This window comes from Shewanella oncorhynchi (assembly GCF_030848765.1).
Lineage (GTDB): Bacteria > Pseudomonadota > Gammaproteobacteria > Enterobacterales > Shewanellaceae > Shewanella > Shewanella oncorhynchi.
This window is the reverse complement of sequence record NZ_CP132914.1, coordinates 2537540-2768225: the sequence shown is the minus strand read 5'-3', so window position 1 is coordinate 2768225 and position 230686 is coordinate 2537540. Positions and strand designations below refer to the sequence as shown.

Annotated in this window: 191 protein-coding genes, 15 tRNA genes and 7 pseudogenes (2 of these 213 cut by a window edge); 99 read left to right on the top strand and 114 right to left on the bottom strand. The window is 44.1% G+C overall.

Features of this window, described 5'->3' with window-relative positions:
- Together RA178_RS12485 and RA178_RS12480 are read left to right on the top strand one after the other, a co-directional pair.
- Nucleotides 1-1239, top strand: partial view of an AsmA family protein gene (locus RA178_RS12485; protein ID WP_306682055.1) — the 3' portion only. 588 nt of this gene lie to the left of the window's left edge; the window shows 1239 of its 1827 coding nt (coding positions 589-1827); the start codon falls outside the window, past its left edge; the stop codon is at nucleotides 1237-1239.
- On the top strand, nucleotides 1239-1859 hold the full coding sequence (locus RA178_RS12480; RefSeq protein WP_028760090.1) for a BsuPI-related putative proteinase inhibitor: 621 nt from the start codon (nucleotides 1239-1241) through the stop codon (nucleotides 1857-1859). Before RA178_RS12485 ends, RA178_RS12480 begins: the two co-directional genes overlap by 1 nt.
- Before the next feature lie 140 nt (nucleotides 1860-1999).
- Here RA178_RS12480 and RA178_RS12475 read toward each other — a convergent pair whose 3' ends face one another.
- Complete coding sequence (locus RA178_RS12475) at nucleotides 2000-3547, bottom strand: LysM peptidoglycan-binding domain-containing protein (RefSeq protein ID WP_028760089.1); 1548 nt, start codon at nucleotides 3545-3547, stop codon at nucleotides 2000-2002.
- Between the two features lie 232 nt (nucleotides 3548-3779).
- Complete coding sequence (gene gloB / locus RA178_RS12470) at nucleotides 3780-4571, bottom strand: hydroxyacylglutathione hydrolase (RefSeq protein ID WP_306682052.1); 792 nt, start codon at nucleotides 4569-4571, stop codon at nucleotides 3780-3782.
- Nucleotides 4572-4725: 154 nt separating this feature from the next.
- On the opposite strand from gloB, the gene RA178_RS12465 reads away from it, so the two are divergent.
- Together RA178_RS12465 and RA178_RS12460 are read left to right on the top strand one after the other, a co-directional pair.
- Nucleotides 4726-5466, top strand: a complete 741-nt coding sequence (locus tag RA178_RS12465; RefSeq protein WP_306682051.1) for a class I SAM-dependent methyltransferase — start codon at nucleotides 4726-4728, stop codon at nucleotides 5464-5466.
- Between the two features lie 30 nt (nucleotides 5467-5496).
- The gene (locus RA178_RS12460) at nucleotides 5497-6405 is read left to right on the top strand and encodes a LysR substrate-binding domain-containing protein (protein WP_173245150.1); all 909 of its coding nucleotides are present in this window, start codon (nucleotides 5497-5499) and stop codon (nucleotides 6403-6405) included.
- A 166-nt stretch (nucleotides 6406-6571) separates the two neighbouring features.
- On the opposite strand, the gene rnhA is transcribed toward RA178_RS12460, so the two are convergent.
- Nucleotides 6572-7042: a ribonuclease HI gene (gene rnhA / locus RA178_RS12455; RefSeq protein ID WP_006081489.1), complete on the bottom strand. Its 471-nt coding sequence runs from the start codon at nucleotides 7040-7042 to the stop codon at nucleotides 6572-6574.
- Between the two features lie 70 nt (nucleotides 7043-7112).
- Here rnhA and dnaQ point away from each other — a divergent pair, with 70 nt between their 5' ends.
- The 3 genes from dnaQ to RA178_RS12440 all read left to right on the top strand — a co-directional run bounded on the left by dnaQ (nucleotide 7113) and on the right by RA178_RS12440 (nucleotide 9693).
- Complete coding sequence (gene dnaQ / locus RA178_RS12450; RefSeq protein WP_173496648.1) at nucleotides 7113-7841, top strand: DNA polymerase III subunit epsilon; 729 nt, start codon at nucleotides 7113-7115, stop codon at nucleotides 7839-7841.
- 10 nt (nucleotides 7842-7851) lie between these two features.
- Nucleotides 7852-9225: a TIGR03503 family protein gene (locus RA178_RS12445; protein ID WP_286994734.1), complete on the top strand. Its 1374-nt coding sequence runs from the start codon at nucleotides 7852-7854 to the stop codon at nucleotides 9223-9225.
- A 391-nt stretch (nucleotides 9226-9616) separates the two neighbouring features.
- Nucleotides 9617-9693 (top strand) — tRNA-Asp (locus tag RA178_RS12440).
- 308 nt (nucleotides 9694-10001) lie between these two features.
- Here RA178_RS12440 and RA178_RS12435 read toward each other — a convergent pair.
- A pseudogene (locus tag RA178_RS12435) lies at nucleotides 10002-10453 on the bottom strand (transposase); the annotation flags it as partial.
- A 333-nt stretch (nucleotides 10454-10786) separates the two neighbouring features.
- Here RA178_RS12435 and RA178_RS12430 point away from each other — a divergent pair.
- Genes RA178_RS12430 through RA178_RS12415 form a run of 5 tightly spaced genes read left to right on the top strand, consistent with a single transcriptional unit; the run spans nucleotide 10787 to nucleotide 16680 of the window.
- Nucleotides 10787-11950, top strand: a complete 1164-nt coding sequence (locus RA178_RS12430; RefSeq protein WP_306682050.1) for a linear amide C-N hydrolase — start codon at nucleotides 10787-10789, stop codon at nucleotides 11948-11950.
- A gap of 11 nt (nucleotides 11951-11961) precedes the next feature.
- Nucleotides 11962-12165, top strand: coding sequence for a YtcA family lipoprotein (locus tag RA178_RS22155; RefSeq protein WP_371134913.1), 204 nt, complete (start codon nucleotides 11962-11964; stop codon nucleotides 12163-12165).
- A 3-nt stretch (nucleotides 12166-12168) separates the two neighbouring features.
- Entirely contained in the window at nucleotides 12169-13236 is a 1068-nt protein-coding gene (mdtN, locus tag RA178_RS12425; protein WP_306682049.1) for a multidrug transporter subunit MdtN, read from the top strand.
- Nucleotides 13223-15142, top strand: coding sequence for an FUSC family protein (locus RA178_RS12420; RefSeq protein ID WP_306682048.1), 1920 nt, complete (start codon nucleotides 13223-13225; stop codon nucleotides 15140-15142). The genes mdtN and RA178_RS12420 overlap by 14 nt, the downstream gene beginning before the upstream one ends.
- Entirely contained in the window at nucleotides 15139-16680 is a 1542-nt protein-coding gene (locus RA178_RS12415; protein ID WP_306682047.1) for a TolC family protein, read from the top strand. Before RA178_RS12420 ends, RA178_RS12415 begins: the two co-directional genes overlap by 4 nt.
- Nucleotides 16681-17162: 482 nt before the next feature.
- Here RA178_RS12415 and RA178_RS12410 read toward each other — a convergent pair.
- From RA178_RS12410 to RA178_RS12390, 5 genes and pseudogenes are all read right to left on the bottom strand, one after another.
- Nucleotides 17163-17338 (bottom strand): annotated as a pseudogene (locus tag RA178_RS12410) (IS3 family transposase); the annotation flags it as partial.
- A gap of 142 nt (nucleotides 17339-17480) precedes the next feature.
- Nucleotides 17481-18881 carry a glutamate decarboxylase gene (gad, locus tag RA178_RS12405; protein WP_306682046.1) on the bottom strand — a complete coding sequence of 467 codons (1401 nt, stop codon included), beginning with the start codon at nucleotides 18879-18881 and terminating at the stop codon, nucleotides 17481-17483.
- Between the two features lie 119 nt (nucleotides 18882-19000).
- Nucleotides 19001-20692: an aspartate-alanine antiporter gene (aspT, locus tag RA178_RS12400; protein WP_306682045.1), complete on the bottom strand. Its 1692-nt coding sequence runs from the start codon at nucleotides 20690-20692 to the stop codon at nucleotides 19001-19003.
- A 266-nt stretch (nucleotides 20693-20958) separates the two neighbouring features.
- Entirely contained in the window at nucleotides 20959-21573 is a 615-nt protein-coding gene (locus RA178_RS12395; protein ID WP_306682044.1) for a linear amide C-N hydrolase, read from the bottom strand.
- A gap of 625 nt (nucleotides 21574-22198) precedes the next feature.
- Nucleotides 22199-22893 (bottom strand): annotated as a pseudogene (locus RA178_RS12390) (transposase).
- A 494-nt stretch (nucleotides 22894-23387) separates the two neighbouring features.
- Between RA178_RS12390 and RA178_RS12385 the strand changes: the two are divergent.
- The 4 genes from RA178_RS12385 to RA178_RS12370 all read left to right on the top strand — a co-directional run bounded on the left by RA178_RS12385 (nucleotide 23388) and on the right by RA178_RS12370 (nucleotide 25205).
- Complete coding sequence (locus tag RA178_RS12385; RefSeq protein WP_306682043.1) at nucleotides 23388-23696, top strand: ArsR/SmtB family transcription factor; 309 nt, start codon at nucleotides 23388-23390, stop codon at nucleotides 23694-23696.
- 71 nt (nucleotides 23697-23767) lie between these two features.
- Nucleotides 23768-24010, top strand: a complete 243-nt coding sequence (locus tag RA178_RS12380) for a thioredoxin family protein (RefSeq protein WP_306682042.1) — start codon at nucleotides 23768-23770, stop codon at nucleotides 24008-24010.
- 18 nt (nucleotides 24011-24028) lie between these two features.
- Complete coding sequence (locus tag RA178_RS12375) at nucleotides 24029-24517, top strand: nitrophenyl compound nitroreductase subunit ArsF family protein (protein WP_306682041.1); 489 nt, start codon at nucleotides 24029-24031, stop codon at nucleotides 24515-24517.
- Nucleotides 24510-25205: an aromatic aminobenezylarsenical efflux permease ArsG family transporter gene (locus RA178_RS12370; protein ID WP_306682040.1), complete on the top strand. Its 696-nt coding sequence runs from the start codon at nucleotides 24510-24512 to the stop codon at nucleotides 25203-25205. Before RA178_RS12375 ends, RA178_RS12370 begins: the two co-directional genes overlap by 8 nt.
- 406 nt (nucleotides 25206-25611) lie before the next feature.
- On the opposite strand, the gene RA178_RS12365 is transcribed toward RA178_RS12370, so the two are convergent.
- Nucleotides 25612-26823, bottom strand: a complete 1212-nt coding sequence (locus tag RA178_RS12365) for an EAL domain-containing response regulator (RefSeq protein WP_306682039.1) — start codon at nucleotides 26821-26823, stop codon at nucleotides 25612-25614.
- Between the two features lie 312 nt (nucleotides 26824-27135).
- On the opposite strand from RA178_RS12365, the gene RA178_RS12360 reads away from it, so the two are divergent.
- The 16 genes and pseudogenes from RA178_RS12360 to RA178_RS12285 all read left to right on the top strand — a co-directional run.
- Nucleotides 27136-27762, top strand: a complete 627-nt coding sequence (locus RA178_RS12360) for a response regulator transcription factor (RefSeq protein WP_306682038.1) — start codon at nucleotides 27136-27138, stop codon at nucleotides 27760-27762.
- Nucleotides 27759-31316, top strand: coding sequence for a response regulator (locus RA178_RS12355; RefSeq protein WP_306682037.1), 3558 nt, complete (start codon nucleotides 27759-27761; stop codon nucleotides 31314-31316). The genes RA178_RS12360 and RA178_RS12355 overlap by 4 nt, the downstream gene beginning before the upstream one ends.
- Before the next feature lie 885 nt (nucleotides 31317-32201).
- Entirely contained in the window at nucleotides 32202-32765 is a 564-nt protein-coding gene (locus RA178_RS12350; protein WP_306682036.1) for a fimbrial protein, read from the top strand.
- A 57-nt stretch (nucleotides 32766-32822) separates the two neighbouring features.
- Nucleotides 32823-33545 carry a fimbrial biogenesis chaperone gene (locus RA178_RS12345; protein WP_306682035.1) on the top strand — a complete coding sequence of 241 codons (723 nt, stop codon included), beginning with the start codon at nucleotides 32823-32825 and terminating at the stop codon, nucleotides 33543-33545.
- On the top strand, nucleotides 33520-34092 hold the full coding sequence (locus RA178_RS12340; RefSeq protein WP_306682034.1) for a fimbrial protein: 573 nt from the start codon (nucleotides 33520-33522) through the stop codon (nucleotides 34090-34092). Before RA178_RS12345 ends, RA178_RS12340 begins: the two co-directional genes overlap by 26 nt.
- Before the next feature lie 70 nt (nucleotides 34093-34162).
- Nucleotides 34163-34807, top strand: coding sequence for a fimbrial biogenesis chaperone (locus RA178_RS12335; protein WP_306682033.1), 645 nt, complete (start codon nucleotides 34163-34165; stop codon nucleotides 34805-34807).
- A 23-nt stretch (nucleotides 34808-34830) separates the two neighbouring features.
- Complete coding sequence (locus RA178_RS12330; protein ID WP_306682032.1) at nucleotides 34831-35583, top strand: fimbrial biogenesis chaperone; 753 nt, start codon at nucleotides 34831-34833, stop codon at nucleotides 35581-35583.
- A gap of 29 nt (nucleotides 35584-35612) precedes the next feature.
- Entirely contained in the window at nucleotides 35613-38207 is a 2595-nt protein-coding gene (locus RA178_RS12325; protein WP_306682031.1) for a fimbria/pilus outer membrane usher protein, read from the top strand.
- Between the two features lie 39 nt (nucleotides 38208-38246).
- Entirely contained in the window at nucleotides 38247-39233 is a 987-nt protein-coding gene (locus tag RA178_RS12320; RefSeq protein WP_306682030.1) for a hypothetical protein, read from the top strand.
- A gap of 286 nt (nucleotides 39234-39519) precedes the next feature.
- Entirely contained in the window at nucleotides 39520-39789 is a 270-nt protein-coding gene (locus RA178_RS12315) for a FimD/PapC C-terminal domain-containing protein (protein WP_306682029.1), read from the top strand.
- A gap of 45 nt (nucleotides 39790-39834) precedes the next feature.
- Nucleotides 39835-40977: a hypothetical protein gene (locus RA178_RS12310; RefSeq protein ID WP_306682028.1), complete on the top strand. Its 1143-nt coding sequence runs from the start codon at nucleotides 39835-39837 to the stop codon at nucleotides 40975-40977.
- Between the two features lie 149 nt (nucleotides 40978-41126).
- Nucleotides 41127-41294: a hypothetical protein gene (locus RA178_RS12305; protein WP_306682027.1), complete on the top strand. Its 168-nt coding sequence runs from the start codon at nucleotides 41127-41129 to the stop codon at nucleotides 41292-41294.
- Between the two features lie 147 nt (nucleotides 41295-41441).
- Complete coding sequence (locus RA178_RS12300) at nucleotides 41442-42575, top strand: hypothetical protein (protein ID WP_306682026.1); 1134 nt, start codon at nucleotides 41442-41444, stop codon at nucleotides 42573-42575.
- 531 nt (nucleotides 42576-43106) lie between these two features.
- Entirely contained in the window at nucleotides 43107-44051 is a 945-nt protein-coding gene (locus RA178_RS12295) for a DUF6268 family outer membrane beta-barrel protein (protein WP_306682025.1), read from the top strand.
- Between the two features lie 112 nt (nucleotides 44052-44163).
- Nucleotides 44164-45483, top strand: coding sequence for a metal-dependent hydrolase family protein (locus RA178_RS12290; protein WP_306682024.1), 1320 nt, complete (start codon nucleotides 44164-44166; stop codon nucleotides 45481-45483).
- 347 nt (nucleotides 45484-45830) lie between these two features.
- Nucleotides 45831-46139, top strand: a pseudogene (locus tag RA178_RS12285) (transposase); the annotation flags it as partial.
- A 180-nt stretch (nucleotides 46140-46319) separates the two neighbouring features.
- Here the strand turns inward: RA178_RS12285 and RA178_RS12280 are convergent.
- Nucleotides 46320-47960, bottom strand: a complete 1641-nt coding sequence (locus tag RA178_RS12280) for a Na+/H+ antiporter (RefSeq protein WP_306682023.1) — start codon at nucleotides 47958-47960, stop codon at nucleotides 46320-46322.
- Nucleotides 47961-48206: 246 nt separating this feature from the next.
- Between RA178_RS12280 and RA178_RS12275 the strand changes: the two are divergent.
- Nucleotides 48207-48531: pseudogene (locus RA178_RS12275) on the top strand (IS3 family transposase); the annotation flags it as partial.
- 196 nt (nucleotides 48532-48727) lie between these two features.
- Here RA178_RS12275 and RA178_RS12270 read toward each other — a convergent pair.
- Nucleotides 48728-49075, bottom strand: coding sequence for a hypothetical protein (locus RA178_RS12270; protein ID WP_306682022.1), 348 nt, complete (start codon nucleotides 49073-49075; stop codon nucleotides 48728-48730).
- A 1373-nt stretch (nucleotides 49076-50448) separates the two neighbouring features.
- Complete coding sequence (locus tag RA178_RS12265; RefSeq protein WP_306682021.1) at nucleotides 50449-50685, bottom strand: helix-turn-helix domain-containing protein; 237 nt, start codon at nucleotides 50683-50685, stop codon at nucleotides 50449-50451.
- A gap of 155 nt (nucleotides 50686-50840) precedes the next feature.
- Here RA178_RS12265 and RA178_RS12260 point away from each other — a divergent pair, with 155 nt between their 5' ends.
- From RA178_RS12260 to RA178_RS12250, 3 genes are read left to right on the top strand one after another with little or no spacing between them, the layout of a single operon-like run.
- A complete protein-coding gene (locus RA178_RS12260; RefSeq protein WP_254053132.1) occupies nucleotides 50841-51053 on the top strand; it encodes a hypothetical protein in 213 nt (70 codons plus the stop codon).
- Between the two features lie 9 nt (nucleotides 51054-51062).
- Nucleotides 51063-52241, top strand: a complete 1179-nt coding sequence (locus RA178_RS12255) for a tyrosine-type recombinase/integrase (protein ID WP_306682020.1) — start codon at nucleotides 51063-51065, stop codon at nucleotides 52239-52241.
- Nucleotides 52238-53113, top strand: coding sequence for an HD domain-containing protein (locus RA178_RS12250; protein WP_306682019.1), 876 nt, complete (start codon nucleotides 52238-52240; stop codon nucleotides 53111-53113). The genes RA178_RS12255 and RA178_RS12250 overlap by 4 nt, the downstream gene beginning before the upstream one ends.
- Before the next feature lie 12 nt (nucleotides 53114-53125).
- Here RA178_RS12250 and RA178_RS12245 read toward each other — a convergent pair whose 3' ends face one another.
- From RA178_RS12245 to RA178_RS12235, 3 genes are read right to left on the bottom strand one after another with little or no spacing between them, the layout of a single operon-like run.
- Nucleotides 53126-56218, bottom strand: coding sequence for a tyrosine-type recombinase/integrase (locus tag RA178_RS12245; protein WP_306682018.1), 3093 nt, complete (start codon nucleotides 56216-56218; stop codon nucleotides 53126-53128).
- On the bottom strand, nucleotides 56203-58473 hold the full coding sequence (locus tag RA178_RS12240) for a hypothetical protein (RefSeq protein WP_306682017.1): 2271 nt from the start codon (nucleotides 58471-58473) through the stop codon (nucleotides 56203-56205). Before RA178_RS12240 ends, RA178_RS12245 begins: the two co-directional genes overlap by 16 nt.
- The gene (locus RA178_RS12235; RefSeq protein WP_306682016.1) at nucleotides 58473-59087 is read right to left on the bottom strand and encodes a hypothetical protein; all 615 of its coding nucleotides are present in this window, start codon (nucleotides 59085-59087) and stop codon (nucleotides 58473-58475) included. Before RA178_RS12235 ends, RA178_RS12240 begins: the two co-directional genes overlap by 1 nt.
- Before the next feature lie 150 nt (nucleotides 59088-59237).
- Here RA178_RS12235 and RA178_RS12230 point away from each other — a divergent pair.
- Nucleotides 59238-59549, top strand: a pseudogene (locus RA178_RS12230) (transposase); the annotation flags it as partial.
- 595 nt (nucleotides 59550-60144) lie between these two features.
- On the opposite strand, the gene RA178_RS12225 reads toward RA178_RS12230, so the two are convergent.
- The 7 genes from RA178_RS12225 to RA178_RS12195 all read right to left on the bottom strand — a co-directional run bounded on the left by RA178_RS12225 (nucleotide 60145) and on the right by RA178_RS12195 (nucleotide 64695).
- A complete protein-coding gene (locus tag RA178_RS12225) occupies nucleotides 60145-61011 on the bottom strand; it encodes an OmpA family protein (RefSeq protein ID WP_263195768.1) in 867 nt (288 codons plus the stop codon).
- Nucleotides 61011-61433, bottom strand: a complete 423-nt coding sequence (locus tag RA178_RS12220) for a DUF4398 domain-containing protein (RefSeq protein ID WP_131525782.1) — start codon at nucleotides 61431-61433, stop codon at nucleotides 61011-61013. Before RA178_RS12220 ends, RA178_RS12225 begins: the two co-directional genes overlap by 1 nt.
- 345 nt (nucleotides 61434-61778) lie before the next feature.
- On the bottom strand, nucleotides 61779-61955 hold the full coding sequence (locus tag RA178_RS12215) for a hypothetical protein (protein ID WP_254451400.1): 177 nt from the start codon (nucleotides 61953-61955) through the stop codon (nucleotides 61779-61781).
- A gap of 503 nt (nucleotides 61956-62458) precedes the next feature.
- On the bottom strand, nucleotides 62459-63226 hold the full coding sequence (locus tag RA178_RS12210) for a Crp/Fnr family transcriptional regulator (RefSeq protein ID WP_131525781.1): 768 nt from the start codon (nucleotides 63224-63226) through the stop codon (nucleotides 62459-62461).
- A 122-nt stretch (nucleotides 63227-63348) separates the two neighbouring features.
- Nucleotides 63349-64047 carry a Crp/Fnr family transcriptional regulator gene (locus RA178_RS12205; protein WP_306682015.1) on the bottom strand — a complete coding sequence of 233 codons (699 nt, stop codon included), beginning with the start codon at nucleotides 64045-64047 and terminating at the stop codon, nucleotides 63349-63351.
- A gap of 105 nt (nucleotides 64048-64152) precedes the next feature.
- Entirely contained in the window at nucleotides 64153-64494 is a 342-nt protein-coding gene (locus RA178_RS12200) for a BON domain-containing protein (RefSeq protein WP_263161021.1), read from the bottom strand.
- Nucleotides 64495-64533: 39 nt separating this feature from the next.
- Nucleotides 64534-64695, bottom strand: coding sequence for a DUF3309 family protein (locus tag RA178_RS12195; protein WP_081729035.1), 162 nt, complete (start codon nucleotides 64693-64695; stop codon nucleotides 64534-64536).
- A 285-nt stretch (nucleotides 64696-64980) separates the two neighbouring features.
- Between RA178_RS12195 and RA178_RS12190 the strand changes: the two genes are divergently transcribed.
- Nucleotides 64981-65400 carry a PRC-barrel domain-containing protein gene (locus RA178_RS12190; RefSeq protein WP_028760076.1) on the top strand — a complete coding sequence of 140 codons (420 nt, stop codon included), beginning with the start codon at nucleotides 64981-64983 and terminating at the stop codon, nucleotides 65398-65400.
- A 507-nt stretch (nucleotides 65401-65907) separates the two neighbouring features.
- Complete coding sequence (locus RA178_RS12185; protein WP_306682014.1) at nucleotides 65908-67887, top strand: cation:proton antiporter domain-containing protein; 1980 nt, start codon at nucleotides 65908-65910, stop codon at nucleotides 67885-67887.
- Between the two features lie 117 nt (nucleotides 67888-68004).
- Here RA178_RS12185 and fadE read toward each other — a convergent pair whose 3' ends face one another.
- Nucleotides 68005-70452 carry an acyl-CoA dehydrogenase FadE gene (gene fadE / locus RA178_RS12180; protein WP_306682013.1) on the bottom strand — a complete coding sequence of 816 codons (2448 nt, stop codon included), beginning with the start codon at nucleotides 70450-70452 and terminating at the stop codon, nucleotides 68005-68007.
- A 244-nt stretch (nucleotides 70453-70696) separates the two neighbouring features.
- Between fadE and RA178_RS12175 the strand changes: the two genes are divergently transcribed.
- On the top strand, nucleotides 70697-71476 hold the full coding sequence (locus tag RA178_RS12175) for a class II glutamine amidotransferase (RefSeq protein ID WP_306682012.1): 780 nt from the start codon (nucleotides 70697-70699) through the stop codon (nucleotides 71474-71476).
- A gap of 321 nt (nucleotides 71477-71797) precedes the next feature.
- Here the strand turns inward: RA178_RS12175 and RA178_RS12170 are convergent, their stop codons facing one another.
- The gene (locus RA178_RS12170) at nucleotides 71798-72589 is read right to left on the bottom strand and encodes a DUF3108 domain-containing protein (protein ID WP_105252420.1); all 792 of its coding nucleotides are present in this window, start codon (nucleotides 72587-72589) and stop codon (nucleotides 71798-71800) included.
- A 215-nt stretch (nucleotides 72590-72804) separates the two neighbouring features.
- Nucleotides 72805-73233 (bottom strand): MGMT family protein, encoded by a 429-nt coding sequence (locus RA178_RS12165; RefSeq protein ID WP_263185552.1) that lies wholly within the window; start codon nucleotides 73231-73233, stop codon nucleotides 72805-72807.
- A gap of 545 nt (nucleotides 73234-73778) precedes the next feature.
- Here RA178_RS12165 and def point away from each other — a divergent pair.
- The gene (def, locus tag RA178_RS12160; protein ID WP_011789520.1) at nucleotides 73779-74270 is read left to right on the top strand and encodes a peptide deformylase; all 492 of its coding nucleotides are present in this window, start codon (nucleotides 73779-73781) and stop codon (nucleotides 74268-74270) included.
- A gap of 132 nt (nucleotides 74271-74402) precedes the next feature.
- Here the strand turns inward: def and RA178_RS12155 are convergent, their stop codons facing one another.
- Complete coding sequence (locus tag RA178_RS12155; RefSeq protein ID WP_263182246.1) at nucleotides 74403-74585, bottom strand: hypothetical protein; 183 nt, start codon at nucleotides 74583-74585, stop codon at nucleotides 74403-74405.
- A 180-nt stretch (nucleotides 74586-74765) separates the two neighbouring features.
- Here RA178_RS12155 and rhlP point away from each other — a divergent pair, with 180 nt between their 5' ends.
- Together rhlP and RA178_RS12145 are read left to right on the top strand one after the other, a co-directional pair.
- Complete coding sequence (gene rhlP / locus RA178_RS12150) at nucleotides 74766-75611, top strand: rhombotarget lipoprotein (protein ID WP_306682011.1); 846 nt, start codon at nucleotides 74766-74768, stop codon at nucleotides 75609-75611.
- Between the two features lie 142 nt (nucleotides 75612-75753).
- The gene (locus RA178_RS12145) at nucleotides 75754-76194 is read left to right on the top strand and encodes a DUF4274 domain-containing protein (RefSeq protein WP_263166302.1); all 441 of its coding nucleotides are present in this window, start codon (nucleotides 75754-75756) and stop codon (nucleotides 76192-76194) included.
- 80 nt (nucleotides 76195-76274) lie between these two features.
- Here RA178_RS12145 and RA178_RS12140 read toward each other — a convergent pair whose 3' ends face one another.
- The 5 genes from RA178_RS12140 to RA178_RS12120 form a co-directional block, all read right to left on the bottom strand.
- The gene (locus RA178_RS12140; protein ID WP_263236327.1) at nucleotides 76275-76484 is read right to left on the bottom strand and encodes a hypothetical protein; all 210 of its coding nucleotides are present in this window, start codon (nucleotides 76482-76484) and stop codon (nucleotides 76275-76277) included.
- Between the two features lie 185 nt (nucleotides 76485-76669).
- The gene (gene gloA2 / locus RA178_RS12135) at nucleotides 76670-77053 is read right to left on the bottom strand and encodes an SMU1112c/YaeR family gloxylase I-like metalloprotein (protein WP_219254801.1); all 384 of its coding nucleotides are present in this window, start codon (nucleotides 77051-77053) and stop codon (nucleotides 76670-76672) included.
- A 143-nt stretch (nucleotides 77054-77196) separates the two neighbouring features.
- Complete coding sequence (locus RA178_RS12130) at nucleotides 77197-79368, bottom strand: alpha-amylase family protein (protein WP_306682010.1); 2172 nt, start codon at nucleotides 79366-79368, stop codon at nucleotides 77197-77199.
- Nucleotides 79365-81629 (bottom strand): glycoside hydrolase family 13 protein, encoded by a 2265-nt coding sequence (locus RA178_RS12125; RefSeq protein ID WP_263222532.1) that lies wholly within the window; start codon nucleotides 81627-81629, stop codon nucleotides 79365-79367. Before RA178_RS12125 ends, RA178_RS12130 begins: the two co-directional genes overlap by 4 nt.
- A 120-nt stretch (nucleotides 81630-81749) precedes the next feature.
- Complete coding sequence (locus RA178_RS12120) at nucleotides 81750-84569, bottom strand: TonB-dependent receptor (protein WP_306682009.1); 2820 nt, start codon at nucleotides 84567-84569, stop codon at nucleotides 81750-81752.
- A gap of 495 nt (nucleotides 84570-85064) precedes the next feature.
- Between RA178_RS12120 and RA178_RS12115 the strand changes: the two genes are divergently transcribed.
- From RA178_RS12115 to RA178_RS12100, 4 genes are all read left to right on the top strand, one after another.
- On the top strand, nucleotides 85065-86687 hold the full coding sequence (locus tag RA178_RS12115) for an alpha-glucosidase family protein (protein WP_306682008.1): 1623 nt from the start codon (nucleotides 85065-85067) through the stop codon (nucleotides 86685-86687).
- A gap of 141 nt (nucleotides 86688-86828) precedes the next feature.
- Nucleotides 86829-88100 carry a sugar MFS transporter gene (locus RA178_RS12110; RefSeq protein WP_306682007.1) on the top strand — a complete coding sequence of 424 codons (1272 nt, stop codon included), beginning with the start codon at nucleotides 86829-86831 and terminating at the stop codon, nucleotides 88098-88100.
- 143 nt (nucleotides 88101-88243) lie between these two features.
- Nucleotides 88244-89458: an RsmB/NOP family class I SAM-dependent RNA methyltransferase gene (locus tag RA178_RS12105; RefSeq protein WP_306682006.1), complete on the top strand. Its 1215-nt coding sequence runs from the start codon at nucleotides 88244-88246 to the stop codon at nucleotides 89456-89458.
- 148 nt (nucleotides 89459-89606) lie between these two features.
- Nucleotides 89607-91871: a sensor domain-containing phosphodiesterase gene (locus RA178_RS12100; RefSeq protein ID WP_306682005.1), complete on the top strand. Its 2265-nt coding sequence runs from the start codon at nucleotides 89607-89609 to the stop codon at nucleotides 91869-91871.
- A gap of 206 nt (nucleotides 91872-92077) precedes the next feature.
- Here the strand turns inward: RA178_RS12100 and RA178_RS12095 are convergent, their stop codons facing one another.
- Nucleotides 92078-93091 carry a D-alanine--D-alanine ligase gene (locus RA178_RS12095; protein ID WP_212600571.1) on the bottom strand — a complete coding sequence of 338 codons (1014 nt, stop codon included), beginning with the start codon at nucleotides 93089-93091 and terminating at the stop codon, nucleotides 92078-92080.
- Between the two features lie 321 nt (nucleotides 93092-93412).
- On the opposite strand from RA178_RS12095, the gene RA178_RS12090 reads away from it, so the two are divergent.
- Entirely contained in the window at nucleotides 93413-93883 is a 471-nt protein-coding gene (locus tag RA178_RS12090; RefSeq protein ID WP_306682004.1) for a GNAT family N-acetyltransferase, read from the top strand.
- 168 nt (nucleotides 93884-94051) lie between these two features.
- Here the strand turns inward: RA178_RS12090 and RA178_RS12085 are convergent, their stop codons facing one another.
- The 10 genes from RA178_RS12085 to rmuC all read right to left on the bottom strand — a co-directional run bounded on the left by RA178_RS12085 (nucleotide 94052) and on the right by rmuC (nucleotide 113384).
- Nucleotides 94052-94447: a hypothetical protein gene (locus RA178_RS12085; protein WP_306682003.1), complete on the bottom strand. Its 396-nt coding sequence runs from the start codon at nucleotides 94445-94447 to the stop codon at nucleotides 94052-94054.
- A 95-nt stretch (nucleotides 94448-94542) separates the two neighbouring features.
- Nucleotides 94543-96756: an exodeoxyribonuclease V subunit alpha gene (gene recD / locus RA178_RS12080; RefSeq protein WP_306682002.1), complete on the bottom strand. Its 2214-nt coding sequence runs from the start codon at nucleotides 96754-96756 to the stop codon at nucleotides 94543-94545.
- Complete coding sequence (gene recB / locus RA178_RS12075) at nucleotides 96753-100538, bottom strand: exodeoxyribonuclease V subunit beta (protein ID WP_306682001.1); 3786 nt, start codon at nucleotides 100536-100538, stop codon at nucleotides 96753-96755. The genes recD and recB overlap by 4 nt, the downstream gene beginning before the upstream one ends.
- Nucleotides 100535-104308, bottom strand: a complete 3774-nt coding sequence (recC, locus tag RA178_RS12070) for an exodeoxyribonuclease V subunit gamma (protein WP_306682000.1) — start codon at nucleotides 104306-104308, stop codon at nucleotides 100535-100537. The genes recB and recC overlap by 4 nt, the downstream gene beginning before the upstream one ends.
- Nucleotides 104309-104463: 155 nt before the next feature.
- A complete protein-coding gene (locus tag RA178_RS12065) occupies nucleotides 104464-106587 on the bottom strand; it encodes a transglutaminase TgpA family protein (protein WP_306681999.1) in 2124 nt (707 codons plus the stop codon).
- Nucleotides 106584-107690 (bottom strand): DUF58 domain-containing protein, encoded by a 1107-nt coding sequence (locus tag RA178_RS12060; protein WP_306681998.1) that lies wholly within the window; start codon nucleotides 107688-107690, stop codon nucleotides 106584-106586. The genes RA178_RS12065 and RA178_RS12060 overlap by 4 nt, the downstream gene beginning before the upstream one ends.
- 71 nt (nucleotides 107691-107761) lie before the next feature.
- On the bottom strand, nucleotides 107762-108673 hold the full coding sequence (locus tag RA178_RS12055) for an AAA family ATPase (RefSeq protein ID WP_306681997.1): 912 nt from the start codon (nucleotides 108671-108673) through the stop codon (nucleotides 107762-107764).
- Nucleotides 108674-108858: 185 nt separating this feature from the next.
- Nucleotides 108859-109563: an EAL domain-containing protein gene (locus RA178_RS12050; RefSeq protein WP_306681996.1), complete on the bottom strand. Its 705-nt coding sequence runs from the start codon at nucleotides 109561-109563 to the stop codon at nucleotides 108859-108861.
- Between the two features lie 239 nt (nucleotides 109564-109802).
- Nucleotides 109803-111728, bottom strand: a complete 1926-nt coding sequence (locus tag RA178_RS12045; protein WP_028760024.1) for a transglycosylase SLT domain-containing protein — start codon at nucleotides 111726-111728, stop codon at nucleotides 109803-109805.
- An 81-nt stretch (nucleotides 111729-111809) separates the two neighbouring features.
- The gene (gene rmuC / locus RA178_RS12040) at nucleotides 111810-113384 is read right to left on the bottom strand and encodes a DNA recombination protein RmuC (protein WP_306681995.1); all 1575 of its coding nucleotides are present in this window, start codon (nucleotides 113382-113384) and stop codon (nucleotides 111810-111812) included.
- A 253-nt stretch (nucleotides 113385-113637) separates the two neighbouring features.
- Between rmuC and msrP the strand changes: the two genes are divergently transcribed.
- Together msrP and msrQ are read left to right on the top strand one after the other, a co-directional pair.
- A complete protein-coding gene (gene msrP / locus RA178_RS12035; protein WP_306681994.1) occupies nucleotides 113638-114672 on the top strand; it encodes a protein-methionine-sulfoxide reductase catalytic subunit MsrP in 1035 nt (344 codons plus the stop codon).
- A 46-nt stretch (nucleotides 114673-114718) separates the two neighbouring features.
- The gene (msrQ, locus tag RA178_RS12030; protein WP_028760021.1) at nucleotides 114719-115381 is read left to right on the top strand and encodes a protein-methionine-sulfoxide reductase heme-binding subunit MsrQ; all 663 of its coding nucleotides are present in this window, start codon (nucleotides 114719-114721) and stop codon (nucleotides 115379-115381) included.
- Between the two features lie 157 nt (nucleotides 115382-115538).
- Here the strand turns inward: msrQ and gloA are convergent, their stop codons facing one another.
- The 14 genes from gloA to RA178_RS11960 form a co-directional block, all read right to left on the bottom strand.
- Nucleotides 115539-115949 (bottom strand): lactoylglutathione lyase, encoded by a 411-nt coding sequence (gene gloA, locus RA178_RS12025; protein WP_006087315.1) that lies wholly within the window; start codon nucleotides 115947-115949, stop codon nucleotides 115539-115541.
- 490 nt (nucleotides 115950-116439) lie between these two features.
- A complete protein-coding gene (gene nth / locus RA178_RS12020) occupies nucleotides 116440-117081 on the bottom strand; it encodes an endonuclease III (protein WP_168825144.1) in 642 nt (213 codons plus the stop codon).
- 204 nt (nucleotides 117082-117285) lie between these two features.
- Nucleotides 117286-117984 carry an electron transport complex subunit E gene (locus RA178_RS12015; protein WP_028760019.1) on the bottom strand — a complete coding sequence of 233 codons (699 nt, stop codon included), beginning with the start codon at nucleotides 117982-117984 and terminating at the stop codon, nucleotides 117286-117288.
- The gene (gene rsxG / locus RA178_RS12010) at nucleotides 117977-118615 is read right to left on the bottom strand and encodes an electron transport complex subunit RsxG (protein ID WP_105252444.1); all 639 of its coding nucleotides are present in this window, start codon (nucleotides 118613-118615) and stop codon (nucleotides 117977-117979) included. Before rsxG ends, RA178_RS12015 begins: the two co-directional genes overlap by 8 nt.
- Nucleotides 118616-118689: 74 nt before the next feature.
- Nucleotides 118690-119739, bottom strand: coding sequence for an electron transport complex subunit RsxD (gene rsxD, locus RA178_RS12005; protein WP_028760017.1), 1050 nt, complete (start codon nucleotides 119737-119739; stop codon nucleotides 118690-118692).
- 26 nt (nucleotides 119740-119765) lie between these two features.
- Entirely contained in the window at nucleotides 119766-122375 is a 2610-nt protein-coding gene (rsxC, locus tag RA178_RS12000) for an electron transport complex subunit RsxC (RefSeq protein WP_306681993.1), read from the bottom strand.
- Nucleotides 122369-122983 (bottom strand): electron transport complex subunit RsxB, encoded by a 615-nt coding sequence (gene rsxB / locus RA178_RS11995; protein WP_028760015.1) that lies wholly within the window; start codon nucleotides 122981-122983, stop codon nucleotides 122369-122371. Before rsxB ends, rsxC begins: the two co-directional genes overlap by 7 nt.
- Nucleotide 122984: 1 nt before the next feature.
- Nucleotides 122985-123563 (bottom strand): electron transport complex subunit RsxA, encoded by a 579-nt coding sequence (gene rsxA, locus RA178_RS11990; protein ID WP_006081543.1) that lies wholly within the window; start codon nucleotides 123561-123563, stop codon nucleotides 122985-122987.
- A 125-nt stretch (nucleotides 123564-123688) separates the two neighbouring features.
- Nucleotides 123689-125593, bottom strand: a complete 1905-nt coding sequence (locus RA178_RS11985) for an EAL domain-containing protein (protein ID WP_306681992.1) — start codon at nucleotides 125591-125593, stop codon at nucleotides 123689-123691.
- A 211-nt stretch (nucleotides 125594-125804) separates the two neighbouring features.
- Nucleotides 125805-125880: transfer RNA gene (locus RA178_RS11980), tRNA-Asn, on the bottom strand.
- Between the two features lie 49 nt (nucleotides 125881-125929).
- Nucleotides 125930-126005 (bottom strand) — tRNA-Asn (locus RA178_RS11975).
- Between the two features lie 43 nt (nucleotides 126006-126048).
- Nucleotides 126049-126124, bottom strand: a tRNA-Asn gene (locus RA178_RS11970).
- Between the two features lie 32 nt (nucleotides 126125-126156).
- Nucleotides 126157-126232: transfer RNA gene (locus tag RA178_RS11965), tRNA-Asn, on the bottom strand.
- A gap of 57 nt (nucleotides 126233-126289) precedes the next feature.
- Nucleotides 126290-126365 (bottom strand) — tRNA-Asn (locus RA178_RS11960).
- A 610-nt stretch (nucleotides 126366-126975) separates the two neighbouring features.
- On the opposite strand from RA178_RS11960, the gene RA178_RS11955 reads away from it, so the two are divergent.
- Together RA178_RS11955 and uvrB are read left to right on the top strand one after the other, a co-directional pair.
- Entirely contained in the window at nucleotides 126976-127128 is a 153-nt protein-coding gene (locus tag RA178_RS11955) for a hypothetical protein (protein WP_158497640.1), read from the top strand.
- A gap of 305 nt (nucleotides 127129-127433) precedes the next feature.
- The gene (gene uvrB, locus RA178_RS11950) at nucleotides 127434-129440 is read left to right on the top strand and encodes an excinuclease ABC subunit UvrB (RefSeq protein ID WP_028760013.1); all 2007 of its coding nucleotides are present in this window, start codon (nucleotides 127434-127436) and stop codon (nucleotides 129438-129440) included.
- Nucleotides 129441-129516: 76 nt separating this feature from the next.
- Here the strand turns inward: uvrB and rrtA are convergent, their stop codons facing one another.
- Nucleotides 129517-130113, bottom strand: coding sequence for a rhombosortase (gene rrtA / locus RA178_RS11945; RefSeq protein ID WP_131524162.1), 597 nt, complete (start codon nucleotides 130111-130113; stop codon nucleotides 129517-129519).
- The gene (queC, locus tag RA178_RS11940; RefSeq protein WP_113939679.1) at nucleotides 130110-130832 is read right to left on the bottom strand and encodes a 7-cyano-7-deazaguanine synthase QueC; all 723 of its coding nucleotides are present in this window, start codon (nucleotides 130830-130832) and stop codon (nucleotides 130110-130112) included. The genes rrtA and queC overlap by 4 nt, the downstream gene beginning before the upstream one ends.
- Before the next feature lie 171 nt (nucleotides 130833-131003).
- Between queC and queE the strand changes: the two genes are divergently transcribed.
- Complete coding sequence (gene queE / locus RA178_RS11935) at nucleotides 131004-131672, top strand: 7-carboxy-7-deazaguanine synthase QueE (protein WP_168825223.1); 669 nt, start codon at nucleotides 131004-131006, stop codon at nucleotides 131670-131672.
- Nucleotides 131673-131770: 98 nt separating this feature from the next.
- Here the strand turns inward: queE and RA178_RS11930 are convergent, their stop codons facing one another.
- The 4 genes from RA178_RS11930 to RA178_RS11915 form a co-directional block, all read right to left on the bottom strand.
- Entirely contained in the window at nucleotides 131771-132916 is a 1146-nt protein-coding gene (locus RA178_RS11930) for a PLP-dependent cysteine synthase family protein (protein WP_263254962.1), read from the bottom strand.
- A 227-nt stretch (nucleotides 132917-133143) separates the two neighbouring features.
- Nucleotides 133144-133228: transfer RNA gene (locus tag RA178_RS11925), tRNA-Tyr, on the bottom strand.
- 142 nt (nucleotides 133229-133370) lie between these two features.
- Nucleotides 133371-133455: transfer RNA gene (locus RA178_RS11920), tRNA-Tyr, on the bottom strand.
- A gap of 71 nt (nucleotides 133456-133526) precedes the next feature.
- Nucleotides 133527-133611, bottom strand: a tRNA-Tyr gene (locus tag RA178_RS11915).
- A 125-nt stretch (nucleotides 133612-133736) separates the two neighbouring features.
- Between RA178_RS11915 and RA178_RS11910 the strand changes: the two genes are divergently transcribed.
- From RA178_RS11910 to RA178_RS11900, 3 genes are all read left to right on the top strand, one after another.
- The gene (locus RA178_RS11910) at nucleotides 133737-134225 is read left to right on the top strand and encodes a VC2046/SO_2500 family protein (RefSeq protein WP_131524165.1); all 489 of its coding nucleotides are present in this window, start codon (nucleotides 133737-133739) and stop codon (nucleotides 134223-134225) included.
- A 208-nt stretch (nucleotides 134226-134433) separates the two neighbouring features.
- Nucleotides 134434-134721, top strand: a complete 288-nt coding sequence (locus RA178_RS11905) for a DUF406 family protein (protein ID WP_113939682.1) — start codon at nucleotides 134434-134436, stop codon at nucleotides 134719-134721.
- 244 nt (nucleotides 134722-134965) lie between these two features.
- Nucleotides 134966-137149 carry a putative bifunctional diguanylate cyclase/phosphodiesterase gene (locus RA178_RS11900; RefSeq protein ID WP_263195809.1) on the top strand — a complete coding sequence of 728 codons (2184 nt, stop codon included), beginning with the start codon at nucleotides 134966-134968 and terminating at the stop codon, nucleotides 137147-137149.
- Between the two features lie 154 nt (nucleotides 137150-137303).
- On the opposite strand, the gene RA178_RS11895 is transcribed toward RA178_RS11900, so the two are convergent.
- Both RA178_RS11895 and RA178_RS11890 read right to left on the bottom strand, forming a co-directional pair.
- Nucleotides 137304-137819, bottom strand: coding sequence for a YchJ family protein (locus RA178_RS11895; protein WP_306681991.1), 516 nt, complete (start codon nucleotides 137817-137819; stop codon nucleotides 137304-137306).
- 104 nt (nucleotides 137820-137923) lie between these two features.
- A complete protein-coding gene (locus tag RA178_RS11890; protein ID WP_306681990.1) occupies nucleotides 137924-138499 on the bottom strand; it encodes a Cif family virulence factor in 576 nt (191 codons plus the stop codon).
- Nucleotides 138500-138617: 118 nt separating this feature from the next.
- On the opposite strand from RA178_RS11890, the gene smrA reads away from it, so the two are divergent.
- Nucleotides 138618-139208, top strand: a complete 591-nt coding sequence (gene smrA / locus RA178_RS11885) for a DNA endonuclease SmrA (protein WP_168825232.1) — start codon at nucleotides 138618-138620, stop codon at nucleotides 139206-139208.
- 84 nt (nucleotides 139209-139292) lie between these two features.
- On the opposite strand, the gene RA178_RS11880 is transcribed toward smrA, so the two are convergent.
- Nucleotides 139293-141158 (bottom strand): M2 family metallopeptidase, encoded by a 1866-nt coding sequence (locus tag RA178_RS11880; RefSeq protein ID WP_306681989.1) that lies wholly within the window; start codon nucleotides 141156-141158, stop codon nucleotides 139293-139295.
- Nucleotides 141159-141378: 220 nt separating this feature from the next.
- Here RA178_RS11880 and psrA point away from each other — a divergent pair, with 220 nt between their 5' ends.
- Nucleotides 141379-142017 (top strand): TetR family transcriptional repressor PsrA, encoded by a 639-nt coding sequence (gene psrA / locus RA178_RS11875; protein ID WP_028760001.1) that lies wholly within the window; start codon nucleotides 141379-141381, stop codon nucleotides 142015-142017.
- A 16-nt stretch (nucleotides 142018-142033) separates the two neighbouring features.
- On the top strand, nucleotides 142034-144313 hold the full coding sequence (locus RA178_RS11870; RefSeq protein WP_306681988.1) for an acyl-CoA dehydrogenase: 2280 nt from the start codon (nucleotides 142034-142036) through the stop codon (nucleotides 144311-144313).
- A 246-nt stretch (nucleotides 144314-144559) separates the two neighbouring features.
- On the opposite strand, the gene pyk is transcribed toward RA178_RS11870, so the two are convergent.
- Nucleotides 144560-145999, bottom strand: a complete 1440-nt coding sequence (gene pyk, locus RA178_RS11865) for a pyruvate kinase (RefSeq protein WP_105252459.1) — start codon at nucleotides 145997-145999, stop codon at nucleotides 144560-144562.
- A 187-nt stretch (nucleotides 146000-146186) separates the two neighbouring features.
- A complete protein-coding gene (locus tag RA178_RS11860) occupies nucleotides 146187-147041 on the bottom strand; it encodes a MurR/RpiR family transcriptional regulator (protein WP_006081563.1) in 855 nt (284 codons plus the stop codon).
- Nucleotides 147042-147353: 312 nt separating this feature from the next.
- Here RA178_RS11860 and zwf point away from each other — a divergent pair, with 312 nt between their 5' ends.
- The 4 genes from zwf to RA178_RS11840 are packed head-to-tail and all read left to right on the top strand — an operon-like array spanning nucleotide 147354 to nucleotide 152047.
- Nucleotides 147354-148826, top strand: coding sequence for a glucose-6-phosphate dehydrogenase (gene zwf, locus RA178_RS11855; RefSeq protein ID WP_028759998.1), 1473 nt, complete (start codon nucleotides 147354-147356; stop codon nucleotides 148824-148826).
- A 9-nt stretch (nucleotides 148827-148835) separates the two neighbouring features.
- Nucleotides 148836-149534 (top strand): 6-phosphogluconolactonase, encoded by a 699-nt coding sequence (gene pgl / locus RA178_RS11850; protein WP_306681987.1) that lies wholly within the window; start codon nucleotides 148836-148838, stop codon nucleotides 149532-149534.
- Between the two features lie 24 nt (nucleotides 149535-149558).
- Nucleotides 149559-151385, top strand: coding sequence for a phosphogluconate dehydratase (gene edd / locus RA178_RS11845; protein WP_028759996.1), 1827 nt, complete (start codon nucleotides 149559-149561; stop codon nucleotides 151383-151385).
- Nucleotides 151386-151405: 20 nt separating this feature from the next.
- Nucleotides 151406-152047, top strand: a complete 642-nt coding sequence (locus tag RA178_RS11840) for a bifunctional 4-hydroxy-2-oxoglutarate aldolase/2-dehydro-3-deoxy-phosphogluconate aldolase (RefSeq protein WP_028759995.1) — start codon at nucleotides 151406-151408, stop codon at nucleotides 152045-152047.
- Nucleotides 152048-152233: 186 nt separating this feature from the next.
- Here the strand turns inward: RA178_RS11840 and RA178_RS11835 are convergent, their stop codons facing one another.
- The 3 genes from RA178_RS11835 to RA178_RS11825 all read right to left on the bottom strand — a co-directional run bounded on the left by RA178_RS11835 (nucleotide 152234) and on the right by RA178_RS11825 (nucleotide 155620).
- Nucleotides 152234-153583, bottom strand: a complete 1350-nt coding sequence (locus RA178_RS11835; protein ID WP_306681986.1) for an anti-phage deoxyguanosine triphosphatase — start codon at nucleotides 153581-153583, stop codon at nucleotides 152234-152236.
- Between the two features lie 25 nt (nucleotides 153584-153608).
- Nucleotides 153609-154196: a 5'-deoxynucleotidase gene (gene yfbR, locus RA178_RS11830; RefSeq protein ID WP_219250449.1), complete on the bottom strand. Its 588-nt coding sequence runs from the start codon at nucleotides 154194-154196 to the stop codon at nucleotides 153609-153611.
- A gap of 209 nt (nucleotides 154197-154405) precedes the next feature.
- Nucleotides 154406-155620, bottom strand: a complete 1215-nt coding sequence (locus RA178_RS11825) for a pyridoxal phosphate-dependent aminotransferase (RefSeq protein WP_105252462.1) — start codon at nucleotides 155618-155620, stop codon at nucleotides 154406-154408.
- Nucleotides 155621-156374: 754 nt separating this feature from the next.
- Between RA178_RS11825 and RA178_RS11820 the strand changes: the two genes are divergently transcribed.
- Entirely contained in the window at nucleotides 156375-157757 is a 1383-nt protein-coding gene (locus RA178_RS11820) for a Na+/H+ antiporter NhaC family protein (protein WP_113939692.1), read from the top strand.
- Nucleotides 157758-158053: 296 nt separating this feature from the next.
- Entirely contained in the window at nucleotides 158054-159388 is a 1335-nt protein-coding gene (locus RA178_RS11815; protein WP_306681985.1) for a glutamine synthetase family protein, read from the top strand.
- Nucleotides 159389-159489: 101 nt separating this feature from the next.
- Here RA178_RS11815 and efp read toward each other — a convergent pair whose 3' ends face one another.
- The 6 genes from efp to RA178_RS11785 all read right to left on the bottom strand — a co-directional run bounded on the left by efp (nucleotide 159490) and on the right by RA178_RS11785 (nucleotide 163327).
- Complete coding sequence (efp, locus tag RA178_RS11810) at nucleotides 159490-160050, bottom strand: elongation factor P (RefSeq protein ID WP_105252465.1); 561 nt, start codon at nucleotides 160048-160050, stop codon at nucleotides 159490-159492.
- 45 nt (nucleotides 160051-160095) lie between these two features.
- Nucleotides 160096-161277 carry an elongation factor P maturation arginine rhamnosyltransferase EarP gene (gene earP, locus RA178_RS11805; protein ID WP_306681984.1) on the bottom strand — a complete coding sequence of 394 codons (1182 nt, stop codon included), beginning with the start codon at nucleotides 161275-161277 and terminating at the stop codon, nucleotides 160096-160098.
- 85 nt (nucleotides 161278-161362) lie between these two features.
- The gene (gene fldA, locus RA178_RS11800; protein ID WP_006081576.1) at nucleotides 161363-161890 is read right to left on the bottom strand and encodes a flavodoxin FldA; all 528 of its coding nucleotides are present in this window, start codon (nucleotides 161888-161890) and stop codon (nucleotides 161363-161365) included.
- A gap of 54 nt (nucleotides 161891-161944) precedes the next feature.
- Nucleotides 161945-162217 (bottom strand): LexA regulated protein, encoded by a 273-nt coding sequence (gene ybfE / locus RA178_RS11795; protein WP_006081577.1) that lies wholly within the window; start codon nucleotides 162215-162217, stop codon nucleotides 161945-161947.
- Between the two features lie 10 nt (nucleotides 162218-162227).
- On the bottom strand, nucleotides 162228-162449 hold the full coding sequence (locus RA178_RS11790; RefSeq protein WP_006081578.1) for a DUF2788 domain-containing protein: 222 nt from the start codon (nucleotides 162447-162449) through the stop codon (nucleotides 162228-162230).
- A gap of 101 nt (nucleotides 162450-162550) precedes the next feature.
- Entirely contained in the window at nucleotides 162551-163327 is a 777-nt protein-coding gene (locus tag RA178_RS11785) for an alpha/beta fold hydrolase (RefSeq protein WP_173496693.1), read from the bottom strand.
- A gap of 298 nt (nucleotides 163328-163625) precedes the next feature.
- On the opposite strand from RA178_RS11785, the gene seqA reads away from it, so the two are divergent.
- Nucleotides 163626-164168: a replication initiation negative regulator SeqA gene (gene seqA / locus RA178_RS11780; protein ID WP_173244937.1), complete on the top strand. Its 543-nt coding sequence runs from the start codon at nucleotides 163626-163628 to the stop codon at nucleotides 164166-164168.
- 73 nt (nucleotides 164169-164241) lie between these two features.
- Nucleotides 164242-165894: a phosphoglucomutase (alpha-D-glucose-1,6-bisphosphate-dependent) gene (gene pgm / locus RA178_RS11775; RefSeq protein ID WP_212600540.1), complete on the top strand. Its 1653-nt coding sequence runs from the start codon at nucleotides 164242-164244 to the stop codon at nucleotides 165892-165894.
- Between the two features lie 116 nt (nucleotides 165895-166010).
- On the opposite strand, the gene msrA is transcribed toward pgm, so the two are convergent.
- Nucleotides 166011-166490, bottom strand: coding sequence for a peptide-methionine (S)-S-oxide reductase MsrA (gene msrA / locus RA178_RS11770; RefSeq protein WP_212600539.1), 480 nt, complete (start codon nucleotides 166488-166490; stop codon nucleotides 166011-166013).
- 330 nt (nucleotides 166491-166820) lie between these two features.
- Here msrA and astE point away from each other — a divergent pair, with 330 nt between their 5' ends.
- From astE to nadA, 5 genes are all read left to right on the top strand, one after another.
- Nucleotides 166821-167855, top strand: a complete 1035-nt coding sequence (gene astE, locus RA178_RS11765) for a succinylglutamate desuccinylase (RefSeq protein ID WP_306681983.1) — start codon at nucleotides 166821-166823, stop codon at nucleotides 167853-167855.
- A gap of 162 nt (nucleotides 167856-168017) precedes the next feature.
- Nucleotides 168018-169196: a thiamine pyrophosphate-dependent dehydrogenase E1 component subunit alpha gene (locus tag RA178_RS11760; protein WP_113939702.1), complete on the top strand. Its 1179-nt coding sequence runs from the start codon at nucleotides 168018-168020 to the stop codon at nucleotides 169194-169196.
- 3 nt (nucleotides 169197-169199) lie between these two features.
- Nucleotides 169200-170177 carry an alpha-ketoacid dehydrogenase subunit beta gene (locus tag RA178_RS11755; protein ID WP_028759982.1) on the top strand — a complete coding sequence of 326 codons (978 nt, stop codon included), beginning with the start codon at nucleotides 169200-169202 and terminating at the stop codon, nucleotides 170175-170177.
- Between the two features lie 9 nt (nucleotides 170178-170186).
- Nucleotides 170187-171809 carry a dihydrolipoyllysine-residue acetyltransferase gene (locus RA178_RS11750; protein WP_306681982.1) on the top strand — a complete coding sequence of 541 codons (1623 nt, stop codon included), beginning with the start codon at nucleotides 170187-170189 and terminating at the stop codon, nucleotides 171807-171809.
- Nucleotides 171810-171941: 132 nt separating this feature from the next.
- Complete coding sequence (nadA, locus tag RA178_RS11745; RefSeq protein ID WP_306681981.1) at nucleotides 171942-173024, top strand: quinolinate synthase NadA; 1083 nt, start codon at nucleotides 171942-171944, stop codon at nucleotides 173022-173024.
- 147 nt (nucleotides 173025-173171) lie between these two features.
- On the opposite strand, the gene gap is transcribed toward nadA, so the two are convergent.
- Together gap and RA178_RS11735 are read right to left on the bottom strand one after the other, a co-directional pair.
- On the bottom strand, nucleotides 173172-174182 hold the full coding sequence (gene gap, locus RA178_RS11740; protein WP_006081590.1) for a type I glyceraldehyde-3-phosphate dehydrogenase: 1011 nt from the start codon (nucleotides 174180-174182) through the stop codon (nucleotides 173172-173174).
- A 201-nt stretch (nucleotides 174183-174383) separates the two neighbouring features.
- On the bottom strand, nucleotides 174384-175283 hold the full coding sequence (locus tag RA178_RS11735) for a DUF2989 domain-containing protein (RefSeq protein ID WP_306681980.1): 900 nt from the start codon (nucleotides 175281-175283) through the stop codon (nucleotides 174384-174386).
- Nucleotides 175284-175486: 203 nt separating this feature from the next.
- On the opposite strand from RA178_RS11735, the gene RA178_RS11730 reads away from it, so the two are divergent.
- The 5 genes from RA178_RS11730 (at nucleotide 175487) to RA178_RS11710 (ending at nucleotide 179188) form a co-directional block, all read left to right on the top strand.
- Nucleotides 175487-176920, top strand: a complete 1434-nt coding sequence (locus tag RA178_RS11730; RefSeq protein ID WP_028759978.1) for a glyceraldehyde-3-phosphate dehydrogenase — start codon at nucleotides 175487-175489, stop codon at nucleotides 176918-176920.
- Between the two features lie 373 nt (nucleotides 176921-177293).
- A tRNA-Gly gene (locus tag RA178_RS11725) sits at nucleotides 177294-177369 on the top strand.
- Nucleotides 177370-177392: 23 nt separating this feature from the next.
- Nucleotides 177393-177466, top strand: a tRNA-Cys gene (locus tag RA178_RS11720).
- A 49-nt stretch (nucleotides 177467-177515) separates the two neighbouring features.
- Nucleotides 177516-177602: transfer RNA gene (locus tag RA178_RS11715), tRNA-Leu, on the top strand.
- 392 nt (nucleotides 177603-177994) lie between these two features.
- Nucleotides 177995-179188, top strand: a complete 1194-nt coding sequence (locus RA178_RS11710; protein ID WP_028759977.1) for an amino acid aminotransferase — start codon at nucleotides 177995-177997, stop codon at nucleotides 179186-179188.
- Nucleotides 179189-179301: 113 nt separating this feature from the next.
- On the opposite strand, the gene RA178_RS11705 is transcribed toward RA178_RS11710, so the two are convergent.
- Nucleotides 179302-180222 (bottom strand): YvcK family protein, encoded by a 921-nt coding sequence (locus tag RA178_RS11705; RefSeq protein ID WP_306681979.1) that lies wholly within the window; start codon nucleotides 180220-180222, stop codon nucleotides 179302-179304.
- A 310-nt stretch (nucleotides 180223-180532) separates the two neighbouring features.
- Between RA178_RS11705 and RA178_RS11700 the strand changes: the two genes are divergently transcribed.
- Both RA178_RS11700 and RA178_RS11695 read left to right on the top strand, forming a co-directional pair.
- Entirely contained in the window at nucleotides 180533-181345 is an 813-nt protein-coding gene (locus RA178_RS11700; protein ID WP_028759975.1) for a glucosaminidase domain-containing protein, read from the top strand.
- Complete coding sequence (locus tag RA178_RS11695; RefSeq protein ID WP_113940490.1) at nucleotides 181338-181961, top strand: DUF2987 domain-containing protein; 624 nt, start codon at nucleotides 181338-181340, stop codon at nucleotides 181959-181961. The genes RA178_RS11700 and RA178_RS11695 overlap by 8 nt, the downstream gene beginning before the upstream one ends.
- A gap of 184 nt (nucleotides 181962-182145) precedes the next feature.
- Here the strand turns inward: RA178_RS11695 and ttcA are convergent, their stop codons facing one another.
- The 11 genes from ttcA to ccoN all read right to left on the bottom strand — a co-directional run bounded on the left by ttcA (nucleotide 182146) and on the right by ccoN (nucleotide 192376).
- The gene (gene ttcA, locus RA178_RS11690) at nucleotides 182146-183114 is read right to left on the bottom strand and encodes a tRNA 2-thiocytidine(32) synthetase TtcA (protein WP_168827703.1); all 969 of its coding nucleotides are present in this window, start codon (nucleotides 183112-183114) and stop codon (nucleotides 182146-182148) included.
- Between the two features lie 78 nt (nucleotides 183115-183192).
- On the bottom strand, nucleotides 183193-184125 hold the full coding sequence (gene uspE, locus RA178_RS11685; protein ID WP_306681978.1) for a universal stress protein UspE: 933 nt from the start codon (nucleotides 184123-184125) through the stop codon (nucleotides 183193-183195).
- A 222-nt stretch (nucleotides 184126-184347) separates the two neighbouring features.
- Nucleotides 184348-185100, bottom strand: a complete 753-nt coding sequence (gene etrA / locus RA178_RS11680) for an electron transport transcriptional regulator EtrA (RefSeq protein WP_006081599.1) — start codon at nucleotides 185098-185100, stop codon at nucleotides 184348-184350.
- Between the two features lie 55 nt (nucleotides 185101-185155).
- Nucleotides 185156-185848: a sulfite exporter TauE/SafE family protein gene (locus tag RA178_RS11675; protein WP_263186626.1), complete on the bottom strand. Its 693-nt coding sequence runs from the start codon at nucleotides 185846-185848 to the stop codon at nucleotides 185156-185158.
- A complete protein-coding gene (gene ccoS / locus RA178_RS11670) occupies nucleotides 185845-186093 on the bottom strand; it encodes a cbb3-type cytochrome oxidase assembly protein CcoS (RefSeq protein WP_028759970.1) in 249 nt (82 codons plus the stop codon). The genes RA178_RS11675 and ccoS overlap by 4 nt, the downstream gene beginning before the upstream one ends.
- A 38-nt stretch (nucleotides 186094-186131) precedes the next feature.
- On the bottom strand, nucleotides 186132-188531 hold the full coding sequence (locus RA178_RS11665; RefSeq protein ID WP_306681977.1) for a heavy metal translocating P-type ATPase: 2400 nt from the start codon (nucleotides 188529-188531) through the stop codon (nucleotides 186132-186134).
- Nucleotides 188532-188553: 22 nt separating this feature from the next.
- Complete coding sequence (locus RA178_RS11660) at nucleotides 188554-189033, bottom strand: FixH family protein (RefSeq protein ID WP_113940485.1); 480 nt, start codon at nucleotides 189031-189033, stop codon at nucleotides 188554-188556.
- A gap of 110 nt (nucleotides 189034-189143) precedes the next feature.
- Nucleotides 189144-190112 (bottom strand): cytochrome-c oxidase, cbb3-type subunit III, encoded by a 969-nt coding sequence (gene ccoP, locus RA178_RS11655; RefSeq protein ID WP_263201014.1) that lies wholly within the window; start codon nucleotides 190110-190112, stop codon nucleotides 189144-189146.
- Nucleotides 190112-190288, bottom strand: a complete 177-nt coding sequence (locus tag RA178_RS11650; RefSeq protein WP_028759966.1) for a CcoQ/FixQ family Cbb3-type cytochrome c oxidase assembly chaperone — start codon at nucleotides 190286-190288, stop codon at nucleotides 190112-190114. The genes ccoP and RA178_RS11650 overlap by 1 nt, the downstream gene beginning before the upstream one ends.
- Before the next feature lie 11 nt (nucleotides 190289-190299).
- A complete protein-coding gene (gene ccoO / locus RA178_RS11645; protein WP_028759965.1) occupies nucleotides 190300-190926 on the bottom strand; it encodes a cytochrome-c oxidase, cbb3-type subunit II in 627 nt (208 codons plus the stop codon).
- Between the two features lie 13 nt (nucleotides 190927-190939).
- The gene (gene ccoN, locus RA178_RS11640; RefSeq protein ID WP_028759964.1) at nucleotides 190940-192376 is read right to left on the bottom strand and encodes a cytochrome-c oxidase, cbb3-type subunit I; all 1437 of its coding nucleotides are present in this window, start codon (nucleotides 192374-192376) and stop codon (nucleotides 190940-190942) included.
- A gap of 224 nt (nucleotides 192377-192600) precedes the next feature.
- Between ccoN and RA178_RS11635 the strand changes: the two genes are divergently transcribed.
- Nucleotides 192601-193086: a hypothetical protein gene (locus RA178_RS11635; protein ID WP_371134911.1), complete on the top strand. Its 486-nt coding sequence runs from the start codon at nucleotides 192601-192603 to the stop codon at nucleotides 193084-193086.
- A gap of 60 nt (nucleotides 193087-193146) precedes the next feature.
- Here RA178_RS11635 and RA178_RS11630 read toward each other — a convergent pair whose 3' ends face one another.
- Nucleotides 193147-194718 carry a DUF3369 domain-containing protein gene (locus tag RA178_RS11630; RefSeq protein ID WP_113940482.1) on the bottom strand — a complete coding sequence of 524 codons (1572 nt, stop codon included), beginning with the start codon at nucleotides 194716-194718 and terminating at the stop codon, nucleotides 193147-193149.
- A 180-nt stretch (nucleotides 194719-194898) separates the two neighbouring features.
- On the opposite strand from RA178_RS11630, the gene RA178_RS11625 reads away from it, so the two are divergent.
- From RA178_RS11625 to RA178_RS11610, 4 genes and pseudogenes are all read left to right on the top strand, one after another.
- The gene (locus tag RA178_RS11625) at nucleotides 194899-195117 is read left to right on the top strand and encodes a hypothetical protein (protein ID WP_105252484.1); all 219 of its coding nucleotides are present in this window, start codon (nucleotides 194899-194901) and stop codon (nucleotides 195115-195117) included.
- Nucleotides 195118-195178: 61 nt separating this feature from the next.
- Complete coding sequence (locus RA178_RS11620) at nucleotides 195179-196474, top strand: tyrosine-type recombinase/integrase (RefSeq protein WP_306681975.1); 1296 nt, start codon at nucleotides 195179-195181, stop codon at nucleotides 196472-196474.
- Between the two features lie 684 nt (nucleotides 196475-197158).
- Nucleotides 197159-198324: pseudogene (locus RA178_RS11615) on the top strand (IS4 family transposase).
- A gap of 754 nt (nucleotides 198325-199078) precedes the next feature.
- Nucleotides 199079-199642, top strand: coding sequence for a hypothetical protein (locus RA178_RS11610; RefSeq protein ID WP_263236095.1), 564 nt, complete (start codon nucleotides 199079-199081; stop codon nucleotides 199640-199642).
- A gap of 192 nt (nucleotides 199643-199834) precedes the next feature.
- Here the strand turns inward: RA178_RS11610 and RA178_RS11605 are convergent.
- A tRNA-Ser gene (locus RA178_RS11605) sits at nucleotides 199835-199925 on the bottom strand.
- A gap of 80 nt (nucleotides 199926-200005) precedes the next feature.
- Nucleotides 200006-201277, bottom strand: coding sequence for a purine nucleoside transporter PunC (gene punC, locus RA178_RS11600; protein WP_173496921.1), 1272 nt, complete (start codon nucleotides 201275-201277; stop codon nucleotides 200006-200008).
- Between the two features lie 115 nt (nucleotides 201278-201392).
- On the opposite strand from punC, the gene punR reads away from it, so the two are divergent.
- From punR to RA178_RS11570, 6 genes are all read left to right on the top strand, one after another.
- The gene (punR, locus tag RA178_RS11595; protein ID WP_028759950.1) at nucleotides 201393-202295 is read left to right on the top strand and encodes a DNA-binding transcriptional activator PunR; all 903 of its coding nucleotides are present in this window, start codon (nucleotides 201393-201395) and stop codon (nucleotides 202293-202295) included.
- 339 nt (nucleotides 202296-202634) lie between these two features.
- Nucleotides 202635-203294 (top strand): Bax inhibitor-1/YccA family protein, encoded by a 660-nt coding sequence (locus RA178_RS11590; RefSeq protein ID WP_263180199.1) that lies wholly within the window; start codon nucleotides 202635-202637, stop codon nucleotides 203292-203294.
- Nucleotides 203295-203363: 69 nt separating this feature from the next.
- Nucleotides 203364-203753, top strand: coding sequence for a sulfurtransferase complex subunit TusD (gene tusD, locus RA178_RS11585; RefSeq protein WP_028759948.1), 390 nt, complete (start codon nucleotides 203364-203366; stop codon nucleotides 203751-203753).
- Between the two features lie 14 nt (nucleotides 203754-203767).
- A complete protein-coding gene (tusC, locus tag RA178_RS11580) occupies nucleotides 203768-204124 on the top strand; it encodes a sulfurtransferase complex subunit TusC (RefSeq protein WP_028759947.1) in 357 nt (118 codons plus the stop codon).
- A complete protein-coding gene (gene tusB / locus RA178_RS11575) occupies nucleotides 204124-204405 on the top strand; it encodes a sulfurtransferase complex subunit TusB (protein WP_105252497.1) in 282 nt (93 codons plus the stop codon). The genes tusC and tusB overlap by 1 nt, the downstream gene beginning before the upstream one ends.
- Nucleotides 204399-204737 (top strand): TusE/DsrC/DsvC family sulfur relay protein, encoded by a 339-nt coding sequence (locus tag RA178_RS11570; protein ID WP_105252498.1) that lies wholly within the window; start codon nucleotides 204399-204401, stop codon nucleotides 204735-204737. The genes tusB and RA178_RS11570 overlap by 7 nt, the downstream gene beginning before the upstream one ends.
- A gap of 99 nt (nucleotides 204738-204836) precedes the next feature.
- Here RA178_RS11570 and RA178_RS11565 read toward each other — a convergent pair whose 3' ends face one another.
- The 7 genes from RA178_RS11565 to lrp form a co-directional block, all read right to left on the bottom strand.
- Nucleotides 204837-204959, bottom strand: a complete 123-nt coding sequence (locus tag RA178_RS11565; protein ID WP_028759944.1) for a hypothetical protein — start codon at nucleotides 204957-204959, stop codon at nucleotides 204837-204839.
- Nucleotides 204960-204978: 19 nt separating this feature from the next.
- A complete protein-coding gene (serS, locus tag RA178_RS11560) occupies nucleotides 204979-206265 on the bottom strand; it encodes a serine--tRNA ligase (RefSeq protein ID WP_028759943.1) in 1287 nt (428 codons plus the stop codon).
- Nucleotides 206266-206283: 18 nt separating this feature from the next.
- The gene (gene crcB / locus RA178_RS11555; RefSeq protein ID WP_028759942.1) at nucleotides 206284-206658 is read right to left on the bottom strand and encodes a fluoride efflux transporter CrcB; all 375 of its coding nucleotides are present in this window, start codon (nucleotides 206656-206658) and stop codon (nucleotides 206284-206286) included.
- Nucleotides 206651-207982 carry a replication-associated recombination protein A gene (locus tag RA178_RS11550; protein WP_131525570.1) on the bottom strand — a complete coding sequence of 444 codons (1332 nt, stop codon included), beginning with the start codon at nucleotides 207980-207982 and terminating at the stop codon, nucleotides 206651-206653. The genes crcB and RA178_RS11550 overlap by 8 nt, the downstream gene beginning before the upstream one ends.
- Before the next feature lie 8 nt (nucleotides 207983-207990).
- Nucleotides 207991-208617 (bottom strand): outer membrane lipoprotein periplasmic chaperone LolA, encoded by a 627-nt coding sequence (lolA, locus tag RA178_RS11545; protein WP_131525571.1) that lies wholly within the window; start codon nucleotides 208615-208617, stop codon nucleotides 207991-207993.
- 55 nt (nucleotides 208618-208672) lie between these two features.
- Nucleotides 208673-211438: a DNA translocase FtsK gene (locus RA178_RS11540; RefSeq protein WP_263177169.1), complete on the bottom strand. Its 2766-nt coding sequence runs from the start codon at nucleotides 211436-211438 to the stop codon at nucleotides 208673-208675.
- 342 nt (nucleotides 211439-211780) lie between these two features.
- Nucleotides 211781-212287: a leucine-responsive transcriptional regulator Lrp gene (lrp, locus tag RA178_RS11535; RefSeq protein ID WP_006081649.1), complete on the bottom strand. Its 507-nt coding sequence runs from the start codon at nucleotides 212285-212287 to the stop codon at nucleotides 211781-211783.
- A 179-nt stretch (nucleotides 212288-212466) separates the two neighbouring features.
- Here lrp and ald point away from each other — a divergent pair, with 179 nt between their 5' ends.
- Together ald and trxB are read left to right on the top strand one after the other, a co-directional pair.
- The gene (gene ald, locus RA178_RS11530) at nucleotides 212467-213582 is read left to right on the top strand and encodes an alanine dehydrogenase (protein WP_028759938.1); all 1116 of its coding nucleotides are present in this window, start codon (nucleotides 212467-212469) and stop codon (nucleotides 213580-213582) included.
- 332 nt (nucleotides 213583-213914) lie between these two features.
- Nucleotides 213915-214868, top strand: a complete 954-nt coding sequence (trxB, locus tag RA178_RS11525; RefSeq protein WP_219234163.1) for a thioredoxin-disulfide reductase — start codon at nucleotides 213915-213917, stop codon at nucleotides 214866-214868.
- 264 nt (nucleotides 214869-215132) lie between these two features.
- Here trxB and rplT read toward each other — a convergent pair whose 3' ends face one another.
- The 4 genes from rplT to thrS all read right to left on the bottom strand — a co-directional run bounded on the left by rplT (nucleotide 215133) and on the right by thrS (nucleotide 218259).
- Nucleotides 215133-215489: a 50S ribosomal protein L20 gene (rplT, locus tag RA178_RS11520; RefSeq protein ID WP_006081652.1), complete on the bottom strand. Its 357-nt coding sequence runs from the start codon at nucleotides 215487-215489 to the stop codon at nucleotides 215133-215135.
- 16 nt (nucleotides 215490-215505) lie between these two features.
- Nucleotides 215506-215700, bottom strand: coding sequence for a 50S ribosomal protein L35 (gene rpmI / locus RA178_RS11515; RefSeq protein ID WP_006081653.1), 195 nt, complete (start codon nucleotides 215698-215700; stop codon nucleotides 215506-215508).
- Nucleotides 215701-215784: 84 nt separating this feature from the next.
- Nucleotides 215785-216327: a translation initiation factor IF-3 gene (gene infC / locus RA178_RS11510; RefSeq protein ID WP_012089240.1), complete on the bottom strand. Its 543-nt coding sequence runs from the start codon at nucleotides 216325-216327 to the stop codon at nucleotides 215785-215787.
- Nucleotides 216328-216330: 3 nt separating this feature from the next.
- On the bottom strand, nucleotides 216331-218259 hold the full coding sequence (gene thrS / locus RA178_RS11505) for a threonine--tRNA ligase (protein ID WP_028759936.1): 1929 nt from the start codon (nucleotides 218257-218259) through the stop codon (nucleotides 216331-216333).
- A gap of 291 nt (nucleotides 218260-218550) precedes the next feature.
- Here thrS and RA178_RS11500 point away from each other — a divergent pair, with 291 nt between their 5' ends.
- Entirely contained in the window at nucleotides 218551-218784 is a 234-nt protein-coding gene (locus tag RA178_RS11500; RefSeq protein WP_263166163.1) for a hypothetical protein, read from the top strand.
- Nucleotides 218785-219025: 241 nt separating this feature from the next.
- Nucleotides 219026-219226 carry a CPXCG motif-containing cysteine-rich protein gene (locus RA178_RS11495; RefSeq protein WP_028759934.1) on the top strand — a complete coding sequence of 67 codons (201 nt, stop codon included), beginning with the start codon at nucleotides 219026-219028 and terminating at the stop codon, nucleotides 219224-219226.
- A gap of 34 nt (nucleotides 219227-219260) precedes the next feature.
- On the opposite strand, the gene RA178_RS11490 is transcribed toward RA178_RS11495, so the two are convergent.
- Entirely contained in the window at nucleotides 219261-219884 is a 624-nt protein-coding gene (locus RA178_RS11490) for a riboflavin synthase subunit alpha (protein ID WP_263166162.1), read from the bottom strand.
- A 33-nt stretch (nucleotides 219885-219917) separates the two neighbouring features.
- Between RA178_RS11490 and RA178_RS11485 the strand changes: the two genes are divergently transcribed.
- From RA178_RS11485 to RA178_RS11470, 4 genes are all read left to right on the top strand, one after another.
- Nucleotides 219918-221297 carry an MATE family efflux transporter gene (locus RA178_RS11485; RefSeq protein WP_263166161.1) on the top strand — a complete coding sequence of 460 codons (1380 nt, stop codon included), beginning with the start codon at nucleotides 219918-219920 and terminating at the stop codon, nucleotides 221295-221297.
- A 250-nt stretch (nucleotides 221298-221547) separates the two neighbouring features.
- Nucleotides 221548-221624: transfer RNA gene (locus RA178_RS11480), tRNA-Val, on the top strand.
- 37 nt (nucleotides 221625-221661) lie between these two features.
- Nucleotides 221662-221738, top strand: a tRNA-Val gene (locus RA178_RS11475).
- Nucleotides 221739-222127: 389 nt separating this feature from the next.
- On the top strand, nucleotides 222128-222430 hold the full coding sequence (locus RA178_RS11470; RefSeq protein WP_219234161.1) for an encapsulin-associated ferritin-like protein: 303 nt from the start codon (nucleotides 222128-222130) through the stop codon (nucleotides 222428-222430).
- Between the two features lie 426 nt (nucleotides 222431-222856).
- On the opposite strand, the gene RA178_RS11465 is transcribed toward RA178_RS11470, so the two are convergent.
- The 7 genes from RA178_RS11465 to RA178_RS11435 all read right to left on the bottom strand — a co-directional run bounded on the left by RA178_RS11465 (nucleotide 222857) and on the right by RA178_RS11435 (nucleotide 230158).
- Complete coding sequence (locus RA178_RS11465; RefSeq protein ID WP_105252508.1) at nucleotides 222857-223015, bottom strand: DUF3309 family protein; 159 nt, start codon at nucleotides 223013-223015, stop codon at nucleotides 222857-222859.
- 136 nt (nucleotides 223016-223151) lie between these two features.
- On the bottom strand, nucleotides 223152-223337 hold the full coding sequence (locus tag RA178_RS11460; protein ID WP_131524760.1) for a CsbD family protein: 186 nt from the start codon (nucleotides 223335-223337) through the stop codon (nucleotides 223152-223154).
- Between the two features lie 802 nt (nucleotides 223338-224139).
- Nucleotides 224140-224769 (bottom strand): DsbA family oxidoreductase, encoded by a 630-nt coding sequence (locus RA178_RS11455; RefSeq protein WP_306681973.1) that lies wholly within the window; start codon nucleotides 224767-224769, stop codon nucleotides 224140-224142.
- A gap of 184 nt (nucleotides 224770-224953) precedes the next feature.
- The gene (locus RA178_RS11450) at nucleotides 224954-225412 is read right to left on the bottom strand and encodes a hypothetical protein (protein WP_113940432.1); all 459 of its coding nucleotides are present in this window, start codon (nucleotides 225410-225412) and stop codon (nucleotides 224954-224956) included.
- A 641-nt stretch (nucleotides 225413-226053) separates the two neighbouring features.
- A complete protein-coding gene (locus tag RA178_RS11445; protein WP_306681972.1) occupies nucleotides 226054-228240 on the bottom strand; it encodes a TonB-dependent siderophore receptor in 2187 nt (728 codons plus the stop codon).
- Nucleotides 228241-228512: 272 nt separating this feature from the next.
- Complete coding sequence (locus tag RA178_RS11440) at nucleotides 228513-228989, bottom strand: PA2404 family protein (protein ID WP_105252512.1); 477 nt, start codon at nucleotides 228987-228989, stop codon at nucleotides 228513-228515.
- A complete protein-coding gene (locus tag RA178_RS11435) occupies nucleotides 228989-230158 on the bottom strand; it encodes a PepSY-associated TM helix domain-containing protein (protein ID WP_306681971.1) in 1170 nt (389 codons plus the stop codon). Before RA178_RS11435 ends, RA178_RS11440 begins: the two co-directional genes overlap by 1 nt.
- Before the next feature lie 461 nt (nucleotides 230159-230619).
- Here RA178_RS11435 and RA178_RS11430 point away from each other — a divergent pair, with 461 nt between their 5' ends.
- On the top strand, nucleotides 230620-230686 hold the 5' end (the start) of the coding sequence (locus RA178_RS11430) for a hypothetical protein (RefSeq protein ID WP_263172126.1). It continues 869 nt past the right edge of the window; only the first 67 of its 936 coding nucleotides appear in the window; it begins with the start codon at nucleotides 230620-230622; the stop codon falls past the right edge of the window.

The window sequence follows — 230686 nt, the reverse complement described above, 5'->3', positions numbered from 1 at the left end:
GCCTTTGAATTCAGTGCAACTATGCCGGATATGACGATAAGTAGCGAAGCTAAAGGTGAACTAAAACTCAGCCGAGACTTTAAACAACTCGTTATCAATGGGCTGAAAATTGATACTGTGGTGGAAGGTGAGAGTATTCCGAACAAGAAACTCGAAACATCTGTCAGCTTAGCAACTCAAATCGCCCTTGATAAACAGCAATTGTCCGTCGATATTGCGCAGCTCACCGCGGCGAGCATTACCGCTGCGGGTAAAGTGGGTGTTAATTATGGTACGAAAATCCCACAAATTAATGCTGATTTTCAAGTTGGTGATATTGATTTAGATACACTGTTACCTAAAACAGAGGCCACCGCCACCGCTGAACAAGCGCCAGCAGCAAACTCTCAGGCAGTTGAGCCTGATCTCTCAGCCCTTAAGCAGCTTGATGTAAAACTCAAGTTGACTGTTAAGTCTATTAAGGTCGCGAATCTGTCGACTCAAAATTGGTTAATGGATGTGGGCATTAAAAATGGCGTGTTAGATCTGACGAAGCTGAATGCGGATTTATATCAAGGTCAGTTGCTGGTGAGCGCTCAGGTTGATGCTCGTCAAGCGGTGGCAAGTTATCAATTCGATAAAAAAGTGACGGGCGTGCAAATTCGTCCTTTGCTGAAAGATGCGGCGGATGTGGATTTATTGGCCGGTACAGCCAACTTTGATGTGAAGGGGAAAGGTAAGAGTTTGATCCCTGAGCAGTTAAAGAAAAACCTGTTAGCGAATGGTCATTTTGATATTAATGACGGTGCTCTGTACGGGGTAAATATTCCACAGATGATCCGCAGCGCACAAGCTAAGTTAAAGGGCGACTTATCGCCAGAAACGAAGGCGGAGCGCAAAACTGACTTCTCGAGTCTGACGGGCAGTTTCTCGTTGGATAATGGCGTTGCCACGAATCCAGATCTTGCCTTGTCTTCGCCTTTACTGCGTTTGGATGGTAAAGGCACTGCGAATTTATTGACTGAAGCCTTGGACTACAGACTAACCGCTAGCCTAGTGAATTCATTGAAGGGTCAGGGTGGTAGCGACAAAGATGCGCTGGCTGGAGTTGACATTCCGTTGGCGATTACAGGCACTTTCCAAAAACCTGAATATGCTTTGGATACTAAAGCCTTACTGAATAATCAGCTAAAGGAAGAAACCGACAAAGCTAAGGAAAAATTAAAAGACTCCTTATTGAAAAAACTAGGCGGTTTCTAATGGTTGTTTCTACGCGTTACGCATTACTTGTTTGCGCGAGTGCTTTTGTCGGCGGGCAACTTGTTGGGTGCTCGGCGCCTGAAGCCGCTGACACGAGTCAGTCAACCAAGGGTGAGACTACAACAGCCGCGGCCGTTCAGCCTGAGATTATTCGCGCTGCCGATCTGGCGCTCGATGTTTCTGGGCTTAAAAGCACTCCGACATTAAAGGCTGAACCTGTGATGGCAGAAAAGGCACAAGGCTTGCTTCGCGGCGAATTAACTTTAGAACCTTTTATTGATTTTAAGCAGCCGGTTAAGGCGACATTGACAGTGACAAATCCACAAACCTATGCTGTCGGCCTACGTTATAACTCTGGGATGACGGCGGATTTGTGGTTGATAACGCAGGAGGGCAAACGTCTGTGGGCTTGGTCGGATGATATGATGTTTACCCAAGCATTACGTGATAGCCAATTGGCGGCAGGGAAAGTGATCACGACTTCATTTAGTATTCCGCCCAAAGCATTTGCAGGAATACCTGCAAATGGTGCTCGCTTAGAAGCGCATTTTGCCGCTAAAGCGTTAGAGTCTGATGCCGTTGTTATGGCGCCCGTTGTCTTATTACTGACGATGGAATAACGTCGCTTCTCATAATAGAGAAAGCCCGTAATAGAAAAAGGCAGCAATCCGATAGGGTTGCTGCCTTTTTGTTATCTATGGCTCAATTTTGCTTAGGATTTATAGCACTAATCCGTTCGAACTATGTGCCAGTTTAGTCCCTACGCACTCAACTTAGTTTCATCAACCACTAATTTGATCACTTGGCCTGGTTGTAAATACTGTGATTGCGCTAGGCTATTCCACTCGAGTAGCTCGGCAACAGTTACGTTAAATTTATTGGCGATACGGGCAAGTGAATCACCGGATTTTACCTTGTAACTAACAGTACGAATTTGTGCGGTTTGCTCAAGCTCCTTTGGTGCTAAGATCACTAACTTCTGACCGTTTTGTAGCTTGCTATTCTTAGCCAATTTGTTCCAAGTGCTGAGTTGTTTCACCGTCACTTTATGGGCTTGGGCTATTTCTGAGAGTGTGTCTCCTGACTTAACCTGATAAGCAATTTTTGTTGATTCAACTGCAGCATGTGATTTTTTCGGCAATTGCTGCTTAGTTGACAGGGCATAAAGCTGCTTGTCTTGCGCATCGACAGGAATAATTAAATGCTTGCCTGCGACGATCGTGTTGCTTTTCATGCCGTTGGCGGCGCGAATAGCGGCAACGGTCGTATGGTGCTGCGTAGCAATCTTGCCAATGCTATCGCCAGATTTGATCGTGTAACGTAACCAGCTGATCCTATCTTCGGTTTCTGTTTCAGCAAGCGCTTTTTTAAATTCTTCCGATTTATCAATTGGTAGCACTAAGGTGTGCGGACCAAGTGGCGATGTAGCCCAGCGGTTATAACCTGGGTTGAGTTTTTGTAACTCAAGCGTGGTCATATTGGCAAAACCTGCCGCCATGGCTAAATCAATTTGGCTATCAATATCAACCACTTCAATAGTCGGATTGTTGTCAATTGGCGCTAAAGATATGCCATATTCATCAGCGTGTTTAATGACTTCTGCCAGTGCGAGCAGTTGCGGCACATAGCGTTCTGTCTCTCTGGGCAAATCCAATGACCAAAAATCCGTTTTTAAGCCTTTTTTCTCGTTACGTTTGATTGCATTGAGCACCCGTGATTCACCCGAGTTATAGGCAGCAATAGCATAAAGCCAATTGTTATTGGTTTTATCGTAGAGGTATTCCAGCATATCGAGCGCCGCAGTCGTTGATGCGGGGACATCACGACGACCGTCATACCACCAGTTCATTTCTAAACCGAAATGACTGGCCATAGGTGTGGTAAATTGCCACAGACCCGATGCCGCGCCAGTCGATGATGCGGAAGGATCAAAGGCACTTTCAATTATGGGTAACAAAGCTATCTCAATAGGAAGATGACGCTTTTCAAGTTCTTCTACAATCATGTACATATAAGGTGCAGCACGTTCCGAGATGATCGCCAGATGCTGTGGGTTTTTGATGTACCAATCACGGTATTGATTCACCAATTTTTGATCTGGAACCGGTAACTGCATGCCTTGACGAATTCGCTCCCACACATCGGTAATTTGCGCCGATGGAGCCTCGGTTGCGAGGTAATATTCTGGGACTGTATTTTCGGTTGTGACGGCTTCAACTTCTGTTTGGTTAACGCCATGGTTGTCTAATGTTTGACAGCCTGTGAGTAGGGCAAATCCCCCTACAACAACATAAAGTGATACTCTCATTGAAAACGGTAGTCCTCTGTTAGTGCATCGCTTTTCTTTATAGTAACAGTATGTTTTATAAGAAGATAAAGACGACGCAGCGCGCAAAGTTTTCACGCAAAACGAGCCATTCTATGGGATCTTTTCGATCTTGTCCCTTAATTATCGTACATAATGTAAGGCCATTTTTGACTTACATCATCAAAAATGAGAAAAACTGTTTGAATTTCAATCTATAATATTGCTTTTGTGATCAAAAATTATCTTTCCACTGTCTGAGTAAGGTAAAACCGCTGAGTTCGTCTAAATTTGCGTGATTTAGACTGCTAAAATGCTGTTTTATGTTATCGACAATTTCAGTGTCGCTAGGGCGTAAAAAGGGATTGATGGCACGCTCTAAAGCGATGGTGGAGGGAACAGTCGCTTTGTCTTGGCGACGTAACTGCATCGCGCGTTCGTTATAGTCTTGGAGCTCGTGATTGTTGGGATTGACCGCGAGGGCAAATTTGAGGTTTGAAAGTGTGTATTCATGGGCACAATAAACCCGAGTGTCGGCGGGAAGCTGGGCAAGTTGCTGTAGTGAGTTGAGCATTTGCGCTGGCGTGCCTTCAAATAAGCGTCCGCAGCCGCCGCTAAACAGGGTGTCACCGCAAAATAAGGCATCTTCAACAACGTAGGCTATATGTCCTGCTGTGTGGCCTGGTACATCTAAAACTTGCAGCTCAGCGCTGAGATACTCCAGTGTGAATTTGGGCTTGGCTTTTGCGTGCAGTGGATGTGTGATGCCTTCGATCTTCTCATTATCTGGGCCATAAACCGTGAGTCTATTATGACTATAGGCTTGAAGCGCTGCTACGCCACCCGTATGGTCATTGTGGTGGTGGGTCAGTAAAATGCCCGCTAGCGTGAGTTGATTGGCTTGCAGGTAGTCAATGACCACACTTGCATCGCCGGGATCGACAACATAAACCTGAGTATGGGGCTGTTGTTGTAACACCCAGATATAATTGTCATTAAAGGCTTTGATCGCTGTTATAGTGAGCATAGAACTGCCTATGTCTGTATTTCAATTTGAAGATAAAGGTATTATCCATGAGTGAACGGCCCTTGGCGACCTTTGCCGCTTTTGCCCTGTGGCAGAATGTTGGTCATCTTTGACCCAATTGGATACTTGTCTACCCAACTAACGGAGGAACTCTGTGTCGCATTTTAGTACTGAGCTCAAGCCCGAACAATGGAGTGACCTACCCAATGGTGAGGCACTACAGCAAGCCGTCGCTAAACAGCTTGAAGATTGGTGGCCAAGAGTCTTTGGTTATCATTTATTAAAGTTAGGGCCTTTGAGTGCCGAATTGTCGAGCATGGCATCGCCAGTCGCCCATCATTTTTCACTCTCGCCATCTAAAGGCGCCTCTATTGAAGGCGATTTTTGCCATTTACCCCTGCAGAATGCGGCGATAGATGCGGTGGTAATGAGTCTATTGCTCGAATTTGAACCCGATCCTTACCGTATTCTTCGCGAAACCGATAGGGTACTCATCGCCGGAGGCTATCTTTTTATCGTCGGTTTTAATCCCTTGAGTCCGGTATTTTTGGGTAAGTTATGGCCTAAATATCAGGATTGTCTTCCTTGGAATGGCCGTTTTTTTATGCCTTCGAGGGTGCGAGATTGGTTAGGTTTATTAGGTTATCAAGTGGTGGGGGATGAGCGTTTGGTCTATCACCCATTAATGGGCGAGTTTACCCAAGGTAGATTTTTTCAACAGAGTTTAGCGTCATGGCTTCCTAGCGCGGGCAGTTTGTATTTGATTGTGGCACGTAAACTCGAGTCGCCACTCACACCTATTCGCGATAAACGTAAGGTGCGGCAGACAAATTGGACCACGGCACCGACCGCGGGTCGTTCGGGGCATTTATCAGAGCATTCGGAAAACGGATAAGCCATTTCCATTTTAAGTACAGGTTTTTATATGCGGATCACCTTAAGACAACTGGCAGTATTTGAGGCTGTGGCACGTAGCGGCCAAGTCGCAAAGGCGGCTGAACAAGTGAGTTTATCACCACCGGCGACATCTATGGCCTTAGCCGAATTAGAAAAGCAGCTAAATGCCCGCCTATTTGAACGTATTGGCAATCGATTACAACTTAACTCCCAGGGTAATTTACTGCTGCCATTGGCAACGGATTTATTGCACCGCGTTGAACAAATTGAGCAGGCATTTACTTATCATGGTGGTGATCTGGTTGGGCGTTTAAGCATCAGTGCCAGTTCGACAATCGGCAATTATCTAATGGCGAAAGCCGCAGTGGCATTTTGTCAGCAACATACTCAAACCCATGTGGATGTGGCGATTACTAATACTCAAGATGTGATCCAAGCGGTTGCGCAGTTCCGCTCTGAAATGGGTTTTATTGAAGGCCATTGCACTGACAATCGTTTGAGTGTCGAGGCATGGCATAAGGATAGGCTGCTGGTGTTTTGTCATCCGGCGCATCCTCTGGCGGGGAAAGTGGTTAAACCTGCAGTTGTTAAAGGCCTGTCTTGGGTGCTACGTGAGGAAGGATCGGGCACTCGCGAATATTTTGTAAATGCCGCCAATGAGTTGGATATGCAGCCAGAGGCTAAATTCTGCTTTACTACGCCGGATGCGATTAAATTGGCCGTGAAACAAGGTGCTGGGCTTGGGGTGTTATCTGAGTTGGCGCTGGAGAAAGAAATCAGTCGTAAAGAGTTGGCGTTAGTCACGATTGAGGGACTCGTACTCGAACGGCAGTTTTATCGCATCACCCATAAGAGCCGTCAGGCGACATCCCTAGGTCAAGCTTTTGTGCTGTTTTGTGAGAATTTTTTCAATATTGCAGGTGTGGAACTGAAATAAGCCGTTTGATAGCAATGGCTCATAAATAGTGAGCATAAATGTTAACGGTGGGCTGACACAGAGATGAATAGTGAAATAAATCGTCACGCCCAAGTGCTTAACTTAGGCGTGATTGCATCGAACTTACTTTTTCGCACTTAGCGAGTTTACACTGAGTGGCACTGGGTTAAGGCTGATAACCTAAATCGGGTTGGGTTGGTTTAGATTCTGCTGCGGTGCGAGCTAACACATCGCAACGTTCGTTTTCGGCGTGGCCAGCATGACCTTTAACCCATTGCCAGTCGATAGTGTGCATCTGTGAGGCTTTATCTAACCGTTTCCATAGGTCAACGTTTTTGACTGGGGTACGGTTTGATGTCATCCAACCTTTTTTCTTCCAGCCATGGATCCATGTCATTATGCCTTGGCGCATATATTGGCTGTCGCTGGTGAGCACGACTTGGCAAGGCTCTTTCAAGCTTTCTAACGCTATGATTGGGGCTAACAATTCCATGCGATTATTGGTCGTGAGCGCAAAACCGTCGGACATCTCCTTTGTATGGCCTTTATAATTCATTACAATGCCATAGCCGCCAGGACCGGGATTGCCTAAGCAAGAGCCGTCGGTGAAGATGTGGATCAGTTTTAGTTCAGTCATCAAATTGTTACCATAGCCGGGAATTTCGGCCGAGTATAACTAAAAATTGTCATAAGAAGCGCATAAAAACATGAATATTATCTCTAATGCTAGCCGTCAGGTTATTTTAGATACCGAAACCACAGGTATGAACCAAGGCAGCGGTGCCATCTATTTAGGCCATAGGATCATCGAGATAGGTTGTGTGGAAGTGGTGAACCGTCGTTTGACGGGGCGTTATTACCACCAATATATCAATCCAGGTCAAGCAATCGATCCCGAAGCCATCGCCGTTCACGGTATTACCGATGAGCGCGTGGCTAAAGAGCCGCGTTTCCATCAAATTGCTCAAGAGTTTATCAACTTTATCGACGGCGCTGAAATCGTCGCACATAACGCGAACTTCGACGTGAACTTCATGGATCATGAGTTTTCATTGTTGCAGCCACGTGGGCCGAAAACCGCTGATATTTGTCAGATCCTCGATACCTTAGAGATTGCTAAGTTTTTACATCCCGGCCAGAAAAACAACCTTGATGCCCTCTGTAAGCGTTATGGCGTGGATACCTCTCGCCGCGAGTACCACGGCGCTTTACTCGATGCCGAGATCCTCGCCGATGTTTATCTGATCATGACCGGCGGGCAGACAAAGTTTAATTTGTCTAACGAAGAAGCGGGGCAGGAAGCGGGGGGGATTCAACGTTTTGATCCACAATCACTTAATCTTAAAGTGATTGGCGCATCGGCCGATGAACTGACAATGCATGAACAACGCCTTGATTTAGTCGCAAAATCAGGTAAATGCCTCTGGAGAGGATAGAAGAATTACTATGCCTATGTCGCGCCATAAACCCATTTTAGCTTTTTGCCTTCTTGTCACTACGCTGTTATTAAGTGTGGCGAGTGTATTGGCCGCTGACCTAGATCCAGCCAAAAAAGTCGTCAAGCCACCTAAGGCTACGCCGATTGTAGGATTGGAGACGGCTTCCGAGCTTAAAAACCGTTTTCGTATTGATCATATGGTCGATAACATGACCTTATTAGTGGAGCGTGAATATGGCTCTGCGCCTGTGGTCATAGTGTTACCCGATGGCAGTAAATGGTACGCCAATCGTCATCCAGCAACCGTTAAGTGGGTTGATGGTATAACGGGCGATATTATTTACATTGAGTCACCACAGCCCGGACCTTGGCAGTTGGTGGGCAAGGTCGTCTCTGGTTCAACCCTTAAGAAGCTCTCAAAACTCGAAATCGAAGTCCAGCCTTTACCACAGCCAATCTTCCAAGGTGAACAAGTTAAAATTGTCGCGCAGTTAATGGGTGACGAGCAGCGTGTGCGTATGCCTGGGTTGGATTATTTAGTCGAATGGACGGCACATTTTGTGAGTAAACATAAGGCGGGCGATGAAAACTTTGCCGCGGGTGACATTATTGTTGGTTCCTATAAAGACAATGGTGAAGATTACGATGAAAAACCCGACGATGGTGTATTTACCAGCAATATCAATATAAAGCAGCCTTGGGGTGATTATGAGTTTGTCGTGCAGGCACGTAATAATGTGTTTGAACGGCAGGTTTCATTCCCGTTTAAATTGTCACCTCGGCCAATTAATCTAGAAGTTATTACCCCTGACGATCCGCTAACAGGGCAATGGAAAGTCATGTTACACGTGGATAAGACAGTGTTGCAGCTGGCTGAGACGCATTTTTCCTTTGAGTTAGTCGGTCCTGCTGGCTTGCAACTGCCTTTGGTTGTTAATGGTCTCACTGAGCCTGACTCTGAATTAGATTTACCTACAGTGACAGAGTTTGGTAGTTATCGAATTAAAGGTTTTGTGGCTACGACGACTGTCACTGGTCGTGAAATCGTGCTGGATTTACCTGAGCTTTTCTTTAACTTAATTGAACCACCAGAACCACCACCAAGTGCCGAAGAGTTGGCTGCTGTTGCTGCACAAAAAGCGGCAGAGGAAGAAGAGCTTGCGAAGAAAGATGCGATGTTCTGGATCATTACAGTCAACGCTATCTTATTAGTCTTAGGCGTGGTGGGATTAATTGTGTGGCGTAAGCGTCAAAGTTTGGCGCAGGCCTTAGCTGCCGCGGAGTTACGTTTATTGAATGAAGCATCTGCAAATCCACCCGCAGCGCCTTCATTAGATGAAATCGATCTCACTATGCCAGATGAGGCAGATAAAGACCGTTAGCCAAGCGTTGCTTAATGTGTTTGATTTATGACTTTGAACTGGAACGTTGCAGCGATATTTGAGATATAAATCAAGGTCTGCAATTGACTTGGCTTTTTTTTAATCAAATGATAAATCGAAGTAAAAAAACGGTTGACGCCTGCAGGGCTCAACCGTATTATTCTTCGCATCTTAAGCAGAGCCTTGATAAGTGTGTTGAATTATCGTTCTGTTTTAACATCAGCAGCATGTCACGCTGGGGTTAGTGGGTTTAATACCCGTAAGATACTTGGATATGGAAAAATTTGGAGCTGTAGTTCAGTTGGTTAGACTATAGTTTTAACATCAGCGGCCTGTCACGCTGGGGTTAGTGGGTTAGATACCCGTCAAATATTGGGATATGGAAGAATTTGGAGCGGTAGTTCAGTTGGTTAGAATACCGGCCTGTCACGCCGGGGGTCGCGGGTTCGAGTCCCGTCCGCTCCGCCAAAATTCATGAAGCCCATGCTATTAAATAGCATGGGCTTTTGATTTTGATCCATCTAATTTTCTCGTTTCTCTCTTCGTGACCGTGACTAACAAGTGACCATTTGGTGACCCAAACTCTCTTTTGACCGGAGGTCACTGCCTTTTCAGCTTGACCCCGTTGATATTACAATTTTAATACCAATTGCATTAATTAACTGGTCAGATTTGCCCACTGTCTAGTATGCACTTCTATCACTCTTACTTTCTTCTCGATGAAGGTGTTCCACACGATTGAACACTGCTCGATTCCCTAGGCTGCCACGACTTTACTTAAATAGTTGTTGAACAAAGCGATAAAGCTCAAGACTTATCACGCTTGCTAGGCGTTTATGTCTATCGTAATAGCCGACTTACTCACGCTCATTACTCGGTATAACAGTGCTATAGGGAACAGGTTGCATTGTTGTTTGATGAAACGGAATTTTACTTCATTTCTCTCGCAAAGAAGGCGCTTGCCTCGGCGTATCCCTTGGGTATTTTTAGTATTTCTTTCTCCATGTGTAATTATTTGTTTTCTCAACGCAATCGCTTCAGCTCACCACGTTCAGATTCTTCTAAGGTGAAACCTTGTTGCAGGGCTTCGTGTTTTTCCTTCCAGTTGTAAAGCAGAATAGTGCTAACCCCAAGAGATTTTGCTGCATCTGCAATGCTATAACCTTGCTCTAGCTGCATCAAGACACCTTCATCTTTAATAACTCTTATGTAATTTTTTCAGACTCATATCGATCTCTTAATTTATTAACCATACTGTCTTAAAATTAAGTGTCCGATGGAATTAGACCTGAACATAATTAGATTAACGCTCCTTAGTAGCATCTGACTAGGCATGCTATTTGGGGTCTCTCACATCCTATTTGGTTATGTGGGCTAAAATAATATATAGATCACTAATTTATAACGAAGATAAAACGAGTCATTGACAAAAAAAAGGGAGACGCTGTAGATTTAGAAGTATAACTTTCTCGGTTAAAGAAGATTTACTGACGTTGATATCATAAACAGTGCTAGAGGCTGATATTTATCATCCCTAGTATCTACTTTTTAAGGAATTGTTATGCGTAAAAAATTCGCACTTAAATGGACAATTATTTATACCGCACTGGCAACAAACTTTGTAGCTTCGTCAATGGCACAAGCTTGTACGTCTTTGTTGTATACCGATGCTAACGGTGCACCTTATGCGGGCAGGACTATGGAACTACCTGTGCAACTGGACTATAAGGTTGCCTTTTTCCCTAAAGGTTCGAGTTTCTCTTCCCGCTCCGATAAGCATGTAGCACTAGATTACAAAGCAAAACATTCTTTTGTGTCGATCACTATGCCTGACCCTATTTCTAAAGATCTCAAGGTGGTAGAGGGGCTTAACGATCAGGGGCTTAGTTTCAGTGTGTTGGCTTTCGCAAGCACTCAGGGCCCTGCCGATATGTCGAATAAGACTCAGAAGATACTGTCGGCTATAGATCTAGGCAGTTGGGTTTTGTCTCAGTTCAAGACGGTGGGCGAGGTAAAGGTTGCATTGCAGAAACAGCCAGTGTTAGTTACCGCATTGCTGCCACTCGGGCTGATGAAAACACCATTTCACTATACATTACACGATGTCAATGGTGATTCCATTGTCATTGAGTTTTCCAATGGACAACAGCATATTTACGATAATCCGCTGGGAGTGATGACCAATGGACCGGAGTTTCCTTGGCATTTAACTAATCTCAACAACTATACATTCCTGAGTAATATAGATAATTCTAAGTTGAAGCTCGGTGGTATTGAGTTCATGCAGCCGGACTCAGGTATAGCGACCTCAGGACTGCCTTCATCAAATACTTCGGTTGGTCGCTTTGTTCGTGCAGTTTTTTACTCTCAATTTACAGAAAAAGCTGATACACCTGATAACGCTGTCACAACATTAGCACATATTATGAACAATTTCGATCGTCCACGAGGTATCACTATTGACAGTCGTGCATCAGAAGCGTTGCAGGATAAGATTGCTCCAGGAGTCAACGGCCATTCTATGTATACATCTGAATACACGACTTGGACTGCTTTATCAGACCTCAAGCGTTTGCGGTTGTACGTCCGTCTTTACAATAGTTTGAACTATGTGACCTTTGACCTACACAATTTGCGGAATCAGTCTAGCCCAGCGGTTGTACCTCTGAGTCAGTTTAATGGAGAGATATTAAATGGTACCCAAGTGCTTACGTCAACATATTGAGGGCTTCGCTGATGAGTCCATCAATACCATTCTATGGGGCCTACTTTCCATTCTGGCTAGTATGTGCCTTGGTTGGGATACTTGGTTCTGTCTTGATTCGAATACTTCTGATCCGCTTGGGAATCGATGAAAGTGTACCATTACGGACAATTGTATACATAGCGTTTGCCTGCTTGATCGCTTTTACTCTTTCTGCAACTATTTTGGGAACCTAGAGTATGGCCAATTCTGCCTATGTTCGCAGGTACAATGCTGTCGGCATCGTACTAGCGGTAGTAATAATCAGTGGTGCGGTAGTTTCGTTATGGCATTACACTAAGCTTGCCAAGGAAACACTTCTTTCCGAAGACGCTATATTGACTGCAGGTGTTGTGAATGTAGCAGCAATGGTAGCTGGTCGAGTTGTGAAGATCGCAGTAGCCGACAACCAGCGAGTTGCCAAGGGGGATTTACTGTTTGAGCTCGATCCCGAACCTTATGAACTCGTTGTGGAGCAAACACGCGCTGATCTGAAGTTAGCAGAGGCGTTGCGCGATGCGCAGAGTCGAACGATTACTGCGGAGCTGTCCAATGCCGCTATTGCTACCGAGCAGGTCAGGCGTGCTCGTACTAATCTGTCCCTCGCAGAAGTCGCGCTTGCAAGGATTCAGCCTTTAGCCGCTAAGGGCTATGTTACTGCTCAGCAGTTTGATGATGCGCGTACTGTCCAGGATGATGCCCAAACCAGCCTTGAACAAGCTTTGCATCAGTCTGCTGCTGCTGATGCTCTGATCACTACGCTTGACGAATCGGAAGCTCTAGTCTCTGCACGGCGTGCAGCCGTGGCTATTGCCAAACACGAGTTGGCGGCGACTCAGGTGCGATCTCCTCATGATGGACTGGTGGTTGGGCTTACTGTCTCTACGGGTGAGGTTGTTGCTCCAGGACAGTCCCTGTTTACGCTTATTGATACCCAAAACTGGTATGCTTCTGCAACCTTTCCCGAAACGGAACTGGCTAATATAGCGGTCGGTGACTGCGCGCAGGTCTATGTGCTGGCTGATAGTTCAAACTCACTCGTCGGTCATGTCGAAAGTATCGGTTGGGGGGTCATATCCGAAGAGCTGATCAACTTACCTCGAAATGTCCCATATGTGCCTAAGTCACTTAACTGGGTTCGCATTGTGCAACGTTTCCCTGTGCGGATAAAGTTGGATAACCCTCCACCATCATTGATGCGAGTGGGAGCATCGGCAGTCACTGTAATAAAGCATAACGAAGGTTGCAAAAAAAGTGTGGCAGAGTAACCAGTTCGAGGCGACTAAGTCGCTATGGCGCAACTTGGTTGAGGATTTAAAGCCGGTACCTGGCCGAGCGGCTTTGACTTGGCGGATCGCATTACTGTGTGCATTAGTGACTGTTGTAGGTATGGTTTTTGAGATTCCAGAAGCGGCGATCAGCTGTTATTTGGTGATCTTTCTCATGAAGCCTGACGCAGTGGTGAATATTGGCACTGGTATTGGTTTTCTGGTGCTATTGCCGGGACTTATCGCTTTCCTAGTGTGGATCATTAATCTGACTAATGGTTCAACGATGCACATTATGGGGGGCATCTGTATTACCTCCGTTTTGCTGGTTTATATCGGTGCAGCGACACAACTTGGCGAGCAGGGCAGTGTGGCTGCGTTAATTGTTGCATTTTTACTCACATTGATTGTCAAGGCGCCATTTGGCGAGGCTGCTAGCTTTGCGTTGCGTGAAGCTTGGGCGATGGCTGCCATGCCGATGGTGTTGATGATCGTTTTCAATTTGCTACTTGGCTTTTCTCCCGTGACACTTTTACGCGATAAGCTGCACGCTCGCCTCGTTGCAACCATAGCAGCTTTGAGAGAGGGGGATTCGGCATTGTTACGCGAGTCTCTTCATGAGGGAAACGCATCTTTTGACGCACAGGTGCTCATCGTCAGAGTGTTACGACTCGTGCCATACACAAGTGTACGGCAGATAGCTACTGATATCCGAGCCAGTTTCGCGTTGATGGTTGCAGTATCGGCTCTGCCAACTGCTCTCCAAAGAAGTCGTCGTGTAACGCTCGCGGATGAGATCAGTGCTGTTCATGATTCACTTGCCAGAGGACTGGCACCCAAACGTCCGTCCATGACTGTTCAAGATCTGCCTGCAGATGCGGATCCCGCAGAGATAGAAGCTTGGAGTATGCTCTACTTGCTAGCTGGAGAACCCGAAGCAGAAGTGGTTCCTAGGCCTAAACCTCCCTTCGTTGCGCCGGATGCGCTGAGCAATCCTGCTTATAAACGTTTTGCGCTTAAAACAACCCTAGCAGCGATGATTTGCTTTTTGATCTACACTGCGATTGACTGGCAAGGCATCCATACGGCTATGATCACTTGCTATGTTGCTGCGCTTGCTACCACGGCGGAGACAATACATAAGCTCGCATTACGGATTATTGGATGTTTAGTTGGGGCTGCAATTGGCATTGGGTCTATCTTCTGGATTATACCCCATATTGATGATATAGGCTCGTTGATGGTTCTGGTCTTCTTTGGCTGTCTTGTTGGTGCTTGGATATCGACAGGGTCAGAGCGCATCTCCTACGCTGGTGTGCAGGTTGCACTCGCCTTCTTGTTGACGGTATTACAAGGCTTTGGCCCGAGTCTTAGCCTGGAAACGGCACAGGGACGGATCTTTGGCATACTGCTAGGTAATATTGTCGTCTACCTGGTTTTCACGCGACTATGGCCAGTGCCTTTGGAAGGGGAAGTACGAACATTGCTTGCGCGAGCATTATCGGAATTAGCTTGCATAGCCAAGCTTGAGCCTAAGCGTCGAGTTTGTGCCATAGATAGTGTTGCTGCGGTTGAGTCCATTGCTGGCAAGTGTGATGAAGCATTGGATCTGTTGCCGTTCGAACCATGTTGTTTGCGGCCGTCGTTAGAACGTGAATCGACGCTCAAAGATGCAGTCAGCGAAATCAAGGTGCTCAACCGTGCAATTTGGTTGAGCCGTGAAGTTGATCTTGGACTGATGGCTGAGCAACTAGAACTGCTTGCGCAACGATTTCAAAGGATAGGTAGAGAGCCTAATAAGGTGAGTAACTGCCTACCTGAATTGGGAGATCGGCTTGATAATTCAAACTTAATTGGTGTCCCATCAATCCATTCACTTGATCGAATTATAAGAGCTGCGTTATGACGGACCAACATTCTCAACTAAGTTTTGCGGGCTCCTCTATCCTCATATTAGCTTCGGTGCTGTTGTTAGTTGGTTGTGCTTCTAATGCAGCTAATATGGCTTCCTCATCCCCAGACCGACCTTGGATGCCGCGCAGCGATGAGGAGACCCGTCTATGGAGCTTAACTCGTCCTGAGCAGCGAACATATACGGACGATATTCAGAACTTTACTGTTCCTGCGAATCTTGAGCGCGCAAAAATCGTGCAGAACGTGAAAGTTGATGTCGATCGAAGCTATGGTCTTGCTGAGCTGATCGATCTTGCACAACGTACAAACCCGAATACTAGAGCTGCATGGCAACGTGCCAGGCAAGCAGCGATGGCCGTTGGTATGGTGGAGGCAAGTTATTTGCCCATCATTACCGCGAGTGTGGTTGCGGGGTCTCAAACGTTGTCAGTACCATTGCCAGATAACCTTGAGAATACCAATTTAGATAACACTGAAAAGGGAACTGCGCAAATCATCTCGCTTCAGTGGCTGTTGTTTGACTTTGGTCAGCGAGAGTCGCTTATCAAAGAGAGTAAACATGTGGCAATTGCTGCAAACATTCTGTTCAATGGCGCTCATCAAGAGGTGATCTTTGAAGTCTCCCATGCCTATTATGCTTATGGAGCAGCGATGCAACGAACAGTTTTTGCTGCGAAAGCATTTCATAACGCTGAAATAATTCAGACCGCTGTTGAAGCGCGTGCTGCTCAAGGGCTCTCGACCAGCATGGAAGCAGCTCAAGCGCGTCAAGCTGTGGCTCAAGCCGAACTTCGCCGGGTTCAAGCCGCTGGTGATGAGCGTGTTGCCTACCAGAATCTCCTCGCTGCTGTGGGTGTGAATGCTGAACTTAAGGTTGATGCTCAGCGCGTGGCGCAGCAGGCGCTACCTGCACCATACGCCCCATCTCTTGAGGCATCTATTCAGCAAGCGCTTTCACGACGTCCAGATGTAGCGGCAAGCTATGCAGCGCTACAGGCTAGCAAGGCTGGTATTGAGGCTGCTCAAGCCGGTTACTTACCTAAGGTATACCTTGGCGGTAACATTAGTTGGGGTTCTGGTGACTTTGACGTGTCCGGCCTACCTTCTATTGGCCAACAGGGGACGGGTAGTGGTGTGCTTTTGGGGATCACCGTGCCAATCTATGATGGTGGATTACGAGACGCACTTGTCAGAGATGCCAAGTCCAAATCTGAAATGGCCGCTGATGATTTCCATCGGGTGCAAACCGCAGCAGTTACCGAAATTGTAGTGGCATACAATGCATTAAGGACCTCGCTGGAATCGTATCAAGCAGCCACTGCACTTGTCGCTGCCGTTTCAACAACCTATGAAGCCGCCTTGGCAGCTTATCGTAATGGTGTTGGCACTGTTGATGCTGTGACATCGGCAGACCTTGCTCTGCTCGACGCCCGGCAGGTTCAGGGAGATGCCCACACAGCCGCGCTTACCAGCTCCGTCAACCTTGCCTTCGTGGTCGGTTCGTTGACCTCACATAAGTACCTTCCTTGATTAGTATTGTATACTCCTGAAAATAGTAGAGCTCAAGAAAGACATTTTCTAGCTTGTACTAACGGCCTCAGCAAGAGACATATTGCTTCTCTGAATCAAAAGTTCTTTATGGCAGAATTAAAAGGGGTAAGCCGATAAGGCAAGCATTTTAATACAGCGTAGTAGTACTAGATTTACTATAGTCGACATGGGCGATAAACACTCCGTGGTGATAAAGTCATTAGCTGTTATTGGTGTACGTTAAATACTCAGACGGCAATTATCCTTTCAACTTTATAGCATAAAAGGTAGAATTTTCGAACATTAACCACAGAATACTCTGCATTAAAAAATTTACCGGCATATTATCGCAATTAATAGGCAAGTTGAAGTCAGACTCCTGTTCGAGAACTGTATGTATTGTGAACACAGTATGGTTTTATAAATGGCGTTTTAAATTCAAAGGGGGGATGCGCCGTTGGTGGTTCGGGTTAGTGAGGTGATTAGAATTTAAAATTCTCTGGGCTAAAATAACCGAGAGCACAATGCCTTCTGGTCTTTTTGCAATCAACCTCAATGTATTCAAAAATGTATTAGTACACTGTTTTATGACCCATAATTGGCTTGTCTTGAAGTTCAATGAGTGGAAGAAGCTTCTTCCACTGGAACTATCCCAGCAGGTCACTGGTTTGTACTTTTTTAGTGAATACCTTACAAACAAACCTTCTTATTATTTTCTATATCCTAGGTGGTCAAGTAAACAGAGATACTTCTTGCGGGAACGTGTCATGTTGCCGCAAGAGTACTTAACGAGATAATATTTAATTATGACTAAAGCCTTCTCCGTCTAAGTCATCTAATGATTTATGGACTGGATATTTTTCAAAGTACTCTAAACAACGCTGCATATCTTCTAGTAATAAGCTTGCAAGATCGATACTAACTCCGTGACGAACTAGAATACGTTGTACAATCAAGTCCTCTCGATTGCTTGGCATTGAATAAGCTGGTACCTGCCATCCACGGCTACGTAAACGGTCTGCTAAATCATATAGCGAAAATTTATGATTTTTACCTTCTTTTAACTTCCAACTGATTGCTGGAATACCAGTGAAGGGATCACCATCAAACAGCAGTTCGAATGGACCTAAGGCTTCAATTGACTTTGCTAGAAATTGTGCGGTCTTATAGCAAGCATTTTGAACTCTAGTATAACCTTCCCGGCCTAATCGCAAGAAATTATAATACTGAGCAATGATCTGCCCACCAGGACGGGAAAAATTTAGCGCAAATGTAGGCATATTTCCGCCTAAATAATTCACATTAAAAATTAACTCTTGTGGTAAGTCACTTGCATCGCGCCATATGATCCAACCCACACCTAATGGTGCTAAGCCAAATTTGTGACCAGAGGTATTAATGGATTTGACTCTAGGTAATCTAAAGTCCCACTCTAATTTAGGTGCGCAGAAGGGAGCAAGAAAACCTCCACTAGCTGCATCTACATGGATTGGTATATTTAAACCTGATTCTGCTTCTAATTTATCGAGCGCATCGCTAATTTCTTTTACCGGCTCATAGTTACAGGTAAAAGTAACACCTAAGGTTGGCACTACACCGATAGTGTTTTCGTCCACGTACTTCAAGACTTCCTCTGATGTAAGCGTTAGACGTTCACCTTCCATTGGTACCTCTCGTATTTCCACATCGAAATAGCGAGCGAACTTATGCCAACATATTTGCACAGGTCCACATACTAGATTGGGCTTATCAGTGGGTTTCCCTGCTGCAGTTTGACGTTTACGCCAAGCCCATTTTAGTGCTAATCCACCGAGCATCGCAGCTTCTGATGAGCCAGTTGTAGAGCAACCTAAAGTGGTTGTGGCTTGTGGAGAATGCCACAAATCGGCAATAATATGCACACAGCGGCTTTCTATTTCTGCAGTTTGTGGATATTCATCTTTATCGATCATATTTTTATCGATTGATTCGTCCATTAAATGACGGACTTCATCTTCAACCCATGTTTGACAAAAAGTCGCTAAATTTTGTCTAGAGTTACCATCTAACATTAGTTCATCACGAACTACGTTATATGCATGTTTTGAGGACTGTTCTTCTGTTGGAATTTTATATTTTGGTAACACCAGACTAAGATCATCTGATGCATATGTATCATCTAGGAACTGTTGTCTTAAATGGTTTTTTTTATGTAATGGCATTCATTTTCTCCTAATATAAAGTGTTTCCTATTGATAAAAATTTCATTCTATTTTTATAAATTTAAACCTGAATATTATTTGTAACTTATTTAAGTGTAAGTATCAAAAGACATTTATACTTATGTGAGCAGTAGAATTATGACCATCCCCCATAAAGTAAGCAGAGTATTACTAATAGCATAAGGAACAGTATAACCTAGCATAGGCACATTACTTTTGCTTGCCTCTGCAACCATAGCTACTGAGGCTGTACTTGTTCTAGCCCCCCCACAACAACCTAGATTAATGGCTGGATCAAAGCGGAAGATATATTTGCCTATTAGTGGTGCTAATATCATGGGAATAGCCGTTGCTAATAGTCCCCAGAAGAAAAGAGCAACTCCGACTTTCTGCACTCCACTAATAAAAGTAGGTCCGGCACTAATACCTACTACGGCGATAAAAATATTTAAACCTACTGAATTCATAAACCATAAGGTTGCACTAGGTACGCTGCCAAGGTTAGGTTTGAAACTTCTTAGCCAACCAAAGATCAATCCAGAGATTAAGGCTCCACCTGAAGTAGAAAGAGTAAGAGGAATTCCATGGATAGGGACGGTAATGGATCCAATAATGCCACCCAAAACAATACCTGCACCTACAAATACCATGTTTGTAATACTGGTCGGACGGTCAGCAAATCCTAATTCTTTAATTATAGAATCTACATGTTTTTTACTACCACTCAGACTAACAATATCGCCTCTGTGTAGCTCCGTCTGAGCTTTCACTGGTATATCGACCGCTAAAGAACCTCGACGAATGCGATTGATATAAACGCCTCGGGCCTGAGGAACATGTGTAAGTTCGAGCAGGGTCTTATTATTGGCATGCTTACTGGTGATGATTACGTCGACGGACTCAATTGGGATCTGCAGTAACTCTTGGTCTGCTATCTCTTCAGCTTTATTAGACCATTCCACTAGTGTCTCATTTCGCCCAGACACGGCCACTATATCGCCAACTTTTAAAATAGTATCACCATTAAAATCAATTATTTTTCCATTACGACGCAGATTTTCTAAAAATATACGACCATCAGCATAATTTTCTGCTTCTGACACCGTTTTGTCAGCAATAAAGTGTGGTGTCTTAAGTTGGTATGCTCTATATACATACTGATACCAAGCTGACTCTATGCCACCTTCAGGTTCTCCTGAGGACATCTCCTTTTCATAGCGAGCACACTCTTTTACTAAATCAACACGCAATAATTTGGGACCTAAAAAAGCAATAATCCAACCGGTTCCGACCGTACCAAATAAATAGGTTATAGCATAAGCAACTGGGATATCATCCAGCTGCGCCTTAGCTGCCTCTGTACTGAGCCCTGATTGGTTTATTGCATTCGTAGCTAAACCAATAGAAGCTGAAATAGTTTGTGTGCCGGCAAGAAGGCCAGCAGACAAGCCAGGGCCATAGTCTGCGATTATGGCAATTACATATGTACTCGCTAGACAGAGTCCTGAGATAACCACTGCAAAGAGAGCCTGTGGTAAGCCGTTGTTAGCTAGGCCGCGGACAAACTGAGGGCCGACGCCAAAACCTACTGCGAACAAGAACATTATAAAAAATATCGATTTTATCTGCGATGATATATCAATGTTCAATTGCCCAATAATGACGCCTACTAATAATGTTCCTGTAACAGTGCCTAAACTAAAGCTACCAAATTTTAAATTACCTATCCAATAGCCAATAGCAAGCGATAAAAATATTGCTAACTCAGGTGAGTTACGTAGTGTGCTTACTAACCAATTCCATAGCTCCATATTCTCTCCTTTGTAGATTTTGATGAACTTGCATATGTCTCTATCAATTGGATACTTATACCAACACCCAATTAACAATGATTCATAAAGATTACTAAATATATGTTTTTACAACATAAGTGTTTTCTGACGCTCTTAGATTTAACTAGCAGTTAGATTGCCACTTTTTGTGTATTATTATTTAAATCAGGAAACCATTTCTTACCTGAAATAAATGGTGAAAAGCTCAGTTTTTAGTTTGCATAGCCTGGGTTCCCTCACTAATGTTAGCCGGAATTTTTTAATTCGATTGATTTCGAACTTTTTTGTTCTCCTTTCGAAAATTCAATGGCTAGCGAACTACCACTAGTATCGTGCAGCGCATAATGAAAGGGGGGATTGAGAATACCTAATGGTAATAATGCCGTGACTAATACAGGTTGCTCTTCAAGTGCCGTTTTAACCTCTGCAACAGTTTTAAATTGAGATAAAGTCCAGGCACCAAGATCTATAGCTGCCAGAACTTTTTGCGTTTTCGCGACCATGTCTTTAGGTCCTTGAGTACTGGTAAAAGCTAGTACGCTAAAACTGAGGCCTTGATCATTTAACCCTTCAACTACTTTCAAACTCTTGTTAATTGGATCTGGAATTGTTAAAGAAATAAAGCTGAACTTCGCTTGAAATGATAGCGTGGAATGATTATTAGTCTTCGAGTTAAAAAAATTTCCATTAGGGATATAGGTGACTTCATAAGGTAGCTCCATTGTTCTGCCTGCATAAGGAGCACCGTTGGCATCTCTGTAAAGTAACGAAGTGCAAGAATCAGCGAAATTCGGGAGCCAAATAGCAATCGTCGCTATACCCGTGACGAGAACTCGTTTCAAGACTAGAAAATGGTTCATTCTAACATCCTTATTTAAAGTACTGGTGATTGCATAAGGTGTTGATTTTAATTAAGTACTCATCTGTTTCACTAAAGATCTTTGAAACATGAATCTTGTTCTATAAAATTATGCTTACCATAGTTATATAAATAGGTTTTAAAAATGTAAAGTTTTTGGTGTAAAAGTGTGACTTGGTTTGTGTGATGTAAATAGAAGAATTTCGGAAAAGCAAAATTCAATTTTTACAGATGTCATGTGCTTCTTGAAATCCTCACATAAGTAATTAATTTAAAAGACTTACTTAGATGCTTGTTTAAAAATTCGGCATTAGATCTTCATTGTTATTGAAGGCATCTATGAGTTAAAGACCTGTCGCTTATAATATAATCCATAGGTTGATGGTGACGTATATGTCTGAGATAGCATTGGACTTCATTGAGAAAAAAATCAGAAGAATCCCTGTGCAAATTTTTGGATTCCAAGTTCAACAAACAATAGCCAGTGTTACAAATCATCTTGCAACTTGAGAGCTGCTTGAAGGAGGCTCGCTTTTGTCATCAGAGATTCGTCTGTATCAGTATCATCACAAGGCTTTGTTTCCTAAATCAGTTCAGTGAACAGAATTTTCAGAACTATTTAAATATTAAACGATATCCGGAGTTTCAGGCATATCTAGCCCTGTAAACTTGTTCAGGGCCTTTATCATGGCTTAAGTTTCTCCCACCTGAGGGTTATAATTTCGCATACTCAACGTACCACCTAGTAGTTGCTTGATCCTGTACATAGCGGTTTCTGAGATTGACCTGCGATGATAACCGTACAGTTTCTTCCATTGCTTATTTGAGTCATTAAGCTTTTTGTAAATTTGTAAACTGGCCGCTAGATTACGGGGATGCCTTTATTCCCATAACGCTGCGCCTTCCCGAGATGGAATGAGCACTAAGGCCCGTTTTCGGTGAACAGCTTTGTGACGTTGCATATCCACAGTGATATGCAGCTTACACCAGACTCGGTGCTTTCCCTCCGTGCCATGCTTCTTCACCTCACATTCACATTCGCCATAAACTTTCAAGCCAGTAGAATCGATAGCCAAGTGCTCTATGGTGCTTCGGGTTTTGGTTTTGAAGGGAATATCGACAGTTTTAGCTCGCTTACTGATGCAAGTGTAATGCTGGCAAGATAACGGGATGTCACTTAGTTTATACACTGAATTGATAAAGTTCTGTAGAGCTTGCAGTGGCATAGAGAAAATACGCTTCAGAAGGTGAGTGAACCGCGGTTGATTAGGGTTTGGTTGTATTGGTTCCAATTAGTCGTTTTATCGCGAGGTTTCGGCATGGTTGATGGGAAGTTGATAAACGATGCCGATCAGATCAGCCGTTACCGCTTTAGTTCAATCGATTTAAGAAACAAGACCTCATGACAATGTAACTTTTACTTTCTCTAATATCCTATACTTGCATCTATATTGTTTGTATATGGTTTTTCTTAAAGGATCGATACCCGTTTCCCGAGTTTTGAATGTTGAGCAATATCAGGTTACCAGAATAAACTCTTCCCTCGATTTTGTTCCATCCAGTATGAAATTGAACTTTATTACATTGCCAGACTTACTAATTTATTAAGAGTTTTTGGAGCATCTGGTGAAGCTGGTGTTTTCGTTTGTGGTGAACAACGATTAACCTGTGCTTCATGTCGCATGCATGTTTGCTAATTAATGCTCGTCATTGGTCAAACAAAATCCTAATGTTAAAGCTTTATATTATTTATCCTATTAATTGTTCTATAATCCTGGTCCGTTCATTTAAGACCTTTTTAAAAAGTTGAGAGAAATGAAACAACGAACCAAAGTAAAAGCGAACATTTTTAAGGCTCTGGGTCACCCAACTCGCCTATGGATTGTTGAACAACTTGCAGATGGTGAAAAGTGCGTTTGTGAGTTTGTTGAAGCGGCAGATGTTGATTTTTCAACGATCTCTAAACATCTGTCTGTACTGCGTAATGTTGGAATTGTGGATATGGAGAAAAGAGGTAAGCAGATATTTTATCATCTAACAATCCCTTGTCTGCTTAATTCACTCAATTGCATTGATACATTGTTGAATAATCAAATTCAGAAGCAGATCGCATTAATGGACTGATTTTGACTTTATCATTTGGTCAAATGGCGTAATGACAAAATATTTTATAATTGCCAGCTAAGAGACCAAATATGAACATCAAAATTTTAGGTACAGGTTGCGTTAAGTGTCAAAAACTTGCGGAAGCAACATTTGAAGCTGCAAGAGCACTTCATCTTGATTATCAACTCACTAAAGTAACTAACATAGCAGAAATTATGGATTACGGCGTTATGTCTATACCTGCCTTAGTTGTGGACGGTCAGATTAAACTCACGGGTCGCCTAGCAAGTACTGATGAAATAATGGTTTTGCTTAAAGCACATGTTCAGTAACTGCGTTTAGGAGTCGATATGAAGACTAAGAAAATCATCAGATGTTTGTTGCTTAGTATCGTTTGTTTAGGATTTGCTTTGATGGGATATCAACAATTTAGTGCTGGCACTGCCAATACGTTCGAGTCTCTCGACGCTTCATCAATAGTAGAACCTGCACTCAAAAATGGCATAAATGTTTATTATTTTCATGGGAATCAGCGTTGTACAACCTGTGTTCGAATGGAAAATTTTACTCGTTACACAGTGATGAATAATTTCTTTAAAGAAGTGCGTGATGGTGAAATACAACTACATCTGGTCAATGTTGACTTAAATGAAAATCAACACTATATCAATGATTATCAGCTAATTTTTAGAACGGTAGTCATTTCAACCTCAAAGGATGGCATTGAAACAGAGTGGCGACGTTTAGATAGAATTTGGGAGCTGGCTAATAACGAAGTGGCTTTTCAACAGTATTTAACCGAAGAGATTGAAGCAATATTGGGGCAAACGCATGGATGAGTGGTCGATGCTGCTGTCTGCTTTTTGGTTTGGTATTCTAACCTCTATTAGTCCATGTCCATTAGCTGCTAATATAGCGGCAATTTCTTATATTAGTAAAGGGATACAATCGCCTTACCGGATGTTTGCTACTGGGCTCGCCTATACTTTTGGACGCATGCTCAGTTACTTAGTGCTCGGCGTCATACTTGTGGGAAGCTTGCTCTCTACTGTGACAGTATCTGTGCTACTACAGAAATATATGAACTTGTTTCTTGGGCCTATCTTGATACTGGTGGGGATGTTTTTACTTGGGTTACTGACACTACGTGTACTTGGTAGTGGTGCGTTAATAGAAAAGTTAAAGGAAAAAATTAACTCGCAGGGATATCTAGGGGCTTTATTACTGGGGATATTATTTGCGCTGTCATTTTGTCCCACCTCAGCAGTGCTTTTCTTTGGTTCGCTGTTGCCACTTGCGTTAGAAGCGCAATCAAGTATTGAACTGCCTGCTATATATGGATTAGCCACTGGGTTACCGGTTTTGGGCTTTGCGATTCTATTAGGTGTTAGCGCCCATCGGGTTGCGAAAGCCTATAATCGTATAGTGGCGTTCGAGCGATGGGCTAGAAAAGTCACCGGCATGGTGTTTATCATGATTGGCGGCTATTACACTTGGGTTAATATTTTCGCCCCATTCTTGTTTTAGTCTCGTTCTTTGCCTTAGAACTCCCATCTTAACGTTATTTCAGTAAAAGAGAACGGTTCAACTTTGAAAAGTCATAAAAAGCTTCAGATTTTTTTCAAAGTGACGGAGAAAGCATTTTGGTAGTGCCTCTGTTGACCGAAACTATTCAACTAACAGAGTTACTAGTTTTACCCTTTTGCAAAAAGTCCGATCCTCAATCGCGCTAACCGCGGAGGTGAGCGAGTCATTTTAGAATAATAGATCTGATGGAATTGCTATCAGGTTAGCATTTATATTTGAGCATAGAGGCGAGAACATAAAAATACCCTTTAAGGGCGATTAAAGTGCATTTCATAATGTTAACTTTTTTATTCATGATACTGGCTTGTTATTGGGCTATTCAGGTCTCGAATCTTTCCTATATCCGCTAGTTAAGCTCTAAACTTAAAGGGAAAAAACGTTGTATAAAAATGTCTTCATTGATCGGACGTGAAAAACAAAACCCCTGTCCAATGGTGCAACCAAGCTGTTGCAGCAGTACCAGTTGGGAGTTTGTTTCAATTCCTTCAATTACAAGTTCCATATGAAGTGCTTGTGACAAGGCAATTACGCTAGAAATTGCCGCTTGGCACCTTGGTTCGACACTAAGCTCATGTACAAAGCAACCATCAAGCTTTATTTGTGAAAATGGTAATTCACATAGTCGAGCCAAAGATGAATATGCTGCACCAAAATCATCAATGGCCAGTTCGAATCCATGCATTCGCAAGCGAATTAAGTTTTCCATATTCAATGCTGGCGCAGCTAAGAGACCCGTTTCGGTGATTTCAAGGGTGATTAATTGTGGGGGGATTCTATATTTGTCCACCATATCAACGATTTGATATACCAGTTTTGTTGAATTTAGCTGAGATATATCGAGGTTATAGGCAAGAGAAATTTGATTATTTGCTAGTTGTAAGCGTTGCTGTAAAAGACAGCCTTGCTCAAATAGCTGCAAGAAAAGTTTATCAAGTAATGTATAATTAATTAATTGTTCTATGAATGAACCTGGGGGTAATATCCCTAATTTAGGGTGCTCCCAACGTGCTAAAACTTCAGCTCCGTGCAGATTAAAACTTGCAACACCAAATTTTGGTTGGTAAAAACCGACAAATTGCCCCTGTTTTAACGCGAAATCAAAATCTTCGTAGGTAAAATTATTTTTGTAAGATTCTGATTCTGGACCAGTTAATACCTGATTACGTTGATTCTTACTATAAGTAAACTTATCTAACATACGTTGAAGATTATCGACTGAAGGGCATTTATTTAAATCACCAAGATATTCAAAATTAAGCATTTTTATCATTTGGGAAACCGACCGGCGTAATTCCTTATCAATATTACTAAACAATATCACTGAAGAAATATTGTATTTTGATTTAGCTTTACGCAAAAATGACAGTCCATCAATACCTGCCATCATCAAATCACATATGACAATGTCAACGCTATGATGTATTTCAAGCCAAGCCAATGCATCTTTTGCAGCATCAAAAGTGAAGAGCTCAACATCAGTAAAAGATGCGAGGTTACACTCAAGTACTGCACGCTGAAAAGGGTGGTCTTCCAAGACCAGTATTGTAATCTTACTCATTGAATATCCTATTAAATAATAGATTAACATTAGTAATGTTCAAAAAACTAGCAACTTCTAGCTACAAACAACTTATTAATGAGTGTAAAATAGTCACTCATGGGTTCTGCGGGCTCTGACTGCTGCAGGTGCCAATGGATTCAGTAAAATGAGAGCGCTACGACATAATCTGTATCTTTCATTATTTTATAATTATTCTTAAAAAGAAATCTCTGAAGAATGCGTAGGAAAAATCTGAATCATTTGATTTCGTTTCACTCTTGTGCTTTGTAAAGGGTAAAATTTGTCCTCAATAGTTTCGGAGTTATATAAATGAAGAAAAAAATATTAATAGTTGATGATCACCCTGTAGTTATTTTGGCATTAAAAATTATTTTAGAACAAGATGGTTTTGAGGTGATTGCTGAAACAAATAATGGTGTTGATGCTCTAAAAATAATAAAAGAGCTATCACCTGATGCTGTAGTTTTAGATATAGGAATACCAAAATTAGATGGACTAGAAGTGATCGAACGATCTAGGAAATTAGTGAGTTGTCCACCTATTTTAGTATTGACTGCACAGCCATCTGATTACTTTGTTTCCCGTTGTATTCAAGCTGGAGCGTCTGGTTTCGTTTCAAAACAAAAGGATATGACTGAAGTTACTAACGCACTTCGTACTATACTTTCTGGTCGCCCTTATTTCCCATTATTAGATAGAATTAATGTTAAATCGTACTCAAATATCGATGAGGTTGAGCGGATCAAAAAACTTTCAACCCGTGAAATGGCAGTCTTGCAACAGCTTGCAATGGGTTTTACAAATAATGAGATTTCAGAACGTATGATTTTAAGTAATAAAACTGTCAGTACATATAAAACTAGGTTGCTCGAAAAATTAAATGCCAAAACATTAGTTGATATTATTGAAATAGCTAAAAGGCATAATCTTATATGAAGTGTAAAATCTATTTATTATTGTTGAGCTTATGTTCATTTAATTCATTATCACATGAAGATAAACATCAGCATTATCATTTTGTAAATTATCAAAATGATGACACAGTTGCTATTAAACTCTCTCCTGATGAGGAAGAAACACTTCAAAGATATAAGGTTCTGGATGTAGGTATATCTGCACCAGATTATCCTCCATTTGATATGACAGTTACTGGTGATCAATCATTCTATAAAGGAATTAGTGCTGATTATTTAGATATTATAGCCAAAAAGCTTAATGTTAAAATTAATGTTAAACATTATAAATCAAGGGATATGGTAATAAATGCGGCACTTAATGGCAATGTTGATCTAATTACGACTGCAAATGAATACGAAAAAATTCATGGGCTTGAGTTGACAGTCCCATATGTCTTTGATAGACCGTCAGTTTTTAGGAATGCTAAGTTAGTCGATGGTAGCAATATTAAGTTGATGTCTATCGTAAATGAATACTTACCTGATGCAGCAGTACATAATATTTTTCCTAATAGAAAATTGGTTAAATATGCTTCTCGGGAAGCAGCTGTCGCCGCGGCTGCACTTGGAGAGGTTGATGCAGTAATAGTCGATTTGGTTTCTGCAAACTACCTTATAAATAATAGTTTTTCAGGTAAGCTAAAATTAGATTCTCACATACCATTAAACTCTTTGGGGAACTCATTTGCAACGTCAAAACAGAATGAAGATTTAATTAATATCTTTAATAAGGCTATAAATAATATTTCACTTGATAAAAAAAAGTTAATTAGGAAGCGGTGGAGTGGTGGAGGTAGTACTATCCCTTTTCAGTCAGAATTACCTGAATTTACTAAAGATGAAATTACATGGATAAATAATAATAAAGTTATAGTTGCTATAAACAAGTATGCTGCGCCTCTAACCTATATTGATGATGCACAAAGTATTGAAGGATATGGAATTGAAGTTTTAGATTTGATAAAGATGTATTCTGGACTGAACTTTGAGTATATAGTAGATGCAAATTTTTCTGAGCAATTAAGTTCAATTGTTAGTCATAAAGCTTCAATGGTATTATTGCCTCTTAGCGAAATACCAATAAAAGATGTAAGTTTTACGAAAGAGTTTTCGAGTTCAAGTTATGTTTATGTGACCCCAAAAAATGTTCAAGGTTATAACGCAAAAACGATTATCATCCCCGATGGGATTTTAAATGAGGTTATTGTTAAAAAAATAGCACCTAATTTAAATGTAGTCATTACTGATAATTATCTCGAAGTTTTTAACTCTATTGCACAAGATCCAACTAAAATAACTATAGCGCCTCTGGCGTTGGCTAATTATTATGTCAACAACTATTTTAGTGATGTCTTAAAAGTGAACGGAATTGTTGATGATATCCCGAAAGCATCAGTAGCCTTTGCTATTAATAGCTCAAATAAATTACTCAAAAGCATTCTCAATAAAACTTTAACTGTTATTCCTCCAGATGAATTACAAATTGCAGAGAATCGTTGGCATCGTAATGCACTCCCTGCACGTCAAAGCTGGAAAGATTATAAATATACTATCATTACAATAATAGTTTCTTCGACCATCATGATATTAATATCTATTGTTTGGGCTTTTTATACACATAATCATTATAGAAAACGTCTCGTTGCAAAAAAAGAGCTGAATCAGCAATTGCAATTTATGCAATCAATTGTTGATGCTATTCCTCATCCAATATATGTGAGGAATAAATTGAGAGAACTTACAATGTGTAATGAAAGTTACCAAAAAACGTTCAAGGCATCACGTGAAGAATTACTGAATAAGAGTACAGCAGAAGGAATTGATCGCTCTATAGAAGCTCTGGATATAGATGATGAATATATTCAAGCCTTAAATGATGGTATTTCTGTATTCAAAGATAGAGAGTTACATATAGATGGTGAGAAATTTTATATTTATCACTGGTTTAAACCATATGGGGATGAAGATGGTAATATTGAAGGTCTTATTGGTGGATGGATTGATATAAGTGACCGAGTACGGCTTGTTGAAGAGTTAAGGTATGCGAAAGAAGTCGCTGATAGTTCAAGCCAGGCAAAGAGTACATTTTTAGCTACCATGAGTCATGAAATTCGTACTCCGATGAATGCTATTATAGGTATGTTAGAGTTGGTATTAAAACGCCCAAGCAGTCATCAATTTGATTATAATTCAATCAAAGTTGCTTACGATTCTGCAAATGGTCTACTTGAATTAATTGGTGATATTTTAGATATTGCTCGGATAGAAGCTGGTCAACTTTCTCTTTCACCAATTAGAACTAACCTTAAAGTTATTCTCTCTTCAATTATAAGAGTTTTTGATGGGTTAGCAAGGCAAAAAGGGCTTGCTATACAGTTCGATTTTGACCCGAAAATAAAAAAGGATGTGCTTGTTGACCCAGTTAGAATTAAACAGATCATGTCAAACTTAATTAGCAATGCAATAAAGTTTACTGATACTGGTTATGTGCATGTCAGAGTTCGCTCTCAATGTTTTATTGATGGGAAGCATAGGATTTTATTTACGGTTACCGATACTGGAATTGGGATTTCGAAAGAGGAACAACTCAAATTATTTACACCATTCAGTCAGGTACATGGTTCCCATAATACATATGGTGGTACAGGGCTCGGGCTGATGATCAGTAAGTCACTATGTGAAATGATGGAGGGGGAATTATATTTAGAAAGTGATTTAGGACAAGGTACCATGATTAGTATGGCATTAACACTATCTGAGATTGAAGATGATCCGTCTGAAAATAGAACTGATGTTGTGCCAGATATTACTACAATCGCTCCTTTGGAAATATTAATTGTAGATGACCATCCCGCAAATCGCCTATTACTTGCACAGCAGCTTAATTATCTTGGTCATATCGTAGAAGAAGCCGAAAATGGTCTGGTTGCCCTAAAAATGTTTAAGGATAAGGACTATGACATCGTTATTACTGACTGTAATATGCCTGAAATGGATGGTTATATATTATGCAGGAGAATTAGGGATATAGAGAAAGAGCAATTACAGTCTTCAATTGTTATTGGTTATACTGCTAATGCTCAGAAAGAAGCAATGGAAGCGTGCATTGATGCAGGGATGAATGACTGTTTATTTAAGCCTATTAGTCTTGCTGAACTTGATAGAATGCTCAAGAAGTTTTCACCAGAACAAGAATTTCTTAATTCTGGAAGTTTTTATGCGAAAACTGTTGAAAAATTAACGGGGAATAATAAAGAACTAGTTATTGAGCTTCTCAAAGAATTACTGAAAAGCAATAAAAGTGATTTAAGTTTAATGTATAAAGAGATTGAGTCTGGTAATATTAATTCAGTTAAAAATTTAGCTCATAAAATCAAGGGGGCAGCAAAGATTATTGATGCAAGGAAACTTGTTTGGCATTGTGAACAGCTTGAAGTTAATAATGTGCAAGATATCATGGATAATTTAAAGGAAATTTCAGTTGAAATTAAGTTGCTGGAAAAAGAAATATTAAACTATATCAATAATAGGTGATTTCTATAGCTGTCCATTAGACAAATGGCATTTAAATATTATTTTAATATTAGTTTAAATGCCTATTACACCTATTGCTTTAGTAAGAGTGTTTTTTGGTCTATTTGTATTGTGTACTATATATCAACTATTACTGTATTCTAAAAGTTTGTTATCACTAATATTTTTCCTATCAAAATGATGGTATGAAAAATAATCTGCAATTATAAGCTAGACTTACTTTCTGAAGGGTTGATTATAATTATGTATAGTTCAAGACATATGTAATGCCATTTCTGAAAATTGTAATTATCTATTATATGGGTTTGTTTTAAAATTAGTAAGCTTCTTGTTTAGATAAATACTGCCATTAATATTTTAGTTTGTATGTTAATAATTTGTTTTATTAAAAAATCATGATATTAATGGTGAATTGTTTGAAGCGGAGGGTGTCTATTGATTGATATAGATTTGTGGCTGATGATCTTAAGTATTGACTTGTCGATTTACTATTTCTAAGAATGTTGAGGCAAAGTAATTTTTTGTTAAAGGGATGTAGGTACATTCGACTGTAGTATATTTTTAACTTCTCCTTGATTATGTGCTTTGAATAAATAGAGTTCACGTCAGAATTTTCCCACAAAAAAGCAAGATAGTTCCTACATACATCTTTCATTAATATTGCTACCTTACTCATCTGACCACTTGTTTTATTAAATGTGTGGTCATGAAATAAAATAACTAGTGATTGAGCATCTCCTGTTTGAGGGTGTTATTTGTAGCTGGAATAAACGGTCAAGTGACGAACGTATTTCCTCTCTCTTAACTATAAAAGAACTTATCATGCTGCAACACTATTTACTACGCTAATTTTTATTAAATTAATTTCCATAAAGGAATTTCGACATGCATAAGCAATATAAATCAATTTTAACCCTTGCTCCAACTGCTGCCCTATTGCTATTGGCTGCAACAAGTCATGTTCAAGCTGCAACCAACGGACAGATAACCATAACGGCTAACGTTGTTGCTGCTACCTGTGATGTTACCTTATCGACGAATAACTTAGACTTAGGCAATTATACTCCGAGTCAGTTTATAAGTGTTGCCCAACCAATCACAAGTAGTGTCAAAAATTTCACCGTGGGGCTCAGTAACTGTGATGTACCAATGGCACCTGGTCATACGGCAAACTTAGTTGTCTCTGGCCCAACCCTGGGTGGTAACCCAAATATTTTTAATGCAAGTGGAACTAACACTGGAATTATGTTGAACCAAGTTGCTACACCTTCTACTCATATTTCTACAGGGCAGAAGTTACAACTTGCTGTAGCTGGAGCGACTCCTTCAGCAGCTGACTTTAATAATAAAGTGTTGACAATGCAGGCCGGACTAGCAGCAACCAGTACCACAGGAATCAGTACTGGCTCAGTTAGTGCTCCTATCCTGTTTAGTTTTGCCTATAATTAATCTGCTCTATGGCAAGTAGTTTTTTGCTTGCCATTTTTACTCCGAAGGAAATTACCAATGAACCGACTATTCCAATTCTATACAATGGTTGTGGTACTATTTTTTTTTCCAATAATTGCCCTTGCTGATGGATTTGGAATCAATGCGACTCGTTTAATATACCCTCAAGGTACAAATAGTATTTCTACTACAGTACGAAATACTCAGTCAAATCTACCTTATCTGGTACAAGTTTCTATTAGTAAGGCACAAGATAGCTATATAGCTACACCGTTCTCTGTAACTCCACCACTTTTTCGTTTGGAGCCGAAGAGTATTAACCAGATCCGTATTGCAGGTAATGACGCTTCATTACCTAAGGATCGTGAGTCAATATTTTATTTTCACGCCACGGCGATCCCTGCTACAGATAAGCCAGCGTCTGAGCCGCAGGTTGATGATGTTCATGCGGCAGTCCAGTTTGGTGTCGGTAGTGTCATTAAGATGTTTTATCGTCCTACAGGACTTTCGTCAACATCGAGTGCAGCCCAAAAGCATTTGCAGTTTTCTCGGCATAGTGATGGTCTATTGGTCACCAATCCGTCGCCCTTTTTTGTCAGTTTGGCAAGTATTCAATTTGGCGGGCAATCACTAAAATTAGATACGCCAGAGGCGTTAACGATTGCACCGTTTAGTTCACATACCTATTCAGCTGAGATGAAAAGCGGCAGTCTGGAGGTTGAGTGGCAAACCATTAACGACCAAGGGGGTATTAATGTATTTAAACAGCTTTTACCCTAAGAAAGTTATTTTAATTTTTTTGATCTTGTTATTCGGAGGCGTCAATCTTAACAGCAATGCAAATACCATTCGTTTGGATTTTTCGGCCAACATAGTACAAGGCACGTGTTCTCTGAATTTGGACAAAAGTGTACTTTCATTGGATCAAGTGTCTCAATCGCGCTTGCAAAGCAATTCATTGGTCAATGCGCAGCCCTTTAACGTTATTGCTAGTAATTGTATTGGTGTTGCACAAGCCAACATACAACCGGTGATTTTCGTCACTGGAGTGGGGGGCTACCAAGATGGGAAATGGTTATTTCGTAGTAGTGATTCTGATGTCGGAGGCGCAGGTGTGATATTAGTGCAAAGCGTCACTCAACCAAGTTATTTAGACTCAGAAGTAAAGTCCGGAGATGCTTTTCCGTTAGCGGCAGTAGGCCAAGCACCTGCCGATATGGTGTTACCATTCTTTGCCGGTGTCAGTTGTGGAGGGAGTACAGGTTGCGGCACAGTTAAGCCGGGACTCCTTACTGCGAATATTGTATTTAATTTTGCCTATCGTTGAGGTCACTATGCCATTTGTATATAGGTCCCTTGTCGTACTGTGTTTAATTTTTTTTATAACAGGGCAGGGAATGGCTCAAAGCAATGGCGGTATTAGTTTGAATCAGACTAGGGTGATATTTCTCAATGAAGATAAATCACAAACTATTACAGTGAAGAATACGAGTAAACAAAATTACCTTATTCAAAGTCGTATTAAAAATGAGAAGGGAGATGTTTTAAATATCCCTTTCGTTGTGACGCCGCCCTTGTTTCCATTAGAGGCTGAGCGTAATCAATTACTGCGCATTTTTAAGCAGGAAGAGTCATTGCCAACAGATCGAGAATCACTGTTTTATCTTTCAGTACTAGCCATTCCAGGTCAGTCCGAATCAGTACTCGATAAGGCTCATTTATCTATGGGCTTTCAGTTTATTCTGAAACTGTTTTATCGCCCTGCGAAACTACAAAATATCCCTCGCGATAACGGTTGCCAACTGAAATTTAATCGAGTGGCTAATGGCATTCGTATTGAGAATCCGACCCCTTATTTCATAACATTTGGGTCTTTAAAGTTTGACAATGACGTTATCGATTTGAATACACAAGCTTCGATGATTGAACCAATGGGGATACAGGCTTATCCCGTTGAGCAGCCAATAAAGCATATAGAGTGGCAGAGTATCACTGATGTCGGTGGCTTATCTTCATTATGCCAGCAAGCAGTATCTCTATGATAAAAGTAATAGGAATAACCAAAATGCAATACTTTATCTCATTGGTCATGTTGTTTTTATGCAGTTTGTCAGTATCAGTAGAAGTTCTCGCGGACTCTGCTAAATCTCAGGGAATTTCTTTTTTTGTTTTACGTGTCATTTACCCCGCAAGTGAAAATAAAGGCGTTACCTTAACGGTTAATAACAACAGTGTAGCGTCTTATTTATTGCAGTCGTGGGTTCGTCCTGTTGATCCAATTACGGGTGACGTTGACCTGAATTACAGTGGGCAACCGAAAATGCCTTTTATTGTCACTCCACCGCTTGAGCGGTTAGAGGCTAACAGTGCTTTGACATTACGTATCCGTCATAACGGTGAACCGCTGCCGACAGATCGTGAGTCGGTGTTTTTTATCTCGATGAAAACTATCCCTGCCAGTAAGGAATTGGATAAAGCGGCGTCGTCAGGTCAGATGTCAGTAACGATGGTGAGCAATATTAAGCTGTTCTATCGGCCTGAAGGGTTGGCTAAGCGCGCAGTTGCTGATGTGGCTTCTCGCCTGCATTTCCACCTTGAAAATAATGAGCTGATAGCTGTTAACTCGACACCATATTGGCTAACTTTTTCACATCTTAAAGTCGGTGGTATTGCATTGGATAAGCCTGCACTGCGTTTGATGGTTCCACCTAAGGGACAACAACACTATGCATTGCCTTCAGGGGCAAAAGACACAGTGGAATGGCAGTTGATTGATGAAGATGGATGGAATACACAAACGAATCACCAAGCCCTGTAATTTTTGATTTTGATGGATAGACGCGCATCATGCACTGTGTAGTACAAAGTATAAGTAATAAAATAACTTTTATGCCTATTTTGATGGGGACCTTTTTGCTGACAGGTTCTTTTACTGTTTGGGCTAGCGATTACTTTGACCCTCGTCTTTTGGCGCTAGGCGGCTCTCAGACAACCAGTACAGATTTGAGTATCTTTGAATCGGCAGGTCAGGTCGCTGAGGGGGTGTATTTGGTTACACTGTGGATGAATCAGTCGGAGAAGGGACAGTATAAGCTGGTGTTTAAGAGAAATGAACAAGGTAAGGTTTTACCACAGTTGACCCCCACGTTTCTATATGAGCTAGGAGTTAATACAACGGCATTACCAAATTTTAACATTTTACCATTGGATGTCCCTGTAAATGATTTAGCAACTCTTATTCCTGATTCATATGTTAATTTTAACTTGTCTCAATTACGAGTGGATATCAGTGTGCCACAGATTGCTATGCAACAAAATGCCACAGGCTACGTTGACTCAGCGCTATGGGATGACGGTGTTCCTGCGTTTTTTATGAATTATCGTCTTAATGGAAGTCAGAACTGGCAGGATGCGCAGGTTGGAATGGATAGCAGTGAACAGACTAACGTGTTTGCTAGCTTGCAGAGTGGATTTAATTGGGAAGCCTGGCGTTTACGTAGTGACATAACCTTTAACCACAATCAGATTAGCGGAGATATTTCTTCGAGCGATCAAAGTACCAATTTTTCAAATACTTATTTGCAACGTGATATTCATACCCTACGCGCAGAATTTCTCGCAGGAGAAAATAATACTGGCAATGAGGTTTTTGATAGCATCCCATTTCGTGGCGTTAAATTTAATTCCAGTGAAGAGATGCTGCCTAATAGTCAACGAGGTTTTGCTCCTGAGATTTCTGGTATTGCGCAGAGCAATGCTCGTGTGACCGTCAGCCAGAATGGCAATGTGGTATATCAAACCTATGTTGCACCTGGAGCGTTTCGTATTACAGATCTCTATCAGACTGGCCAGGGGGGGGACTTAACTGTCACCATTACTGAGGCTGACGGTTCTGTCCGCATTCAAAAGATAGCGATTTCCTCATTACCGGTAATGCAGCGCCCAGGTACACTTAAGTATGAGTTAACTACAGGGCATTACAACGGTGGAATAACAACGACTTCTCGTGAATCCTCTTTTGGGATGGGCACCTTTATTTACGGTTTACCATATGATATGACGCTTTACGGCGGAGCATTGATTGCTGATGATTACTACTCACTAGTAGGTGGGGCTGGCTTATCATTGGGGGATTTTGGTGCTTTATCGCTTGACATCACCACCTCAAATACCAAGCTTTATGAACAAGATGAATGGCAACAAGGTAGTTCTTATCGGATGCGATATGCTAAAAGCTTGTTAAGTACAGGTACCTCTGTAGATTTAACCGCCTATCGTTACTCGACCCGTGACTTTTATAGTTTTTCGGACTTTAATAATTTCGGATTTCAATTAAATGATGATCAGATGCCTTGGACTTTAGAACGCCAACGTTCTAATTTTCAAATGCGGGTTAGCCAGCAATTAGGTCATTGGGGCTCATTATATTTATCCGCTTCTCGAAATGATTTCTGGAACAATGGCCAAGTGAATAACACAGTTTCAGCTGGATACAACACGAGTTATCGTGGTGTGAGCTATGGGTTGGCTTACAGTATTGACCGTATCAAAGGTGATGGCAACTGGCCTGAAAATCATCAACTATCGCTAAATGTGCAGGTTCCTTTTAGTTTATTCAGTTCCTCCCCTAGAGTGAGCCGTAATTATGCAAATTACCAAATGACTCATGATAATCGTGGCCAAGTTCATCAGCAGGCAGGGATCAGCGGTAATGCATTGGAAGACCGCCTTTCTTACAGTGCAATGCAGGACTGGTCAAACGATAGTCACAGCAATAACAGCACATTAAACGCGGGCTATCAGGGCACAAAAGGTATGGCAAATATCGGATACAGTTACAGTAATGAATTCCGCTCGTTAAATCTTAGTGGTAGCGGAAGCATGGTTGTTCATCCTGAAGGCGTAACGCTAGGGCAAATGTTGGGTAATTCTGTGGCTATAGTAAAAGCACCTGGGGCAGTTGATGCAGCGTTAATGAATGGAAATATGCGCTTTGATGAGAGTGGTTATGCACTTGTACCTTATCTGTCTAATTACCAGAACAATAGTATTAGCCTTAATCCTGCAACACTGCCGGATGATGTTGATATTACGCAGTCAACTCTCAATGTTTACCCAACTAAAGGTGCGGTGGTCATGGCAAAGTTTGATACGCGCGTTGGTTATCAAGCATTGGTGACCTTATACCATAACGATGCTGTTCTTCCTTTTGGCACTATGGTTACAGTAGAAGGGAGTACTGCAGATCAAAGCAATGTCAGCATAGTGGGTGATGCTGGTCAGGTGTATTTGAGCGGTTTACCAGAAAAAGGTCAGGTAACAGCAAAATGGGGACTAGGTGCCGATCAGCAGTGTCATGCACTATTCGATTTTACGAGCGTTACTACTACATCGGGTAGTGGCCCATTACGTCAATTAACAGCTCATTGTGAAGCAGGCTAATATTCCTACGATATCTATTACGAATAAATAGGAAACAAAATGAACAAACATTTGTTAATTGTCGGAAGGTCAGTGTTTTACTGTTTAGTCGGACTGTACTTATTGAGTCCGTTATGGCGGTCAGCAGTAGCCGCAACAATTACTATAGGTAAAGGTAGCGGAATCGTGTGGGAAGGAATGCCATATACTGCTACGAATAATGTTACCACTGTAGCTTCAGATTTATACACTTTCGATAGCTTAGCTTTTGTCGTTCCAATGGCTTTACAGGCGGGAGTTAGCTGTCTACCAGAGGGAGCTCTGAAGACGATTGCTGGATATAAAGTGTACCAGATTGCTCCCGGTGTCGGAATGATTCCTAGAGCAACAATCTCTGCAAATTATGTACTGAATAACGGGATGTCAGAGCAGCTCAGTGGCACAATTGGATTACCAGCCACACAAGCGGTTACAACGAGTGGTGAAGTGATAACTAATCCACTAAATGGAAGTACTTGGTGTCTAGCGCCAAGAATGTTGTCCAGTGCTAGTTTCTATAAGGCTGGTACGTATATCAATGCAACAATGACAGGCACTTGGGTGATTATTGCAGATGGGTCGCAAACCAGTCAGGTATTTACAGTACCAAATGTGAACTTTATTACGTCAGGAAATAGTAGTAGTAATAGAAGCTATACTGTTATCCTTCCGGCATCTACGGAAATACGTATTTCTACTTTGGAATGTAATGTTAGTACCACTCAGATAATCGATTTTGGCGTAGTAACTCGAAATACCCAGCAAAACGCAGAGCTAGGTTCGCTTTCTTATCCGTTAACGACCCAATGCACACAAGATAACTCAGCAAGGGTTGCTGCCAATATTAACGTACAATTTAGGGCGCTAACAGGGTTATACGAAGGCATTACTACTCGTCTGGCCCTGAGTGAGGGGGGGGGTATATTACCGGTGAGATTAATAATAATGTTACCGGAAGTGGCCGTTGTAATGCTGCTACTGGAGTGCCATTTAATAGTACTAAGTTAAGAGTTGGTAGTATCACTAATGCACAGACGTCTCAAAATACTACTAATCAAGTGACCTGGCGGTTGTGTTCTGGCGGGAGCAGTTTACCTATTGGCAACGTTACGGCTTCAGCTGAAATGTTGGTGACTTTTAATTAAGAGCGGTAAAGAGATGTTCAGAGTTGGTCGCTTGTTCGTATAAACTTCATAAAGAAAGGAGCTTTAACTGAAATAAACGGAAAAAGCTGTGACAACTCAATCATTATCTTAAACATTTTAATGCCATTACACAAAAGGGCGCGGTGGTCATGGCTAAGTTTAATACGCACGTTGGTTATCAGGTATTGGTGACATTATCCCATAACGATGCTGTTCTTCCTTTTGGCGCTATGGTTACAGTAGAAGGGAATACTGCAGATCAAAGCAATGTCGGCATAGTGGGTGATGCTGGTCAGGTGTATTTGAGCGGGTTATCAGAAAAAGATCAGGTAACAGTGAAATTCGATTTTACGAGCAGTACTGCTACATCGGGTAATCGTCCACTACGTCAATTAACAGTACGCTGTGAAGCTGGCTAATATCCCTATGATATCTACAGTACGAATAAATCAATAGGAAACAAAATGAACAAACATTTGTTAATTGTCAGACAGCCAGTGTTTTACTGTTTAGTCGGACTGTACTTATTAAGTCCGTTATTGCAGTCTGCAGTAGCTGAAACAATTATTAATATAGGTAAAGGTAGCGGAATTGTATGGGAGGGGATGCCGTTTACAGCTACGAATTATGCGATAACCTCCACGTCCTATCACCCAAACCCTATTTTAGACATTAACAGTAGTGTGGCATTTATTAATCCTGTGGATCTATCTGTGCTTTCATGTGTACCGGATAATGCTTTGACAACCATTGCAGGTTATAAGGTATTCAAGATAGCTCAAGGTGTGGGGATAATTCCTAGAGCGATGGTTACTGCAAATTACGTATTGAATAACGGCGTGCCTGAAACGCTCACTGGGACCATTGGATTGCCAACCACACAAGCCAAAACGACGAGCGGTGCAGTGATAACGAATCCGTTAAGTGGAATGGCTTGGTGTCTAGCGCCAAGGATGTCGTCCAGTGCTAATTTCTATCAAGAGAATTCATATATCAATGCGACAGTGACAGGCACTTGGGTGATGATTGCCGACGGGACACAAGTGAGCCAAAGTTCTATCTCATTATATGACGTGAACTTCAGTACAGGCTCCGTTGCTAATTTTAATTGGTCCCCTATCTTTTCAAGAACAACGACACTACGTGTTTCGACTTTACAATGTAATGTGAGTACGATGGGGACAATCAATTTTGGCACAGTAGCTCATAATACCCAAAATAATGCAGAGCTGAGTTCGCTCTCTTATCCTGTGATAACACAATGCACACAAGATAACTCCGAAGGAACCGTTGGAGTTGATGCGAATATTAATTTGCAGTTTAGGGCATTAACAGGTTTATACGAAGGAAATATAACACGCTTAGCTTTGAACGAGGGGGGCGGCTATATTACCGGTGAGATTAATAATGTTACCGGAAGTGGTCGTTGTAGTGATGGTACTGGAGTGCCATTTAATAGTACCCAGCTAAGAGTTGGTAGTATCACTAATACACAGACGTCTCAAAATATCACTAATCAAGTGACCTGGCGGTTGTGTTCTGGCGGGAGCAGTTTACCTATTGGCAACGTTACGGCTTCAGCTGAAATGTTGGTGACCTTTAATTAAGAGCGATAAAGAGATGTTCAGAGTTGGTCGCTTGTTCGTATAAACTTCATAAAGAAAGGAGCTTTAACTGAAATAAACGGAAAAAGCTGTGATAACTCAATCATTATCTTAAACATTTTAATACCATTACACAAAAGGGCGCGGTGGTCATGGCTAAGTTTAATACGCACGTTGGTTATCAAGCATTGGTGACATTTTACCATAACGATGCTGTTCTTCCATTTGGAACGGTAGTTACAGTAGAAGGGAGTACTGCAGATAAAAACAATGCCAGCATAGTGGGTGATGCTGGTCAGGTAACAGCGAAATGGACCTAGGTGCTGATCGGCAATGTCATGCACTATTCGATTTTACGAGCAGTACTGCTACATCGGGTAATAGTCCACTACATCAATTAACAATACGCTGTGAAGCTGGTTAATATCCCTATGATATCCAGTACGAATAAATCAATAGGAAACAAAATGAGCAAATATTTGTCAATTGTTAGACGGTCAGTGTTTTATAATTTAATCGGACTGTACTTGTTGAGTCCGATATGGCAGTCCGCGGTAGCTGAAACAATTATTACTATAGGTAAAGGTAGTGGAATTGTATGGGAGGGAATGCCGTTTACTGCTACCAATAAATCTCCCACTACAACACCCAATTTCCCAAATCCAGATTTAATCGCTTACTATAGTGTTGCATATATTCTTCCAACGGCTTTGGGGGTAGGTGGTTGTGTGCCGGATACTTATCTAACAACGATTGCGGGATACAAAGTGTACAAAATTGCTCCCGGTGTCGGCATTATTCCTAGAGCAACAGTCTCTGCAAATTATGTACTGAATGACAATACGGTAGAGATGCTCAGTGGCACTATTGGATTACCTGCCACACAAGCGACTACAACGAGTGGCGCCGTGATAACTAATCCACTACAAGGAACGACTTGGTGTTTAGCACCAAGAATGTCTTCCAGTACAAATTTCTATAAGGCTAGTACGTATATTAATGCAACAGTGACAGGCACTTGGGTGATGATTGCAGACGGATCGCAAACCAGAAAGGATAATATTTCATTATCCAATGTGAACTTCACTACTGCAGGAAATGGTTATGTAGATTTTTCTCCTATCTTCTCGAATAATATGACCCTACGTATTTCCACTTTGGAATGTAATGTCAGTACCAATCAGACAATCGATTTTGGTGCAGTATCTCGTAATACTAAACAAGACGCAGAGCTAGGTTCGCTCTCTTATCCGTTAACGGTCCAGTGCTCACAAGATAACTCTGTAGGAGTTGATGCCAATATTAACGTACAGTTTCGGGCGCTATCAAGCTTATATGAAGGAACCAAAACTCGTCTGGCACTAAGTGAGGGGGGAGGCTATATTACTGGTGAAATTAATAATGTTACAGGAAGTGGTCGTTGTAGTGATGGTACTGGAGTGCCATTTGATAACTCTCCTCTAAAAATTGCAAGTATCATTAATACACAGGCCAGCCAAAATACTACTAATCAAGTGACGTGGCGGTTGTGTTCTGGCGGGAGCAGTCTACCGATTGGCAACGTTACGGCTTCAGCTGAAATGTTGGTGACCTTTAATTAAGCGCGGTAAAGTGATGTTCAGAGTTGGTCGCTTGTTCGTATAAACTTCATAAAGAAATGGAGCTTTAACTGAAATAAACGGAAAAGCTGTGACAACTCAATCATTATCTTAAAAATTCTAATATAGATAGAACGAAAATTTTCAATCATCGGAAATCTCAAAACGATCTGTGTCAATACTTTTTTACCTCTCGCTAAGTGAGCTGCTCATGACACGTGAGCAAATGAGGCGAACGGTATTTGATGTTTATTTGAAGTTGATTACAATCGAACCTGACTGCATGCGCTCTTAGTTATGTTATCTCAGAAAACGTTGAATTTAAAAATAATGATTAGCAAAGTGTCTATAATTTCTAGAACATTGGTGTGCTAATTTTAGTGGATTTAAAAAAGTTAAATTAATTTATAATATGGAATGGCGTGTTCTACATATATTTGCTACATTATACTTTACTTTAAAGGAGTCAGTTTTATTAAACAACAGCTTCTTTTTGTGTAAGTTCATCACCTGATTATATTTCAAGGATTTAGTATGATTACTCTAAGTGTGCAAGATATAAGTAAAAATGTTATTTCAATACTTAGAGTAAGTATATTACTCCTTCCGATATTAAGTTGTCAGGCTAATGGAGCAGAGAAAGGGCGTGAATTTTTTAAACTAAGTCTCACTACAGTCACTACACAGAGCTCTGAGTTGGCTAATGGGCCTACTGAATTGCAACGAGATAATTTATTACTTAACGCTGGGGTACATTTTCCGTTAAATGGACAATGGTCATTAGATGTTAACCTCGGGTATGACAAACAAAATTACGATTGGCGTAATGTCAGTTTGACGGGGTTAAACAATATTTCACAGTTATTTGATACTAATGGAGAAACTTGGGGACACATAAATCGTTACCGTGCTGGTGTGTCTTTAAATTACCGTTTGGATAAACATTGGGCATTTTTTTTGGCACCCCAACTCCAATATGCCTATGCGGATACAGAGGCCGCATCTTTTAGTCACGCTCAAAGCTATGGTATCGTAACTTCAGTGATGTATGCGTTTGATTCTGGTAACATGTTTGGTTTTGGTGTGGCTTATCTGAACGATATTGATGACGTCCGTACAGTTCCATACCTTGCAATGCGATGGCAGATAGATGAACACTGGGCGCTAGCTAATCCTTTTAGAGCTGGTTTTAGTGGTCCAGCAGGATTAGAGTTAAGTTATCAATTTAACTCTGTTTGGGATATTGGATTTGGCAGCTCGAAGCGTATCGAAAGATTCCTTATCGAGGATGATGATACGGCTGTTGAAATTAACGAATGGGTGAGTTATCTCCGTGGTGGCTGGCAGGCTACTCCAACAATAGCGGTTAATCTTTATGCGGGTTACTACTTTAACGGTGATTTAGAAGTGACACGTCAAGCTGCTGTTGATATGGATAATCAAGGTGCTGCAGCTTTGGATATTGAGTTTAAATTTTAATATATTTTATGCGGTGAGTGAACATACTTTTAACGTTTGATTTTCCAGTAAGTTGCAAGATAAATCTTGCAACAAATTAAATTATAAACTTTATAAATACTAGGAGTTAAAAATGGATAAAAAGCATATTGCTTTGGTTTTTAGTCTGTTTTTTTCGCAAGAGTGTTTTTCTAGTGCGTATATTTTTCAGAATGTGCGCATTTTTGATGGAAGTAATGCCAGCTTAACTTCAGCAAAAAATGTGTATATTGACAATCAGTATATTAGTAAAATAGAAAGCTATACAAATGTAGTACCAATTTCTTCTGAGCAGGGAATTGTTATTGATGGTCAAGGTAAGACTTTAATGCCTGGTTTAATTGACGCTCATACTCACTTAATGTTGGCGGGATTATCCCAACAGACATTATTGCTCGCAGACCAAGGTTTTATTAATATCGCCGCTGCAAAAACTGCTTCTGATATGCTACAGCGTGGTTACACTAGTGTTCGGGACCTTGGTGGGCCTGTATTCGGTTTGAAACTCGCAATTGACAAATATTTTACTGCAGGTCCTCGAATTTGGCCATCTGGTGCGTTTATCTCTCAAACAGGAGGACATGGTGATTTTCGTTTACCCAATGAATTAATTGCTACAGATGTACAGCAAACCCAAGCAGTTAAAACTGGAACTACAGCTATTGCTGATAGCCCCGCAGAAGTGCGACAACACGTTAGAGAACAACTGGCATTAGGAGCATCCCAAATTAAAGTTATGGCAGGAGGGGGAGTTTCGTCGCTGTATGATCCTATTGATGTTACACAATATTCTGAAGAGGAAATTAGAGCCGCTACGGAGGCTGCGGCAAATTGGAATACCTATGTTACTGTCCATGCGTATACACCTAATGCAATTAATCGTGCTATTGATGCTGGCGTAAAGTGCATTGAACACGGGCAACTTATAGATGATGCAACTGCTAAGCGGATTGCGAAAGAGGGCATTTGGTGGAGCTTACAGCCCTTTACTTCAGATCGTAAATCAACCTTTGCAGACGGGTCAGATCAACGAAATAAGCAGCTTCAAGTTGAGCAAGGAACCCTAATCGCATTTAAATTGGCGAAAAAATATCAGGCAAAAGTGGCTTGGGGGACGGATATTCTGTTTAATAGTGAGCGTTTACAAGAGCAAACATCCCAATTAACTCGTTTAATGGAGTGGTATACCCCATTTGAAATCCTTAAAATGGCAACTCATGATAATGCGCAATTATTGATGTTGTCTGGTGATCGCTCTCCATATAAAGGCAAGCTTGGTGTGGTAGAGGAGATGGCATTGGCTGATTTATTGCTTGTAGAGGGAAACCCAATTGAAGATATCAAGCTATTAGAGTCAAAAGATAACATAAAGGTCATCATGAAAGATGGTAAGGTTTATAAAAACTCTTTGTAGTTAGGCTTATTAGTCAAGCGTCACTTATTTTATAATTGGTATATAAACAACATTTTAGTATCGTTGATCACTATTGCGCACTCTCAAGGTAAACTTCTCAATATGTCCTAAATTAACATTTTGGACGCCTTGTTAGATGATTTTCTGATAAATCATTAGAGTAAACTTGCACCTTAACGTGTGATCAGATGGAAGTGCAACAAACATCAATCACAAGGCATCACGGTGCAAGTGTTAACTAGCTTACATCAATCTTCCTATCAAAATTGTTCAAAAATAAATCAAAAGCGACTCAGTACACTCATGGTCGTCTGCAGAGCACTCATCAACGCACCCTAACTCATTTGCAACTCACCGAAGCAGCATTGGCGTTTGAGCTGGATGGCCATTTGGCTCACTCTAATACGGTTAATCGTAAGAATGGCAAAACCACTAAAACGGTTAAAAGCCCCATTGGCAACATCGTGTTAAACACACTCAGAGACTGGGCACCTTCGAACCTCAATTAGTCAAAAAGTACCAAACCCAGCTGACCGATGAAATAGATCGTAAAATCATTGGCTTATTTTTCATTAGGCTCTAGCTACCAAGATATTCGTGCTCAGTTCGAAGATATGTATGGCACACCTGTTTCCAACGGCAAGATTAAAGCTCTAATCATCAACTGCTTAAGAATACTTTGCTCACCAAGCAGGTCTTCAGGGGTTATGTAGTTAGCTAGTAACTGGTTAATAAGCTGGTATGATTCTGGTATTCTTCACTCCTTTCAGACATATGGATAGAATGCGACTTACACAGATTTTTTATATGATTAAAAAGTTAAATTATTCTTGTTTTTAACTAATAAATCTAATTTCATCAAAATCTAATTTTTTCACCATATCTCTTGCTACATCATCTGATATTTTATTCTCACTTGCTAAACTAAAAATTACCTGCCGTGCAGATTTTATAATAGCCAGTCTAATTTTACGTTCTACCTCATATTGCAGGTGAGCTAGATTTTCAGGGTCTCGATATGGATCAAAGATATTTTCGAATTCAACCCATAATCGATTTGTTAATGCCATGTAATAGTCTTCAGTGAGTTCCGGATTGGACTTTTTAATTTCAATAAGCAAGTTTGACAAGTGAAACTCGACTGCGATTTTGGCTGCATCAATGGCTAATCTTTTTTGTTCAACTTGTGGGCAATTTATATTTGATTCTTCATGAGTATTTCTCAATAGCAAAGGTAAAAAGACACTTGCAGTTATAAGGCTAATAATAATTACTGTAGCCGCTAAAAAAACAGCCAAATCTCTAGAGGGGAACTCATCACCACTTGGCAGAAACAAAGGAAAACTAAGCACTCCAGCCAGTGTAATTGCTCCCCTTACCCCCCCAAATGATACTACTAATATATCTCTTAAATTATCCCTAGTGAGCGCAAGTCGCCTCTTATTCTTAAGATAATAGGTCACATTTAAAGAAGCAAATACCCATGTAAAACGAAATATGATTAATGTTAAACAAATAACTGTTGCATATACTAGTAGTCCCCACACGCTCTGATTACCAATCTTTGTTGCAACATTTATTGCATCTTCAAAAATATCAGGAAGTTGTTCGCCAAGCAGAACAAAGATTGCACCATTGAGAGTAAATTGAACTGTATCCCATATTGCGCCACGTCGCATACGAGTCAGCGGGGCTATACCTCCCTGCAACTCTAGTCGGCTCATAGTTATACCTGCAGCCACTGCAGCTAAAACTCCTGAAGTACCAACATACTCTGCAATTAGATAAGCAATAAATGGCATCAATAAACTCAACAGTATTTCTGAGCCTAACTCTTCTCCATGTTGGTTAGTAAACTTTCGACGAAAATAAGATAACAACCACGTTGTTGCGATTCCGATTGCTATTCCTGCTAAGGCCACCCAAACAAAAGTACCAGTTGCTTTATAAATTGAAAAAGATCCAGTAATCGCTACAATCACAGCCATTTTGAAAGCAACTAGACCTGTGGCATCATTAAATAAGGCTTCACCTTCCAAAATTGACATTACTCTTTCAGGTACTGCTAGTTTTCGAGCTATTCCAGCCACCGCTACGGGATCTGTTGGTGATAATATAGCGGCCAAAGCAAAGGCGATAGGAAGAGGCATACTTGGTATCATCCAATGAATTATATATCCTAGACCCAGCATAGTAAAAATGACTAATCCAATAGCTAACTGAAAAATGTTCGTCCACTCTTTTTTGAGTACACGGTTAGACATTCGCCAACCATCAAGAAACAATAGCGGTGGAATAAAAATTAAAAGAAACATATGTGGCTCTAAGCTTACTCCTTTCTTGAACACTCCAGCGATGACCATTCCTAAAGTAATCTGTATTAGAGGAAGGGGGATGCTGAAAGGAATCACTCTAACCAACACCCCACTAGCAAGGATTGCTAACGATATAACGAATATTGTGCTTACACTATCCATAACAATTCCTTATGACTTTATTTCATCTTTTGTTGATTAATCAAGAATACTAATTCTGTATATTTTTCATTAGCGTTGTGTAAGATATAACCTTTTTTGGCTGAAAATTGATATGGATATCTCAAAATTAGCCTATTTTATAATAGGGTAAAAAGCAATGTAAAAAATCCTTCAAATTTAATATGTTATTAAGAGCAATACTGAAGTTTATCTATATAATTATTATTTATTTTCAATAGGTTAATGTTATACCGAGTAATGAGTGTGAGTAAGTCGGCTATTGTGATTGGCATAAACGCCCTGCAAGCGTGATAAGTCTTGAAACTCTGAAGCTTTATCGCCCGGTTCGACAGATCTTTAAGCAAAGTCGTGGCAGCCTAGGGAATCGTGAAATGGTGAAGAAATTGCGTAAAGAAGGCTACCTGGTTGGTCGCTTTCTCGTTAGTAAAATTATGCACCTCCTTCGACTCAAAGCAACCCAATGGCGACACAGCGAAAACACGCTGATGCAGTGGCTGATAACTTGGTAAATATGGACTATAATCCAGAATACGCTAATCAGATTTGGGCCTTGCTAAACCGAGTTGTTCATAAATGCTGAATTTTTCATATTGAGTAATTTTACGGTTGGGTAAGAAAAAATCCAATTATTGAATGGATCTGTCATTTTCAGAGGAGCTTTCTGCAATATTACTTAATTGTAAGAAGAAATCATAAATAAAAAATCAGAAGATGTTTTCAATAGGATTAGTATCGCGACAAAAAAATTAAATATTTTTTTCATAAAAATCTAGTGTTACACGGTACTTCCACTGAGCATAGAAAATTGGTGAGATATTATGCGGAAGTATCCATCTAATCTGATTTTCATCAAGAAAATAAAGTACTTGAATCTTATCAAGAATATTTTTTATAACGTCAAAAGAGAAATTGCAAGAAATAACATCTGAGCCCATGAATAAATTTAACTTTAGATCTGAGTTATCATAGTTAATTCCGTTGCAAGCAAGCCAAAAAAGGCTTTGTTGATATACTTGAAAACCATTATCAGTTTTAAATGCTATTCCCCACCAAGATTCAGCAGAAAGTGCTAACTTAGCGCTTAGTGAATACATATGATAGTTCTCCATACTATAAATATAAGAAGATTGGGGAGTACCAATCTTCTTGACTGTAATGGTCAAGAATCCTTTTTAGTGACTCCACATAAAATTTCACCTAACAGAAATACTTATTTAAAATATTAACTAAAATCGATATTATATTGAATTATTATGTGAAACTTGGGTATTTCGTATTGTTTAGGTTGTTTCTGTATTTTACAAAAACATTTTTATAAAATATGTAAGAATTTTCCCTTTTATATAAAGTATTAGATCTTCCCTATTACTCACAGCATTGACATTGATAATGTCGCTGCAATTCAATATTTTCGCCATTTTATGGTCCTGATAGACTTTGTCTCCTAAATCGATTGAACTAAAGCGGTAACGGTTGTTCTGTTCAGTATCGTTCATCAATTTCCCATCAGCCATGCCGAAACTTCGCTATAAAACGATTAACTGGAAGCAATATAATCAACCGCGGTTCACTCATCTTCTAGATTGATGAAGGCGCCATTAGCAGGATTGTCGTGAATTGAGCCTCTTGGGGGGGCTCAAGGCTGAAACTGCCCCAACGTTCTCATTTGATTTACCTACAGTCTCGATGATTTAGAAATTAGCCTTATCCTGTTTGGTTCTAATCTATGTTGTTACCGAGCTTGGGATTTTTCATTGGAAAACAAGGTATCTCCAACAGAGTTTCTCTAGTCAATGCTGGGGGGCAGGACCCGCGGTTCAGAAATTCTGTGAGCTAATACCTTGTCGATCTTAAGCTGACGGATGCCACTGAGTTGGTCATAGGAAGCTTGTCGAGCCTGGGATTGTATTGATATTTGAACACTTGGCAGAATGTGTGGTTATGTGGGAACAGCACGACAACTTTCGAGCAGGGTTTCAAGCCTATTACACAAATTTCTGCGCCTGAATGGCAAACCTTATCTAGCTGAGTTTTGACTTTACTAATATTTTGTTCTAATGGGAGGAATAAATTTTGGACGCTACAGTTGATTTTATAAATCTTTATAATCAGCTGAACAATAAACAAAATGATGCTCATCTACAGCTGTTACCTAGAGGTCTCCGGCTCTAACTGCCCCCAATTAAAAATAAGTAGATAGGTCAAATGCTGAGGAAAACACATGTCATTTCGTGATCAAATTATCGCCAAACAAAAATTACCACGAGTAAATAACATAAATGCGCAACAAGCTTTATTAAAATTCCTCTCACTTGTCACCCTATTAATGCACTAAACTCGCCGATAAAGTTTATTCTCTGCAATTAATAATTGCCTCTCTATCCATCACTGGTCTAGATCACGGCATTGAAAGTAAAGCCATGGAAAATCCGAAGAGTTACTTATTACTACTTTAAATGTCTAATAGCTAATTTGTACTGGTATCGTCTTCGATATACATCAATAGTTCTCCAGGCTGACATTCAAAATATTTGCACAGAGCATTGATAGTATCAGTGTTGGTGACATTGCCCGGCACGTTGGCAATGCGAGTCAAGGTTGCTCGGCTAATCCCTGTCTTCTCACTCACTTCTGACAACGTTATGCGGCGCTTTTCCTTGAACGCTTTTTCATCAAGCTGCTTGATGAGGAGGATCCTGATCATGTTTTATCCGTAAGTCTTATTTACCATCTATCATATCAAATGACTCACATATGACGCAAATAAAGCTTGACTTCAATCTTGCGTGCAGTATTGTAATCCCGAAAGACGCAAATGAATCACAAATGAGTCAATATCAGGTCTATATGGTGGCAAGTATGAATACTTATCTTACGACAGAAGAGTTATCTATAAGGATTAAGTACGACGTTCGGACTATCCGTCAGTGTCTAAAAGATGCTGTGCTGTTTGAAGGTGTACATTACATCCGGCCCTTTGGCGGACGAAAAATTCTCTACATCTGGGAACGAGTTGAGGAGTCTATGTTGCTTGGAGCCTCTGCTCATGATCTGATTAATCAGATGAACTAGGAGGTTACCATGGGAACAGTAAATAGCCGTGATGGGAAACTTTATTTGGATTTTCGCTATAAGGGTGTGCGCTGCCGAGAGCAGACGAGTCTTGTTGATAATTCAACTAATCGGCAGAAGCTAAATAGGTTGCTAACGCTACTCGAACAGCAAATGAAGTCGGGTAGCTTTGATTATGGGCATCATTTCCCTGATAGTCCTAAAGCTGAGTATTTCAGACAACTTGCCAAAGTTAGCCAACTTAAAGCTTCGGGAGGACGGATGCTGTTTGGCACTTTCGCCAACCTTTGGTTAGTTGAAAAGAGAGTTGAGTGGCGAGTCAGTCAAATTGAGACCGTTGAAGGTATCTTGAGGTGTCATCTGTTACCTGCAATGGGGGATAGTATGATTGCCACTATTAGTAAGACTGACATTCTTGGCTTTCGCACTAGGCTGTGCGAACCGGATCTGGTCACCTTAAAAATTTTATCAACCTCTCGCATCAACCATATCATGACATATTTGCGATTGATCCTGAATGAGGCTGCTGAACGTTTTGAATTTCAGAGCCCGTGGCGAAATATCAAGGCGTTACCTATGCCGAGAAGTGAAATTCAGCCATTTTCTCTCAACGAGGTATACAGAATTGTAGAGAATGTGAGAACAGATTTCCGTACTTACTACCTCGTTAGGTTCTTCACGGGGATGAGAACAGGGGAAATCGATGGCCTAACTTGGGAGCATATTGATTTTTCAAACAGACTGATCCACATCCGCCAGTCACTGGTACGTGGCAGCCTTGGCCCAACTAAAACGCCTGGTTCATGCCGAGCTATTGCAATGAACCAGCCAGTATATGAAGCACTTCAGACCCAACGTGAGCAAACCGAGACTCAGAGCAACTTCGTGTTTTGTAACCAGCGTGGTGACTCACTGAGTCATCACAATGTCACCAAACGCGTTTGGTATCCACTGCTGAAAAGTTTGGGGCTCGAAAAGCGAAATCCTTATCAGACAAGACATACAGCAGCAACCCTTTGGCTCGCTGCTGGAGAGAGTCCGGAATGGATTGCTCGACAGTTAGGGCACGCCAATACTGGTATGTTATTTAGGGTTTACTCGCGCTATGTACCTAATTTATTGGGGCAAGACGGTGCAGCATTTGAACGGTTGATTGGCAATGGACCCAAAGGGGAGTCGTCAAAATGAATATCAGATCCCGAACAAATAATGCAGATGACTTGGCCTGGGTTCATCTGATTGAGCGCAGAGAACAGGTAGAGTTGTGGCAATTTAGCTGCTTAAGAGAGTGTTATACTCTTGAACTATCCCCTAATGTTATGGAAGGTGTAGAACCTGACGGGCAACTAGTGATGGTTCAATGGAATCATTGTGATGATTTGCAACGGGTAAAAATAACTTTGAGTATTCCTGAGGTCACTGATAAAGCTGTTGTGCATCATCATTTTAAACTCGTACCAGCAGGTTGTGAGTCGATCATTATCGATATCTGGGGGATTTTGGGGCTTATCCATGATGAGGCATTGAGACGTTTTTACTTAGCAGTGTTACTCAACAATGAGTTGATGGGGCAGTTTTTTACCGCCAGAGCTAGTCGTAGTCACCATCATAATCATTCTTGTGGATTACTGGAGCATAGTCATGAGGTGGCGGTGACAGCGGCTATGCTTTGTTGGCGTTATAATGTAGGGCCCTTGAGTGTATGTGTGGCTTTCATTGGGGGTCTTTTGCACGACATAGGTAAAATTCACCTTTTTTACAATGCAGATACTCGGGATGGCATTGCGGGTTCTCACGAGTCTTACAATTTTATGGTGTTGGCTGGACCTTTGAAGGCATTGCATCGTAGTTCCCCCAAGATTTTTGAGGCGTTGAGTAGTTGCTTTTCGGTCAAGGTAGGGCGCCGCTCAGAGGCTTATCTTCCAGCCTCTATGGTGAGACTATGTGACAATCTATCCATGGAAGTATGTCATTGGCGCACCGCTTTTGCAGACGTGCCTCCCCATCATTGGTACGCACATTCCGCCATGAACGATCAATGGTATAAGCGGCTTGGGTGAGGCGTGGGGGCATTATTTCTGCTCCCATTGCCTTATTTGTTCCGCTTTGAATAGGATGATCGCCAGCCGGTGGAATACGGTTTGCAATGCCGGGGAAGAATATTGGCTTATTGCTTTGCCACCGTTGCTTTTGATGTGTTTTTGTTCATTGGTATGACGTAAAAATAATCTTCCAGCTCCTTCTGGATATTCGTTTATTTTCTGTAACGTGTCGCGAGTTATTTCGATATCGGGGTGACATCGCCACTGATTATATGTTTTGCCATATTGGTAACGCAGTTTAAGATGCCAGCGCTTCCAGGTAAAAAGTTGGCTTACCAACGCCATGAATCGCTGAAACTCTGTCGCTTTATCAAAGAAGATCGACGTGTGGCTGCTGGTTGTATGCGTCAGACAATACTGAATAGCCCATCGTAATTCGACTTTTCCTTCTTTGCTCGACTTGAGCTTGCTACATGCTTGTAACGCTGAATAAATATCCTTTCGATCAGCAATGTCAGTAGGTTCTGCGGGTAGCAGTGCATAGCAACGTTTTTTTGAAAATAATCGGTCAATGTCTTGTGGTGTTTTTAACATCCGAAGTGTAGTTGCAGCATCAAGCCAGCGTTTGACCTGTTCTAGGGGGAGGCGATAATGAAGTGCGACTTCTTGATAGTCATGACCAAGCTCAATCCTCCTGAGTATAGCTAAGGCCTGAATGTAGTGACTGCTTTTTTCAACCTCGTTGTTCTGAAGGACTGTACTTTGACGAATGCTGTTCACTGGGCTCATAAAAGGTGAGAGCCGTTTTCTAAAGAATGGCAGTAAACGTACAGGGGTTATGTTTCCTGATTTTTGCATCACTCTATAACGATAAGGGCGTACTCCAAGTACCACTTTCGCGGTGCCAGCAGGTATTTCTTGGGCACTTACCGCCAAATGGCTGCCCAGTAGTATGTCGGTGAAATGTAAGTAGCTTCTGAATGTTGTGTCTGGGCTGCTATGGCCTGCAAACACAGCCAGCGCAGAATATCTGTCACGTAACCGTCCTTCACCAAATATCAATTTACGTATTATCTTCCGTTGCGAGGGGGTGTACGGCAGCATAGCCTTCACTACTTCTGGCAAGCCGATCAGGTCACCATGGGCAAGAAGCTGAAGTCTGGACAATGCCGTATGGCGTAGATGATACAGTCGATAATAAATACCGCCGGTTAATTGAGACAATATCTCTTTCATCATCAAGGATATTTGACGAGTGTTTAACACTTCAAAGGGATTTCCATCTGCGTGAATGAGCAATTCGGCATAGTGGTTATGGCAAGCCAAAAGACGTTCACTAAGATGGCTTTCCACCAAAAGCTTTTCGTTGTCAGTCAGTAAAGGCAATAAAGGCACTTTTCGAAGCGCTGAGTCGGTTTTGTTATGTCCGTGGCGACTTTCACGAACAAATAGCCAGCCGACAGAGGAAGGCTCAATGTCTTTTAGACGCAGTTTGGCGACTTCTCCTGGTCTGAGACCAGTTCGATAAGCAATGATGAGAAAGCACTTTAATATCCGTTTGGCAGCATGGTCTAAGTCTTCTAAATAATCAATTTGACGCAGCAGGGCTGAAAAAAGTGCCTCATCAACAATGGCGGCACTCACATGGGGAGTAATATTGCTCCCTTCGCTTAGCGGCTGATTAAGAGGAGGGAGATCAAATTTCTGTTGTGCGAATGAGTGTAGGTTCTCAAATCGACCAGCCTTATAGTGCTGTTCCCGCTGACTGTATGTGCGATTCATAATTTCTTGATAAATATAGATAAAGTCGTCACTACTCAAGCTGTGTAGGTCAACGCCTGCGGTCGCAGCCAACCAGTGGCCTCCAATTGCTCCAAAGTACCTATTAGCTGTTGATACTGCATTTTTCTCAGTATTCAGGTGGTGAATTAGCCATTGAAGAAGGATCTCTTCGTTTAGTCGGAGGCTTGGTTGTGTTAGATCCCGCAACTTACTGACAACATGAATCTTTCCTTGGGATTTTGCATTATTTTGCTTAAGTATTTCTCTTATTTGATTCGGTAGGTATCGGTTACCTAGCTTAGAACTGCGTGATGACGGTGTTGCTGAACTGTTTGTTTGCGTTAGATCATACCATTGCTTGAATTGAGAAAAGCTCCTTACATTGCAGGATCCCGTTGTGCCTTTCAACAATCTGAACCAGTAAACACTTGGTAGAGATGCGCTTTTTTGACGTCCCAACGAATACTCTACCAACACTTGTGGTAGATCGACATTTAGTTGAGTCTCTGCAAAACAAACCCCGCCTTGTCGAAGTTGTGTTATTGGAAGATCAAGCTTGAGTTCAGACTTGATTATCTCTAAACATTTTGTAATTGATTTGGGGTAACGCCAATTTTTGGGTCTGAAACTTAGGAATAGCTTCATCAGACCAAGGCTTATCGGGTCGGGGAAGAACTGAACTTCCACCTGAGCTTCATTTGGCCCCATACCGTCGTGATCGGTATAGAGGTTACTGGCAAAGTCCTTCCCATGATTTGGCCTCAACGTTAGCCAGCAAAGGTCCTTGTTGCCATTTAATGGTTTATCATCGGTTAATGCTTTAGCCAGAGCAGGCCATAGTGCAGGTCGGTTCAGGCCTCCATAGCAAATACAACTCATCAGCAATCTGGCAAAACATTGCTGGGGATCGGATGTTTTATCAAGATTGTCCAGCAAACCGTGAATTTTTGAAGCGAAATTAGAAGTATTGTGCTGCCAGGTCAAACTTCTCAGCGGTCGAACCCTACGAAGGGTGAGATAGTCTGAAGGTGGATTGATCTGCCAAAGTCCTTGTCGGTTACCCGTTTCTAATTGTCTGCAGATAAAAGAATATCCTCGGCGGTATGCTGTTTCCGATTTGAGGACCTTTCGCAGATCCGAGTCAACCTGTGGCCAAACTGCCGAAAATCGATCGTATTTCGGTTGTGTTTCAAACAGTTCAGGTAGATGTTGTTCAAGCACCGCCAGAGCTTGTTTTATTATCTTTATATTACTTTTTTGCCGAGCAGCGGTTCTGGACTGATGCCCCAATAGCCGCACTAGGGATTTCTGTTCATGTGGAAGGATCAGTGGGTTTTCCATGCGTCAACCACCGTAATTTCATGAGTGTTCAGTAGCGATTCGATATGCTGAGCGATGCGGTTGAGGTATTGAGTTGATAGCATGCTATGACGACCCATTGACTCTTCTCCGATATCTTCGTGTCCCATCCAACCATCAATTTCTTCCGGAGCAACACCGAGACGCTTTAATTCGCTGCGCATGTGATGTCGCCCCCAGTTGCCAGGCCAAGGTAACTGGTCGCCAAGAAATGCTTTTACTCTAGCAGGCGTGAGTTCTTGCGCAATTTTGGGGATGTTGTCCTGTTCGTGATGTTTTATAAAAAATAGAAGATTTCCGCTACCTGTAATCGCCTCGTCTGCACGATTGAAAATATCTTCTACGATGAGCTGACTGCGTTTTTTCAACTCTTGAAGATGTTGTAGATAGTGTTCAAGTTGCTTCACTGCAGTCTTTGGGAGTATCAGTGTTCTAGCTGATAGCCCATGACGGTTTTCTTTATCGCTTATCCACCAGGTGTTGTTATGGCTGTTGAAATCTGTACGCTGTCCCATCGGTGCGTTAACATCGCGGTGACCGGTTGCAAAAGTCAGAAGAGCCCATACGTAGCAGACATAGTGATTATGTAGTGTCGTGAGTTCTTCCAAAGAATGCTTTCGCGGGTGAGGAATTTGACTTCTCAGTATGCGGAAAAAATTGTGCAAAGTCTGCGGAGGGAGATGTAATGCACTGCCTAGTTGCTTTTTGATGGGCTTAGCTATGGGGAGTTGCGGATCGATCTCAGCCATGTTGAATATTGAAATCACGTAAGCGCGGTAGTTTTCAATCAGTTTATCTGCATCGAAATTTGAATAACTCAGCGCAGGCTGGTTTCGGGGGGCTCGCCCTTTTATCAGTCCAACTTCGGCTCTATCTAGCCCGTTATTGAGATACCAGTGCTCCATAAATCGGGTAATTCTTCCAAGACTTAAACGGCATCGATGTCGCTCGTTAATGTTATGAATGACTGACTTTAAGTATTCCGTGCCCACGTTTTGAGTAAGCTGACCTTGTAATATTTTAGGGAGAGGTAGTACCAAACGATTTGTTGTATTTTTCAAGCACTTTTCTAGTCTTCCATCTTGTTTACTTGCTGGCACAGAGTAGCTTAGATACAGGCAAGGGTGATTTTTGTAGTGTTTTAGAAAAAATGCATTTGAAGATTGTGCTAGTGAAATAGGATCTCGACCACATAGAAGACTCAGAAGTAGGGCTGAACAGCTTTCGGGGTCTGCTCCATTCATAATTCCATCGGTCGTGAAGCGAATGAGCTGGCGTATATCCCATTCGGTAAGTTGATTGTAACTGCAGCTTAACGATAACTGCATAATGCTCAATTTTTCGGTCAGACATTGATGCTGTATAGCACGGACTGCTCTTGATAATGGGGAATGGTTTGTTTTTTGATTATGTGTCAAGGTACTCTCTTCAATACGAAATGTTCGGCCTGCTTTTATCGATATAGCCTCATCTCGTTCTTGTGCAGTCGTCGCTTTTGGGGAGATGACACACAGTTCTTTAACCTCTAGACCAGCGTCTTCAAATGCATCAATGGGATTGAGTTCGATTAAGGTGTCAGAGTCCGAAGCAGGAGGAATTCTAATTCTTCGTCGTCTTTCGGTCCAAGATAGTGCGTCTCTAAGCACTAAATTCAGGTAACCAATACCGTATTCTTGCAGGGCAGGATACTTATGCTTACGTAGTTCTTTAAGTGCAGATACCAGTAGTTCAATTGATGATGTTTCATCCAATTCTGGCAATATATCCAATAGCTTTCGATGCCTAGGATCCATCGCGACCAGACGTAACTCTCGTAATGCATTTTCATTTCCGGAGGCTGCGATTTGTTGATTGTGGGTATAGCGAATGAAGCAAGCGATGAGAACGATAGATTGGTATGCCGTGTATTTTGTTATCCATTGTGGTGTTACATTGGGCGGTAACACTGCACAAATGGTGGCAGCAAATGGATATGATGTAAGATGCTTATTTTTCTTTAAAATTCCAAATATTTCAGTGTTGCTCACTGAGCCTGAAGACGTTTTTGTTATCAGAACCTTTACTAACCTATGCATCAGTTCAAATTGTTCCCAATAGCTAGCTGGAAATGCTTGAATACTGTAGGCGAGTTGCATTAACAGAGTTTGCTTGAGCTCTGGATTTAAATGCTCTGGCACAAGCCATTTGTTTAATAATTCCTTTAATTTTTTGCTGATGTTGCGTGCCGGAGGAGTCATTATTTGGGTTCCCATGGCATTGTTAATTCGGAGACAATATCGACAGAATCAGATGTTGGACATTTAGGAGACTGGCGTTGCCGCTGCTGAACTAGAGTGCCTCTCGAGATAGATAACAAATCGCAAAATAGCTGGTCAGGTAGTGTATTTCTCTCAAAGAGTTCGCGTGAAAACTGCTCTGGCAGGCCATGGCGCCAGGCATCAATAAAAAACGCAACATTTTTAGAATTGATGGATAAACAGAGCAGTTGCAATAGTGACAACCACGCTTTTTTCTCAATTATTTCAGGCGTCAATTGGTCTTGAATGTTTGCTTCGTAAATCAGCAAAGTACCTTCTGGTGGGCGTCCGTTATCCCAAAAACTTGCTGCCCAAATAGGACTATAAAACTGAAATGTTCTAACACGATGTTTTACCTTATTGCTTTTTACTCTCGAATCTGTGTGCTCCAAACAACATATTGTTTGGGAGGCAAATTCAGACCTGATACTTGCAGGTAGGGCATGTCGATTACAGAGCCCTGGGAATGATTGCATTACATCGAATGCATTTCTCGCTGCGGGATGTAAAATCAACTCATGCTTGTCTTGGTACTTTAAAATCATTTGGGCCATCAGAATTCCATTTCGTGTGATTACGTCTTTTCTTTAATATAGTGCTCACTTTTTCACCTCCCAAGTGCGATCAAAAATTGATCAGGAAAAAGATCGATTTTTGTGAGCGTGATCGGGTTTGATGTGATGGACGCACCTCCTTTCTAGCGTCGTCATGCAAAATATGTTTGGCTGGTGGAGTTATCGGTAAAGAAACCCTTGTTATGCGAGGTGGTGTTGTTCAGGGCCCCAAGTAAAGGCAGAAAAGGTCAGCGAAGTACGACAACCGGACAGTCACCATAAGGCGTAATGGACGTATGAATTGACCGCCAAAGTGCCTTGGGCACTGGTGACTAACTTGACCATGGAAGCCATGTCGCCTCAAAACTGGTCAATATTTACTAAAAACGAATGCAAATAGAAGTAACATTTAGAGATTTAAAAAGTCCCGCTTATGGCTTTGGTCCGCGTCATAGCAGAACTGTAGGAAAGGAATTTTCTGTGGTGTTTCGGTTGACGGCCCTGGGCTTTGCTATCAGTTTCCTCCACGCAGTATATTGTCTGCGAAGCGAACAGGGATTGCATCACATCGAACGCTCGCCTTGCGGCAGGATGCAAGGCGAATTCATGATTGTGCTGGTATTGCATTTTTGGTGAGCTACCAGAATTCCTTTTCTTGTGAGTGCCAACACCTTTTAATCTAGCCAAATGCTTTTTGGCACCCCTAAGTTATGATCAATAATTGATCAGCCAAAAGACAGGTTTTCGTGACCGTGACCACCACGTTGTCGTTAATTGTCGTTAATGTACTGTCCGATGGTCATGCGAATAATGCTAATTAAATCAATTGACAGCAATTTAGGTCAAATAGGGAACGGACTAAAATCCATATCTACACGGCCTGTCACGCCGGGGGTCGCGGGTTCGAGTCCCGTCCGCTCCGCCAAATTGCAAAAGCCCCATCGAAAGATGGGGCTTTTTGCTTTTTACTGATCTCCTTAATTTCTGCGCCGTTCATCTTATTAGCGATTAGACTCGATTCAAGGATCACGCTGAAATCTTAATAGGATTAAGATAGCTACTGTGGAGCCTGTGCGGTGTCGGTGAGGATGACTTCAACCCGACGGTTTTGCTGGCGGCCACTGGCGGACTCATTGTTGGCAACAGGTGAGCTTTCACCTTTACCTAGGCTACTGAGCCGATTGGATTGGATCCCTTTTCCCTGTAGAAAATGGCTAACACTATCAGCTCTTTGCTGCGATAAACCCAGATTGTATTGTTCACTGCCTACGCTATCTGTATACCCTTCAATCATGGCACCACGCGCGGGATACTTGTTCAGAAAGTTCGCTAGGTTGGTTAGATGTTGACTGGTCGATGACTTAAGATCCGCTTTGGCAGTGTCAAATAAGACATCACCTAAGGTTACGACCCAACCACGTTCTGACTGACGGGCATTCAGCAATGTGAGCTGGGCTTGCAGTTCGGTCGTTTCCTGACGCGCATCAGCAGCATCAGCACGGGCTAGGCGCGCATCTTGATGGGCTTGATTGGCCTCTGTGGTGCGAGCATCCAATCTGGCGTCATCGCGTTTTTTGGCGAGGACTTTGTGTTGATCTTCGGCAAAGCGGCTCTGCGCTTGAGCTAAGGCAATATTGACTTTCTTATCGGCAACAAACACTAGGTGCTGTGATTGTTGCTCGTCTTTTACTGGTTGTTCAGCAGCGCGAACGGCTTCTTCAGCTTGTTTAATGGCAGCAGGGGCTAAAATTGCCAGTTCATTATTCGCTTGCAGTTTATTAAGTTCTGTACGGATATCACCGATGCCTTCAGCTATTTTGGGCGTACTGCTACAAGCTGCTACTGTGGTTAGAATTAGGCTATATGCCAGTAGATGGCGGCTAAAACGTAAAGGCAGACCCGATGAAACGATAGGTTTTTTCATTACTGAATTCCTCCTGAACGGCGCAACATTTCTTGCTGCAGAATGCTGATATTGTTTTTCATTTCATTATTGACGCTATTGGCTTGTGCCAGCTCAGCGCGAGCTTGGGCCAATTCGGCCTCAAGGCTCGCCTCTATGGCGTAACGATCGGCGCTGACAGTGTCCATATTGAGTAATGCGCTGCTTGCAGATTGAAGTTTAAGTCTGGCCTGTGCCAGTTCATTTGAGGCATATTGGCCGACTCTTGCTTGCTCTGCGCGGGCAATGGTGTGTTCAGCCCGTTCCATTTCTGCGGTCTTAGTCAATGGCGTTGAACTGCAGCCCACGAGCGCTGTTGCAATACAACCTGCCAATAAGAAGTGCTTGGCTCGCTGTAGACCGATTGGATATTGCTGTGGTTGTTGATTTTTATTGATGTTCATTTGAAATTCCTTTCTCGGAAACAGTGTCCAGAGTGTGGTCTTTAGGTTTGTTATTCCACCATGCACAGTTAAATATGCTGGTGAATAGCCTCATTTTTGAGTCAGTTGGTATGAGTGAGTAATTTGACGCCACGGAAATTCATGATCTACTCCTCTGAGTAAAGAGGGCCGGTACACTAAGGGTTGCATCGGCTTGAGCTAAACGCAGTGTGTTACTGCATGGTTTAGTTTTTGCACTTAATCAATGAAACTTTTCCCTGTTTGTTCGTCACGTCCTAGTCTAACGAGTGATGATTTGGCTCTTTTTCAGTCCAGTTTTCTTCCTTGTCGTTTGATTTAAGTTCTTCAACCTCGCTTATTGTGTGTGCTTTTACTGGTATCCACGTCTTGTTTAGCTTTATCTGCAACTGTGGTTTTGATCATCTGACGGTTGCGGGCTACGACGGGAGGATTGGCCTTGTTGGTGTTGGAATTCTGTGCATCGTTATCGACGGATTTATGTTGTTCTTTGAATTTTTTCATATAAACCTCAAGTAACCCGGTGTAGTGCAAGAGTGCATGAACCGTACATTCAGCATGACCTGTTAACTATTAAACGTCTGTGCGTTAGCGCGCATGGGATCCGTGGTGGCAGTATTGGCTGCTCGGCACGTTTTTTGTTTGCTGGGTGGGCTAAAAAATGAGTAACAATAATGCTTTGATTACAAAGGAAATATGTTGGATATTAGGCAGCATCAGTTTTCGCCATGTTGGCGTGTCGGGTTGATGACTGCCTGTTCTTATTTATGGTTTGCAGTACCAGTGTGGGTTTAGTACTGAAGTGGCATATGGGATAACGATAGAATGGCTGTTGTACGAGTGGTCTAGCCATCCGCTATGTGTATTTTTATTTGAAGTACCGGTTAGGATACAAGAATTGAAATGTGAGTCTTTATGGCTGATGTACTAAAGTATCGGCTGTTTTTAAAACACTTCCTTTTTAACGCACTTCCTATTGTTACTGTATTCTTATATTCACTGTAGGTTTATGTTTGCTGCGCTTGTTGAGGTGGCATCAGCCGTTCTGATTCCTGCCTAACGACCGTGTAACATTCACAACAGGTTTGTTCTAGTAACGCGCGATCGACCACTTCAATATTCCCACGACTGTAATTGATAATTCCCATGCGCTGCAGTTTGCCTGCCGCATCGGTGACACCTTCACGGCGTACGCCGAGCATATTAGCAATCAATTCCTGTGTCATCAGCACGCGATCATCGGGCAGCCTATCTATCGAAAGCAGTAACCAACGACACAGTTGCTGTTCAATACTATGGTGGCGATTGCAAACCGCAGTCTGAGCCATTTGGGTCAGCAGTACCTGACTGTAACGCAGTAACAGATGGAGTAGGGCGCCATGACGGTTAAATTCGTCTTTAAGTCGCTGACCAAACAATCGATAGGCAACGCCAGCACTTTGCACTACAGCGCGACTCGTCGTGCTTTCTCCTCCCATAAACAGTGCAACGCCGACCATACCATCATTGCCAACGACGGCAATTTCAGCGGATGCCCCATTTTCCATCACATACAGCAGCGAAATAATGGAGTCCAACGGAAAATACACATAACGCTGCTTTGAGCCTGCTTCACAGACCACTTGTCCGAGTTCTAGTGGAACCAGCTCCAGATGCGGGAAAATACGTTGTTTGACTTCCTCTGGCAATTCACATAACAACCGATTGGATTCTGGCGGGAAGTGAGTTTCCGGTGGCGCGCGCTCTGATACAGATTTCAGTTCTAGTGTGTCCATTATGATAGCGTGTCCTTGTATGGTGATATAGCTAACTCAGGTTACAGCGAGAAACACCTATGCTATGTACGGTAGCGAACATAATGGCAGATTATTTGAATTGTTGAGCGGAAAATATGCACTTAAGTGCGCATTGAGTGATAGCAGCTACAGCAACGGGCAAGTAGAGCTTGCCGATCAAGAATATGTAACCGCCCACGATTATATGAAATGCTGCCGCGGATCTGTAAATTGCCTGCGGCCTCGGTAATACTGCTTCGCCTAACACCCAGCATGTCGGCTAAAAATTGATGGGTTAGATATAACTCATCAGTCTGAATTCGGTCGTGACTCATTAGCAACCAACGTGCTAGCCGAGACTCAATGGAGTGAAAATGGGCACAGACTGCATTTTGTGATAATTGGCATAACAAGGTGTATAGATAAGTCTCTACTATTTGCTTCAGATTGGTATTTTGAGCGAGTAAGTTTTCAAAGGTTTCAATGGGGAGTCGCCAAGCTTGGCCAGAACCTTGGATTATCGCCTCGGAAGGCACTTGCCGAGTGCCCAGCAAAGTCGTCGCTCCAAGCATACCTTCGTAACCAACCAAACCCATTTCCAATGCCGGATGTTTGGGGAGTTTAGCAATCAAAGAAATAAAAGCCGTTAAGGGAAAATAGACATATTGATATGACTCGCCAGGCTTGCACAGTAAGTCGGCAAAGTTAAGTTGGACTAATTCAGCTTGCGATAATAAATCCGCTTGTTCTACCACTGGCAGATGACGGATTAATCGGTTCTGAATTTGTGGGGCTAATGTGTCTTGGTGTTGAGTGGGCATAGCGGTTCAACCTGTGGTGGCATTGACTTGGCACCAGAAAATCTGCTGCAAAAAGAAGGGCCGTAGCCCCTGAACGGGGGCTACGGAATGATGGATATTAAACGACTAGTTGTTTAGTTGCGGTGAAGGTGCAGCTGATTTCAGTTGCATATCGTTTTTGACTGAAATGACGCCGGGGACTTTGCTTGTTAGTTTTACCGCAGTATTGATATCTTCACGCGATTTAACAAACCCGCTGAGCTGGACCACGCCTTTAAAGGTTTCAACATTAATCTCGGCCACACTTAAGTTTTTATCACCTAAAATGGCAGCTTTCACTTTGGTGGTGACCACACTGTCATCTAAATACTCGCCAGTACCTTCTTTGTTGTATGCAGAACTGCAACTGGCCACGGCGACTAAGCCTAGAGCCAGCAGGAAGATACTTAACATTTTAATTGTTCTCATCAGATTATCCTTTTTGATAAAGAGTAAAAATGGGGGGCATTAGCTAACGCGTCCCGTTAACAGCAATATAATCAGCACCAGTAGCACTATGCCTATAAGGCCACCTGGACGATAACCCCAGTTTCGGCTATGGGGCCAAGTGGGGAGCATGCCGAGAAATAACAAAATTAAAATAATCAATAAAATAGTCGCAATAGACATGGCTAATCTTCCTAATACCGGGGCAATTTTGCACTGGGTAACATGAGTCTGTGCCGTAACAAATGGGATGTCGGTACGCTGGCGCACTTACTGGGATCTGACGAGTCGATGTGTTTATATTCGCATTACCTGATAAGCGGTATGCCGAACAGAGCGAGTGATTGAAGAGATGCATACTCTAACTTATGTCCAATGACGGACATGTTCAATTCGAAACCAACGTTTGGTATTTCACTTATTCCGTTGTCCAGTTTCATGGGCTGCGCTAATAAAGAGGTCAACAAAATGAATTATCATGATCGCGATGTTTACGGTATTTACAACAATCCACAGTTCGCTTCTCCATCATTGGCACAAGGACCCGGCCCATATCTGATGGGCGCTGAAACACTGATCGGCAATAATGTTGTTAATAATTCTGGTGAAACCTTAGGGGATATCAAAGAAATTATGCTTGAAGTGGAAACGGGCCACGTCGGGTATGCGGTACTGTCGTTCAGTACTTATTTTGGTTTTGGAGAAAAGCTGTTTGCAGTGCCTTGGAAGATGCTGACACTTAATCATGAGCAAAAATGTTTTGTCATGGACATATCATTAGAGCGACTCAAAACGGCGCCGGGTTTTGACAAAGGCCATTGGCCCAATATGAAAGATGTTGAATGGGAAAACGAACTGCACGATTACTACGGTAGCCGTAGGGATTAATGGTGTTAAGCAGGGGATTTATCCCCTGCGTTATTATTTGGATTCGGTAAATATGTATAAGTGTGGTTGTGTCTATCAAGTGAGTAGGCCCATACGCATTTTAGTTGTTAGGGATTTACTCATCGCCATGATTGACACCTAATAACGATAAAAGTTTGAGCTAGCGTATTATCGAAAGTCACCAGCGTGTATCGCTGATCAATGTCTTCGCTTCATCAAATGATTAAAGCCTTGTCGAAAGATAAGGCTTTTTTGTTTTTCTATTTTAAGTTTAAATCCCTATTTAAGGTAAATCTGATGTTTTTGGATTTGTACTACAGCTTATTTTACTTGATGTCGCTAGATTGCTCCGTTTTCTTGATTTTTCTCCATAGGTTATGAGGGAAGAGTCATATTTAACAGTGGATATATCGAATAGATAATTTCAGCTTACTGTTCATGCTGTTGTCATCTGCGTCATTAAAGCTAAGCTCATTAGTATTTAGCTCAGTTATCTAAAGGATTTATATGGTTGAACACATTACTGGCATGCTAGCGCTAATTGGAGTGCTATCGTTATTTTGTCAATGGCTTGGCTGGAAACTGCGGTTACCAGCGATTTTACCCTTGTTGCTATGTGGGCTCACTTTAGGCCCTGGGCTTGGATTCCTCAATCCTGATGCGATTTTTGGTGATTTGCTTTTTCCGATAATTTCCCTCGGGGTCGCCGTGATTTTATTTGAAGGGGCTTTGACTCTTAACTTCAAAGAAATCAAAGATCATGGTCGTATGGTGACGCATCTTGTGACTATCGGTACCGTGATCACTTGGGCCTGTATCAGTACGGCCACCTTTTATTTACTGGATTTTAGTTGGGAAATTGCATTGCTCTTTGGGGCGCTAGTGGTAGTGACTGGCCCTACGGTTATCGTGCCAATGCTCAGAAGTGTGCGTCCTAAATCCCAGCTAGCGAGTATTTTGCGTTGGGAAGGCATAGTGATTGATCCAATAGGCGCGCTGCTCGCAGTGTTAGTCTTTGAATACATAACCGTTGCCAGCGATCAAACGACGCATGTGCTCTATGCCTTAGGCTCTATGTTGTCCCTCGGATTAGGACTTGGCGCAGTGGCGGGTTATCTAACGGGACAAATCTTAAGACACAACCTATTGCCACACTATCTGCGTAATACCGCCGTTTTGACCTTAATGCTGGGTATATTTGTCGGCTCGAACCTATTACAAGAAGAATCGGGTTTATTGACTGTGACGGTTATGGGTATTTGGCTTGCGAATATGCGTGGTGTGGATATTGCTGAAATCCTTGAATTTAAAGAAACATTAACCGTACTGTTAATTTCTGCACTGTTTATTTTACTGGCAGCGCGATTAGATTCTAATGCCATGCTCGGCTTAGGTTGGGGTGGACTGGGTGTTTTAGCTGTGACCATGTTATTGGCACGACCGCTGAGTATTTGGGCTTCTGGTATCGGCACATCTCTGTCGAAAGCGGATAAGTGGTTTTTATGCTGGATTGCCCCTCGAGGTATTGTGGCCGCGGCGGTATCTTCTTTATTTGCAATCAAGTTAGAAGCCAACAATGTGCAGGGCGCAGATGCAATAGTGCCCTTAGTGTTCTTAATTATTATCGGCACTGTGGTGGTTCAAAGTTTAACGGCGGGACGTTGGGCACGATTTCTTGGGGTTAAAGCCGATTCTGCTCAAGGTTTATTGATCTTTGGTGCCTCTAAATTTTCCAGAGAGTTAGCTAAAATTTTAAAAGCCAAAGATGTCAAAGTGCTACTGGCTGATAATAACTGGGACAACATTAGGCTTGCTCGTATGGATAATATTCCAGTGTATTTTGGTAATCCTGTTTCGGAACATGCTGAAACTTATATGGATTTAACTGGAATTGGCCGCGTGTTGATTATTTCACCTTACCGACAGTTAAACCCGTTAGTGAGCTTTCATTTCCAAGATTTTTTTGGTGCTAAAAAAGTTTTTGGTCTTAATAATACCGAAGTAGGCAGTGCGCGCCACCAGCTCTCTGAAAGTTATAAGCAACGTTTATGTTTGTTTGGTGATGCAGTGTCTTATGCCAAGATAGCCAGCTTAATGGCGAAAGGCGCTCAACTTAAAATAACGAATTTAACCGAAAATTTCAGCTTTGAAAATTTTCGTAAACGTTACGGTGAGACGGCAATACCACTGGTTTACCTGACGAAAGAAGGTAAGGTCGTCGTTGTTTCGGGTAATGATACCGTATTTCCGAATGGCATTGAGCTTATCAGTCTATTGCCAATTGAAGCTTTAGAAGAAGCCAAAGTGCAGCAAGCGATTGCAGAGCGGGAAGCCCAAGAAAAAGCAGCAGAATCTGCTTTAGCAAAGGTAAAAGCGGAAGAGGAGGCCGAGCGATTAAAGCTTGAAAAGGCTCAAGCTGATGTTGCTACTGAAGATAATACCGCTGATGCACTACAAGCTGTAGATGAGACCTTAGTAAAGAATTAACCTAGGCTGCTATTGCGTTTAATGCTGCCTAATGACTTGAGTCGTGTGATTGGTTATAGGCATTAAAAAAGGAGGCTAATTAGCCTCCTTTTTGTGGTTTAAATCTTACTGAGTGGATTACGCAGCACGTTCCTGTGAAGTGGTTGAAACCACTTCTGGACGCAGTTCTGCTGGGTCAAAGTCATCAACGTTGATTGATTTCATACGACCAATTTCCGCTCTTTCCAGTAATTGCACTTCGGCATCGCTTAACACACCTAAGGCTTTACCTTCTGCGGCAACTTTATCTAACCACATAAATGGTAGACGTTTACCACTCGCTTTACAGACTTTGTCATGCAGCGGTTCAGACGCGATGATGTCAAGTAGTGTTTGTTCTTGGATACCCACAGCATTGTGCTCAGAGTTAGTCCAGAACTGGCCTTTACCTAAACGGTTACGGCTTTCACACGGTGTTTGCATGATCTTAGCGACTTTATGATCTAACACATCGCTTGGGCGTTTCAGTGGACGACCGAATGGGAACATCACCACACGTAACGCGCCGCCAAGGCCCATAGGGAAGTTATCCAGTAAATCGTCTAAAGAAGCTTGCAGCTTGTACAGCGCATCTTCAACTGCCCATTGTACTAATGGCAAGTCGTCGGTTTGACGGCCTTCATCTTCATAGCGTTTCAGTGTGGCTGATGCCAGATATAGTTGGCTCAGTAAGTCACCTAAACGGGCAGAGATACGTTCTTTACGTTTAAGGTTACCACCCAAGGTTGCCATGGCTAAGTCAGATAACAGGGCTAAGTTGGCACTGAAACGGTTCATCTGTTGATAATAACGTTTGGTTTTATCTGAATAAGGCGCGTTAGAGAAACGGCTTGATGTCAGACCTAACCAGAAGCTACGGATGAAGTTACTGGTCGCGAAACCAATGTGACCAAAAATAGCTGCATCGAAGTTAGCTAAACCTTGACCCGATTCAGTATCAAACGCAGACTCCATTTCTGCGAGTACATACGGATGGCAACGAATTGCGCCTTGGCCGTAGATGATCATAGAACGGGTGAGGATGTTTGCACCTTCAACAGTAATTGCGATAGGCGCAGCTTGGTAGCCACGGCCTAAATAGTTATTGGGGCCAAGACACACGCCTTTACCGCCGTGAATATCCATGGCATCGATAACGCATTTCTGCATTCTATCGGTCAGGTGATATTTCACAATCGCAGAGATAACCGACGGTTTTTCACCTAGGTCGATACCTGTAGTGGTCAACGTGGTTACCGCATCCATCAGATAAGCGTTACCGCCGATGCGTGCCATTGGCTCTTCGATACCTTCAAGCTTGCCGATAGGCAATTTGAACTGACGACGAATGCGAGCATAGGCCCCTGTTGCCAACGCTGCGGTTTTCACGCCGCCAGCTGAGTTTGATGGCAGTGTGATACCACGGCCCACAGATAAACATTCCACCAGCATGCGCCAGCCTTGACCCGCCATTTTCGGGCCGCCAATGATGAAGCTTAATGGCACGAATACTTCGTTGCCGCGAGTCGGACCGTTTTGGAACATGCAGTTGAGCGGGAAGTGACGACGACCCGTTTCTACTCCTTCCACATCGGTAGGGATCAAAGCACAAGTAATGCCGAGTTCTTCTTTATCGCCAAGTAGATGCTCTGGATCGCGCAGTTTAAAGGCTAAGCCTAATACTGTTGCGACAGGGGCTAAAGTGATGTAACGTTTGTTCCAGGTCAGCTTCATCCCCAGAACTTCTTCACCTTCCCATTGGCCTTTACACACAATACCAAAGTCAGGAATCGAGCCTGCATCGCTACCGGCTTCTGGGCTGGTCAGTGCGAAACAGGGGACTTCTAACCCTTTGGCTAAACGTGGTAAATAATGGTTTTGTTGCTCTGGCGTACCGTAATGTTGCAGCAGCTCTCCAGGGCCTAAGGAGTTAGGTACGCCAACAGTTGAAGCCAACTCACTGCTTAAGCCCGCCAGTTTTTGTAACACGCGAGATTGGGCATAAGCTGAATATTCTAAACCGCCGTATTTTTTCTTAATGATCATGGCGAAGAAACCGTGATCTTTCAGATATTGCCATACGTCGGCAGGCAGATCGGCAAGTTGATGTGACACTTGGTGTTGATTCACCATGCGGCACACTTCTTCAACAGGGCCATCGAGGAAGGCCTGTTCGTCTGCACTTAAACGCGCAACGGGGTAGTTATGGAGTTTTTTCCAGTTCGGGTTACCCGCAAACAGATCCGCTTCCCACCAAGTGGTGCCGGCTTCAATCGCTTCTTTCTCTGTTGAAGACATTTCCGGCATGATGCCGCGATATACCTTCATCAGTGGACGACTGATCACATTTTGTCTAAATGCACTGATATTAAACGGCAGCGCGATCACGAGGAAAACGATCCAAGAGATAGGGCCGACAACATCGAGTGTCCATCCTGCTGTCATCACAACAGCGGCTGTAATAGTGGCAGTGAGCAAAGATACCCGAAGGTAAGCTAGGGCTCCTAGCACTAAGATCATGGCGATGATCCAAAGTAGGGTAGTCACTGTAATTCTCCTTAAATATGACCGAGTGCCAACCACAGGTCATAGAGTGTTTTATTGATTGCGATCACAATTATAGTTTGTGGTCAGACCTGTGTCGCATAAAAGTTAAACCTAAGAGAATTTTAATACAAGTATTTTTCAAACAATTGTTTAAATTATTTGTCAGCTTTGATCATTCCACAAATGTCATCAACTAGTTACAATGCCAACAAGTAGTTTTTTTGATTGATGATAGGCGAGAAATATGTGCGAGTTACTGGCGATGAGCGCCAATGTGCCGACCGATATTGTGTTTAGTTTTACGGGATTAGCACAACGTGGTGGTGTAACCGGTCCCCACGTGGACGGCTGGGGTATTACTTTTTACGAGGGGAAAGGTAGCCGTACTTTTAAAGATGCTTGCCCGAGTAGCGAATCGCATATTGCAAAATTGATCAAATCCTACCCGATTAAAAGTGAAGTGGTGATAAGCCACATTCGTCAGGCGAATCGCGGCTGTGTGTCTTTAGAGAATACTCATCCTTTTACCCGCGAATTATGGGGACGTTATTGGACCTATGCCCATAATGGTCAATTGACGGACTATCTGCCCAAGTTTCATGTCTCGCGCTATCAACCCGTAGGCGATACCGATAGCGAACTTGCTTTCTGTTGGATTTTGGAACAAGTCGCCCAGAAGTTTGGCGGTACTAAACCTGAAGATATGTTGGCAGTTTTCCATTACGTCGCAACGTTGGCCGAGCAAATCCGTGCGTTAGGTGTGTTCAACATGATATTGAGCGATGGCGAGCATTTAATGAGCTATTGCAGTAATAACTTATGTTACATCACTCGCCGCGCGCCGTTTGGTAAAGCGAAACTTATCGATACCGATGTGGTGATTGATTTTGATAAGGAAACTACCGCCCATGATGTGGTGACTGTGATTGCGACTCGCCCTTTGACCGAGAATGAACAGTGGTGCATTATGCAGCCGGGTAATTGGAAGCTGTTTAGATTGGGTGAGCTGTTAATTGATCTCTGATGTGATACCACAGAGCTAAATAATGAGGGCAAGCGGATTTACGGTTGACTTTGTTTTGTTCAGGTCACTTTATTAAAAAGTTCGAGTCAGTATCTAACATACCTTCTAGCAATCAGTGATGAACCATTAGCGATGAACATTAACTGAACTTAGAGGTAGGCCCTAAGTTCAGTTAGATATAGTTCAGTTAAATATAGTTCGGTTAGATATTCGTTCGGTTGGGCTTTATTCGATATGAGTTTGGCTTTAGTTCAGTATTGTGAAGCTAAGGCTTTGTATCATTGGGTTAAGTTTATACATCTTAACTCAATGCCTTACCGATTAACCTTCAGTCGTGCCGAGCAGTTTAGGCACTAGCGGTTTCTCTGCAATGTCTGCAGGTATGGTTTCTTGGTGCGGCACTTCATCGAAGTGATATTTAAGTAACTTAATATCGAGCTGCTTACTGCCTTTTTCAAAGTGAGTTAGACGCACGGGCAAATACGCTAAGTCAGGCGCCATCCAGAAGAAGGTTTGACGTTTTTTATTGTCACGCACGACTTCAATTTTGACTGTGTCGTAACTGCCGCTGTCGATGTTCATTCGTTCTTTACCGATCACATGAAACTTGTATTCATCGACTTCGTTGTCCTTGACCATCTTATAGTCGAGCACTTCTTTGCCCGCCATCATATCTAGCCTAAATTGCAACTGCACCATAAGAGGATCAAAGATTTTATCATCATAGGGAAACTTGCCTTTTTCATCTTTGTAACGGGTATGAATAAAGCCTTGAGCTTTGGCGAATGCGGTTTGCTCCGTGTAATTAGGCCCGACACCTTGGCGTTGTTGTAAGTAACGCAAAGGACTGAGCTGCGTATCATTTTGAGTAAATTCACTCAAGATGTGGCGCACATCGGTTAACAATAACAGGCTGAGATCGCTATCAAAACGATACTTAAACACGCCATCTTCGGGATTGGGTAGCGTGTATTTGGCTTTTCCTAATTCAATGTCTCCATAGTTGACTTGGTATTCGGCCGTCTGCGGTGTTAGCGGCGTTGGCGCTGCCATGGCAAACATACTTTGAGTGAGGACGGTAAAACTCACTAATAATGTGGGAATGGTACGCAAAGAATGCTCCTTGGGTCGCAGGTTTTCACCTTGTATCACTACAGAATTGTCGGTAGTGGTTGATAAAAAAGTGTCGAGTAGCATGCTTACTTACACAGTTCTGGGTCAATCAGTTGAGCATAAATCAATTATCGGATCGACTGTAAGCAGGTTATAGCCGAGGACGACGTTTCTGTAAATAGAGATGTAAATAGTTTATGGATCAATATATTAAACTAAAATGGCATTGCCATGACTAAAGTCACCAGATCCGGGCGCCACTCGTATTCAGACAAATTAATTTTGCCGCAGTTCACTGTTATCCCTTCAATTCTTAATAATTCCATCTGTTCTTGAAAGAAGGTTGAATTTTTCTCGAAGGATATTTTGCCTTGACTATTGAGTACCCTATGCCAAGGGAGTGACAAATGTTCGGGAGCTGCTTTTAGCGCTTTTGACACATAACGCGCTCGTCCCGGTAATCCTGCATAATCAGCTATTTTGCCATAGCTGCTGACTTTACCCTGCGGGATCATGGCGACGATATGCCAGATTTTCGCCATAGGAGACAAATCCACTGCTTGGGGCTGTTTTTTCGCTACACTCTGTTTATCTTGTTCAAGGTATTGATACAGTGGTGATTTTTCTTTAGGAAACGATGCCATTGAATTGTTAACCCTCAGCTTAATGGTATTGATACCAATCACATTAAATATCTAATCAGTTCAAAGCCTCACAGGTATTTAAATCTCAGGCGCATTGACGCAGAAATCGTTATTCTCTTTTAAGTCAATGCAACACCGGAGTGGGATACCTGTGAGGCTCCCAAAGGGCGGGTTTCAAAACGCTTTATACTGCGTTTAAGGCTTTCGACAGAGCACCACTATGCCTTCAAGCCTTCGCCTTGTCTAAAGCGCGTTGAATTCTCGCTGAATGAACAGATATTTAATACGATTGGTATGACTCACAAAGAATCACGCTCAAAAACTTTTGCTTGATGAGTTCACGCTAGTGTAACGGTAAAGCGTGGCTTAGCGGAAGATGTGAGAGTATTTGGCATTTAAAGGATTAAGCACTTCTCGATATTTTTATCGGCTAGCTCGATTACTAACAAAATATTTAAACTGTTTTTAGCTTAAATATTGTGTAAATGGTCAAATAGTCCATAATAGCGCCAATTTTTTTGACTCGATGAGAGAAGATAACTGGCATGGCTGTACTCGATATTCTAACTATTCCCGATGAGCGCCTTAAACGTAAAGCGCAACCTGTAAAAGATATTGAAGCTGTTCAGGGATTTATCGATGATTTAATCGAAACCATGTATCACACGGACGATGGTATAGGTTTAGCGGCAACTCAAGTCGGCAGTACAGATGCCATTATCGTGATCGATTTATCTGACGGTCGCGACCAGCCTTTAGTGCTGATTAACCCTGAGATTGTTGAAAAGTCAGGTGAGTTCGTCGGTGAAGAAGGTTGTCTGTCTATCCCCGGTTATCGCGCTAAAGTGTCACGTTTTGAAAAGGTTAAAGTGACAGCCTTAGACAGAACTGGCAAGGCTATCGAAATCGAGACTGATGAGTTTTTAGCCATAGTGTTGCAGCACGAAATCGACCATTTGCATGGCAAAGTATTTATCGAACATTTATCCATGCTAAAACAACAAATCGCCCTTAAAAAAGTGCGTAAATACGCTTAACTTTTGACTTAAGTTGTATTTTAGAGAGTGGTTGTACCTATTGACTAGCCGCATTTATAGTGCGGCTTTTTTGTATTTAAAATCTAATCAAGGAAGATTAATACTGTGATATGTGAACATAACAGCTTGTTTTTACTCTGATGAATGGATAAGGTAACCCAAAATCTGCATTATACCAATCGTATTAAATATCTGTTCATTCAGCGGGAGTTCAACGCGCTTTAGACAAGGCGAAGGCATGAAGGCATAGTGGTGCTCTGTCGAAAGCCTTAAACGCAGTATAAAGGGCGTTGAAACCCGCCCTTCGGGAGCCACACAGGCATCCCACTCCGGTGTTGCATTGACTTAAAAGGGAATGACCATTTCTGCGTCCATGCGCCTTGGATTGAGATGTCTGTGAGGCTCTGAACTGATTAGATATTTAATGTGATTGGTATTATTGTAGGTTCAGTTTTCATCATTAACAGCAAGTGTATGGATACGGTAGGGAAACAAATGAAACTTAAGGTAATAGCCTGTGGTATAGCCTCATTCGCAATGCTTTCACTGGGTGGTTGTAGTGCATTTTTTAACGGTAATACTACTGAGAAAAATGCGGTATCAAGTAGCTTAGTTGAATATTTATACCCTGATGAGAAGAGTCGCCAAGCCCAGCAGCCATCCTTACCTGTGCTGCGTTTGCCTATTACCGTCGGCATCGCTTTCTTGCCTTCGTCCCATTGGCAAGCCGATGCAATTGATAGCCGAACTCAGATGGCATTACTTGATAAGGTTAAAAAATCCTTTGTTAAATATGACTATATCGATCGTATCGAAGTGATCCCAAGTACCTATCTTAAAAATGGTAAAGGTTTTGAAACCTTGCAGCAGGTTTCTCGCCTGCATGATGTTGATGTGATGGCATTGGTTTCTTACGATCAATTGATGCAAAGCCACGAGAACAAGTCCGCCATCCTTTATTGGACTATCGTGGGCATGTATTTAATCCCCGGTAATGAAAATGCGATTCAAACCTTTGTTGATACAGCCGTTTTCGATATGCGTAGCCAGAAGATGTTATTTAGGGCGCCAGGTATTAATCAGTTAACTGAGAGTTCAACCGCTGTTGGCGTGACGACAACCCTAAGAGAGAAATCTTACGAGGGTTTTGATCTTGCGGTGAACGACATGATAGTCAATTTAGATGACGAGCTTGCCCGTTTTAAAACTCGGGTTAAGGAAGAGCACGTCGCCACCATAGAACATAAACAAGGTTACAGCGGCGGTGGCAGCTTATCTTTATTAATACTTTCACTATTGGGAATTTTGTCACTCGGCCGTTTTACCATCTGCCGAGAATAGTTGAACTCATTTATCAGGGGTGAGGTGAACGAAAAGGAGTTTCATCTTTTGGCCATTCCTATTTCGGGCTTTGTATTAAGTTCTTATCACTCCTTTACCCTATGTTAAATGGGCTGATTGAAACATTAAGGACTTAAATATAATGACAGACATTATTGATAGAATTGTTTATGAAATCGAGGATGTTGAAGAGGCGGTAAACCTTGTAAAAACTATCTCGTCAGCACATGAATTGTATGCCTTATTGGACCATTATAATTGGGATGATGGTAATGAGATTCCTATTGCAATTGCGGATCATCCATTATGCGAGTTAGCCATTGCCATAAAGCTATTTTGGCTTGCTGAAGCGATGGATTGGTTAGAAATGAATGAGCTAAATGAATTAATTCCAACAAATGAGGTAATAGAACCTTATCAACAGGAACATTATGATTTCGCGGTCATGCTGACTAAGCGAATTTTAAGCGGTTATTATCAGGTGAAAACAGTTTCTCATACTGAAAAAATAACAAAGACGGCGCAATATTTTCTTAAGAAGCGTGGGGTGCCTGAGATTTTGTATCAACCTATTGTGGTATGAGTGTAGAGGTATACGAAGTTGTATTAGCCTCACCATTTATTTTGTAGCTTCTGTCCGTAAACATTTCTATAAACCCCAAATCATATCCTTACAAAATAGGGCAGTGCGATCAGGGCGATGCCGATAGCGATAAGTAACGCGAGATTGGTGACAAAATAGGGATAAATCATCAGGGTGAGGCCAACGACTAAAGGGATGGGTGCAACTTGGCGTTTGCCATAGGTGAAAAAGCCAAGACCAAAGAGACTAAAGACTAAACTCCATAGTAATAATGCTGGATTATCAAACATCTTGAGTTCCTAAATGGTTAGCCTAGGTAGGCTTTGACCTTATCACAGCGCCAAATTAGTCAATCGATTACTTAAACTATTGGTTAAACGGCTGCGTCGTTTTATTGAGTCTAATGCTGACCATCCCTTAGCGTAATTAAGCTTTATTCATCTTATTGCTGTGATGTTGCCTTATTTCACTCGTGCTATAGCTCATATAACTCTAAGGGTAAGCCGTCGGGATCGCTAAAGAAGGTGAATTTTCTGCCTGTGTATTCGTCAATGCGGACGGGTTCAACGGTAATGTGATGGCTATGAAGATGTTCGATGACGGTTTCAATCGATGTTACGCGAAAGGCGAGATGCCTAAGTCCACAGGCTTCGGGATAGCTTGGTCGTTTGGGTGGATTATCGAATGAAAATAACTCAATTTGACTCTTATCGGCCAGTTGTAAATCAAGTTTATAGGACTTACGTGCCTCACGGAAATGCTCTGCAAGCACGGTAAGGCCAAGAATGTTTACATAAAAGTGTTTGGACTTTTGATAGTCGCTGCAAATAATCGCTGCATGGTGAATGCCGAGTAACATTGCTTTCCTTTGTGATTTTTAAAGGGTGATCAAATAAGATAGAAAGGTTTGAGAGTATAACGGTTAAAAAAAGATAGCGTCACAGTTTAGCGTGACGCTATCGGTCGATTTCACTTTTTAGCTCACCTAGGCCTTTTGCTCGTTTAATCTTCCAGCTCGAATATGGCTGAAGACAGCGGTGCAAGTTGCATCTGAACTTGTCCTTCACCTTGTTTGACAACCAACTGCGCTTTATTGTCTTCCAGCAAATCCTTAAGTGGATAGGTCCCATCCGTTAACTGCCATTGGTCGATAAGTGGCTTTGGTAGCTTAAGGGATAATGGCTTTGCTTGAGTTTGATTAAAGTTATTCACAATAATCAGTTTTTGGTCCTTTTTATTGGTCGTATTTTCCTCAAAGCGCACAAAGGCAAAAGTGCTGTCATCATAACCCGTTGCACTGCCATGAGTATCCATTGTGGCGGTTTGTGCGCTGCGGTTGGCGGCATCGAGCGAGTAATATTCTCCTAAGAGCGCAGGTACATTTTTACCTGTGCTTAGGTTCAGTAATTTTTGATAATAAGCCCGCAAAGTGGCTTCCTTTACGGTTGATTGTCCACCATCAAACTTGCCATTGTTCATCCAGCGCTGATGGGCAGGGACGCCAACATAGTCAAAAATACTGGTGCGTGATGCATGACCAAATCCTGGGTTGTCGATGGCGGCTTCTCCCACTTCTTGGCCAAAATACACTAACGTCGGTGAAGTGCCTATCGTTGCCGACACTACCATAGCGGGTAGGGCATAGTGTGGATTCACGGCTTGGGTTGCCGTGGGCTTATTTGTGTGTAGCGATGCTAAAAATGCCGCATTACCAATACGTTGCTCGTCGTGGTTTTCTAAAAAGTGCAGCATGTGAGATTCAATATCCTGCACTTTTTCCTGATCTGCCGCGATATTAGCTGTGCTGGTTTTACCCGCCATCACGGCTTTTAGGGTGTCGTAAAGGTCAACCTTATCGTACAGATAATCCATTTTGCCAAGTTGGATATAATCTCGGTACAACTTAGGGTTATAGACCTCGGCCAAGATAAAGGCATCGGGATTTGTGTGTTTTATCTGGCTGTTGAGATAGCTCCAAAACTCCACTGGTACCATTTCTGCCATATCATAGCGAAAGCCATCGACCCCTTTCGCTAGCCAATACTGGGCAATCTGATTGAATTTAATCCAAGAGCTTGGGAGCTCGGCTAAGTGTTGTTGCCAAAAAGCGTAATGCTGCGCCTGCGTTAAAGTGGCGAAATTGGCTGGCAGGCGAGGGAAGTCATAGGTGCCATCGGGGCGTACGCCGTAATTGATTTTAACGGTCTCGTACCAATCATTGGCATCGGGCTTGGCTAAGCGTGAGCCATTACCAGTCCATTTTGCGGGAAATTCGTTGAATTTGCCGTCACTTAAGGGGCGAGCTTCTCCGCCCAATGGTTTAAGCCCTGCGGGTAAGCTTGGCACTTCAAAGGCATGCGCTTTTCCCTTTGCCCCCTCCGAGCCATTATAAACATCAACTTTATCAACAACGTAATAGAAGTTGTTGTTTTTGGCGTACTCCAGACTGGTATCATCACCTTCGCCAAAATCGCGCACGCCTTGGGGTTTACTAACGGATTGATAATGGCGCGCCACATGGTTTGGCACGATATCGATAATCACCTTTAAGCCGTGGTGATGGGTACGGGCAATGAGCGCTTCGAACTCGGCTAAACGGTTGGCGGGATTGACCGCCAGATCTGGGTTGACGTTGTAGTAATCTTTGACTGCGTAGGGTGAGCCCGCGCGTCCTTTGACCACATCGGGATCATCAGCACTCACGCCAATCGCGCTGTAATCACCAATCAATGCATGGTGGGGAACGCCCGTGTACCACACATGGGTAACGCCTAGGTCCTTGATACTATTGAGTGCAATATCATTGATATCATTAAACTTGCCGACGCCATTGTCGGCAATCGTGCCCCAAGGTTTGTTGGTTGGATTTTTATTGCCATAAAGGCGAGTAAAGATTTGATACACCACAGGTTTAAGCGTCATAACCTCACTCTCAGACTTTGGTAGTAACTCATTATCAAGCGTCTGCGTTGATGTATTTGCATTGATCGAGAAGCTAAAAAGCGAGGCAGTTAATAAAGAGGCACTGAATAGAGCGTTTAAACATAAGCTGAGTGATGACTGTCGGCGCTGCGGGGCTTTCGCTGCTTGGGTTATAAGTAAAGCCACTATGGGAAATTTCGCCGCTTGGGGGTACTGAATAACTCTGGAATAGATAGGTGATAAAAAGCTCAAGACTGAATTCCTTTTAGGGTTGAGTTTTTGATTGGGTGAGTTGTTTGAGCCTGAGTTAAATCGCTAGCTGAGTAACTCATATGATTAGAGGTTTGACGGCTAGGTAAGCCAGTATTTAGCTGCGGTCTGGCTTTAAGCTCAAGGATAGTGACACCTGCGTGGGGCAATGCTAGCGCTTGATTGAGTGAAACTGTGTTGCCACTGATGATATCTGTAGCGGCGCGGTTATCGCCAAGTACACTGGCAAAGCGGTTTACATCTAGCGTGACTGCTTTGTCATTTTTATTGTAAATCACCATGACTTTATCGGCTAAGGGCTGAGTACAGGCATTGTGTTGGGTTTGAGAATCGTGTTGAGTTAGTGACTTAAGCTCTTTAGCATTTAGGTCAGCTGATAATGGGTCATTCAATAAGCAGCGAAATTGCACATAGATGCCATCCTGCGGCACAAAGTGCAGTAGTTCGCCCGATTGCAGCGCAAGGGATTGTTTACGGTAATTCAGTAGGGTACGGATAAATTGCTGCGCTTGTCGTTGAGGTTCACTCAGTCCTTGGCCGGTAAAGGCGTTAGTGGCATTGTTGGCAAACCCGCCGGGAAAATCACTGCGTACAACGCCATCGTGACGGCCCTCGGTTGGGCTTGTCATCAACACTTCTGTACCGTAGAACAGCTGCGGAATGCGTTTGGCGGTCAGCACATAGGTGAGGGCCATCTTGTATAAGTCTATATTTTCTTTCACTAAACTGAAGATACGATTGGTGTCGTGATTGCCTTCAAATAGCACTAGCTTACTAGGTTCTGCATACACAACATCGTTGGCTAACATCTCGTAAAGCTTGATAAAACCCGTATCCCAGCTTTCTGGCTCATTAAGGCTGGCAATCAATTTTTCATATAGCGGGAAGTCCATCAAACTGGGTAAATCTGAGGTATAGCCATCGGCATTGATTTTGCCCTTTTGCCAATAGGACACTGTGATGGGGTTTGCGGTCCATTCTTCGCCAACAATATTAAAATTTGGGTACTCAGCCATTACGGCCTTAGACCATTTAGCGAGAAACCCTTTGTCGGCGTAGGAGTAAGTATCTTCACGTATCCCCGAAAGTCCTGCGTACTCGACCCACCAAATACTGTTTTGGATAAGATAGGTTGCCAGTTTTGGATTGCTTTGATTTAGATCTGGCATAGTGTCGGTAAACCAGCCGTCGACAAAATCAATATGATCTTGCGCTGCCGCGTAGGGATCTTGCACTGTCGTGCGCCTATGGCTGGTGAAACGGGGGCTGGTAACGCTGGATTTAATAGCGCTGGATTTAGCATCGGCAGACTGAGTCAAATTAGGCTTGGATTCTTGATTCTTTAGCTGCGTTTTTGTGGCATCGTTCAGCCAGTCATGGCTGGGTAAATCGTTGAGCCACCAATGGTTAGAGCCGATATGATTCACCACAACATCTTTAATCACCCCTAGGCCAAGCTTATTAGCCTTAGCGACTAAGGCTTTATAATCCTTGTTGCTGCCAAAGCGGGGATCGACGCGGTATAAATTGGTAATTGAGTAACCGTGGTATGAATACTGGGCTTGATTATTCTCAAGCAATGGATTGATCCATAACTGAGTCACGCCAAGTTTTGCCAGATAATCTAAGTGCTGGCTGATCCCTGCTATATCGCCGCCATGGCGAGCATCGGGATAATAGGGGTTGCTGGAATTGCTAGGAGAGTTAGCCGCGACTTGCTCTAGCATATCGGCCTGATTGTCATTGCTCGTGTCGCCATTGGCGAATCTATCTGGGGTGATAAGGTAAATCACATCCTTATTGCTAAATCCTTGGCGTTCACGGCTGCCCTCAGCACGCGCTTGCAACGTATAGGGCAGGCGATAAAGAGGCGTGTTGGTTTTTGAAGCGTTGGTTTTTGAAGCCAAGTCAGTGCTGGAAATCACCAGCTCAAAGGTTTGCGGCGCAGCTTGGCTCAGATCTAAATTGATAAACAGATAGTGAGGGTTATCAGTGTGCTCAAGGCTTTTAAGTGTGATGCCTTTTCCTTGTATATCAACCTTAATCTGCTGCGGTAAGCTTGGAAGTTCGCGGCTATACAGCATCAGCTGTAACTCAGGGTTCTGCATCCCCGCCCACCAAAACGCGGGTTCAAGCTTAACGTCCGTCGATATATCTTGCTTAAAGGTGTTTGCATAGGCCGTATTAGATGAAGAGCAAACCAAACATAAATAAAGCACTATCATTAGGTTTTGACGGATCATAATGTAAGCCTTTTAAAGATAAATAAGTAAAACGTGCTGGCATGATGAATGTTAGAAATACTGAAATCTGCATAAGCAAAAGCCTGCTTCTTAATTGAAGCAGGCTTTATTTGGGGTAGTTTATAAAGAGTAACTTAACCCTAGGAAGTACTGTCTACCGAAGTATTGGATTGTTCCTGTTTGATGTTCTTCACCAAAATAGGTTTTGTTCGGTTCATCAGTTAAGTTATTAATTTGGAATAAGAACTTAAGTCCATTCTCCAGTGCGTATGAAGCTTGATAATCCACAATCGTTTCGGCATCGAAGAAGGCGAGTTGTGATTCAACTGCCACTTGTTCTGAAACATAGCTACTACGATATCTCATGCTTACGCGAGTATCGAAACCATCCAGAGTATAGAACAAGGTGGTGTTGAGTACGCTTTCTGATAAACCTGGTAATGGAATGGTTAAGTTTGAACCACTTAAATCTGTGGTAAATTCCACTTCACTGTCTGAATACGAGTAGCTGCCAGTGAAGCCAAGACCGCTGAGTGGCGAGGGCAAGAAATCAAATATTTGGGTATAACCTAACTCAACACCACGAATGTAGCCGCCATTGTCGTTGTTGATTGCAGTTTGATATTGACCCAAATTTTTATTAACAGGATAAGTGACGCCATTATCAACTACTGTATCTGGGACAATAAAACCTTCAGATTCAAAATCAAATTCAGTGATAGTGAAATCGTTGATGAAAGACTTGATGTCTTTATAGAACAGAGCTATCACCACGGCGCCTTCACTGTCTTCGAAATAATGCTCGTAAGACAGATCGAATTGATCGGCATAGAAAGGATCAAGCAAAGGGCTGGTGTTACCCCAGGCATTGTATGTCTTATAGCCTTTGTTTTCGTCGGAATACCAGTTGCCTCGTCCTGACTTCAGCTTATTGATCGGTGGACGAGCCATCACAGAGGCTGCGGCGAAACGCAGTTGATCATTTGACGTCAAGTGGAAGTTGAGGTTGAGTGATGGTAAGTAGTCTGTGTAGGTCTGACCGATTTCATTGCGGATATAGTCAGTGCTGATAACACCCTTTTCGTCCGCGATAGGCTCGCCCAAACCGAAGCCGATTTGTTGCAGACCTGTGCTGTTCTGATCCGTGTGAACCACTCGCAGCCCTAGGTTACCTGTTACTTTGACATCACCCAGATCAAACTCTAGATTGCCCTGTACATATCCTGCCAGTATATCTTCATTAACGGCACCGCTTTGGATCATGGTCCAGTTATCCGACCAGTTAGCCGTCGGATTAAATGGGCCTTGACCCGTCGCTGCCAATTGATTGTTGACCAGCTCCACAGCCTTGTCGAAATCGATCGATAGGAAGCTGGGGTAGCCTGAAAGTTCACCACCGAAATTGACTATATTTGTCATGTCATCATTTAACACCAACACTGGTTGATTGGCGGGGTTAGTGTCAAATTCGAAGCCGTAGCCTGCTTGAGAGCGCTGGGCGTTGAATTCACGTTCTGAGTAGCGCAGACCAAAATCAACTGAAGTTAAGAAACCAGAATCTAACACATAGTTAAAGTCTAACTTGTAGGCGACAAGATCGTTTTGTTGATCGTATGGCCACATACCCACTTCTTTTAAACCCAAAGTCGCCGTATCTGTATAGTCGTGTGAAAAACTGACATCCGCAGGATTCAATCCATGTAGTCTATAGGTGATTGATTCTGCTGAGCGTACTTCATTACCTATATCATCATATAAAACGGCACGAGTGCCGCCGTTGACGAACTCACCATCGGCTTTTGAATAGCTCACATCACCTGCGACAGTTAATGCGCCGCCATTATTCCACTCAATATTGACTGAGCCTGATGTCAGTTCTGAATATTTTGAGTCGTTATCATTGATAACAAAAACGGCAAAGTTATCAGTACCATCAGTTGATACCGTTCCGCCGGTCATAGAACCATTTTCGACAACCGCATCACTAATAGTACCGTTTTTTAATGACTTAACGCGAAAGCCTCGGGCAAAGTTTTCGGAAGTGAATTTTGAATGGAATAAATCACTTTTTACACTGAGATTGTCTGTTGGTTGCCAATGGATAGCAGCCATATAACCATCACGTGTATCATCACCGCCTTTTTGCTGTAACTCAAAACCTTCACTGATTGATTCGGCAGCACCGTCGCCATTGACATCTTTTTTATCGTCGTTGAAACGTAAACCAATGAATTGACTGGCAACATAAGGTTGGTACAAATGGGCATAGCCTAGCGCCACACCGAGTGTATCTTCAAGGAATTTGCCTTGATAGGCAAAGCTAAGACGGTTGCCATATTGATCGGCATCGGAAATCTCATCCGCTCTGTCATTAAAACTGCCGCGAGCATTGATATTAAATGATTGGTCTTTGTCGCTTTTTAAGGGATCTGCGGTTTTTAATTCTACCGTACCGGCGACGCCACCTTCAATCAGCGAGGCTTTTGGTGTTTTATAGACGGCGGCTTGACTAATTAATTCGGATGGATATTGGTCAAACTCAATCGCGCGTTTACCGCCCGTTGTCACTTGTTCGTGTCCATTAAGTGTTGCAAAGACGAAATCACCATCAAGACCTCGAATATTGAGGCCGCTTGCTTGTCCACCAGTGCGCACTGCGGTCACGCCTGGTAAGCGAGTCAGTGCATCAGCGATTGACTGATCGGGAAGGGCGCCAAGATCATCTGCTGAAATCGATTCAGAGACGGTATCTCCAAAGCGTTTATCATTTAGTGATTTGATGACACTGGTTCTAAAGCCTTTAACTTCAATAACCTCAATAGCAGCTTCTTTTGCTTTTGCTTCCTTATCTGTGGTCACTTCATCTGCCGCATAGGAGTGCATACTGGCACCTGCGGCGATGAGCGCTAAGGTTAGCAAACTGGGTTTAAATCGCATCATATCTCTCTTCCCCTTGGAGTCGCTTTATCGCTTTGTAGAGCGTTTTATCGTTATCACCGCGTTATGTTTGCGGCCTTTTTTTGGTATATGGGCGCTTAATTGACTGCATAAGTGCTGCGTTTATGACCAAATTGTTATGCAACGGTGAAGATACTACTCCCGAGTTTCTTAGCTGAACAACAGAGTGCATACGTATTCAATACCTAGCAGAGTTAAGAATAGACTGTGATAGAGGGTGAACTCAGGGAATAAAATGATTTTATTTTGTAATCAAGTGACTGTTACTAAAAAGTAAATTTCATTGTGATGCCATGTGACTATTGGCTGCATCTTCTGCATACGTATGCAGGTGTATTGAACCTTATTTCCCTCTTCACGTATGCTCGGTAACACAAAATAAGCCGCGATGACTTTACTCTGCAGTAACAAAACGATAACTGTTTGCTTGAGTGTGTTAGGGAAAGTTCGCTGTAGAATAATGATAAAGGGGCAACAATGAGTGAGTTAACGTGGTGGCGTGGTGCAGTGATTTACCAAATTTATCCGCGTAGCCTTTTAGATACCAATGGTGACGGCGTCGGGGATTTACGCGGCATTATCATAAAGCTGGATTACATTGCGAGTCTCAATGTCGATGCCATCTGGATTTCACCTTTCTTTAAATCTCCTATGGCAGATTTTGGCTACGACATCAGTGATTACCGCGAAGTTGACCCTCTTTTTGGCACTATGCATGATTTCGATGAATTGATTGAAAAAGCCCACGGTTTAGGTATTAAGGTCATTATTGATCAAGTATTAAGTCATACCTCGGACCAACATGCGTGGTTTATTGAGAGCCGCGAGAACCGTTCGAATCCCAAGGCGGATTGGTATGTGTGGGCCGATCCTAAGGAAGACGGTACAGCGCCTAACAACTGGCTCGCGATTTTTGGCGGTTGTGCTTGGGAGTGGGAACCGCGCAGACAGCAATACTATTTACATAACTTCCTGCGTAGTCAGCCCGATATTAATTTCCATCATCCCGAAGTGCGCCAAGCTGTGCTGGATAACGTTGAATTTTGGCTTAAAAAGGGGGTAGATGGCTTCCGCTTAGATGCCATTACCTTCTGTTATCACGATGAACTGCTCAGGGATAATCCGGCAAAGCCTAAGGATAAACGTCAGGGCCGTGGTTTCAGTGAAGATAACCCTTACGCTTATCAATACCATTACTACAATAATGACCGTCCGCAAACCATCGCTTTTATTGAAGATTTACGAAAGCTCATCAATCGCTATCCAGGAGCGGTGACCTTAGGCGAAGTCTCTGCCGAAGATTCTTTGGCTGTAATGGCTGCCTACACTAAGGGCGAAGATCGCCTGCATATGGCATACAGTTTTGAGCTGCTTACTGATGATTACAGCGCAAGTTATATTCGCCAAACCGTAGAGGCTTTGGAAGCGAGCATAGGTGATGGCTGGCCATGTTGGGCTATCGGCAATCATGATGTGCAGCGTGTAGCTAGTCGTTGGGGGCAAGGTAAGCTGAATTCAGACATGGTCAAAATGCTCAATGCCATGCTAAGTTCGCTGCGCGGCAGTATATGTAGTTATCAAGGTGAAGAACTCGGTCTAACCGAGGCGCCAATTGAATACCATGAGCTGCAAGATCCCTTTGGCAAAACATTTTGGCCTATGTTTAAGGGGCGTGATGGTTGCCGTACGCCAATGCCGTGGCAGCAAGGCGCTGACTTTAGTGGCTTTAGTGATGTTTCTCCTTGGCTGCCAATTCCACCTGCGCACCAAGCGTTAGCTGTGGATGTACAAGAATCTGATGCTGATTCTATGCTCAATGGTTATCGACGTTTTCTGGCTTGGCGTAAGTTACACCCAGTGTTAGTTGAAGGTGATATTAAATTTGTTGATACAAAGGAGCCCATTTTGGCCTTTGTTCGCACCTTAGGCGATATAAAAGTGCTCGTGGGATTTAATTTAGGTGATACCGAGGTCGAGTTTGATTTCTCTGCATTTGAAATCAGTGAGTCGCTGACGGGACACGGCCTTAAAACCGCACAAATAGAACACAATCAGCTGAAGTTTTCGGCATTTACCAGTTTTTATGCAGTGTTAAAGTGAAAATGATTCATTTTTATTCGGTTGAAGTGTTATAGATACGGGATCCCAAGCCCACAGTTTGATATAAACCCGCCCACGGGCACCATGGGGAATGTAACCTTAATTAGTTCCTGATAATAAAAACATACAGAGAGAATAACTATGGCGTCATCAATTAATACTGGTAGCTACACGAGCAGCACTGGCGAAAATGGGTCGGGCAGTTATCGTTTTGCCTTGATCTCATTGACTTCACTGTTTTTTATGTGGGGTTTTATCACCTGCTTGAACGATATTCTGATCCCGCATCTTAAAGCGGTGTTTTCACTGAATTATACTCAAGCCATGTTGATCCAGTTTTGTTTCTTCGGTGCTTATTTTCTAGTCTCAATCCCTGCGGGTAACTTAGTGAAAAAGCTGGGTTATCAAAAGGGAATCGTTACTGGTCTCGTGATTGCAAGTATTGGTTGTGCGCTGTTTTATCCCGCGGCGGCCCTCGCTACTTACAACTTGTTCCTCGGTGCATTATTTGTTTTGGCATCAGGCATCACAATCCTGCAAGTGGCAGCCAATCCTTATGTCAATGCCTTAGGCAGTCGCGAAACTGCGTCGAGTCGTTTGAACTTAACGCAAGCGTTTAACGCCTTAGGCACAACGGTTGCACCGTTTTTTGGTGCTATGTTAATTCTTTCTGTTGCCAGTTCAGTATCAGGCGATTTAGCCCAAGCGAGCGCTGAAGCAGAAGTGGTTAAACTGCCATACCTGTTACTTTCTGGCGCCTTGGCAATTTTAGCGCTGATTTTTGCGAAGTTAGATTTACCTGTGATCCGTGAGCATGATGAAAGTGTTCAAGGTGAAGTTCAGACCCATCTAGGTAAAACCAGTGCCTTACAAAGCAAGCACTTAGTGCTCGGTGCTGTGGGTATTTTCGTATATGTCGGCGCAGAAGTGTCTATCGGTAGCTTTTTAGTTAGCTTCTTAGGCGAAAGCCATATAGCGGGTATGCCAGAAGCTGAAGCCGCCCATTACATCGCCTATTATTGGGGCGGCGCTATGGTGGGACGTTTCATTGGCTCTGTGGTGATGCAAAAAGTACCAGCGGGCTCAGTGCTTGCATTTAATGCTTTTATGGCGGCACTACTTGTGGTTGCAGCGATGACAACCAGTGGCAGCATTGCCATGTGGGCAATCCTTGGGGTGGGGTTATTTAACTCGATTATGTTCCCAACGATCTTCAGCTTAGCGCTTCGGGATTTAGGTCCACACACTTCACAGGGCAGTGGCATTTTGTGTTTGGCGATTGTGGGCGGCGCGATTTTGCCTTTATTCCAAGGCATGTTAGCGGATAATCTTGGCGTTCAGCTCGCCTTTATTCTGCCCGTGATTTGTTATGGTTTTATCCTGTTCTACGGGACTAAAGGCTCAAAAATGTAATGGGTTAAACAGACTGTGGCAAAAAAGCGATCTTAGGATCGCTTTTTTTATGGCTTTAACCTTAACTCGGTGCCAGCGCGCTTGCGTATTAGGGCCTGACCTCCTATGATCCTCCGGTTTTATCATTCATGGTGACCTTTTAAATGTTGAATTCTCCGCTTTCTGCCAGCTCGAACGAATTAGTGATCAGTATCTTAACTATGGTGCTGAGCCAAGGAAAACCCTTAGATCGGGCCTATTCTCAGCATTTTTCTGGGTTGCAATTGGTACCCGCCGAGCAGGCGCGTATCGCATTAACGACGGGTGATATCCTACGTCGTTTAAATTTATATTGTTATCTGGCGGAAATTAGTCCAGATGAGATGGAGCGTTTTGGCTCTAAATTGCTTAATGCCTGGCATTTATTTCATGGGCTTGAACTGCCTAAAATGCAATATTCGCTGCAAGTTGATGAGGTGCGTTTAGCTGAGCGTATCGAGCAAGCGAAAACTAAGCCTGTGTTGTGGGACGGTTGCCCTGAGTGGCTCGATGTTATGGGCCGTGAGCAACTAGGTGAGTCTTGGGAAAAAGAGCGCGCCGCGTTAAGTACAGCGCCGAAACGTTTTTTACGCGCTAATAGCCTTAAGGTGACTCGTGATGAACTGGCCGCTAAGCTTGCCGCTGAGTTTGTGAGCACGCTCTGTGTTGATGGGGTTGATTCCGCCCTTGAAGTGACCTCCGATTCTGCCTTGTTCCGTACACAAAGCTTTAAAGATGGCTTATTCGAGCAGCAGGATGCGGGCTCTCAGCGCGTAGCTGCGGCGCTTGATGCCAAGCCAGGCATGAAAGTGATTGATGCTTGCGCGGGTGCGGGCGGTAAAACCTTACACATAGCTGCGCAAATGCAGGGTAAAGGACGCTTGTTGGCCATGGATGTGGAGCAATGGAAACTCGACAAACTCAAAGAGCGTGCCCGTCGTAATGGGGCACACAATGTCGAAACCCGTGTTATCGCCAGCAGTAAAACCATTAAACGCTTAAAGCTCAGTGCCGATAGAGTATTGCTTGATGTGCCTTGCTCTGGTTTGGGTGTATTAAAGCGTAATCCCGATGCAAAATGGCGTGATACCGTAGAGCGTTTACCCGTGTTAATGGAACTGCAAAAACACATTTTGAACAGTTACAGCCGCATGGTCAAAGTCGGTGGCATAGTCGTTTATGCGACTTGTTCTATCTTCCCTTGCGAGAACCGCGGTCAAGTGGATGCGTTTTTAGCCGAGAACCCCAACTTTCGCCTGATTGAGGATGAAAGTATCAGCCCAGCCGATAGCGGCTTTGATGGCTTTTACCTTGCCAAACTTGAACGTATTCAAGAATAAAGCATTGCTTTTTAGACTAAAGTAAACCTTTTACCGCGCAGGTAAAGGGTTTACTTAATTAACATTAGTGCCTAGAATTTCTTATAAGTTATAAATATTTAACATTGTTAATCAGTATTTATATTGCAACTTTGCTCTTAAGGAAATTATGGCGTACGGCGTTAACCTTCCAGATCTGCTCGATCATGCAGACGTTAAACTCGCCCACAATGTCAGCATAGCTTGTTATAGCAGTATTCTTTCTATGCTGCTCAATGGCGCACCGCTACATGAAATTTTGCACGCCTTAGTCTTAAAAATCGAAGCTCAAAAAGTAGGAACCAGAGGGTCTGTGTTACTGCTCAGTGCTGACGGTAAACGTCTGTTATTAGGTGCCGCCCCCAATTTACCCGACAGTTACAATCAAGCCATTAATGGTGTCGAAATTGGCCCCAACGTGGGTTCTTGTGGCACGGCTGCCTATTATGCGCAGCGTGTCATCGTTGAAGATATCGCTCAACATCCTTACTGGGTTAATTATAAAGAACTGCCATTACGTGCAGGTCTTAAATCTTGCTGGTCAGAACCTATCAAAGATACTCATGGTAAAGTGCTAGGCACATTTGCCTTGTATTATGATACGATAAAGTCCCCAACAGAGCAGGATTTAGAACTCATTTCTGAGGCGGCAAGACTGGCGAGTTTAGCCATTGAACGCAGTCGTGCAATGGAATTTCAGTATTTAGCTGTGAAAATTTTTGACCGGTTACCCCTTGCTCTGGTTATTTCCAATTCTGACGATGCAGTTCTCTATGCTAATCCCGCTTTCAGACATATAGTTATTCCTCAAGATACTGATATCGCTAACTTTCATCCTAAGATTTTTTTAGCATCATCCCAATGTAATGACTTAGTGGGGTTATTTGAGCATTTAGCTCAGGACAGAATGTGGCAGGGTGAGTTGGTGGGTCTTAGGGGAAATGGTGAGGAGTTTTATCTTGACCTTATCGTCACGACCTTCCGAGAGTCCAATGGTCAGCAACCCTGTTTTGCATGGCTATTTTCAGACATTAGTGAACGTAAGAAAGCGGCGCAGCTGATTAAGTATCAGGCCAATAATGACTCTCTTACCGGACTTGCTAACCGCAATGCGTTATTCAAGCAGATCCAAGCGTTAATTACCTCCGATAGTTTGACACCCGGCTTTAGTTTTATGTTGATGGATTTAGATAACTTTAAGCAAGTTAACGACACCCATGGCCATGACAAAGGTGATGCACTGTTAGTGCAAGTGGTTAAACAGATCAGCGAGTGTGTCGATGACACTATGGTGTTTGCACGCTTAGGAGGGGATGAGTTTGCCTTGCTATTACCTGGGGTTGTTAACCAGAAAGAATTGGCACAAATTGCAGATACAATTAACAAAAATGTGGCAAAACATTATGTGCTAGCCGATGGAAAAGGCGTTTATAGCTCGGTAAGTATAGGGATTGCACGTTTTCCTGAAGATGCCCTCGATCTTGAACAGTTGTTAAATTGTGCCGATCAGGCCATGTATATTTCTAAGGCAAATGGTCGCAATCGATATCATTTTTTTACTGAACAAATGCAGCTAAATGCCGAGCGTGTTGCTAGCCTTCATAATCAGCTTAAGCAGGCATTAGATCAGCATACCTTCGAGCTTTATTACCAACCTATAGTCAATGCGACCACTGGCCTGATTGTCCGTGCTGAAGTGCTGCTGCGCTGGCAGCATGAGGGAACGTTTATTCCACCCGATGAATTTATTCCTATCGCTGAGAACAGTGGTTTAATCGTTGATATTGGTCGAGATGTTCGCCTTGGTGCTATGCAGACTATTTTAGAGATGCAGGAGCGAAATTGGCCCATTAATTTATCGGTGAATGTCTCGACTTTTGAGTTTTGGTCCCATGAACTACAAGATGCCTTTGTGGAATCCTTTGCTGCGATTATCGAGCAACTTGAGGTGACAGATTTCCCTTATGATAGATTAACCCTTGAGATCACTGAATCTTTGCTGATGAAGCAGCATACGTATCTTATTGATGTGCTTAATGGTTTGCGGGTTAAGGGGATTAAAATTTCTTTGGATGACTTTGGCACTGGCTATTCGTCCTTATCCTATTTGGCTAATTTCCCGATCGATCAAATTAAAATCGATAAGAGCTTTATCGACAGATTAGATGAAGGCAAACGTCACGAAGCGTTGGTGGAGGCCATAGTGCGTTTAAGCCATGCGTTAGATTTAACTGTGACGGCAGAAGGGGTAGAAACTGAGTCACAGCTAAAATTTGTAATGGCGAATCATATTCAAGAAATTCAAGGCTATTTATTTTATAAGCCTATGCCCAAAGCTGCATTCTTTGCCCTGTTGGCAAAGCAAGCTGAGCTACATAAGGGTTTTGACGTTTAACCTTGATGTTTGACCTAGATGTGAGGGCGGCTTAATCAGTGACAGTCTGATTTTAATATTGGGTTTAGATGTAAGGTAATAATTCAAGTTTTAGATATAACACATTGAAACATAATAAATAAAAAGAGCGCCGAGGCGCTCTTTTTATTACTGAAAACAGGTGCTGCACTGAGTCTCTGCGTTCACATTGAGTCAGGTGGCGAGCGCTAAGATTTAGCGGTTATCTGGCTGTTAATCACTAGACTCAAGTATTCAGTAAAATCATGACCGTGATTTTGCAGCATTTTGGGGAACATAGAAATCGGCGTAGAACCTGGGAAGGTATTGATTTCATTTAGTAAAATCTCATTGTCCGCGGTTAAGAAAAAGTCGATGCGCGACAGGTGACGCAATTTCATACCTTTAAATGCCTTGATTGCATAGGCGCGGATTTGTTCACTGATCTCAGCTGACACATTCTGTGCCACCACATCGGTGCGTGCTTTACTATTTTTGGCGTATTTCTCATCGAAGGTGTAGAAGGTGTTGGTATCACAGATGATTTCACCTGGTACTGTCGCCACCACTTCACCGTTGTACTCGTATACTGCGACTTCTAACTCACGGGCTTTAATGGTTTTTTCAACGATAACATAGGGCGCATAGCCGAAAGCATCTTTAAGCACGCCAGCGACTTTATCGCTGTCATCGACTTTATAACAACCAACTGAGGAACCCTGTGAGGCCGCTTTGACAAAGATGGATCCCCATAGTGCTAATGCGGCTTGGGTTTGCTCTATTGCTGCATCATCGAATTGGTTTAGGAAAATATACGGGGTATTCGGAATACCTAAGGCCGAGAACCACATTTTAGCGGTGATCTTATTAAAGCAGTTACTGCTCGCTTCGGATTCACAGCCGAAATAGGGCAGTTGGATCAGGTTAAAATAGGATTGAATGTCACCTGTTTCGCCGGGATAGCCATGAATGCAGGGAATGACGTAATCGACCGGCCATGGGGCTTTGCTCTCATCGCGGAAGCGAATTTCACGGCTATTGGTCAGTTCACAATCATCACCCGCAGCGGTGCGGTATTGACCAAATTTATCCAGTTCGACTCGCAATACACAAAACTGCTCGGATTTTGCCAGTGAGGTTTCAAAATAATTGGCCGACATGAGTGAAATATCGTGTTCGGCACTTCCGCCGCCGCACAGCAAAAGCAGGTTGATCTTAGACATTGTGAGTGATTCCTCAAAGTGAGCAAAATCGGATGACATCGGCCTGTGGCAATACGAATATCATCCTATAGTACAGCCGCTGTCATCTTAGTTTTCTTGCCCCTATGAGTGCAAGGTTTTGCTGACTGATGGCTATTAAGTGGTGAATTTTAACGCATTACATCGCATTGCAAATATGGGGTTGTGCCTTTGTCGGGTTTATTTTGATTTTTGTGGCGTGAGATGGCAATGTCGTTGGACTATTGCTTCGTCACCGTCATCTAAACTGTGCAACCCAGTACGAGTGACATTGACTTTAGGCAGATTACAGCATGGTATCTCATGGTGAATAAAAACATTCGGTTAGCCCGCTTACAGGATACAGATAGTGTGCAGGTATTACTTGAGCAACTCGGTTATTCTTTGCCCTATGCCGCTTTAGCCCAGACGTTAAGCCAATATCAGCATGATTCTTTGCGCCGCAGTGATGAATTACTGGTGTATGAGCAACATAATGCGCAGGGTGACCTGCAAGTTGTCGCTGTGATGGCCTTAATGTTCTTTGATTATTTCCCCGCCTTGAGTCGTATCTGTCGTATAACCGCAATTGTGGTGGATGCCGACATGCGGGGTCAGGGCGTTGGCTCTCAGTTGATTGCCTTTGCGAAAGAAAGGGGAATGCAAGAGAATTGCCAGTTACTCGAACTCACTACATCGATGCAGCGCATTGCCACACAGCAATACTATGAAAGTATAGGGTTTACCAAAACATCTTTTCGCTACAGCTTAGTTTTGAGCGAACCAAACGGCTAATTCTTGGCTCGAGCGAGCATAATCAGATCCGTTGTCCTTGTGCCTTCGGGTACCGGAAAAACGTTGCGGGTGACATTGATAATTTCAAATTGATTGATTTTAGCAATTGATATTGCTTGGCCCACCACCGATATTCAGTCATCCGAATTTGTACATTAATACCAAAGCTCAGAGTAAATAGTTCAGATCAAAACAGATGTTTAGTCCTAAGTTATAGGCATGATTTTTATGTAAATTCACCATTAACTCGACATCCATCAGTTGCGCTAAGGTCACTGGTCTCGCTTCCCAGCGCGGTGCGTGGCCAGCATCATTACAGTGTGCTAGGTATAAACGTCGCGTACTTTGATGTATGCCAAAATACGTCATATTACAACGCTGGCTAATCGTTAAATAGGGCTCAAAGTCGAGTGCATATACCTGCATGTCTTTAAATTCTGCCCACTGGATATAGCGGGTTTTTTCATAATAACGCTTAGGTAAAGCGGCATCTGGTGCTATGGCGTCAAACAAGGCAATAACCGCTTGTAGATCCTTAAGTGTAATAATGTTCTTTTTAATCAATGTTTAAATCCTTAGTTTCATGGTTAGAGTAAATCTAAAAGTCATACCTTAAAATGTAGTTCCTAAAGTGTTCCCCATTGACCACAAAGCTTCATTCACCCCCAAAGGCGGTCGGCAAGACCCGATGCGCGTTGGGTTGCTTGGCTACTGGCCCGCTCGAATACGTGCTGGGTGCCTAAGCAGGTAAAGTGGACTTTAGCGCGGGTGATGGCGGTGTAGACCAACTCTTTGGTCAGCAGTTGCCACTGGGCTAGGCTGGGGCTCGGCGGCAATACTAAGGCCACACGGCTAAATTCGCTGCCTTGGCTTTTGTGTACTGTCATGGCATAACAGGTTTCATGGCTGGGCAAACGGGCTGGCAAGACTTTTAATAGGCTGCCATCGGCCTTGATAAAGTGCGCCATTAAACGTTCGGGTTTATCTTCATCCTGCAAAATCAATCCGATATCACCGTTAAACAGGCCTAAGTTATAGTCATTGCTTTGGATGATAATGGGCCGACCCAGATAAAACTCCTGTAGCGGTTTAATCAGCTTGGCATTGGCCAGTGCTTGAGTCACAAATTGATTAATACCTTCAACCCCATAATCGCCCGAGCGCATAGCACATAGAATACGGTACTGGTTAAAGCGTTCAATGATGTCAGCTGTGCTTGGACGTGTGCCTACATCACTATTACTTGCATCATTGTTACTTGCATGGCTATTCAAGGCACCGAGATAAGTGCCATATTGCTGGCAGGCTTGCTCTAGAAGTGAATTGAGTCCCATATTATTAGCAGGCTCGCTCACTTTGGCTTGGGTTTGGCTTACGACCATACTGTGTTCTAACCAGCTCAATTCTGCAGGTCCCTGTTGCCATACCTGCAAAATACCTTGAAGATCTGCGCGATTGACGGCACTGGCGAGCAGTCCAATCCCTGCATCGCCTTTAAATCTGTGGCTGTGCATTAGCATACATAAGCTATCGCCAAGTTTAGGGGCGTCGCTGATATAGGGCGTTAACTCAAAACCCGTTAAAGCACTCAGACGCTCGGCTTGTTCCTTGGAATAGCGCATTTGCCACAGAGCAGGGCTGCTTGAAGCTATGTTGTTCTGAGCAAGGTTATTGGGATCTACTGGTATTTTAAGGCCAGCACAAATATCGGCGAGCACAGCGCCAGCCTCAACCGAGGCGAGTTGGTCTTGATCGCCGAGTAAAATCAAACTGGCGTGCTCAGGCAATGCGCTCAGCAATTTATACATCATGGGCAAATCGACCATAGAGGCTTCGTCGACAATCAATAAGTCGAGCCTAAGCGGATTACCTTGATGGTGGCGAAAGTGCGGCGAATTGGGGATCACCCCAAGCAGCCTGTGTAAGGTTGAAGCTTCCTCTGGAATGCGGCCCAGAGCCGTTAAAAAGTCTTGGCTATTTCTATTGCGAACTTCATCAATAACATTAGCATGGGCGCTGAGTTCCTTCGCCAGACGCGCTTTTGAGGCTTTGATTGATTCGCTTAAGCGAGCCGCCGCTTTTCCCGTTGGCGCGACTAAACGGATTTCCTGCTGTGATTCCATTTGTAGCAATAACAAAAGTTTAGTTACAGTGGTGGTTTTACCCGTACCTGGGCCGCCAGTGATCACTGACAGTTTTTTACCCAGCGCTGTGGCCGTTGCGACCTTTTGCCAATCAATGGGTGCTGTGTCTTCACTGTTAGTGAGTACATTGGTAGTGAGTGCATGGGTCGCGCTCACATTGGCAGGGAACAGTTGATCTAACAGTGACCTCAACTTAGCGATTTGCGGTTGCTCTTGGTGGTTTGCTTCTTCAGATAAGTGCTTAGATACGCTTCCGGACAAGCGGATTAATGAGGCGGCGACTGAGGTTTCAAATTGATGATAACGTTGTAAATAGAGTCTGCCATTATCAAAAATAAGCGGTTTGTTACTGCCCGCTTGGCCGACGGCATCAAAGGTTTGCAAGGTCTCTGTGAGTGCTTCGAGGCTTAAGGTGATTTTACAATGGCTATTTTGTTCGGCCATGGGATTGAGTGGCACGATATGGGCGAGCACTAGACAACTGTGCTGTGAAGATAATTGCTGGCTTAACAGTGCGCACAGCAAAATAAACAAAGGTTGTTGGCTGTCGCTTGGATGTAAGTGGCTCATCTCGAGTGCGAAATGCCGGTCGAGTGGCGTGAGCAATCGTTCTTGCTCCCACTGTTTCAATAGCTCTGGCAGCGGCGCTGTAAGCTGAATTGCGCCATGGTCTATCCATTTCGCCGCTGTGAGTGAATGTGCATTTAGCCCTTGGGTTGAGCGCATCATGCCGTGACTCCTGTATCTATTGCACCAGTCAATCTGCTGTGAAATAAATTGTCATTAAAAAGTGAATCTAGCGCGAGAATAAGTGCCTTCGGCGGTTTGTCGTAATAAATACCATAGCCGGGATATTGAGCCGACATTCCCCGTAAGAACAAGTAATAACAACCGCCGATATGGCTGTCGTAGTCATAACTTGGCAGGCGTAAACTCAAATACCTGTGTAGCGCCAATGAATAGAGAATGTACTGCAAATCATACCTGTGATCGGTTATTGCGCTTTGCAGTGCGCTCTGATGATAGGCATTGATGTTGTCGCCTAAATGATTCGACTTATAGTCGGCGATATAATATTGACCTTGGTATTCAAAGGTTAAATCGATAAAGCCTTTGAGCATGCCCTTGAGATCATCAAACTTAAGTGTCGACTCATAGCCAAACTGCTGCAGTAGCGCATTGAGCTCAGTATCTTTAAGTTCGCTTAAGGGTAAATAAAACTCCATTTCGACTAAGGTATTCTGCGGCGATAACTTGGCTAAGCACAGATCTGGATGAGCAGGTTTGACGGCGCTTACATGCCCCGTGACCTGCGACTCTAAGGCGTGCGGTATCGCGCAGAGCGGTGCATGCAGCACATCCAAATACCAAGTATGTAATACTGTTTGCCACTCGGGCGCGATACCATATTGCAGCATGGCTTTAGGCAATTGCAGCGGTAAGTCGATTTCTGCCTGCGTAAAATCAATCTCTTCTAACACTAAATGCATAAAGCTACCGGCATTGGCGCCGCGCTCAAAGTTAAAGCGATTGAGCATGCCATCCTGCAGCTCATGGCTTGCCTCATTAGGAATAGAGAGTGTTTGCGCAGCCGTATATTCAAGCGTACCTAATATTTCATCGTCGGCACCCGGAGCGGCTTTACCATGGCTGGTATTTTTAACTAGGCCTGAATAACTGCCGACTCGCCACGGCGTGCTGTATTGGCGGGTTAAGGTTTTCGCGCTCAGTATTTGTGCTATGTCTTGGCTTGAGGGCAATGGCCGCTCGTCTATGTCATCGGGCACCTTATCAATACTTATGGCTTCCACATCTTGGGTGAGCTGCTGCGCAGCATTGCAGATACGGGCAAAGTCACATTCTGAATCGCCTATGCCCAATAGATAGCCGATAGCGGTTTCATGCAGCTGACTTTTAAGGCCATTTTTAAGCTGACGACTGTGATTGGCGATATACAAGTAACACAAATACACTGGGCGAGTGAGCGCCACATATAGCAAGCGCAAGTCTTCGGCCAAGGTTTCTTGTTTGGCGCGCTCCCAACCCTCATCCGTGCCTTCGATATCCCACACTAGCTCTTGCTCACCTGCATCGTTGGTTCTGTGGTACAGCATAGGCGTCGGGCGGCGGCGATTATCACGGGCTAGGCTGACAAAGGGCACAAAACACACGGGATACTCAAGGCCCTTACTCTTATGGATAGTCACAATTTGCACTAGATTCTGCTCGCTCTCAAGGCGCAGCTGCTGTTCATCGGTTCCCGTGTTATCAATCAGTTGTTGTTCATACCAATTGAGTAGGGCACTCATACCATCAAGTTCGGTGGCTTTTTGTTGTAATAGCTCGGCAAGGTGGCGAAAATCCGTCAGGCGACGCTCACCGTTTGTGGCATCTCGGTCTTGTGCATCAGTTTGCGCACTGGCGGTGTGCAGTAAACGGTCAATCAGTTTAGTGCTATTGGCAAGGCTGAGTAGCGCGGGCATGATACCGCGTTTTTGCCACACTTGGTGCAAGTTAAAAAACTGCTCTAATAACAGCTGTCTGTGCTCTTCATCTTGGTTAAAGGCATGGATTTGCTCGGCGCTATAACCTAATAATGCCGTGGCTAGGGCGCTGCGCAGTGCCCGTTCATCTTTAGGGTTCGCCAGAGATCGCAAAATTAACGCCATTTCCCGCGCTTCAAGGGTATCGAACACACTGTCGCGACTTAAAAATACTGCGCCTATGTGGCGTTTACTTAATGCGGTTTTCATCACTGCCGCTTCGTTGCGATCCCGCACTAGGATAGCGATGTCTTTAGCGATCAAAGGCCCTTTCGGGCCGTGGCATTCGCCATTGGCTGCATCTGTCAGTAAATGGGTAATTTGTGCCGCCGCGTCTTCTGCGAGCAAGTGTCTTGCCGTGGTTTTGTTGAGGCCGTTTTCTGCGCTTTCGCTTAAGAGTCTTAATCTTAAGGCGGCAGGATTGGCGGTTTTTTCAGTGAGGATTTTCCCTTTAGCACTGCTGGGCGTTTTCACGCTATCAAAGGGGATCGATTGACTGATAAACGGATCGTGATGCTGGCTAAACAGATGGTTAACCCCAGCGACCATGTTTGCGCTTGAGCGGTAGTTGGTATCCAGATGATAGTGGGCCTGCGTATGATGACGGGCCTCAATATAGGTATGGATATCGGCACCGCGAAAGGCATAAATGGCTTGCTTAGGATCGCCAATCATCAACAGGCTAAGCTTATTTTCTGTATCGTTTTTGCTTTGTTCAAACGAGTAACGGTCTTGGTAGATGCCAGAGAAGATCGCAAATTGCAGCGGATCGGTATCTTGGAATTCATCAATAAGCGCGACGGGGAAACGTGTTGCCACGGCTTTGGGCAAGGTTTCATTATTGGCGTTTAACGCGCTCGCTAATGTCGTGAGTAAGTCATCAGGGGTCAGCACATTTTTTTGTTGTTTTTGCTGGGCAAATCGCTCGCTTATGCCGAGTTTCGCGCTATATAAAAATGCGGGTTTAATGGCGGCAATCAATGTGGCGAGTTGCTCCATATGATCCATTAGCGGCGCTTCACTCACACTTGGGATCACGCCGCCCTTGTTGAGTTTTAACTCAGACAAGGACAAGGCTTCTAACTCTTTCAGCGGCGGTAACCCATGACCGAAGGCGAGCCAGTTATCTAGCGCATCGAACATGGCGGCTAGCTTGGGGTACTTATCCGTTGCTTTGCCAAAGCGGGTGCCGTTGAGTGGCAAACTGTGTAGCAATGCCAATAAGCCATCGCGTCCCCTTGGCCAAGCTAATTTAAAGCGCTCTAAACTTTGGCGTAGTGACAGGGCTAAGGCATCAAACTTAAGCGCGGGTTTCAGAGGCTTTGCTTGACTGGCGCCAAGGAGCGGTCGCAACTGTTTGACTAAACCATCGGGCTCGCCAAATTCCTTGGCAATGATTTGCGCTAAGTAATCGGGCAGCGGATAACAGGCCTCACGCCAAAAATCCCGCACAGCATGGTGCAAAAATTCGCTGTCGTCCAAGGTAAAGTCCGATTCGAACAGCAAGGAAGACTCAAAGGCGAGATCCGATAAAATTCGCTGACAGAAACCGTGGATGGTAAAAATCGCCGCTTCATCGAGGGATTTAAGGGCGAGATCGAACCGCCGCAGGGCAATGGCGCGTTCACTCTCTGGGGTGTTGTCATACAACGCCTGCACAAAGGGATCGGCAATCGTTAGTCCTAAGAAACACTTAAAGGCAACTTGAATACGGCGACGAATACGATCCCTTAACTCTTCGGTGGCCGCATTGGTGAAGGTGACTACGAGAATTTGTTCGCAGGTGAGCGGCGCAGGAATGCCATCACCAAGCAATAAGCGTAAGTAAAGACCTGAAATCGTGTAGGTTTTACCTGTGCCAGCGCTGGCCTCAATAAGACGACTACCGCCAAAGGGCAGAGTGAGAGGATCAAGCGCTTGTGGTGCAGACTGTAAGGCTTGCGTGTTCAACGGCATTTGTTCACTCATGCTTGCTCTCCCTGTGCGCTATTGCGGTTCAAATGTGGTGCGAGAGCTTGTGTGTCAGTCGCGTGTTCATTAGCAGGGCCTTGGCTCATGCCATCGTTTAGCGCAAATTCCTCAAGCTGAGCCAGCGTGTCTTTGAGATATAAACTCACCATAGGGCGATAGATACGCTCGGCTAATGCGCCAAAGCTATCCTCAGAGAAATCCCGCGGGAAACTGAATAATCGCTGGTAATGGGGTTCATTTCCTTCTCCAAAAGCAGCTTCACCCAATTGACTCTGCTCATCTAACCATTCGGGTAACGCTTGCTGCAAACGCTCATCGTGCTCACCCTCGCAGCTGACGTAGGCCAGTGAGGTGCGCGGCATAAAACACAGTGGGTATTGCTGACCTTGATAAAACAGCACCAGCAAATCGGCCAGTAACACATGGGCGCGCTCAGCAGTGATTGGCGCTAAGGCGTGGAAATGCCCCATGTCGAGTAGATAGCTTGCATGTGTGTGGCCCATTGCCATTAAACACAGGTGGCGAAGGTACAACCTCAGCACATCGCGGCCGTGGGCGCTACCAGGGCGGTAATTGACTAATCCCTTAGGACTGATGTCATCAATACGGCCTTGCAGTAACACTTGCTGGGATTTACCCGCCGTGATGGGCAAGTCAAACACGAGTTTAATATCGGCGTGACTGCTGGCTTGTTCTCCCTTGAGGAACAAGGTTCTGCCAATCAAAGGTTTAATATCATGCTGATATTGGCGCAGTAGCAAATCATCGAAGGGCTGCATGGGCAAAGTGCCACTGGCTTTGAGGCGTTTAATCAGCTCGATATCAGGCTCAGTTAGGCCTTGGCCTATGGCATCGTCGAGTAACTTGGCCTGTAACATATAGCGCTCTAGGGCATTCAAGCTAAAGGGCTCGTCATTATCATCAGCCTGAATATTAAGGCTGAGATCGACTTTTAACGTACGGTTGAAGAAGTACTGCGCCGGATTTCGAAAGAAACGGATCAGGGCTGACACATCCACTTGCTTACTTTGCTGTTGTTCGTGCTCAGAATCTGGCACTGAGTCTTGTTCATCCGCGTCGAGCATAATGCGAGTTTGCGCGCCGATAAAGCAGCCCGCATGTGTGCCCGCAGCATCCGTATTGGGCGGACACCATTGCAGGCTGTAACTTTGGCCTATGCCTGAGTTATGTTGGCTTATGTTTGAGCCATCTTTGTCATCATTTTTTACTGTGGCTTGATACAACTTGGGATCAAAGGGTTGCAGCGGCTGGTGGCTGACAATTGCGTTATAGAGGGCTTTTTCGGCATCCTCTGGGTCTATGGGGCTTGAAGCGTTTTGCGATTGAGCCAATAGCGTTTCAGGTAGATAGCACAGCTGACAATATTCAATCAGTTCAGAGACGAGCATAGAGGCGATACGCTCAGAGTTATCCCGTTCGCTGCGGCCAATATAGCTGATATACAGTTGTTCCCGCGCCGACAATAAGGCTTCTAAAAACAAATATCTGTCATCGAGGCGGCGGGAACGATCGCCTTTACGGGCACCAAAGTGTGCCATTAAATCAAAGCCGACGGGATGTTGAACCCTAGGATAAACCCCATCGTTCATGCCGAGTAAACACACGACCTTAAAGGGGATCGAGCGCATCGGCATCAAGGTACAAAAGTTCACGCTCCCCGCAAGATAACGCTGGCCGACCCGAGATTCGGTTAAGCGTTGATTAAACCACTGCTGCAGTACTTCAATACTGAGGCTCAGTCCGCTTATGTTCTCTTGGGTTAGCGGGTTTGTCTCTAACGTTTTTGTATCTAAGGGCCTGCCCGCCGACAGTAACTCTTGCTCTAGGGCGGCAATGGCATCGCGGATTTCCTGTAATTGTTCGCGTTCGTCTTCATCTGTGTCGTAGAAGGCATCTAGTAGCTCAGTTAATTCCGCTAAACGCAGTGCGCCCACTTGTGGCAGGGCGAGTATTTGCGCCGTTTCATCGAGTACTTCAATAAAATTGAGTAGCTTACCTAACGCCTGCGCCGATTGGCCTTCGATGCCAGTGACGACAAGATGGTCTTGATAGAGCGGCGCATCGTCACTCAAGGCGTAACCTAAAATCAGCCTTTTAATACCAAAGGCCCAAGAGTTTTGCTCAAACGCTGGCACACCTTGTTTAAGGCGGCTTTGTTCATCGCGGCCCCAGCGCACGCCCGCTTCATCTAACCAGCGGCGGATCAGTTGCAATTCATCGTCATCGAGCTGGAAACGGCGCAAAATGGCGGGCACTTCGAGTATGCTCAAAATGTCGGTCAGACCAAAACGGCTCTGATTAATCCCGAGTAAATTTAAAAAGCTATTGATGAGCGGTGATTCCTGCGCCGCGCCGCGGTCGGCAATGGCGTAGGGAATGTAATGCAGGCCTTGTTTGGCCGAGAAGACAGCATCGATGTAGGGCGCGTAGGCGGCGACATCGGGCATCATCACCACTATGTCTTTAGGCGTCAGGTCGATATCATTGCTGAGTAACTCAAGCAAGTGATCGTGTAGGGTTTCGATTTCCCGCAGTGGGCTGTGACAACTCTTGACTCGAATGGATTCATCGTCGCGCTTTAGTAGGCGTCTGTTCTCGACATTTTGGTACAGCTCGGCATCTGGCCCTAGCACTCTGTCTAAGGTTTGCATCTCTAAAATATCGTATTGCACGCCGTGGAGCATGCTGGCGTGACTGTGTGGCGAGTTGGGATCGTCACAGGGTTCACAATACACATCATCGCCAAAGTCGCAGTGTTCGGCGGGGAGCTCAAGCAGCATATCGAGTAATTCACGGCCCATCTTGCCGTTATTGGCAAGCAGCGGATTGCCCACTTCGAGTTTATCTTCCCACAATTCGGCTAATTGGCGTTTACCCGCATATTGCACCGCCATGCGAGCCCGATTACGGGGATCAACAATGTCGCCCCAATAGTGCTGACAGGGGCTTAAGCCAAGCACGATCACATCGATACGACTTGCTAGATGGTAAAGCACTTCAAGGGTTTGCGGCGCCATCGAGGAAATGCCAAACACAAATAGGCGTTGTGGCAATTTGGCGAGTGACGTGTCGAGATTATTCAGCGCTGCAATTAAGTCACTGTGCAGGTTGGCCCTGTGGTAATGGCTTTGATTAAGCTCATCACGATTAAAGGCAATGAGTGCGCGCCATAAAATGGGTTGCCAGCGTTGGTCTTCATTCAGCGGCTTGGTGAGTGAGTCGGGATGCTCGTTTTGCTCCCACGCTAAAATCCAATCGGGGCGATACACTAAGTATTGGTCGAAGATATCGGCGATGCGGCCACAGAGTTGGTACAGCTTAATATCGTCAGCCGTCATATCACTCGTGTTGTGCTGTTCATTCGTGTCGGCGGCATTTGTGCTGGATTGCTGATGACTTAGATAGTGTCTCAACGGCCCAAAGGCGTCATTTTGTAGCATGCGCGGTAAGAGTTGCATCAGCTTCCACGTCATTGCCGCCTTAGTGAAGGCGTTATCCTTAGGCACATTGGGCAATAAGTCATGGCACAACTGCCAGGTAAAGCTCGATGGCAGCGGGAATTCCAATGCGGCGGCAATCCCATTTTGTTTGGCGATTTCGAGGCGTAGCCAAGTCGACATGCCGGGACTCTGTACCAGAATATGCTCGTTACTCAGTAGACGTGCGAAAGCAAGGGGTTGGGTCAGGTAAGCGGCTAAATGGGCGCAGAGCACTTCCATCTGATTGGACTGGATTAACTTTAGCATGTGCAACTCGGCATGGTGACAGTAAAACAATTCTATGTGTTTGATTTATAAGATTCAACACTATTGCTGCTTCTGTGGAATTAACCCGCAATTTTAGGTGTTTATTGGTGTTTGCTCCGATGAGGCATCGTCAGTTACAGCTCAGTTGACGAATGCTAGGCTAGATTGAACTTATCTTTCACTTTGGTTCGGAGCAATAACCAGTTGAGTTGCTTCGCCGCCGCTTTAAATGCGGTTAAATGCGCTTGATAGTCTTTAGCCGGTAAATCTTGGTACTTCAGCGCCACATAACTTTGTGTCAAGGTTTGGAACAGCGTGCAAAGCTTTGGTGCACTGTGTTGGTATTGCTCAATAATCTGCTGCGCAAATTGATTTGGTCCATCACTGTCTTTGCGCTTAATGCCGTGGTGTGCAAGACGAATACAGAGCTGTTGATAACAAGTACTAATAGGATCGCCTTGAACTCTAAAATGTAATAAGCCCGCGCTGTAGGCGATATAGAGCACGATAAGGCTGATACAGAGCCCCATAAAGACCGCGATTTTAGTGTGAGTCACATCGCCTAAAATGCCACTGAGCACTTGATTCTGCTTCTCTTGGTTAAAACCCAGTACCCACACGCTCCAGTAATAATCTATGCTGGCAAAACGTTGTCTTAACTCATTGAGCCAAGGCATTGATTTAAATCGTAAGCTACTAAAAGGGCTTTCCTGCAGGTAACTTTGCTCGGGATCAAACTGGGCGTCGAATCCTTGTTCGATACGATCGGGCGCCACCATAGCGGTCGGGTCGAAACGCACCCAACCTTCACCTTCAAGCCAGACTTCTGCCCATGCGTGGGCCATATATTGATACACACTGTAGTAACCCGCTTGCGGATTAAATTCACCGCCCTGATAGCCTGTGACCATACGCGCGGGTAAGCCTGTGGCCCGCGCCATAAAAATGAAGGCTGCGGCATAGTGCACGCAAAAACCGGCTTTGTTTTCAAATAAGAAATCATCCACTTGCTGCGGCCCAAGGGGAGGCGGCGTGAGAGTGTAGAAAAAAGGCTCACTATTAAAGTGGCCCATCATGGCCCATAGTCGTGGCTTAGGCGCGGGATACTGAGTCTTAAACTGCTCAGCTAACGCCAAAGTGCGTGGATTACTTTGGCTCGGCAGTTTGAGGTTAATCTGCCTTTGCCGCACCGAGAGCTTGAGGTCCATCTTCGCCTTAGGCCAAGACTCTACTTGATAACTCATTCGCTGATCGACATTGCGCAGCGCTAACAGTCGATAGTCGGGCATATTGACCACGCTATCATCTTGGCTGTAGGCCACATCGAGACCAAATAACCACGGCTGGTGGTTCGGCTCAGCAATCACTTGGTAACGAAGACTCAGCTTGTTGTTTTGCTCACCTTGTTTTGCAGCATCTTGACCTTCACTGCCTATCAATGCTGGGCTGGGCCGTGAGGGCGGAAACAGCAGCGCATCTTTTTGCAACTGTTTAATCCCCGCTTCTTGGCGCCAAGTGACACCATCATAGTGCTCCATCACGAGGGCGCGCCAATATAACTCGGCATTAATGGGCGTTGCATTGGTAAAACTCGCCCTAAAGGCCAGTTCAGTCGAACGGGTGAGCTTACCTATATCACCAATCGCCAGACTATCGGACAAGCCCGTTTGGGCTTCTTTCATGTTGGGCACTAACCAGAGCGGTGCAAGACGCGGTAACACTAAAAATAACAGCAGCGCGAGGGGAAGGCTCTGGAGTAAAAATTTGCCACCGATCCAAGCCGTGTGTTTTAAGGATTGCTTATCTTGATACAAAGTCACGAGCACGCAGGTATTGATCAGTGTCACCACGAGCAAGTGCGCGGTATTAAGCAGGGATTGATGGTCGATAAAGGTCAGCGCGATAATAAAATAGCCCGCGAGGACGACAACGCGCACATCCCTTTGATTACGCATTTCAATGTATTTTAAGGCATAACCTAACAGCAGCAGATTCACTAGCGCATTGAGTAAGCCGATTTCCTTTGAGACGAGTGCCAGTGTGGTTGCGGCGCCGATTGCAAGACTGGTGACCAAAAAACGCGGTGGTTTTGCCACTTTGCCGACATAAATCCCCACACGCCACAGCAAACAGATAGCGCAAATGCCCAAAGTCCAAGGCGTGGTTTTATCAAATAGTGGGCTTAATACCGCAATATTGGTGATCAATAACCAAAAGAGTGTCTGGCGGCTAATATTGTCGCCTATTTGCGGTGTCGTGCTATTGGCCGCTAACTTCATACTTGCTCCCTCGAAGTAGGGATATGATGCTGCTTGCGGGGAGCTTGATTCGTTTTTTGTGGCTGATTAGCGACTGATGACTGATATGGGGGCTTCGCCGTTGAAGGCGCTAATTGTGGATATAAGGCAATGGCTTTTTGACAGGCGATCCTATGGTGATTGCCTATCGCGGGCGCGATCAGAACATCGTCTCCCATTGGGTTTTGCAGATGTAAGCCAAAATACTGCTCAAGTTGCGTGAGTTTATTGACTTGCCAGCTTAACTGACTCAATTGGGTTTCGAGGCGTTTGGCATCGGGTCTGAGCCTTAACCAGACGGGATCACCTTGGGGCTGCTGGAATTCTTTAGTCAACATGCCGCGACCCTGTGCCCATTGTTTCCATGCCACTTGCTTGAGGGATTCGCCGAGCACATGGGGTTTCAGGCCTTTAAACTCATCAATCCCCGACACATGTTTACCCGCGAGTAACAGGGGATCTTGCTCCGACTGGGCATGATCAGCCTCAAGCTGCAGCGGCGCTTCAATCGGCTGGGCAAAGACTAAGTGACTAATGGCTAAATCCACATGCGACCATGCGCGGCAAAGCCCTAAGGGATAGAAGGATTCAATTTTGAGCCGACCTGGTGACACTTGACCCCGCTGATGATATTCGAAGGGCACGAGCGCTTGTTGTTCATCTGTACCAAGGTTCTGCACCGTATAAGTGCGATTATTCGGATAGTTAAGTTGTATGTTATGGCCACTATGGTGCGTGCTGATGAGGACGGGAAAGGTTAAAGTTTCGCCCGCATAGACTTCGGGCGGCGTCGTGGCCCGTAAATGTAAGCCGGCCAGATTTTTGTAACTGTAGAGAATGCAGGTATTAAAGAGGCTTAGGAGTAAGATGCTGAGGCCAATGACTAAGTTGTTTTGATAGTTAGTGCCGAATAGATATAAAAGTAAAACCAGACCAAGCCAAACTAACCCAAAACCGCTCGGCAGAATAAAAATGCTGCGATGGCTTAAGGTTATTTCGGGACTCGGTGGCAAGCGTCTTGCTAACCAACGTTGCCAAATCGGGACTAACGTCGGAATGAAAGTCGGGAGTATCAGTCGTTTCACTTCTGAGTTATTTCCTTAGTTTAATGGGTTAACTGCATACTTTAGCGATATCTCCTCATTACAGTATCTTGCTACATAATAGGGTTAACGCTGGCGAGAATTCGCTCAGATAGGGCTTCACCCTGTAATTGGCTACTGGTTCTGAGTCTATGCTCCGCTACACAACAAAATACCGCTTGCACATCTTCTGGGACTAAATAATGTCGGCCTTCTAAAAAGGCCCATGCCTTAGCCGCTTGTAATAGCGCTTTGGTGGCACGCGGTGATAACCCCACGCTATCACTTTGGCTACGGGAAAAACTCACTAAGGCCAAAATATAATTGAGTAAGGCATCGGAAGTGCTGACTTTGTCGCACTGCTCTTGCAGTTGCATTAAGGCCATCGGTGTCAGGCATTGGGGCAATTGATCTAAGGTTAAGTGGTTATGATTGCTCTTAAGCATAGCGAGTTCAGCATCGTGGCTTGGATAACCAATAGACAGACGCATCATAAACCTGTCGAGCTGCGATTCTGGTAGCGAAAATGTACCGGATTGATCGGTGGGATTTTGAGTCGCGATCACAAAGAAAGGATTGGGCAATCTGTGGGTGATGCCATCGACGGAAATTTGTTGTTCGGCCATCGCTTCGAGTAAAGCACTTTGTGTCTTAGGGCTGGCGCGATTAATTTCATCGGCCAAAATCATCTGCTTAAAAATCGGTCCAGGATGAAAGATAAATTGTGCTTGATGCTTATCAAAAATCGATACGCCGAGAATGTCGGCAGGCAGCATGTCACTGGTGAATTGGATCCGCTGATAGCTCAAACCTAAGCTTTGGGCTATACCATGGGAAATACTGGTTTTACCCATGCCGGGTAAGTCTTCAATCAACAGGTGCCCACGGGCGAGAATACAGGCTAAAGCGAGACGAATTTGCCTAGGCTTGCCCAGCAATACTTGTTCGAGTTGTTGTAGTAATTCGCTGATCCCAGATTGTGCCACGGGCGACTCCTAATACATTTGGAAGTGTGCTTAAGGTGCATTTGCAAGCTGATGTGCGTTATCACTATGGCGGATCATTGCCCGTATATCCAGTGGCATTTTTAGTGCTAAATCAATTACTCGACAGCATTAGGTTTGGTCTTGAGTGGGCTGGTGGCGCGAATGTAAACCGTTTTAGCCTGATCTTACGTAAGGCACAGTACTTGGCTGCTGGTGGGGCGAATAAACCAGGATTTAAACAAAAAGCCTTGGACAAAGTCGACACCGATATCCCGCGCAAAGGCTAAGTGAGCTTCAGTTTCTATGCCTTCTAAAATGCACTGTTTGTGGGTCTTTTGGGCAAAGTTGACCAATGCAATTAATAATTGGGCTCCCTCGGGGTGTGTTATGTGTGTTAACCAATGGCGGTCAAACTTAAGATAATCCACGTTTATCATCAGATCGACACTGAGCATGGAGTGGGGCGCACCAATATCATCCAGCGCCACATGTATCTTAGCTTGTTTAAATTGAGTGAATAATTGACTGGCCAGCTGGGCATCGTTAATGCAGGTGTTTTCGATGATCTCGACCGTGACTCGTTCATAGTGGGACAGTAAACGAATGAGCTTGGCGGTATGTGGTCCATCGACGGCGTGGGGATCAACATTGATAAAAATTCGCTGCTGACTCGGCGCATGGATGAGTTGAAATGCCTTGGCTTGATATTCAACTGCAGCGAGTATTTCTGTAGATTCATGCAATTGCTCGAACACAATATTAGGTGCAACCGCATCACCATTAGGCAAGTAAAAGCGTGCTAAGGCTTCATAGCCGTCGATGGCTAAAGTATGAGGATTGACAAAGGGTTGGTATTCGCAGCTAAGGGTTAACGAACTAAGGTTAATCATGGGTGTAATGGGATTCTTAATGCTTTAATGCTAATTATTCGCATTTAATGCCTTTCAGTGCAAACAAGTTTTCGATAAAACGGCGTGATTGCTGAATAATTATTCGCTTTGCTAATTATTTGAATTTAGAGAATAACATTTAGAATTTTTGGTGGTTAAAGCATGAGCGTTACCCTAGGGTATGCTGAAAAGTAGGAACTCGATGCAGCTGAGTATCGAGTTCCTTTTCATGTCACGAGTTAGTAAGCAAACTTAAGCTCAGCTTCGCTGAATAATGGCTGTGCTTTTTGCTTTTGCGCCTCATAAATCAATCGATAGCTGAGGACGGCTTGAACATATTCACGGGTTTCAGTAAAGGGAATCGCCTCGATAAAGCCCATGGCATCGAGTTTGCCATCAGAGTTTGATAACCAGCGACGCACGCGAGAGGGACCCGCGTTATAGGCAGCCGTGGCGAGGATGCGGTTTTGGTTAAACTCTTTCAACAACTGGGCATAGTAAGCGCTACCAAGATTGAGGTTAAGCTCTGCGCTGTAGAGATCCTTTGGATCGCTATATCTGGCCCCGTGTTTTTTGGCGGTAGCTTTGGCCGTGGCGGGCATAATTTGCATTAGGCCACGGGCACCTACACCCGAGGTCGCATAAAGATAGAATGCACTTTCGCGGCGGCTAATCGCACGGATCTCATCGATGTTAACCCTATGCTTTTTGCTGGCGTGCTCAAAACCGGCTTGGTGCGCCATAGGGAAGCGTAGAGGAATATCATCCCACAGCTTACCTTGAATACTGGCTTCAACACCAAAATCGTACCAGCCCTGTTCATGGGCATAGCGTCCATAACGTGCTCGCATCGTATTGTCACTGCGTTTTAGTAGTGACATCCATTCATAGCGAGCATCGAAATAACGGTCGAGCGCCATTAACTCTTGCACTCTGACAAAGCCGAGATCATCTGTTAACTTTTGGCTATTGGCATCAACAACAGGCTCAGGGCTTTGATTGAGTGATACCGGTTTATTTAAGAACTGCGCAGCAGCAAAACCGTAAAAATTACGTTCATTACTGATTGTCGCGAGCGCTTTTATGGCGCTTTCAGGCGCTTCTTTGGCATTGGTGCGATAAAGCCAGTATTGCCAACGTTCCTTTGCCAAGGTTTCTGGTTGGAGTAGGTTCAAGTAACGGGCAATACTGCGCATGTCGTGATCGCGGATAGCCCATCTTAAACGGCGCTCAAATAAGTCGTCATTTTTCAGCTCAGTGAGCACATTGTCGACATAGTTTTTATAGTTATCATCTTGTTCAATTAAAATGCGGCGAACAAGGTATTTATCGAGTTGCTGCGCTTGTTCTGGGGTAAAACGATGGGCCTTTTGATACCGTTCATACAAATTAATGGCTTGGTCGAGATCCTTACGGGCAAGGCGTTTTAATCCTGCTGCAACAATGTCACCGACAATGGGATTTTTATCTTTAAACTTTTCGGTATGGCGCAGGCTATTGGGATCTTTATAGACGGCGACTAAACGCTTAGCTTCGTTACTATGGGTGGTGATTTTTTGGGATAAAAAACTCAGTAAACTCGTTTCACCAGCCTCGAAACTCAGCATCATTCGCGCCCATACGACATCTTGTGTGCGTTTGCCCGCTTTGGTCCATGTGTTGAAAAGAGGATCACATTCCTTTGGTCGCGAACCCCCAAATACCCAAAGTGATTGTGCGGCCGCATAAGCCGTTTTTAGATCGCCCTTGGCGAGTTTCGCCTCATAGTAATAACACTGCAGGCGGATGTCTGTAGGCGCTTCTGGGGTGATCGCAAGATAATCATTCCAGCGTTTTTGGCTACCAGCATTGTTTAAATATTTAGACCGTAACCTATTGTACATGGGTGTGGTTTCATATTTTTCAATCAAGGCTTTAGCTGCATAACCCTGTAAGGCATTAAGAGCACCTATGTCGATATCATGATCTAAATAAATCGCGAGCGGATAATTACCTAGTTTTGCCCGTAGGGGTTTATAGGTTGCATAATCTTGCTTCTTCAGGGCTTTTTCGGCCTCAAGAAAGGTTTTCTGCGTTGACGTTAACGCAAGTGCAGCAGGGGCATTCAATGCGCCTGCGAGCAATATTGCACTGGATATAACCACATTTATAACTGCTTTGCACATGGAGCGTTTGCCTCCGGGCATCAAGGTATCAATCGACATGTCCGTATCGATTTGAGGTAATTAATGGGTGTTCAATTCTTGTTATCTATCATTGCACTCGACAGGTTCGAGTTCCGTGTCCTTAGGATCGCGGGTATGCGATAGATTAAGTTCAGCGTCGTCATCCTGAGTGTCGTTATCGTCTTGGGCTTCATTGAGTGCTTTTTCTAGCAGCATTTTATCCAGTTGTTTGCTGGTATCGACCCCGAGCTGCTGCATTAAATGGGCTTGACGCACTAGGTTGCCTTTGCCCGATGACAGCTTGTTCATTGCACTGTGATAGGTTTTCTCCGCATTATCTAAGGCGCGGCCGAGTTTTTCCATGTCTTCAATATAACCACATAACTTGTCGTAAATTCGACCCGCTTGTTTTGCAATGGTTTGTGCGTGTTGATTTTGATATTCGTAGCGCCAAATATTGTTAATTGTGCGCAGGGCTACCAACAAATTCGTTGGACTAACAAGCATGATATTCTGCTCAAGGGCAAAATTGACTAGGCTAGGATCATGCTCCAATGCCAGTAAAAATGCCGGTTCGATAGGAATAAACATCAACACATAATCGAGACTCTTAAGGCCGTGCAGATGTTGATAATCCTTTTGACTTAAGCCTTTAATGTGACTGCGAATTGAAATGACATGCTCGTTAATGGCCTGTTGGCGCAGTGCCGGATCTTCACTGTTGAAGTAGCGCTCATAACTGACCAACGACATCTTAGCATCAATGACCACATCTTTATTTTCTGGCAGATGCACAATCACATCCGGCTTAAAGCGCTTACCGCTATCATCCTTGAGATCTTGCTGAGTATGGTACTCATGGCCTTCACGTAGGCCGCTTTCTTGCAGTACGCGATCGAGGATCACTTCACCCCAGTTACCTTGCTGTTTGTTATCGCCCTTGAGCGCTTTGGTCAGGTTGATGGCATCTTGGCTCATTTTCAGATTGAGATCCCGCAGGTGCTCAAGCTGATGTTTGAGGGCGCTGCGCTCGGATTGTTCGTGGGTGTAGGATTCACGAATTTGCTGTCTGAATCCTTCTAGCTGTTGCTTCAATGGCCCAAGCACGCCTTCGAGTTGGCTGGCATTTTGGTGCTTAAAGTTTTCGCTACGTTCTTCAAAAATACGGTTTGCGAGGTTTTCAAATTGGGTTTGTAAACGCACTTCGGCCGATTCTAAGCTGGCAATTTTATCCTGCAGCGATTCTTGCTGGGCATCGGCCTTGGCTTGAATGGTTTGCTGCATGGCATTGGATTTCGACAGGGCTAATTGGATCTCTAACTGACGGCGCTGGCTATCATTTAATTGCTGCTCTAAAGTGGGCACGCGTTCGGCTAAGGCCTCGGCTTTGCCCAGTTGTTCAATTTTGAGCTCAAGGCGTTGCTGGTATTGACGTAATTGCGCTTCTTTGTCATCGACCAAAATTTGCTGTTGTGCTAAGGATAATTCTGCATCTTCATTTACTTGACGCATTTCTTGCTCAAGTTGGTCTTTGTGTAGTTGCCAGCGTTGGCGGGTGAGTCTTTGATTGAGCAGAGCACCGATCAACAGGCCTAAGAAGGCAATGGCGAGAAGGCCGATGATTTCGGCGACAGAAAAAGATTGAGAAAATGGCATGATCAATAGCACTCCTTTAGCTTTGGCGCTTAGGTTCGCATGCCCCCCAACAGGCTTCAAGCCCTTTAATCAACTATATCTGCGCTTAATGCTTGAATGAGCAAGTCTTATACGTTTAAGGTGAATTTATTCACGGGTGGAAAGTTTTTCTGACTTTTACCTGTCTATATAAGAGTGAGCGATACAGACTAGCGCCAGAGAAGATTTTTATCGCGACTCGGTGGCTTTAATCATTGGATGGTAGAGGTGTCAATTGGCTAAACATTCCCGTTTTACCCCAGGTATTCTTAAAAAAGCGCAGTGGCACATGCAAGACAACCAAGTGACGCCTGAAGCGGTATTTCGCTCGCGTCGGCAAATTGTAAAAGCCATGGGACTCGGTGCTATCGGTGCCAGCGTGCCCGGTTATGTGCAGGCTGGATTATTCGATCTATTTGGCGATCAACCTAAGTCCTCATTTATCACTACGCCACTGACGTTTCAATCCAATAAGCAGTACGGTGACGCTGATGTGTTAACCCCGTTTGATAAAGTGACGCAGCATAATAATTTCTACGAATTTGGTACGGACAAACAAGATCCCTTCAATAATGCCCAAGGCTTTAAAGTCGATCCTTGGCAACTGCGTATCGAAGGTGAAGTTGAACGGCCCATGACTTTAGATTTTAATGATCTGACTAAAATGTTCCCGCTTGAGGAGCGTAACTATCGCCTGCGCTGTGTTGAAGCTTGGTCTATGGTGATCCCTTGGGTGGGGTTCCCGCTGGCGGCATTATTGAAAAAAGTTGGCGTCACCAGTAAGGGCAAGTATGTCGCCTTCGAAACCGCTTTTGATCCCGAACAAATGCCGGGGCAGAAGAGCCGATTAATGGGGGGCGGTATTCATTATCCCTATGTTGAAGGCCTCACGATAGCCGAAGCAATGAACGATTTAACCTTAATGTCTGTGGGTTTGTACGGTAAAACCTTGCCACCGCAGAACGGTGCGCCCATTCGCTTAGTGGTGCCGTGGAAATATGGCTTTAAGAGCATTAAATCAATCGTGCGAATTCGCGTTATGGATAAACAACCGCCGACCAGCTGGAATCAGCTTGCCTCACACGAGTATGGATTTTATGCCAACGTTAATCCGGCGGTGGATCATCCGCGCTGGTCGCAGGCCACAGAGCGTCGTATCGGCGAGGGGGGATTGTTTTCAGCAACCCGCATCAATACCCAGCCGTTCAACGGTTACGGCGAGTTTGTGGCTTCACTGTATGACGGCATGGATCTGAGGAAATACTATTGATGATTGGTTTGTTGTTTGGGGATTCGCTATTAAGCGGGGACAAACTATGTTGAGATTAACCGCTAAGCACTTGTTTTGGCTAAAGGCGTTATTTCATTTGTTGGGTTTAGTGCCCATCGTCTACCTTGTGCTCACAGTGGTGCTTGGCCGTGCGGGTGGCGATCCCGTGCAGCACATTATTCACTACACAGGCATAGGCGCATTAAATGCGCTAGCGGCGACCTTACTGATCTCACCGATTGCCAAGTTGACCAAGCAAGGGCTGTTGATGCAGACCCGCCGTTTAGTGGGTTTATATGTTTTTGCCTATGCCACTTTGCATATATTGGCCTTTTTTAGTTTAGATCTGTTGTTTGCTTGGGAATTACTGTTTAGCGAGGTAGTAAAACGGCCGTATATTTTAGTCGGCGCAGTGGCTTATCTTATCGTCACCGCCTTGGCGATAACTTCGTTTAAAGCCTTGATGCGTAAGATGGGACGTCGTTGGCAAACCTTGCACTATGGAGTGTATTTAGTCGCGATATTAGCGCCAATCCATTTTTACTGGTCGGTAAAATCGGAAATCATCGAGCCGAGTCTGTATATCGTAGGTTTTAGTGTGTTGCTGCTGTGGCGTACGCCTTGGTTTAAACGTCATTTCAGCCGGAAAGTGGCGAACAAAACCGAGCGAAAGCTGACACAAGATAAAGCTTCGATAAAGTCGGTTTAGACGCATGGCGCGAGCAGTAAATCACTGGCTTGATTTATGTTTTTTGTGGCTAACGTGAGATATAAAGTATAAAAACAAAAATGCCGAATGAAGATCCGGCATTTTTCGCTGAATAAATAGTCTTGCTCAGCTACTTTTCGGGGCCAGTAGGCAGGACTTAACCTAAACCTTGAGTCGCTGATTTCATTTGAATAAACTCAATTTTATAACCGTCTGGATCTTCAACAAAGGCAATCTCAGTGGTCCCACCAGCGACAGGACCTGGGGCGCGAGTCACTTTGCCACCGGCTGCGGCAATAGCTGCGCAACGGGCGTAGATATCTTCATCACCAATCGCTAAGTGGCCAAAGCCTGTGCCTAAATCGTATTTGTCAGTGCCCCAGTTATAGGTCAGTTCAACCACGGCTTGGCCTGTGGATTCTTCACCATAACCCACGAAAGCTAAAGAATATTTGTACTCTGGATTTTCAGAGGTGCGAAGTAGTTTCATGCCGAGCACTTCAGTATAAAAAGCAATACTGCGTTCTAAGTTACCGACGCGGATCATAGTATGTAATAGTTGCGACATAGGTCCTCTCTCTAAATAGATTACGGGGTGGAGTATACCAAAAATCCGTAGATGGACCTCGCTAAATGTCAGCCATTGTTTTTACAGCGCTTGACCCAGATTAACGCTTAGGATAGGGAAATGATTGTCTGTAAGAGGAATTTTCAGGATTTAGAAGAGAAAATTGCCGATAAATTGGCTATCGCTCACAAAACACAGAGACAAACATGGGTTTTTATCACTGGGTTGATAATAATGTAGCCATACTAACTAGGAGAGTGAATGATGAACACCGAACTTAAAATGGCTTTAGGCACCACAGTTGTTATTGCTTTATTTTTCAGTGCGTTCTTTGTTTCAATGTTTTAACGACTAATACAAGTTTGAGTTAACCCAGTTCCAAGTTAAGCAAAAAGCCGCTATTGCGGCTTTTTGTTTGTTTGAAATCCAGTCTAATCAATGTGAAAACAACACTGAAACGTCAATTTGCTCCACTCAGTTGATTCGAAGCTTATTCTTCAGGGTATATTTTTTCTTTAAACTCACACAAGTCTTCAATGATACAGCTGCCACAACGGGGTTTGCGCGCGAGGCAAGTGTAGCGGCCATGCAGAATAAACCAGTGGTGCACATCGACTTTAAATTCCGCTGGCACGACTTTTAGCATTTTCTCTTCCACTTCGACTACGTTCTTGCCGGGCGCGAATTTAGTGCGATTGGCGAGGCGAAAAATATGGGTGTCGACGGCTATGGTTGGCCAACCAAACGCAGTGTTTAGTACCACGTTAGCCGTCTTGCGGCCAACGCCGGGCAGAGACTCTAGGGCTTCGCGGTTTTCTGGTACTTCACCATTGTATTTCTCAATCAAGATCTCACAGGCTTTGATCACATTGATGGCTTTGTTGTTATATAAGCCTATGGTTTTTATGTATTGTTTTAAACCTTCTACGCCAAGGGCATAAATGCTGTGGGCTGTGTTTGCCACAGGAAAGAGCTTGTCTGTTGCCTTGTTGACACTCACATCTGTTGCTTGGGCCGATAACGTCACTGCCACTAGCAGCTCGAAGGGACTTGAAAAATTGAGTTCGGTTTCAGGTTTGGGATTGTTATCGCGAAGACGAGTGAGGATCTGGATACGTTTTTCTTGATTCATGTACGATTCCTGCGCTGTGGTGGGTTTCAACTCTCAACCGTTCATTATCACTATCTTATTAATGATGATTGATGAGTTTACAACCCACGTTCGCTGATTTTCTTATGCTTTGAGTTTTGCCGCTAATCATGTGCTAGGCACACATTAAACGCGTTAACACTAGGGCATATCTGATCGCCATAATGCCTGTCGTTACTTGAAAGCCTAACCTACCTTAGTGATCCGTGCGCGGGTAACACTCGGCTCTGCGGCGACTTGAGGTTGGCGTTCTTTGACTTTTTTATCAATCACATTTTTCAATGCAATCAATAATCCCATCACGATGAATGCGCCGGGTGGCAGCATAGCAAGGAGAAATGGGGTATCGACTTGCCATAGATGCATGGTTAACGATTTAGCCCATGGGCCGAGCAGTTGATCCGCACCATCAAACAGTGTGCCTTGACCTAAGATTTCCCGCGTTGCGCCCAGCACTGTAAGCACTAAAGTAAAACCAAGGCCCATCATTAGACCATCGAAGGCGGCACTAAACGCATTATTACGCGAGGCAAAAGCTTCGGCGCGGCCGATGATGATGCAGTTCGTCACAATTAATGGCAGGAAGATCCCAAGGGATAAATACAGGCCGTAGGCATAGGCATTGATAAGCAGTTGCACTGTGGTGACTAGCGCGGCGATGATCATCACAAACACAGGAATACGAATTTCTTTGGGCACATAGTCGCGCACCAGTGACACCAAAATGTTAGAGCCAATCAGCACCAGCATAGTGGCTAGACCAAGGCCAAGGGCGTTAGTGATCGTTGCAGTAACCGCGAGTAGCGGACATAAACCTAACAGTTGCACTAGGCCTGGGTTGTTTTTCCACAGTCCTTGCCACGCAATTTCGCGATAATTAGTCATGGTTGGCCTCACAATTTAGCGGCTGGCTGAAAATTTGTGCTTGGTTAGTGCTGAAATACCATACCGCGTTTTTGACTGCTTTAACATAAGCGCGCGGGGTGATGGTTGCACCGGTAAATTGGTCAAAATCACCGCCATCTTTTTTAACTAACCATTGCTTATCATCTGCAGAGCCCAGCACTTTACCAACAAACTGAGTGACCCAATTCGATTTACGTAGTTCAATTTTGTCACCCAGCCCAGGGGTTTCTTGGTGGGACAAGGTACGTACGCCTAAGACTTCACCTTGGATATTAATCCCAACAATTAATTTGATATTACCGCTATAGCCATCGGGCGCGATGGCTTCCATGGCGATAGCGACAGGCTTGCCTGCATGGGTAGCAATATAGGCCGGCATTGGACTATCCGTGCCTAATGCTTCTTTGTTTAATAGCAAGGTACACTGAGCGGTAAGCTCGTTATCATGTATTTCATCAGGGATTAATTGTTGCAATACTCGCATCAATTCCTGTTGTTCTTGCTGCTTAATCTTGTCAAAGGTTTGTTGATTGACCGCGGCGACGAGACCCGTGCAAATCAAGGCAAACAGTGCCAATAAAAAACCATTTTTAATCATCGGATTTTTCAACTCTTTTTCCTTAAGCTCTCGTTGCCAGCAGAATGACATTATCTTGTAGCATGACGGTAGTCCGCCCAATGGCCTTAGCTAGCAGAATGACCATAGGTGCGTGGCCGCACATAGTAGTCAATAAAGGGGGCGCAGAGGTTAGCCAATAACACGGCAAAGGCAAAGGCGTCAGGGTAACCGCCTTTAATGCGGATGATATACACCAACACACCAATTAACGCGCCGAAGATAATGCGACCACGGGGGCTGGTTGCTGCTGTGACGGGATCGGTTGCGATAAAAAATGCCGCTAACATGGTCGCGCCAGAAAACAAATGTAATAGGGGACTGCCTTGGGTATCGGGCGACAGTAAGAAACCGATACTCGATGCAACAAAGAGCCCCAATAACACGCCAGTACTGATGTGCCAACGAATGGCTTTCAGTTTAAGTAACACTAAACCGCCAGCCAGATAAGCTAAATTCACCCAGAACCAACCTACGCCTGTGCTGCCATCAAAAATGGCTTTAGTCAGGCTTTCTGTGGTGGTTAATCCTAGGGATAAATCGGTTTTAAGGGTATCGAGTGGCGTCGCCATTGCGATGCCATCTATCCCTAAACGAAACTGTTCCAAGTTAACGTGGGCGCCAATGTTGAAGATAAGTTGCAAGCTCTCAGCTAGGCTAGGTGAATGCAGCGCAACGGTACTCGGTGCTATCCAAGTGGTCATTTGCACTGGGAATGAGATTAACAGCAATACATACGCCGCCATTGCAGGGTTAAACAGGTTATGGCCTAAACCGCCGTAAAGGTGCTTAACGATAACGATCGCAAAGGCGGTGCCCATCACTATCATCCACCAAGGTGCTAGGGGAGGAATGGCGACACCAATCAAGATTGCGGTCAGCATGGCGCTGTTATCGCTAAGGCTGGCTTTGATATTACGATTGCGAAGTTTCATCACCGCAGCCTCACAGCTTAGGGCAACTATAATCGCAAGCAGCACTTGAACAAGCGTGCCCCAGCCAAAAAAGGCGCATTGCACCACAAGGCCCGGCAGTAAACATAAAATCACCCTTTGCATCACAGTTGAGGTATGCAAATTACGTGTAACATGGGGTGATGAGGCTATTTTAAACGCCATTGTGTTCCCTTTTTATCATTCTGTTCTTAATCATTAGCAACACTTGAATCGCTCGAAGCTTCGGTTTGTTGAGCGAGTGCCGCTTTTTTGGCTTTTGCCTTGGCGATAGTCGCAGCAATCCGTGCTTTTTTAAGCTCATCGCCTGATAAGGCTGCCGTTTCAATGGGTTCTGCAATTTGTTCTGCGGATGGTAAAACGGCTTCGGGTTTGGCTGCGACGGCATCATGGACTGCTGCTATCGACGGCGATGCCACGTTAGCTTTAGTTTGAATGTCGTCAACTGACGTGGACTCTGCCTCTAAATCAGACTTAGGCTCAACAATTGACGCCGCTGCTTTTTTCGCTTTAGCACGAGCAACAGCGGCGGCCACTTTTGCCTTTTTAATCGCTTCAGCGTTGTTAACGTCAGTAGCGGCTGCTTCTGTATCATCATTCACATCTGCTTGAACGCTAGCTGCGGAATCAACTGCTGGAGTCGCGGTCTGAGTTAAATCATTGTCAGCATTTGTCTCAGCTTGCTGCGCGGCTTTTTTCGCTTTAGCACGGGCAACCGCGGCGGCTACTTTGGCTTTCTTAATCGCTTCTGAATCATTAACGTCACTAACGCTAACATCACTAACGCTAACGTCAGTATTGCTAACTTCAATATCACTAGCGGCGGTTTCTACTTGCTGCGCCGCTTTCTTGGCCTTTGCCCGCGCGACTGCGGCAGCCACTTTGGCCTTTTTATCATCGGCAGCGCTGGCTTCTGGTGTGCTGTCAGTCGTTTCAAGCGGCGCGGTATCGGCTTGCTGAGCCGCCTTTTTAGCTTTGGCACGAGCAATGGCCGCGGCGACTTTGTCCTTCTGAGATAACGGCGCTTCTTGCGCGATTGCATCTGTTGCTAAGAAGGATTCATCACTGGCATCAACATTAACCACATTGTTTGTATCTGCACCATTGGCATTCACTTGGGCGGCTTTCTTCGCCTTAGCGCGGGCGATGGCTGCGGCAACGGCAGCTTTAGCCTTGGGCGCGTCTGTCGTATCAGTGCTTGTTACGTTTGATTGATGATTCAATGATTCTTCAGTCGACAACTCTTCAGTTGCTGATTGTGCCGCTGCGGCTTTTTTCGCGGCGATCCGTGCCATGGCTTCGGCGACGGCATTTTTATCCGTGCCAGTCATAGTCGCTTGTCGGCGCTCTGCGGCTTCTTTGGCTTTAGCTTCACGGGCAAGCTTTTCTTCTTCAAGACGCGCTAAACGGGCATCGAAACGCTGTTTAGCGCGCTCCGCTTGCTGCTTTTCATCGGCGGCTTGTTTAAGTGCGGACTTGGCAATGCGGTAATACTCGACTAAGGGAATATCACTCGGGCAGACGTAACTACAACAACCGCATTCAATACAATCCTTTAGATTGTAACTGGCTGCTTTGTCATATTCTTCGGCCTTGGCGTGCCAAAAGAGTTGCTGTGGCAATAAGAGTGCAGGGCAGGCATTGGCGCATTCGCCGCAGCGGATACAGGCTTTTTCTTCTGGCGTAGTTCCTATTTCTTGGCTGCTTGGCACCAGAATACAGTTAGTACCTTTTAAAATAGGCACTTGGATATTCGCCAATGCATGGCCCATCATAGGCCCGCCAATAATCACCTTTTGTTCAGGCTCTGGCGTGAACTCAGTCGCAGCTAGCACATGCTCAACAGGTGTGCCTATCGGTAACCAGTAGTTCCCCGGTTTACCGACATTTTTGCCCGTCACAGTCACAACGCGCTCAATCAGCGGTTTACCTTGGGTAACCGCTTGATGAATTGCAAAGGCAGTGCCGACGTTATGCACGACGATACCGAGTTTGGAGGGAATCGCGCCCGAGGGCACTTCGCGGCCAGTAATGATTTGAATTAACTGCTTTTCACCACCAGAAGGATATTTTGTCGGAATGACGGTTACCCGAATGCTGTCCGCTGGGAGCCCACATTGGACGACTGCAGCTTGCATGGCTTTGGCCGCTTCTGGCTTATTATCTTCAATGGCGATAACAATGCGTTTTGGCGTTAATAACCGATGAATAATGCCAATACCGGCGAGGATATCTTGGCTGTATTCGCGCATTAATCTGTCATCGGCGCTGATATAAGGTTCGCACTCGACGCCGTTGATAATGACTAAATCAATTTCACTGACCGGATTAAGCTTAATATGAGTTGGAAACGCCGCGCCGCCCATGCCTGCAATGCCAGCAGCACGGATCTTATCGATCATCTGTTGATGGCTTAAGTCATCAAGCTCATTTTGCACCAGCTCACACCAAGTGTCTTTGCCATCGGCTTGGATAACGCAGGTATTAACCGGCAATGCTGAGGCGTGGTTGCTAGCCCTTGGCTCAATGGCAACGATAGTACCTGATGTCGGCGCATGCACAGGTAAATGCCAAATAGAGGTGCCTTGCGTTAACGGTGTGCCTTTTAGTACGCTATCGCCGATGTTTACCGCAAGTGTGCAGTTTTCACCGACTTGAGGGATGGGCACTAAGTATGTAGTGGCTAAGGGCAGTTGGCTAATCGGCGTCGCGTTCGAGAGGAATTTGACTTCGGGTGGATGTATACCACCGGGTGAGCGCCAAAGGGTTCCTTTATCTAATTGATCTAATAAAGTTAACACCGCTTTTCCTCTTCTAACTGTGGGTCTTGGTTCTGAATCTCTTTGATGAGAGTGTCTTGGATGAGAGTCACTGGGATGGCATTTAAGCGCCAGTTCCAATTTTTAAGATTCTGGGTGACTGGGATCATATCAATACAATCGACGGGACAAGGCTCAACACAGAGATCGCAACCCGTGCAATCGGTTGTCAGCACAGTATGCATAAGCTTACCTGCACCGATAATCGCATCCACGGGGCAGGCTTGAATACACTTAGTGCAGCCAATACATTCGTCTTCACGTATGTAGGCGACCTTTTTCACTTGAGATTGTGCTTCGGCATTCAGTGGCTCGGGCTCGACGCCCATCAGGGTCGCCAGTTTTTCCATGGTGGCTGTGCCGCCGGGAGGGCATTTGTTGACTTTATCACCGTTGGCAATCGCTTCAGCGTAAGGGCGACAGCCAGGGTAACCACATTGACCACATTGGGTTTGTGGCAGAATCGCTTCGAGTTCATCGACAATCGGATTGCCTTCAACCTTAAATTTAACGGCGGCAAAACCGAGTAATAGTCCAAAGACTAATGCCAATAGGGTCAACAATATGACTGCAATTAAAATTCCGGACATCTTACTTAACCAATCCTGTGAATCCCATAAAGGCGAGGGACATAAGACCTGCGGTGATCATCGCTATGGCGCCGCCTTTGAAAGGTAAGGGGACATCTGCGGCTGCTAAACGTTCGCGCATCGCCGAGAAGAGAATTAACACTAATGAGAAGCCTAACGCAGCACCAAAGCCATATATAGCCGATTGGATAAAATCGTGCTTCTCGTTAACGTTCAATAGGGCAACACCCAACACAGCACAGTTAGTTGTGATCAGCGGCAGGTAAATCCCTAAAGCGCGATGCAGTGCAGCACTGGTTTTTTGCACCACCATTTCAGTAAATTGCACCACAACCGCAATCACTAAAATGAAGCTCATGGTTCGCAGGTAGCTCAGATCAAAGGGCAATAGTAGATACTGGTTGACGAGGTAACTGAGAATAGAGGCTAACGTCAGCACAAAAGTGGTCGCCATAGACATGCCAATAGCGGACTCCAGTTTACTGGAGACCCCCATAAAAGGACACAAGCCTAAGAATTTCACTAAAACGAAATTGTTGACCAGTACTGTACTGATCAACAAGAGGAGATATTCAGTCATCTCAATACTTTTCTAAACGGATCTTGGCCGTATTATCGACTTTTCCGTTTGCATAAACAACATATAGAATGCAGGGTTAACCATCTTTACTGTAAATTTTGGCGACGAATTAACCCGTTAAAGTATTAAATTTGATCTGCAATCGCCATGGCTTGGGGCTGTGCTATATAATAGCCTTGCAATCCATCAACTAAGAGTTTTTCGAGGGTGAGTTTTTCTTCTTGGCGTTCGACGCTGGTCGCAATAACCCGAATGCCTATCCGTCTTGCAACATCCACCATCATACGGACGAAGAACTTATTATTGCTGTCTTCATCGATGTTCGATGTGTAGCTGCCATCAAGCTTTATGTAGTCTGGGCGCACTTCGCTGAAGAATTTGAAGGACGTAAAGCTCATGCCAAAACGCTCTATCGACACCCGTGATCCAACGCTATGTATTTCGCGAACGAACTTATAGCTTGCCCCTAAGTTAGACTGCATACCTGACTCATTGATCTCAAATACTAAGCGCGAGGCGATGTATTTTTGCTTGCCTAAAATGTCCTTTAGCCAAGCGACAAACATATCTTGATGCGCAGAAAATGCGCTGATATTGATGCCAAAGTTACCCGAAATGGTCGGGTTTTCCTTAAGCATTCTTAATGCACTGATCACCACCAGTTTATCTAATTCAGAACTCATACCGTGACGTTCGGCCATAGCGATCACTGTGGTGGTCGGTAAAAACTTACCTTCGCTATTGTAAAAGCGCGCCAACAACTCACGGTAAACCTCTACATCGGTACGACACGGCTGAATTGGCTGTTGGTAGAATTTTAATGCTTGGCGAGTGACTAAATCATTGATCGCCATTTTCCAGCGATCATCACCAAACTGCTCGTCACCATTGAGTTTTTCTTGGATATGATAGCTATTCGGTCCAAGGGTCTGCGCTATGCTGACTGCGGTATCCGCAATCGTCAGCAAATTAACCGCATCGGTACCTTGGTGATAGGGAACTAAACCGATATGGGCAACAGATTCCGCTTTTGTCATCTGCAAATATTCATCGAGATAAATTTTTAATTGGTCTAAAAATTTTGGCGCATCCTTCAGCATGACATCAGGAATAAAGATGGCAAAATCAGCGCTCGATACCCTGAAACATTCTGCATCTGAATACTTACTACAGGCTTTGCGGATACAATTTGCCACCCTTGAAAGATAATCATCCCCCGCAGTTCGCCCTTGTTTTTGATTGATTTGCGCAAGCTCTGTGGCCTTAACCATTGCCATCAGCCCCAATTGAGGAATATCGGGATTGCTTATGGTTTCTAATTTTTGGGTAAAGCGCTGGCGACTACCAAAACCCGTCACTGTGTCTTGATAGGCCGCTTTATGCAGCTTTTCATTCTCTTGATTGAGTTTATCGATTTGGGCTTTAAGTTGAAGACGACACTCTTCAAGGGATATTCCAATGGGGTTGAGCTCACCTGTAAGTTTTGATGATGCGACAGCAGAAAACCCTAACTCAGGTATTTTTGAAATATAATCAGCAGCATAACGTATCGCCGCCCTATGTTTTGACATTAACAGAATAAACACTAACAGCAAGATAAGGTAAGCCACCAGTAACATGACACCGAGCTTTTGAGTATGACTAATCGAAGTTTCAATCGCTTGGTTTGCACTGAGTTTGACTTGTAAACGACCGGTTGCCAATTTTTGTGTATGACTGAGCTCGATAGAAAATAAACGGGCTAAAGGATGAGGATGTTGGCTGTCTAAACGACCTTCGGTATAACTCAGTTGGCCATCGGTATCATCAATATATTGGAAAAATTGGAATGGGTAATTTTCAGAAAGCTTTTTGAAGAGTTCGGCGCCATCACCTTGCCATTGTTGGTAGCGGGTTAAACTGGTTTTAAAGCTATCCAGTTCTTGCTGTTGTTGGACTTTTAATTGGCTATTTTCGCTTTGATATACCCAAGCAAAAAGACCTAAGAAAATAAGCAGTAAAAAAATTGGATATGATTTTGACATGGCCATAAAAATCCGCTCTATTTTTTTGGGTGAGCTCAAACAGGATAAGTTTAAGTCAAGAATACTTAACTGCAGCTATCTGTGTGATGACACTCATAAATTTTTATTAATAAGCTGATAACAGTGTAACTGCATTTGCTTAAAAACAAAACGGAAAAGAATAGGGTAACTAGAAGCCGGAAGAGGCAAAGGCACGGGAACAAAACGAAGAATAAATTGGCTCCCCTGACTGGACTTGAACCAGTGACATACGGATTAACAGTCCGCCGTTCTACCGACTGAACTACAGGGGAGTAGAGGGTGCGATATTGCTATCGACTTTACAGAATAACACTTTTAAAATGGCTCCCCTGACTGGACTTGAACCAGTGACATACGGATTAACAGTCCGCCGTTCTACCGACTGAACTACAGGGGAATCGAGGTGCGATATTACTATCGACTTTTTTGCTTGCTTAAATTGGCTCCCCTGACTGGACTTGAACCAGTGACATACGGATTAACAGTCCGCCGTTCTACCGACTGAACTACAGGGGAATCATTTTAATGCTTCAGCTTGATAACGTAATTGGCTCCCCTGACTGGACTTGAACCAGTGACATACGGATTAACAGTCCGCCGTTCTACCGACTGAACTACAGGGGAATTGTTTACAACTTATCTTACTGCTTGTTCTAACTCATTTTTATCATGTGCTTAAAGTGGCTCCCCTGACTGGACTTGAACCAGTGACATACGGATTAACAGTCCGCCGTTCTACCGACTGAACTACAGGGGAATCGTTTCACACAATCGTAGCGACTCGTTGAGAACGGAGCGCATAGTAAAACGCTCTGTTGGATGAGTCAACTCGAGTTACTAAAAAAAGTGTAATTATGCTGTTAAGTGCTCATCTAATGTGCATCGTGGTGCAGAATTCGACATTTTTCGTGAAAAACCACTTAACAATTCGCAATATAGCCATAATTGAGTCCATCGTTTTTAAGCGGTGATTCTATGAAATTGAAATCATTCGCTAAATAATCGACACCGTTTTCGGTACTTGGTCGAGTACTTAAGACTCAAACCGCTCAAAAAAGGATCTCAGGTGGGGTAATGTGAATTTACTCAGTTCTTTATACCGATAGAAAACGTGGGTTATCTTTTCGCTGTTAAAGCCCGTTTTTCTGTTTTAACAAGTTTGCTGTTGTTGATGGAGGTGTTAATTGAGGCTTTATCGAATTAGCGTGAGCTGTTTTTCAAATTAAGTGATGCACTTCACTATCAGTTGTGGCACCAGATGCGCTACTACAACTCGTGTTAATTACAGTTAGTGAAATTGATACAAGTAGCAACATTTATCAAATGTAATTAAATTACTAAATGCCGAGAGACGGTTGTTAAGACACATGACAGCCTCCAATCCCGCGTGGTTTCTAGGTTATTTCGACTTATCAACAAAATCTGTGGATAACCCTGTGAGTTGTCCTGAAAAATGGCCGCCAAAGCCTTGGGGTATGGGCGGCGGACTTAAAATGCACTATTTTGGGGTTCAAAAATAAATTTAAGCATTATCAACTGCATACTAAAAGCAAGTGGTTTTTGTTGAGGGTGAAAACAAGGTTGCAATTTTGTAATCGAACGAAATTGATTTCTTGTGTATTAAATTGGCATTTTTGCTTAGTTTGCGGGTGTTTTGTGAGCAAAAAACGCTGAAAACGCCTTAGTTTAAAAGTTTCATGTTTCTTCCTTTAAATTGTCATCTTGCGGTTTTAGATCGTATTGATATGACGACAGGAAGGATAACTGTGGAGCTTAGTCGGTGACTTGATTAGAATGGGGCGACTCACTAAAAGGATATGTGCGCGTGTCAGAATCTGTTTTTCAGCTTGAATCGCAATTCGCCCCCGCAGGCGACCAACCTACAGCGATTGCCAAATTAGTCGATGGACTCGAAGCGGGTCTGGCTTGCCAAACCTTACTCGGGGTGACGGGCTCAGGTAAAACCTTCACGATTGCCAATGTGATCCAAAAGTTAGGTCGGCCCACGATTATCATGGCGCCTAATAAAACCTTGGCGGCGCAGCTTTATGGCGAGATGAAAGAGTTCTTTCCCCATAATGCGGTCGAGTATTTCGTTTCTTACTACGATTACTACCAGCCCGAAGCCTATGTACCTGCGTCAAATACCTTTATCGAAAAGGACGCTTCGGTTAATGCTCACATTGAGCAGATGCGTTTATCCGCCACTAAGGCGCTGTTAGAGCGTAAAGATGTGGTGCTGATTGCTTCGGTGTCGGCCATTTATGGCTTGGGCGATCCCGATTCCTATTTAAAAATGTTGCTGCATCTACGCCAAGGCGATGTGATGGGGCAGCGTGACATCTTAATTCGTCTCAGTGAATTGCAGTACAAGCGCAATGATATTGAGCTACAACGTGGTACTTATCGTGTGCGCGGTGAAGTGATTGATATTTTCCCCGCCGATTCTGAGCGTAATGCCATTCGAGTCGAGTTGTTCGACGATGAGATTGAACGTTTAAGTGAGTTTGACCCGTTAACGGGCCATATTATTAAACGTATCGCCCGTACGACGGTTTATCCTAAGACTCACTATGTCACGCCGCGGGAAAAAATCATTGCTGCCACTGAGTTTATTAAAGAAGAACTGCGTGAGCGTAAGCAATATCTACTCGATAACAACAAGTTAATTGAAGCCCAGCGTATCCATGAGCGGGTGCAATACGATGTGGAAATGATGGTGGAGTTGGGTTATTGCTCTGGCATCGAAAACTACTCGCGCTATTTGTCTGGCCGCGCACCGGGGGAAGGGCCACCAACCTTGCTCGACTATTTGCCTGCCGACGGCTTATTAATTATCGATGAATCCCATGTGACTGTGCCGCAAATCGGCGCTATGTACAAAGGTGACCGTTCCCGTAAAACCACACTTGTGGAATATGGTTTCCGCTTACCGTCCGCCTTGGATAACCGACCGCTCAAATTTGAAGAGTTTGAGCAATTGATGCCGCAAACTATCTATGTGTCGGCAACACCGAGTGCCTACGAGCTGGAAAAGAGCGAAGGCGAAATTGCTGAGCAGGTCGTGCGGCCAACGGGATTACTCGATCCTGAATTAGAAGTGCGCCCCGTTGGGACCCAAGTGGACGATTTATTGTCTGAAATCGCCAAGCGAGTGGCCGTCAATGAGCGGGTGTTAGTGACGACGTTGACTAAGCGTATGTCGGAGGATTTGACTGAATACCTCGACGAACATGGCGTAAAAGTGCGTTATCTGCATTCGGACATAGACACAGTCGAACGGGTTGAGATCATCCGCGATCTGCGTTTAGGTAAGTTTGATGTGCTGGTTGGGATCAACTTATTGCGCGAAGGCTTAGATATGCCTGAAGTGTCATTGGTGTGTATTTTAGATGCCGATAAAGAGGGCTTCTTGCGCTCTGAACGCTCGCTCATCCAAACGATTGGCCGCGCGGCGCGTAACGTCAATGGTAAAGTGATCCTCTATGCCGATCGCATCACCAATTCGATGGAGAAAGCGATAGGTGAAACTGACCGACGTCGTGAACGTCAGCGGGCGCACAACTTAAAACACGGTATTACGCCTAAGGGCGTCGTTAAACGGATCACCGATGTGATGGATGTGGATGATGGCCGCGACAGTAAAGCTGTGTATGGCAAAGTGGCTGAGCCTAAGTCCCATTACCATAAAGCCGATGCGGCAGAGTTGAGCCATCAAATCGATCAGCTTGAGAAGAAGATGCATGAACATGCGCGCAACTTAGAGTTTGAACAAGCGGCGGCAATGCGTGATGAAGTCAAGCACCTGCGGGACCTGTTGATCAAAGCCTAGATTTATTCTTGCGCTCAGCATTAAAAAAGCCGTCCAGCAATCATGCAGCGACGGCTTTTTAATATCTTGACTTGGATTAAGCAGGGACTTTTGATTGGCTCATTTTTAGCTTGATAAACACCGCTAAAGCGCAAATCAGCCCGCAGATTAAGCCGACCAAATGCGCCTCGGTTGCCACGCGCGCACCTATCATGGCGGTGACATCACTGCTGGCACCATAAAGCTGTTCGTAACCGACCTTGATGATAACGCCAACGAGCAGCAGATAGCCTGAGCGCAGCTTACGGACAATATCCTGCACTGCGCCGTAGGCGAACAAGCCATGCAACATACCGCTTAAGCCGACATAACCAAGCAATTGCGGATAGCCTAAATACAAGCCTATACCTTCAAGTAAACATAATACGAAAAATAGTGCACTTAAGCCTTTGAGATGATAATGAAAATGGTGCAAAAATAGCACCACCCAGAGCCCTGCAAGGTTCATCAATAGATGCCATTGATTCGTGTGCAGTAAATTTCCACTGATTAATCGCCACCATTCACCCTCACTAATTGCACTGCGGCGATAGGCGAGTAGGTTATCGACTTCGGGGCTTGCTAAGCCTGCGGCATACAAACCCGCACAAAGAAGACTCACCATCAGCGCGACCCAATAGGGACTGCGTGTCATGCTTTTGGCTCGCTGGCGTCAAGCTCAGCCATGACCGCTGCTTTATTCTGTAGATAATCATCTAATCCACGTTTGCGAAGATGACAGGCAGGGCAATCACCACAGCCATCGCCAATCACGCCGTTATAACAGGTGAGAGTATGGTGGCGAACCAGATCAAGTTGCTGATATTTATCCGCCAGTGCCCAGGTTTGTGCCTTATTGAGCCACATTAAAGGCGTGATGATTTTTAGTTGCTTATCCATACCTTGAACTAAGGCGGATTCCATCGCTTTAACAAAATCGTTACGACAATCTGGGTAGCCTGAAAAATCGGTTTCACACACGCCTGTGATAATCGCTTGCGCCCCTAATTGATAGGCATAAATGCCTGCAAGCGTTAAAAATAAAATATTACGGCCGGGCACGAAGGTATTGGGTAAGCCATTTTCCATCAACTCGTGTGAAACGGGTATCGCATCACGGGTGAGGGCTGAAATAGCTAACTCATTGAGTAAGGTGACATCCATGACTTTATGGCTGGTGATCTTCAGGCGTTTTGCTAAGGATTTGGCGACTTCAATTTCTTCGCGGTGACGTTGACCGTAGTCAAAAGTGATCCCATGTACTTCATCGTACTGGGTTAAGGCTTGAATAAGGCAAGTTGTTGAGTCTTGTCCGCCACTGAATACCACCACTGCTTTGGACACCACTGTTTTTGACACTAAGCTCGTTGACATAAAGGATTTCACTTCACCGTAGAACAGGTATAAATAGGGCGTTAGTGTAACTCAGGCCATAGGGCTTGCAAACTCTGACTATAGGGTCGAAATAGGCTTTCTCGGCGCAAAGACTTGCAGCTCAAGCTAAAATCCACTATAAATGCCGCCCCAGAAAAGTGGAACGTCAGTATGAATTACCCTGTCAACGAAGTATTTGAAACCATTCAAGGTGAAGGTGTTTTTACCGGAGTGCCTGCTATATTTGTCCGCCTACAAGGTTGTCCTGTGGGATGTGCTTGGTGCGATACGAAACAGACATGGGATGTGCTTGAAGCCAATAAGGTGTCGCCAGAGCAAGTGATTACCGTGGACGGCACCATTGGTCGCTGGGCTGATCATACGGCGCAAAGTCTTATCGCTGCCTTTCACGCTAAAGGTTTTACTGCGCGGCATATCGTGATCACCGGCGGAGAGCCTTGTATGTACGATTTACGCGAATTAACCGAGACCTTGCACAGTCAAGGCTTTGCGACTCAAATCGAAACCAGTGGCACCTTCGAAATCAACTGTGCCGATGACACTTGGGTGACAGTATCACCCAAGGTGAACATGAAAGGGGGGTATCAGGTATTAGCACAGGCGCTGAATCGCGCCAATGAGATTAAGCATCCTATCGCCACTGAAAATCACATCGATGAACTTGACGAGTTACTGCAAGACATCGATATTTCAGCGAAAACGATTTGCCTTCAGCCGATTAGTCAAAAGCCTAGAGCGACAGAACTGGCGATGAAAGTGTGTATCGCCCGTAATTGGCGCTTATCGATCCAGACCCATAAGTATTTGAATATTGATTAATGCTAATCTGCAAAGCATAAAAAACGCCTCACAGTTGTGGGGCGTTTTTTATGGTGGATGTTTTGTGGATTCTAAACCTAACGACTTAATACAGTTGCTTAAACAAGCTCACTTAACTGGCCGAAATGATTAAATGCTGCAAGTTGGCGCTGATAGGGCGCAATATCGCCGATGTTAGCTGTAATCCAATCTGTATCGTAATAAGTATCAAGGTAACGCTCACCCGAGTCACAAATAAGGGTCACTATTGAGCCTTGCTCTCCACGCGCTTGCATTTGTACAGCCAGTTGTAATGCACCGTACAGGTTGGTTCCTGTGGATGCGCCGGTTTTACGGCCAATTAATTGTTCTAACCAATGAATTGTCGCCACTGATGCGGCGTCGGGAATTTGCAGCATAGTATCGACAACACCAGGAATAAACGATGGCTCGACTCTCGGTCGACCTATGCCTTCAATCTTACTGCCATTGCAACAGGTTAAGCTGGCATCGCCGCTCTGATAGAAATCAAAAAAAACGGAGTTTTGCGGGTCGACCACGCAAAGTTGTGTCGCCAACCTTTGATAGCGAATGTAACGGCCTATGGTCGCCGATGTGCCACCAGTGCCAGGGCTCATCACTATCCAGCGCGGGATAGTGTGTGGCTCGCGCTCCATCTGATTGAAGATAGAGTTGGCTATGTTGTTATTACCGCGCCAGTCGGTTGCACGCTCGGCGTAGGTGAATTGATCCATATAATGTCCGCCTAGCTCTGCGGCAAGGCGTGCCGATTCGGCGTAAATCTCACTGGAATGATCGACAAAATGACATTGACCGCCATAGAAAGTGATCTGCTCAATCTTCTTTTTAGCTGTGCTTTTGGGCATTACGGCAATAAAAGGTAAACCGAGTAAACGGGCAAAGTAGGCTTCAGAAATCGCTGTGCTGCCCGATGAGGATTCGATAATCGGCGTGCCTTGCTTAATCCAGCCGTTACACAGGGCATAGAGGAAGAGTGAGCGGGCGAGGCGATGCTTTAAGCTGCCTGTCGGGTGGGTACTTTCATCTTTGAGATAAATATCTATGCCATCGAGCATAGGTAATTCAAGCTTAATCAAGTGGGTATCGGCGCTGCGCTGAAAATCCGCTTCAATCTTGCCTATCGCGTGGGCTTCCCATGTGGGACAGAGTCTGTGAGCGCTGTGAGAATCCACTGGCGGTTGAATCGTGTTAGAAATCATAGTAGTCACATCGAAAGGGATCATTTTCAGAGCATATCACAGGGACGGGCAAAGCGGTTTTATTGGATGAGCTTGAAGTCATTCGCTTAAAGTAGAGCACGACGTAATTGAAATCAAAAATGTCGTCCACCAAGAAGTTTACTTAATATAAAAATGCCAAGAATTTAATCAGATTAAGCTGGAACAGTCAGATTAAGTTGGAACAGACTAAGCGGAAGTGGAACAAGAAGGATATGCGAGAGTGAAAGAAATGGTGGAGGGAGAAGGATTCGAACCTTCGAAGGCTGAGCCGTCAGATTTACAGTCTGATCCCTTTGGCCACTCGGGAACCCCTCCACAAACTTTCTTTTTAGCTTTACAACTAACTTTTAAAATTGTCTTTCAAAACATCATCAATAACGGACTTATTTATCAAGACAAAACTAAACATTGGCCATGTTTAGTCTTTGAAAATGATTCTCTGCGTTAGAGATAAAGATGGTGGAGGGAGAAGGATTCGAACCTTCGAAGGCTGAGCCGTCAGATTTACAGTCTGATCCCTTTGGCCACTCGGGAACCCCTCCACGAATACCTTTAACACTTTTGTAAAACTCTACATCATTTTCGAACAACACGATAAAACTTGCAGTGCAAATGGTGGAGGGAGAAGGATTCGAACCTTCGAAGGCTGAGCCGTCAGATTTACAGTCTGATCCCTTTGGCCACTCGGGAACCCCTCCTCAATTGCGGCCGCCATAGTAGTCAGAAACCTTTTCCATGTAAATACCCAATTTAAAAATATTCCTAAAGTTATGTATCAAATGGTCGATTAACTAACAACGAATTGTTTTGACGATGTTTTTTTATGCAAATTGATGTTCCTTTAGTCAACGAAGCCCAAATTGGCACCCGCTTAAACGCGGCGATAGAAAACGACAGACGGGGCGAATTCGCCCTGTTGCTGTCGTTACTGTCGGTTGACGCTCGGGACATGGCGCAATTCCAATGGCAAAATGAACTCGATATGGCGCAAAAATTACAACGCCAATTTGAATTGCCACCGCAGCAAAGTTTAATGGCGGATTTATCGTCAGCTGAGCCTGTGGTTGATAACAGCAGTATTTTTATGGCTCAAGGTCCACGTGCGTTTCAATTACAACAAGCATTGCGACCGGAAGCCTTAGTCATCCGTGGCGGCGAGTCAGTCGCAATGGCAGAAGCGTTAAGTAACTGTGACCATGTGACTCAGCTGAGGCAAAGGGGCCAATTAACCGCACCCAAAGTCGAGATCATGCACTTTGCTGATCAATTGGCAATCCAACGTAATCTTGTGCCTTTGCTCGCCTCAGCCTAAGGCAGTCTTCCTGCAAGTGATCTTCAATACCCATCGGGTCAATCTGATCCATTTCTATAAATAAGCGTGAGCTAAAGCCAGTTATCTTGAAGCTTAATTACCTATAATTCGTATTAACCTATCGAGTTAAAATTTACCGCGTTAAAAATTTAACGAGCATATTTTAGTGATGCCGTTAATCAGTCGCTCTATACATTAAGGAATACAGATGAAAGGCATAATAGAAGCACAGAGCCCGACAGTGAATGACACTTGCACCGATTGCGGCAGCTTTGTCGATATCGGCGCCGTTATTGATGAACACGATACGTTATTGACGTTAAATTTTGTTGGCGATAGCGCTCAAGCGGATGCCGAAAGCATGGCAACACGCGCTCAAACTCGATTTGCTGAAGTGCAAACTGAATTTGTGACTAAGACTGAAGGCGTCGACTTACTGCTGACCTTCAATGTCAGCGCGGAAAAAATGATTTTTCAATTGGAAAACGGCCTGTAATTTTTAAAGCAGCACTTTAGTTTTTAGTCGGTTATGGATATCCGGAAATCGCGCTAATTGCCTAAAAATGCTGCTATTGTTAACCAAATTGTAATAAATTGTGCCACATGTTGCTGTGCTTACAACAGTTAGTGTAATCTGCCTCCAAATAAGAATAATTCAATCAGCTTAATTCCACATTTTGAGGTAAGTTTGCTAACAGCAAAGACCTTTAGCCCAACACGAAGTTTTGTAGGGAACCAGCGTGAAGCGACGTCAGCATCAGCATTTATTGGAGTCTTTGGTACAGTCAACTGCAAAACAGCAGGGCGATTTCACAAAGACGGCAGAGTTAACCACAGAGTTGTTGTGCCAGAATTTAGCGGTTTCTTTGGTATCAGTGTGGACTTTTTCATCTGATCAACAAACCCAATCACTCGTCGCACAATTTGGTTCTATGATGTTGCAAGACATTCATAGACCTAAGTTATTACAAGATTGTCCCCGGTATGTACACGAGCTCAAAACTCTGCGCCATATCGATGCAGGCAATGCCCTGACCGATCCACGTTTAAGTGAATTGGCTGAGTGCTATTTTATCCCGCGGCAAATCAACTCGAGTCTTGACATCGCCATTCGTATCAATGGCCATCTCGAAGGTGTGCTCTGCATCGAGCGGGCACAATTGACTCCCCACTGGCATGACAGTGAAATTCACCTCGCGTGCCAGATGGCCGACCAATTAGCCCTGACCTTAGCGACAAAACACAGCTACGATAAAGAAGAAAGCTTGAGTTTATTTCGCTGTGCCACTGAACAATCGCGACAAATCAGTATGTTAATTAATCTGCATACTGAAAAAGTCGAGTATGTGAATCAGGCGCACAGTGAAATCACCGGCATACCCCGTGAGCAGATTATCGGCGCGAATATCCGTGAGTTGGCTTTTTTCAAGCAGCATGCCCAATTAGCCGAGCAAACCCTAGCGCAAATCTTTAGGGGGGAAATTGCCAAAGGCGAAGTGCAGTTTAGTCGTGCCGATGGCAGTCGTTATTGGCTGACATACGTGCTGAGTCAGTTCATTACCGATCGCGGTAATCATTATGCCTTGGTCTCGTGTGAAGAAAATACCGATGAGCATAACTATAAGTCAGAGCTTGAACGGCTTGCTTGGCGTTGTGGATTAACGGGACTACATAACCGTACTCATTTTAATCGAGTCCTTGAACGTACCACGAAGGGACTGTTGTTATTAGTTGATTTAGTGGGATTTAAGCGTTTTAACGATACCTATGGTCATGAAAATGGCGATAGCTTGTTGATAGAAATTGCCCGCCGCTTGAAACATTTTTCTGAGATTAATAAGGCCACCGAAATTGCCCGCGTCGGCAGCGATGAATTTGCCGTGCTGTTGACCGATGATAATGCGGTTTACGATCTCGATTATTTTAGTACGCGCCTGTATCAACATCTTGCCATGCCTATTTTAATCGGCCGCGAGCAAGTCGAACCAAAGCCTGCTTTAGCTGTGGTTGATATTGCCTCTGTGGCGAGTTTGTTTGCCCCATTAACCTGTGCCGATATTGCAGTGCAGTATGCTAAAAAGAAAAAAGGCACTGCAATCCAAGTATTTAACAGCACGTTATTGAGTGCATTTAAAGAGGATGCGCAGATAGAACGTGATTTACACAGTGCGATCCGTGGTCGTCAGTTTGAGCTTTATTATCAGCCTCTGAGGGATCTTGAGCAGAATACCTATATTGGCGCCGAAGCCTTAATCCGTTGGCACCACCCTAAAAGAGGCGTGTTATTTCCAGCTTCCTTTATTGATATTGCAGAGCAGTCGGGGATGATTAATTCTATCGGCAGTTGGGTTTTAGAGGCCGCATGTCGACAGTTAAACCTATGGCAGCATCATAATGCCGATATGACAATGCATGTGAATGTGTCGGCTCGTCAGTTCTTCAGTGGTAATTTATTCGAGCAAGTGTGGCAGTTGTTGACGCGTTATCGCTTGAAACCGAAGACGTTAATCTTAGAGATCACTGAGACTGAATTGATGGGTGATATTCGCCACGCGACCTTGTTATGTCAAGAATTAGCAGAATTAGGCGTAGGGCTCGCGATTGACGATTTTGGGACGGGTTACTGCTCTATGCGTTATTTGAAGCAGTTTCCGATCAGTAAACTTAAAATTGATCGTTCGTTTATTTCAGATCTTACCGTCAGCCGCGAAAGTCGCGAAATTGTGTCAGCCATTATTGCCATGGCGAATGCATTGAATATATCTCTGACGGCAGAAGGGGTTGAAACCCTTGAGCAAGAAGCATTTTTAGCGAAAAGTTTTTGTCATCAGGCACAGGGTTATCTCTATAGTCCTGCATTACGGGAGCCTGAGTTTGCACAATTTATCTTGTCGGCGAAAAGCGCTTCAGTCATAACCCACTAAAGTTACAATTATTTCAAATGTGCTGCTCACGATAAAATAAAGGCAACCTAGGTTTGTAATCTAGGTTGCCTTTATTATTCATCTCTGTGCTTGTTCAATCAGCACTATAAACCTTCACCGTCATTCTCCAGTGCAGCTCAGCACTGTATACCTATTAAGATTTTAAGCAGCATTGTTTGAATTTTTTGCCACTATGGCAAATACAGAGGTCATTTCTACCGGGTAATTTAGCCGTCATTTGCTGGCCTTGGCTGTAATACCAGCGACTTGCTTGGTAGATAAATTCTGATCGCTCATAGATAGCATCAATTTCACCATCGAGCTTATACCAAGCTTTAAAAGTAACAGTGCCATGTCGTTGTTCAGCTATCGCCGCTTGAGCATTGTGGATTGGTGTTTCAGTACTGCTCTGTACATCTAATCCTAACCAATGTGGATGAGGACCAGCATTGAGGCTCGTGAGAGTAAGGCCATTTAGATAGTCTGGATGATGTGTTTTTAAAATGTAATCAAAATTTTTCAATACAAATGCGCAGTAGCGTGAGCGCATAAGCTGTTCAGGTGTACGGGCAATCACTTGCCCAGTGTCTACATGCGTATGCAGTGGACCACAGCAATCTTGATAGCTTAGCCCACTGCCACAGGGACAGGTTTGCTTAGTTGTAGTCATATTGGCTAAATCTTTAATTTAATTGTATTTGTTTAAATTTATTCGATTTCTATCTAAATGCGCTAGATGTGAGATAGTCCATTTAAACGTAGTCGGCATTAACATTAGGGTAATTTCTTACCCGCAGGTAAAGGCGGAAACTGGCGGCCATAATACAAATTAGGCACAGGTTTCGCGTTCAGATAATAGCTAGGTTCTGCACGGTTATTGGTATCTAAGCTCACTTTCCATTGGGTGGATGAGACTTTTTCTGTACCAATAGCAAATTTGCCCGCAAATTCACTCACAGGTTCGCCGGTTTCTTGTGCTGGGTAAAATCGAACCAAATAATAGCCTGTATCTATGGCACCATTACTGATAATTTTGCGTTTAGTAATGCGAAAATCCACGTCGATAGTGGCTTTTTTGGCGCGGATTTTATCGAAAAACTTTTTGTAAATGGCGACAATATTGTCTCGTCCATAGTAAATTTCTTTACTTTGACTCTCTGATAAGTAGCTAGCGTCATCAGCGTAAATCTCACGAGTCACCTCAGGGGACAATTGATTAAAAGCGCTAATAAACAAAGGGTAATTAGCGTTGATCAATTGATCATCAGTGGATTTTGTATGAGTTTTAGCTGGATTGGCTAAGCTTGGCAGTGACAATAAGCACATCAGGACTAGCGGCAAAAATTTCATTACTTTATTCTAATCTGGCAATCATGGCGTCACTATAATGGAGGCGCCCGCTGAACTAAAGCCTTGAATGTTTACAAAGTGTGTTTCTGTACAAGAGTGTGAAGTAAAGGAGCTTGCCATGCTGGATGATGAATCAGCACTGTTTTTTGAGGAAATGGCTGGAGTCGTACCACTAAAAGGCGATATGCCAGTGGTAAATTTAGCACCGAAAGCGTTGACGGCTGAGCAAATACACAGACGCGATGCTTTAGAACGGGAAGCCTTCCTAGCGTGTATGCCACTGGATTTAAAAGCGTTTCCACAGCAAGCGCCAGATGACATTGTGAGCTTTAAGCGTGAGGGAGTACAAAGCGGTGTTTTTAAACGACTCCGAATGGGGCAATACAGCATCAAGATGGAGCTTGATGTGCATGCTTATCGGTTAAACCAAGCTCGTGATGCCGTCCTTAACTATTTACTGGCAGCGCAGGCACATGGTGAACGCTGTGTCATGTTGATCCACGGTAAAGGCTATCAGAGTCAACCCTTTGCAGGATTGCTCAAATCCGCTGTGTGCTATTGGTTATCACAACTCGACATGGTGCTTGCCTATCATTCGGCGAAAACCGAGCAGGGCGGTGCTGGGGCACTTTATGTGATGTTAACTAAGTCAGAACAGCTTAAGCTTGAAAATCGTGAAGCCAATCGTAAAGGAATGGGATGGCGTTAGATTAAACAGATAAGGATTGAATAAAAATGCCCAATTTTATTGGGCATTTTGTTTTATGTTATTGGGTGATGATTTAACGAACCCTTACCAACCACACTGGCGGTTTGCGGTGGTATTTTGCTCATCTAACCATGTTTTAAGTGGGGCAAAGTAATCGAGCACCGCTTTTGCATCCATGGTTTCTTTGCCGGTGACTTCTTTCAATGCTTTTGGCCAAGGTTTACTTAAGCCTAACTCGAGCATCTTATTGAGTTTCTCTCCCGCGGCTTGATTGCCATAAATACTGCATCTGTGTACCGGACCTTTATCGCCTGCAGTTTCACACAACGCTTGATGGAATTGGAATTGCAAAATATGCGCTAGGAAGTAACGGGTGTAGGGTACATTGCCTGGTACATGGTATTTAGCACCCGGATCAAAATCTGCTTCACTACGTTCAGTCGGTGCTTTTACGCCTTGGTATTTTTCCCTCAGATCCCACCAAGCTTGGTTATATTGGGCAGGCGTGATTTCGCCGCTAAACACTTTCCAGCGCCACTGATCTATCATCAGGCCAAAGGGCAAGAAAGCAATTTTGTCTAAGGCTTGTTTTAGTAAAAGGCCGATATCCTTAGATGCATCAGGTACTTCTTCTAATAAGCCGATTTGCTTTAAATAGCTTGGCGTAATAGATAGGGCAATCGTGTCACCAATGGCTTCATGGAAACCATCGTTAGCGCTGTTTTTAAACAGGAAGGGTTGTTGCTTATAAGCGCGTTGATAGAAGTTATGCCCAAGTTCGTGGTGGATAACGCTAAAATCTTCGGCAGTTTTTTGGATACACATTTTAATGCGAATATCGTCGAGATTATCGAGATCCCATGCCGAAGCGTGACAAACCACATCACGGTCCTTTGGCTGAACGAATAGAGAACGTGCCCAAAAACTTTCTGGCAATGGTGCGAACCCTAGTGATGTGAAGAAGCCTTCGGCTTGTTTCACCATTTTATGCTCGTCATAGCCTTTCTTTGCCAGTAACTCAGTGACATCGTAACCTGGATCGGCATTGTCAGGGGCGACGAGATCATACACATTACCCCATTGCTGGGCCCACATGTTGCCAAGTAAGTGTGCCGGGATGGGTCCAGTGCTCGGTGCGACGGTATCGCCGTACTCTTTATTCAATTCTCCCCGCACGTAGCAGTGCAAGGACTCATAAAGTGGCTTAACTTGGCCCCAAAGACGGTCGAGTTCCTGTGAAAAGTCATCGGGCTTCATATCGTATTGACTGCGCCATAGTTCAGACAGGTTGGCATAACCAAGATCCTTTGCGCCTTCATTGGCCAGTTCAACTTCGCGTTGAAACAAAGGGCGCATAGGTTTAGCTATTTCACGCCAGCCTTTCCACGCTTCTAGCAAGATTGCGGGATCCCGTGATTCGGCCATCAAGCTCGATAGCTCAGGCTGGGTCATACACTTGCCGTCGGCAAAACAGTATTTTCCTTTGCCGTACAAGCCATTTAATTCTGAACTAATTTGTGCCAGCTCGGCATTTTTTGCAGGATCGAGCGGGGCGGGTAACACTAACGCACTGCGCAGGATATTGAGCTTGCGGGCATTAATAGGATCGAGTTCTACATTGGCGTACTTCGCCGCCTCGGTTGCAAATTTTACCGACGCTGCACTGACCTTTTCGCCGACTGCGGCAGACTGGGCCGCGGTATCATCAGTAATAAAGTTGCTGTAAATCCACTCGGCGCGATTAGATTCAATCGATAATTCGGCCATCTTGGCTTCAGCATCGTTAATAAAAGCAATGGCTTGTGCTTTATCTGGGGCGGTATTGATGACAGCTGCTTCTGCAGTAGCTGTTTTGTCTGTTTTACTTTGTGCATCATTACAGGCCGTTAATCCCAGCGCGAGTGCCACTGTGAGGGCGATTTTACTGCGACGATTCAATGAAATAACCATGTCTAGTTTTCCTTGTTGTTTTTGTGTTACACAGTTTACCTAAACCACAGGGTTATTGCACAAGGGTTAATTGACTTGTTTTTAACACTTATTCGGACATGTACGACATACCGCTTATATCACAGACTAGAAAGCGGTGAATTTGTCCAATTTTAGTTTGACATCCGTGGTGCCAATGTTTAATTTAAACGAGTGTTTTAAATTAATTCAAGGTCACGGAATGGCAAGTCGATCCGATACAAAAACTAGAATACTTGATGCCGCAGAAAAACTGTTCGCCGAACGGGGCTTTTCTGAGACCTCGTTGCGACTCATTACCAGCAAAGCTGAGGTGAATTTAGCATCGGTCAATTATCACTTTGGTTCTAAAAAAGAGCTGATCCGTGCAGTGTTAGCCCGCTATTTAGACGTGTTTATGCCTGCCGCTTCAAGCCAAATTCATCGTTTAAATGCCGCTCCAGCACAAGCAACACTCGAAGAGATTCTGTCTTCTTTGGTCGATCCTTTATTGGATTTAAACGCGCTACGTACCGAAGGCACCACGATCTTTCTGCAGCTTTTAGGCCGTGGCTATATCGAAAGCCAAGGGCATTTACGTTGGTTTATCACTACCCATTACGGCCAGCATCTCGATGCTTTTGTTAAAGCCGTTTCGGCCAGTGCACCACATATTCCACCCGCTGAAATGTTTTGGCGCTTACACTTTACCTTAGGCACTATCGTGTTCACTATGGCGTCCGCTGATGCCCTAAATGACATTGCTGCTGCTGAGTTTGGTGAGCATAACGACATCGAAGCCGTGATCCGTAAAGTTATCCCCTACATGGCGGCTGGTGTATCAGTCCCCGTTTCTTCTTAATTAAAAGGTCTTGATAATGTTGACGATTATAATTCTTGCCCTGATAGCCATTGTCGTGTTGTTTGCGGTGAAAAATATCCGGATGCAGTTTATTACCCGCCCAGTTTTTAGTTTTTTCAAGAAGGTCTTGCCGCCACTTTCCGATACCGAGCGCGAAGCGATGGAAGCGGGTGATGTCTGGTGGGAAGGGGAGTTATTTCGCGGAAATCCTAACTGGAATACCTTGCATAGCTATGGCAAACCCACGCTAACTGCAGAAGAAAAAGACTTTATTGATAATCAAGTGATGACAGCACTGACGATGATCGATGATTTCGACATAGTGCATAACCGCAAGGATTTACCGCCAGAGCTGTGGGAATACTTTAAGAAAGAAGGTTTCTTCGCACTGATCATTCCGAAGAAATTTGGTGGTAAAGCTTTCTCTGCCTATGCAAACTCGACCATTGTCAGCAAATTAGCCAGCCGTAGCGTCAGTGCCGCTGTGACTGTGATGGTGCCGAACTCTTTAGGCCCTGGTGAGTTGCTAACCCACTATGGTACGAGCGAGCAGAAAGAACGTTGGTTACCTGCTTTAGCTAAAGGCGATGAAATTCCTTGTTTTGCATTAACTGGTCCAGAAGCGGGCAGTGATGCCGGCGCTATCCCCGATGTAGGTATTGTGTGTCGTGATATTTTCAACGGCGAAGAAATGCTTGGGCTTAAACTTACATGGGATAAGCGTTATATCACGCTGGCTCCTGTAGCAACAGTTCTGGGTTTAGCGTTCCAAATGCGCGATCCTGAAGGTCTGCTTGGCGATAAGAAAAACTTAGGCATTACCTGTGCGTTGATCCCAACGGATCATCCTGGTGTGGTTATTGGTCGTCGTCATAATCCGCTGGGTATGGCGTTTATGAACGGTACTACTCAAGGTAAAGAAGTGTTTATTCCGCTGGATTGGATTATCGGTGGCCCTGAGTTTGCCGGTAAAGGCTGGCGTATGCTGGTTGAGTGTTTGTCAGCGGGCCGCGGTATTTCATTGCCAGCATTGGCAACGGCTTCTGGTCACATGGCGACGAAGACGACAACGGCTTACAGCTATGTGCGTCACCAGTTTGGTATGGCAATTGGCCAGTTTGAAGGGGTGCAAGAAGCGCTGGCGCGTATTATTGCCAACACTTATCAGTTAGAAGCTGCGCGTCGTTTAACAACCACGGGTATTGATCTTAAAGTCAAACCTTCGGTCGTGACCGCGATAGCTAAGTACCACATGACTGAATTAGGCCGTTCTGTGATGAACGATGCCATGGATATTCAATCGGGTAAGGGCATTCAATTAGGACCTAAAAACTATTTAGGCCACCCTTATATGTCGAATCCAATTTCGATCACTGTAGAAGGCGCGAATATTCTAACCCGCTCATTGATGATTTTTGGTCAAGGTGCGACTCGCTGCCATCCTTACGTACTTGCCGAAATGGAAGCCGCTGCGATGGAAAACCAACATGAAGCCTTAGAGCGTTTTGATGCGCTATTAATGGGCCACATGGGTTATGCCACGCGTAATGCTTTCAGTGCGTTGTTTAGCGCGTTAAGCGGTAGCCGTTTTGGCAGTGCGCCAGTGAGCGGTGAAACTAAGCAGTACTATAAAGATATGTCGCGTATTTCGTCTGCATTAGCCTTAATGACAGATTTATCAATGCTGATCATGGGCGGCGATTTAAAACGTAAAGAAATGCTGTCTGCACGTATGGGTGATGTGCTCAGCCAGTTGTATTTAGGCTCAGCAACCTTGAAGTTGTTTGAAGATAATGGCCGTCAACAGGATGATTTGCCTGCGGTACGTTATGTAATGGCCAATCGTTTGCACTTGGCAGCTAAAGCGTTGGAAGACACGATTCGTAACTTCCCAAGCCGTCCTGTGGCATGGTTACTGCGTGGCTTAATCTTCCCGCTGGGTAATCACTTCACTGCACCGAGCGACAAAATGGCGACCGATTTAGTTAGCGGCATGTTGAAGCCTGGCCCAGCTCGTGAACGTATTACTTTCTTATGTCCTGAATTTGAAGGGGATAAGGGCGGTATTGCTGAAGTTGAGCAAGCATTTATCGCGCAATATGCCTGTAAAGAAATCTATAAAAAACTGAAGAAAGCGCAGCGTGCCGGTGAGTTGCCAGCAAAAGTGCCTAATCAAGTCTTGTTTGCAAAAGCACTCGAGACTGGCGTTATCACTGCCGACGAAGAACAAAAGTTACAGCATGCTGATAAGCTGCGCTTAGCGGCAATTAATGTGAATGATTTCGAAGCGTTATAGTGATTGCTAGTGTTTGATGTTAGCGTTTAATGTTAGTGCAGTTTGGTCTAAGCGGTGTTAAGTTCGATGGCTACTACTACACTTGGGCCGCTTAGATTTCCCCCAGCAATGATAGACCGATAAATCAGCACCAACAGAAATCTGCACTTACAGAAAACAGTCAATATAAAAAAACCACCTTCATGAGGTGGTTTTTTATTGGCTTTTTTCTAACGCGCTTGAGTTGTTAGAAGAAGCTTAAGCAACTTAAGCTACGATCAACACTTTACAGGTGTTAGTGCCGCCGATGGTTTCCATTGCATCGCCTTTGGTCATTAATACCATATCACCGCTATTCAAATAACCAGCCGCAGTTAATGCTTCTAACGCTTTTTGCGCTAGCTCATCGGCTGGGTGGATAGTTGAATCGAAGTAAATTGGCAACACGCCGCGGTACAAGGCCATTTTGGCTAAGGTTGTTGCGTGACGTGATAAACCCAGGATTGGCAGTGAAGAACTGATACGAGACATCAACTGTGGTGTTGCACCCGATTCAGTCAGAGCGATAATCGCCTTAACGCCTTCTAGGTGGTTTGCTGCATACATAGTTGATAGTGCAATGGTTTCTTCAACTGAAGTGAAACGCACATCTAATCTATGCTTAGACACAATCACACTTGGGTGAGATTCAGCGCCAACACACACGTTTGCCATTGCCTTAACGGTTTCTTCTGGGAAGTCACCGGCAGCAGTTTCAGCAGATAACATCACAGCATCGGTACCATCAAGCACAGCGTTCGCCACGTCCATCACTTCGGCGCGGGTTGGCATTGGGCTTGAAATCATTGATTCCATCATCTGGGTGGCAGTGATGACGACTTTATTCAGTTGGCGTGAACGGGCGATTAACTTCTTCTGCACTGCAACGAGTGCAGCATCACCAATTTCAACACCTAAGTCACCACGGGCAACCATAACAACGTCAGACGCTAAGATAACATCATCCATCGCGGCATCGGTCGCAACCGCTTCAGCACGTTCAACTTTAGCAACGATCAACGCATTACAACCTGCTTGACGGGCAAGATCGCGTGCATAGTCCAAGTCTGCACCACTGCGCGGGAAAGACACGGCTAAATAATCCACTTGGATCATTGCTGCAGTGAGAATGTCAGCCTTGTCTTTTTCGGTCAGCGCAGCAGCAGAAAGTCCGCCGCCTTGTTTGTTAATACCTTTGTTGTTAGATAAAGGGCCTGCCACAGTCACTGTGGTATGCACTTTACGGCCTTCAACACGCTCAACGCGTAATTGAACACGGCCATCATCTAACATCAGGATATCACCAACAGTCACATCGTCTGGCAATTGCTTGTAATCGATACCCACTTGGGTCTCGTCGCCTTCACCTTTGGCTAACTCGGCATCAAGTACATAGGCTTGACCTAATACGAGTTGTACTTTCTTATTGTCTTTGAAAGTAGAAACGCGGATTTTAGGGCCTTGTAAGTCACCAAGAATGGCCACATGAACGCCTAACTCTTTAGCGATTTCGCGCGCTTGAGTTGCTCGTTTTAGATGATCTTCAGGGGAACCGTGGGAGAAATTAAGACGTACAACGTTTGCACCTGCCGCGATGATGCGGCGTAGGTTATCATCACGATCGGTAGCGGGACCTAGAGTGGTGACGATTTTGGTTCTGCGGAACATAAGGATACTCCGTTAAAGTTAAAAAAAATCTTGGGACTATATTACCATGCAATTCCAAATTTTGTAGTAAAGTTACAATCAAATTGATCTAAAGTTATGTATGAAAATTGTGAGGTATCGCTGATATTTGCACGATAAATGGCTAGGTTAAGGATCAACACTAGCCATTTTTAGAAAAGGAAGTGAGTTACAGTATCGGATCTTTATTGATGCGAGACTCTTTTAACACTTCTTTCACTCGTTTCAAATTATCGCGGAAACGTGGGCCTCTACGTAAGGTAAAACCCGTTGCCAATACATCTATAGTGACTAATTGGGCTAAACGCGAGGCCATAGGTAAATACATGTCTGTATCTTCTGGCACTTCCATTGTCACGGGCAGTGTACATTCCATTGACAAAGGCGAGTTGCGGGCGGTAATACCAATCACAGCTGCACCATTTTCTCTCGCTAAACGCGCTATTTCAATCAATGACTTAGTGCGGCCAGTGTGGGAAATCAATACCACCACATCGCCCTCATTACTGTTAATACAGCTCATGCGTTGCATTAGAACATCGTCAAAACAGATGACAGGGACATTAAAGCGGAAGAATTTATTTTGCGCGTCATGGGCAACTGAAGCGGATGCGCCTAGGCCAAAAAAGGAAATAGTCTTAGCTTGAGTGAGAATGTCAACGGCTTTATTAATGGCTGAAATGTCTAGGCTTTGACGTGCGGTATCGAGCGAAGCCATTGAAGATTCGAATATTTTTGTCGTGTAAGACTCAGTCGAATCATCTTCTTCAACGTGGCGGCTCACATAAGGTGTACCGTTCGCAAGACTTTGTGCTAGATGTAACTTAAAATCAGGGAAACCTTTAGTATCTAAGCGGCGGCAGAAACGATTCACAGTAGGTTCACTGACATCTGCCATCTTAGCCAGTGTGGCGATGCTAGAATGTATAGCTGTCTGTGGTGATGCTAAGATCACCTCTGCAACTTTGCGTTCTGATTTACTAAAATGGGTGAGGCTTTTTTGAACCTTTTCTAGGGTATTCATACGCGTATGTCCGCTAAATTGAGAATGTAATTTTATTTATTTTTATTTCGTGGGAGCAGATCAAGACTGGCGGCCCACTAATAGACTCTATGTAGTAACTTTTCAGTACAATTTTGAAATAAGACTTTACTACCTTCAGTAATTTAAGCACAAAAAGCATATCAGATTTATGCAGCAAGTGACTAGTTAGCAAGAATGTTAATATTTATAAAAATAGATGCATTTAACAAATTCTGTTGTTATATTACAACAAAAGTGTGGATTTCTTCATCGACATGAAGGGACACGACATACAAAGGAGATCGTAACGCAATGGGCAAAACAACATCAGGCGCCAAAGCTTGTGACTTCGTACTCTTTGGTACTAAAGGCGATTTGGCACGACGCAAGTTGTTACCTTCTTTATACCAGCTAGATAAAGCTGAACTTCTCGATAAAGATACGAAAGTGATCGGTGTCGCGAAAGACGAGTTTACTCAAGATGAGTTTATCGAATTAGTCACGCTTGCATTAAACACCTTCGTGAAAGAGCCTTTGTGCGAAGAGACTCTCCAACGTTTCCTGTCCCGCTGCCACTATATAGGCACTAACTTTACCGATTCAGCGGGCTACAGTGCCTTCCATGATCTGCTCAAACCAGAAGAGCGCGTTATGGTCAGTTACTTTGCTACGCCACCTGCAATATTCGGCGACATTTGCCGTTGTTTGCATGAACAAGATCTTATCCACCCAGATTCACGCGTGGTGCTCGAAAAGCCCATCGGCTCAGATTTAGACTCTTCTCGCGTTATCAATGACCAAGTTTCCGCTTACTTCAAAGAACGTCAGGTTTACCGTATCGACCATTACTTAGGTAAAGAAACCGTACAGAACTTGATTGCACTGCGTTTTGCTAACTCTTTATTTGCCTCTAAGTGGGATAACCGTACGATTGACCACGTCCAGATCACAGTCGCAGAAGAAGTGGGCATCGAAGGCCGTTGGGGTTACTTCGACAAAGCGGGTCAAATGCGTGACATGATCCAGAACCATTTGCTGCAAGTGTTAACGCTCGTTGCCATGGACCCACCTGTTAACTTGGACGCTGACAGCATCCGTGATGAAAAAGTTAAAGTGCTGAAATCACTGCGTCCGATTAATTCAGACAATGTGTATGAAAATACCGTTCGCGGTCAGTACAGCGCAGGCTTCTTAAAGGGCAGCCCAGTCCCGGGTTATTTAGAAGAAGAAGGCGCCAACCTTCAATCACACACAGAAACCTTCGTGGCTATTCGTGTGGATATCGACAACTGGCGTTGGGCGGGCGTGCCTTTCTATTTACGTAGCGGTAAACGTATGCCGTTTAAGAGCTCTGAAATAGTGGTGTATTTCAAAAACCCACCGCATAACTTATATCGCTCAAGCTACCGTAATCTGCCACCAAACAAGCTGACGATCCGTCTGCAGCCCCATGAAGGGGTTGAAATCCAGATGATGAACAAAGTGCCAGGTTTGGAGCAAAAACAACGTCTACAAACCACTAAACTCGATTTGAGCTTCTCCGATACCTTTAAAAATGAACGCATCGCCGATGCCTATGAGCGTCTATTACTCGAAGCTATGCTCGGTAATCAAGCGCTGTTCGTGCGCCGCGACGAAGTCGAGCAGGCATGGACTTGGGTGGATGGCATTATCCAATCGTGGGAACAAAGCAACGAAAAACCAAAACCTTATCCTGCGGGTACTTGGGGTCCAGTTGCGTCAGTTGCTTTGATCACCAAAGATGGCCGTTCGTGGGACGAGTAGGAGACTTTGATGATTAAAGAAGCCGTATTCAAATCTTTCGATACGCCAAGTGCGTTAGAACAACAGCTTGCGAATAGAATTGCGAGCCAGTTGCAGGAAGCCGTCGATGCCCGCGGAAAAGCGAGCTTAGTGGTTTCCGGTGGTTCGACGCCGCTTAAGTTATTTCAACTATTGAGCATGAAATCCATCGATTGGAGTGATGTTTATATCACGCTTGCCGATGAGCGCTGGGTTGAAGCCGACGCCGATGCTTCTAATGAGCGTCTCGTGCGTGAACATTTATTACAAAACCGTGCGGCGAATGCCAAATTCCGCGGTTTAAAAAACATGTTTTCGACTGCAGAAGCGGGCGCCGATATGGCCGCAGAGTCCTTGTCTAACTTCCCACGTCCTTTTGATGTGGTGGTGTTAGGCATGGGTAACGATGGTCATACCTGCTCTTGGTTTCCCTGCAGTGCTGAGCTTGAAAATGCGCTCACAACCCAAGCCCTGTGTGTGGCGACGAACCCCACCACAGCGCCCCATGGCAGAATTACGCTCTCTAAGAGTGCGATTTTGAACAGCAGACAAATTTATCTGCACTTGGTCGGGGAACAGAAATTATCCGTATATCGTCAAGCGTTAGAAAGTGATGATGTCCATGCTATGCCTATCAGAGCCGTATTAGCGCAGCGTAAAACGCCCGTTGATGTGTTCTGGAGCGCTTAAGGAGTCACTATGCACTCAGTAGAAATACACTCAGTAGTTCAAGCTGTTACCGACAGAATTATTGCCCGTAGCAAAGCGTCACGTGAAGGTTATCTCGCCGCATTGAATGATGCCCGTAACCATGGTGTACACCGTAGCTCATTGAGCTGTGGCAACTTAGCCCATGGTTTTGCCGCCTGTAATCCAGACGACAAAAATGCATTGCGTCAATTGAATAAGGCGAACATCGGCATAGTGACGGCATTTAACGATATGTTATCTGCGCACCAACCCTATGAAAGCTATCCTGAATTGCTTAAAAAAGCCTGTCAGGAAGTCGGCAGTGTTGCACAAGTGGCAGGCGGTGTTCCGGCCATGTGTGATGGTGTGACTCAAGGTCAACCCGGTATGGAATTGAGCTTACTGAGTCGTGAAGTGATTGCGATGGCAACGGCTGTGGGTTTGTCTCACAACATGTTCGATGGCGCTTTACTGCTCGGCATTTGCGATAAAATCGTTCCAGGTTTACTTATCGGCGCCTTAAGTTTTGGTCACTTACCTATGTTATTCGTGCCGGCAGGGCCGATGAAATCAGGTATCCCGAACAAAGAAAAAGCCCGTATTCGTCAACAATTTGCTCAAGGTAAAGTAGACCGCGCGCAGCTATTAGAAGCTGAAGCCCAGTCCTACCACAGTGCAGGAACCTGTACTTTCTACGGCACGGCAAACTCGAATCAGTTGATGCTTGAAGTGATGGGTCTGCAGTTACCAGGCTCGTCATTTGTGAATCCAGATGATCCACTGCGTGAAGCCTTAAACAAGATGGCGGCTAAGCAAGTGTGTCGTTTAACCGAAATGGGCACCCAATATACCCCAATCGGTGAAGTGGTCAGCGAAAAGTCTGTGGTTAACGGCATAGTCGCGCTATTAGCGACAGGCGGTTCTACTAACTTGACGATGCATATTGTCGCCGCGGCTCGTGCTGCCGGTATTATTGTGAACTGGGATGATTTTTCTGAATTATCCGATGCCGTGCCATTAGTGGCGCGCGTGTATCCAAACGGTCACGCCGATATTAATCATTTCCATGCAGCCGGTGGCATGGCGTACTTAATCAAAGAATTGCTCGATGCGGGTCTATTGCATGAAGATGTAAATACCGTTGCGGGCTTTGGTTTACGCCGTTATACCCAAGAGCCAAGGTTGCTCGACGGTGAACTGCGCTGGGTCGATGGTCCAACGACTAGCTTAGATACTGAAGTGTTAACGTCAGTCGCATCACCTTTCCAAGGCAACGGTGGCTTAAAATTACTCAAAGGTAACTTAGGCCGCGCTGTGATCAAAGTGTCAGCAGTACAAGAACAACATCGTGTCGTTGAAGCGCCCGCGGTGGTGATTGACGATCAAAACAAACTCGATGCCTTGTTCCAAGCCGGTGCTTTGGATAGAGATTGTGTTGTGGTGGTTAAAGGTCAAGGCCCGAAAGCTAACGGTATGCCAGAACTGCACAAGTTAACCCCATTATTGGGAACGCTTCAGGACAAAGGCTTTAAAGTCGCGCTGCTGACCGACGGTCGCATGTCTGGTGCGTCGGGTAAAGTCCCTGCGGCCATTCACTTGACGCCAGAAGCCTTAGATGGTGGTTTAATTGCCAAAGTCCAAGATGGCGACTTGATCCGTGTCGATGCGTTAACAGGCGAACTGAGCCTGCTTGTATCTGAAGCTGAACTTGCCACCAGAGCCGCGGGAATAGTGGATTTACATCGCTCACGTTATGGCATGGGCCGCGAGTTATTTAGTGCGCTACGTTCAAATCTAAGTAGTCCAGAAACTGGTGCGCGTTGTACTAATGCCATCGATGAACTTTATTAATACAAAGGAAGAATAACGCAATGCTTGAGAATAACTGGTCACTACAGCCACAAGATATTTTTAAACGCAGCCCTATTGTTCCTGTTATGGTGATTAACAAGATTGAACATGCGGTGCCATTAGCGCGAGCACTGGTTGCCGGCGGCATTAGCGTGTTAGAAGTGACTTTGCGTACGCCTTGTGCACTCGAAGCTATCACTAAAATCGCCAAAGAAGTGCCTGAGGCCTTAGTCGGCGCAGGGACTATCTTAAACGAAGCTCAGCTTGATCTTGCGATTGCCGCGGGTGCGCAGTTTATTATTACCCCAGGCGCGACGGTTGAACTGCTCAAAGCGGGTATGCATGGTCCAATCCCTTTAATTCCAGGGGTTGCGAGCATTTCAGAAGTGATGACGGGGATGGCGCTCGGTTATACTCACTTTAAATTCTTCCCAGCCGAAGCCTCGGGTGGTGTCGATGCCCTTAAAGCCTTCTCGGGTCCGCTAGCGGATATTCGCTTCTGCCCAACAGGTGGCATTACGCCAAGCAGCTATAAAGATTATTTAGCGCTGAAAAACGTCGATTGTATTGGTGGTAGCTGGATTGCGCCAACGGATGCAATGGAACACGGCGATTGGGATCGTATCACTCAACTTTGTAAAGATGCCATCGGCGCTTTATAAATCGAGTTTGAAATAGTGACAAAATAAAAAACCACCGCAAGGTGGTTTTTTGTCTTTTATCTTTCGCATTTTGATAAAGAACGGCGGCGATAGCTGACTCTGTAGAAAGTCTGGTTTTTACAGTAACACGAGCATTTACAAACAGTCTGGCTTTATAGCAAGTCGGGCCGCGCAATGTCTGCTTGCCTACATTTCCTTGCTCAGTTCTACATTTGAGCCGGCTTTTGGGCTAAACAACTGCTGATATAGTCTGCCTGCAAACTCATCCGTCATTCCTGAAATATAGTCCGCCAACACTCTGTGACTGTTTAAGCCTTGTTGCTCACTTTCGCGCCAGCGCTCTTGGGTGTTCAGTGGCAGCAAACGCTCGGGATCGGAAGCGAAGGCTTCGAATAATCCCATCACAATCTGCTGGCCCTTATATTCGAGCATTTGGATCTCAGGTTTACGGATCACGTAATTATAAACCAGTTGCTTGAGCACATTGAGCGCAATGGCAAATTCTGGCTCTAACGTCGCATTAAAGCGCAATAATGGCTCTTCGAACACGTCATCTTCTGAGATAACAATAGCGGTGACAAAGCCATTAACGAGTGTGCCTATGGCATCTTTACGCAGGTGATGCTCATGGGAAAACAGCTTGTTGCCAATATCTGCCAGCTCTTGTTTTATCCACGCATCACTGCTGCTGGTCAGTGTCGGCGCCACATCTTGATGCCACTGGGACGCTGTGACTATGCCCATCACAATCGCATCTTCGAGATCGTGCACCGCATAGGCGATGTCATCTGCCAGTTCCATAATCGAGCAATCGAAGGATTTAAACTGGGTTCGCAGATGTGGATAGTGGTGCAGGGCGGGGTGTGAACCTTGCTGTGTCGAGGTAAAACGACGGCTATCCGCCTCAGACAAAGGCTCAAGCACCCAAGCGAAGATGTCGTTATCATCGTCGAAAATGCCCTTAACCGGCGGCCATTGTGACGGCTTGAGCTGTCTATGGTTGGTGATTTCATTATGTTCACCCGCGACAAATAGCCTCGAGTGCGGCGCTGGGTATTTTAAAATCCCGAGCATGGTACGCCGACACAAGTTCATCCCAAAATCTAATGTATAGGGCTCAAGCTTAGATAAAATGCGAAAAGTTTGGCCGTTACCTTCAAAACCGCCGTGGTCGCGCATCATGTAATTCAATGCGACTTCGCCGCCATGGCCGAAGGGAGGATGACCAATATCGTGGGCTAAACATAAGGACTCTAATAAGCTCATAGAGCAAAGCAGTTGTTTATGTTGTGGATATTTGCGTCTGAGCTGCGCGGCTATGCCAGTGCCAATTTGCGAGACTTCGAGTGAGTGGGTTAATCGGGTGCGATAGAAGTCATTCATGCCAACGCCGAGCACTTGGGTCTTGGCCTGAAGGCGGCGAAAGGCGGCCGAGTGGAGAATACGCGCCCTGTCTCTTTGGTAGGGGCTGCGGTGATCAAAGCGCCGTTGTTTATCTTCACCATGACGGCGTTCTTGCCAAACACTTGAAGTCATATGCATTCCTAGCGAGAGTGGAAAATCAAAGCATCTTGTTAATTTCGTCTAAATTCAAGGTGAAACTGGGTACAAAGCAGTTCATAAAATACTGTACTGCAGGATCGGGATTCGTCGCCAGCATGTCTTCAAGTCGCTTGCGGGCGGTATTGAATTCACTGTTGCCGGCGCGGTTTTCTTCAAGGCATTTAAGGTAAGCGCACAGAGTATCGGCGGATTTAACTATGGTCTTGTAAACGGGATCGGCGTAATCGCTGATGAACAGATTGCGATAATCTTCTTTAAATTCCTCAGGTACCATATCTAACATGCGCTGCTCGGCAATCGCCTCAATCTTTTTATACTCGGCTTCAATTTCTTTATTGAAGTATTTCACCGGCGTCGGTAAGTCACCCGTGAGAATTTCACTGGCATCGTGAAAAATCGCCAAACTGGTGGCTTGATGGGGATCGAGCGTCGTGCCGAACTTTTTATTGCTGATGATCACCAGTGCATGGGCCACCATAGCAACTTGTAGCGAGTGTTCTTGAACATTTTCAGTGCGAACGTTGTACATCAAAGGCCAGCGTTGGATAAGTTTCATGCGAGCTAAATGCGCAAATAAATGACTCATAGTTTTCCTGCTAAAGAGTGAAATCGGAAGGCGACAAGCTGCAATGGAAGACATGAAACGAGTGAGTAGGCAGTATTGACGCTAGTGAAGTCTTAGATTATCACAGCCTTGGATGACACGTGAGCATGAGCGTAGAGGATTTAAAGAAATAGCTAAAAATAAAGCGACCACTAGGATCGCTTTATGACTCAAACCGTTAAAGGGATATTCTATTGTCGATAGTTTTCGAGGAAGGCGCCAAACTCAGTAAATGCTTTCTTCAGATCTTCTTTATAGGGCAAGAAAACCACTCGTAAATGGTCAGGCTCAGGCCAGTTAAAGGCCGTGCCGTGCACTAACAGGATTTTCTTTTCTCTGAGTAAATCCAGCACTAAACGCTCATCATCCCTTAGGTTGAATTTCTTCATATCCAGTTTAGGGAAGGCATAGAGTGCGCCCTTTGGTTTTTTAACGCTCACACCTGGAATTTGGTTAAGTAATTCATAACAGGCATCCCTTTGAACTGTGAGGCGGCCATTAGGCAAAATAAGCTCGTTAATACTCTGATAACCGCCGAGCGCGGTTTGAATTGCATGTTGATTGGGTACGTTTGCACAGAGGCGCATCGAGGACAGCATTTCTAAGCCTTCGATGTAACTTTTAGCAGCCTTAAGATTGCCAGATAACATCATCCAACCAACACGAAATCCTGCTGCACGATAAGCCTTTGATAAACCGTTAAAAGTAACAGTTAAAATATCATCTGATAGACCCGCAGCAGGAATATGCTTGGCTTCATCGTATAAAATTTTATCGTAAATTTCATCGGCAAAAAGGATCAGATCATGTTGACGACACAGTTCAACCACTTGCAGCAGTAATTCTCTGCTGTATACCGCTCCGGTTGGGTTGTTCGGGTTAATCAGCACTATGCCGCGAGTACGTGATGAAATTTTACTTTTAATGTCGTTGAGATCGGGGAACCAGTCCGCTTCTTCATCGCAGCGATAATGCACAGCCTTGCCGCCCGCGAGATTCGCCGCTGCTGTCCACAGGGGATAATCTGGTGAGGGGATTAAGATCTCATCATCGGTATTTAGCAGGCCTTGCATTGCCATCATAATGAGTTCTGAAACGCCGTTACCTATATAGATATCTTCGATATCGACACCAAAAATCCCTTGGGCTTGATAATGCTGCACTATGGCCTTACGGGCAGAGAATAATCCTTTTGACTCACAGTAGCCTTGGGCACTGGGTAAATTGAGGATCACATCGCGCACAATTTCTTCAGGCGCTTCGAAACCGAAGGGGGCCGGATTACCAATGTTGAGTTTGAGGATTCGATGCCCCTCGTCTTCTAAACGTCTGGCTTCCTTGTGCACTGGGCCGCGGATGTCATAGCAAACGGTATCCAGCTTGTTGGATTTGATGATAGGGCGCATTTACACCTCGGAACATGCATAAAGTTTTGGCTTAAGTTAGCGCACCATAACGAAATTTCATTGTAGATGAAAGGGGGGATAAGCACAGAATTGCGCTTTTTTTATAAATACCCCTCAGTTAAATATGCTTTAACAGTCGATTAAAGAAATATGCACAAGTTTTATGTTCTGATATTTGTATGATTTTAAGATTGTTTATCTGTTGGGTTGGTGGAGGAATCTTGTTTATGTTTTTTCATTTCGAAAGATGAAAATGCGTTTTCATTAGCTGACTCATATTTGATTTTTCTATATTAGCCATATTAATCGTGACAGAAGAAAATGTATTTTAGCGGATACTTAATGGTTGATTTTTAATCACAGATTTTTGATAAGGTAAACTTATGCAAGCGGCATTTTATCTTGTGATAATTAGGCATATTTATTGAATGCTTATTAAGCTAAGAAGATCATAAATGTTTAAGTTGCGATGGCGTTAAAAGTCTTCTAAATTATATGGTTATGTAAAATTGTCTCGCGGGAATTAAATTTATTTTCTATCAAGTTAAATTTATAGTTGACTCAATATTCGATGCGCTTTATTTTCTGCGCGATGTTTTTGGCAAGGCACCTTAGATAGCAAGCAATTCGCGGGTTTTATCTTCAGGGTTAGTCATCATGAAGCAGCTGTGTTGACGTTCTGAATCGTGTTGATTTCAGACGTTATTCTAAAACCATTTGCCTTTTAGGCGATTTATTTAGAGGACCTAAGTGCATGTCTGAACCGACAGCGTTAAGTCTCATTCCACCTTTGGTGGTATTGGTGTTAGCTATTTGGTTACGCCGTCCTATTTTATCTTTGATCATAGGTGCGGTAACCGGTTTCCTGTTACTCGATCCCAGTCAAGTCTTAAACAATTTTGCTAGTGTGTCATTGAAGGTTATGGCCGATGAAACCATAGGTTGGTTGATTCTGGTGTGTGGTGGTTTTGGCGCGCTCATCGCACTTTTAGTTCGAACTGGCGGCGCATTAGCGTTTGGCCGCAATGCACTTAAATTGGCGAAAGGACCTAAATCTTCCCTATTAATGACTTTTATCCTTGGGATCGTGATTTTTATCGATGACTATCTCAATGCGTTGACCGTGGGTGAAACCATGAAGCGTGTAACGGATAAATTTAAAGTGTCCCGTGAAATGCTCGCCTATGTCGTGGACTCCACCGCCGCGCCCGTGTGCGTGTTAGTGCCATTATCGACTTGGGCGGTATTTTTTGGTGGATTACTGGTGGATAACGGTGTGGCAGCCGAAGGTCAAGGCATTGCAGTGTATATGCAAGCCATTCCTTACATGCTTTATGCTTGGTTAGCTGTGGCTATGGTGCTACTTGTCGCATTAGGTATTGTGCCCGCCATTGGTCCAATGAAGACTGCGCAGCTGCGCGCTGCCCAAGGTGAACCCGCGGAAGCGCAAGTGGATTTCGACCAAGTGCAAACTTCGGATGAATATGCGGTTAAAGCCATAGAAGAGGAATTTAAGCACGCCGATAATCAGGGCAAACTGCATAACTTTTTAGTGCCTATTGGTTTGTTAGTTGCCTTTACCGTGTACTTTGATATCGACGTGTGGAAAGGCTTGCTGGCGACCTTAGTTATCACGATTCCTTATTATGCAGTGCAGCGCTTGATGCCATTTTCAGAGATGATGGACCAAATGATCGATGGCTTTAAAAGCATGCTACCGGCCATTAGCACTGTGATTGCGGCGTTTGTATTTAAGGATGTGTGCGATCAGTTGTTACTGCCGCAGTACGTCATTGAATCATTAAGCCCATTTATGACACCTAAATTGCTGCCTGCGGTAGTGTTCTTATCTATGGCTATACTCGCATTTGCCACAGGTTCGAGCTGGGGTATATTTGCCGTGACGATTCCTATCGTGATGCCATTAGCGCAAGCGGTTGGGGCGGACATCCCATTAGTCATTGGGGCCTTATTGTCTGCATCATCATTTGGTAGCCAAGCGTGCTTCTACTCAGATTCAACCGTATTGGCCGCCCAAGGCTCAGGTTGTAACTTAGTGAGCCATGCTGTGACTCAGTTACCTTATGCACTTATCGCAGCAGTAATAGCATTTATCGGCTTTATTGTGATTGCATAACTTCTGTCACGATTAATATAAGAAACCAGCTACGGCTGGTTTTTTTATGTCTGCCGTAATTAGGTTAGACGGCTAGAGTGAGTAAAAGGTGAATAAAGAGTGATGAGGCTTGAACTAGGATAAACACGATTACACTGTTAAATGAAGATTTTCAACTGATGTCAAATTATATTTTACGAAATTGTCATTTATATTTTACATATTTCATCATCGCCATGTAGCTTTTCAAATCAAAGCCTGATTATACTTTGCATCCTTCAGGGCATTATTTTCAACATTAGTGGCAAACGAATCAAATGGACTCAACTCTTCTTACTGCGTTTTTCGAGCACGGCACAATACGTGATGTCGAGTGTTTATTCCCTGATATTTCAGGCTATCCAAGGGGAAAGCTTATGCCAGCCCGAAGTTTTGCTCAGGGTGCTGAATTACGTATTGCCCAAGCGATTTCGATGCAAGCGATTACCGGTGAGTATTCCTACGATCCTGTTTTCCCTGATGCTGATCCTGATCTTTTACTCGTCCCCGATTACAGCACTCTCAACATGATCCCATGGAGCACAGTGCCGCGCGCATTTGCCATCCATGACTGCGTATTACTGGATGGCAATTTATGTCCATTTGCGCCGCGCTCTATGTTAAAAAATGTGTTGGCCCGTTACCAAGCCCTTGGGTTAACGCCCGTGGTGGCCCCTGAGATTGAGTTTTATCTGACTGAAGCCAATACCGATCCGAGTGTGCCGTATCATGCACCCATTTCAAAAAGTGGCCGAGCTGAAAACGGTCAATCTGCGTTTAGCATGAATATGCTCAATGAACTCGCGCCATTTTGGGATGAGTTTAATGCCGCCATCGATGCGATTGGGATTAAAGGTGATACTTGGATCCATGAGATGGGGCTATCGCAATATGAAATTAACTTAGTGCATGGCGATCCGCTGGCCTTAGCGGATCAAGCCTTTATGTTTAAATACGCGGCGAAAGAAATCGCCATAAAACATGGTTTGAATGCGATTTTTATGGCAAAACCCATAGCGGGTCAACCCGGCAGTTCTATGCATTTACATCAAAGTGTCGTCGATGATAAAGGTCATAATATTTTCAGCCATGCTGATGGTAGTGACACTGACCGTTTTCACCACTACATCGGCGGATTACAAAAGTATCTACCTGATTTAATGTTGTTATTTGCACCCAATATCAATTCATTTAGACGTTACATTTCCGGCAGTCAAGCGCCGATTAATTTAAGTTGGGGCGTTGATAATCGCACCACTGGCCTACGTGTGCCATTAAGTGCTCCAGTGGCGAGACGGGTAGAAAACCGTATTGCGGGCGCCGATGCCAATCCGTATTTGATGATTGCCGCATCTTTGGCTGCGGGCCTTGCCGGAATGGAAGAAAAATTATCGCCAAGTGCACCAGAAACCGGGAGCGCCTACGATAGCAGCCATGACCTCGCGCAGACATTTTTAGCTGCGTTAACGCAAATGCGCCAAAGTGATTCGGCACGACGCTTACTCGGGGACGATTTTGTCACTGGCTTTGTATCGGTGAAGGAAATTGAATTCCAAAGTTATTTGAGTGAGATAGGGGCTTGGGAGCGACGTTTCTTAGGGCCGCAATGCTAATGCCTATTCCCTTGAGTGACTCGACACATCACTAAAAAAAATAGCAACAAAAAAGCCAGTGCAAGCACTGGCTTTTCTTCGTCTGGAAACGAGAAGGGCGATTAAACGCGCTTCTTGAATTCACCAGTACGAGTGTCGATTTCAATTTTGTCGCCTACTTTCACGAAGTCTGCAACACTTACTGTGCCACCGCCAGTGATAGTCGCAGGCTTCATCACTTTACCTGAAGTATCGCCACGAGCTGAAGGCTCAGTGTAGATCACTTCACGTACGATAGTGGTTGGCATTTCAACAGAGATAGCTTTGCCATCATAGAAAGTCACTTGGCAAGTTTCTTCCATACCGTCAACGATATAAGCCGCTGCATCACCTAGGTTTTCAGCTTCTACGTCGTATTGGTTGTATTCTGCATCCATGAATACAAACATAGGATCTGCAAAGTAAGAATATGTGCAGTCAAGACGATCTAGGATGATGTCTTCTAACTTATCTTCACCTTTGAAAGTCGTTTCAGTACCAGAGTTAAGCAGTAAGTTTTTCAACTTTAACTTAACGATAGCAGCGTTACGGCCAGAACGAGTTGTTTCAGTTTTCTGCACAACCCATGGGCTGCCATCTAACATGATCACGTTACCAGGACGGATTTCATGAGCAGTTTTCATTACACTATTTCCTATATTTAGATTTTTCTGTTTTCGCGCAGTATCTTAGCTGTTTTTAACGAACTGAACTAGTCGAGTAGCGAGATCTGCAGCATTTAATGCATTAATTGGCCATTGTTTAGCATGGTGATGCAACAAGGGCAAATTAACAGGATTAAGGTTTTGCCAGTGAAGGCTCACGGCTGATTGCTGTGCTTGGTTGAACGCGAGATTCAATTCAGACCAATAACAAGCAATTTTAGGTGGCAGATTATCGCAGTAAAGTTTAAGAAAAGCTTCTAATTTTACGAGGTGATAATCATCTTCTTGGGGATAAATGTGCCAAATGAAGGGTTTTGCGGCCCATTGGGCACGTAAAAAGGAATCTTCACCGCGCACGATATTAAAATCACTGCTCCAGAGCAGGCGATCAAACCCCTGTTGGTCTGTCATAGGTAAAATGTGCAGGGTTAAATTGCCATGATTTATCTGTTGACCTGGCACTAGAGCGGCAATTTCACAGGGCAGTAAATGCGTCAGACTGTTTAAGCTACGCCCCTTGGGGATCAGCGCATGGATTTTTTCTACCGATTGCTGCCATAACTCACATAATGCGGGTAGCGCCTCGGTCTCATAGCTAAAAACGCTAATAACAGTGTCTTGTGCCTGAATGTCCTTAAGACCTAGATCAGTAAAAAGCTGCAATTTATTGGCAGTATCAGCTTGCCAAGCATCACGCTCTGCAAACAAATTTTGCTCGCAAATGAGTCCACCCGTTTTGGCGCTAAAACCGGGAAAGTAGAAATACTTCTTCAAACCATTGGCTTGTAACGATGGCAAACCATGGCAGCCTTCAACCCAATCCTCAGCACTTAAATACTCTAAATTCAGCCAGACAGGTACAGATTTTGGGGCGTTCTGATGTAAATAAACCAGCTGCGCTTTTACCTGTTCGGGTAATTCACAGGCAAAGGCTTCGATGAGTACTTCCCCTGCGACAAACTCTATAGGTAAAGGCTTAGTCCAATGAAGAATATTCACACCATTGAAGCTTTGAATGGCTTTTAGTGGATCGAGTGTCGGTAAGATATGCGAGAAGCTTGCGAGGTCGTCGACCCACAAATTAACTGGAATGTGGTACTCATTAGCCATTTGTTTGGCTAAACGCCAAGTGACGCCAATATCGCCATAGTTATCGACGACGGTACAAAAGATATCCCAATGGGTGGAGCTGGGTGTGTTGGTCATGAGTGTGGTATGTCGTTATTCTTAGTCAGAAATATATGCATAAAAAAAGCGGCGTTAAGCCGCTTTAATCAAATGGTTAACAGAATTAATCTTCTAATTCAGCTAAACACATTTCTTCGTAAATTTGCTTAACCCAAGCATCAACACGTTCTTCAGTCAGCTCTGGTTGGCGATCTTCATCGATACCTAAACCAATAAAGTGGTCGTCATCGACTTGACCTTTAGAGGCTTCAAAATTGTAGCTTGCAGTTGGCCAATGGCCGATGATGATGCCACCACGGGCCTGAACAATATCGCCAACCATGCCCATGGCATCAAGGAAATACTCAGCGTAGTCTTCTTGATCACCACAACCAAAAATAGCGACAAGTTTGTCAGTAAAATCAATTTGCTCTAATTCAGGGAAGAAATCATCCCAGTCACATTGCGCTTCACCGTAATACCAGGTCGGGATGCCGAACAGCAGCAAGTCATACTCTGCAATCTGTTCTTTGGTACTTTTGGCGATATCTTTCACCTCAACCATTTTTTTACCCAGTTTTTTCTGGATCATCTTGGCTACAGCTTCGGTGTTACCTGTGTCGCTACCGAAAAAAAGACCTACAGTTGCCATTGTCTATCCTTTAATGTCTAGTTCACTTATTAGGTTAATCTTGCTGGTACTCGTTCAGCACTCAACTTGTTGCTGAAGAATTAATTCGATTAACTGGCTACGGCTGATGTTACTGGCCAATGCCTGCTCATTCAAGGCGTCATACAAATCTTGTGACACCTTTAACTCTATTCGCTTTAATCCGTTGGCTTTATCGCGCTGGATTTGATTGCGTTTGTTGACCTTAAGCTGTTGGCTACGGGACAAAGGATTGCTACGTGGTCGGCCCCGGCGCTTTTCGTTGGCAAAAAGGTCAATAGTGGTTCTGTCTGTCGCTTCTTTTGCCATGTTCTTATTGTTAACCGATCCCTGAGCCTTCCCAAGTGATCTGGATAATACCTTTTACAATAAACCCGGCGCAGCCGAGAAATAACACTAACCAAACAATAAATCGACCAAATTTTGGCACGTTACCTTGTTTAAGCACATCGTGGATGGCCATGCCGATAAAGAAAAATATCGAGGCAAAAAACAGGTTCAGGCCGATGGTTTCAATTTGTTCCATGTACTGAGATAACATACTTTCTTAGTCCTTGAGAGTGTTCTAAGGCCAAAAGAGGCGCGAATATATCACAACAAGATGGCGGCTGCCATATGCTTTCGGTCGAGTTTGCTGCTGATTTACATTGAATGTTTGTCAATAAATTCAGACACGATCCGGTTAAAAATGACGGGTTTTTGCGCATGCAACCAATGACCACATCCTTCAAGTGTTTTTGCCTGTGCCGCGGGGAATTGCGCCATGATAGCGCTTCTGTGCTCGCTAGTGACATAATTTGAGTCGCCGCCGCGAATAAACAGACTTGGTCCAGCATAGCTTTGTACTGGATTTAGTGTCTGATTTTGCCAGCCAATAATATTAGGATAACAAGCCTTTAGGCCACTTAAGTTCATTTTCCAACGAAAGCCAGTATCAGTGCGTTGTAGATTTTTGAGTAAAAATTGTGCCGTTGCTTCGTCAATACCATTGTCAATTAAGTGGTTTAGGGCAAAGCGTCTGTCGGTATGGCCTTCTAAGGGCAGACTTTCTAATGCCGCAAACACTGTATCGTGTCTTGGCTCATAGGCGACAGGGGCGATATCGGCTGCCACCATGCTGATAATGCGCTCTGGAAAGGCTAACGCCGTCGCCATGGCGATTTTACCGCCCATGGAGTGACCCACAATATGGGCGCGTTCAATAGCCAGTTCGTCGAGCAAGCTGATCATTGCAGTGGCGAGGCGAGGGTAGTCCATTTGATCCCAATGCTCACTTAAACCATGATTGGGCACATCGACACGAATAACTTGATACTGATTTTCTAATACTTGCCCTAGACCTTTGAGGTTATCTAGATTACCGAACAAGCCGTGGATCAAGAGCACTGCGGGTCCTTGGCCTGTGGAAACAAAGTTCATTGTGATTCCTGTTGGAGATTTTTAGCTTAGCGTGACGCGAATTGTGCCCTTAATGCCGTTGGCTTGACAAGTCAGTTGCCATTTCTATAGTGGGGGCGGCCAGTAACTTGTGTGCTTTTTCGGCAATTGTCGATTAACTGCTAGTTTGCTGTGCTATTTCCCGCACTTTTAGAATAATGGCGCTTTATCAGATTGATAGAGATAGATACACTGGTAACAGATCGCAATGATCTGCCCCGATCGCTGTGGTAAACTTTTTTCGGTTAAGCCTGTCGAATAACAAAGGATAATTAAGGTTATGAAATATATCGAAGTAGATGAAGAGCTCTATCGTCATATTGCCAGCAAAACAGAACGTATTGGTGAGAGCGCCTCTGACATTCTTCGTCGATTACTCGGCCTGTCCGTCGATGCGGTCGAACAACCCCAGCCTTTGGCGATTAGCCAACCGAGCCTTGAAGCTGAACCTATTCAGCCTATCGCGGCGCAAACAGTGCCAGCAGTGAATGATTTTAGTCGCTTAGTCGATGAACATCAGTTATCGCAGCAAAAAGGCGCAGTAGGTCGTTTTCTGTTTTTGCTCGAAAGTTTGTATCAATTAGCCCCAGAGCAATTCTCACAAATTTTGCAGATCCAAGGGCGCGATCGTTTGTATTTTGCTCGCTCTAAGGAGCAACTGCTCGAAGCGAGTGCTTCGGCTAACCCAAAAGAAATTGGTACAAGTGGTTTCTGGGTAACGAGTAACAACAATACCGCCAAGAAACGCACTATTTTATCGGAAGTTTTAGTGCAATTTGGTTGTGATGCGACAGTAGCAGCGGGTATCTCCGAGCGCGTTTAATCCGCGGATGAGCCAAGTTAGTACGACATTTTTCTACTTTTTCTAATTGTAATTGAGTGCAGGAGAGCCATCGGTGGCAATACATCAAAGGGCAGGACAAATCGCTAATCAGACGGATCTGGTCAATATTCCAAAACTGATGAGCCATTATTACAGCATCACGCCAAATATGGATGACGTACAACAACGCGTCACCTTTGGCACTTCTGGGCACAGAGGCTGCGCCTTCAATGGCAGTTTTAACCAACAACACATTTGGGCGATTACCCAAGCTGTAGTGGACTACCGTCAATCGGCAAATATCGATGGGCCGCTGATCCTTGGGATTGACACCCATGCGTTATCCTATGCAGCCTATTTGTCGGCAATTGAAGTGCTGGCGGCAAATAAAGTCACAGTGAAAATCCAACAGAACGACGGATTTACACCTACGCCAGTGGTTTCCCATGGGGTGATTTGCGCCAATCGCGAAGCCAATATTACGGGTGCTGCATTGTCCGATGGTTTGATCATTACGCCTTCCCACAATCCTCCTCAGGATGGTGGCATCAAGTACAATCCACCCCATGGCGGACCTGCTGAAGGTAATATCACGGCTTGGATTGAATCGCGAGCCAATGATTACTTGCGCCAAGCGTTAGCTGGCGTGCAAAAATTAGCGTATGCCGAAGCGCTGGCATCAGGCTATGTCAACGCCATTGATTTGATTACACCCTATGTGGCTGATTTAGAAAATGTTATCGACATGCAGGCGATTGCTAAGGCTAAGCTGCATATCGGTGTTGATCCGCTCGGTGGTTCAGGGATTTTCTACTGGGCACCGATTGCCGCGCGTTATGGGCTCGATATCACGTTAGTTAATGATAAAGTTGACCCAAGCTTTAGCTTTATGCCGCTGGATAAAGACGGCAAAATCCGCATGGATTGCTCGTCTCCCTATGCGATGGCAGGTTTACTCGCCCATAAAGAATCCTTTGATTTATGCCTTGGTAATGATCCCGATTATGACCGTCACGGCATCGTTTGCCCTGGTACGGGTTTGATGGATCCGAATCATTATCTTGCGGTCGCTATCGATTATTTACTGACACACAGACCAGATTGGAGCGATACCTTAGCCATAGGTAAAACCTTAGTATCGAGTGCGCTTATCGATAAAATCTGTGCTTTCCACGGCAAAAAGTTACTCGAAGTGCCAGTGGGCTTTAAGTGGTTTGTCGACGGTTTAGCCGAAGCCACAATCGCCTTTGGCGGTGAAGAGAGTGCTGGCGCAGCATTTTTACGCCGTGATGGCTCTACTTGGTGTACGGATAAAGACGGTTTTATTCTAGGGTTACTTGCCGCAGAAATTCTTGCGGTGACAGGTAAAACCCCAGGTCAGCGTCACCAAGAGTTAGTAAAACAATTTGGCCAAAGTTTCTATAAGCGTATCGATAGCCCAATCAGTCTTGAAAACAAAGCCAAGTTTGCTTTGCTCAATGCCGATACCTTAAATGCCACTGTGCTTGCAGGTGAGACAATCGAAAACGTGTTAACCCATGCGCCGGGCAATAATGCGGCGATTGGCGGCATCAAAGTGACTACGGCGAATGGTTGGTTTGCGGCGCGTCCATCGGGCACTGAAGCGTTATTTAAAATCTACGGCGAAAGTTTTATCAGTGAGCAGCATTTGGCTGAGATCATCAAAGATGCGCAGGCATTAATTGATAAGGCGCTAAACGCTTAATGCAGTAGTAGGTTTAGCTAACGTCTCAAAATAAAAAACGCACTCAGATTTGAGTGCGTTTTTGTTTGTGTCTAATTCAGCTGTGAGTAGTTGATCTAATACTGATTTGACCGTATTTAGTACTCGATATGACAACTCGATAAGTTATTCTTATCGATGTAATTTTGGTGATATTCCTCAGCCACATGGAACTGTTGCAGTGGCACTATTTCTGTGACGATATGGCGTAATCCCCAACGCCCCGAGCGGGCAAAAGCTAACTTTGAGGCTTCTGCGGCCGCTTTTTGCTCACGGTCGTGGAAGAAAATGGTACTGCGATATTGAGTGCCAATATCTCCGCCTTGCATGTTCAGACTCGTTGGATTGTGGTTTTTCCAAAATACATCGAGCAAGTCTTCATAACTGACAAGGGCGGGATCGAATTCCACTTGCACCACTTCGGCATGGCCCGTTTTGCCTTTTTTGACTTCTTCATAGCTCGTCGCCGCATTATTGCCGCCCATATAGCCGCAGGTGGCATTGGATACGCCGTTCACTTGTCTAAAAAAATACTCTACGCCCCAGAAACAGCCGGCACCAAAGGTTGCTAACGCCATAATTAAATCCAATAGAAGTCTAGATGGCTAAGGATTGTGATAAAACTTGAGTGCAAAAGCAAGCCTCAAGCTGGAATATTTATCATGGGAAATTCTTAGGGAATGTCCTAAGAATTTAACAATCAGCTTAGTTGAATGTCATTCCGCTTAAAACTGGGTCCTACGGCAATAAATGTCTGAGAACAGCACTAAAAACATGTGTTAGTATTGAAGCCGTTTTTTAGGTGCGAGTGAGACTAACCGCGGTGAGATAAATGCTTAAGTGGTTATTACTGCCTGTACTTATGCTATTGCGCCAATACTGTTACACATCATTATAAGGAGAATTCTGTGTTACAAGCTCTGTTAGATTCAAAGGATTTTTTAGCGCTCACCTTAGCCCATCCTGAACAGTTCGATGGCGAATTTTCATTTAACTTAGGCGATCATACTCAAGTGGAAGTGTGGGATACCGGTGTTATTGTTTTCGAACCAGTAAAGAATGAAGGAAAAGATATTGTGCTTTCCTGCGGTGTTCACGGTAACGAGACCGCGCCCATTGAACTCTGCAATAGCTTAATTAAACAACTTCTACAGCAAAAGATCATCGCAAAGCAGCGCACTTTATTTCTCATTGGTAACCCATTAGCGATTAATAACGGCACGCGGATTATTGACGAAAACATGAATCGTCTCTTTAGTGGTGAGCATTCCAATCCACCAGGGTTAGTGAACCCTGAGCGAGTACGCGCGAAAAAACTCGAAGCCTATGTCGATCGTTTTTATACTGCGGTTGCCGATGGACGTCAGCGCATCCATTATGATCTGCACACGGCGATGCGCGCCTCGAAGCATGAAAAGTTCGCTATCTATCCCTATCGTCCTGGGCGCGCCTTTAGCGGCGAGCAAATTATGTTTTTAGCCGCAAGCGGCGTCGATACAGTACTTTTCCACCACGAACCGACCACGACCTTCAGCTATTTTTCCTCTGAACGCTACGGCGCTGATGCCTTTACCATTGAGCTTGGCAAAGTGTATCCCATGGGGCAGAACGACATGACGCGTTTTATTGCGGCACATGAAATGTTTATGCGTTTAATCACCGCTAAGCCGTTGGAGTTAGATGCATTTGATGCCGATAAGGTTAACTTGTACCAAGTGTGCTGCGTCATCAACAAACATTTCGATGATTTTGAATTTACCTTCGCAACCGATGTCGAAAACTTCAGAGCTTTCCCGAAAGGTTTTGTATTAGCGCGGGAAGGTGGGCAAGAAATTAAAGTGGAACATGAGTTTGAGTCTGTCGTGTTCCCTAATGCCAAAGTGCCTATTGGCAATCGCACTGTGATTTGCCTGATCCCTGCGGTGAATGCGGACGTGCGTTAGGCTTGTAAAGCAATATATACATGCGAGGCAGGGATAACTTGTGGTTTGAGCTATGCCAATGGTTGATAGGTAGTTTACGTTAACGTAATGTTCGTCGGGCATATTCGTATAAACAGACGCATCAAAACGCTTTGATGCGTAATGAGATAACAAGAGCACAATATGAGCAAAGCAACACTCAACACTGATACAGTGCACCGTGTCGGCTTCTTGGATAAGGCATCGCTACACATTCCTATCCTTCGAATTCTACAAGCCGACGGCACCACTTATGAAACCGCGGTTTTGCCTGTGATAGATGAAACCTTAGCCACTAAAATTTACGATACCTGTGTATTCACTCGGGTACTTGATGAACGTATGCTTGGTGCCCAGCGCCAAGGGCGCATCAGCTTCTACATGACCTGTACGGGTGAAGAAGCAGCGATTGTCGGCAGTGTGGCCGCACTCGATCAAGAAGATGTGATCCTCGCGCAATATCGCGAGCATGCGGCGCTGCGTTATCGCGGCTTTACCACTGAACAGTTTATGAATCAGATGTTCAGTAACGAGAAAGATCTTGGTAAAGGTCGCCAAATGCCAATCCATTACGGCAGTGCGGCATTGCATTATCAAACGATTTCGTCACCGTTAGCCACGCAAATCCCGCAGGCGACTGGTGTGGGCTACAGCTTAAAAATGCAAGGTAAGCGCAAAGTCGCGGTTTGTTATTTTGGCGAAGGCGCTGCATCGGAAGGGGATTTTCATGCTGGCCTAAACATGGCCGCGGTACTGAAATGCCCAGTGATTTTCTTCTGTCGTAACAATGGCTACGCCATTTCTACCCCCACTGAAGAGCAGTTTGCTGGAAACGGTATTGCCAGCCGTGGTGTGGGTTATGGCATGCACACCATTCGTGTAGACGGCAATGACATGTTGGCCGTGTTAGCGGCAACCCAGCAAGCCCGTGCCTATGCGATTGAGCATAATGCGCCTGTGCTGATTGAAGCCATGACTTACCGTCTCGGCGCACACTCTTCTTCAGACGATCCCTCAGGTTATCGCTCGAAAGATGAAGAAGCCAAGTGGCAGCAACACGATCCGGTTAAACGCTTCAAATTATGGCTTATCAACAAAGGTTGGTTGGCTGAAGCGGATGATGTGAAACTGCATGAAAAATATCGTGAAGAAGTATTGGCTGCGGTAAAAGTGGCTGAAAAAATTCCTGTGCCTATGCTGGATGAAATTATTGAAGATGTGTACGACAAGCCGACGCCAGTGCTGAAAAAGCAACTCGCCGAGCTTAAAGAACATATCAAGAAATATCCGCAAGCCTATCCAAAAAGTGCAGGGAGACTATAAGCCGTGGCTGAAATGAATATGTTACAGGCCGTCAATGAGGCCTTATCGATTGCCATGCAAGCCGATGAACGCATGGTGGTTTTTGGTGAAGATGTGGGCCACTTTGGCGGGGTATTTCGCGCCACCTCCGGTCTTCAAGAAAAATTCGGTCGCGCTCGCTGCTTTAATACGCCGCTGACAGAGCAAGGTATTGCCGGTTTTGCCAATGGTTTAGCCTCAAATGGCATGACCGCCGTGGCTGAAATTCAATTCGCCGATTATATCTTTCCGGCGTTTGATCAAATCGTCAACGAGTCTGCTAAGTTCCGTTACCGTAGCGGTAATGAGTTCGATGTCGGTGGATTAGTGTTCCGTACGCCCTATGGCGGCGGCATAGCGGGCGGCCATTATCACTCGCAATCACCTGAAGCCTATTTTACCCAGACGCCGGGGTTAAAAGTGGTGGTGCCACGCAACCCTGAGCAAGCCAAAGGACTGCTGTTGGCGTCAATCCGTGACAAAAATCCGGTGATCTTCTTTGAGCCTAAGCGTTTATATCGTGCATCGGTTGGCGAAGTGCCCGCGGGCGATTATGAAATTGAACTGGGTAAGGCTGAAGTGGTTCGCGAAGGTAAAGACATCACCTTAGTGGCGTGGGGCGCGCAAATGGAAATCCTTGAAAAAGCCGCCGATATGGCCGCTAAAGAAGGGATCTCCTGTGAAGTTATCGATTTACGCACCTTGTCACCCTGGGATATCGATACCGTTGCCGATTCAGTCAAAAAGACCGGACGTTTACTGGTCAACCATGAAGCGCCATTAACCGGTGGTTTTGCTGGTGAGATAGCGGCGACGATTCAGCAAGAATGCTTCTTGTATCTAGAGTCGCCCATCAGCCGCGTTTGTGGTTTAGATACCCCGTACCCACTCATTCATGAAAAAGAATACATGCCAGATGCATTCAAAACGTTTGAAGCCATCAAAGCATCAGTGACCTTCTAGGAGTCCGGTATGATTAAAGATTTTATTTTGCCGGATATTGGCGAAGGTGTTGTGGAGTGTGAGTTGGTTGAATGGCTTGTCAAAGAAGGCGACACTGTCGTTGAAGATCAGCCGATTGCCGATGTCATGACAGACAAAGCCTTAGTGCAAATCCCTGCGCCTTTTGCGGGCGTGGTCACTAAGTTGTATTACGCGAAGGGCGATATTGCGAAAGTGCATGCGCCGCTTTATGCCGTACAAATTGAAGGTGCCGTTGAAATCGCGGGCGAAGAATCTGTTGCGGCTGCAGCTGCGACAATCGCAAAAGCTGCTGAGCCAGTGGCAGTCACAAACGCGACCACGTCATCTCATTCATCTGTCAGCATTGAAGAATTCTTACTACCTGATATCGGCGAAGGCATTGTTGAATGTGAGCTAGTTGAATGGTTGGTGAGTGAAGGTGATTGGGTTGAGGAAGATCAACCGATTGCCGACGTGATGACTGATAAAGCGCTGGTGCAAATTCCTGCCATTAAAGCGGGTAAAATTGCCAAACTGCATTATCGCAAAGGTCAGCTAGCTAAAGTACATGCGCCTTTATTTGCCATTGAAGTTGAGCAGATGGCTTCTGCACCTGCGGCGACAACAAATACTGATACTGCGGCTAATGCGGCACCTGCAGCGCAGGCTGTGAATGCAGAACCTGCTCGTCAAGGTAAAGCCTTAGCCAGCCCCGCAGTTCGTCGTATGGCGCGGTCGTTAGATATCGATTTGAGCCAAGTACCTGGCACAGGAAAGCACGGCCGTGTGTATAAGGAAGACATCTCTCGCTTCCAACAAGGCGCGAGCAATGTTTCTGCTCCAAGTGTGGCTCAGGTAAAAGAGGCGTCAGTTCAAGCGACTCAAGCATCTCAAACCCAAGTCCCAACATCTACAGTGACTCAACGCGCTGACACGGTTGAGCCTATCCGCGGCGTAAAAGCTGTGATGGCACGCATGATGGTGGAATCTGTGTCGAGCATTCCGCACTTTACCTATTGTGAAGAGTTTGATTTAACAGACTTAGTTGCACTGCGTGAAAGCATGAAAGTGAAGTATTCGTCTGATGAAGTGAAGTTGACCATGATGCCTTTCTTCATGAAGTCAATGTCGCTCGCGTTAAGTCAGTTCCCTGTGATGAACAGTCAAGTGAATGCGGATTGCACTGAACTAACTTACAAGGCACGTCACAATATCGGCATGGCGGTGGATTCTAAAGTCGGTCTCTTGGTGCCCAACATCAAAGATGTGCAGGACAAGAGCATTTTAGAAGTGGCGGCAGAAATCACCCGCCTGACCCAAGCTGCCCGCAGCGGCCGCGTGGCGCCAGCGGATCTGAAAGACGGCACGATTTCCATCTCTAACATTGGCGCCTTAGGTGGCACAGTGGCGACGCCTATTATCAACAAACCTGAGGTGGCGATTGTGGCCTTAGGTAAGTTGCAAACCCTACCGCGCTTTAACGCGAAAGGGGAAGTCGAAGCTCGCCAAATCATGCAAGTGAGCTGGTCAGGTGACCATAGAGTGATCGATGGCGGTACGATTGCTCGCTTCTGTAATCTGTGGAAACAGTATCTTGAGCAGCCTCAAGAGATGTTATTAGCGATGCGCTAAGCCACTGGCACGAATAACTGACACTAAAAGGACGCTAAAAGCGTCCTTTTTTATTTGCTTTGCACAAATGGGTTAATCTTTTGATCCCGATTACGTATAATTCCCGAACGTAGTTATCCTGATGGATGTGTTATGAGTCAGTTAGCCCCCAGCCCATTTGCTCCAACAATAGAAACCATTGATTACCCGTTTCCGCCTAAACCAGTGCCTTTGTCCGATGCGCAAAAAGCCGATTACAAGGCGCGTATCAAACAACTGCTCATTGAAAAAGATGCCGTTCTGGTTGCCCACTATTATACCGATCCTGAAATCCAAGCCCTTGCCGAAGATACTGGCGGCTGCGTTTCAGACTCCTTAGAAATGGCGCGTTTTGGCCGCGATCACCCAGCAAAAACCTTAATCGTTGCTGGGGTCAAGTTTATGGGCGAAACCGCCAAGATTTTAAGCCCAGAAAAAAACATTTTAATGCCGACCTTAGAAGCCACTTGTTCATTGGACTTAGGTTGTCCAATCGATAAGTTCAGTGCTTTCTGCGACGCGCACCCAGATCATACTGTGGTGGTTTACGCCAATACCTCGGCTGCGGTTAAAGCGCGCGCCGATTGGGTGGTGACCTCCAGTATTGCCCTTGAAATCGTTGAGCACTTAGACAGCGAAGGCAAAAAGATCATTTGGGGACCAGATCGTCATTTAGGCAGCTATATTGCCAAGCAGACGGGCGCCGACATGTTGATGTGGCAGGGCGATTGTATCGTTCACGACGAGTTTAAATCGAACGCGTTGCGCGATATGAAAAGCGTTTACCCAGATGCGGCGATTCTTGTGCACCCTGAGTCGCCAGCCAGTGTGGTGGCAATGGCCGATGCAGTTGGCTCGACCAGTCAACTGATTAAAGCGGCGCAGACAATGCCAAATGAGCGCTTTATCGTGGCAACCGATCGCGGCATTTTCTATAAAATGCAGCAGGCGGCGCCAGGTAAAATTTTAATTGAAGCGCCAACGGGCGGAAATGGCGCAACCTGTAAGAGCTGTGCCCACTGTCCTTGGATGGCGATGAACGGTTTGCAGGCAATTGAAGCGTCACTCGCCGACAGCGATAAAACCACCCATGAGATTTTTGTGGATGAAGACTTAAGAGTTAAGGCGCTTATTCCGCTGACGCGTATGCTGGATTTTGCCAAGACACTGAATATGAAAGTGAAGGGTAATGCCTAAGCCCATTATTTAGCTTTTCTTCAGCCTAATAAAAATCCCTACCATAGCGTGGGGATTTTTTATGTCTGTTGTTTCATCAAATTTAAGACAATAAAAAGCCCCGCAAATGCGAGGCTTAATTGAGTAACGCGGAATCTAGTGACTAGATTACTTTGCGTTCATCAGTGCAACCGCGTTATCTAACATACGGTTACTGAATCCCCACTCGTTATCATACCAAGACATCACTTTCACTAAACGACCGTTTACACGGGTTTGAGTTGCGTCAAAGTTTGAAGAAAACGCATTGTGGTTAAAGTCGATAGACACCAATGGCTCTTTGTTTACCGCTAACACTTCGCTCAATGGCGCAACGCTGGCAGCGCGTTCGATAATGGCATTCACTTCTTCAACTGTCGTGTCACGGGCAGCGATGAAAGATAAATCCACGAGTGATACGTTAACTGTAGGTACACGAACCGCTAAACCGTCGAATTTACCTTGTAATTCAGGTACAACCAAACCTACAGCAGCAGCTGCGCCAGTTTTAGTTGGGATCATTGACAGTGCCGCAGCACGGGCACGACGTAAATCTGTATGGTACACGTCAGATAAACGTTGATCGTTGGTATAAGCGTGAATGGTGGTCATCAGGCCTGATTCGATACCAATCTCGTCATTTAACGGCTTAGCAAAAGGGGCTAAACAGTTTGTTGTACAAGAAGCATTTGAAATCACTGTCATGTCTGACGTCAGCACGTTGTTGTTCACACCGTAAACAACTGTGGCATCCACATTTTTACCTGGAGCAGAAATAATCACTTTCTTCGCGCCAGCGGTTAAATGTGGTTGAACGGTTTCTTTAGAAGTGAAGATACCGGTACATTCGAAAACCACGTCAACTTGCAACTCAGCCCATGGCAGTTTTGCAGGATCACGTTCTTGGAAAGTGAGGATCTTATCGCCATTCACATAAATGGCTTCGGCATCATGGTCAACTTTCGCATTGAAACGACCGTGAACAGAATCGTATTTTGTCAGGTGAGCGTTGATTGAAGCGTCGCCTAAATCATTAATAGCGACAATCTTGATTGGATAAGCTTTTTCGCTTTCGTACAAGGCGCGTAATACGTTTCTACCGATACGGCCATAGCCATTTATTGCTACACGGATAGTCATCTCATATCCCTCTGGTGATTATAAAATTCAACTGGTAGTAAAATTACCAAACTGACAGCTATCGTCAAGTTAAATCGGCATTTTACCGCTGTCTTGATTAACAAATTAGGTATTTTTTTTACATCGGTCGCGAAATCGCCATTTTTCACGCGTTAATTGGGTAAAAAATTACAAGATGGCAAACATTTTGCCATCAGTTGCTTAGTTTACTTTTTCGACAGGCGCAGGCGGCAAAGCTTCGGTTTCAGTTGGCGCTTGGGCAACCGCTTGAGGATCAAGCCATTGTCTTACTGGACTCATAGAATAAGTGCCCTTTTTTAACACATCAATTAGGGCTTGGGCTTTTAAATCGAGTTCAGTCGCCAGCGTTTTATTGCCACCGAGCAAGGCTAGCATTTTTTCTTCAGAATACTTCTGCTGCGTAAGTAGTAAATTTGCTTTCGTCAGCATATAGGATTTATCTAAAACCTGTTGCTGGCGATAGGCAGATGCGAGCCCAAGTAACCAGTTAACGTCGAAATCATCGTATTGGATCTCCGTAAAGACGTTAAGATAGAGTTGTTGCGCTTTGATGGCATTTCGATTGCTGTAATAGGTTGCGACTTGGGCAAGTAGAAAGGGGTCGGTCACTTCTCCGGCGTTTTCCTGTTCTAATAATCTATTTAACGCTGCGGTATCGCCAAAGCGAGTCCATTGGTAATAGGACATAAAAGGGTCTTGCCGTTCACGGGTTTGATCTTGTAGTAAACTTAAATTTTGAGTGCTTAGTCTAAAGGCTCTGGCTCTATCAGCTGTGCGATTGGTGTGGATGATATGCTGAACGCCAGAGGCGAGTTCAATGCAACGGCTGTAATCCTCAAGGTAGGTTAATTGTGAGTAGAGCTGCTTACCTGTGAGGTTTTCGTTGTCTTTTAACTTGTAGCGGTTTTGGATAAGTTTGGTCTTTTCAGTCAAACACCAGCTGTCCTTATGCAAATCGGCACAAATTTCAGGATTATTTTTACAAATTGCTGAGATATTTCGGTCATTATCACAACCGAAAAGACTGAAAAAGCTCATCCCTAAGGTAAATGATGTAATTATTACTAGATTTTGTCTCAAAACACTCTCCAAACGATAATTTTTCTAATAAAATTACAGATTTACAGAAAATATCTTACTGGCAACAAAGCGCGACTTTCATTACAATGGCGCCGACCAAAACAGGGTTTTCCCTAAAACCCGCATTAGATTATTGGTCTTTTCGTCATGTTACTCAAACCTTTCAGTACATTTTATTGAAAAGTGAGATAAAGGATCTGTAAATGAGCGCTGATAAACACCTACAAAGTTGGCAAGAACGTTTTGAAATGGCAGAGGCGATGCAGCCTTTGTTAGGCAAGTTGTACCGTAACCAAGGCGTTGAAGTCGTGGTCTACGGCAAGCCGTTACTCAATGCTTCTACGATTGAAATCATTAAAGCGCACCGTTTAGTTCGTCGTCATGTCGGTGAAAAATTACGTTTACGCGAGAGTTTCCCCTTCGTTCAAGCTTTGAGCAAACTCGCAGTTAAACAATGTAAAGTGGATATTGGTAAACTCGCTGTCAATTACTGGCGCGACCATACTGATGTCAGCGAAATTGAAAGCTATATGGCAAAAGAATTGGCCGATGCTATCGACCATGCCGATGATGTCGCACCGCGTGACGTCGTGCTTTATGGTTTTGGCCGTATCGGTCGCTTATTGGCACGCTTGCTGATTGAACGCACAGGTCGCAGCAATAAGTTAAGGTTACGCGCTATCGTTTTACGTGGCGGTAAGAAAGGCGATTTAGAAAAACGCGCGAGTTTACTGCGTCGTGACTCAGTTCATGGTCCTTTCAATGGCTCTGTTGAAGTTGACGAAGAGAACAACGCCATCATAGCCAACGGCACTTATATCCAAGTGATCTATGCCAATTCACCCGACGAAGTGGATTACACTAAATACGACATCAATGATGCATTGATTGTTGATAATACAGGTATTTGGAAAGATGAAGCGGGTCTTGGTTTACACCTTAAGAGCCCAGGTGCCAGCAAAGTATTACTGACGGCTCCTGCAAAAGGCGCGATTAAGAATATCGTTTACGGTGTGAACGAAGGCGATATTACCCCGGAAGACATTATTGTTTCTGCGGCGAGTTGTACCACCAATGCTATTACGCCAGTACTGAAAGCTGTGAATGATAAATATGGTATCGAGAATGGTCACGTTGAAACGATTCATTCTTATACCAACGATCAAAACCTGATTGATAACTATCATACCGCTGACCGTCGTGGCCGTAGTGCACCATTAAACATGGTGATCACTGAAACGGGGGCAGCAAAAGCGGTTGCTAAAGCTTTGCCTGCATTAGCCGGTAAGTTAACAGGTAACGCGATTCGTGTGCCGACGCCTAACGTCTCTATGGCGATCATCAGCATGAACCTGAATGCTGAAACCAGTAAAGACGAGCTGAACGAGTATCTGAAAGATACGGCGCTACAATCACCACTGCAAAATCAAATTGACTACACAGACTCTACTGAGATTGTATCGAGCGATTTAGTCGGTTCTCGCTACGCGGGTGTGGTTGATTCACAAGCGACTATTGCAGAAGGCAAGCGTGCCATTCTTTATGTATGGTATGACAACGAATTTGGTTACAGTTGCCAAGTGGTTGGCGTAATGCAAACTATGTTAGGTTTAACGACGCTATCTCTACCTGCGTAAATTGCTCACGTAGGTTTTGCTCGAGTGATTAATGACTTTGCTTAACCTTTGAATAAAGCGCCCAATAGGGCGCTTTTGTTTTTCTATACTTCTACAATTTTATTGGACTCGACTCCATAGCTCACCATGATCCCTTGTTTATCTGCCGCGTTTAATTAGCGGTAGCATCGGCATCAGTATCGGTACAAAGCCTAAATTGATGAATGAAACATCAACTTTACTGAGGTGTGGCGGTTTATTGGGCAAACGATACGGCTTAGATCATTTTTTAAAAATTGTTGATTGACTCTGAGGTCTAAATCGGTAGAATGCCAATCCGCAGTCAGGGGAAAGCATGCCGAGCATGAGTTCAAATGATTAAGCGCAATGATAGGCGACATTAGCTCAGTTGGTAGAGCGATACCTTGCCAAGGTATAGGTCATCGGTTCGAACCCGATATGTCGCTCCAAATTTTAATAAATTTGGCAGTTGGGCGCGATGGCAGAATGGCTATGCTGCGGATTGCAAATCCGTCGATCTCGGTTCGACTCCGGGTCGCGCCTCCATAGATTAAAGTATTAATGACACGATTCCCGTCGTTAATATAAAGAGTTTGCCCGAGTGGTGGAATCGGTAGACACAAGGGATTTAAAATCCCTCGCTGGTAACAGCGTGCCAGTTCAAGTCTGGCCTCGGGTACCAAAAAACAGAAAAGCCCTGACTGATGTCAGGGCTTTTTTGCTTTATAACTTCTACACCCACATTTCATGATTCTTAATCTAGTATCACTACAGCTATAGATTGGTTAGGCCAAAGCCCACTATTTTACTCATTCAGTATTGCGACTTCTGACCTGTTTCTTTTCTACAATACAAAACTGAGTGATTTTGTGATCTAGATGTTGTAAATCGCTTTATTTAAGTAATGTCACTATTTGGCTAATAATTGCGTAATAAAATGTACTTTTTATTGTTGAATCGACAATAGTGTAATAATTTCCCTAAGAAGGGACTTAAGTCGCTATTACCCCCTTAAAGACAGTGGTATAAATAAGCCGAAATTTCCCCTACACGCGCATATTAGGATACGTAGTCATGATTTTCTCTCAAGTATTACTCGCACCCGCTGATCCAATTCTTGGTTTAACCGATACCTTTAAAGCTGATCCGCGTCAGGATAAAGTTAATCTTGGTGTTGGCATTTATAAGGATGAGGCAGGACAGACTCCCGTTCTGGCTTCAGTGAAAAAAGCCGAGGCCATTTTACTTGAGCAAGAGAAGACCAAAAACTACTTAGGCATTGAAGGCGTTCAAGCTTATAACCGTGTAGTACAAACATTGTTGTTCGGCGAAGGCAGTGCATTAATTTCTTCTGGCCGTGCTGCCACAGCGCAAGCTCCTGGTGGTACAGGAGCACTGCGTATTGCTGCTGAGTTTTTACTGCGTAATACCGATTCGCACACGATTTGGGTGAGTAATCCAACATGGGCCAACCATCAGAATATTTTTGAAACGGCAGGCCTAACGGTTAAAGAGTACGGTTATTACAAAGCAGAAGCCCATGACATCGATTTCGATACCATGATGACTGATTTATCCAACGCGAATGCGGGTGATGTCGTGCTGCTACACGGTTGCTGCCATAACCCAACGGGTATCGATTTAACGTTGGCGCAATGGGAACTTGTTGCTCAATTGTGTGCTGATAAGAAACTCGTGCCACTGTTTGACTTTGCTTATCAAGGTTTTGGTGCTGGCATTGAAGAAGATGCGGCAGGTCTGCGTTTAGTCGCGTCTAAAGTGTCTGAGTTACTGGTCGCTAACTCTTTCTCTAAAAACTTTGGTCTATACAACGAGCGTATTGGCGCCGTGACTGTGGTGGCTGAAGATGCTGATGCTGCCGTACGTGCTTTTAGCCAAGTGAAACGTACCATACGCGCCAACTATTCTAATCCGCCAGCCCACGGCGCACTGATCGTCAGCACGATATTAAATGATGCAGCTCTGAAAGCCATGTGGGTGCAGGAAGTCAAAGAGATGCGTGAACGTATCGCCGAAATGCGTACTCTGTTTGTTGATAGCTTAAAGGCTGAGGGCGTGACTCAGGACTTCAGTTTTATTTCTCGCCAAAATGGCATGTTCAGTTTCTCAGGTTTAAACAAAGCCCAAGTGGCACGTTTGAAAGACGAATTTGGTGTTTATATTGTCGGCTCTGGACGCATTAGCGTTGCAGGCATGACTAAGACGAATATGCCTGTTATCTGTAAAGCCATAGCACAAGTGTTGTAATGGTTATTGCAGCCTTATAGACAGACTAAAGGGACATTCCTTTTAGCTTTACAATATAAAGGACAGCACTTGCTGTCCTTTATTATTTTGATTGAATGATTAACAGGTAAGCGTTAGCAGGCAAGCGGTTGTTGAGTGAGATCATTGAGTCGCAGCAGGGCGCTTAATGCATCTAATAGGTTCGCTTGATCATGCAAGTTTGGATTATGGCGATTCTTCAACGGAAAATAGTTAATCAGTGGCCCTAAACGCGTTTGTTCACCGTGGCGAAGTACTTTGTGAATAATGGGCTTGCCAATCACTTGGTGACACCAAGCGATACGTTGCTCAATGCTAAACCGACCCGCGGGTGAGGCCTCTTCGGCAAGGTTGTCGATAAAGATCACCTGCGCTTTAGTTGCTGCAAGACTTTTGGCAAATTTAGGTAACAGCAGCGGTGGCATGATACTGGTTAAAAAACTTCCAGGGCCTAAGATGACCAAGTCTGCCTGACGAACAGCTTCACAGGCTTCAAAGGTGGCATCGACCTGTGGTTCAAGGCAGAGTGCAATAGGAGCCTCATTCATACTGTCAACATTAATCTCCCCAAAGACTTTACTACCACAGGCTTGCAGGGCCACTAAGTGAGTGGGCTGCTCTGACATGGGAATAAGTTGGGTTTCTATCTTAAGTAAGTTACGAATGAGATTAACCGCTTCTAATGGACGAACGCAGAGTTGATCAAGAGCCAGTAAGATTAAATTACCTAAATTATGGCCACTGAGTTCAGTGGCACCTTGGAAACGGTATTCGAACAATTGCGAGCCAACGGAAGGACGATTAGCTAAATGGGATAAGCAGTTACGTAAATCACCCCAAGCAATGCAGTCTTGTTCGGCTCTCAGTCGACCAGTAGAACCGCCATTATCAGTGGTGGCGACAATCCCTGTAAGGCGGTTGCCTAAAAAATCGAGCGAGGATAATACTCGGCCTAAACCATGGCCTCCGCCGATGGCGACGACACGTTCAAATTGATTTAACATCAAATGCTGCATCTGGGTTTTTCCTTCCTGAATACCCGAAAATTTAATGTCATAGCCATCCATTGTCGCTATAAGCGGGATGACTCATGAGCCGTTGTGCAATGGTGATAACGCTAAGGAACCTTAGTATAAATACTCAGTCAAATGCTTGCATCTATAAACGACGGCGTAATAGCAAGCTCGACTCGATAATGGTGCCTCAGGCGTAATATTGTACCTGAGTTCGTGATCATGATGATGGGCAAATTTCGTGAAATCTGACAAATAGCTTATAATCCGGCCTTTATTTGCCCAATAAGGGCGTTACACCTAAGGTGAATGATTGAAAACGGGTAGAATCGGTTCGTTTACATTGGCATTAGCCATGGTCATAGTGGCGATTTTTGCATTACGAGTTTGGATCATTCCTCACTCGAATGACTCATCCGCTATTGCGCCCCAATTCGTTAGCGATGTCGATCCTGTTACGCAAGTCCCTGACTTTTCAGCGATCAGCGACATTACCGAAAAGAAGAAAGCTTTTTTTGATTTCCTGCGGCCGATTGTTCAGCAACAGAATGCCATTATCTTGATGGAGCGTGGCTTTATCAATGAGATGCTTGCCTTAGTCGATAATGGTAAGAGTTTATCTGATACTGAATTAGCGCAGATCAATGCGTTATTTGATAAATACCAATATGCGGCGCGTAACGTAGATGCTAAGTCATTAGCAAGCTTACTTAAACGTGTCGATATCGTGCCGGAATCTATGGTGTTAATTCAAGCCGCGAATGAATCGGGTTGGGGGAGTTCACGTTTTGCCAGAGAAGGTTTTAACTTTTTTGGTGAATGGTGTTTTACTTCTGGCTGCGGCATAGTGCCGTCCTCACGTGGTTCGGGTAAAAGTCATGAGGTGAAAGTGTTTTCATCGGTCGATGAATCGGTTTCATCCTATATGCGTAATTTAAATTCTAATACTGCCTATGCGTTATTTCGCTCTATTCGAGCTGATTTACGTTCACAGGAGCTAGAGCCAACAGCGGATCAATTGATTTACGGTTTAGTGAATTATTCTGAAAGACAAGAAGCTTATATTGATGAGCTGCTTGATATGTTACGTCATAATGAAAAATATTTGGTGAATGTCGATGTATAAAAAACTGTTGTTTAGTAGCCTGTTTTTTTTGGCAACTAGCGCCGCTGCAGAAACTGTATCCCTTGAATATAAAGGCTTTTATGATAGGTTAAAACAAGTCAATAAAGGCGGTTATCAACTCGTGGAAGTGGCTTTTAGTGTTCCAATGCAAAAGAATTGTTTGATCCAAAGTGGTTCTATTTCCAGTGAAAAAACCTCAACGCCACTGACGTATACTGATGCTCAGCGGTTATTCATTCCCTTAGATGATGATTTAAAAGATCAGCGAGCCTTGGTTAATCTGAATTTCGCTGGCAGCGCTGAGGGATGTGGTATTGCAATGCAAGTTAGAGCAAAACAGACATTAGCCGAGTACGATAAAACGCGCTTACAACAAATCATGACTGAGATGGACACGCTGCTCGGTGCTATGCAAGGCTTCCCGATGCGTTATTTTAGGGAATCCATAACTGGCTTAAACTTTGAATTCTCACCTGAACAAGAAGTCTATGTACGCCTTAATGGCCGTGAAGAATCGATAAAAGGCAGTTATAAATTAGCCGCTAATGAGCTTGAAAGCATCACCACGCTAAGCTTCAGTGCCCAGCCATTAGTGTTAAGTCCTTGGGTGAAGTAATCATCTTTGTATCTTGAATAGGTGTCTTGAGATAAGCGATTCAGAAGCGCTGGCTCAAAGATAAACTTATTCTGTAGCCATAAAAATGCCCACATTAAGTGGGCATTTTTGTTGTGTTAATTTATCTTGTTTACTTTCGTTGCGTTAACTTCTCTTACTGAATAGGCGCTAAATTCAGTCTAAGTTAGACTTCGTAAGTGTTAACAATATCAATGCGTTTTGCTGCATCCAAATCGATACGACCACTATTGGCGATATCAAGAAAATCGAATGCAGGTAGATTGGCTTCAGCAACATCACCACGCATAGGCGCATCTGGGTCACGTGTTAGAGACACAAAGTCGAATTGCTCACGGTCAACACCCTGTGATGGTGCGGTGTTTTGCATGGCGGTGAAAATCGTTTCAATGCGTCCGGGGTATTGTTTATCCCATTGATTTAGCATGTCTTTGACTGCGGCGCGCTTTAAGTTTTCCTGTGAGCCACACAAGTTGCATGGAATGATTGGAAATTCTTTTAAGCTGGCATATTCTTCGAGATCTTTCTCGCGACAATAGGCTAGGGGACGTATGACGATATTAGCGCCATCATCCGACAGCAGCTTTGGCGGCATTGCTTTCATTTTACCGCCAAAGAACATATTTAAGAACAAGGTCTCAATAATGTCATCCCTGTGATGGCCTAGGGCGATTTTAGTGGCGCCGATACGCTGGGCAAAGCCATAGAGCGTGCCGCGGCGCAGGCGAGAGCATAGGGAGCAGGTGGTTTTACCTTCAGGAATTTTGTCTTTCACTATCGAGTAAGTATCTTTCTCGAGGATGTGATAAGGCACATTGAGCTTATCGAGATAGGCGGGCAATACATGCTCAGGGAAGCCTGGTTGTTTCTGATCTAAATTAACCGCAATGATTTCAAACTGAATGGGCGCGCGTTGCTGCAGATTCATCAAAATATCGAGCATGGCGTAGCTGTCTTTACCACCACTGAGGCAGCACATGATCTTATCGCCATCTTCAATCATATTGTAATCGGCAATCACGCTACCCACTTCACGACGAAGCCGCTTCTGTAATTTATTCAGACGGGTAGTTTGTTTTTTTGATAATTCTTCCGGCATAGGATTTACCGTAACTTCAGATATAGCTTCAAGCATAAAAAAGCGCCCAGTAACACAGTTTCAGGGCGCGTATTATTCCAGCTATCTTTGGCGGGGTAAAGAGCCGCGTATTGCTTAGGCTTCTTCTAACGGTGATTTATAACCGTCGGGCTTTATAGCCAATAAATCGCAGTTGATGCTATCGATAACATGTTCAGCTGTATTGCCTATCAGTGCTGCTGAAAATCCGGTACGACCGACAGTCCCTAGGATCACCAATTCAGCATCAAGTTTTTCAGCAAGCTCAGGGATCACATCCTCTGGTAAACCTTCTTTTACATGGCAATGACTTGGATTAATATCATAAGCGCCAGCAAGATAACTCACGCGCTGCTCATGCTGCATGCGAATGGTTTCGTTGTATGACTGAGCATCAAAGTCAGGAAGCTCGATGGCTAAGTTAACTGGCGTGCCGGGATAACCATTAACTAAATGTACTTCAGCAGAGAACTTTTTCGCCAAATCTTTTGCATGTTCAATAATTTTACCGTTAAGCATTTGATGATCAGTATCTTCGGTTGCCACATTCACAGCACAGAGGATTTTACCCGTGGCTGGCCAGTCATGGGCTTTCACCATCAACACTGGCACAGGGGCTTTACGCATCAAATGCCAATCAGTTGGAGTGAAGATCACCGCCTTGAGTTTGTCGTGGGCATGGGTGCCTTTAACAATCAAATCGTATTGCCCTGAAATAGCATGATTAATAATGCTTTCAAAGGGGCGGTTATGCCAAATGACTTGAGTATCGATATTGAGTTGCAGATGAGTATAAGCGGCGAGTAAGTCTTGGATCCAAGCGAGCCGTTGATCTATGACACCTTGACGCATGGCTTCGCGTTCTTGATTCGACAGAATCGAAGTCATTTCGTAAGAGAAGTCGAAGATAGAAAGAAACACAGTGACTTGAGCGTTGCATTTATTGGCCAAGGCGACCGCTCGTGCAAGGGCAACTTGATTCTCAGTGGTAGGGTCAACCACAACCAGTATTTTTTGATAATCCTTCATGTTTGGTTCCTTTAGTCATAGGCTCAATATCATCATGAGCCTTTGGCAGTGAGCTGTATTGTTCTAGATCAAACTCATTTGAAATTGATTAAAACTCGCTTAAAAATCATGCCTTAATCTGCATGACATGTCTAGCAAGCACAGCTTTTACCATTAAACTGTTATGCTATTGGCGACAATTATTTAGGCTTGACCTCTTACTGTTAATGCACTTGCGATTGACTATCTCGCGATGCGAGAATTACCCGCTAACAGATTCAGCTCTTGCGAGTCGAGGATAGTGATGTACTTACCCTTAACCTCAATCAAGCCTGACTTTTGGAAGCGTCCAAGTAAGCGGCTGATGGTCTCAACGGTTAAACCGAGATAATTGCCAATGTCACCACGGGTCATGGTTAAACGGAATTCTTTGGGTGAGAAACCACGGCTGCCGAAACGATTTGCTAAATTACTGATAAACGCTGCTAGACGTTCTTCGGCATTTTTCTTACTGAGCAGCAGGATCATTTCTTGATCGCTCATGATCTCATTACTCATTAGACGCATGATCTGCTGACGTAACTTAGGCATAGTGCCCGAAAGTTCATCGAGGATATTAAAGGGGATTTCACAAACCATTGAGGTTTCGAGGGCCTGTGCAAAACTCTGGTGCAACTGAGCGTGAATACCATCAAAACCAATCACATCACCCGCGAGATGGAAGCCTGTTATCTGCTCATCACCTTGCTCGGTAATAGTGTAACTTTTGATGGTGCCAGAGCGGATCGCAAACAGGGATTTCAATGCATCACCTGACTTAAAAATTTGCTCGCCTTTCTGGATTGGCTTTTTACGCTCAATAATATCATCGAGCTGATCTAGCTCACTTGCATTGAGGGTAAAAGGAATACAAAGGGTACCCATACTGCAATCGTGACAATGGATTGTGCATCCGCTAGCGGCAGGACGACGATTCTTATTTTGTTCAATTGTCATGTTGATTCTCAAGTTTATCCACTGCAACCATGTTAAACCAATTCACTCACTTGGGCTAGTTTAGCTGCGCGAGTGCGATATATAAAGTTTGACCACCAAAGGCGATTAACAGTAAGCCGCTCAATAGTCTAACGGTTTTCTTTTGTACCCATGCAGCAAGGCGTTTTGCCGCCACGCCAGCGCTTAATAGGGCGGGTAAAGTACCCAAGCCAAAGGCTAACATAATCAAGGCGCCTTGGCTGGCAGAGCCAGATGCAACCGACCAAGTTAAGGTGCTATAGACGAGGCCGCAGGGGAGCCAGCCCCAAATGAATCCCGCCATGACTGCTTGGCTCGGATTCTTGATTGGAACAAGGCGCTGCGCTATGGGTTTTAAATATTGCCATAGCCATTGACCTACACGCTCAATTTGCACTATTCCAACCCAAATTTTAGCGATGTAAAGTCCTGTTGCGATCATCATCAGTCCGGCAATCATGCGCAGGACAATCAGATAAATATCCAGTTCAAATAAGTGACCAAGACCTGCCGACGATGCGCCTACTAAGCCGCCCGCTAAGGTGTAACTTAAAATACGGCCTAAATTGTAACTCAGTAAATATTTAAGCTGATGGGCCAGCTGGTTACCTATTTTAGGATGAGGAATTTGGGCGGAAAAAGCACCCACTAAACCGCCACACATACCAAAACAATGTGCAGCTCCCATCAAGCCGACGAGAAAGGCACCGGTGACATTGTACTCAATCACAAAGGCATGCCTTTTTGCTGATTTTTTATCGCTTGCTGCGCTGCGATGTCATCATGTTCTGCTGTTGACTGAATGGCGGGGGTGGCTAGATGGCCAGGTTTGTCAGTATTTTCATCAAACAATATAGAAACACTTTGACGGTCAAGATCATCAAATTGCTCAGATTTCACTGCCCAAAAAAATACCATTACCGCAATGGCGACGAAGATCATGGCAATGGGGATAAGCACATAAATAATTTCCATAATGACCTCTTACTATCTGGTTAAACGTTTTATTATGATCACACTTTTACCCGTAATAATCTCAGGCTATTACCGACCACAATCAAAGAACTCGCCGACATGCCAATCGCGGCAATATAAGGTGCCACATGACCAGTGACAGCTAAAGGCAAGATAAGGGCGTTGTAACCCAGCGCCCAAGCTAAATTTTGTTTAATAATTTGCGTGGTCAGTTTAGCGACCGCGACAGCTTGGGTGAAACGGGATAGATGATCGCCCAGTAAAATCAAATCGGCACTGTTTTTGGCAATCGCACTGCCACTGCCCATGGCGACCGACAAATCAGCCCCCGCAAGTACTGGCGCATCATTGATGCCATCGCCAAACATCGCCACGCGAGTATGCTGTTGTAATTTCGTTACTAGGGCAAGTTTACCCGCGGGGGTTAATCCGCTGTGCACATCTTCAATTCCCAGCTCTTTGGCCAATTGATGCACATGTCCGGAGCTATCGCCGCTGGCGATACTAATGCGGCAACCTTGTTGCTTTAATATCTCAATCGTGGCCTTACTGTCTTGACGAATATTGTCTTGGATCTCAAAACTTGCAAGCACTTCAAGCTGCTCATTGGCTGAGCGTGCTAACCAAATCTTTTGGGTTGGGTCCTGAGTATCGACACGTGCACCAGTAAATACAGCATTACCAATTAAATAATCAGTCCCCTCGATACGGCCTCGAACACCAAAGCCGACTTCATGGTGAACTTGTTCTGCGACCAAGGTATTATCGGCAAATAGGGCAAATGCAGCCGCAATCGGATGACGAGAGCCCGTTTCCAGCGCTGCGGCAATCGCTAAGGCCTGCGTCTTGGTTAAATCGGCCATGCACTGCGTTTGCCCGATAGAGAGCGTACCACAGGTAAGGGTGCCAGTTTTATCAAAGACCACATGCTTAATCTGCGGCAGTTTTTCAAATACGCCGGCTTTGCGGGTAATGATCCCAAGACGGGTAAAAATGGCGGTTGCACAGGTGACGGCGGTCGGTGTCGCTAGCGCTAAGGCACAAGGACAAGTCGCGACCAGAACCGATAGCGTTACCCAAAAGGCATCCTCTGGGGAAATCTGTTGCCAAACCAAATAGGTGATCGTCGCGATTGTTAGAATCGTACCCGAGAAATAGCGGGATAATTTATCGGCTAATAGGGCTATCGCAGGTTTTGTATTGGATGCCAGTTCCTGCAGTCGAATAATTTCAGCCACGAGTTGGTCTTGCCCCAATGCGGTAACTTTAACTTTTATCGGTTGGTCGACGTTGATAGTACCAGCGTACACTTGCTGATCTTGCTGTTTTTCAATGGGCATTTGCTCACCTGTGAGCATAGCTTCATTGATATTTGTGTGGCCTTCAATCACCACACCATCGGCCGCAACCATTTCCCCTGGTTTCACAAGGATCACATCATTGAGGCGTAACTTTTTGGCCGGAATTTCTTCTTGACCATTTTCGGTGACTAAGTGTGCAGTGAGCGGCACCAGTTTATGTAAATTACTGGAGCTGACCGAGGCCTTTTGTCTTGCTTTTTGCTCGAAGTAACGCCCGAGTAACAAAAAGAAAGTAAACATGGATACGGATTCAAAATACACTTCGCCTGTGCCATTCACTGTGGCAAAACAGCTTGCGGTATAGGCACCACCAATGGCAATAGAAACAGACACATCCATATTGAGTTTGCCACTGAGCAGGGTACGAATGGCACTAAAATAGAAGGGCTGCGCCGAATAAAGCACCACAGGCGTGGCAAAAATCATGCTGACCCAGCGGAAATAGTCCCGATACTGCACGTCTAAATCAGTGAAGTAGCCAGTATAAAGGGCGAGGGCGAACATCATGACTTGCATAGTCGCAAAGCCAGCTAAGCCTAAACGCAGTAAAAACTTGCGGCTATTGAGTTTATTGTTGAGCTCTTGTTCGTCAACTTGGTAGGGCGCGGCTTGATAGCCGATACGACTAATTTGTCCGAGAATATCGCTAAGTTTTACCTTGCGTTTATCCCAACTGATCATGGCGCGTTGGGTGGTTGAGTTGACTAGCACTTGGCTCACGCCCACAAGTTGTTTGACTTTGTGTTCAATTAACCAAGCACAGGCGGCACAGGTGATACCATCGATGGAGAGTGACACTGATTCGACATTGTCCTCAGAATGCACAAAGTCTTGCTGCACTTCGGGCAAGTCATAGGCGCTAAATTGTGTTAATGCTTCGGGGACCAGGGCATTCTGTTTACTGCCAGGTTCAGTGCGGAACTTGTAATAACTGAGTAATCCCGCATCGACAATCGCTTGAGAAACCGCCTGGCAGCCAGGGCAACACATCAGTTCATCACGGTCATTAATGCGAGTCACAAACTGCTGGCCCGTCAGAACGGGCTCTTGGCAGTGAAAACAACTTGGATACGTCATAGCGCTACTTATTTAACCACAATCAATTCAGCCAAAGTTGGACGTGATCTTTTAATTCAACGCGTTGGTGAATTCGCCATTTACCGTCGTAACTTTCGAGGCGAACTTCCCAAGGGCCGGTTAGGGTAGTAGGAATGGTAATCCGATACACATTACTGGCATCGGCCGTAGCAGTGAGTTTCATATCTCTGTCGGCAATGGTTGGATGATAGAACTCGACTTTCAAGGCGGCTTGATATGCAGGTCCCCCTTGCTGCGTCAGTAAAATCTCATTATTGGCTTGATCGAGTGAAAAATTCATGCCTATTTGTTTGGCATACTTCACTTTACTTAAGTCCATATTAATGGCTTTGCCATCTTTGTAGTAATCCTCGGCGACTAAGGAGTCCGAGTTCGTAAGGGCAATTTTTAGCGTGGTAAAACTTGCGACGACGGCACATAAAGGAAGAATAATTAAAAACCAAGGCCAGAACTGCTTATACCAGGCTTGTTGTTCGCTCATGTCAGATACCCATTCAAAAAATTTGCGCCATTTTACCGTTAAAAGACGGTTTTAGCACTTTAAAAAAAAGGCCTCGAAGTCTTCGAGGCCTTAGTGTTACTTATACCTAATTACTTGTTTGACAAGCTATAAACATAAGCTGTAATGACGTGAACTTTCTCTTCACCGAGAACGTCTTTCCACGCTGGCATCACACCTGCGCGACCATGTTTAATGGTCTCTTCGATCATGCCACGGCTACCTCCATATAACCAAACATCGTCAGTTAAGTTAGGAGCACCCATAAACTTGTTGCCTTTAGCGTCCATACCATGACACGCGAAACAACCTTTCATGAATGAGCCTTGACCTTGGGCAGCGAGTTTCTCGTCATGCTCACGACCAGACAATTTAACAACGTATTCAGCTAAACCAGCAATCTCGCTATCTTCGATTGGCAAACCGCCTTTGGGTGGCATCATGCCATGACGACCAGCCATGATAGTGGTCTTAATCGTGGCTAATTCACCACCATATAACCAGTCACCATCGGTAAGATTAGGGAAGCCTTTGCTACCACGTGCATCAGAACCATGGCACTGAGCACAGTTTTGCAGGAACAAACGGCCACCCACTTTCAACGCTTCTTGGTTTTTCACTAATTCTTCTAGTGGTGTTGCCAAGTAAGCGGCGAAGATTGGGCCATATTTTTCATCAGCGTGTTTTACTTCTTGATCATACTGAACATAAAGACCTTCTTTTGCTGCTAGCTCAATCGCTGCAGCAGAATCGGCTTTAATGCCACGCTCTGTACCGATACTCTGGTTAGAACTGGTCCAGCCTAATAGGCCTTTATAGTTACCTAAACCAGGAAATAGGGCCAAATAGATCAAACCAAACACGATAGTGATATAGAACATATAACTCCACCATTTTGGCAGTGGGTTATTGAGTTCTTCAATACCGTCGAAACTGTGACCCATGGATTCGCCTTCTTTTACGTCAGTGGTGTTCTTAGAACACACACGCAGTAATAGAAAACAACCCGCGATCACGACTAACGAGAGTACAGTAATCCAAACACTCCAGAAGCTACTCATCACTTATTCTCTCCTGAGTCCTTCGATACCTTGTTGACTTCCTCATCGGAAAACACAAGGTTAGCTGCTTCATCAAATGATTTTTGACGACGCGAGCTATATGCCCAAGCAAATATACCGACGAAGGTCAGCATCACAATGATGGTCAAAATGCCTTGTAATGTGCCGTAATCCATATATTGCCTCCTTATTTGAGTGCGTGACCCAAAGACTGAAGATATGCAATCAAGGCGTCCATTTCTGTCTTACCTGCAACAGCTTGCTGTGCGCCTGCGATTTCTTCATCGGTATAAAGATCATTACCTTTGTAACCACCTTTATGCAGGTTACGTAGGATAGTCATCTTGTCACCCGTTAGTTTGCCGTCTAACTTGTTTTCAGCTAACCATGGGAACCCTGGCATATTCGATTGAGGAACTACAGCACGAGGATCGATTAAGTGAACTTCATGCCATTTATCGCTATAACGACCGCCAACACGTGCAAGATCAGGACCCGTACGCTTAGAACCCCATTGGAATGGATGATCCCAAACTGATTCGCCCGCGACAGAGTAGTGACCATAACGCTCAGTTTCTGCACGTAAAGGACGGATCATCTGGCTGTGACAGTTATAACAACCTTCACGAACATAAATGTCACGACCTTCAATTTGCAGGGCAGTGTATGGCTTTAAACCTTCAACTGGCTCAGTCGTATCTTTTTGAAAAATCAACGGTGTGATTTCAACGAGACTACCGAAGCTGATAGCGATAACGGTAAAAATCGCTAACAAACCGATGTTTTTTTCAACTATCTCATGATTAAATTTCATCGAGTTTGCTCCTTTAAGCCGCTGTTGGTTCAGCCAATGCTGGCAATGAATCTTTAGAGGCTTTCACAGTACGGATCACGTTATATGCCATGATCAGCATACCGGTCAGGAAGAAACAACCGCCAAGGAAACGTACGAAGTAGAAAGGATAAGAAGCTTCCAGACTTTCAACAAAGCTATAAGTCAAAGTACCGTCAGCATTCACTGCGCGCCACATCAGACCTTGCATTACACCTGAAATCCACATTGAGACGATGTAAAGCACAGTACCAATAGTCGCTAACCAGAAATGGACGTTAATTAACTTGATGCTGTACATACGGCCGTGACCGAACAATACAGGGATCAAGTGATACAGAGAACCGATTGACACCATTGCAACCCAGCCTAGCGCGCCGGAGTGAACGTGACCGATAGTCCAGTCTGTATAGTGTGATAATGCGTTAACTGTCTTAATTGCCATCATAGGGCCTTCAAAGGTAGACATACCGTAGAAAGACAGAGAAACAACTAAGAAACGTAACACAGGGTCAGTACGCAGTTTATGCCAAGCACCAGACAAGGTCATGATACCGTTAATCATACCGCCCCAGGAAGGTGCGAATAGGATCAGTGACATCACCATACCTAAAGACTGAGTCCAGTCAGGTAACGCTGTGTAATGTAAGTGGTGAGGACCAGCCCAGATATACAGTGCGATCAGTGCCCAAAAGTGGACAATAGAAAGACGGTAAGAGTACACAGGACGACCTGCTTGCTTAGGTACGAAGTAATACATCATCCCCAAGAAGCCTGCGGTTAATAAGAAACCTACAGCGTTGTGACCATACCACCACTGCACCATAGCATCGACAGCGCCGCTATACAGAGAGTATGACTTGAACAGACTGACTGGTACTGCCATAGAGTTAACTATGTGTAGTACGGCAACGGTAATAATAAAGGCACCAAAGAACCAGTTCGCCACATAAATATGCGAAGTTGTTCGTTTGATAATAGTACCGAAGAACACGATAGCGTAGGACACCCAAACGATAGTAATTGCGATATCGATAGGCCATTCTAATTCAGCGTATTCTTTTCCTTGGGTGAAACCCATTGGTAAAGAGATAGCTGCTGACAGAATGATGGCTTGCCATCCCCAAAACGTAAATGCGGCTAACTTAGGTGCAAATAGTCGGGTTTGACAGGTGCGTTGTACGACATAATAGGATGTTGCAAAAAGGGCTGATGTACCGAACGCGAAGATCACCGCATTGGTGTGTAATGGTCGCAAGCGACTATACGTTAACCAAGGAGTGTCAAAGTTCAGCTGAGGCCAGATTAACTGAGCCGCAATTAATACGCCGACTGACATACCAACAATACCCCACAAAACTGTGGTTAAGGCAAATTGGCGGACAATGGCGTAATTGTAATCAGCGCCTGTTGGCTGGGAATGGTTCATCATAATGCTTCCACTGCTTATTACTTTTACTTTTAGTAAAGACAAGCTTTACCTGTTATAAATGACATAAAACTCAGCCTCCCTATTAAGGTTGCTGAGCGATGTCAATGCGTTACCCTGCATATTTTTGCTCAAATATGAGGTTTCGCAATGATACTTGAGCCATATCAAAAAAGATACCAAAGAAGGGGTGTGGAAAGTTGATCTAGATCAACCTACGCCATAGAATGTTAACATATTGCATCATAAGGTTAATCTTTGTGCTAACTCGTCTGAGTCCCTATTTATTTATCGCATTATTTAGCTTCAATCTCACAGCTTGTAAGGAAGATGCAAAGCAAGTCACACTTAAAAGCAGTCTTGATCCTTCACTTTGCCAATTTTCTAAGGGGGATTGTGTTAAAAAAGTTGAGGATGTTGAGCTCACTTTTCGCTTGTCACCAGAGAGTGCACCAAGCGAAAAGCCATTGACATTACAGTTGTTATCTTCCATGCCAATTTCTAATGTGCAAATCCGCTTAGAAGGAAGAGACATGTTTATGGGCGTTATTCCTGTAAATGTGAAGCAAACTGACGAAATGACTTATATCGGTCAGTTAGTCTATGGTTCTTGCAGTAGTGGCTACATGGTTTGGCGTGGCTTTGTGAGTTTTAGCGTTAATGGTGAAACTAAAACGGCTGTTTTTGATTTTCTCGCAGATGACAATGGTTAGATATATCTTTGAAAGTGCCTGATATGGATTTCTAAACATCAAGACAATCAACTATACAGATTAGTGATCCTTCCAGTTTTCTTTTACTTTGACAAAAATATCTACATTTTCAATAAAGAGCTGTAATAAGTGCGGATCAAAGTGTGTTGCCGCCCCTTTACGCATTTCAGCTAAAACCTCTTCTAAAGGCCAAGCTGTTTTATAGCAGCGGGCATGGGAAAGGGCATCAAACACATCTGCGATTGCCACAATCCGCGAGAAAATGTGAATTTCGTCTTGTTTTAGATTTGCAGGATAACCAGAACCATCATATTTTTCATGATGTTGCAGTGCAATAATTGATGCAGCCTTTAGTATTGGTCGCTCAGAATTTGCAAGAATTTGATGGCCAATCATAGGGTGCTGACGCATAACTTTCCATTCTTCGTCATCTAATTTGCCGGGTTTAAGTAGGACAGCATCGGGGATCGCAATTTTGCCTATGTCATGCATTGGTGAGGCACGGCGCAGTAAATCGGCTTCGTATTCACTTAAACCGGCGAGTAATGCTAATTGAGAACAATACTCCGCCATACGTTTCACATGATTGGCAGCTTCTTTCGAGCGGCTTTCAACAACATCACCTAAACGTAAAATAAGCTCTGATTGTGTATCTTCCACCTCCTGATTGAGCAGCAAATTTTCAAAGGCTATGCCCACGTTGATGGCAAAAATATCAATGAGTTTCTTATCAAGATCATCAATTCTATCAATACCATCCATATAAAGTAGATTGATTAAACCGCCTTTGGTGGGAAAGTAACCGATAAAACAATTGTCTTCATAAAGGCACCGCTGTTGGGTGAGCGCACTGCGCAGTAGACGATCAATATGTTCAGGTAGTTGCGTAATGTGGGATTTATTCGCAAATTGGCCAGTACCTGCAAGGATTTCTATATTAACAGGTTCAACATGACCACTAATTGCATCAATCGCATTACAAGTCAGCAGTAGCGTTTCTGAATCGAGATTAAGTAGAGTGGCCACTTGAGTCAGTAGCCCATCGGCGAATTTATGTAGGGTGCGCAGTTCAAATAATCCTGAGGTGGCTTCTAGTACTCTTTCTAAGCCCTTACGGTGATTTATTTGAGTGCGCCTTGCTTGCTCGATTTCCATGATATCGCGATAAGAGCGAAGGGCTGAGTAGACGCTGGTCATCAGCTTACGGGAATCCAGTTCAGCTTTTGCTTTGTAATCATTAATATCATAATTGACGATAACGTCTTCTTCAGGTGCTTGCCCTGGCTGGCCTGTACGTAAGATCAATCGAGTGGTTTTATTCAATAATTCTTCACGGATCCACTTTACTAGTTCTAACCCCGCATGGTCACTTTCCATGACAACATCAATAAAGGCAATGGCGATGTCATGTTCTTGATTGAGTAATTCTTTTGCTTGTTCGGCACTATAAGCATTGATAAAGGTGAGGGCACGGCCATCAAGTTTAAAGCGGGAGAGGGCAAGCTTAGTGACGGTATGAACATCAGGTTCATCATCGACCACTAATACCTTCCAAGGAATACCAGACTCTGTTGTCTCGGTAGACTTTTTACCGGAAAAAAGAGGGTTTTTCTTTGCAAGATCAATCAGCATCCGATACCTCATTCAAGTAAAAATAATGATCACATAATCAGTGTAGTAGACACATTTCAAAGCGGTGCAAAATCTTGCATAAAATAGCGAGGTAAGTGGCAATCCTTAAATTACATTGTTGATAACGATTCTCATTTGTGTATTCTATTAATATCAAACAATGATAGGGAGGGAAAGGGCATGACGAATCGAATTAACTTATCAATTTCAGCACATAAATTGGCACAGCTAATACATGATGGACACATCTGCGCATCTGACTTCACGTGCTTAGATAGTCAATCGAAACAGCAAGTGTGGCAGCTATGCTTGATCTGTTGCAAAAAGCGTATTACTTGTCAGCAATGTTCATTTTCAAGTTGCGCTAAAAATCTGACATATCTTGATGCCGATAAATAACATTATCGGCATTTGCGTTTAAGTATTATCATACAAGAAACTCTTATAATTCAGATGTAATATGCAACTTCCTCCAGTAATCCCGTTATTTGACTCATTTGAATTCATACAAGTTGGCAATAGTATTGTTAACCAATATATCACCCAAATTAGCATGAAAAAGGTGGTTGATGCGGGCTTAGTCATCGAGCATGCCAGTGATTGGCTATTTGAGCAAAAGCATAACGAAAACAACTATAAAGCTTATCGCAGTGAACTCACTACGTTTCTGCATTGGTGTTTTGATGTAGTTTCAATGTCTCCCATTCAAGTTACGCGCAAAGACATGAGCCGTTACGTTGATTATTGCCAAGCACCGCCGATAGCACTGATCGGTTATTTTAATGTGCCACAGTTTAAGTACGATAAACTGCATGATGAACGGGTTCCAAACTCGCAATGGCGACCATTTGTCGGCAAAAAACAACTCGGGCAAATCCAGCCTTATGTGTTAAGCGATAATGCGTTAAAAACAAAAATGGCCATTTTGTCTTCGTTTTATTCGTATCTGACAAGTGAAGAATATTGTGAGCGGAATCCTGCTCAAATCTGGCTTAATCACAGTCGATTTGCAGCAAACAGGCAATATCAGCGTCAAAGTCATGAAGATGAAAATAGTCTCGCATTCACTGAATTACAGTGGTCATATATTATGGCGACCGTTACTGGACTAGCAGAAGAATTTCCTGAGTTACATCAAAGAAGTTTATTCCTCATTATATTGATTTATTGCTGTTATTTACGCATTTCAGATGTGTCTGCACGTGCGGGTTATTCGCCGGTGATGAACCAGTTTAAACGTAATCAGCAAACGGGCATCTGGAGTTTTCATATTCCGTTGAGTAAAGGTGGTAAAAGACGCAGTGTTGCGATTTCAAAAGCCTTGCTCGATGCATTAGTCAAATATCGTCAGTTTTTAGGATTAACGGATTATCCAGGACCAAACGAAAATCATCCTTTGTTTGTACGGCATAAAGCTGCTGGACGCGGCCGAGATGTTGGTATCCTCAATGCCAATCTAGGCATTCGTCATGTTCGCGACGAAATTCAAAAAATAATTAATCTGGCTGCAGAACGTATAGAAATCGATGGCTTTACACAAGATGCGGCGCAGATGCGCAAACTTACTGCCCACAATATTCGTCACACTGGTATTACGCACGATATCAATATCAACCGCAGACCGTTATCCCATGTACAAGCCGACGCTGGCCACGAAAGTATCGACACTACATCGCAATATTTGCACACAAGCCAAATTGAACGTCATGAAAGTGCATTCAACAAACCAATCGACCATTTGAAAGGCATAGAGTGATTAGATACAAAGCTGCGCACAATGTATATTATGTTAAATGAAGAATATTTGCTACTTACTTAATCACTAGTGTGTTCGTGGCCACTCAAAATGAGATTTCGCAGCAGACTGAGATTTGCTTTTTTCGCCGATATCTTCTGGCCATCTTACCTGCTCTTATTTGGGTATTAGTACGATTAACTAAGTTTGTGCTTGGGGACTTGATGATGGTTTGTTGCTACCTCTCGTCGCGCGTGCTGGCACTTTGCCAATTTGAAGATGTACTGCAAATACGCCAGCAACAAAAACCGATGCAATTATCACTCATATAATGAAGCAATGTTGCCTGTTAAAACTATATAAATACTTACGATTTAGCTTAAAGCATAGACTCTAAGGTTAAAACCCACATTCGTCATCGGTAATGATGTGGGTTTTAAGAAGCATGATCTTAAAGTCGTTAGTGTTTATGCAAAAAATTCAATTTCCTTAAATAAGGTCGAACCAACACCCTGCCCCCGAGCTGTAAAATCAACAATAACGTTTTTTACTACAGCAAACGGCAGCTGGCAAAACATAACATCAGAGCGGAATGCTGAAGAATCCCCTGATGATTTTCAGATAAATCATTAAATTAGAGTGAACTTGCACCTTGAAGTGTGATCAGATGGAAGTGCGAACAAACATCAATCACAAGGCATTAAGGTGCAAGTGTTAACTATCTTACATCAATCTCTCTATCAACATTGTCCAGAAATCCATCAAAAGCGACTTAATACACTCATGGTCGCCTGCAAAGCTCTCATCAATGCGGATTGTCTCACCTTAACGCATTTAGGGCGGCACATTGATGGCACGAGCACTCATACTAAACACTCGATAAAACGCATGGATAGATTATTGGGCAACCCACACCTTCACCATGAAAGACTGGCGGTTTATCAGTGGCATGCAAAGTGGCTGCTGACTACTCATACGATGCCGACTATATTGGTGGATTGGTCAGATATGCGTGAAGGTCGTGAGCTGATTGCACTACGCGCCTCTATTGCTATCAAGGGCCGCTCTATCACGCTCTACGAGCGAACATTTCCGTTAGTGCTGCAAGGCACTCAAACTGCCCATAATCAGTTTCTGAATGAACTCAAACAAGTGTTACCTGACAACATTACCCCGCTGATAGTCACTGACGCGGGCTTCCGTAATCCTGGGTCGTGTCAGAGGATTAAGTGTCTATCGGCCGCATCCTTCTGGTCCAATTTTCACTAAAAGCGCTTTATCCCCAAGCCCGTCGTCGCGCAAAACATGTTGGGCGGGTGGCGTTATCGGTAAAGAAACCCTTGTTATGCGAGATGGTGTTGTTCAGAGCCCCAAGTAAAGGCCAGCGAAGTACGACAACAGACTGTCACCATACGGCGCAATGGACGTATGAACTGACCGCCAAAGAACCTTGGGCACTGGTGACCAACTTAACCATAGAAGCCATGTCGCCTCAAAAACTGGTTAATATTTACCAAAAACGGATGCAAATAGAAGAAACCTTTAGAGATTTAAAAAGCCCCGCTTATGGCTTTGGTTTACATCATAGCAGAACACGTTATGCGGCGAGGATGGACATACTGCTATTGATAGCATTATTGGTGCAACTGGCATTTTGGTGGGTAGGATTATACGGAGAAACACAGCAATTACAGCGGCACTTCCAAGCCAACACGGTAAAGAAAAGGAATGTGCTATCAACAATCAGGATGGGCAAAGAACTGCTGCGGCGACGGCATGATTACCCCATATCAGCAGATGATTTGCTTTGTGCTGCGAAGAAACTAGCTGAACTCTCATTAACTCATGGTTGTTGGGGCTATGAATTATGAGGGGATCCTACAGAGCGGAATGTAGGCATCACCCACTTCAAGCAAGGTAAGTAGGCTGATTGACTCAATAACTAGACCATCCATAGTGCACCTCAATGCGTTATTTTTTAATATTATACGCAGAGGTGCGACAGCTTATGTCGTAACTAAAAGGGAGTGTGTACAACGGACTTTTATATTATCGCTAGGTAATAAATCTTAGTAACCTGCGGCACAGAAAGTGGTTTAAGTGGCTTGTTGGATGGCGTCATTTATCGCTCATCTACTGGGAAGTGGTTAAATGCCTCCGTCAAATACGACAAGCTGATGATTGACATCGGGCGGATGAATGAGAATAATACGCGGCAGGTTGCAGAGAAGCCTGTCCGCAAAAGATGATATCACTCTGATAAATTAACAGTGTTGCGAATCGATTTCATATCGAACCCACAGCAATCAAATAAGTTTGGCTTAGCGGAATGCCAATAAACTTAGGAGAATTGTTTGTGAAACATGCAACAGCCAACACTTTCAAACCCGCTAGTATCAATGTTGAACCTGCTGATATTATGCCCTTGGCAGTCACCAAAACACCCTCTCACGGGAAATCTTACTCAGGCTCTCAGTTAATATCTCAGTCAACAGAGTCCTTAGGTACGCTAGCCATCCCTATTTGGTATTTTTTAGCTTATCTCTTGAGTTTATTGATCATCAGTATTTGGCCTTTCATTCACGTGCCGCGAGCAAATCGAGTCAGTCATGGAGGTAATGCAAAATGAAGTTAGCCAAGATGAAAGACTCAAGCGCCATCGCATTAAATGAAACCAAAGTTCGCGCTAAAAAACTGCTCAAAGCTTGTCAGCAGGATGAGCCGTTAGCCAAGCAAAGAGTCGCGACCTTAATGGCGAAATTGGACATATCACACTCAGATCTACAGCTTAAGCATTGCCAACAAGTGATTGCTCGTGAGCTAGGCTTTATCGATTTTCATCATTGCCAGCGAGTCCTGTCGGGTCAAGCCACACTCGGGGATGATTGGGGAGGCTTATTCCATACTAAACAATGCGACACATTACTCAATCATTGGTTTACTGGCTATTTAGCCGCGCGTGATTTTAATGCGCAAGTTGAGGACACATTGCTACTCCCCTACAAGAAGCAGTTTTTTGTGGTGGAGCGGCGGGATTACTGCAATGCGCTGAATTTGCTGATAATTTTTCAACCAGTGGATAATGCTGGCGAACCGACTATCCTGCGAGATCTGGTGAGCAGCTATGCTAATGCAGATTGGCATTCCTTTGCTCTTGCCATGGTCCAACACAAACTCCCCAAAGTGTAATGATGGCTGAGATTGTCTGGCATCATGTTGAATGAGGAAATCTAGAGTTAAATAATACAAGCAAAGTCATCATTGCTGATGGCTTTGCTTGTGAAATATGGCTGAAACACTGCGTTTCGGATCAGAAACGCAAGGCTAAAATAGCTAAAATGCAAAAAGCCGCTAATTGCTTAGCGGCTTTTTGACTAAATATGGCGGAGGAGCAGGGATTTGAACCCTGGGTGGGCTATAAACCCACGCCGGTTTTCAAGACCGGTGCATTAAACCACTCTGCCACCCCTCCGAACGAGGCGCATAATATAAGTAAGTCTGTTGACTGTAAAGCACTAACTCTCAATTATGCGCCAATTGTTGCTATTACACTCAATCCGCTGGATTTTGCTTCACATCGGACATTATGCCTACCCGTGCGGGATCTGGCTTAGTGAAATGTTTGGCAAAGTCGCCCCACTCTTGTTGACTCTTAAGTATATAGCCGGCCACAACTAAAATAGCGCAACATAGGATACCCCAACCAATCGCCACTTCACCAAGACTTGCCCACATAGCGACTAAGCTTGATGCACCAAAGGCAATGCTGATCTGTAAGAAGTTCTGTAATCCTGCGGCCTTAGCGGCATTCTGACTAAACTGCTGTAGCGCGCTGTTCACGACTATTGGATAAATTGCACCATTGGCCGCCGCTAAAATCGAGAACGAAATAAGCAGTGGGAAAATCGTGCTCGCGGGATAAATCAGCGTGAACATGATGATCGAAATAACGCAGGCTGCGAAAACCGACAACAAGATATTGAGTGTTTGATGCCCGCCAATGCGTTTTATCAGTAACTTACTCGCATAACCACCGACAATAAACATGATGGTTTGCGGGATAAAACTTAACCCAATTTCAGTCGCTTGATAACCGTGCATTTCCATCACAATCGGCCACACAGTTAAGTAGGCAAAGAAAGCACCGGAACAGGCACCGAAGATCACGACGTTGCCTAAATAGCGGGTGTTTTTCAAAATTTGCCCATAAGATACAGCAACATGTTCACTGTGTTTATGTTGACTCTTGCCTGGAACAAAGTACAAGGTCATCAATACCAGCAGAAAAGCGATAACACACAAGGAGATAAAGATTGCACGCCAGCCTAATTCGTTCAGAATATAAGCGCCAAGGATCGGTGCTAATGCAGGCGATAATGCGACCAATGGCATAATGTTGCTGAAAATACCTTGTGCTTTATCGGCATCATATTGTTCAACCACAATAGCTTGCCAAATAACCCCTGCACTACAGGCGCCAATGGCTTGGAAGAAGCGCGCGGTATTGAGCATTAATATAGAATCACTGTTGGCAATAAACACGCTAGCAATGGCAAATAAAACAAGGCCAAAGATCAGTGCCCAACGTTTGCCGATTTTATTGACTAACGGGCCGTAAAGCAGCTGACCTAAGGCAAGACCCGCAAGGAAACAGGTCAATGACATCGCCACCTGTGATGGTGTGCTGTCAAATGAGCCTTCAATTGCTTTGAAAGCAGGCAAATACATGTCAGTGGCAATAAAGCCAAGCATGCTCAACATGGCTAAATAGAATAGAAACATAAAGAACTTTATGTTTACAAAGGTGTTACTAGACGTTTTCATAAAATAATCGTGTCAGATTGACTAAAGTGTGCAGTCTAAAGACTTGTTAAATTTATTGGAAACGTTTATTTTTGACTTGTGCTATCAATTATTTTCATTGGAACGGACGTCAGCTATGCTCTCAGAACAAGCGCTAGAACTCATTGATATTGTGGCTCGTGTAGGTAGTTTCACCGCGGCGGCGAATCGGCTACATAAAGTGCCCTCTGCCGTGAGCTACGCGGTCAAGCAAATAGAAGAAGAACTCGGCGTCATTCTTTTTGAACGGCATCATCGCAGCGTAACGTTAACACCAGCGGGTGAACATTTTGTGAAGCAAGCCAGAACCTTGCTCACGCAGATGGACGAGATGAAACGTGGCACTCAGCGCGTGGCAAATGGTTGGCAACCCACCTTGTCCATAGCCCTTGATAATATCGTCCGTGCCGACAGGATCAGCGTATTAATTGCTGACTTTTATCGACACTTCCATGATATTGAATTAATTATTCGCATTGAGGTCTTTAACGGGGTTTGGGAAGCGCTCGCCACGGGTCGCAGTGATATTGCTATTGGTGCGACAACCGCAATTCCAGTCGGTGGTGTTTACCAATATAAAGACATGGGGGATATTGAGTGGGCGTTTCTTGTTAGTAAAAATCATCCCTTGGCCAGTATTGACCGCCCATTAAGTGACGATGAGCTGCGCCCTTTTCCTTCGATTTGTTTAGAAGATACCTCTCGGGAAATTCCAAAACGTATGACTTGGTTACTAGAGAATCAACGCAGGTTAGTCGTACCTGATTGGATCCGTGCCATTAACTGTTTCCGTGAAGGTTTAGGCGTCGGTTATATGCCAGTGCATTTAGCGAGCGTGTTTATTAAGGCGGGTGCGCTCGTTGAAAAACAACTGGAAAATCCAAAGCAGACAAGCCCTTGTTGCTTGGCCTGGAATGCTGACAAGATGTCGCCTGCGCTCGCTTGGGTGCTGGAATATCTTGGCGATACTGAAAAATTGCACAAAGAGTGGCTGGCTTAAGCTTGGTTTAAACTCAATATGTTGATCTAGTCATTGAAATCAGCGTTGAGTGTGATTGTGTACCGTCTGCTTATGTACAGACTAAGTCTTTACCTTCATAGTGGATGAAGACGCAGATACAAGAATCTTATTTTTTATGCTTTGCAGTTAAATTTGAAATAAATAATTGAGTAAAATTTTGAAGATTAACAATTTGTTATTCATGGTTCTATGACTTTCACCCGTATCTCATGTACGGTATCATTGCACCAGTTAAGTTCATTTTAGGATTTTACGGGAACTTAGTGTGCCGTAAAAAATCAAAATGATCAGTTTGGAAATGTGTCAACGGAGATCAACATGACCCAAGAAACCTTATATTCGACGAGTGCGTCAACACTGGAAGTGAACAAACTTCTTAAAAACACTTATATGCTGTTATCGATGACATTGGCCTTCTCTGCCCTGTGTGCGGGTTTGGCAATGGCATTAAATATCAGTCCATTAGTCTCCATTGGTTTATCGATTGGTGGCCTAGTACTGTTGTTTGTCACTTTACGTAAAGCCGAGTCTGCAGCGGGTATCTTCTGGGTGTTTGCCTTTACGGGTATGGAAGGTGCTTCACTGGGCTACATGCTCAATCACTACGCGGGTATGGCAAACGGTCCACAGCTGATCATGCAAGCACTGGGGTTAACGTCAGTGATTTTCGTTGCGTTATCAGCCTATGCAGTGACCACTAAGAAAGATTTCTCTTTCCTACGTGGATTCTTGTTCGCCGGCTTGCTTGTGGTGATCGCCGCCGCTGTGATTAATATTTTTATGGGTAACAGTGTTGCCTTTATGGCAATTAACGCGGGCTTGGCGTTACTGATGACAGGTTTTATCCTGTTTGATACTAGCCGTATCGTCAATGGCGGCGAAACTAACTACATTCGCGCGACTATCTCGTTATACCTAGACTTCTTAAACCTCTTCATCGCGCTGTTGCACCTGATGGGCATAGGCAACGATGACTAATCCTAGTTAGCGATTTTTAGCTTAACTTGCGTTAGAATGGCCCTACTTTTAGGGCCATTTTTATTTTAAATGAGCAAATTTATTATCCAAGTGAACGGGCCCGCTTATGGCACGTCGGCGAGTGTTAACGCCTTACGCTTCTCCCAAGCTGCACTTTTAGCTGGGCATCAGATTATCTGTGTGTTTTTTTATCAAGATGGCGTGTATAACTCCACAGATTTAAGCTTACCCGCCTCCGATGAAAATGATGTGATCAGTGACTGGAAACAGCTGGCGCAATCCCATCAGGTCCCGTTAGTCAATTGCGTTTCTGCAGCGCTACGTCGTGGCATTGTGAGTCAGCAAGATGCCAGCGAGAATGGCCTAAGCCACTGGAATGTGGGCGAGTCATTTATCATGGGCGGTTTAGGTGAGCTAATCACAGGTATTGAATCGGCCGATCGTTTGATCAGTTTTTAACTCTCAGGGCTACTATGAAAAAATTGTGTATTCTATTTCGCTGCTCGCCACATGGTACTGTTCGTGGCCGCGAAGGTTTAGATCTTGCCCTGCTTAGCGCTAGCTTCGAACAAGAAGTGAGTTTAGTGTTTGTTGATGAAGGTGTGTTGCATTTGATTAAAGATCAACAGCCTGAGCTTATTGGTGCTAAAGATTACATCTCCACCTTTAAAGCACTGCCGCTGTATGATATTGGCTCTGTATTTGTCTGTAAGCAATCCTTAGCCGATTACGGCTTAAGCCATGGCTTACTGTCGATCCCAGTGACAGTGGTCAACGATGAAGCCATCGCAGCCCATTTAAACCAAGTGGATGAGGTCTTAGTATTCTAATGATTTTACATCATATTCAAACATCTCCCAGTCGAGATAGCGCGCTGAAACTTTGTTTACGTTACGCCTGTAAGGAAGATGCAATTTTATTATCGAGCGATGGCGTTAACGCGTTACTGCTGCGCCAGTGGGCAATGGCATTATCGCCCTTCAAGTTGATGGTCTTAAAAGACGATGTTGTCGCACGTGGCCTATCCGAACGTTTAAAGAACGTGATGCTTATCGATTACAATGAGTTTGTGGCTCAATCATTACTCCATGACAAGGTGATAACGTGGTAAATCCATTGCAATTTAATGGCGCAGAAATCGCCCGTGACCATCAAGGTTATTTAAAAAATCTTAACGATTGGCAACCCGATATGGCCCTGTTGTTAGCGGCAGAAGAGCAAATTGTACTTACGCCAGCCCATTGGGAAGTGATTAACTTTGTTCGAGATTTCTATCTCGAATATAAAACGAGCCCTGCTATCCGAGTATTAGTTAAAGCCATTGGCCAAGCCTTAGGACCAGACAAAGGCAATTCAAAATACTTATATACCCTATTCCCGATTGGACCTGCGAAACAAGCAACGAAAATCGCGGGCCTGCCCAAACCAGCTAAGTGTATTTAATGGCATAGGGTTAAGTCATCACGTAAACATGACACAAACAAAAAGGCATGTTCCCTTGGGAAACATGCCTTTCTTTTTACTTGAACAAAGTTGATAGGGTTATTTGACGTTTTCTAACACAACCCAGATGGCTTTGCCTACGGTGGCGAGCATTACAGCAAAAAATACTGCAATCACAGCGGTATAGGAAAGCCAACGGAGATAGCGCTGGCCTTTATCCATAGTATTATTTTGTGTTCCATTAGCCTATTTGAGTCAAACCGCCCATGTAAGGACGCAGAACTTCAGGGACTGTGATACTGCCATCAGCATTTTGATAGTTTTCTAAAATAGCCACTAAAGTACGACCTACAGCTAAACCTGAGCCGTTTAACGTATGCAATAGCGCAGGCTTATTGTCTGCTTTCACACGGTAACGCGCTTGCATACGACGGGCTTGGAAATCCTTCATGTTTGAGCAAGAAGAAATCTCACGATAGGTATTTTGTGCTGGTAACCAGACTTCGATATCGTAGGTTTTGCTTGAGCCAAAGCCCATATCGCCAGTACATAAAATCACTGTTCGATACGGTAAACCTAAGCGCTGCAATACAGTTTCAGCATGACCTGTCAGCGCTTCAAGTGCCGCCATTGAATCTTCAGGCTTAACAATTTGCACCATTTCAACTTTATCGAATTGGTGCTGACGGATCAGACCACGGGTATCTTTGCCGTATGAGCCCGCTTCGCTGCGGAAACATGCAGTATGCGCAGTTAACTTTATTGGCAGCTCGTCTTCATCAACAATGCTATCGCGAACTAAGTTAGTTAATGGCACTTCTGCGGTTGGGATAAGGCTCAAGCCTTGGCCTTCTTCAGTCGCAGGTTTAGTGTGGAATAAGTCTTCACCAAACTTAGGTAGCTGGCCTGTGCCGAGTAAGCTTGCCTCGTTTACCAGTAATGGCACATAGGCTTCGGTATAACCGTGCTCTGTGGTATGTAAGTCCAACATGAACTGACCAATGGCGCGGTTTAAGCGGGCGACTTGGCCTTTCATCACGATGAAACGTGAGCCAGTAATTTTAACGGCATTTTTAAAATCTAAGCCGTTTAAGCCTTCACCTAAATCGATATGATCTTTAATCGGGAAATCAAAAGTGCGTGGCGTACCCCAACGTCTCACTTCAACGTTCTCTGTTTCATCGGCACCCATTGGTACTGATTCATCAGGCAGGTTAGGCATAGACATGGCAATGGCATTGACTTCTTCAAGTACAGCGGCCAGTTCAATCTTTTTGGCATCCAACTGTGAACCTAAATCGCCCACTTGCGCCATGATCGCGTCAACATCTTCACCACGGGCTTTAGCTTGGCCAATGGATTTGGAGATGGCATTACGCGACGCTTGTAATTCTTCGGTAGCCACTTGCAGTGACTTACGCTTTTCTTCTAATTGAATGAGATGAGCTATGTCTAAAATAAAGCCACGGGTAGCCAGTCGCTCAGCGGTAACTTCTAATTCGTTGCGCAAAAATTTAGGATCTAACATGTGATATATTCTTAATAGTTAAATGCGAGAAAAAACCAGTTGTTGACCTAAGTACACCATGAATAAACATAGACTTAGATTCAACACCACATTCAAAATCGCCTTCAGCCAATCCCCTTCTTGCATCAGCAACAAGGTTTCATTAGAGAAAGTCGAAAACGTTGTCAAAGCACCTAATAGACCGATACCTATAAGCGCTTTGAGTTCAGGGCTGATATGACTCATTTGCCCCAGAGCGTAAATTACGCCCATAAAAAATGAACCTATAACATTAACCAACAGTGTACCAAAAGGAAAACTGCTGCCAAATACTTGGATCATGAATATTGAAATAAGATAGCGTAAAACTGCTCCAATTGACCCGCCGAAAGCCACTAATAAGATGTTAGTCATATCTTTTGTTCTCACTGGCTTGATCTAACTGGGCTAATTGCGCCAATTTATCTTTGATCCGCTTCTCAAACCCTCGCTCAGTCGGAAAATAAAACTGTGCTGTTTGCAGGGATTCGGGGAAATAATTTTCACCACTGGCATAGGCATTGGCTTCATCGTGGGCATATCGATACCCAGCTCCCATGCCGATGTCTTTCATTAACTGAGTCGGTGCATTGCGTAAATGGTGCGGCACTTCGACTTGCCCTGTTTCGCGAGCTAACGCACGCGCCGCCTTAAATGCGGTATACACAGCGTTGCTCTTAGGCGCACTGGCAAGATAAACAATGGCTTGTGCTATTGCTCTCTCACCTTCGGCGGGGCCAACACGGTGAAAACAATCCCAGGCATTCAGTGCGATTGTCATCGCCGCAGGATCGGCATTGCCCACATCTTCAGAGGCAATCGCCAGTAAGCGCCTTGCCACGTAAAGCGGATCGCCACCGCCTTCTAATATTCGACAAAACCAATACAACGCGGCATCGGGTGCTGATCCGCGAATGGATTTATGTACAGCCGAGATTAAATCGTAAAACTGATCACCGTTCTTATCAAAACCAGCAACTTGGTGCCCCGCCACTTGAATTAACATTTCAGTGGTAAAGGTGCCACCGTCGATGAGCATATCACTCATCAACTCAATAAGATTTAACGCTTTACGGGCATCACCATCACAAAGTTGTGCCAATGTGGTGAGCACATCGGTTGGCATTACAAATCGTCGTAGGCCTAAACCGCGCTCGTTATCGTTTAAGGCTTGAGTCACTATATGGGCGATTTCATCATGGCTTAAGCGCTTGATAAGATAGACCCTTGCCCGCGAGAGTAAGGCATTATTGATTTCAAAAGACGGATTTTCTGTGGTCGCGCCGATAAAGATCACTGTGCCATCTTCAATAAATGGCAGAAAGGCATCCTGCTGACTCTTATTAAATCGGTGGACTTCATCGACAAACAATAGAGTACGTTGGCCACGAGATTCTGCAACTGCTTTTGCTTGCTCAATCGCGGCGCGAATGTCCTTAACGCCAGAGGTGACCGCGGAAATGCGCTCAACGTGAGCATTTGAATAATGTGCGATTAATTCAGCTAAGGTTGTTTTACCTGTGCCCGGCGGTCCCCACAACATCATGGAATGGGCGCGCCCAGCTTCCAATGCTTTGCGTAGTGGTTGGCCCTCACCCAGTAAATGGGCTTGACCTATGTACTCGCCAATCGTTCTTGGCCGCATGCGCGCGGCCAAGGGACGAAAATCGGGTGCAAAATTAAACGATAAACTGCTCACGCGATAGCCTAATGCGCTGCTTTACGACGTTGATCATCAACATCGACGCTGTCTGGGATCACAAAGGTGAACAAGGCTTTGTCTTTATTTGTGATGGCTTGCTGATTGCTTAAATCAAACAGGCTTAAATTACCTTTATCATCGGCAACATTAAAGTTGACTAACTGGGTATTTTTGAAACACACATTGACGGACAATATGCCCGAATCAATCGCCTTAGGTTTGATCTCATAGCAATCTTGTTTCTTGGACACTGAATACTGTGACCAAGTCGCATCGTCGCGGTGGACGAGCAATGCGATGGGAGATGCATTGATTGCTTCAGCAAAATCCATGATGACCACCTCTTCGGCGAAAGGATTGTAGATCCACAAATCTTTACCATCAGCAACAATCTGCGATTCATCGGGCTGGGTTAAATGCCAATAAAATTGATTCGGATACGCTAAGGCAAAAATGCCAGACCCTGTTTGAATAACCTTTTTATTGACATCTGTTACGGTTTGTTTGAAATCGGCTTTTAGTGACGCGGTACCAATCAATTTTTCCCTGAGCTGCTGCGCATCATCGGCAAACACAGCCGCGCTAAATAGCAAAGGTGAAGCTAACAACACAGCGCATAATCGTTTTTTCATTTTATTCCTTACCCTGTAAACCCTTGGGTGTATCAAAGCTACGCCTTAGCGCGGCTTAATAATGTTTTGGTGCTGGCGGCGCTAAGACTTCACGGTTACCGTTGTGGCCTTGAGCAGAAACAATACCTTGTGCTTCCATTTGTTCAATAATGCGGGCTGCACGGTTATAACCAATCTTAAATTTACGCTGTACGCTTGAAATCGAGCCGCGACGAGTTTCAGTCACAAAGGCAACTGCTTCATCGTATAACGGATCGTATTCTTCGTCTGATTCAGCGGTTTCACCAGGCAATAATACTTGTTCACCATCACTGGCACCGTTGAGGATTTCTTCGATATATTGCGGTTTGCCACGGGCGCACCAGTCGGCAACGACACGGTGAACTTCATGATCATCAACGAACGCACCATGAACACGATTCGGTACCGCTGTACCCGGTGGCAAAAATAACATGTCACCCATACCAAGCAAGGTTTCGGCACCCTGTTGATCTAAAATGGTGCGCGAATCGATACGCGATGACACTTGGAACGCCATACGTGTGGGAATGTTGGCCTTAATCAAACCTGTGATCACATCCACTGACGGTCTTTGGGTTGCCAGGATCAAATGTATCCCTGCCGCCCGGGCCTTTTGCGCGATACGGGCAATCAACTCTTCAACTTTTTTACCAACAATCATCATCATGTCAGCAAATTCATCGACCACGACAACAATCGATGGGAGCTTATCTAACGCAGGCGCTTCTGGCTCCATGCTGTCAGAAGACTTCCACATAGGATCTAAAATCACTTCGCCATTGGCCTTAGCCTCGGCAATTTTAGCGTTATAGCCCTTGATATTACGTACGCCCATCATAGACATCAGCTTATAGCGACGTTCCATCTCGCCGACACACCAACGCAGCGCATTGGCAGCTTCTTTCATGTCGGTAACGACCTCACATAGCAAATGCGGAATACCTTCATAGACAGACAATTCCAACATTTTGGGGTCGATCATGATAAAGCGTACATCTTCTGGGCCAGACTTATACAGTAAGCTGGTGATCATCACGTTTACACCCACAGACTTACCAGAGCCTGTAGTACCGGCTACCAATAAATGTGGCATTTTACCAAGATCAACAACAACGGGGTCACCAGCAATATCTTGGCCTAACACCATAGTTAAGTTGGATTTACTCTCAGTAAAGGCGGCACAATCTAACACATCGCGCATAAACACGGTTTCGCGGAATTTATTGGGCAATTCGAGTCCGACATAAGCCTTGCCCGGAATAACTTCAACCACACGCACACTTTCAGCCAGTAATGAACGAGCTAAATCCTTTGATAGATTAGAGATTTTTGACGCTTTAACGCCCGGCGCTAATTCTAATTCAAAGCGTGTGATCACAGGACCTGGATACACACCCACTACATTGGCGATGATGTTGAAATCGGCCAATTTAAGCTCAACAAGGCGAGCGACTTGATCCAATTCCTCTGGGCTGATCGGATTCTTCTTACGATCAGGTATGTCGAGCAAGTTAATGCTCGGCAGAGGATCCATCGGTTTTTTCGGCGCGGGTTTGTCTTCTTGTCCTGGCAACACCACAATGCCATCGACAATTTTAGCTTTTTGATCTTGCTTATTACGCTGCGCTTGATTCACTGCACCTGTTGACACTTTGGTATCAAAATCAATGACGTCATCATCGCTAAAACCTAGATTTTCATCGTCTTCATCTTCTGTAAATGCTTGACTGCTAAACACTGGCTCATTGTCATCATGATCGAATGAATGCGAATTAAAATCGGCACTATCTTGCTCATCGGCATTTGAATGCTGAGGTTCAGCTAACCAAGGTGGCGCTTCAAAATTGCCATGGGCGGCCAAATCATCATTATCGATTTGTGGCTCAACCCGTTGTACGCTCTTACTTTTGCTGCCATTCAAGCTCAGAATTTTTGCAAGCGCCGATAGTTTGTTTTTGGGCGACGAATTATTCTCAGTTTCAGTAATAATACCTTCTGGTTCAATGACCGTATCATCAGTGGCAGCATATAGCGTTGGGGTTATCTCAGCTCTACGACCAATATGACGCTCACGCACCTTAGGCTTTTCAACTATGGGGGGCTTTTCTAGCACGTACTGGGATTCACGGCGCTGTTTAAATTTATCCACCACGGACATAAAACCACGGGTATCCTCGGTTTCATGCTCACGCTTCATCGCTTGCGGCAATAATTTTAACTTTTTATAAATCCAAATAGAGACTAAGCCGATTTTCTCGACCACAGTCAGCCAGCTAATCCCAGTCAACAGCGTAAAGCCTGAGCCCAAGAAACACAGCAGTAATAAGGTAGTGCCGAGTTTATTAAAATACGGCAACATGGCTTGGCCTATGACATCACCCGCCACTCCGCCTGCCGAAAACTCGTAGATGTTGTTGGCATTCATACTCGCCAAAGCAGAAAATCCTAGAATGATCAGTAAAAATCCAATCAATCTCAGGGCCACTGAAAAGTAATCAATTTCAAGTAAATGATGGGCACGTTTGAACAATAACCAACCTGTCGATGCGACAATGATTGGCATGATATAAGCCGTAACGCCGAAGAAATATAACAGAATATCGGCAATCCAAGCCCCTACTGCTCCGGTCCAGTTTTTAATATCGCCTTGAAAATGCGACTGACTCCAACCAGGATCAGACGGACTAAAACTCGTCAATGCGAGCAAAATATAAGTGGCGAGAACACAACAAATGATGAGTCCGCCTTCCAGCAGACGTTGCAGGCCAGTGAGCGTGCGTACACTATTTCCTTGAGACAAACGACGTAATCCATAAAAGTGAAAACAGGTGGGCTAACGATACCAGAATCCCATTAAATGTGGAGCACATTAGCCTGTTTTTCTATACAGAATTGGTCATGATTGGCAAAATTTAGTCTATTGAGGTGTTTTAGTGTGCTTTTAGGGAGGAATGAGTTATTACACAAACACTTCCGTTAACAAATTTGTTTAAAAATGCCACAAAAAGAAGCCCCTAAGTTAGCAAACTTAAGGGCAATACAAGGCTAATAGCAATAAGCGTTAAATGAGATGGATATATCGACGTTACTGATAAATAAGGGGCCTAAGCCCCTTATTGTAAAACCAAACAATCAGGGTAATTTAGATATCTGAGAGTAGATGATTTATCGCTACACGACTGGTGTGCTTAACTTCTTCCATCACAACATAAGTACGCGTGTCGGAAACAGAAGGTAATTTCAATAAAGTTTCACCTAACAAGCGACGATAAGCCGACATATCTGAAACACGAGTTTTCAGTAAGTAGTCAAAATCGCCTGAAACCAGATGACATTCTTGAATATCATCGAGTAGTTGCACTGCGCGGTTAAACTTATCAAACACTTCGGGAGTATCACGGCTTAATGTGATTTCCACGAATACCAGTAGGGATGCACCCAAGAAATGAGGATTCACCAATGCGGTATAGCCATTGATGTAACCTTGCTTTTCGAGACGTTTTACTCTTTCTAAACACGGAGTTGGACTTAGTCCGACTCTTTTTGACAATTCCACATTTGAAATGCGGCCATCAAGTTGTAGTTCATTAAGAATGTTGCGATCGATGCGATCCAAGTCTTTTACAGGACTCTTTTTATTATATGCCATTTATTTAACCTTGCTTTATCACTAAAACAACATTTTATTCTACGTATGCCGAAAGTTCAGCAGCATAAACTGCGTCGCCGATACTATACTAGATATCCCTGAATTAATCACGTTCAGGTCACGATAAAATAACAATTATGCCCATTAAAAGTGGGATTTCAGGCAATTGAGGCTCAAAGATGATTATTGGTGTTCCCAAGGAAATTAAAAACCACGAATATCGTGTCGGTATGGTTCCTTCTAGTGTTCGCGAGTTGGCGATCAAAGGTCACGACGTTTTTGTTGAAACAAATGCAGGCATAGGTATTGGTTTTTCAGATCAAGATTATATTGATGCTGGCGCCACAATTTTAGCGACTGCTGCTGAAGTTTTTGCTAAAGCGCAGATGATTGTAAAAGTAAAAGAGCCTCAAGCAGTTGAACGCGCTATGTTGCGTCACGATCAGATTTTATTTACTTATCTGCATCTTGCTCCAGATTTACCGCAAACTGAAGATTTAATCAAAAGTGGTGCCGTATGTATCGCTTACGAAACTGTGACAGACGATCGTGGTGGCCTGCCTTTGCTTGCTCCTATGTCTGAAGTCGCTGGTCGTATGTCAATCCAAGCTGGCGCTATGGCATTAGAGAAATCTTCTGGTGGCCGCGGTATGTTATTGGGCGGCGTACCGGGGGTTGAGCCTGCTAAAGTCGTCATTATTGGCGGCGGTATGGTTGGTACTAATGCAGCACAAGTGGCAGTTGGTATGGGTGCTGATGTTGTTGTGCTTGATCGCAGTATTGATGCTCTACGTCGTTTAAATGTGCAATTCGGTTCTGCTGTAAAAGCCATTTACTCAACTGCGGATGCAATTGAACGTCATGTTATTGAGGCCGATCTTGTGATCGGTGGTGTACTAATTCCAGGTGCTGCGGCGCCCAAATTGGTTACTCGTAGCATGATTTCACGTATGAAGCCTGGCAGCGCTATCGTTGACGTGGCGATCGATCAAGGCGGTTGTGTTGAAACTTCACATGCCACTACTCACCAAGATCCTACCTATATCGTTGATGATGTTGTGCATTACTGTGTTGCAAATATGCCTGGTGCGGTCGCTCGTACTTCAACATTTGCGCTTAATAATGCAACCTTACCGTACATTCTCAAGTTAGCAAATTTAGGCTATAAAGAAGCGCTGTTGCAAGACAAGCATTTTCTTAATGGCTTAAACGTCATGCACGGTAAAGTGGTGTGTAAGGAAGTGGCTCACGCCCTAAACTTAGCGTTCACATCTCCTGCGACACTATTAGTATAAGTTTTTAATTAACTTAACTTTTTATGTGGATTTGAGCTAGCTTTACTTAGTATGTAATTCAAATCGGTCTCGATACAATTGAGGCCGATTTTTTATTGGGTAGAAATAGGCTCCACTACGATCGTACCATCATATTTATACAAGCTCATCCCGTGCTTCATTTCGTGGTTCACACTTAAGCTATTTATTCACAGTAAAGTAAAACTGACACTCTCCATACCAAAACGGATGGACTCGATTAGTGCAATCTAAAAGAATCGCCCTCCAACACTTTACCCCCACAGGTAAATTCCCTACAATCCTTGCAATTTGCTAAAGGCACGGAGATAAAAATGAGCCAGGTCAGACATTGTAACTTATTGATTTTGGGTTCAGGCCCAGCAGGATATACCGCAGCCGTTTATGCTGCGCGTGCGAATTTAAAACCTGTGATGATCACAGGTATGCAACAAGGTGGTCAATTAACCACGACGACTGAAGTTGAAAACTGGCCAGGCGATGCGGACGACTTAACAGGTCCGGCCTTGATGGAACGTATGCAGAAGCATGCTGAAAAGTTCGATACTGAAATCTTGTTCGATCATATCAACGAAGTAACCCTTACCGAGCGCCCTTTCCGTCTGAAAGGCGATAACGGCGAGTACACCTGTGATGCGCTGATCATCGCAACTGGCGCTTCTGCCCGTTACTTAGGGTTAGAGTCAGAAGAAGCTTTCAAAGGTCGCGGTGTATCAGCCTGTGCAACCTGTGATGGCTTCTTCTATCGCAATCAAAAAGTCGCTGTGATCGGTGGCGGCAATACCGCCGTTGAAGAAGCATTATATTTAAGCAATATTGCTGCTGAAGTTCACCTCATCCATCGCCGTGACACCTTCCGCTCAGAAAAAATCTTGATCGACCGTCTGATGGACAAAGTCGCCAATGGCAACATCATCCTTCACTTAGATCAAACCATGGATGAAGTGGTTGGTGATGCCATGGGTGTGACAGGTCTAAAGATGAAGAGCACTAAAGATGGCTCGATCACTGACTTATCCGTTGCTGGCGTGTTCGTCGCTATTGGTCACAGCCCTAATACCGGTATTTTTGAAGGCCAGTTGGAAATGAACCACGGTTATTTAAAAGTTCAGAGTGGCTTGCAAGGTAACGCCACGCAAACCAGTATCGAAGGTGTTTATGCCTGTGGTGATGTGATGGACCAACATTATCGTCAAGCTATTACTTCTGCCGGTACAGGCTGTATGGCCGCACTCGATGCAGAGCGTTATTTAGATGCTAAAAAGTAACTAGACTCGATTTTTCAACGAATAGCAGGCTAAGCCTGCTATTTTTTTAGGTCAAAATCGTTAAGCAATAGCAAAAATTTTTGCGGGCTTACCAGTAAGTACTGTTCACGCGCGCACGTGTCTTTCCTTCACGATTCTTAATCTTGTACCAGTTAGATGGGCGCTTATAAGTGTTTAGGTAAATAACATCATTAGGTTAAGTCAAAAATGGCGCACAAAAAAAGGGACCAAATGGTCCCTTCTCTACAGCAACAAACTAATTTCTTAGTTTAACGCTTCTTTTGCTTTTTCAACTAAAGTTGCAAATACAACTTTGTCGAATACAGCGATGTCAGCCAAAATCTTACGATCGATTTCGATAGACGCCTTTTTCAGACCGTTGATGAAACGGCTGTAAGACAGACCATTTTGACGAGCGGCAGCATTAATACGTGCAATCCAAAGTTGACGGAATTGACGTTTTTTCTGACGACGGTCACGGTAAGCATATTGACCAGCTTTAGTTACTGCTTGAACAGCAACACGGTAAGTACGGCTACGAGCGCCATAATAACCTTTAGCTAGTTTTAAAACTTTCTTGTGACGAGCACGAGCGGTTACACCACGCTTAACTCTTGGCATTTTCTAATCTCCTAAATTAAGCGTAAGGTAATTGACGCGCGATTGCTGGAACGTCAGCTTTTGATACTAAACATTTGGCACGTAAGTGACGTTTACGTTTAGTGCTTTTTTTCGTCAAAATGTGACGTAAGTGTGCTTGCTTGCGCTTGAAACCATTAGCGGTTTTCTTAAAACGCTTCGCTACACCCTTGTCTGTTTTCATTTTAGGCATTTCTAAAACTCCGCATTGGGATGTTTAATAAAAAGCAAGGCGAGCAAAGGCCATAGACCTTTGCTACTTTAAGTTTTGCCCTACTTATTTCTTTTTAGGCGCTAGCACCATAATTGCTTGTCGGCCTTCCATTTTCGGGAAAGATTCAACAACCGCATACTCGTCCAAATCAGCCTTGATACGGTTCAATAGATCCATACCTAGGTTTTGGTGTGCCATTTCGCGACCTCGGAAACGAAGCGTAATCTTCGCTTTGTCCCCGTCTTCCAGAAAACGTATCAGGTTGCGTAGTTTTACCTGATAGTCGTTTTCGTCAGTTCCAGGACGGAATTTAATTTCCTTGACCTGAACCTGCTTTTGCTTCTTCTTTTGTTCCTTGGCTGACTTAGCCTTATCAAAAAGGAACTTACCGTAGTCCATAATGCGACATACTGGAGGTTCAGCATTTGGGCTGATTTCTACTAGGTCTACACCTGCTTCATCTGCCAAATTCTGAGCATCTCTGATGCTTACCACACCAATAGCTTCACCATCAATGCCTGTTAAGCGTACTTCTGGTACACCTGTGATTTCTTCATTGATTCTATTAGGGGCCGGCTGACGCCCTGCTGTTTTTTTGATCTTTATGACCTATTCCTCCAACAATTTGAGACTACGGAGCGAAATCTGTTGATGGATTTTAGTGGCGAAATCTTCAAGTCGCATCTTACCTAAATCGATACCATCACGGGTACGCACCGCTACTTCCTTATTTTCCATTTCTTGATCGCCAACGACCAACAAATAAGGGACACGCCTTAAGGTGTGCTCGCGTATTTTAAAGCCTATTTTCTCATTCCTCAAGTCAAAAGACGCTCGAATACCTTGTTCTTTGAAGAATTTTACGACTTCTTCAACATAATCAGCCTGTTTATCGGTGATATTCATCACGACAACTTGCATTGGGGCTAACCAAGTTGGGAAACGTCCTGCATATTCTTCTATCAAGATACCCAAGAATCGTTCCAAAGAGCCTAAAATAGCACGATGGATCATCACAGGGGTCTGACGGCTGTTATCTTCGGCAACGTAAGTTGCACCAAGACGGCTTGGCAACGCATAATCGAGCTGCACAGTACCACATTGCCACGCTCGGTCCAAACAATCGTGTAAAGTAAATTCGATTTTTGGTCCGTAGAACGCGCCTTCGCCTGGCAAAATAGTGAATTCAATATTATTGGCACGCAGAGCTTGCTTAAGTGCTTCTTCCGCTCTGTCCCACATCGCATCGTCACCGATACGTTTCTCTGGGCGAGTAGACAGTTTTACTACGATATTTTCAAAGCCGAAGGTGGCGTAAGTATCGTAAACCATCTGGATACAGGCACTCACTTCTTCTTGAACTTGGCTGTCAGTACAGAAAATATGGGCGTCGTCTTGCGTAAAACCACGTACACGCATTAATCCATGTAACGAGCCTGAAGGTTCATTACGGTGACAGCAACCAAATTCAGCCATACGCAATGGCAGATCACGGTAAGATTTCAACCCTTGGTTGAAGATCTGCACGTGGCCTGGGCAGTTCATTGGTTTGATGGCGTATTCGCGGTTTTCGCTGCTGGTCGTGAACATGGCTTCTGAGTATTTATCCCAGTGACCAGAACGTTCCCACAACACGCGGTCCATCATTAATGGGCCTTTCACTTCTTGGTAAGTGTATTGGTTTAGCTTACGGCGAATGAATCTTTCTAATTCGAGGAAGATGCTCCAACCGTCGTTATGCCAAAACACCATACCCGGTGCTTCTTCTTGCATGTGATACAAGTCGAGCTGCTTACCGATTTTACGGTGGTCACGCTTAGCCGCTTCTTCAAGACGGGTTAAGTGTGTGCTCAAGGCTTTTTTGTCGGCCCAAGCGGTACCATAGATACGTTGCAACATCTTGTTTTCTGAGTTGCCACGCCAATAAGCGCCGGCAATGCTCATTAATTTAAAATGCTGGCAGAAACGCATGTTAGGTACGTGCGGTCCACGACACATGTCAGTGTATTCTTCGTGATGATACAGCGCAGGCGTCGCGTCTTTGCTGATGTTCTCATCCAGAATGGCAATCTTATAATCTTCACCGCGCGCAGCGAATGTATCACGGGCTTCTTGCCAACTAACGACACGTTTTACTACGTCATAGTTGGTTTTTGCCAGTTGAAGCATACGCTTTTCTAATGCGTCGATGTCATCTTGAGTCAACTTGTGCTCAAGGTCGATATCATAGTAGAAGCCATTATCGATAACAGGACCAATCGCCATCTTGGTTTCTGGCCACATTTGCTTAATCGCGTGACCTAATAAATGCGCGCAAGAATGGCGAAGAATTTCAACACCTTCTTCGTCTTTGGCGGTAATGATTGATAGCTCAGCATCGGTTTCAATGAGATCGCAAGCATCTTTTAATTCGCCATTAACGCGGCCAGCGATACAAGCTTTCGCTAAACCAGGGCCAATATCGGCGGCAACATCGAGGGTCGATACAGCATGAGCAAACTCGCGTTTGCTACCATCGGGAAGTGTAATTACAGGCATGAAATGTCCTTTCCAGTGGTGACCCACACGTAGGGCCACTTGGTTTTAGTTAATGTAAGAGAAATGCTCGCTAGGTTAAGACAGTACAGGAGTCTTAGCCGCCTTGCGTAGCAGGGCGTTTATTCTAAGGGATTGTAGCTAAAAGGCGCAAGCATATTGACCAGAATTGGGATTGGAAACAAAAAGCAAATTCATGATTTTGCAGTGTCTTGGTAACTTCTTGGTCATCTAACTCCCCTATTCTAGCGCCAGTTTATTGGGCATCACTGAAAACATGACAAGGGAGTTGATATGTTGAACTGCATTCTACTGGCCGTAACACTCACGCACACTGCAACCGCTTTACCTGAGCCGCAGGTGAAAATCACAAGCAAATCTTTGATTGATACTCAAGTGTTACTCATTGATATTAAAAGTGAACTTGAGCAACAGATGCAGCGTTTAACGCTGGATATTACCCAAGATGCCCGCGATGGCGTGTTACACAGCAGTGAAATGGAGGGGTTAGTGACGGTAAAGGACTAGTTTTTAGAAGAGATAATGATCCAACAAGAAAATATTTAACCAGAAGGTCTATCATGCTGCGTTTTGAGACCGACTTCATCTAAGTCAGTGCACTGCACTCTGCTGTATACTCAAATAGGAAGCACATAAAGCGCACTCAGGTTTCGAATATCGACAAAGCGCAGACAATATAAGCGTACGAAGTATGAGATGCGTTGATTGAGCAGAGCGATTCGCTCTATTGGCGATAAGGAGTTGCACCATGAGAGTCATGAACAAAGTTATTGCTTGTCCCCACTGCGGGCACCATCAAGATATCAGTATCGATGCCAGCTGTGGAGACCAAGATTATTACGATGACTGCCGAATTTGTTGTAATCCGATTCACTTACGCTTACACATCGATGAATCGAGACGAACGGTTGAGCTGTATATCGATTCAGACGACGAGCAAATCTATTAAACGAGATTGCACTACACGCTGCGATGTCACAAAACTAACGTGCTTGTTCGTTAAAACGCCTGGCCAGCACGCGCTCGACTGTGTCGACGATAATTTGTGTTTGGCTGTCGATCTCAATATTGAGTTCATCACCCACTTTATACTGACTTAAATTGGTCAGTTTTAAAGTTTCAGGAATTAAGTGCAACTTAAAGCCGGAGTCACTCACCTCGCCTACCGTTAAGCTGCAGCCGTTAACGCCAACAAAACCTTTATAAAAAATGTAATCCATCCATTTAGGCTCAATGCCCAGTGTCAGATCATAATGCTGTTCTGTATGGCTAATATCAACGATTTTAGCCTTGGTATGAATATGGCCAGAGAGAATGTGGCCACCAATCTCACTACCAAAAGTTAACGAGCGCTCAACATTAACGCTTTGACCTATAGACAAATTAGCCAGATTCGTCAGTCGCAAGGTCTCTTCCACTACGTCGAAAAATACCCTATCATCGACTACCTGAGTCACAGTAAGACATACCCCGTTATTTGCCACACTTGCACCAATCGCAAGTCCCTCATGCAAATCAGGTTCGAACGCTACCTCAAGGGTATTTAGGCCATCTTTCTTATGTATTGCAACCACCTCGCAGGTGGCTTGAACTATACCTGTAAACATTTTCTGCTCGCTTAATCGTTAAAGGCTGTATTTATGAATAATTCAGGCTATCAAGCCAAACGTTTAATCCAATTGGCGCTGCCAGTACTGATAGCTCAGGTCACTCAGACCATGATGGGCTTTATTGATACCGTTATGGCGGGCCGTGTTAGCGCGGTTGATATGGCCGCTGTTGCGGTCGGCACTAGCCTTTGGTTACCCGCTATTCTGTTCGTCCAAGGTTTACTGATGGCTTTTACGCCTTTATTTGCCCACTACAATGGAGCGAATAATCAAAAAGCCATCCAACCTTTGGCCTTTCAAGGTGCCTATCTTGCCATCATTGGCGGCATTGGCGTGATGGTTTTCCTCGCATCTGCGCCCTTTGTGCTTAGCCATATGGATTTAGAACCCGAATTATACCGCTTAACCATAGGATATCTCGACGGTATTTTATGGGGCGCACCCGCATTTGTGCTTTATCAAGTGCTACGTGGCTGCAGTGAAGGTATATCCTATACCTTACCGACCATGGTCATTGGTTTTGTCGGTCTAGCCGTAAATATCCCCGCTAACTATATTTTTATTTATGGACACTTTGGCGTACCGGCCATGGGCGGCGCAGGCTGTGGTATCGCCACTGCTCTCGTATTCTGGGCCATGCTAGTTGCCATGACCATTTACATGCAGTTACATAAAAAATTCGCGGCTTTAGCTCCCTTCAGTAAATTTCATCGTCCAGACTTTGAAACTATGAAGAAAATGACCAAACTCGGCATGCCGATAGCAATGGCGCTGTTTTTTGAAGTGAGTTTATTTGCCATCATAGCGCTATTACTCGCGCCACTTGGCGCAACAGTGGTCGCAAGTCACCAGATTGCGCTCAACTTTTCTGCCATCGTATTTATGCTGCCGTTATCTATCGGTATCGCGGTATCGATTCGGATTGGTTATTACTTAGGACGTGATCGCGCTGATATTTCCGCGGTGGTCACTAAAGTGGGCTTATGGCTGGCACTATCCCTTGCTCTAACGACAGCGGTTTTGACCGTCTTATTTAGATTCCAAATTGCGAAACTTTATAATGGTGATCCTGAAGTGGTTGCCTTAGCCGGCAGCTTGATGTTGATGGCAGCCCTGTATCAATTATCTGATTCAGTTCAAGTGGTCGCAGCGGGTGCTCTTCGCGGTTATAAAGATACACGCAGCGCCTTTTATATCACGCTGTTTTCCTACTGGGGGATTGGTATGTCACTCGGTTATACCTTAGCTTATACGGACCATATCGTTCCCGCGATGGGCGCCCATGGATTCTGGGCAGGATTGATTGCGGGCTTGACCTCAGCAGCGCTGTTATTTTTCATTCGTCTGCGTTACATCCAAAAGCATGGCGTGCATTTGAGCCTTATTGAAGGTGACAGTGTTCACCATTGATTGCATTAATGGCGAGCGACAGTGCTCGCCTTTTGGTTTATCAGTTTGATTTCGATGCATTCTCTGAAGTAAAGCGAATAAGAAATTGCGGTTTTATCAGCGGCGTTGTTGAAACACTGGGCAAGTTGCACAGCAATTCACCATTTGACGACAAATTTGTTTTTTTTGCTTGCCAGCCCTGCGCTATGCCCCTAATATAGCGCTCGTTCCAAGGCGCAACGCTTTTGAATAGCTTGTTAAATTTTGCGATGCACCCGTAGCTCAGTTGGTTAGAGCACTACCTTGACATGGTAGGGGTCGGTGGTTCGAGTCCACTCGGGTGTACCACTCTCTTCAAAGAGTCTAAATTTGAAATTCAAACAGTGCACCCGTAGCTCAGTTGGTTAGAGCACTACCTTGACATGGTAGGGGTCGGTGGTTCGAGTCCACTCGGGTGTACCATTTCTTATTATGTATTTCATTAATCCCCCTCTGCTTATCAAGCTAAATACAATTAATCTGCCTTTTAAAGCAGGTGTTTATGGTTTTCACTGCCTTTATCTTTTGATTTAAAATTCATTCCCAAATATCTCAAAGTTCAAAATCCAAAGTAATATCCTGTGCTAAATCAAATATTCGCAGTGGTATTTCTGCGCCCTCTCCAATCCTTTTAAACGAGCGACCTAAAAATTTCTGACTAAGTACGGCATCGAACAGACACTCGAAGGTTAAGATCACAGAATAATGCATTCAAAGTCTGTTCGTTGAAAATAGCGTTCAAACAATCATCTGCAATTATCATCACCGCTCAATAGTGAGCGATCCTATCTGCATTTAGCGAGGAAATCCCAATGTCGAATGAAGGTTATCATGAACCCATTACTGAACTCACAGATAAAACCAAGGACATGCACCGTGCACTTACATCACTGATGGAAGAGCTTGAAGCAATAGACTGGTATAACCAAAGAGTTGATGCGTGCAAAAATAATGAGTTGAGAGAGATACTCATACATAATCGAGATGAAGAAAAAGAACATGCTGCAATGCTACAAGAATGGATAAGGAGACAAGATCCGAGCTTTGATAAACAGCTAAAACATTACCTTTTTACAGATACGCCTGTTGCTCACACAGCTATTGTTCACAAATAAGTATTCAATCTGGCTGTTTGAGTAAGCCATTTTCGTGAGCAAACGCCTTTAGTCACTAAGCTGCCGTTCTTATAATACAAACCTCTGTATGTGTTATTGCACCATTTAGCTCAGCTCATACAACCTTGCTGAATACTAGCGTGCAAACTGTAATGCTTCGGACTTAGTGACTTTCATTTTTAGCGTGAAGGACTTCACCTAATGCTACCTTAACGAAATATCTTGCGTGTAAACCATATCTCGCGTGTAAATCTTAGGCGTACAGGACCTTTCAATCTCAGTATGGCGAGCACTGCCGTGCAAGAAAAACGAGCGATGTCAGCCATTTTTAAACGACTAAAAACATCACTCACTATTTTTAGCTACCTACGGCAATTAGAAATGACGACTCAATATTGAGGTCATACATGACTTAGGCTTTATCACTCAAATTTTACCGAGTAGAAGGAGTATAACGAGGATCAATACTACCAAACCTAATCCACCGCTCGGGCCGTACCCCCAGCTCTTACTGTGTGGCCAAGTCGGAGCCACACCGATCAGCATCAGAATCAAAACCACTAATAATATTGTTCCTATACTCATGAGAGTCTCCTAGACATTATGGATATAACTCGAACTAGAAATCTTAATCAATATGACTAAGATCCTTTTAAATACCCACATTAAGCTGCCAAACTTTATGCTTAAGGTGCTTACTTAATTGTAAAAGCCGCTGACATCAACTGTGTTTGTCGGCATCCTTAGCCGCTTCTTTTACATTACCAATTGCTTTTTGAGTTTTACCTTTTATCTGTTTCTGAACCCCTTTCATCTGCTGTTTCGGGTTGCCAACGATCTCACCAATTTTTTGCTGCACTTTGCCTGCTGCGTCTTTTATTGAACCTTCTATCTGGTCTTTGTTCATGGTCAATTTCCTTTTGTTGTTGATATAACATCTAAATAATAATGAGCGCTAACAATCAGCTATGAGCTATTGTTCATTTTTAGTAAATAGCGTTTAGTAAACATCTAAATATTTTTAGTAAAAATCTTAGTTGGTAAATATCAGTAAAGCGACATAGAAATTAGGCTAAAATTAATTCCGCGGTGTTTTCATAAAATTGTGTGACTGGCTCCACATCAATCATACCGTGTCAACTTAGGTATTAATGCTACAATATGACATTGGTTTAAATAGGAAAATATTTTGTAGCAATCTTGAATTTTATCTTAAGTATAAATTGTGGCGATCATTTTATTTACTGAAATTTAGTATTAACCATGACTGAATTCCATTATTTAATTACCTAGTGATTTTCCAACTAAACGACATCCTAATGATGAGCCACAACATCAAGATAAATAACATAAAATATCTTATTAAGATAAAATTTACCCATTAAAGGCATATCAATCTAAACTCTGTATCCAATTTATAATTTATCTAAAAGTGTGTCTGTGCGATAGCGTACACATTATAAATATTTTAATACATAATTTAACTTAAAACATCATCTGATACCTAATATAGCTACATTTGCGTATGTCATAGATGCCATTAAAAATATGAATATGAGTATTCAGTGGCTAAACTAAGAAGGAACTAAGAGGTATAACTCTAAAAACGTTAAAATGGTCTAGAGGTGTTCATAGCATCTTGTAGAACTTAGAGAACCACAGTTGGTAGTCTAAGGTTTTTAGCACCAACTAGCCTCGACTGCTGATTTTTACAATAATGCTTCTATATTCGCAAGAAGAACACGATAACCTACGTTACCATAAAATATTTGTCTACCTTCGTCGATAATATAACTTGGACTGCCTTGTAGATTTTGTTGTGCTGACTTTTGGTAGTTGCTCATTAATGCGGCTATAGCAGAACCATCATGAACGCTTGAGGTGATTTTTTTCTGTTCCAGCCCATAGAAATCAACCAGATCATAAAGTATTTCAAGCTTACCAATATCCAATGCGTCGATAAAAAATGCACTCCGAAATTTCAATGCCATATTGATACTGGTGTTTTTGTCATAGATAAGTTCAATGGCTTTAAGCACTAAATGAGCATTGGCCGACGTTGTCGGTCTGACTTCTGTCCATATTTTTGAGTTCGTGGGAACGTCATCACGGATAGATGCAGATTTATGTACATGCTCTGCAAAACCATTATATTGACCTTTCTGTTTCCATTGCGTCTCAATTTTTGTTTGAACATCACCAAATACATCGAGATAATGATATTTAAAATGAATTTTATTTTCTAACTTTTGATTTAACTCCTCAATACGTTGTTGTGCAACCCAAGCCCACACACAAAGAATATCAGAATAGTAATCAATGTTCAGGGGTTGATTCATGTTAATCCTTAATAATGTGGCAGTTTAAGTCATACACTCTAGTTTCAAGGCTAATCAATAATTATTGTGATGGCAGATCTACTTGTTACCCACATGAAGTCAAGATTTCAATATCTGAACTACAGAATAAATACCGAAGCTACACCGAGCAATAGGTAAAAGGATGTGATTTTTAGCAGACATACTAGAAGTCATCGATTTGTTTCATATTACGTGCCAGTAATCGCTTTTCAGCTTCTTCAAGGGACAGTATATTGCTAAGAAATTCTGTTACGGAAGGTGCAGAACTGCAGTTTTGTAGATATTCAAACAGCCCTACAATATTTTTATGATACTCAAGTGTGGCCATCGCTATTTCATCCGTATCCATCCTCTTAAACGGATGTTCACCTATGGTGTTAAAAGGAATAGCGGTTTTTTCATAATAATGCCGACAATAAGTGTTAAGTGCATTGCTATTGCCATTATCTTCGAACTGTCTGATAACCAGAGCCATTTTTTGCTCGTGGGCTGAAATATACTCCAACAGTAATCCGCTTCTTTCGCTATCATTTGTAAGTGCGCAATGTGCCGCAAATGCATGCAGCTGTTGGTGTATATTTCTAGTCCATTGCATAACATCATAAAGCGTTTCTATTTGCATATTATTCTCCTCAAAACGGGAGTCCTTGGTCTTTACTGTGAAAAATGAATCACTTTTCTATGCATTGATGAAAATAAACTTACTAAACAAGCCTATATTTACTATGACATTATGTCTCATTAAAAGTGCAGTTTTGAAATGATTATTGACTAAATAGTCAAACACTTATGTCTATTATTAATGATATGAATTGTTAACAACTTGTCATCAACATAAAATACTTTATAAGTCCAACAACGGCTTAATTTATGTAACATCTGGTCTTTAGCTTAAAAAGCTGGCGATAAGCCATAACCTTGTAATGAGGCTAATGACATGAGTATACCTATATTTTTCTATTGACTCTGTTCGTTGCCGCACTGATTGTTGACAATACAATGCGCACAAGAAAGAAGGAAAACTACCAATATAATATGTGCCATTCCATAACTAGATTGAAGGGCATCATCTTCCCGCTTTCAGTTAATAACAGTATTAGATTTTGGAACGAACCATAGGTGAGCTAGCCCAATATTTACCGATGTCAGTACTGAGTCGTTAATACGCACTAAACGAGCCATCAAAATATTGGGAATAACAATAATAGAAGATATAAAAGGAGTCGCCGATAACTCGGCTACTCCTTTTATTTAGCGGAAAATTTAAAAGCGGTAATTAAAACTCAGGGTCACATTACGTGGGGTTCCGTAGTGATACACACTGTATGCAAGAGGCATATAGGATGCTGCAGACATATAGGCATAGTATTTTTCATCCAGCAGGTTTTCGAGATTTAGTTGTAGGTCCATATTTTCCGCCAGATTATAACGAGCCATTAGGTTAACTAGTGAATAAGCATCTTGCTCAATTACAACGCTATCATTTTGTGCGTAACTATCACTCTGCCAGTTAACGCCACCGCCAACAGTTAATTCAGGTAAATGATCGACAAACTGATAGGTAGTAAAGAGTTTAAACTGTTTGCGAGGGCTCGTGGTTTCAAGTTCTTTGCCTTCTGCATCTTCTGCGGTGAATTGAGAGTAACCTGCCGAAATATTCCAGCCATCAATAAACTCACCTACAACTTCTAACTCAAAGCCAGTACTTTTAGTACCTTGTATTGCATAATAAGCACTTGTCTGACCATTTGCTTTTTGCTCATCCGTCGGCTCAAAGTCTGTATCTTGCTTAGCAAAATTATCCTGTTCAATCTTAAACAGTGCCACAGTGGTGTGTAGACGGTCGTCCAGATAAGCGCTCTTTAAACCGATTTCATAGGCTTTACCTTCGAGTGGATCCAGATAGTTACCGCTAGCATCTTGTTTATTCTGCGGATTAAATATTTCGGTATAACTGGCGTAAACACGATGCTCTTCGTTTATGTCATACAAGGCGCCAACATAAGGAACGAACACGCCATCATCACCAAAGTTGGTATCAGTACCATAACTGATCCCTTCGCGGTTCCAACTAGAAATACGGCCACCGGCAATCACTTTTAAATCATCGGTAAGTGTTAGCCGAGTTGCTGCGTAGAAACCTTTCTGCTCGGTATCCATATTCAACTGGCGATTGGCGTTTGTTGACCATTCAGGCTCTTCAAAGGCGTTGCTTTGCCAATCATAAAAGTTTTCAACTGCCTTTGAGTCCCAGCCCGTCATATTCTCACGGATGGGTTCATAAGTATCAGCATAGGATTTCTGTTTGCTGTATAAGGCACCAGTCACAAATTGATGCTCACGGTTAAAGAGTTGGTAATCGCCTTTCAACTGAAAATCGAAATTATCAGAGTTACTTTCACCATGGCTGTGATAACGCTGACCGCTCAAACCTGCACCGGTTTCTTTATTCAGCAAGCCAGACATATAGATCATTTTGGTGGTGGTTTCATATTCCATGCGATTATAGTTCGCCACCAACTGCCAACCATTGCTGAAATAATGGTTCAAGTTAGCAAAATAGTTGATGTTAGTCGTTTCCCAACGGCTCCAATCTGCCGCTGTTGTAGTAGAAACATCCCAATCAGTAGCCGAACCATCGCTGAATACTGCTGGTAACGCACCCCACATCGCTCCTTTGGGGTTGTTGTTATTGTAACTACCGCCAACGCGCAGCATAGTGTTGTCAGTAATGTCTGAATCAATTACGCCGTAAAGAATGGTCTTACGGTCTTGATAAAGATCCTGATAAGAATCGCTATTGACATATTTCGCGACCATGCGACCGCGCACACTGCCACTGTCGTTGAGGCCATTAGAAACATCTGCGGTAACTTGTTTTTTATCCCAGCTACCCGTAGCAACATCAACATAGCCCTTAAGTTCGTCACTGTCGGCATGTTTGCGCACTAGGTTGATTGAAGCAGAAGGATCCCCTGCCCCCGTTAGTAAGCCTGTTGCACCACGCACCACCTCTACACGCTCATACAGAGAGATATCAGACACAGTCTCACCTGCATCGCCCCCCAAACTCCAAGATAAAGGTACGCCATCAATCTGGTAATTCTGAACCGCAAAACCACGGGCCATAAAGCCATTTCGAACGTTATCTGTTTTAGATGAAGACAAACCTACTGTGTTATTAACCACATCAACAACGGTATTGAGTGCCTGATCCTGGATCCGTTCAGCGGTCAAGATGCTCACTGACTGTGGCGTTTCCTGCAGTGACAGCCCTAAACCTGTGGCGGTATCAATGGTTCGACTCACAGTGTACTTGCCCATCACTGTTATTTTTTCAATATTTTGATCATTTGCATCTGCTGCAGAAGACGGCTCTGCAGCCAAAACTGACAAAGGGTTTAATGCCAAAGTAATGGCAGACGCGAGAGGTAGTAGATAAAAGCGCATAGTAATTTAGGGAGTTTATTTAGGATGGATATACGGTAACACTATTGCGAATCACTTTCATTTGTATTTTGGTGATGTATATAACAAATTCATCATTTATTAATGAGGAATAAACGTCCCCGCTGTGTTTATGCCTTCAAAAGTGAGCGTTTACGGCGAAAAAGGTTATTCTTTACCCGTATTCGGTTAATCATTCTTAATCTACGCCACTAAAAGCGACCCTGAAATTATTACTCCATAGGATCGCCATTAGTGTTTAGCTTTTACCTCATTCAGTGTGTCTGTACTATTAGCTCGGCAGGCAGAGGCCACTTTGCCACTTGCCACTCACCTTGCCAATTCTCAATCGATATCCACAGACTATCGGCGGAGGTTAGCGTCTTAGTTGCGATGGCGTGTACGTGTTGGCCATGCTTATTACCGTGTAAAATACCATTCTCGCTGCGCTGTAAATCTGCTATTGGCAAAGCCTGCGTTCCAATATTGGCATAGCCTTGGCGTATATTGCCTACCTCACCTTTTTCAAAAACCAACATAAAATCTTTCACATAGTCATCATGATGCACATAGGGTGCTTTTAGATCTAAGGGTAAAGGAGCTATTTTAAATTCACCTAACTCTTGAGCCTGCCAGGCCGGTGGAAATGTAGGTGTTAGCGACTGATACAAAAACAATAGAGGGAGCAATAGAATAAACCCACTCAGTTTATATTTATTTTTTTGCCAAAAAGTTGAATGAATGAAAGCCATTAACGTACCTCCTCTAACCTATCTGCCACAGCACTGGGGGATTCCATTTTTTTAATTGCACGCACATTACGCAGTCCCCACATCATAAATCCCGTGATTGACATACCCGATAGGATCACCCCAAAAATAAACCAAATGATTTTTGTCCAGATACCACCTAAGGTACCGTAATGCAAAGGATCTGCGATATGCATTAGTGTTTGTATCCCTGTCATCGTCTCGGGTGATGTCGCTCTTGCAATCTCCCCCGTCCAAGGGTTAATACTAAGGTTGTAAGAATACTGATCGTAAAAAATGTGCTCGCCACTACCGCTCAGATGATACATGTCACGATTATGCTCGGGTTTCATCACATAGCTTGGTTGAAAGTCTGGAAAGTGCGTTTGCGCTAATGTTAAGGCTTGTGCAAATGTCACGCTTGGATCTGCGGGATTCACATCACCCTTTTGGATAAAGGGCAATTGCTCAGCAGCAACCAATGGCGCATGTGGCTCAATATCAATATCAGCATGCCAAAAAATGGCTTGGACTAAATACCATAATCCGGTAACGGCCATAATCGCGATAAACCAAATAGACCACACACCAGACAATTTATGCAAATCGGCCAATAGTGTCTTTTTACCTTGACTCACACGCAATTTCGGAGCAAAAAAACTTCGCCAAAAACGTTTATAAACAATGAGTCCCGTCACTAAAGACGCGAGCATAAACAGCGCCATCGAACAGACAAGGTAATAGCCCAAGCTGTAACCGCTTTGCCAAGGAAATAATAACCAAGCATGCAAAGATCTGATAAAACCGGCAAATGTCATGCCTTCATTAATCTGTTGGATCTCACCTGTGTATTGATTGACATAGGCCATGGCATAGGGTTTATCCGCGTCACTGAACATGATCACATTGACCATATAAGGTTCTAATGTCATAGCGCCAGAGACTGCCGCACTTGGGTAGGCTTCCTCAACAATCGTTATTAATTCACTAACCGGTTTTACGGGTAAATCATTAGGGTTCAACGCCCTCGATGCAGGATTCGTTAACCAAGTGATCTCATGACTCAGTACCGCAATCGTCCCCGTCAAGCAGATAAAACAAAATAACAACCAAATTGGGAGCGACACCCAACCATGCAACATAAACCAGAATCGGTTACTGATCTTCGCCATTTGTGACTTTCCTAACACTTATCGTATTTCGCGAGTGTAAAGGTAATGCAAATTGTTATCAATACGATGTACTGGGAATTGTTTTCAATTAGAATGCCGGTCACAAAATACTATGATGGGGAATCATGATGGATAAAACCTTGTTAGCAGCGCTCATTTCGAGCCTATTGTTAGCGCCGAGTTCCTACGCCAAATAGCTTCTTACTACTCTAGTATTGATTTCTACAATCAAGGTTTCTTCGGCGAACCGCGAAATGTCGAACTTAGCCTGAGTTATAATTTTTAGTCTAATTGTTAATCGCCAATACCGCGCATCACTTTTATGCGCGGTATACCTAAAGCTAAACTATCCTGCGTTAAAACAGCATCCGGTAAACTTCAATGGATTAACCCTTTGGGCTCAGTGGGATAATCCATTACAATGAAGTCCATTTTGAGTTCGTAAAACAGATGTTCCGCCTATGCCTAAGTCTCACACCCACATGCATCAACATTTGCAGATGCCACATGCTAAATTAGATCTGCAAG

Excerpts from the sequence above, each read along its gene's own strand:
- ybfE (WP_006081577.1), bottom strand. The coding sequence starts at position 162,217 with ATGGCAAAAGAAGCGACAGACAGAACCACTATTGACCTTTTTGCCAAC.
- uspE (WP_306681978.1), bottom strand. The coding sequence starts at position 184,125 with ATGAAGGATTATCAAAAAATACTGGTTGTGGTTGACCCTACCACTGAG.
- RA178_RS12460 (WP_173245150.1), top strand. The coding sequence starts at position 5,497 with ATGCGGATCACCTTAAGACAACTGGCAGTATTTGAGGCTGTGGCACGT.
- RA178_RS11790 (WP_006081578.1), bottom strand. The coding sequence starts at position 162,449 with ATGTTATCTCAGTACATGGAACAAATTGAAACCATCGGCCTGAACCTG.
- RA178_RS12430 (WP_306682050.1), top strand. The coding sequence starts at position 10,787 with ATGCGTAAAAAATTCGCACTTAAATGGACAATTATTTATACCGCACTG.
- RA178_RS12350 (WP_306682036.1), top strand. The coding sequence starts at position 32,202 with ATGCATAAGCAATATAAATCAATTTTAACCCTTGCTCCAACTGCTGCC.
- RA178_RS11635 (WP_371134911.1), top strand. The coding sequence starts at position 192,601 with ATGTTAACATATTGCATCATAAGGTTAATCTTTGTGCTAACTCGTCTG.
- RA178_RS11455 (WP_306681973.1), bottom strand. The coding sequence starts at position 224,769 with ATGAATCAACCCCTGAACATTGATTACTATTCTGATATTCTTTGTGTG.
- RA178_RS12215 (WP_254451400.1), bottom strand. The coding sequence starts at position 61,955 with ATGAAAAAATTCAAAGAACAACATAAATCCGTCGATAACGATGCACAG.
- RA178_RS11450 (WP_113940432.1), bottom strand. The coding sequence starts at position 225,412 with ATGCAAATAGAAACGCTTTATGATGTTATGCAATGGACTAGAAATATA.
- aspT (WP_306682045.1), bottom strand. The coding sequence starts at position 20,692 with ATGGAGCTATGGAATTGGTTAGTAAGCACACTACGTAACTCACCTGAG.
- RA178_RS12300 (WP_306682026.1), top strand. The coding sequence starts at position 41,442 with ATGAGCAAATATTTGTCAATTGTTAGACGGTCAGTGTTTTATAATTTA.
- RA178_RS12200 (WP_263161021.1), bottom strand. The coding sequence starts at position 64,494 with ATGAGAACAATTAAAATGTTAAGTATCTTCCTGCTGGCTCTAGGCTTA.
- RA178_RS12365 (WP_306682039.1), bottom strand. The coding sequence starts at position 26,823 with ATGAGTAAGATTACAATACTGGTCTTGGAAGACCACCCTTTTCAGCGT.
- rpmI (WP_006081653.1), bottom strand. The coding sequence starts at position 215,700 with ATGCCTAAAATGAAAACAGACAAGGGTGTAGCGAAGCGTTTTAAGAAA.
- ccoO (WP_028759965.1), bottom strand. The coding sequence starts at position 190,926 with ATGAAATTTAATCATGAGATAGTTGAAAAAAACATCGGTTTGTTAGCG.
- lolA (WP_131525571.1), bottom strand. The coding sequence starts at position 208,617 with ATGAAAAAACGATTATGCGCTGTGTTGTTAGCTTCACCTTTGCTATTT.
- recB (WP_306682001.1), bottom strand. The coding sequence starts at position 100,538 with ATGAGTGAACAAATGCCGTTGAACACGCAAGCCTTACAGTCTGCACCA.
- rmuC (WP_306681995.1), bottom strand. The coding sequence starts at position 113,384 with ATGCCATTTTCTCAATCTTTTTCTGTCGCCGAAATCATCGGCCTTCTC.
- RA178_RS11495 (WP_028759934.1), top strand. The coding sequence starts at position 219,026 with ATGAGAGTCATGAACAAAGTTATTGCTTGTCCCCACTGCGGGCACCAT.
- RA178_RS12260 (WP_254053132.1), top strand. The coding sequence starts at position 50,841 with ATGAATACTTATCTTACGACAGAAGAGTTATCTATAAGGATTAAGTAC.
- psrA (WP_028760001.1), top strand. The coding sequence starts at position 141,379 with ATGGCAAGTCGATCCGATACAAAAACTAGAATACTTGATGCCGCAGAA.
- RA178_RS12245 (WP_306682018.1), bottom strand. The coding sequence starts at position 56,218 with ATGGAAAACCCACTGATCCTTCCACATGAACAGAAATCCCTAGTGCGG.
- serS (WP_028759943.1), bottom strand. The coding sequence starts at position 206,265 with ATGTTAGATCCTAAATTTTTGCGCAACGAATTAGAAGTTACCGCTGAG.
- RA178_RS12195 (WP_081729035.1), bottom strand. The coding sequence starts at position 64,695 with ATGTCTATTGCGACTATTTTATTGATTATTTTAATTTTGTTATTTCTC.
- RA178_RS12380 (WP_306682042.1), top strand. The coding sequence starts at position 23,768 with ATGAACATCAAAATTTTAGGTACAGGTTGCGTTAAGTGTCAAAAACTT.
- RA178_RS11895 (WP_306681991.1), bottom strand. The coding sequence starts at position 137,819 with ATGACTACAACTAAGCAAACCTGTCCCTGTGGCAGTGGGCTAAGCTAT.
- rrtA (WP_131524162.1), bottom strand. The coding sequence starts at position 130,113 with ATGACACGCAGTCCCTATTGGGTCGCGCTGATGGTGAGTCTTCTTTGT.
- RA178_RS11465 (WP_105252508.1), bottom strand. The coding sequence starts at position 223,015 with ATGAGTATAGGAACAATATTATTAGTGGTTTTGATTCTGATGCTGATC.
- RA178_RS11620 (WP_306681975.1), top strand. The coding sequence starts at position 195,179 with ATGCAACTTCCTCCAGTAATCCCGTTATTTGACTCATTTGAATTCATA.
- RA178_RS11930 (WP_263254962.1), bottom strand. The coding sequence starts at position 132,916 with ATGATCCCTTTCGATGTGACTACTATGATTTCTAACACGATTCAACCG.
- yfbR (WP_219250449.1), bottom strand. The coding sequence starts at position 154,196 with ATGAGTCATTTATTTGCGCATTTAGCTCGCATGAAACTTATCCAACGC.
- RA178_RS12090 (WP_306682004.1), top strand. The coding sequence starts at position 93,413 with ATGGTGAATAAAAACATTCGGTTAGCCCGCTTACAGGATACAGATAGT.
- recD (WP_306682002.1), bottom strand. The coding sequence starts at position 96,756 with ATGATGCGCTCAACCCAAGGGCTAAATGCACATTCACTCACAGCGGCG.
- RA178_RS11860 (WP_006081563.1), bottom strand. The coding sequence starts at position 147,041 with ATGAATACCCTAGAAAAGGTTCAAAAAAGCCTCACCCATTTTAGTAAA.
- RA178_RS12310 (WP_306682028.1), top strand. The coding sequence starts at position 39,835 with ATGAACAAACATTTGTTAATTGTCAGACAGCCAGTGTTTTACTGTTTA.
- tusB (WP_105252497.1), top strand. The coding sequence starts at position 204,124 with ATGATTTTACATCATATTCAAACATCTCCCAGTCGAGATAGCGCGCTG.
- lrp (WP_006081649.1), bottom strand. The coding sequence starts at position 212,287 with ATGGCATATAATAAAAAGAGTCCTGTAAAAGACTTGGATCGCATCGAT.
- RA178_RS11955 (WP_158497640.1), top strand. The coding sequence starts at position 126,976 with ATGACAGCCTCCAATCCCGCGTGGTTTCTAGGTTATTTCGACTTATCA.
- RA178_RS11650 (WP_028759966.1), bottom strand. The coding sequence starts at position 190,288 with ATGGATTACGGCACATTACAAGGCATTTTGACCATCATTGTGATGCTG.
- RA178_RS11445 (WP_306681972.1), bottom strand. The coding sequence starts at position 228,240 with ATGCGCTTTTATCTACTACCTCTCGCGTCTGCCATTACTTTGGCATTA.
- RA178_RS12205 (WP_306682015.1), bottom strand. The coding sequence starts at position 64,047 with ATGCCCACTCAACACCAAGACACATTAGCCCCACAAATTCAGAACCGA.
- RA178_RS11565 (WP_028759944.1), bottom strand. The coding sequence starts at position 204,959 with ATGGATAAAGGCCAGCGCTATCTCCGTTGGCTTTCCTATACCGCTGTG.
- punC (WP_173496921.1), bottom strand. The coding sequence starts at position 201,277 with ATGAAAACGTCTAGTAACACCTTTGTAAACATAAAGTTCTTTATGTTT.
- RA178_RS12140 (WP_263236327.1), bottom strand. The coding sequence starts at position 76,484 with ATGTTTGATAATCCAGCATTATTACTATGGAGTTTAGTCTTTAGTCTC.
- smrA (WP_168825232.1), top strand. The coding sequence starts at position 138,618 with ATGCTGGATGATGAATCAGCACTGTTTTTTGAGGAAATGGCTGGAGTC.
- RA178_RS12110 (WP_306682007.1), top strand. The coding sequence starts at position 86,829 with ATGGCGTCATCAATTAATACTGGTAGCTACACGAGCAGCACTGGCGAA.
- RA178_RS11435 (WP_306681971.1), bottom strand. The coding sequence starts at position 230,158 with ATGGCGAAGATCAGTAACCGATTCTGGTTTATGTTGCATGGTTGGGTG.
- RA178_RS12240 (WP_306682017.1), bottom strand. The coding sequence starts at position 58,473 with ATGACTCCTCCGGCACGCAACATCAGCAAAAAATTAAAGGAATTATTA.
- RA178_RS12255 (WP_306682020.1), top strand. The coding sequence starts at position 51,063 with ATGGGAACAGTAAATAGCCGTGATGGGAAACTTTATTTGGATTTTCGC.
- RA178_RS12185 (WP_306682014.1), top strand. The coding sequence starts at position 65,908 with ATGGTTGAACACATTACTGGCATGCTAGCGCTAATTGGAGTGCTATCG.
- RA178_RS12190 (WP_028760076.1), top strand. The coding sequence starts at position 64,981 with ATGAATTATCATGATCGCGATGTTTACGGTATTTACAACAATCCACAG.
- RA178_RS12415 (WP_306682047.1), top strand. The coding sequence starts at position 15,139 with ATGACGGACCAACATTCTCAACTAAGTTTTGCGGGCTCCTCTATCCTC.
- RA178_RS12270 (WP_306682022.1), bottom strand. The coding sequence starts at position 49,075 with ATGTATTCACTAAGCGCTAAGTTAGCACTTTCTGCTGAATCTTGGTGG.
- RA178_RS11660 (WP_113940485.1), bottom strand. The coding sequence starts at position 189,033 with ATGAGCGAACAACAAGCCTGGTATAAGCAGTTCTGGCCTTGGTTTTTA.
- trxB (WP_219234163.1), top strand. The coding sequence starts at position 213,915 with ATGAGCCAGGTCAGACATTGTAACTTATTGATTTTGGGTTCAGGCCCA.
- zwf (WP_028759998.1), top strand. The coding sequence starts at position 147,354 with ATGGGCAAAACAACATCAGGCGCCAAAGCTTGTGACTTCGTACTCTTT.
- RA178_RS11820 (WP_113939692.1), top strand. The coding sequence starts at position 156,375 with ATGTCTGAACCGACAGCGTTAAGTCTCATTCCACCTTTGGTGGTATTG.
- RA178_RS11730 (WP_028759978.1), top strand. The coding sequence starts at position 175,487 with ATGAGCGCTGATAAACACCTACAAAGTTGGCAAGAACGTTTTGAAATG.
- RA178_RS11880 (WP_306681989.1), bottom strand. The coding sequence starts at position 141,158 with ATGGTTATTTCATTGAATCGTCGCAGTAAAATCGCCCTCACAGTGGCA.
- RA178_RS12395 (WP_306682044.1), bottom strand. The coding sequence starts at position 21,573 with ATGAACCATTTTCTAGTCTTGAAACGAGTTCTCGTCACGGGTATAGCG.
- RA178_RS12165 (WP_263185552.1), bottom strand. The coding sequence starts at position 73,233 with ATGGCATCGTTTCCTAAAGAAAAATCACCACTGTATCAATACCTTGAA.
- RA178_RS11835 (WP_306681986.1), bottom strand. The coding sequence starts at position 153,583 with ATGACTTCAAGTGTTTGGCAAGAACGCCGTCATGGTGAAGATAAACAA.
- RA178_RS12045 (WP_028760024.1), bottom strand. The coding sequence starts at position 111,728 with ATGTGCAAAGCAGTTATAAATGTGGTTATATCCAGTGCAATATTGCTC.
- RA178_RS12100 (WP_306682005.1), top strand. The coding sequence starts at position 89,607 with ATGGCGTACGGCGTTAACCTTCCAGATCTGCTCGATCATGCAGACGTT.
- fldA (WP_006081576.1), bottom strand. The coding sequence starts at position 161,890 with ATGGCAACTGTAGGTCTTTTTTTCGGTAGCGACACAGGTAACACCGAA.
- gap (WP_006081590.1), bottom strand. The coding sequence starts at position 174,182 with ATGACTATCCGTGTAGCAATAAATGGCTATGGCCGTATCGGTAGAAAC.
- rsxB (WP_028760015.1), bottom strand. The coding sequence starts at position 122,983 with ATGTCCGGAATTTTAATTGCAGTCATATTGTTGACCCTATTGGCATTA.
- rsxD (WP_028760017.1), bottom strand. The coding sequence starts at position 119,739 with ATGGCGTTTAAAATAGCCTCATCACCCCATGTTACACGTAATTTGCAT.
- gloA (WP_006087315.1), bottom strand. The coding sequence starts at position 115,949 with ATGTCGCAACTATTACATACTATGATCCGCGTCGGTAACTTAGAACGC.
- RA178_RS11750 (WP_306681982.1), top strand. The coding sequence starts at position 170,187 with ATGATTAAAGATTTTATTTTGCCGGATATTGGCGAAGGTGTTGTGGAG.
- RA178_RS11630 (WP_113940482.1), bottom strand. The coding sequence starts at position 194,718 with ATGCTGATTGATCTTGCAAAGAAAAACCCTCTTTTTTCCGGTAAAAAG.
- etrA (WP_006081599.1), bottom strand. The coding sequence starts at position 185,100 with ATGACAATTGAACAAAATAAGAATCGTCGTCCTGCCGCTAGCGGATGC.
- RA178_RS11705 (WP_306681979.1), bottom strand. The coding sequence starts at position 180,222 with ATGCAGCATTTGATGTTAAATCAATTTGAACGTGTCGTCGCCATCGGC.
- RA178_RS11500 (WP_263166163.1), top strand. The coding sequence starts at position 218,551 with ATGTTGAACTGCATTCTACTGGCCGTAACACTCACGCACACTGCAACC.
- rsxA (WP_006081543.1), bottom strand. The coding sequence starts at position 123,563 with ATGACTGAATATCTCCTCTTGTTGATCAGTACAGTACTGGTCAACAAT.
- ttcA (WP_168827703.1), bottom strand. The coding sequence starts at position 183,114 with ATGCTTGAAGCTATATCTGAAGTTACGGTAAATCCTATGCCGGAAGAA.
- RA178_RS11910 (WP_131524165.1), top strand. The coding sequence starts at position 133,737 with ATGCAAATTGATGTTCCTTTAGTCAACGAAGCCCAAATTGGCACCCGC.
- RA178_RS12115 (WP_306682008.1), top strand. The coding sequence starts at position 85,065 with ATGAGTGAGTTAACGTGGTGGCGTGGTGCAGTGATTTACCAAATTTAT.
- ald (WP_028759938.1), top strand. The coding sequence starts at position 212,467 with ATGATTATTGGTGTTCCCAAGGAAATTAAAAACCACGAATATCGTGTC.
- nadA (WP_306681981.1), top strand. The coding sequence starts at position 171,942 with ATGAGTCAGTTAGCCCCCAGCCCATTTGCTCCAACAATAGAAACCATT.
- RA178_RS12295 (WP_306682025.1), top strand. The coding sequence starts at position 43,107 with ATGATTACTCTAAGTGTGCAAGATATAAGTAAAAATGTTATTTCAATA.
- gloA2 (WP_219254801.1), bottom strand. The coding sequence starts at position 77,053 with ATGTTACTCGGCATTCACCATGCAGCGATTATTTGCAGCGACTATCAA.
- RA178_RS12125 (WP_263222532.1), bottom strand. The coding sequence starts at position 81,629 with ATGATCCGTCAAAACCTAATGATAGTGCTTTATTTATGTTTGGTTTGC.
- punR (WP_028759950.1), top strand. The coding sequence starts at position 201,393 with ATGCTCTCAGAACAAGCGCTAGAACTCATTGATATTGTGGCTCGTGTA.
- RA178_RS12095 (WP_212600571.1), bottom strand. The coding sequence starts at position 93,091 with ATGTCTAAGATCAACCTGCTTTTGCTGTGCGGCGGCGGAAGTGCCGAA.
- RA178_RS11470 (WP_219234161.1), top strand. The coding sequence starts at position 222,128 with ATGTCGAATGAAGGTTATCATGAACCCATTACTGAACTCACAGATAAA.
- queE (WP_168825223.1), top strand. The coding sequence starts at position 131,004 with ATGAATTACCCTGTCAACGAAGTATTTGAAACCATTCAAGGTGAAGGT.
- thrS (WP_028759936.1), bottom strand. The coding sequence starts at position 218,259 with ATGCCTGTAATTACACTTCCCGATGGTAGCAAACGCGAGTTTGCTCAT.
- RA178_RS12065 (WP_306681999.1), bottom strand. The coding sequence starts at position 106,587 with ATGAAGTTAGCGGCCAATAGCACGACACCGCAAATAGGCGACAATATT.
- RA178_RS11825 (WP_105252462.1), bottom strand. The coding sequence starts at position 155,620 with ATGCGCCCTATCATCAAATCCAACAAGCTGGATACCGTTTGCTATGAC.
- RA178_RS12370 (WP_306682040.1), top strand. The coding sequence starts at position 24,510 with ATGGATGAGTGGTCGATGCTGCTGTCTGCTTTTTGGTTTGGTATTCTA.
- RA178_RS11815 (WP_306681985.1), top strand. The coding sequence starts at position 158,054 with ATGGACTCAACTCTTCTTACTGCGTTTTTCGAGCACGGCACAATACGT.
- RA178_RS11460 (WP_131524760.1), bottom strand. The coding sequence starts at position 223,337 with ATGAACAAAGACCAGATAGAAGGTTCAATAAAAGACGCAGCAGGCAAA.
- crcB (WP_028759942.1), bottom strand. The coding sequence starts at position 206,658 with ATGACTAACATCTTATTAGTGGCTTTCGGCGGGTCAATTGGAGCAGTT.
- RA178_RS12235 (WP_306682016.1), bottom strand. The coding sequence starts at position 59,087 with ATGGCCCAAATGATTTTAAAGTACCAAGACAAGCATGAGTTGATTTTA.
- RA178_RS11695 (WP_113940490.1), top strand. The coding sequence starts at position 181,338 with ATGTATAAAAAACTGTTGTTTAGTAGCCTGTTTTTTTTGGCAACTAGC.
- queC (WP_113939679.1), bottom strand. The coding sequence starts at position 130,832 with ATGTCAACGAGCTTAGTGTCAAAAACAGTGGTGTCCAAAGCAGTGGTG.
- ccoP (WP_263201014.1), bottom strand. The coding sequence starts at position 190,112 with ATGAGTAGCTTCTGGAGTGTTTGGATTACTGTACTCTCGTTAGTCGTG.
- RA178_RS11590 (WP_263180199.1), top strand. The coding sequence starts at position 202,635 with ATGACCCAAGAAACCTTATATTCGACGAGTGCGTCAACACTGGAAGTG.
- RA178_RS12330 (WP_306682032.1), top strand. The coding sequence starts at position 34,831 with ATGCAATACTTTATCTCATTGGTCATGTTGTTTTTATGCAGTTTGTCA.
- tusD (WP_028759948.1), top strand. The coding sequence starts at position 203,364 with ATGAGCAAATTTATTATCCAAGTGAACGGGCCCGCTTATGGCACGTCG.
- RA178_RS11760 (WP_113939702.1), top strand. The coding sequence starts at position 168,018 with ATGAGCAAAGCAACACTCAACACTGATACAGTGCACCGTGTCGGCTTC.
- RA178_RS11870 (WP_306681988.1), top strand. The coding sequence starts at position 142,034 with ATGTTGACGATTATAATTCTTGCCCTGATAGCCATTGTCGTGTTGTTT.
- RA178_RS12050 (WP_306681996.1), bottom strand. The coding sequence starts at position 109,563 with ATGATTAACCTTAGTTCGTTAACCCTTAGCTGCGAATACCAACCCTTT.
- msrA (WP_212600539.1), bottom strand. The coding sequence starts at position 166,490 with ATGGCGTTAGCAACCTTTGGTGCCGGCTGTTTCTGGGGCGTAGAGTAT.
- RA178_RS11665 (WP_306681977.1), bottom strand. The coding sequence starts at position 188,531 with ATGACGTATCCAAGTTGTTTTCACTGCCAAGAGCCCGTTCTGACGGGC.
- earP (WP_306681984.1), bottom strand. The coding sequence starts at position 161,277 with ATGACCAACACACCCAGCTCCACCCATTGGGATATCTTTTGTACCGTC.
- recC (WP_306682000.1), bottom strand. The coding sequence starts at position 104,308 with ATGCTAAAGTTAATCCAGTCCAATCAGATGGAAGTGCTCTGCGCCCAT.
- RA178_RS12250 (WP_306682019.1), top strand. The coding sequence starts at position 52,238 with ATGAATATCAGATCCCGAACAAATAATGCAGATGACTTGGCCTGGGTT.
- RA178_RS12335 (WP_306682033.1), top strand. The coding sequence starts at position 34,163 with ATGGCTCAAAGCAATGGCGGTATTAGTTTGAATCAGACTAGGGTGATA.
- RA178_RS12325 (WP_306682031.1), top strand. The coding sequence starts at position 35,613 with ATGCACTGTGTAGTACAAAGTATAAGTAATAAAATAACTTTTATGCCT.
- efp (WP_105252465.1), bottom strand. The coding sequence starts at position 160,050 with ATGAAAACTGCTCATGAAATCCGTCCTGGTAACGTGATCATGTTAGAT.
- RA178_RS12265 (WP_306682021.1), bottom strand. The coding sequence starts at position 50,685 with ATGATCAGGATCCTCCTCATCAAGCAGCTTGATGAAAAAGCGTTCAAG.
- RA178_RS11905 (WP_113939682.1), top strand. The coding sequence starts at position 134,434 with ATGAAAGGCATAATAGAAGCACAGAGCCCGACAGTGAATGACACTTGC.
- gad (WP_306682046.1), bottom strand. The coding sequence starts at position 18,881 with ATGCCATTACATAAAAAAAACCATTTAAGACAACAGTTCCTAGATGAT.
- RA178_RS12315 (WP_306682029.1), top strand. The coding sequence starts at position 39,520 with ATGGCTAAGTTTAATACGCACGTTGGTTATCAGGTATTGGTGACATTA.
- mdtN (WP_306682049.1), top strand. The coding sequence starts at position 12,169 with ATGGCCAATTCTGCCTATGTTCGCAGGTACAATGCTGTCGGCATCGTA.
- RA178_RS12225 (WP_263195768.1), bottom strand. The coding sequence starts at position 61,011 with ATGAAAAAACCTATCGTTTCATCGGGTCTGCCTTTACGTTTTAGCCGC.
- RA178_RS11490 (WP_263166162.1), bottom strand. The coding sequence starts at position 219,884 with ATGTTTACAGGTATAGTTCAAGCCACCTGCGAGGTGGTTGCAATACAT.
- def (WP_011789520.1), top strand. The coding sequence starts at position 73,779 with ATGGCTGTACTCGATATTCTAACTATTCCCGATGAGCGCCTTAAACGT.
- RA178_RS12360 (WP_306682038.1), top strand. The coding sequence starts at position 27,136 with ATGAAGAAAAAAATATTAATAGTTGATGATCACCCTGTAGTTATTTTG.
- ccoS (WP_028759970.1), bottom strand. The coding sequence starts at position 186,093 with ATGGAAATTATTTATGTGCTTATCCCCATTGCCATGATCTTCGTCGCC.
- RA178_RS11785 (WP_173496693.1), bottom strand. The coding sequence starts at position 163,327 with ATGAACTTTGTTTCCACAGGCCAAGGACCCGCAGTGCTCTTGATCCAC.
- RA178_RS12280 (WP_306682023.1), bottom strand. The coding sequence starts at position 47,960 with ATGGATAGTGTAAGCACAATATTCGTTATATCGTTAGCAATCCTTGCT.
- RA178_RS12480 (WP_028760090.1), top strand. The coding sequence starts at position 1,239 with ATGGTTGTTTCTACGCGTTACGCATTACTTGTTTGCGCGAGTGCTTTT.
- RA178_RS12210 (WP_131525781.1), bottom strand. The coding sequence starts at position 63,226 with ATGGACACACTAGAACTGAAATCTGTATCAGAGCGCGCGCCACCGGAA.
- RA178_RS12475 (WP_028760089.1), bottom strand. The coding sequence starts at position 3,547 with ATGAGAGTATCACTTTATGTTGTTGTAGGGGGATTTGCCCTACTCACA.
- RA178_RS12320 (WP_306682030.1), top strand. The coding sequence starts at position 38,247 with ATGAACAAACATTTGTTAATTGTCGGAAGGTCAGTGTTTTACTGTTTA.
- RA178_RS11485 (WP_263166161.1), top strand. The coding sequence starts at position 219,918 with ATGAATAATTCAGGCTATCAAGCCAAACGTTTAATCCAATTGGCGCTG.
- RA178_RS11440 (WP_105252512.1), bottom strand. The coding sequence starts at position 228,989 with ATGGCTTTCATTCATTCAACTTTTTGGCAAAAAAATAAATATAAACTG.
- RA178_RS11840 (WP_028759995.1), top strand. The coding sequence starts at position 151,406 with ATGCTTGAGAATAACTGGTCACTACAGCCACAAGATATTTTTAAACGC.
- nth (WP_168825144.1), bottom strand. The coding sequence starts at position 117,081 with ATGAATCAAGAAAAACGTATCCAGATCCTCACTCGTCTTCGCGATAAC.
- RA178_RS12305 (WP_306682027.1), top strand. The coding sequence starts at position 41,127 with ATGGCTAAGTTTAATACGCACGTTGGTTATCAAGCATTGGTGACATTT.
- RA178_RS11625 (WP_105252484.1), top strand. The coding sequence starts at position 194,899 with ATGACGAATCGAATTAACTTATCAATTTCAGCACATAAATTGGCACAG.
- RA178_RS11610 (WP_263236095.1), top strand. The coding sequence starts at position 199,079 with ATGAAGTTAGCCAAGATGAAAGACTCAAGCGCCATCGCATTAAATGAA.
- RA178_RS11890 (WP_306681990.1), bottom strand. The coding sequence starts at position 138,499 with ATGAAATTTTTGCCGCTAGTCCTGATGTGCTTATTGTCACTGCCAAGC.
- seqA (WP_173244937.1), top strand. The coding sequence starts at position 163,626 with ATGAAATATATCGAAGTAGATGAAGAGCTCTATCGTCATATTGCCAGC.
- dnaQ (WP_173496648.1), top strand. The coding sequence starts at position 7,113 with ATGAATATTATCTCTAATGCTAGCCGTCAGGTTATTTTAGATACCGAA.
- pgl (WP_306681987.1), top strand. The coding sequence starts at position 148,836 with ATGATTAAAGAAGCCGTATTCAAATCTTTCGATACGCCAAGTGCGTTA.
- RA178_RS12445 (WP_286994734.1), top strand. The coding sequence starts at position 7,852 with ATGCCTATGTCGCGCCATAAACCCATTTTAGCTTTTTGCCTTCTTGTC.
- RA178_RS12375 (WP_306682041.1), top strand. The coding sequence starts at position 24,029 with ATGAAGACTAAGAAAATCATCAGATGTTTGTTGCTTAGTATCGTTTGT.
- RA178_RS11710 (WP_028759977.1), top strand. The coding sequence starts at position 177,995 with ATGATTTTCTCTCAAGTATTACTCGCACCCGCTGATCCAATTCTTGGT.
- RA178_RS12015 (WP_028760019.1), bottom strand. The coding sequence starts at position 117,984 with ATGACTAATTATCGCGAAATTGCGTGGCAAGGACTGTGGAAAAACAAC.
- gloB (WP_306682052.1), bottom strand. The coding sequence starts at position 4,571 with ATGCTCACTATAACAGCGATCAAAGCCTTTAATGACAATTATATCTGG.
- RA178_RS12385 (WP_306682043.1), top strand. The coding sequence starts at position 23,388 with ATGAAACAACGAACCAAAGTAAAAGCGAACATTTTTAAGGCTCTGGGT.
- RA178_RS12105 (WP_306682006.1), top strand. The coding sequence starts at position 88,244 with ATGTTGAATTCTCCGCTTTCTGCCAGCTCGAACGAATTAGTGATCAGT.
- ccoN (WP_028759964.1), bottom strand. The coding sequence starts at position 192,376 with ATGATGAACCATTCCCAGCCAACAGGCGCTGATTACAATTACGCCATT.
- RA178_RS12120 (WP_306682009.1), bottom strand. The coding sequence starts at position 84,569 with ATGATGCGATTTAAACCCAGTTTGCTAACCTTAGCGCTCATCGCCGCA.
- rnhA (WP_006081489.1), bottom strand. The coding sequence starts at position 7,042 with ATGACTGAACTAAAACTGATCCACATCTTCACCGACGGCTCTTGCTTA.
- RA178_RS12340 (WP_306682034.1), top strand. The coding sequence starts at position 33,520 with ATGTATTTAAACAGCTTTTACCCTAAGAAAGTTATTTTAATTTTTTTG.
- RA178_RS12175 (WP_306682012.1), top strand. The coding sequence starts at position 70,697 with ATGTGCGAGTTACTGGCGATGAGCGCCAATGTGCCGACCGATATTGTG.
- rhlP (WP_306682011.1), top strand. The coding sequence starts at position 74,766 with ATGAAACTTAAGGTAATAGCCTGTGGTATAGCCTCATTCGCAATGCTT.
- tusC (WP_028759947.1), top strand. The coding sequence starts at position 203,768 with ATGAAAAAATTGTGTATTCTATTTCGCTGCTCGCCACATGGTACTGTT.
- RA178_RS12290 (WP_306682024.1), top strand. The coding sequence starts at position 44,164 with ATGGATAAAAAGCATATTGCTTTGGTTTTTAGTCTGTTTTTTTCGCAA.
- msrQ (WP_028760021.1), top strand. The coding sequence starts at position 114,719 with ATGTTGAGATTAACCGCTAAGCACTTGTTTTGGCTAAAGGCGTTATTT.
- RA178_RS11985 (WP_306681992.1), bottom strand. The coding sequence starts at position 125,593 with ATGGCCATGTCAAAATCATATCCAATTTTTTTACTGCTTATTTTCTTA.
- RA178_RS22155 (WP_371134913.1), top strand. The coding sequence starts at position 11,962 with ATGAGTCCATCAATACCATTCTATGGGGCCTACTTTCCATTCTGGCTA.
- RA178_RS12355 (WP_306682037.1), top strand. The coding sequence starts at position 27,759 with ATGAAGTGTAAAATCTATTTATTATTGTTGAGCTTATGTTCATTTAAT.
- pyk (WP_105252459.1), bottom strand. The coding sequence starts at position 145,999 with ATGTTCCGCAGAACCAAAATCGTCACCACTCTAGGTCCCGCTACCGAT.
- RA178_RS12220 (WP_131525782.1), bottom strand. The coding sequence starts at position 61,433 with ATGAACATCAATAAAAATCAACAACCACAGCAATATCCAATCGGTCTA.
- RA178_RS12345 (WP_306682035.1), top strand. The coding sequence starts at position 32,823 with ATGAACCGACTATTCCAATTCTATACAATGGTTGTGGTACTATTTTTT.
- RA178_RS12145 (WP_263166302.1), top strand. The coding sequence starts at position 75,754 with ATGACAGACATTATTGATAGAATTGTTTATGAAATCGAGGATGTTGAA.
- rplT (WP_006081652.1), bottom strand. The coding sequence starts at position 215,489 with ATGCCAAGAGTTAAGCGTGGTGTAACCGCTCGTGCTCGTCACAAGAAA.